This window comes from Kitasatospora sp. NPDC001664 (genome assembly GCF_053596675.1).
Map to the genome: position 1 here is coordinate 275,849 of NZ_JBSFGS010000001.1, position 230,686 is coordinate 506,534.

At 73.7% G+C, this 230,686-nt stretch carries 186 protein-coding genes, 1 tRNA gene and 1 riboswitch (2 of these 188 cut by a window edge); of the genes, 107 read left to right on the forward strand and 80 right to left on the reverse strand.

Annotated features, from left to right (window positions below):
* On the forward strand, positions 1-817 hold the 3' portion of the coding sequence (locus tag ACWCYY_RS01360) for a DUF389 domain-containing protein (protein WP_345280148.1). It extends 119 nt beyond the left edge of the window; only the last 817 of its 936 coding nucleotides appear in the window; its start codon lies beyond the left edge, outside the window; it ends in the stop codon at positions 815-817.
* A 19-nt stretch (positions 818-836) separates the two neighbouring features.
* Here the strand turns inward: ACWCYY_RS01360 and ACWCYY_RS01365 are convergent, their stop codons facing one another.
* From ACWCYY_RS01365 to ACWCYY_RS01375, 3 genes are all read right to left on the reverse strand, one after another.
* Positions 837-2,015 carry an MBL fold metallo-hydrolase gene (locus ACWCYY_RS01365; RefSeq protein ID WP_345280303.1) on the reverse strand — a complete coding sequence of 393 codons (1,179 nt, stop codon included), beginning with the start codon at positions 2,013-2,015 and terminating at the stop codon, positions 837-839.
* Between the two features lie 189 nt (positions 2,016-2,204).
* Positions 2,205-2,660 (reverse strand): MaoC family dehydratase, encoded by a 456-nt coding sequence (locus tag ACWCYY_RS01370; protein WP_345280146.1) that lies wholly within the window; start codon positions 2,658-2,660, stop codon positions 2,205-2,207.
* A gap of 234 nt (positions 2,661-2,894) precedes the next feature.
* Positions 2,895-3,329, reverse strand: coding sequence for a pyridoxamine 5'-phosphate oxidase family protein (locus ACWCYY_RS01375; RefSeq protein WP_449794733.1), 435 nt, complete (start codon positions 3,327-3,329; stop codon positions 2,895-2,897).
* Between the two features lie 180 nt (positions 3,330-3,509).
* Here ACWCYY_RS01375 and ACWCYY_RS01380 point away from each other — a divergent pair, with 180 nt between their 5' ends.
* The 14 genes from ACWCYY_RS01380 to ACWCYY_RS01445 all read left to right on the forward strand — a co-directional run bounded on the left by ACWCYY_RS01380 (position 3,510) and on the right by ACWCYY_RS01445 (position 17,737).
* The gene (locus ACWCYY_RS01380) at positions 3,510-4,352 is read left to right on the forward strand and encodes a hypothetical protein (RefSeq protein ID WP_449794734.1); all 843 of its coding nucleotides are present in this window, start codon (positions 3,510-3,512) and stop codon (positions 4,350-4,352) included.
* A gap of 133 nt (positions 4,353-4,485) precedes the next feature.
* Complete coding sequence (locus ACWCYY_RS01385; RefSeq protein WP_449794735.1) at positions 4,486-5,091, forward strand: hypothetical protein; 606 nt, start codon at positions 4,486-4,488, stop codon at positions 5,089-5,091.
* Positions 5,085-6,038, forward strand: coding sequence for a hypothetical protein (locus ACWCYY_RS01390; RefSeq protein WP_449794736.1), 954 nt, complete (start codon positions 5,085-5,087; stop codon positions 6,036-6,038). The genes ACWCYY_RS01385 and ACWCYY_RS01390 overlap by 7 nt, the downstream gene beginning before the upstream one ends.
* A gap of 74 nt (positions 6,039-6,112) precedes the next feature.
* On the forward strand, positions 6,113-6,850 hold the full coding sequence (locus ACWCYY_RS01395; protein ID WP_345280136.1) for an SAF domain-containing protein: 738 nt from the start codon (positions 6,113-6,115) through the stop codon (positions 6,848-6,850).
* A 73-nt stretch (positions 6,851-6,923) separates the two neighbouring features.
* Entirely contained in the window at positions 6,924-8,159 is a 1,236-nt protein-coding gene (locus ACWCYY_RS01400; protein ID WP_345280134.1) for a hypothetical protein, read from the forward strand.
* Positions 8,149-9,717, forward strand: a complete 1,569-nt coding sequence (locus tag ACWCYY_RS01405; RefSeq protein WP_345280133.1) for a CpaF family protein — start codon at positions 8,149-8,151, stop codon at positions 9,715-9,717. The genes ACWCYY_RS01400 and ACWCYY_RS01405 overlap by 11 nt, the downstream gene beginning before the upstream one ends.
* On the forward strand, positions 9,717-10,688 hold the full coding sequence (locus tag ACWCYY_RS01410; protein ID WP_449794737.1) for a type II secretion system F family protein: 972 nt from the start codon (positions 9,717-9,719) through the stop codon (positions 10,686-10,688). The genes ACWCYY_RS01405 and ACWCYY_RS01410 overlap by 1 nt, the downstream gene beginning before the upstream one ends.
* Entirely contained in the window at positions 10,685-11,566 is an 882-nt protein-coding gene (locus ACWCYY_RS01415) for a type II secretion system F family protein (protein ID WP_449794738.1), read from the forward strand. Before ACWCYY_RS01410 ends, ACWCYY_RS01415 begins: the two co-directional genes overlap by 4 nt.
* A 30-nt stretch (positions 11,567-11,596) precedes the next feature.
* Positions 11,597-11,851, forward strand: a complete 255-nt coding sequence (locus ACWCYY_RS01420) for a hypothetical protein (RefSeq protein ID WP_345280128.1) — start codon at positions 11,597-11,599, stop codon at positions 11,849-11,851.
* Positions 11,848-12,270 carry a TadE family protein gene (locus ACWCYY_RS01425; RefSeq protein WP_345280126.1) on the forward strand — a complete coding sequence of 141 codons (423 nt, stop codon included), beginning with the start codon at positions 11,848-11,850 and terminating at the stop codon, positions 12,268-12,270. Before ACWCYY_RS01420 ends, ACWCYY_RS01425 begins: the two co-directional genes overlap by 4 nt.
* On the forward strand, positions 12,267-12,740 hold the full coding sequence (locus ACWCYY_RS01430; protein ID WP_345280124.1) for a TadE/TadG family type IV pilus assembly protein: 474 nt from the start codon (positions 12,267-12,269) through the stop codon (positions 12,738-12,740). Before ACWCYY_RS01425 ends, ACWCYY_RS01430 begins: the two co-directional genes overlap by 4 nt.
* Positions 12,741-12,753: 13 nt before the next feature.
* On the forward strand, positions 12,754-13,200 hold the full coding sequence (locus ACWCYY_RS01435) for a hypothetical protein (RefSeq protein ID WP_449794739.1): 447 nt from the start codon (positions 12,754-12,756) through the stop codon (positions 13,198-13,200).
* 232 nt (positions 13,201-13,432) lie between these two features.
* Complete coding sequence (locus ACWCYY_RS01440; RefSeq protein WP_449794740.1) at positions 13,433-17,311, forward strand: LysM peptidoglycan-binding domain-containing protein; 3,879 nt, start codon at positions 13,433-13,435, stop codon at positions 17,309-17,311.
* Between the two features lie 225 nt (positions 17,312-17,536).
* A complete protein-coding gene (locus ACWCYY_RS01445) occupies positions 17,537-17,737 on the forward strand; it encodes a hypothetical protein (RefSeq protein ID WP_449794741.1) in 201 nt (66 codons plus the stop codon).
* Positions 17,738-17,744: 7 nt separating this feature from the next.
* Here the strand turns inward: ACWCYY_RS01445 and ACWCYY_RS01450 are convergent, their stop codons facing one another.
* Positions 17,745-18,194 (reverse strand): MarR family transcriptional regulator, encoded by a 450-nt coding sequence (locus tag ACWCYY_RS01450; protein ID WP_449794742.1) that lies wholly within the window; start codon positions 18,192-18,194, stop codon positions 17,745-17,747.
* Positions 18,191-18,679 carry a MarR family winged helix-turn-helix transcriptional regulator gene (locus tag ACWCYY_RS01455; RefSeq protein ID WP_345283468.1) on the reverse strand — a complete coding sequence of 163 codons (489 nt, stop codon included), beginning with the start codon at positions 18,677-18,679 and terminating at the stop codon, positions 18,191-18,193. The genes ACWCYY_RS01450 and ACWCYY_RS01455 overlap by 4 nt, the downstream gene beginning before the upstream one ends.
* A gap of 100 nt (positions 18,680-18,779) precedes the next feature.
* Here ACWCYY_RS01455 and ACWCYY_RS01460 point away from each other — a divergent pair, with 100 nt between their 5' ends.
* The 5 genes from ACWCYY_RS01460 (at position 18,780) to ACWCYY_RS01480 (ending at position 22,458) form a co-directional block, all read left to right on the forward strand.
* On the forward strand, positions 18,780-19,304 hold the full coding sequence (locus tag ACWCYY_RS01460; protein ID WP_345283466.1) for a GNAT family N-acetyltransferase: 525 nt from the start codon (positions 18,780-18,782) through the stop codon (positions 19,302-19,304).
* Entirely contained in the window at positions 19,304-20,095 is a 792-nt protein-coding gene (locus tag ACWCYY_RS01465; protein ID WP_449794743.1) for an MBL fold metallo-hydrolase, read from the forward strand. Before ACWCYY_RS01460 ends, ACWCYY_RS01465 begins: the two co-directional genes overlap by 1 nt.
* On the forward strand, positions 20,092-20,385 hold the full coding sequence (locus tag ACWCYY_RS01470) for a hypothetical protein (protein WP_345283464.1): 294 nt from the start codon (positions 20,092-20,094) through the stop codon (positions 20,383-20,385). The genes ACWCYY_RS01465 and ACWCYY_RS01470 overlap by 4 nt, the downstream gene beginning before the upstream one ends.
* Positions 20,382-20,651 carry a hypothetical protein gene (locus ACWCYY_RS01475; RefSeq protein ID WP_449794744.1) on the forward strand — a complete coding sequence of 90 codons (270 nt, stop codon included), beginning with the start codon at positions 20,382-20,384 and terminating at the stop codon, positions 20,649-20,651. The genes ACWCYY_RS01470 and ACWCYY_RS01475 overlap by 4 nt, the downstream gene beginning before the upstream one ends.
* A gap of 178 nt (positions 20,652-20,829) precedes the next feature.
* Positions 20,830-22,458 (forward strand): hypothetical protein, encoded by a 1,629-nt coding sequence (locus ACWCYY_RS01480; RefSeq protein ID WP_449794745.1) that lies wholly within the window; start codon positions 20,830-20,832, stop codon positions 22,456-22,458.
* A gap of 7 nt (positions 22,459-22,465) precedes the next feature.
* Here the strand turns inward: ACWCYY_RS01480 and ACWCYY_RS01485 are convergent, their stop codons facing one another.
* The 4 genes from ACWCYY_RS01485 to ACWCYY_RS01500 form a co-directional block, all read right to left on the reverse strand.
* Complete coding sequence (locus ACWCYY_RS01485) at positions 22,466-23,107, reverse strand: dihydrofolate reductase family protein (RefSeq protein ID WP_449794746.1); 642 nt, start codon at positions 23,105-23,107, stop codon at positions 22,466-22,468.
* Positions 23,108-23,348: 241 nt separating this feature from the next.
* Positions 23,349-24,107, reverse strand: a complete 759-nt coding sequence (gene fabG / locus ACWCYY_RS01490) for a 3-oxoacyl-ACP reductase FabG (RefSeq protein ID WP_345283461.1) — start codon at positions 24,105-24,107, stop codon at positions 23,349-23,351.
* Between the two features lie 16 nt (positions 24,108-24,123).
* A complete protein-coding gene (locus ACWCYY_RS01495) occupies positions 24,124-25,311 on the reverse strand; it encodes an acetyl-CoA C-acyltransferase (protein ID WP_345283460.1) in 1,188 nt (395 codons plus the stop codon).
* 36 nt (positions 25,312-25,347) lie between these two features.
* Positions 25,348-26,496, reverse strand: coding sequence for an acyl-CoA dehydrogenase family protein (locus ACWCYY_RS01500; protein WP_449794747.1), 1,149 nt, complete (start codon positions 26,494-26,496; stop codon positions 25,348-25,350).
* A gap of 152 nt (positions 26,497-26,648) precedes the next feature.
* Here ACWCYY_RS01500 and ACWCYY_RS01505 point away from each other — a divergent pair, with 152 nt between their 5' ends.
* Complete coding sequence (locus tag ACWCYY_RS01505) at positions 26,649-27,302, forward strand: TetR/AcrR family transcriptional regulator (RefSeq protein ID WP_345283457.1); 654 nt, start codon at positions 26,649-26,651, stop codon at positions 27,300-27,302.
* A gap of 1 nt (position 27,303) precedes the next feature.
* Here ACWCYY_RS01505 and ACWCYY_RS01510 read toward each other — a convergent pair whose 3' ends face one another.
* From ACWCYY_RS01510 to egtA, 7 genes are all read right to left on the reverse strand, one after another.
* Complete coding sequence (locus ACWCYY_RS01510) at positions 27,304-28,458, reverse strand: aminoglycoside phosphotransferase family protein (RefSeq protein WP_449794748.1); 1,155 nt, start codon at positions 28,456-28,458, stop codon at positions 27,304-27,306.
* A gap of 79 nt (positions 28,459-28,537) precedes the next feature.
* On the reverse strand, positions 28,538-29,605 hold the full coding sequence (locus ACWCYY_RS01515) for an RNA ligase (ATP) (RefSeq protein ID WP_449794749.1): 1,068 nt from the start codon (positions 29,603-29,605) through the stop codon (positions 28,538-28,540).
* Between the two features lie 70 nt (positions 29,606-29,675).
* A complete protein-coding gene (locus ACWCYY_RS01520) occupies positions 29,676-30,812 on the reverse strand; it encodes a nitric oxide synthase oxygenase (protein ID WP_449794842.1) in 1,137 nt (378 codons plus the stop codon).
* Between the two features lie 203 nt (positions 30,813-31,015).
* The gene (gene egtD / locus ACWCYY_RS01525; RefSeq protein ID WP_345283501.1) at positions 31,016-31,990 is read right to left on the reverse strand and encodes an L-histidine N(alpha)-methyltransferase; all 975 of its coding nucleotides are present in this window, start codon (positions 31,988-31,990) and stop codon (positions 31,016-31,018) included.
* A 56-nt stretch (positions 31,991-32,046) separates the two neighbouring features.
* A complete protein-coding gene (egtC, locus tag ACWCYY_RS01530) occupies positions 32,047-32,793 on the reverse strand; it encodes an ergothioneine biosynthesis protein EgtC (RefSeq protein WP_449794750.1) in 747 nt (248 codons plus the stop codon).
* A complete protein-coding gene (gene egtB / locus ACWCYY_RS01535) occupies positions 32,793-34,142 on the reverse strand; it encodes an ergothioneine biosynthesis protein EgtB (RefSeq protein ID WP_449794751.1) in 1,350 nt (449 codons plus the stop codon). Before egtB ends, egtC begins: the two co-directional genes overlap by 1 nt.
* A complete protein-coding gene (egtA, locus tag ACWCYY_RS01540; protein ID WP_449794752.1) occupies positions 34,136-35,500 on the reverse strand; it encodes an ergothioneine biosynthesis glutamate--cysteine ligase EgtA in 1,365 nt (454 codons plus the stop codon). Before egtA ends, egtB begins: the two co-directional genes overlap by 7 nt.
* Before the next feature lie 303 nt (positions 35,501-35,803).
* On the opposite strand from egtA, the gene ACWCYY_RS01545 reads away from it, so the two are divergent.
* Positions 35,804-36,427, forward strand: a complete 624-nt coding sequence (locus tag ACWCYY_RS01545; RefSeq protein ID WP_380150502.1) for a DinB family protein — start codon at positions 35,804-35,806, stop codon at positions 36,425-36,427.
* A 121-nt stretch (positions 36,428-36,548) separates the two neighbouring features.
* Positions 36,549-37,121 carry an antibiotic biosynthesis monooxygenase gene (locus ACWCYY_RS01550; protein ID WP_380150501.1) on the forward strand — a complete coding sequence of 191 codons (573 nt, stop codon included), beginning with the start codon at positions 36,549-36,551 and terminating at the stop codon, positions 37,119-37,121.
* 71 nt (positions 37,122-37,192) lie between these two features.
* Here ACWCYY_RS01550 and ACWCYY_RS01555 read toward each other — a convergent pair whose 3' ends face one another.
* Positions 37,193-37,549 carry a hypothetical protein gene (locus ACWCYY_RS01555; RefSeq protein ID WP_380150500.1) on the reverse strand — a complete coding sequence of 119 codons (357 nt, stop codon included), beginning with the start codon at positions 37,547-37,549 and terminating at the stop codon, positions 37,193-37,195.
* A gap of 10 nt (positions 37,550-37,559) precedes the next feature.
* Positions 37,560-46,496, reverse strand: coding sequence for a polymorphic toxin-type HINT domain-containing protein (locus tag ACWCYY_RS01560; RefSeq protein ID WP_449794753.1), 8,937 nt, complete (start codon positions 46,494-46,496; stop codon positions 37,560-37,562).
* Between the two features lie 435 nt (positions 46,497-46,931).
* On the opposite strand from ACWCYY_RS01560, the gene ACWCYY_RS01565 reads away from it, so the two are divergent.
* The gene (locus tag ACWCYY_RS01565) at positions 46,932-47,411 is read left to right on the forward strand and encodes a hypothetical protein (RefSeq protein WP_449794754.1); all 480 of its coding nucleotides are present in this window, start codon (positions 46,932-46,934) and stop codon (positions 47,409-47,411) included.
* Positions 47,412-47,653: 242 nt separating this feature from the next.
* On the forward strand, positions 47,654-49,627 hold the full coding sequence (locus ACWCYY_RS01570) for a glycoside hydrolase family 6 protein (RefSeq protein ID WP_449794755.1): 1,974 nt from the start codon (positions 47,654-47,656) through the stop codon (positions 49,625-49,627).
* A 29-nt stretch (positions 49,628-49,656) separates the two neighbouring features.
* Here ACWCYY_RS01570 and ACWCYY_RS01575 read toward each other — a convergent pair whose 3' ends face one another.
* Positions 49,657-51,477 (reverse strand): glycoside hydrolase family 15 protein, encoded by a 1,821-nt coding sequence (locus ACWCYY_RS01575; protein WP_449794756.1) that lies wholly within the window; start codon positions 51,475-51,477, stop codon positions 49,657-49,659.
* A gap of 171 nt (positions 51,478-51,648) precedes the next feature.
* Here ACWCYY_RS01575 and ACWCYY_RS01580 point away from each other — a divergent pair, with 171 nt between their 5' ends.
* The 7 genes from ACWCYY_RS01580 (at position 51,649) to ACWCYY_RS01610 (ending at position 60,342) form a co-directional block, all read left to right on the forward strand.
* Positions 51,649-52,455 carry an SAM-dependent methyltransferase gene (locus ACWCYY_RS01580; protein ID WP_449794757.1) on the forward strand — a complete coding sequence of 269 codons (807 nt, stop codon included), beginning with the start codon at positions 51,649-51,651 and terminating at the stop codon, positions 52,453-52,455.
* On the forward strand, positions 52,452-54,590 hold the full coding sequence (locus tag ACWCYY_RS01585) for a putative bifunctional diguanylate cyclase/phosphodiesterase (RefSeq protein ID WP_345281305.1): 2,139 nt from the start codon (positions 52,452-52,454) through the stop codon (positions 54,588-54,590). The genes ACWCYY_RS01580 and ACWCYY_RS01585 overlap by 4 nt, the downstream gene beginning before the upstream one ends.
* Positions 54,591-54,889: 299 nt before the next feature.
* Entirely contained in the window at positions 54,890-55,720 is an 831-nt protein-coding gene (locus tag ACWCYY_RS01590; protein WP_345281303.1) for a glycosyltransferase family 2 protein, read from the forward strand.
* Positions 55,717-57,117: a glycosyltransferase family 2 protein gene (locus tag ACWCYY_RS01595; protein ID WP_449794758.1), complete on the forward strand. Its 1,401-nt coding sequence runs from the start codon at positions 55,717-55,719 to the stop codon at positions 57,115-57,117. The genes ACWCYY_RS01590 and ACWCYY_RS01595 overlap by 4 nt, the downstream gene beginning before the upstream one ends.
* A gap of 5 nt (positions 57,118-57,122) precedes the next feature.
* Positions 57,123-58,481 carry a lipopolysaccharide biosynthesis protein gene (locus ACWCYY_RS01600; protein WP_449794759.1) on the forward strand — a complete coding sequence of 453 codons (1,359 nt, stop codon included), beginning with the start codon at positions 57,123-57,125 and terminating at the stop codon, positions 58,479-58,481.
* A gap of 5 nt (positions 58,482-58,486) precedes the next feature.
* Entirely contained in the window at positions 58,487-59,533 is a 1,047-nt protein-coding gene (locus tag ACWCYY_RS01605; RefSeq protein WP_345281297.1) for a glycosyltransferase, read from the forward strand.
* A complete protein-coding gene (locus ACWCYY_RS01610; protein ID WP_345281296.1) occupies positions 59,530-60,342 on the forward strand; it encodes a polysaccharide deacetylase family protein in 813 nt (270 codons plus the stop codon). Before ACWCYY_RS01605 ends, ACWCYY_RS01610 begins: the two co-directional genes overlap by 4 nt.
* Positions 60,343-60,386: 44 nt before the next feature.
* On the opposite strand, the gene ACWCYY_RS01615 is transcribed toward ACWCYY_RS01610, so the two are convergent.
* Entirely contained in the window at positions 60,387-61,562 is a 1,176-nt protein-coding gene (locus tag ACWCYY_RS01615) for a glycoside hydrolase family 16 protein (protein ID WP_449794760.1), read from the reverse strand.
* A 31-nt stretch (positions 61,563-61,593) separates the two neighbouring features.
* Complete coding sequence (locus ACWCYY_RS01620; protein ID WP_449794761.1) at positions 61,594-63,336, reverse strand: glycosyltransferase; 1,743 nt, start codon at positions 63,334-63,336, stop codon at positions 61,594-61,596.
* Positions 63,337-63,499: 163 nt separating this feature from the next.
* Here ACWCYY_RS01620 and ACWCYY_RS01625 point away from each other — a divergent pair, with 163 nt between their 5' ends.
* On the forward strand, positions 63,500-64,702 hold the full coding sequence (locus tag ACWCYY_RS01625; protein WP_345281292.1) for a carboxylate--amine ligase: 1,203 nt from the start codon (positions 63,500-63,502) through the stop codon (positions 64,700-64,702).
* Positions 64,703-64,824: 122 nt separating this feature from the next.
* On the forward strand, positions 64,825-67,017 hold the full coding sequence (locus ACWCYY_RS01630; protein ID WP_345281291.1) for a transglycosylase domain-containing protein: 2,193 nt from the start codon (positions 64,825-64,827) through the stop codon (positions 67,015-67,017).
* Positions 67,018-67,024: 7 nt separating this feature from the next.
* On the opposite strand, the gene ACWCYY_RS01635 is transcribed toward ACWCYY_RS01630, so the two are convergent.
* Positions 67,025-67,654, reverse strand: a complete 630-nt coding sequence (locus tag ACWCYY_RS01635; protein ID WP_345281289.1) for a GTP cyclohydrolase II — start codon at positions 67,652-67,654, stop codon at positions 67,025-67,027.
* A 186-nt stretch (positions 67,655-67,840) separates the two neighbouring features.
* Here ACWCYY_RS01635 and ACWCYY_RS01640 point away from each other — a divergent pair, with 186 nt between their 5' ends.
* The gene (locus ACWCYY_RS01640) at positions 67,841-68,752 is read left to right on the forward strand and encodes an NADP-dependent oxidoreductase (RefSeq protein ID WP_449794762.1); all 912 of its coding nucleotides are present in this window, start codon (positions 67,841-67,843) and stop codon (positions 68,750-68,752) included.
* Positions 68,753-68,761: 9 nt separating this feature from the next.
* Positions 68,762-69,529: a VOC family protein gene (locus ACWCYY_RS01645; RefSeq protein WP_449794763.1), complete on the forward strand. Its 768-nt coding sequence runs from the start codon at positions 68,762-68,764 to the stop codon at positions 69,527-69,529.
* 36 nt (positions 69,530-69,565) lie between these two features.
* Here the strand turns inward: ACWCYY_RS01645 and lnt are convergent, their stop codons facing one another.
* Complete coding sequence (gene lnt, locus ACWCYY_RS01650) at positions 69,566-71,170, reverse strand: apolipoprotein N-acyltransferase (protein ID WP_449794764.1); 1,605 nt, start codon at positions 71,168-71,170, stop codon at positions 69,566-69,568.
* Between the two features lie 231 nt (positions 71,171-71,401).
* Between lnt and ACWCYY_RS01655 the strand changes: the two genes are divergently transcribed.
* Positions 71,402-72,736: a glycoside hydrolase family 18 protein gene (locus tag ACWCYY_RS01655; RefSeq protein WP_449794765.1), complete on the forward strand. Its 1,335-nt coding sequence runs from the start codon at positions 71,402-71,404 to the stop codon at positions 72,734-72,736.
* A 67-nt stretch (positions 72,737-72,803) separates the two neighbouring features.
* Here the strand turns inward: ACWCYY_RS01655 and cobN are convergent, their stop codons facing one another.
* Positions 72,804-76,412: a cobaltochelatase subunit CobN gene (gene cobN / locus ACWCYY_RS01660; RefSeq protein WP_449794766.1), complete on the reverse strand. Its 3,609-nt coding sequence runs from the start codon at positions 76,410-76,412 to the stop codon at positions 72,804-72,806.
* 145 nt (positions 76,413-76,557) lie between these two features.
* Positions 76,558-76,628, reverse strand: a riboswitch (cobalamin riboswitch).
* A gap of 240 nt (positions 76,629-76,868) precedes the next feature.
* On the opposite strand from cobN, the gene ACWCYY_RS01665 reads away from it, so the two are divergent.
* The 3 genes from ACWCYY_RS01665 to ACWCYY_RS01675 are packed head-to-tail and all read left to right on the forward strand — an operon-like array spanning position 76,869 to position 80,289.
* Complete coding sequence (locus ACWCYY_RS01665; protein ID WP_449794843.1) at positions 76,869-78,161, forward strand: cobalamin biosynthesis protein CobG; 1,293 nt, start codon at positions 76,869-76,871, stop codon at positions 78,159-78,161.
* Positions 78,158-78,784: a precorrin-8X methylmutase gene (locus ACWCYY_RS01670; RefSeq protein WP_345281280.1), complete on the forward strand. Its 627-nt coding sequence runs from the start codon at positions 78,158-78,160 to the stop codon at positions 78,782-78,784. The genes ACWCYY_RS01665 and ACWCYY_RS01670 overlap by 4 nt, the downstream gene beginning before the upstream one ends.
* Positions 78,781-80,289: a precorrin-2 C(20)-methyltransferase gene (locus ACWCYY_RS01675; RefSeq protein WP_380150496.1), complete on the forward strand. Its 1,509-nt coding sequence runs from the start codon at positions 78,781-78,783 to the stop codon at positions 80,287-80,289. The genes ACWCYY_RS01670 and ACWCYY_RS01675 overlap by 4 nt, the downstream gene beginning before the upstream one ends.
* A 36-nt stretch (positions 80,290-80,325) precedes the next feature.
* On the opposite strand, the gene ACWCYY_RS01680 is transcribed toward ACWCYY_RS01675, so the two are convergent.
* On the reverse strand, positions 80,326-80,877 hold the full coding sequence (locus ACWCYY_RS01680; RefSeq protein WP_449794767.1) for a hypothetical protein: 552 nt from the start codon (positions 80,875-80,877) through the stop codon (positions 80,326-80,328).
* An 81-nt stretch (positions 80,878-80,958) separates the two neighbouring features.
* Between ACWCYY_RS01680 and ACWCYY_RS01685 the strand changes: the two genes are divergently transcribed.
* The gene (locus tag ACWCYY_RS01685; protein ID WP_380150495.1) at positions 80,959-81,843 is read left to right on the forward strand and encodes a S41 family peptidase; all 885 of its coding nucleotides are present in this window, start codon (positions 80,959-80,961) and stop codon (positions 81,841-81,843) included.
* An 81-nt stretch (positions 81,844-81,924) separates the two neighbouring features.
* Here ACWCYY_RS01685 and ACWCYY_RS01690 read toward each other — a convergent pair whose 3' ends face one another.
* Positions 81,925-82,296, reverse strand: a complete 372-nt coding sequence (locus tag ACWCYY_RS01690) for a TipAS antibiotic-recognition domain-containing protein (protein ID WP_380150494.1) — start codon at positions 82,294-82,296, stop codon at positions 81,925-81,927.
* 165 nt (positions 82,297-82,461) lie between these two features.
* Positions 82,462-82,848, reverse strand: a complete 387-nt coding sequence (locus ACWCYY_RS01695; protein ID WP_449794768.1) for a VOC family protein — start codon at positions 82,846-82,848, stop codon at positions 82,462-82,464.
* Between the two features lie 56 nt (positions 82,849-82,904).
* Here ACWCYY_RS01695 and ACWCYY_RS01700 point away from each other — a divergent pair, with 56 nt between their 5' ends.
* Positions 82,905-83,537 (forward strand): AAA family ATPase, encoded by a 633-nt coding sequence (locus ACWCYY_RS01700; protein WP_449794769.1) that lies wholly within the window; start codon positions 82,905-82,907, stop codon positions 83,535-83,537.
* A 2-nt stretch (positions 83,538-83,539) separates the two neighbouring features.
* Here the strand turns inward: ACWCYY_RS01700 and ACWCYY_RS01705 are convergent, their stop codons facing one another.
* From ACWCYY_RS01705 to ACWCYY_RS01715, 3 genes are read right to left on the reverse strand one after another with little or no spacing between them, the layout of a single operon-like run.
* A complete protein-coding gene (locus tag ACWCYY_RS01705) occupies positions 83,540-84,097 on the reverse strand; it encodes a barstar family protein (protein ID WP_449794770.1) in 558 nt (185 codons plus the stop codon).
* 44 nt (positions 84,098-84,141) lie between these two features.
* Complete coding sequence (locus ACWCYY_RS01710; RefSeq protein WP_449794771.1) at positions 84,142-84,330, reverse strand: hypothetical protein; 189 nt, start codon at positions 84,328-84,330, stop codon at positions 84,142-84,144.
* Complete coding sequence (locus ACWCYY_RS01715) at positions 84,327-85,061, reverse strand: cobalt-precorrin-6A reductase (RefSeq protein ID WP_449794772.1); 735 nt, start codon at positions 85,059-85,061, stop codon at positions 84,327-84,329. Before ACWCYY_RS01715 ends, ACWCYY_RS01710 begins: the two co-directional genes overlap by 4 nt.
* 21 nt (positions 85,062-85,082) lie before the next feature.
* On the opposite strand from ACWCYY_RS01715, the gene ACWCYY_RS01720 reads away from it, so the two are divergent.
* Positions 85,083-86,213 (forward strand): cobalt-precorrin-5B (C(1))-methyltransferase, encoded by a 1,131-nt coding sequence (locus ACWCYY_RS01720; protein WP_449794773.1) that lies wholly within the window; start codon positions 85,083-85,085, stop codon positions 86,211-86,213.
* A gap of 7 nt (positions 86,214-86,220) precedes the next feature.
* Here the strand turns inward: ACWCYY_RS01720 and ACWCYY_RS01725 are convergent, their stop codons facing one another.
* Genes ACWCYY_RS01725 through cbiE form a run of 3 tightly spaced genes read right to left on the reverse strand, consistent with a single transcriptional unit; the run spans position 86,221 to position 89,412 of the window.
* Positions 86,221-87,390: a hypothetical protein gene (locus tag ACWCYY_RS01725; RefSeq protein ID WP_449794774.1), complete on the reverse strand. Its 1,170-nt coding sequence runs from the start codon at positions 87,388-87,390 to the stop codon at positions 86,221-86,223.
* 22 nt (positions 87,391-87,412) lie between these two features.
* Positions 87,413-88,168, reverse strand: a complete 756-nt coding sequence (cobM, locus tag ACWCYY_RS01730) for a precorrin-4 C(11)-methyltransferase (protein ID WP_449794775.1) — start codon at positions 88,166-88,168, stop codon at positions 87,413-87,415.
* Positions 88,165-89,412, reverse strand: coding sequence for a precorrin-6y C5,15-methyltransferase (decarboxylating) subunit CbiE (gene cbiE, locus ACWCYY_RS01735; protein ID WP_449794776.1), 1,248 nt, complete (start codon positions 89,410-89,412; stop codon positions 88,165-88,167). Before cbiE ends, cobM begins: the two co-directional genes overlap by 4 nt.
* Before the next feature lie 478 nt (positions 89,413-89,890).
* Between cbiE and ACWCYY_RS01740 the strand changes: the two genes are divergently transcribed.
* Positions 89,891-91,951, forward strand: coding sequence for a glycosyl hydrolase family 18 protein (locus ACWCYY_RS01740; protein WP_345281259.1), 2,061 nt, complete (start codon positions 89,891-89,893; stop codon positions 91,949-91,951).
* A 64-nt stretch (positions 91,952-92,015) separates the two neighbouring features.
* On the opposite strand, the gene ACWCYY_RS01745 is transcribed toward ACWCYY_RS01740, so the two are convergent.
* From ACWCYY_RS01745 to ACWCYY_RS01835, 19 genes are all read right to left on the reverse strand, one after another.
* Entirely contained in the window at positions 92,016-92,582 is a 567-nt protein-coding gene (locus ACWCYY_RS01745; protein ID WP_449794777.1) for a hypothetical protein, read from the reverse strand.
* A 68-nt stretch (positions 92,583-92,650) separates the two neighbouring features.
* A complete protein-coding gene (locus ACWCYY_RS01750) occupies positions 92,651-92,920 on the reverse strand; it encodes a metal-sensitive transcriptional regulator (protein ID WP_345281257.1) in 270 nt (89 codons plus the stop codon).
* A gap of 118 nt (positions 92,921-93,038) precedes the next feature.
* Positions 93,039-93,803, reverse strand: a complete 765-nt coding sequence (locus tag ACWCYY_RS01755) for a bestrophin-like domain (RefSeq protein WP_345281256.1) — start codon at positions 93,801-93,803, stop codon at positions 93,039-93,041.
* A 75-nt stretch (positions 93,804-93,878) separates the two neighbouring features.
* On the reverse strand, positions 93,879-94,589 hold the full coding sequence (locus ACWCYY_RS01760) for a hypothetical protein (RefSeq protein WP_449794778.1): 711 nt from the start codon (positions 94,587-94,589) through the stop codon (positions 93,879-93,881).
* A gap of 167 nt (positions 94,590-94,756) precedes the next feature.
* On the reverse strand, positions 94,757-97,009 hold the full coding sequence (locus tag ACWCYY_RS01765; RefSeq protein ID WP_449794779.1) for a terpene synthase family protein: 2,253 nt from the start codon (positions 97,007-97,009) through the stop codon (positions 94,757-94,759).
* Between the two features lie 79 nt (positions 97,010-97,088).
* Positions 97,089-98,507, reverse strand: a complete 1,419-nt coding sequence (locus ACWCYY_RS01770) for a family 2B encapsulin nanocompartment shell protein (protein ID WP_345281250.1) — start codon at positions 98,505-98,507, stop codon at positions 97,089-97,091.
* A gap of 315 nt (positions 98,508-98,822) precedes the next feature.
* Positions 98,823-99,884, reverse strand: a complete 1,062-nt coding sequence (locus ACWCYY_RS01775; RefSeq protein WP_449794780.1) for a branched-chain amino acid aminotransferase — start codon at positions 99,882-99,884, stop codon at positions 98,823-98,825.
* A 31-nt stretch (positions 99,885-99,915) separates the two neighbouring features.
* Positions 99,916-100,314: a nuclear transport factor 2 family protein gene (locus ACWCYY_RS01780; protein WP_345281246.1), complete on the reverse strand. Its 399-nt coding sequence runs from the start codon at positions 100,312-100,314 to the stop codon at positions 99,916-99,918.
* A complete protein-coding gene (locus ACWCYY_RS01785; RefSeq protein WP_449794781.1) occupies positions 100,311-110,435 on the reverse strand; it encodes an amino acid adenylation domain-containing protein in 10,125 nt (3,374 codons plus the stop codon). Before ACWCYY_RS01785 ends, ACWCYY_RS01780 begins: the two co-directional genes overlap by 4 nt.
* The gene (locus tag ACWCYY_RS01790) at positions 110,432-119,917 is read right to left on the reverse strand and encodes an amino acid adenylation domain-containing protein (RefSeq protein ID WP_449794782.1); all 9,486 of its coding nucleotides are present in this window, start codon (positions 119,915-119,917) and stop codon (positions 110,432-110,434) included. Before ACWCYY_RS01790 ends, ACWCYY_RS01785 begins: the two co-directional genes overlap by 4 nt.
* 58 nt (positions 119,918-119,975) lie before the next feature.
* Complete coding sequence (locus ACWCYY_RS01795; protein ID WP_345288695.1) at positions 119,976-120,182, reverse strand: MbtH family protein; 207 nt, start codon at positions 120,180-120,182, stop codon at positions 119,976-119,978.
* Positions 120,183-120,281: 99 nt separating this feature from the next.
* Positions 120,282-121,718 carry an amidase family protein gene (locus ACWCYY_RS01800; RefSeq protein WP_449794783.1) on the reverse strand — a complete coding sequence of 479 codons (1,437 nt, stop codon included), beginning with the start codon at positions 121,716-121,718 and terminating at the stop codon, positions 120,282-120,284.
* A complete protein-coding gene (locus tag ACWCYY_RS01805; RefSeq protein ID WP_449794784.1) occupies positions 121,711-122,994 on the reverse strand; it encodes an MFS transporter in 1,284 nt (427 codons plus the stop codon). The genes ACWCYY_RS01800 and ACWCYY_RS01805 overlap by 8 nt, the downstream gene beginning before the upstream one ends.
* Positions 122,987-124,291: a glutamate synthase-related protein gene (locus ACWCYY_RS01810; RefSeq protein WP_449794785.1), complete on the reverse strand. Its 1,305-nt coding sequence runs from the start codon at positions 124,289-124,291 to the stop codon at positions 122,987-122,989. Before ACWCYY_RS01810 ends, ACWCYY_RS01805 begins: the two co-directional genes overlap by 8 nt.
* Positions 124,288-125,307 carry an asparagine synthetase A gene (locus ACWCYY_RS01815; protein WP_449794786.1) on the reverse strand — a complete coding sequence of 340 codons (1,020 nt, stop codon included), beginning with the start codon at positions 125,305-125,307 and terminating at the stop codon, positions 124,288-124,290. Before ACWCYY_RS01815 ends, ACWCYY_RS01810 begins: the two co-directional genes overlap by 4 nt.
* The gene (locus ACWCYY_RS01820; RefSeq protein WP_449794844.1) at positions 125,304-126,539 is read right to left on the reverse strand and encodes a methylaspartate mutase; all 1,236 of its coding nucleotides are present in this window, start codon (positions 126,537-126,539) and stop codon (positions 125,304-125,306) included. Before ACWCYY_RS01820 ends, ACWCYY_RS01815 begins: the two co-directional genes overlap by 4 nt.
* A gap of 107 nt (positions 126,540-126,646) precedes the next feature.
* Positions 126,647-127,147, reverse strand: coding sequence for a cobalamin B12-binding domain-containing protein (locus tag ACWCYY_RS01825; protein WP_449794787.1), 501 nt, complete (start codon positions 127,145-127,147; stop codon positions 126,647-126,649).
* Positions 127,148-127,481: 334 nt separating this feature from the next.
* On the reverse strand, positions 127,482-128,663 hold the full coding sequence (locus ACWCYY_RS01830) for an AAA family ATPase (RefSeq protein WP_449794788.1): 1,182 nt from the start codon (positions 128,661-128,663) through the stop codon (positions 127,482-127,484).
* A 192-nt stretch (positions 128,664-128,855) separates the two neighbouring features.
* Positions 128,856-129,041 carry a hypothetical protein gene (locus ACWCYY_RS01835; protein ID WP_449794789.1) on the reverse strand — a complete coding sequence of 62 codons (186 nt, stop codon included), beginning with the start codon at positions 129,039-129,041 and terminating at the stop codon, positions 128,856-128,858.
* A 315-nt stretch (positions 129,042-129,356) separates the two neighbouring features.
* Between ACWCYY_RS01835 and ACWCYY_RS01840 the strand changes: the two genes are divergently transcribed.
* Complete coding sequence (locus tag ACWCYY_RS01840; RefSeq protein ID WP_449794790.1) at positions 129,357-130,361, forward strand: response regulator transcription factor; 1,005 nt, start codon at positions 129,357-129,359, stop codon at positions 130,359-130,361.
* 56 nt (positions 130,362-130,417) lie between these two features.
* Here the strand turns inward: ACWCYY_RS01840 and ACWCYY_RS01845 are convergent, their stop codons facing one another.
* Entirely contained in the window at positions 130,418-132,745 is a 2,328-nt protein-coding gene (locus tag ACWCYY_RS01845) for a collagenase (protein ID WP_449794791.1), read from the reverse strand.
* An 85-nt stretch (positions 132,746-132,830) separates the two neighbouring features.
* Complete coding sequence (locus tag ACWCYY_RS01850; RefSeq protein ID WP_449794792.1) at positions 132,831-134,177, reverse strand: helix-turn-helix domain-containing protein; 1,347 nt, start codon at positions 134,175-134,177, stop codon at positions 132,831-132,833.
* Positions 134,178-134,316: 139 nt separating this feature from the next.
* On the opposite strand from ACWCYY_RS01850, the gene ACWCYY_RS01855 reads away from it, so the two are divergent.
* Positions 134,317-135,609, forward strand: coding sequence for a M64 family metallopeptidase (locus ACWCYY_RS01855; RefSeq protein WP_449794793.1), 1,293 nt, complete (start codon positions 134,317-134,319; stop codon positions 135,607-135,609).
* A gap of 157 nt (positions 135,610-135,766) precedes the next feature.
* The gene (locus ACWCYY_RS01860) at positions 135,767-136,678 is read left to right on the forward strand and encodes a DMT family transporter (RefSeq protein WP_449794794.1); all 912 of its coding nucleotides are present in this window, start codon (positions 135,767-135,769) and stop codon (positions 136,676-136,678) included.
* On the opposite strand, the gene ACWCYY_RS01865 is transcribed toward ACWCYY_RS01860, so the two are convergent.
* Positions 136,666-138,078 carry an STM4012 family radical SAM protein gene (locus tag ACWCYY_RS01865; RefSeq protein WP_449794795.1) on the reverse strand — a complete coding sequence of 471 codons (1,413 nt, stop codon included), beginning with the start codon at positions 138,076-138,078 and terminating at the stop codon, positions 136,666-136,668. The genes ACWCYY_RS01860 and ACWCYY_RS01865 overlap by 13 nt on opposite strands.
* A 135-nt stretch (positions 138,079-138,213) precedes the next feature.
* Between ACWCYY_RS01865 and ACWCYY_RS01870 the strand changes: the two genes are divergently transcribed.
* Positions 138,214-139,308, forward strand: coding sequence for a DUF1152 domain-containing protein (locus ACWCYY_RS01870; RefSeq protein ID WP_345288680.1), 1,095 nt, complete (start codon positions 138,214-138,216; stop codon positions 139,306-139,308).
* A gap of 139 nt (positions 139,309-139,447) precedes the next feature.
* Here ACWCYY_RS01870 and ACWCYY_RS01875 read toward each other — a convergent pair whose 3' ends face one another.
* On the reverse strand, positions 139,448-140,242 hold the full coding sequence (locus ACWCYY_RS01875) for a LysR family substrate-binding domain-containing protein (protein ID WP_345288679.1): 795 nt from the start codon (positions 140,240-140,242) through the stop codon (positions 139,448-139,450).
* 83 nt (positions 140,243-140,325) lie between these two features.
* On the opposite strand from ACWCYY_RS01875, the gene ACWCYY_RS01880 reads away from it, so the two are divergent.
* Both ACWCYY_RS01880 and ACWCYY_RS01885 read left to right on the forward strand, forming a co-directional pair.
* Positions 140,326-140,721, forward strand: coding sequence for a DUF5997 family protein (locus ACWCYY_RS01880; RefSeq protein WP_345288678.1), 396 nt, complete (start codon positions 140,326-140,328; stop codon positions 140,719-140,721).
* 95 nt (positions 140,722-140,816) lie between these two features.
* Positions 140,817-141,161, forward strand: coding sequence for a VOC family protein (locus tag ACWCYY_RS01885; protein WP_345288677.1), 345 nt, complete (start codon positions 140,817-140,819; stop codon positions 141,159-141,161).
* A gap of 5 nt (positions 141,162-141,166) precedes the next feature.
* On the opposite strand, the gene ACWCYY_RS01890 is transcribed toward ACWCYY_RS01885, so the two are convergent.
* The 6 genes from ACWCYY_RS01890 to ACWCYY_RS01915 are packed head-to-tail and all read right to left on the reverse strand — an operon-like array spanning position 141,167 to position 148,439.
* Positions 141,167-142,006 (reverse strand): PaaX family transcriptional regulator, encoded by an 840-nt coding sequence (locus tag ACWCYY_RS01890; RefSeq protein WP_345288675.1) that lies wholly within the window; start codon positions 142,004-142,006, stop codon positions 141,167-141,169.
* Between the two features lie 27 nt (positions 142,007-142,033).
* Positions 142,034-144,430 (reverse strand): bifunctional salicylyl-CoA 5-hydroxylase/oxidoreductase, encoded by a 2,397-nt coding sequence (locus tag ACWCYY_RS01895; RefSeq protein WP_449794796.1) that lies wholly within the window; start codon positions 144,428-144,430, stop codon positions 142,034-142,036.
* Positions 144,427-146,076, reverse strand: a complete 1,650-nt coding sequence (locus tag ACWCYY_RS01900; RefSeq protein WP_449794797.1) for an AMP-binding protein — start codon at positions 146,074-146,076, stop codon at positions 144,427-144,429. The genes ACWCYY_RS01895 and ACWCYY_RS01900 overlap by 4 nt, the downstream gene beginning before the upstream one ends.
* Positions 146,073-147,071: an acyl-CoA thioesterase gene (locus ACWCYY_RS01905; protein ID WP_449794798.1), complete on the reverse strand. Its 999-nt coding sequence runs from the start codon at positions 147,069-147,071 to the stop codon at positions 146,073-146,075. The genes ACWCYY_RS01900 and ACWCYY_RS01905 overlap by 4 nt, the downstream gene beginning before the upstream one ends.
* Positions 147,071-147,556, reverse strand: a complete 486-nt coding sequence (locus tag ACWCYY_RS01910; protein WP_345288671.1) for a cupin domain-containing protein — start codon at positions 147,554-147,556, stop codon at positions 147,071-147,073. Before ACWCYY_RS01910 ends, ACWCYY_RS01905 begins: the two co-directional genes overlap by 1 nt.
* A gap of 49 nt (positions 147,557-147,605) precedes the next feature.
* Positions 147,606-148,439 carry a fumarylacetoacetate hydrolase family protein gene (locus ACWCYY_RS01915; protein WP_345288669.1) on the reverse strand — a complete coding sequence of 278 codons (834 nt, stop codon included), beginning with the start codon at positions 148,437-148,439 and terminating at the stop codon, positions 147,606-147,608.
* A gap of 123 nt (positions 148,440-148,562) precedes the next feature.
* On the opposite strand from ACWCYY_RS01915, the gene ACWCYY_RS01920 reads away from it, so the two are divergent.
* Entirely contained in the window at positions 148,563-148,997 is a 435-nt protein-coding gene (locus ACWCYY_RS01920; protein ID WP_449794799.1) for a RidA family protein, read from the forward strand.
* Positions 148,998-149,045: 48 nt separating this feature from the next.
* Positions 149,046-150,674, forward strand: a complete 1,629-nt coding sequence (locus ACWCYY_RS01925) for an amidohydrolase (RefSeq protein WP_449794800.1) — start codon at positions 149,046-149,048, stop codon at positions 150,672-150,674.
* Between the two features lie 10 nt (positions 150,675-150,684).
* Here ACWCYY_RS01925 and ACWCYY_RS01930 read toward each other — a convergent pair whose 3' ends face one another.
* Both ACWCYY_RS01930 and ACWCYY_RS01935 read right to left on the reverse strand, forming a co-directional pair.
* Positions 150,685-150,906 carry a hypothetical protein gene (locus ACWCYY_RS01930; protein WP_380150376.1) on the reverse strand — a complete coding sequence of 74 codons (222 nt, stop codon included), beginning with the start codon at positions 150,904-150,906 and terminating at the stop codon, positions 150,685-150,687.
* Between the two features lie 110 nt (positions 150,907-151,016).
* Positions 151,017-151,104 (reverse strand) — tRNA-Leu (locus ACWCYY_RS01935).
* Positions 151,105-151,310: 206 nt separating this feature from the next.
* Between ACWCYY_RS01935 and ACWCYY_RS01940 the strand changes: the two genes are divergently transcribed.
* From ACWCYY_RS01940 to ACWCYY_RS01950, 3 genes are all read left to right on the forward strand, one after another.
* A complete protein-coding gene (locus tag ACWCYY_RS01940) occupies positions 151,311-152,636 on the forward strand; it encodes a M20/M25/M40 family metallo-hydrolase (RefSeq protein WP_380150375.1) in 1,326 nt (441 codons plus the stop codon).
* Between the two features lie 256 nt (positions 152,637-152,892).
* Positions 152,893-153,135 carry a chaplin gene (locus tag ACWCYY_RS01945; RefSeq protein ID WP_380150374.1) on the forward strand — a complete coding sequence of 81 codons (243 nt, stop codon included), beginning with the start codon at positions 152,893-152,895 and terminating at the stop codon, positions 153,133-153,135.
* Between the two features lie 224 nt (positions 153,136-153,359).
* Positions 153,360-154,211: a chaplin family protein gene (locus ACWCYY_RS01950; protein ID WP_380150373.1), complete on the forward strand. Its 852-nt coding sequence runs from the start codon at positions 153,360-153,362 to the stop codon at positions 154,209-154,211.
* Between the two features lie 106 nt (positions 154,212-154,317).
* On the opposite strand, the gene ACWCYY_RS01955 is transcribed toward ACWCYY_RS01950, so the two are convergent.
* Complete coding sequence (locus ACWCYY_RS01955; protein WP_380150372.1) at positions 154,318-154,527, reverse strand: DUF5703 family protein; 210 nt, start codon at positions 154,525-154,527, stop codon at positions 154,318-154,320.
* Between the two features lie 391 nt (positions 154,528-154,918).
* Between ACWCYY_RS01955 and ACWCYY_RS01960 the strand changes: the two genes are divergently transcribed.
* Positions 154,919-155,539: a hypothetical protein gene (locus ACWCYY_RS01960; protein ID WP_380150371.1), complete on the forward strand. Its 621-nt coding sequence runs from the start codon at positions 154,919-154,921 to the stop codon at positions 155,537-155,539.
* Positions 155,540-155,696: 157 nt separating this feature from the next.
* Here ACWCYY_RS01960 and ACWCYY_RS01965 read toward each other — a convergent pair whose 3' ends face one another.
* Positions 155,697-157,964 (reverse strand): helix-hairpin-helix domain-containing protein, encoded by a 2,268-nt coding sequence (locus ACWCYY_RS01965; protein WP_449794801.1) that lies wholly within the window; start codon positions 157,962-157,964, stop codon positions 155,697-155,699.
* A 10-nt stretch (positions 157,965-157,974) separates the two neighbouring features.
* A complete protein-coding gene (locus tag ACWCYY_RS01970) occupies positions 157,975-158,955 on the reverse strand; it encodes an aldo/keto reductase (protein ID WP_345289822.1) in 981 nt (326 codons plus the stop codon).
* Positions 158,956-159,289: 334 nt separating this feature from the next.
* On the opposite strand from ACWCYY_RS01970, the gene ACWCYY_RS01975 reads away from it, so the two are divergent.
* Positions 159,290-160,336: an LLM class F420-dependent oxidoreductase gene (locus ACWCYY_RS01975; protein ID WP_449794802.1), complete on the forward strand. Its 1,047-nt coding sequence runs from the start codon at positions 159,290-159,292 to the stop codon at positions 160,334-160,336.
* Positions 160,337-160,433: 97 nt separating this feature from the next.
* Here ACWCYY_RS01975 and ACWCYY_RS01980 read toward each other — a convergent pair whose 3' ends face one another.
* Positions 160,434-161,414, reverse strand: coding sequence for a magnesium and cobalt transport protein CorA (locus tag ACWCYY_RS01980; protein ID WP_345289807.1), 981 nt, complete (start codon positions 161,412-161,414; stop codon positions 160,434-160,436).
* A 91-nt stretch (positions 161,415-161,505) separates the two neighbouring features.
* Between ACWCYY_RS01980 and ACWCYY_RS01985 the strand changes: the two genes are divergently transcribed.
* The 4 genes from ACWCYY_RS01985 to mshC all read left to right on the forward strand — a co-directional run bounded on the left by ACWCYY_RS01985 (position 161,506) and on the right by mshC (position 165,511).
* On the forward strand, positions 161,506-162,216 hold the full coding sequence (locus ACWCYY_RS01985) for a histidine phosphatase family protein (protein ID WP_449794803.1): 711 nt from the start codon (positions 161,506-161,508) through the stop codon (positions 162,214-162,216).
* A gap of 269 nt (positions 162,217-162,485) precedes the next feature.
* The gene (locus tag ACWCYY_RS01990; RefSeq protein ID WP_345289804.1) at positions 162,486-163,064 is read left to right on the forward strand and encodes a DUF3090 family protein; all 579 of its coding nucleotides are present in this window, start codon (positions 162,486-162,488) and stop codon (positions 163,062-163,064) included.
* Positions 163,065-163,243: 179 nt separating this feature from the next.
* Positions 163,244-164,041 carry an SCO1664 family protein gene (locus ACWCYY_RS01995; RefSeq protein WP_449794845.1) on the forward strand — a complete coding sequence of 266 codons (798 nt, stop codon included), beginning with the start codon at positions 163,244-163,246 and terminating at the stop codon, positions 164,039-164,041.
* A gap of 240 nt (positions 164,042-164,281) precedes the next feature.
* Positions 164,282-165,511 carry a cysteine--1-D-myo-inosityl 2-amino-2-deoxy-alpha-D-glucopyranoside ligase gene (gene mshC, locus ACWCYY_RS02000; protein ID WP_345289803.1) on the forward strand — a complete coding sequence of 410 codons (1,230 nt, stop codon included), beginning with the start codon at positions 164,282-164,284 and terminating at the stop codon, positions 165,509-165,511.
* Between the two features lie 189 nt (positions 165,512-165,700).
* Here mshC and ACWCYY_RS02005 read toward each other — a convergent pair whose 3' ends face one another.
* Complete coding sequence (locus ACWCYY_RS02005) at positions 165,701-166,615, reverse strand: PAC2 family protein (RefSeq protein WP_345289802.1); 915 nt, start codon at positions 166,613-166,615, stop codon at positions 165,701-165,703.
* Positions 166,616-166,792: 177 nt separating this feature from the next.
* On the opposite strand from ACWCYY_RS02005, the gene ACWCYY_RS02010 reads away from it, so the two are divergent.
* The 3 genes from ACWCYY_RS02010 (at position 166,793) to ACWCYY_RS02020 (ending at position 168,476) form a co-directional block, all read left to right on the forward strand.
* On the forward strand, positions 166,793-167,155 hold the full coding sequence (locus tag ACWCYY_RS02010) for a DUF1304 domain-containing protein (protein WP_345289801.1): 363 nt from the start codon (positions 166,793-166,795) through the stop codon (positions 167,153-167,155).
* Positions 167,156-167,307: 152 nt separating this feature from the next.
* Positions 167,308-167,943: a TetR/AcrR family transcriptional regulator gene (locus ACWCYY_RS02015; RefSeq protein WP_449794804.1), complete on the forward strand. Its 636-nt coding sequence runs from the start codon at positions 167,308-167,310 to the stop codon at positions 167,941-167,943.
* Between the two features lie 152 nt (positions 167,944-168,095).
* Entirely contained in the window at positions 168,096-168,476 is a 381-nt protein-coding gene (locus ACWCYY_RS02020) for a hypothetical protein (protein WP_345289798.1), read from the forward strand.
* A gap of 27 nt (positions 168,477-168,503) precedes the next feature.
* Here the strand turns inward: ACWCYY_RS02020 and ACWCYY_RS02025 are convergent, their stop codons facing one another.
* The 3 genes from ACWCYY_RS02025 to ACWCYY_RS02035 form a co-directional block, all read right to left on the reverse strand.
* Positions 168,504-170,072 carry a serine/threonine-protein kinase gene (locus ACWCYY_RS02025; RefSeq protein WP_449794805.1) on the reverse strand — a complete coding sequence of 523 codons (1,569 nt, stop codon included), beginning with the start codon at positions 170,070-170,072 and terminating at the stop codon, positions 168,504-168,506.
* 15 nt (positions 170,073-170,087) lie between these two features.
* The gene (locus tag ACWCYY_RS02030; RefSeq protein ID WP_449794806.1) at positions 170,088-170,879 is read right to left on the reverse strand and encodes a serine/threonine protein kinase; all 792 of its coding nucleotides are present in this window, start codon (positions 170,877-170,879) and stop codon (positions 170,088-170,090) included.
* Positions 170,880-171,035: 156 nt separating this feature from the next.
* Entirely contained in the window at positions 171,036-172,082 is a 1,047-nt protein-coding gene (locus ACWCYY_RS02035; RefSeq protein WP_449794807.1) for a hypothetical protein, read from the reverse strand.
* 141 nt (positions 172,083-172,223) lie between these two features.
* Here ACWCYY_RS02035 and metH point away from each other — a divergent pair, with 141 nt between their 5' ends.
* From metH to ACWCYY_RS02050, 3 genes are all read left to right on the forward strand, one after another.
* Positions 172,224-175,748, forward strand: a complete 3,525-nt coding sequence (gene metH, locus ACWCYY_RS02040; protein ID WP_345289794.1) for a methionine synthase — start codon at positions 172,224-172,226, stop codon at positions 175,746-175,748.
* A 226-nt stretch (positions 175,749-175,974) separates the two neighbouring features.
* Positions 175,975-176,679: an HAD family hydrolase gene (locus ACWCYY_RS02045; RefSeq protein WP_449794808.1), complete on the forward strand. Its 705-nt coding sequence runs from the start codon at positions 175,975-175,977 to the stop codon at positions 176,677-176,679.
* Between the two features lie 318 nt (positions 176,680-176,997).
* Entirely contained in the window at positions 176,998-178,599 is a 1,602-nt protein-coding gene (locus tag ACWCYY_RS02050) for an ABC transporter substrate-binding protein (protein WP_345289792.1), read from the forward strand.
* A gap of 94 nt (positions 178,600-178,693) precedes the next feature.
* On the opposite strand, the gene ACWCYY_RS02055 is transcribed toward ACWCYY_RS02050, so the two are convergent.
* Together ACWCYY_RS02055 and ACWCYY_RS02060 are read right to left on the reverse strand one after the other, a co-directional pair.
* A complete protein-coding gene (locus ACWCYY_RS02055; protein ID WP_345289791.1) occupies positions 178,694-179,365 on the reverse strand; it encodes a response regulator transcription factor in 672 nt (223 codons plus the stop codon).
* Positions 179,362-180,363, reverse strand: a complete 1,002-nt coding sequence (locus ACWCYY_RS02060) for a RecB family exonuclease (RefSeq protein ID WP_345289790.1) — start codon at positions 180,361-180,363, stop codon at positions 179,362-179,364. Before ACWCYY_RS02060 ends, ACWCYY_RS02055 begins: the two co-directional genes overlap by 4 nt.
* A gap of 325 nt (positions 180,364-180,688) precedes the next feature.
* Here ACWCYY_RS02060 and ACWCYY_RS02065 point away from each other — a divergent pair, with 325 nt between their 5' ends.
* The 3 genes from ACWCYY_RS02065 (at position 180,689) to ACWCYY_RS02075 (ending at position 183,738) form a co-directional block, all read left to right on the forward strand.
* Entirely contained in the window at positions 180,689-181,849 is a 1,161-nt protein-coding gene (locus ACWCYY_RS02065; protein WP_449794809.1) for a site-2 protease family protein, read from the forward strand.
* Between the two features lie 124 nt (positions 181,850-181,973).
* Positions 181,974-182,915: a tRNA (adenine-N1)-methyltransferase gene (locus tag ACWCYY_RS02070; RefSeq protein ID WP_345289788.1), complete on the forward strand. Its 942-nt coding sequence runs from the start codon at positions 181,974-181,976 to the stop codon at positions 182,913-182,915.
* A gap of 280 nt (positions 182,916-183,195) precedes the next feature.
* Positions 183,196-183,738 (forward strand): hypothetical protein, encoded by a 543-nt coding sequence (locus ACWCYY_RS02075; protein ID WP_449794810.1) that lies wholly within the window; start codon positions 183,196-183,198, stop codon positions 183,736-183,738.
* A gap of 39 nt (positions 183,739-183,777) precedes the next feature.
* On the opposite strand, the gene ACWCYY_RS02080 is transcribed toward ACWCYY_RS02075, so the two are convergent.
* The gene (locus ACWCYY_RS02080; protein ID WP_396295436.1) at positions 183,778-184,065 is read right to left on the reverse strand and encodes a ferredoxin; all 288 of its coding nucleotides are present in this window, start codon (positions 184,063-184,065) and stop codon (positions 183,778-183,780) included.
* 244 nt (positions 184,066-184,309) lie between these two features.
* Between ACWCYY_RS02080 and arc the strand changes: the two genes are divergently transcribed.
* The 26 genes from arc (at position 184,310) to ACWCYY_RS02210 (ending at position 211,754) form a co-directional block, all read left to right on the forward strand.
* Entirely contained in the window at positions 184,310-186,079 is a 1,770-nt protein-coding gene (gene arc / locus ACWCYY_RS02085) for a proteasome ATPase (protein WP_345289784.1), read from the forward strand.
* A 99-nt stretch (positions 186,080-186,178) separates the two neighbouring features.
* Entirely contained in the window at positions 186,179-187,690 is a 1,512-nt protein-coding gene (gene dop, locus ACWCYY_RS02090; RefSeq protein WP_345289783.1) for a depupylase/deamidase Dop, read from the forward strand.
* Between the two features lie 136 nt (positions 187,691-187,826).
* Complete coding sequence (locus tag ACWCYY_RS02095; RefSeq protein WP_345289782.1) at positions 187,827-188,045, forward strand: ubiquitin-like protein Pup; 219 nt, start codon at positions 187,827-187,829, stop codon at positions 188,043-188,045.
* 190 nt (positions 188,046-188,235) lie between these two features.
* Positions 188,236-189,078 carry a proteasome subunit beta gene (prcB, locus tag ACWCYY_RS02100; RefSeq protein ID WP_345289780.1) on the forward strand — a complete coding sequence of 281 codons (843 nt, stop codon included), beginning with the start codon at positions 188,236-188,238 and terminating at the stop codon, positions 189,076-189,078.
* Between the two features lie 36 nt (positions 189,079-189,114).
* The gene (gene prcA, locus ACWCYY_RS02105) at positions 189,115-189,852 is read left to right on the forward strand and encodes a proteasome subunit alpha (RefSeq protein ID WP_345289779.1); all 738 of its coding nucleotides are present in this window, start codon (positions 189,115-189,117) and stop codon (positions 189,850-189,852) included.
* Positions 189,853-189,961: 109 nt separating this feature from the next.
* A complete protein-coding gene (pafA, locus tag ACWCYY_RS02110; RefSeq protein WP_345289778.1) occupies positions 189,962-191,323 on the forward strand; it encodes a Pup--protein ligase in 1,362 nt (453 codons plus the stop codon).
* A 97-nt stretch (positions 191,324-191,420) separates the two neighbouring features.
* Positions 191,421-192,407 (forward strand): FKBP-type peptidyl-prolyl cis-trans isomerase, encoded by a 987-nt coding sequence (locus ACWCYY_RS02115; protein ID WP_449794811.1) that lies wholly within the window; start codon positions 191,421-191,423, stop codon positions 192,405-192,407.
* Positions 192,408-192,538: 131 nt separating this feature from the next.
* Positions 192,539-193,810 carry an FKBP-type peptidyl-prolyl cis-trans isomerase gene (locus tag ACWCYY_RS02120; RefSeq protein ID WP_345289775.1) on the forward strand — a complete coding sequence of 424 codons (1,272 nt, stop codon included), beginning with the start codon at positions 192,539-192,541 and terminating at the stop codon, positions 193,808-193,810.
* Between the two features lie 50 nt (positions 193,811-193,860).
* Positions 193,861-194,232 carry an FKBP-type peptidyl-prolyl cis-trans isomerase gene (locus ACWCYY_RS02125; RefSeq protein WP_345289774.1) on the forward strand — a complete coding sequence of 124 codons (372 nt, stop codon included), beginning with the start codon at positions 193,861-193,863 and terminating at the stop codon, positions 194,230-194,232.
* A gap of 150 nt (positions 194,233-194,382) precedes the next feature.
* Positions 194,383-195,357: a helix-turn-helix transcriptional regulator gene (locus ACWCYY_RS02130; protein WP_345289772.1), complete on the forward strand. Its 975-nt coding sequence runs from the start codon at positions 194,383-194,385 to the stop codon at positions 195,355-195,357.
* A gap of 26 nt (positions 195,358-195,383) precedes the next feature.
* Positions 195,384-196,301, forward strand: coding sequence for a helix-turn-helix transcriptional regulator (locus ACWCYY_RS02135; protein WP_345289826.1), 918 nt, complete (start codon positions 195,384-195,386; stop codon positions 196,299-196,301).
* Positions 196,302-196,305: 4 nt separating this feature from the next.
* Complete coding sequence (locus ACWCYY_RS02140) at positions 196,306-196,536, forward strand: hypothetical protein (RefSeq protein WP_345289771.1); 231 nt, start codon at positions 196,306-196,308, stop codon at positions 196,534-196,536.
* A gap of 23 nt (positions 196,537-196,559) precedes the next feature.
* Entirely contained in the window at positions 196,560-196,721 is a 162-nt protein-coding gene (locus tag ACWCYY_RS02145) for a hypothetical protein (RefSeq protein WP_345289769.1), read from the forward strand.
* A 115-nt stretch (positions 196,722-196,836) separates the two neighbouring features.
* A complete protein-coding gene (gene tatA / locus ACWCYY_RS02150) occupies positions 196,837-197,106 on the forward strand; it encodes a Sec-independent protein translocase subunit TatA (protein WP_345289768.1) in 270 nt (89 codons plus the stop codon).
* Positions 197,103-198,047, forward strand: a complete 945-nt coding sequence (tatC, locus tag ACWCYY_RS02155) for a twin-arginine translocase subunit TatC (protein WP_449794812.1) — start codon at positions 197,103-197,105, stop codon at positions 198,045-198,047. Before tatA ends, tatC begins: the two co-directional genes overlap by 4 nt.
* A gap of 128 nt (positions 198,048-198,175) precedes the next feature.
* Positions 198,176-199,333: an NAD(P)/FAD-dependent oxidoreductase gene (locus tag ACWCYY_RS02160; RefSeq protein WP_449794813.1), complete on the forward strand. Its 1,158-nt coding sequence runs from the start codon at positions 198,176-198,178 to the stop codon at positions 199,331-199,333.
* Entirely contained in the window at positions 199,330-199,647 is a 318-nt protein-coding gene (locus ACWCYY_RS02165) for a (2Fe-2S)-binding protein (RefSeq protein WP_345289764.1), read from the forward strand. The genes ACWCYY_RS02160 and ACWCYY_RS02165 overlap by 4 nt, the downstream gene beginning before the upstream one ends.
* Positions 199,628-201,025, forward strand: a complete 1,398-nt coding sequence (locus tag ACWCYY_RS02170; RefSeq protein ID WP_345289763.1) for an FAD/NAD(P)-dependent oxidoreductase — start codon at positions 199,628-199,630, stop codon at positions 201,023-201,025. Before ACWCYY_RS02165 ends, ACWCYY_RS02170 begins: the two co-directional genes overlap by 20 nt.
* A gap of 180 nt (positions 201,026-201,205) precedes the next feature.
* Positions 201,206-202,069 (forward strand): dihydrodipicolinate synthase family protein, encoded by an 864-nt coding sequence (locus tag ACWCYY_RS02175; RefSeq protein WP_345289825.1) that lies wholly within the window; start codon positions 201,206-201,208, stop codon positions 202,067-202,069.
* 77 nt (positions 202,070-202,146) lie between these two features.
* Positions 202,147-203,148 carry a proline racemase family protein gene (locus tag ACWCYY_RS02180; protein ID WP_449794814.1) on the forward strand — a complete coding sequence of 334 codons (1,002 nt, stop codon included), beginning with the start codon at positions 202,147-202,149 and terminating at the stop codon, positions 203,146-203,148.
* Positions 203,149-203,253: 105 nt separating this feature from the next.
* Positions 203,254-204,624, forward strand: coding sequence for an aldehyde dehydrogenase family protein (locus tag ACWCYY_RS02185; RefSeq protein WP_449794815.1), 1,371 nt, complete (start codon positions 203,254-203,256; stop codon positions 204,622-204,624).
* Positions 204,621-205,646 (forward strand): proline racemase family protein, encoded by a 1,026-nt coding sequence (locus tag ACWCYY_RS02190; RefSeq protein WP_345289759.1) that lies wholly within the window; start codon positions 204,621-204,623, stop codon positions 205,644-205,646. Before ACWCYY_RS02185 ends, ACWCYY_RS02190 begins: the two co-directional genes overlap by 4 nt.
* Positions 205,646-206,551, forward strand: a complete 906-nt coding sequence (locus ACWCYY_RS02195; RefSeq protein WP_449794816.1) for an ornithine cyclodeaminase family protein — start codon at positions 205,646-205,648, stop codon at positions 206,549-206,551. The genes ACWCYY_RS02190 and ACWCYY_RS02195 overlap by 1 nt, the downstream gene beginning before the upstream one ends.
* A gap of 75 nt (positions 206,552-206,626) precedes the next feature.
* Positions 206,627-207,334 (forward strand): GntR family transcriptional regulator, encoded by a 708-nt coding sequence (locus ACWCYY_RS02200; protein ID WP_345289756.1) that lies wholly within the window; start codon positions 206,627-206,629, stop codon positions 207,332-207,334.
* Positions 207,335-207,441: 107 nt separating this feature from the next.
* Positions 207,442-208,026, forward strand: a complete 585-nt coding sequence (locus ACWCYY_RS02205) for a Uma2 family endonuclease (RefSeq protein WP_345289755.1) — start codon at positions 207,442-207,444, stop codon at positions 208,024-208,026.
* A 71-nt stretch (positions 208,027-208,097) separates the two neighbouring features.
* Positions 208,098-211,754, forward strand: a complete 3,657-nt coding sequence (locus tag ACWCYY_RS02210) for an NACHT domain-containing protein (protein WP_449794817.1) — start codon at positions 208,098-208,100, stop codon at positions 211,752-211,754.
* Here the strand turns inward: ACWCYY_RS02210 and ACWCYY_RS02215 are convergent.
* Complete coding sequence (locus tag ACWCYY_RS02215) at positions 211,740-212,645, reverse strand: LysR family transcriptional regulator (RefSeq protein WP_449794818.1); 906 nt, start codon at positions 212,643-212,645, stop codon at positions 211,740-211,742. The genes ACWCYY_RS02210 and ACWCYY_RS02215 overlap by 15 nt on opposite strands.
* Before the next feature lie 65 nt (positions 212,646-212,710).
* On the opposite strand from ACWCYY_RS02215, the gene ACWCYY_RS02220 reads away from it, so the two are divergent.
* A complete protein-coding gene (locus ACWCYY_RS02220; protein WP_449794819.1) occupies positions 212,711-213,517 on the forward strand; it encodes an NAD(P)-dependent oxidoreductase in 807 nt (268 codons plus the stop codon).
* A 77-nt stretch (positions 213,518-213,594) separates the two neighbouring features.
* Here the strand turns inward: ACWCYY_RS02220 and ACWCYY_RS02225 are convergent, their stop codons facing one another.
* Both ACWCYY_RS02225 and ACWCYY_RS02230 read right to left on the reverse strand, forming a co-directional pair.
* Positions 213,595-214,290 (reverse strand): ABC transporter ATP-binding protein, encoded by a 696-nt coding sequence (locus ACWCYY_RS02225; protein WP_345279565.1) that lies wholly within the window; start codon positions 214,288-214,290, stop codon positions 213,595-213,597.
* Positions 214,287-215,360: an ABC transporter permease gene (locus tag ACWCYY_RS02230; RefSeq protein ID WP_449794820.1), complete on the reverse strand. Its 1,074-nt coding sequence runs from the start codon at positions 215,358-215,360 to the stop codon at positions 214,287-214,289. Before ACWCYY_RS02230 ends, ACWCYY_RS02225 begins: the two co-directional genes overlap by 4 nt.
* Before the next feature lie 182 nt (positions 215,361-215,542).
* On the opposite strand from ACWCYY_RS02230, the gene ACWCYY_RS02235 reads away from it, so the two are divergent.
* From ACWCYY_RS02235 to ACWCYY_RS02245, 3 genes are all read left to right on the forward strand, one after another.
* Positions 215,543-216,751, forward strand: a complete 1,209-nt coding sequence (locus ACWCYY_RS02235) for a sensor histidine kinase (protein ID WP_345279561.1) — start codon at positions 215,543-215,545, stop codon at positions 216,749-216,751.
* Positions 216,748-217,377: a response regulator transcription factor gene (locus tag ACWCYY_RS02240; RefSeq protein ID WP_345279559.1), complete on the forward strand. Its 630-nt coding sequence runs from the start codon at positions 216,748-216,750 to the stop codon at positions 217,375-217,377. Before ACWCYY_RS02235 ends, ACWCYY_RS02240 begins: the two co-directional genes overlap by 4 nt.
* Positions 217,378-217,514: 137 nt before the next feature.
* The gene (locus tag ACWCYY_RS02245) at positions 217,515-218,525 is read left to right on the forward strand and encodes an NAD(P)H-dependent flavin oxidoreductase (RefSeq protein ID WP_449794821.1); all 1,011 of its coding nucleotides are present in this window, start codon (positions 217,515-217,517) and stop codon (positions 218,523-218,525) included.
* Positions 218,526-218,532: 7 nt separating this feature from the next.
* Here ACWCYY_RS02245 and ACWCYY_RS02250 read toward each other — a convergent pair whose 3' ends face one another.
* Together ACWCYY_RS02250 and ACWCYY_RS02255 are read right to left on the reverse strand one after the other, a co-directional pair.
* Positions 218,533-218,904, reverse strand: coding sequence for a MerR family transcriptional regulator (locus ACWCYY_RS02250; protein WP_345279554.1), 372 nt, complete (start codon positions 218,902-218,904; stop codon positions 218,533-218,535).
* Between the two features lie 22 nt (positions 218,905-218,926).
* Positions 218,927-220,360 (reverse strand): aminopeptidase P family protein, encoded by a 1,434-nt coding sequence (locus tag ACWCYY_RS02255; protein ID WP_449794822.1) that lies wholly within the window; start codon positions 220,358-220,360, stop codon positions 218,927-218,929.
* A gap of 278 nt (positions 220,361-220,638) precedes the next feature.
* On the opposite strand from ACWCYY_RS02255, the gene ACWCYY_RS02260 reads away from it, so the two are divergent.
* From ACWCYY_RS02260 to ACWCYY_RS02290, 7 genes are all read left to right on the forward strand, one after another.
* On the forward strand, positions 220,639-222,372 hold the full coding sequence (locus tag ACWCYY_RS02260; protein WP_345279551.1) for an ABC transporter substrate-binding protein: 1,734 nt from the start codon (positions 220,639-220,641) through the stop codon (positions 222,370-222,372).
* Positions 222,373-222,385: 13 nt separating this feature from the next.
* Positions 222,386-223,393 (forward strand): ABC transporter permease, encoded by a 1,008-nt coding sequence (locus ACWCYY_RS02265; RefSeq protein ID WP_449794823.1) that lies wholly within the window; start codon positions 222,386-222,388, stop codon positions 223,391-223,393.
* Positions 223,390-224,379: an ABC transporter permease gene (locus tag ACWCYY_RS02270; protein ID WP_345279547.1), complete on the forward strand. Its 990-nt coding sequence runs from the start codon at positions 223,390-223,392 to the stop codon at positions 224,377-224,379. Before ACWCYY_RS02265 ends, ACWCYY_RS02270 begins: the two co-directional genes overlap by 4 nt.
* Positions 224,376-225,371: an ABC transporter ATP-binding protein gene (locus ACWCYY_RS02275; RefSeq protein WP_345279545.1), complete on the forward strand. Its 996-nt coding sequence runs from the start codon at positions 224,376-224,378 to the stop codon at positions 225,369-225,371. Before ACWCYY_RS02270 ends, ACWCYY_RS02275 begins: the two co-directional genes overlap by 4 nt.
* Positions 225,368-226,381 carry an ABC transporter ATP-binding protein gene (locus tag ACWCYY_RS02280; protein WP_345279543.1) on the forward strand — a complete coding sequence of 338 codons (1,014 nt, stop codon included), beginning with the start codon at positions 225,368-225,370 and terminating at the stop codon, positions 226,379-226,381. The genes ACWCYY_RS02275 and ACWCYY_RS02280 overlap by 4 nt, the downstream gene beginning before the upstream one ends.
* Positions 226,382-226,629: 248 nt before the next feature.
* On the forward strand, positions 226,630-229,011 hold the full coding sequence (locus ACWCYY_RS02285; RefSeq protein WP_449794824.1) for a collagenase: 2,382 nt from the start codon (positions 226,630-226,632) through the stop codon (positions 229,009-229,011).
* 142 nt (positions 229,012-229,153) lie between these two features.
* Positions 229,154-230,686, forward strand: the 5' portion of a protein-coding gene (locus ACWCYY_RS02290) for a glycoside hydrolase family 36 protein (protein WP_449794825.1). Its footprint extends 264 nt past the window's final position; only the first 1,533 of its 1,797 coding nucleotides appear in the window; the start codon lies at positions 229,154-229,156; its stop codon lies beyond the right edge, outside the window.

A 230,686-nucleotide genomic window follows, 5' to 3' on the forward strand; every position in this document is an offset into this window, starting at 1 on the left:
CGGGGACGTGGTGCTCTGCGACGTCGCGCGGGAGGCGGCCGACGAGGTGCTGGCCGGGCTGCGGGAGCTGGGGCTGGCCGAGCGCGGGGCGATCGACGTGTCGCCGCTGGAGCTCACCATCTCCAAGTCCGCTGAACGGGCCGAGGAGCTGGCCCCGGGCGACGGTGCGGACGCGCTGGTCTGGGAGGCGGTCTCCGAGATCACCCACGAGGAGTCCACGCTGAGCGTGGTCTACCTCGCCTTCATGGCCCTGGCCACCATGCTGGCCGCCTGCGGTGCGGTGCTGGACAGCGCGATCCTGGTGGTCGGCGCGATGGCGGTCGGCCCGGACTTCGGCCCGCTGGCCGGGCTCTGCGTGGCCCTGGTGCGGCGGCGGGCCAGGGAGGCGGGCCGTTCGCTGGCCGCCCTGCTGGTGGGTTTCGCGGTGGCCATGGTGCTCACCGCCGGGTTCTCCTGGGTGATGGACCAGCTGGGGCTGTTCAGTCAGGCCGCCTTCGACGCGGAGCGGCCGAACACCTCCTTCATCTGGAAGCCGGACGCGATGTCCTTCGTGGTCGCGCTGCTGGCCGGCGCGGCCGGGGTGCTCTCGTTGACCTCGGCCAAGGCGGGGATGCTGGTCGGCGTGGCGATCTCGGTCACCACCGTCCCCGCCGCGGCCAACGCGGCGGTGGCCTTCGGCTACCGGGACTACGCGCAGGCGGCGGGGTCCGGGGTCCAGCTGCTGCTCAACCTGCTGGGCATCGTGCTCGCCGGGGTGCTCACCCTGCTGGCGCAGCACTGGGCCTGGCGGATCATCAGGGCCCGGGCGGCGGCCTGAGCCACCACGGCCGCTGCCCTCAGACCGTGACCCCGTCGTCCTCCGCCCGGCGGGCGGGCCGGGCCGGTGCGGGCTGCAGCCCTTGCGGGACGAACAGTTCGGCGCCGCGCGGCATGGCCGCCACCGCGCGCCACCAGAGCCGGACCGGCGGTGGTTCGGCGGGCTCGAAGGGCTTGCCGGGGCGCGGCACCACCAGGCGGGCGCCCAGCGCCTGGGCGGCGCTGACGGTCCGTTCGGCCGGCTCCTCCCAGGGGTGCGGGGCCAGGTTGAAGGTGCACCAGTGGATCGGCAGCAGCAGCTCGCCGCCCAGGTCCAGGTGGGCCCGCACCCCCTCCTCGGGGGTCATGTGCACCTCGGGCCACAGGTCGCTGTAGGCGCCGATCTGCACCATCGTCAGGTCGAACGGCCCCAGCCGGCCGCCGATCTCGGCGAAGCCGGGGAAGTACCCGGTGTCCCCGCTGTGGAACACCCGGTGCTCCGGCCCCGCCACCACCCAGGAGGCCCACAGCACCAGCGGGTTGTTCCGCGGCCCGCGGTTGCAGTAGTGGCGGGCCGGCGTGGCCGTCAGGGTCAGCCCCGCCACCTCGGCCGACTCCCACCAGTCCAGCTCGGCGATCCGGGACGCCGGGACGCCCCAGTGCTCCAGGTGCGCGCCGATCCCCAGCGGCACCGCGAAGGTGGTCCCGGTGGCGTCCAGCGCCCGGACGGTCGCCAGGTCGAGGTGGTCGTAGTGGTCGTGCGAGATCACCACCACGTCCACCGGCCCGAGTTCGGCCAGCGGGATCGGCATCGGGTGCAGCCGCTTGGGCCCGGTCCAGCCGAACGGCGAGCAGCGCTCGCTCCACACCGGGTCGAACAGCACCCGGCGGCCGTCGATCTCCACCAGCACGGTGGCGTGGCCCAGCCAGGTGGCGCGGAGCCCGGAGCCGGGCGGCTCGGCCAGCTCGATCGGGAGCAGCCGGTGCAGCGGCACCGCCGCGGCCGGTGCCCGGCGGTGCCGGCTGGCCGCGAACTGACCCCGGTTCAGCTCCAGCCGGTTGCGGGTCCTGGCCAGCCGGCTGGTGGGCACCGGATTGCGGAAGGCGCCGCCCCGGAAGTTGGGGGAGTTCCTGATCCGGGCCAGCCGGGCGCCGGTGGGCTCGGCCCCGAAGGGCTCGGTGCGGATCCGGCGCCAGGCGTCACCGGGCAGTTCCAGCAGCGGCGCGGTGCCGGTGCCGAGCGCGGCGGTGAGGGCGGCGACCCGGGACGTCCAGGCGACGGGGCTGGGCACGGCACCTCCATAAGCGGTTCTGTCCGTCTTGTCGGACATTACCGGCCGGGCCCCGCACCCACCCGGCGAGACGGAGCCGTACGCACCGTTCGGCGTAAGCGGTGGCCTGACGGTGGGTCAGGCGGCGTAGAAGCGGGTGATCGTCTCGGCCACGCAGTGCGGCTTCGGGCTGCCCTCGCTGGTGATCGTGTACCGCACCAGGGCCTGCACCCCGCCCGGCACCTCGGTCGCGGAGAGCAGCTCGGCGGTGGCCCGGACGGCGGTGCCGACCGGCACCGGGGCGGGGAAGCGGACCTTCTCCGAGCCGTAGTTGAGCGCCATCCTGATGCCCTCGACGGCGTAGCACTCCTTCGCCAGCACCGGGATCAGCGACAGCGTCAGGTACCCGTGCGCGATGGTCCCCCCGAAGGGGCTCTCCTTCGCCCGCAGCGGGTCCACGTGGATCCACTGGTGATCCCCCGTCGCCTCCGCGAACAGGTCGACCCGGCCCTGGTCGATGGTGTGCCACTCGCTGGTGCCCAGCTCGGTGCCGACCGCTGCGGTCAACTCGGCGAGGGAGGCGTACGTCGTCACGGCTGCTCCTGACGGAAAGGGGGACGGAACACCGGCAGAGTATGCCTACCCACGGGTCACTTGTCAGCGGTGGATCGCGAGGGACGAAGGTGGTGATGCCAGGGGCGCGAGGAACTGCGCGAGTACGGAAGGCGGCCCAGTGCTAGATCGGGGCAGTCGAGCCAGTTGCACGCGCTGCCGTTCCCCAGCGCGCAGTTCCTCGCGCCCCTACGGGGCGCAGCCCCGTGCGCCGGCTCAGCCCCGTTGGAGCGCCTGCCCCGCAGGGAGGACGCGGCGTCCGCTGACCAGCTCCGGGGCGATCCGGACGAACATCGGCTGCTGGCCGCTGCTCACCCAGGGCATCGGCCCGGTCCGCAGCAGCTGCCGGACGGCGGCCTCGTCGCGGACGACCTCCGCGCGGCCGTGCACCAGGACGGACCAGCCGGTCCGGGTGGAGGGGTCCAGGTGGTCGGCCTGGAAGGCGGCGACAGTGCCGTCGAGGGCGCGGCTGACGGTGGTGCCGGCCCGCAGGCCGAGGACCAGGGTGCCGTCGGGGGCCACCTCGAAGGCGACCGGGAGGACCGCGGGGAGGGCGTGCTCGGTGTACACCACGCGCCCGATGGGCACGGTGCCGAGCAGGCGCAGGCACTCGGCCTCGCCCAGGGTCTCCACTCGCTCGTCTCGGTCCATGTACCCGATGGTGCCGCTTCGGACGGCCCGTCAGTAGGGCCCATGGTCCCGCGATGGTCCCTGACCTGCGTGGACCCGCGTCATTCCGGTCGAAACGGCACGCGCGACGAGGGCGGCCGGATAGCTTGTGCGGCGGGGCCGGCGCACGGCGGCGGTGGTGGTGGGCAGGGAGGGATGCCGGTGAGCGGCGGGATCGAGTTGGTGGTGATCGGCGCGGACGGCGGGCCGGAGCGGGCCCACGCCGGGTCCGCGCGGGCGGCCGACGGGGCCCGGCGGCTGGCGGCGGAGCTGCCCGGACGGTGCTTCGACGCGGGGGCCCGGGGGAGCCGGGTGACCCTGGTGGCGCCGGAGGCGGACGCGAACGCGATGCTGACGGCGCTGCGGGCGGCGGCCCAGCGTCCGGCCCGGTGGCTGGTGGTCGCGCTGCTGGGTCAGCTGGTGGCGGACCCGCGCGGGCGGCGGCTGGCACTGGTGACGGGCGGGTCGACGCCGGACAACGCCTACCGGCGGGGGCTGGCCTGGGACTGGGTGGTGAGCACCATGGTGCACGGGGACCAGGAGGAGACCCTGCTGCTGGTGGACGCCGTGGCCGACAAGGACGCCTGGGGGGCGCTCGAACGGGGTGAGGAGGGGGCGGGCGAACTGTTCTCGCACTCCCGGGTGCCGCTGTGGGGACGGGTGGCGCGCTACCAGCCGCCCCGGCGGGGACGGGACACCGTACTTCCGGGCGGGGAGGGCTCGTTCACCTGGGCGCTGGACCGGGTGCTGGAGCACGGCCTGCCCGGGGCGCCCGCGGCGGTGGCTCCGGCGGACCTCCAGCCGGCCGTGGAAGCCCAGCTGGCCTGGGCGGAGAGTGCCTACGGGGCGGCCGGGGCGCGGCTGTTGGCGCCGGGGGAGCAGGGGAGGCTGCTGCTCCGCAACCGGGCCGCCGTCCGGGGCGCATTGGCCGGATTGTCGCTTTCGGAGGAACTGTTGGCGGTTCTGTGGCGGGAAAGTGCCCCAATGGATCCGCCTTCCGCGTAAGGTCAGGACGCCCGAGGTGTTGCCGGGCAGGGGCGGGTTGGCGAAGAATCAATCCCCCGAAGCAGCACCAGGGGTGGCGGATTTCTTCTGCGGCGGCGGTCCCTCGCGGGGCGGGCCGCGACGAGGTGGGGCGATGCGGCAGCACGGAATTGTGGTGCGCCCAGGGAGGGTTGGGGCCGGCGGGGCACTCCTGCTGCTCCTCACCGCCTGTGGCCAGAGCGGGTCCGCCGACCGGCTCTCCGACGTCTCCGCCGCCCCAACTGCTCCTGCTGTCACGGCAACCGCCACCGTGGGGGCCTCCGCCAAGCCGATGACCGGTCTCGAAGGGGCCAACGCCACCGTGGTGTTGGCGGCCTACCGGACGTGGTGGGACACCAGGACGGCTGCTTTCGGACAACCGGAGGCGGACGTTCTGCCGCTGAGGCTCTCCTCGAGCGGACAGGCGCTCAGCGACACGATGGTCACCCTCACCGAGCTCTCCGAGGCGAAGAAGGTGATGGTCGGGGCGCCGCGCAACGCGCCGCTGGTGACGGCGGTGGACCTGGAGGCCAAGCCCCCGACCGCCACCGTCGAGGACTGCATCGACGTCACGGACTGGCACCAGGCCGACGCGAGGACCAGGGCGACGGCGGAACCGAAGAACCGCCTCACCCGCTACACCGCGAAGGTCACCCTGCGCAAGACCGAATCCCGTTGGCAGATCGTCGAATTCATCCGCGAGGTGGGCCGAACATGCTGAACGGCGTCCGACGGAACGCTCTCCGAGCCCTGCTGGTGACCGGCCTGGTCACCGCCCTGTCCAGCCCGGCGGTCGCCGACGAGCCGGGCGGCACGGTCGACCCCTGCGAGGTGCGCGACATCTGCATCGTCGTCACCGAGCCCGGTGGCGGCGGCAGTACGACCCCCGGCCCCGGCACCCCGGGCGGCGGCGGCAGCGACAACGGCGTCCCGCTCTGCACCTGGAACGGCGTCGACCGGCCCTGCTGGGACCCGAAGCTGGGCTGGTTCAGCAAGGACAACGGCTGCTACTACCAGCCCGCCAACCCGCAGCCCCCGGTCACCGCGGCGGTCTGGGGCGGCAGGACCCCGGCCGACGGCGCCATCTACGACGTGGTCTGCCGCGACAAGGACGGCAACCTCTCGGTCTGGCCGCAGCAGTTCTTCCCGCAGCCGCCGATCCCGATGCCGGTCTACGACAACCCGGCCGACCTCGCGTCGAAGGCCGTCGCCAAGCTCCGGCTGCTCCCGCCGGACATGCGCACCGCGCCGGCCGGCAAGGCCGCGGTCGGGGTGCCGGTCTGGCTCTGGTACGAGCGGAGCGAACGCAGCTCCGGCCCGGTCAGCGCGGAGGCCAAGGGGAACGTGCTGACCGTGACCGCCCACGCGGAGCTGGACCACGTCGAGTGGACCACCGGCCTCGGCGAGCAGCCGGTCAGCTGCAAGGGCCCCGGCACCCCGTACACGGCCGGCTCGGGCGCGGTCACCTCACCGGACTGCCAGTACGTCTACGGCAACAGCTCGGCCGGGCAGCCCGACGGCAAGTACTACGTCGCGGCCACCGCGGTCTGGAAGATCACGGCCATCCGCGAGGACACCAAGCAGCGGGTCAGGCCGGACTTCCTCTTCCGGGTGCCCGCCCTCGCCCCGACGCCGGTCGACGTGGCCGAGGTCCAGCTGCTCAACTGACGCGGCCTCACCTCGCCCCGCGCACCGGTCCCCAGGACCGTCCCCCGACCCCCCGTACGAAAGGCCGAAGCCCGGTGGAGCAACGAACCTTCCCCACGCCGAGCCCCGGCATCACCGTCCCCGCCGCCGAGGCGGCCCGGGTGGCTCCGCACGCGCCGCCGCGCACCCTGCGGGCCAGACGGCGGCGCCCGGCGGTGATCGCCATGGCGGTGGCCATGGTGGCGGCCGGCGGTCTCGGCGGGGCGGTGCTCTACAACTCCACCGGGCAGCGGATCGCGGTGCTCGCGCTGGCCCGGGACGTGCCCGCCGGACAGGCCATCGCCCCCGAGGACCTGGTCGTGGCACGGATCGCCTCCGACCCCGCGCTCAAGCCGCTGGACGCCGCCGACCGCTCCCGCACCATCGGGCTGCGGGCCTCCCGCGACCTCAGGCGCGGCGGGCTGCTGCTCAGGGCCGACGTCACCGGCGAGTCCCTGGTCGAGCCCGGCCAGACGGTGGTCGGCGTGGCGGTCAAGCGCACCCAGCTGCCGAGCACCCGGCTCAACCCCGGCAACCGGATCGTGGTGGTCTCCACCCCGGACAACGGCCCGAACGGGACCGTCCGCACCCCCGAGACCATCCCGGTCAAGGTGGTCGCGGTCGGCAAGGTGGACTCCGACGGCAGCCAGGTGGTCGACGTGGCGCTGCCGCTCGCCGACGGTCCCAAGCTGGCCGCCTGGGTGGCCGGCGGGCGTCTGCAGATCATCCTGGCCCCGCGCGACGGAGCGGCCCCGGCCGCCCCGACGCCCTCCCCGAGCGGGAGCGCGGGCTGATGGGCCGTCACCTCGGGACGGCCGCCACGGCCCGCCCCGCCCGTGCACCCGGGGTCGGCCGGGGGGTGGTCCCGTGGCGGTGATCGCGCTCGTCGGCGGTCCGGGCGCCCCCGGAGCCACCACCTCGGCGCTGGCCCTGCTGCTCTCCTGGCCGCTGCACCCGGGCCGCCGGGTGCTGCTGGTGGAGTGCGACCCGGACGGCGGCGCGGTGCTGGCCGGCGCGCTGGAGGGCCGGGTCGAGGCGGTCTACGGGCTGCGCAACCTGGCCGTCGCGGACCGCCGCGGCCTGCTCGCCCAGGCCCTCTGGGAGCAGCTGGTGGACATCTCGCCGGACGGCACCGGGGAGCGCCTGCTGCTGCCCGGCCTGACCGACCCGGCCCAGGCCCCCGGCCTGGCGTACACCTGGGAGCCGCTGGTGGAGGCGCTGCACGCGCTCGAACCCCAGGGCTACGACGTGCTGTTGGACCTCGGCCGGTCCGGCGCGTACGGGCCGGGCGCGGTGCTGGCCCGGCGGGCCGACGCGGTGGTGGTGACGGTGCGCAGCACGCTGCGCGGCCTGAGCTCGGCCCGGCCCCGGCTGGCCGCGCTGCGCGAGGACCTGACCCAGTCGGGCAGCGGCCCGGACGCGCTGGGCGTGCTGGTGGTGGCCGAGGGCCCGTACCCGGCCGCGGAGATCGCCCGCGAGTTCGGCGTGCCGGTGCTCGGGGTGCTCCCGCACGCGCCGCGCACCGCCCGGCTGCTCTCGGACGGCGGCGACACCGGGGATCGCCGGTTCGTCCGCTCCGAGCTGATGCGCACCGCCCGTTCGGCGGCCGACCAGATCCAACTGCTCGTCAGGCGCCGTCGGCAGCGCCTGGCCCCGGCCGCCGTACCCGGGGCTGTCGAACCGCAGCACCCGGGGCCGGCGCTGCCGTCCCCCGACCAGGAGTCGCACCCCTTGGCCTACCAGCAGCCCGGCGTCCCGCAGCCCGGCGTCCAGCCGCCTCCGTCGCAGGCCCAGCAGCCGTACCCTCAGCACGCCTACTCCCAGCAGGCCCACTTCCAGCAGCCCCAGCAGCAGGGCTACACGCTCGGCCCGCACGCCCCCCGGCAGCAGCCTCCGCAGGCCGCCTACCGCCAGGCCGCGTTCGCCGAGCCGGGCCGCCCGCCGGCCCACCCCACGTCGGTGTCACCGGGCGCTCCGGCGGACGGCCGGCCCGGCCCGGTGGTGCCCGCGCCGCCGGTGCCGCAGCCCGCCGCCCCGGAGCCGTTCCGGGCTCCGGCCGAGGCCGACCCGCCGACCTACGGGCAGGTGCTCCGTGCGCGGTAGCCCCCTCCACGACCCGCTGCAGAAGCCCTCGGCCGACCCGGCCGGGCTGCCCTGGACCACCGCCCAGCCGGTGATACCGCATGCGGCGCCGGTCGGTCAGTTCACCTCCGGGCCGGTCAGCTCCGCCGCCGCGCAGGCCGCTCCGGTGCCCGCCATCGAGCCCGTCGGGGTCCGCCCGGCGGTCGACCAGCAGGTCGCCCGGGAGCTCAAGCGCCAGGTCGCGGCCGAGCTGCACGAGCAGCTGGCCCGGCTGAGCGACCTGTCCGGGGTGGAGGCCGACCGGGCCACCCGGCGCCAGCGCGGCCGCGCGCTGATCGACGAGGTGGTGGCCCGCTGGTCCGACGCCTACGCCCAGACCCACGGCATCCCGCCGACCAGGGAGCAGGACCGGGCGCTGGCCGAGGCCGTCTACGACCTGCTGTTCAGGGCCGGGCGGCTCCAGCCCTACCTGGACGACCCGGAGATCGAGAACATCCTCATCAACGGCTGCGACGACGTGTGGATCTCCAAGGTCCACCAACCGCTGCGCCAGGTACCGCCGGTGGCGGACAGCGACGCCGAGCTGATCGAGCTGCTCCAGGACCTGGCCCGCCAGCACGGCGGCGGCGAGCGCAGCCTGTCCACCGCCAGCCCGATGCTGGCGCTGCGGCTGGAGGGCGGCATGCGCCTGCAGGCGATGACCGAGGTGACGCCCCGTCCGTACGTGGCGATCCGCCGCCACCGGGTGGCCTCGGCGACCCTCGCGGACCTGGTCCAACTGGGCACGGTGGACCACACCCTGGCCGCCTTCCTGGCCTCGGCGATCCGGGCCCGGAAGAACGTGATGATCACCGGCACCCAGGGCGTCGGCAAGACCAGCCTGCTGCGCGCGATGGCGGCCGAGATCCCGCCGGACGAGCGGGTCGGCACCCTGGAGTCGGAGTTCGAGCTCTGGCTGCACACCCTCGGCCACCTGCGCCAGGTGGTGCCGATGGAGGCCCGGGAGGGCAACGGCGAGCGGGTGGACGGCAAGGTGGCCGGCGAGCTGACGATCGGTGAGCTGATCCCGGCCGCGCTGCGGATGACGCTGTCGCGGATCATCGTCGGCGAGGTCCGCTCCGGCGAGGTGGTGCCGATGCTGCGGGTGATGACCAACGGCGAGGGCGGCTCGATGTGCACCCTGCACGCCCGTGGCCCGCAGATGGTGGTGGACCGGATCGCCGAGCTCTGCCTGGAGTACGGCGCCCACATGACCGACACCCTGGCCTACCGGCTGACCGCCAACGCGGTCGACCTGATCGTGCACGTGTCGATGGTGGACGAGACCGCGCTCGGCGGCCGCCGGCACCGCTTCGTCTCGCACGTGATGGAGGTGACCGGGATCGGCGAGAGCGGCCGTCCGGCGCTGAACACCGTCTTCGGCCCGCGCCCCGACCTGGGCGAGCCCCGGGCCGTGCCGCACACCCCGCCGAACTGCCTGGACGACCTGCGCCGGGCCGGCTTCGACGCGGGCCTGCTGTCGTCGGCGTACGGCAGTTGGGGCGCCCCGCTCAACCTGCGGATCGGGGGCGGTCGCTGATGCTGCTCTTCGTGCTCTGCGGACTGCTGGTGGTCGGCGGCCTGGTGCTGCTGGTGGTGGGGCTGCGCGGCGTCGACCGGTCGGAGCAGGACGCGGCCCGGCCCCTCGCGAGCCGTCTCTCCAACCGGACCAGGCGTCAACTCCCGTTCCAGGTGCTGGCGTTCGCCGTCGGCACGGTGCTGGTGCTGCTCTCCGGCCGTCCGCCGGTGGTGCTGGTGCTGGTCGCCCTGGTGGCCTTCGGTCTGCCCTGGCTGTACGGCGCCACCAAGGCCGACATGCACCGGATCGAGAAGCTGGAGGCGCTGGCCGAGTGGACCCAGCGGCTGGGCGACGTGCTGCTGCTCGGCGTCGGCCTGAACCAGGCCATCGTGACCAGCCGCCGGACCGCTCCGCCCGCCCTGGAGGCCGAGATCGCCGAGCTCAGCGCCCGCCTGCAGTCCCGCTGGCGGCCGGAGGAGGCGCTGCGGGCCTTCGGCGACCGGATCGCCGACGCGACCGCCGACAAGGTGCTGGCCGCCCTGGTGCTGCGCGCCGGGGACAGCGGCCCGGGCCTGGCCCGCACCCTCGGCGACCTGGCCGGGTCGGTCCGCGAGGAGGTCCGCCAGCGGCGAGCCATCGAGGCGGGCCGGGCCACGCACCGCACCACCATCCGCTGGCTGCTGGTGATCATCCTCGGGGTGCTGGTGGTCGGTGTGCTGAACGACCGTTACGTCCAGCCGTACGGCACTTTCCTGGGGCAGATGGTGTTGCTGGTGGTGCTGGTGCTGTTCGTCCTGGTGATCGCCTGGATGAAGAAGCTGGCCACCCAGCCGCAGCTGCCCCGGCTGCTGGAGCCCGACCGGCGGAGCAGGACCGGCGCGGTCCGGCTGCCCGCCCCGGACGGGCCGGACGTCTCGCCGGCCGGGACGCAGCCGACCACCGGCGCGCCCGTGCCCGCCGTCCCCTCGCTGTTCCGGAAGGAGGCCCCGTGATCTCCCTCTGGTCCGTCCTGGCCGGTGCCGCGGTGCTCGGTGGCATCGCCCTGATCGCCTCCGAACTCAGGCCCGCACCACCGGACTTGGCGCAGGCCCTGGACCGGCTGCACCGGGTTCCGACGGATACCCAGGAGCTCGGGGGCCGGGCCGCCTGGGCCGACCGGATCGGCGCCCGCTCGATCCATCTGGCCGGTGCGCGCATCCCGCACCAGCAGCTCGCGCTGATCGGCCGCACCCCGGCCCGCTTCATGGCGCACAAGCTGCTCTTCGGCCTGATCGGACTGATGACCCCCGCCTACCTGGTGCTGTTCACCACCCTGATGGACGTCCAGCTGCCGCTGCTGGTTCCCGTGCTGGTGGGCCCGGGGCTGGCCCTGCTGGGCTGGCTGGTGCCGGACGCCATCGTCAAGGGCGAGGCCAAGGAGGCCCGTACCGAGTACCTCAACGGGATCGCCGCCTACCTCGAACTGGTCGCCCTGGAGCGGGCCGCCGACCTCGGCCCGGCCGAGGCGCTGCGGCGGGCCGCCGTGGTCGGCCGATCGACCGTGCTGCGCCGGATCAGGGACGCCCTGGACCGCGCCACCACCGACCGGCTCCCACCCTGGGAGGGCCTCGACGCCCTCGCCACCGAACTCGGTCTGACGCCCCTTCAGGACGTCGCCGACATCATGCGGCTGTCCGGCACCGACGGGGCGGCCGTGTACGACACCCTCCGGGCCCGGGCGAAGAGCCTGCGCGACGAACTGCTCGCGGAGGACCTGGCCCGGGCCAACACCGACAGCGAGCGGATGGTGGCGCCGGGAGCGGCGCTCACCCTGCTCATGACGGTGCTGATCGCGTTTCCCGCGCTGTACCAGATGCTCAACTTCATCTAGCCGCCAACCGTAGACCCTGGAGAGCAGATCATGGCCGTACTGCGCTCGTTCCTCACCGCACTCTTCCTTCCCGTGCAACTCCTCATGTTCGCCTTCCACTACCGGATGGGCCGCCTCCGGGCGGCCCGGGCCACGGGCGATCGCGGCGCCATCAGCATCGAGCTGGCGCTCGCCGTGGTCGTGCTGGTCGCCATCGCCGGCGCCATCGTGGTGGCGGTGCGCAGCCTGGGCAGCACCGTGAAGGGGCACATCCCGACCGACGCGAACGTCACCCCCATTCCGTGATCCGCCGTTCGCCGTCCGCCCGGACCGGAGCCCGTCGGGGCGACCGGGGCGCGCTGAGCATCGAGCTCGCCCTGGTCTTCCCGATCGCGCTGTTCCTGGTCTTCCTCGTGGTGCAGGCCGCCCTCTACTGGTACGCGGGCCAGGCCGCGCTCACGGCTGCCCGCGAGGGCGCCGAGGCCGGCCGGGCCCAGGGCGCCGCCTCCGATTCGGGCGCCCGGCGGGCCGGGGACTTCCTGACCCGGGTCGGTGATCTCGCCGAGCGGGTCGACGTGAAGACCGACACCAGTGACGCGACCACCTACCGGATCTCCGTCACGGTCCGGCCGCTGGCCGTGGTGCCGGGGTTCGACCGGCTGCTGATCACCCGTCGGATCAGCGCTCCCCGGGAGAAGTTCGTCCCGCAGGGCGGGCGGCCGTGAGGCGCCCGCCCGCCCTGCGCGGGCCGCTCGTGCTCCGCCGGCGCCGCCCCGGCGCGGACCGCGGCAGCTTCGCGATCGAACTGGCGATCCTCGCCCCCGCGTTGGTCTTCTTCGTGCTGATCGCCGTCGCGGCCGGGCGTATTCAGACCACCGGCGGGGTAGTGGACGCAGCAGCCCGTTCCGGCGCCCGCGCGGCCTCCCTGGCGCGCAGCCCGGAGGGGGCGGAGCAGGCCGCACACGACGCGGTGGCCGCGGCGCTGGCGGGGCAGGGGGTGCTGTGCGAGGGCGCGGAACGCTCCGCGGTCGCGTACGGCACGCTGCCCACGCCGGAGGGTCCGCTCACCACCGTGACGGTGCAGGTCAGCTGCACGGTCCGGCTGGCGGACCTGCTGGCGGGGCTGCCCGCCGGCTCCAAGAAGATGACCGGCACCTTCACCTCGGTGCTGGACCGCTACCGGGCAACCGGCTGAGAGGGGAGGGGATTTGAGTCCGAATCGGTTCCGTCGACGGGCGGACGAAGGCTCGATCGCCCTCTTCGTGGCGATCTGCGTGGCCGGCCTGGTGATCATGGTCGGTATCGTGTTGGAGGGCGGTGGCCGGCTGCGGGCGATCGAGAACGCCGACGCGCGCGCCCAGGAGGCCGCCCGGGCGGCGGGCCAACAGCTGGACCAGGCCGCCCTGTTGAGCGGCCGCGGCTACGTGCTGAAGAAGGACCTGGACGAGGCCCGCAGCGTGGCCACCGCCTATCTGGAGCCGTACGGGCTGAAGCCCGCGGACATCACCTTCCGGGGGGACCGGACCGTGGTGGTGGAGATCCGGACCACGTACCGGACCACCCTGCTCGGCGCGATGCGGGTGGAGGAGTTGGACGTGCGCGGCGTCGGTTCGGCCGGGCTGGTGCACGGAGTCAGGCAAGCGGAGAACCCGTGAGGGGCGGGGCTCCGGTCCGGGCTGACGCCCGGTCAGGCGGGCGCCGCGGCGGCAGGGCCGCAGCGGCGCGGGGTGTGAGGGAAGCGGGGACGGGCTGATGGCGGCGCGAGGGACCAAGGGACAGGACCGGCGGGCCGGGACGGGCTCGCGGGTCGAGCCGGGCCCGGGCGTGCCGGCCGCACGGCGGCCGGTGCCGTTGCGGCCGCGGCGACGGCGCAGGACCGTCGGCTCGGTGTTCACCGCGCTCGGCGCCCTGGTGCTGCTGGCCGTGCTGCTGGCCGGGGTGCCGATGCTGCTCGGCTACGGCACCCTCGCGGTGGCCGCGATGGGCGGTCAGAGCACCTCCGGCCTGACCGACCTGCTGACCAGCCCCGACGACGGCCGGATCTTCCTCTGGGTCCTGGTCGCGATCGGCTGGATCGGCTGGCTCTGCTTCGCGCTCTCGGTGCTGCTGGAGATCCCGGCCCAACTGCGCGGCCGGGTGGCCCGCCGTCTCCCCGCCTTCGGCTGGAGCCAGCGGCTGGCCGCCGGCCTGGTCGGCTCGGTGATCGCCCTGCTGCCGGTGGCCGGCTCCGCCTTCGCGGCCGTCCCGGAGCTCGGGCCCGCCGCGGCCCCCGCCCAGGTCACCGCCTCCGCCCAGTACGCCGCGCTGCCCGCCGCCCCGGCGGCCCCGGCGCTCACCCCCGCCGCCGACCAGCACCCCACCTACACGGTGCGCGACACCAGCCCGGCGGACAGCCTCTGGTCGATCGCCGAGAGCCAGCTCGGCTCCGGCGAACGCTGGACCGAGATCGCCAAGCTGAACGACGGTCAGGTGATGGACGAGGACGGACGGCGCTTCGACGCCGACCGGGCCATCCACCCCGGCTGGAAGCTCAAGCTGCCCTCCGACGCCAAGCCGCAGGCCCAGGCCCCGGCGGCCCAGGCCCCCGCTTCTCAGGATCCCGCCGCCCAGAACCGGACCGCGCAGACCCCGGCGGCCCTGACCACCGGCCACGCCACGGTCACCGTCAAGGCCGGGGACAGCCTCTCGGCCATCGCCGAGCGGGAGTTGGGCGACGCCGAGGGCTGGCCCCGGCTCTTCGAGGCCAACAAGGGCGTCACCGCTCCCGACGGCACCCGGCTGACCGATCCGGACGTGGTGGTGCCGGGCATGGTGCTCGCCCTCCCCGGTGCCCCGGCGGCCCCCGCCCCCGCGCCCGCCCCCGCCCCCGAGACGGCCCCGGCGCCGGAGGCCCCGCCCGCCGCGCAGACCCCCGCGCCGCAGGCCCCCGCCACCCAGGCGCCGGCCACGCCCGCCCCGACGGTCCCGGCCTCCCCGGGCGCGCCCGTCCAGGGCCCGACCGCGCCCGCCCAGCACCCGGCCGCCCAGCACCCGGCGGGCGCCGAGGCCACCGCGCCCAGCGACGACTACACGGTGGCGCTGGCCGCCTCCGCCGTCGGCGTGGTGCTGGCCGCCGTCCTGGTCGGCACGGTGGCCCGCCGCCGCGGCGACCAGCAGCGCAGCCGCCGCCCCCGGCACCGGATCGCCCTGCCCGCCCCGGCCGCGCTCGCCTTCGAGTCCGAGCTGAAGGTCCGTCAGGACGACGAGGGCCTGGCCCTGCTGGACCGTGCCCTGCGCACCATGGGACGCAACACCGTGCGCGGCGGCAAGCGCCTGCCCGCGCTGGTCGCGGCCCGGGTCACCTCCGGCCGCACCGTCGAGCTCCACCTGGCCGCCCCGGCCGCGCCGATCGCCCCGTTCCGGGCCGCGCACGCGCCGAACGTCTGGTGGTGCCCGGAGGACTCCCACGAACTGCTCTCCGTCTCCCAGGCCCGCAAGCACGCCGCCCCGTACCCGGCCCTGGTCACCCTCGGCACCGGGCCGGACGGCGCGGTGGTACTGGCCGACCTGGAGACCGTCCGGCTGATGCACCTCTCCGGCCACCCGGACGACGCCCGCGACGTGCTGCGCACCCTGGCCGTCGAGCTGGCTCACAGCCCGCTCGCCGACCGGGTCAACCTCCACCTGGTCGGCCTGGCCGAGGACCTCCCGCTGACCGGCGCCGCCGCCGAGCGGGTGCACCGCCACGACAGCCTGGAGACCGCGCTCGCCGCCCTCGGACCGCGCACCGCCCGGGCCCGCGCCACCCTGGTCGCCGCCGAGGTGAGCAGCCCCCGCGACGCCCGCAGCCGCGGCCAGGAGGACGAGTCCTGGGTGCCCGAGATCGTGCTCTCGGCCCAGCCGCCGAGCGGCAACCTGCCCGCCGAGCTGGGCCGGCTGCTCGACGGCACCCCGCGCACCTGCCTGGCCGTCGTCACCCGCGCGCCCGAGCGCGGCACCGGCCCGGTCGCCCGCTGGACCCTGCCCAGCACCGGCCTGGCCACCATCCCCGGCCTGCACCTGACCGTGGAGCTCCAGCGGCTGGCCCCCGAGCAGTACGGCCACGTCGGCGACCTGCTCCGCAGCGCCGCCGACACCAGCCAACTCCCGGCCCCCGACTGGACCTTCGACGGCGAGGAGCTGGAGCCGGCCGAACTCCCGGTGCCGGTGCTGGCCGCCGTGGGCGGGCCGGCCGCCGAGCAGACCTTCCTCGGCTCCAACCCCTTCGACTCCCCGGCCCCGCCCTCCCCGCTGCTGGACGGCCCCGCCTTCGCGGCCATGGCCTCCGCGCCCTCCACCGGCGGGCCCGGGGAGGGCGCCGGCCCGGACCTGATCGCCCGTCTGATCGGCACCGGCAGCAGCCCGTTCGCGGGCACCAGCCCGGCGGCCACGCCGCGGCACTCCCTCAACGGGGCGGGCCTGACGCTGCGCAAGAACGGCACCTCGGCGGCGGGTTCGCCGGTGGCGGTTCCCTCGTCGCTCCCGTCGCTCCCCGCCCTTCCGGTGGCCCCGGTCACCGCGGTGCCCGCCGCTCCCACCCCCGAGCTCCCGGCCGCCGGCCGGTTCGCGGCCCCCGAGCCGCCCGCCGCCGTCGACCCGCTCACCGACCCTCTCCCCGCCGTGCTGCCCGCTGCGGGCCCGTTCGCGGTCGCCACGCCTCCCGCCGTCGAACTCCCTTCCGCCACAGCCCCGTTCGGCGAGGCCGAGGCGCGGGCCGAGACCGAGCCGCTGCCCCGGGTGACCGACCAGCCCCTGACCGGCGAGTACCCCCTGGCCGCGCCCGTCCCGCCGGTGCCGCCCGTCCCGCCCGTCCCGCCCGTGCCGGCCTACGAGCCGCCGCCGACCCATGAGGCCGCCCCGCCGGTGGCCGAGCACGCCCCGGCCCGGCCCACTCCGCCCCCGGCCTCCTACGTGCCCCCGGCCGGGTCCGCGCGCAGCGACAGCGACGACCTGCTGGCCATCCTGCGCTCACCCGAGGCGCACAGCGTCCGGACCGCGCCCCGGATCCGCCTGCTCGGTCCGCCGGACCTGCTCGGCGCGAACGGCCCGGTGAACCCCGAGGGCCGCCCCCGGTTGACCGAGCTGGCCGCCCTGCTGGCGCTGCGCCCGGGCGCGGACCTCTCCGCCCTGGACCACGCGCTGCACCCGGGCGCGGCCCACCTGGACCCGCACCCGACCACCGAGCAGTCCACCCCGCTCCCCGCCCGACTGGCCGAACTCGCCTCCTGGCTGGGCGAGTCGGCGGAGGGCCGGGCCTTCCTGCCGCTGGAGACCGGGGACGGCGTCGCCCTCGCCCCGACCGTCAGCTGCGACTGGGACGAGTTCCGCAGCCTCTACCGGCGCGGCATGCGCAGCACCAGCTCCACCGCCGACGCCGCCCTGGCCCACGCCCTCGCCCTGGTCCGGGGCGCCCCGTTCGCGGAGGCCCCGGGCAACAGCTACGGCTGGGCCGAGCCCGAGCGCCAGGACATGCTGGCCGCGATCGTGGACACCGCCCACGAACTCGCCGCCCGCCGCCTCCAGTACGGCGACCACCGCACCGCCGAGGCCGCCATCTTCCGCGGCCTGGCCGTCGCCCCGGAGGTCGAACTCCTGCACCGCGACCTCTTCTACGCCTACGCCTCGGCCGGCGCCCGCGACCAGCTGGTCCGCGCGGTCAACCGCCTGGACGCCCTCAGCCGCCGCACCGGCCGCGACCTCGACCCCGACACCGTGGCCCTGCTCCGCGACCTGCTCTCCGCCGCCTGACGCACCGTCCGCCCGGCACCGCCCCCCGCCCGGGGGCGGTGCCGAGTCGGTTCCGGCCGGTGCGCTCCGGAAAACCGTTCCCTGCGGGCAGCCGCGGCGCGGCATCATGGGGCCATGGACACGCATGCGAGCGAGTGGGTACTCATGCCCGTCGAACCGCCGGTCACCGGCGCCAAGGTGGGGCACTGGATCACGCATTGACTGCGTGACCGCGGCATCGACTGGATGCCCTTCGACGAGAAGGACATCCGGATCGACCTGATGTGCGGCCGCAACCCGGACGGGCGGTGGTTCTGCCACACGTCCTTCACCATCCGCGCCGACGCCCTGCGCCGCCTCGGCCTCCACCCCGACCAGCCCACCTCCGCCGCCGCCGACCCCCCACCCCCCAAGTGGTGGGGCCCCTGGGATTCCTGGGGGCGCTGATGCTCCGTCAGTCCGCCTGCCGGGCCAGCTCGGCGTTCGCCCGGGCGGCGACCAGGGTGAGCACCCGGCCGGCCGCCGCGAGGTCTTCGGCCGGGATGTCGCCCCAGATCCGGGCGGAGTACGCGGCGCCCTCGGCGGCGGCGGTGTCGTAGAGCGTGCGCCCGGCGGGGGTGAGGTGGAGCAGGTCCTCGTCCGCCGGGTCCGGCGCGAGCAGTCCGGCGGTGGCCAACTCGTCGATCACGGAAGCGACTTCGGACGGGGTGGCCTTCAGCGAGCCGGTCACCTCGGCGGTGAGGTGCTCCCGGGTGACGCTGCCGCCGGCCACCACGGCCACCCGTAGGGTGACGTTCTGCTGGAAGGTGGTGCCGTGCCGTTCCAGCACGCCCTCCAGGACGGCGCGGGCGGCGTAGTGCGCGAGGGCGAGCGTGCGGGGGTCGGCGGCGGGGGTCTCGGTCATGACTGCTCCTTCTCGGCGTGCTCGGTCTGCGGTTCGAGGGGGACGTCCAGCAGCAGGGCCAGCTCGCGGGTGAACTCCCGGGCGCGCGGGCCGCTCCGGCCCCCGAGTGGCTCCAGCAGCTGCTCCAGCAGCTCCTGGACCACGGTGATCGCCCGCCCGGTCACCTCCCGGCCCTGGTCGGTGAGGGTCAGCCGGAAGGCCCGGGGGTCGGCCGGATCCCTGGTCCGGCCCAGCAGCCCGGCGCCCTCCAGGGCGCGGGCCAGCTTGGAGACGTAGAGCGCCTCCATCCCGGTGTGGTCGGCGAGTTGACGCTGGTTCGGCTGCCGGCCCTCCCGGTCCATCCCGTACAGGGAGGCCATCACCGAGTACTGGGCGTGCGTCAGCCCCAGCGGCGCGACCGCCCGGTCCACGGCCGTGCGCCACTTCATCGACAGGCGCCAGACCAGGAATCCGGCGGTGGCCTTCTCGTGCGCTGCTGAACTCATGACGGATACCGTACATGGCTACTATGTCCATGGCTACTGTTTCGCCGGGGAGGGCTAATCCGTTTGCCCCCGGCTCCGCCGGGGCGGTAGAACGCCGAGCATGTTGCGTGGAGAGCGGATCGGCCTGCGGGCCCGGATCGAGTCCGACGTGCCGGTGCTGCACGAAGAGCTGTACAACGACGTGATCACCCGGTCGAAGGCGGACACCCGGCCGTGGCAGCCGACTCCGGTGGCCAACTCGGTGTTCTCGGTGGGGGAGTCCTCGGACGGTCACGCGCCCTTCACCGTGGTCGAGCTGGCGAGCGGTGAGGTGCTCGGCGAGGCCATCGTCTGGGGGATCGACCCGCACAACCGGCTCGCCCACCTCGGCCTCGCCGTGCTGCCCGCCCACCGGGGCAAGGGCTACGGCGCCGAGGCGGTCGGGGTGATGTGCCACTACGGCTTCCGGATCCGGGGCTTCCAGCGGCTCCAGGTGGAGACGCTGGCCGACAACCACGGGATGATCGCCGCCGCCGAGCGCAACGGCTTCGTCCGCGAGGGCCTGCTGCGCCGCAACGCCTGGGTGGACGGCGGCTTCCACGACGAGCTGGTCCTCGGCCTGCTCGCCGACGAGTGGCGCCCCTGATGCCGCACCCGGCGGTGGTCCGCGCCGGGGTCGAGGTCGTCCCGCTCTGCGACGCGGTCGGCCCGATGGGCCATCAGATCGCCCGCCCGCTGGACGAACTCTTCGGCGGCCCCGACCACCCGGTCTGGCGGCGGGCGGACCGCGCCGAGCCCTGGACCCTGCACTTCCACAGCTACCTGCTGCGCACCCCCGGCGGCCGCACCGTCCTGGTCGACACCGGCCTGGGCGGCGAGGACTCCCCGGCCGCGAGCTGGGCACCCGTCCCCGGGCGGCTGACCGCCGAACTCGCCGCCGCCGGCACCCGGCCCGAGGAGGTGGACACGGTGGTCCTCACCCACCTGCACAGCGACCACGCCAGCGGCAGCCTGGCCGCCGACGGCGCCACCCCGGCCTTCCCGAACGCGCGCTACCTGGTCCAGCGGCGGGAGTTGGACTGGCTGCGCGCCACCGGCTCCCCGATGCTGGCCGCCGTGGTCGACCCGCTGCTCGCGGCCGGCTGCCTGGACGCCGCCGACGGCGGCCTGCGGCTGACCCCCGAGCTGACCGTGCTGCCCACCCCGGGGCACACCCCCGGCCACCAGAGCCTCGCGGTGGGGGAGCGGCAGCTGGTGGTCGCCGGCGATGTGGTGCTCCACCCCGTCCAGCTCGCCGACCCCACCGCCGGCTACCTCTACGACGAGGACCAGCCCGCCGCCACCGCCACCCGTACCCGCCTGCTGGCCGAACTGGCCGCCGCCGAGGGCCTGTTGGCCACCGCCCACTTCGCCGACCCGTTCAGCGGGGTCCGATGAGCCGGGAGGTGTACGAGCTCTGGCACCTGCGCCACCTCGCGGTGGAGGCCGACGGCACGGTGATCCACCGCGACCCGGACGGATGGATCCACCAGGACGAGGACGAGTGGCGGCTGCTCGGCATCTACTCCTCCGAGGCGGCCGCCGAGGCGCGGATCGCGCAGGCCAGGCTGCTGCCCGGCTTCCGGGACGAGCCGGACTGCTTCGAGGTGATCCCCGCCGACGTCGACCACGACACCTGGACCGACGGGTACTTCACCTACCACCACCGCCCCGGGGAGGACACGTGACGGACGCCCCCACGCTCTACCTGCTGGTGCACCGGCACCACTTCGTCCCGCCGGAGCACGAACCCTTCGAGGACGGCGAGCCGCTGTTCTGGTCCGACTCCGAGGAGGACCACAAGACCCTCGGCCTCTACAGCACCCGGGAGGCGGCCGAGCGGCGGATCGAGCGGGCCCGCCCGCTGCCCGGATTCCGGGACAGCCCCGACGGGTTCGAGATCCACCCGTACGTCCTGGACGAGCACCGCTGGACCGGTGGCCACCGAGCCTGACGGAGCGCTGACCCACCGTCAGGGGCGCTCGGCGCGTCCGGGCCGGTCGAGCGCCCGTTCGGCCGGGGAGTCCCTCCTGGCTGAGCCGGGCGCGGGCACCGTAAGGTGGCGAGGACGTGGTGGCGGGCACCACGGCGTTGCGTCGCGCGCGGGCGGCGGTTGGGGGCGGTGACCTGCGGTGGCGGACCTGACGGCGGGCGGGCTTTGGCCGGGCGGAGCGGCTGCGCAGGCCGAGGGCTTCTCGACCGGCTGGACCGGCACCATGCCGGCCGTGAAGGCCACGGGGCCCGGCCCTGCCGGTACGTCCGGGCACTCCGGCCCCGGTGGGCCCGCGGTCGCGACGGCCCCCAAGCCGGTGGTGCAGACGGTCGGTGACGGCGCCCGCGGCCGCATCCTGGTGATCGAGGGCGGCTACGGCACCGCCGGCCGTCGCTCCTGGGGCCGCGGCGCGGGCTCCCAGACCCAGGTGCTCTCCACCATGCTGGCCGCCGTCGCCCCGCAGACCCTGCTCGCCGCCGAATCCGTGGACGCCATCCACCTCCCCGGCGCCACCGACCCGCAGAGCGTGCTGGCCCACCTGCGCGCCGCCGCCCTGCACCCCGGCCCGCTCCTCATCCACCTCGGCGGCCACCTGGTCACCGACCGCCGGGGCGAGCACCTCTACCTGACGCTCCGTGACTCCAAGCCCGCCACCGTCCGCCAGGACGGCCTGCCCTGGCAGGCCCTGGCCGCCGAGCTCCAGCACCGGGGCGACCTGCCCACCCTGGTGATCGCCGACCTCAGCGCCGACCAGGCCGCCTGGCCGCTGGTGCAGAGCGCCATCTCCCCGCTGGCCGACGGCATCCCGCTGTGGGCCGTGGTCAGCCCGGACCCGGAGCAGATCGGCACCTTCTCCCGGGCCCTGATCGAGGTGCTGCACCGCGGCCGCCCCGGTGGCCCGGCCCTGCTGCCGCCCGAGCACCTGCGCGAGCAGGTCCACTCGGTGGTCCGGCACGACTCGATCATCCTGCACTCGCACCCCACCGAGCGGCCCTTCTTCCGCAACACCTCGCGCCAGATCGGCGAGGCCGTCCCCACCTTCCAGGACCTGCCGCGCCCGGCGGCGGTCCTCCCCAAGCCGCCCACCCGCGGCCCGAAGGCCCGGCCGGCCGCCGCGCCGCGGGTGCTGCTCGCCAAGGAACTCACCGGCGAGGGCGTCTCCCTCCTCAAGCCGGGCGTCCCGCCGACCCCGCGCCGGGTCGGACCGCCGGTCTCGCTGCGCAAGGGCGGCCCGCTGACGGACCCCCAGGCCGGGGTCGCCCCGGCCGCCGACCGCCCCGTGGTCTCGCTCCACAAGCCCGCCGCCCCCGCTACCCCCGTACCCGCCTCCGCCCCCACCGCGGACTACCGGGAGGCGATCGGCCGAATCGTCCGGAGCGCCGAGGCGGGCGAGCACGAGACCGCCGCCGAGCTGGCCCTCGACCTGGAGCGCACCACCCTCGCCCTGCACGGCCCGAACGCCCCCGAGAGCCTCCAGCTCCGCCAGGTCCGGGCCCACATCGCCCGTCTGGCCGGCCGCCCCGCCGAGGCCGCCGAGCTCTACCGCGAGGTCGCCGTGGTCCTGCTGCGCGAGCGCGGCCCCGAGGACCCCGAGACCCAGCAGATCGCCACCAACGCCGAGGCCTGCTGGCGTGCCGTCACCGACCGCGCCGAGGCGATCCGGATGGCCCCCGAGATCATCGAGCTCCGCGCCCACCTCCCGGGCCCCGAGGGCCGCAAGCTCCGAGCCGCCGAACGCTACCTGAAGCAGCTCGCGGCCGCGGGCTGACCCCGGCTCAGCCGGACAGCCCGCGGTCCGGGGCGCTCATGTCACCGGTCCGCGGGACGCCCTCGGCCAGGCCGTAACGGAGCAGCACCGTGCCCTGCGGGCCGGTGGCCGGGGGTTCGAGAAGGGTGAGGTTGCTCGGGACGGTGCCGTCGCCGAAGACCTTCTTGCCGACGCCGAGGACGATCGGGTGCACCCAGAGGTCGAGCCGGTCGAACAGCCTCTCCCGCAGCAGACTCTGGACGAGGTCCAGGCTCCCGACCACCTTGATGTGCTCGTGCCGCTCCCGCACCTCCCGCACGGCGGCGGCCAGGTCCGGGCCGAGCTGCACGGAGCCGGCCCAGGGCAGGTCCGGCGTGCCGCGGGAGGCGACGTACTTCGGGACGCGGTTGAAGAGGGCGGCGATCGCGTCGTCCTGGCCGCCGCTCTCCTGGTGCGGCCAGTAGGCGGCGAAGATGTCGTACGTCCGCCGTCCGAGCAGCAGCGCGTCGGTGTCCCGGTACGCGGCCATGATCTGAGCCCCGGTCACCTCGTCCAGCAGCGGCGCCTGCCACCCGCCGAACGGGAACCCGACCGGATCCTCCTCCGGCCCGCCGGGCGCCTGCCCGACCAGGTCGAGCGTCGCGAACATCTCGATCTCAATGAGGCCCATGGCCTCACGATAGGCCTGCGGCCGGCCGGGGGCCGGGAGGCTACTCCGGGGCGCCAGGATGTCGGTGGCCAACCCGGTGCGCGAGGACTTAGGTGGTCAACCCGGGGGCGCGAGGAACTGCGCGGGTCGGGAGGCGGCCCACCTGCAACTGAACCGCCGTCAGCCAGTTGCCGGTGCTGCCGTTCCCCCGCGCGCAGTTCCTCGCGCCCCTGGGGCCTTCGGCCCCGAGGCGCTGCGCCGACTACCGGGCGCCGCCGTTGACGTAGAGGGTCTGGCCGCTGACGTACGCGGCGTCCTCGCTGGCCAGGAAGGCGACCACCGAGGCGACCTCCTCCGGGAGGCCGACCCGCCGCAGGGGGGTGCGCTCGGCGGCCAGGGCCTGGTGCTCCTCGGCGGTGGCGCCGACGCGTTCGGCGGTGGCGGCGGTCATGGAGGTGGCGATGTAGCCGGGGGCGACGGCGTTGACGTTGACGTTGAAGGGGCCGAGCTCGATGGCCAGGGTGGCGGTGAGGCCCTGGATGCCGGCCTTGGCGGCGGCGTAGTTGGCCTGGCCGCGGTTGCCGAGGGCGGAGCGCGAGCTCAGTGAGACGATCTTGCCGTACTTCTGCCTGCACATGTAGGCCTGCGCCACGTGGCTGCAGTTGTAGGCGCTGGTCAGGTTGACGGTGAGGACGGCGTCCCAGTCGCTCTTCGGCATCTTGAAGAAGAGGTTGTCCCGGGTGATCCCGGCGTTGTTGACCAGGATGTGGAGGGCCCCCAACTCCTCGACCACGGTGGCGAAGACGCGCTCCACCGCGTCGTAGTCGGCCACGTCGCAGCCGTAGGCGCGGGCGGTGCCCCCCTTGGCGGTGATGGCGTCCACGGTGCCCTGGGCCCGCTCGGCGGTGAGGTCGAGGACGGCGACGGTCGCGCCCTCCTCGGCCAGCCGGAGGGCGGTGGCGGCGCCGATGCCCTGGGCCGCACCGGTGACGACGGCGATCTTCCCTGCGAAACGACTCATGATCCCTGACTCTCCCTCAGACCTTCTCGACCAGAACGGCACTGCCCTGCCCGACCCCGACGCACATGGTGGCCAGCCCTCGCCGGCCGCCGGTGCGCCGCATCCGGTGCAGCAGCGTGGTGAGGATGCGCGCGCCCGAGCTGCCGAGCGGGTGGCCGAGCGCGATGGCCCCGCCGGTCGGGTTGACCAGCTCCGGGTCGATGCCCAGCTCCCGGACGCTGGCGAGCGCCTGTGCGGCGAACGCCTCGTTGAACTCGGCCTCCTGGAGGTCCTCCAGCCGCCAGCCGGTGCGGGCCAGTACCTTGCGGGTGGCGGGGACGGGGCCGATGCCCATCACGTCGGGGTGGACCCCGGCGGAGGCGCCGGCCACGTAGCGGCCGAGCGGCTCCAGGCCGAGGTCGTTCAGGGCCTCCTCGCTGACCAGGATCAGACCGGAGGCGCCGTCGTTCATCGGCGAGGCGTTGCCCGCGGTGACGGTGCCGCCGGCCCGGAAGACGGGCTTGAGGGCGGCGAGGCGCTCCAGGGTGGTGTCCTCGCGGATCGACTCGTCCTGGCTGACCGTCACGCCGTCGGCGCGCAGCACCGGCAGCAGTTCGGCGTCGAAGAGGCCGTCCTTGCGGGCGGCGGCGGCCCGCTGGTGGCTGCGCAGGGCGAAGGCGTCCTGGTCCTCGCGGGTGACGCCGAACCGGCTCGCCACCTCCTCGGCGGTCTCGCCCATGCTCAGCACGCCGTGCAGCTCGCGCATCCGGGGGTTGGTGAGCCGCCAGCCGAGCCGGGTGTCGAAGGTCTCCATCCTGTGCGGGAGGGCCTCGTCGGGGCGGGGCAGCACGAAGGGGGCGCGGCTCATCGACTCGCAGCCGCCGGCCAGCACCACCTCGGCCTCGCCGGAGCCGATGGCCCGGGCGGCGGAGGTGACGGCCTCCATGCCGGAGGCGCAGAGCCGGTTGACGGTGGCGCCCGGGACGGTGTCGGGCAGGCCGGCCAGCAGGACGGCCATCCGGGCGTTGTTGCGGTTGTCCTCGCCGGCCTGGTTGGCGGCGCCCCAGTAGACGTCGTCGATCCGGGCGGGGTCCAACTGCGGTACCTCGTCGAGCAGTCCGCGCAGCACCAGGGCCGAGAGGTCGTCCGGCCGGACGGTGGAGAGCGCGCCGCGCAGCCGCCCGATCGGGGTGCGGCGGGCGGCGGCGAAGTAGACGGGACGCACGGTGGGGCTCCTCAACTACTCAGGGGGCAGGGGATTTCAGAAGGCGTTGACCCCGGTGAGGGCGCGCCCGATGAGCAACTTCTGGATCTGGCTGGTGCCCTCGTAGAGGGTCATCACCCGGGCGTCGCGCAGGTACTTGCCGACCGGGTACTCGTCGATGAAGCCGTAGCCGCCGAACACCTGGAGGGCGTTGTTGGCGGCCTTGACGGCGGCTTCACTGGCGAAGAGCTTGGCGGTGGAGGACTCGGTGGCGAACGGCAGACCCCGGTCGATCAGGTCGGCCACCCGCCAGGTGAGCAGCCGGGCCGCCTCCAGTTCCACCGAGATGTCGGCCAGCATCTCCTGCACCAACTGGTAGGAGGCGATGGGCTTTCCGAACTGCTCGCGCTCGGTGGCGTAGCGGACGGCGGCGTCCAGGCAGGCCCGGGCGATCCCGACGCAGCCGGCCGCCACCGACATCCGGCCCTTGGCCAGGGCGGCCATCGCGACGGTGAAGCCCTTGCCCTCGGGGCCGAGCCGGGCCGAGTCCGGTACCCGGACGGCGTCGAAGGTCAGCTCGGCGGTGGCCTGGCCGCGCAGGCCCAATTTGCCGTGGATCTCCCGGCGTTCGAAGCCCGGGGTGTCGGTGGGCACCAGGAAGGCGGTGATGCCCCGGTGGCCGGCCTCGCCGGTGCGGGCGAAGACCAGGGCGACGTCGGCCCAGGTCCCGTTGGTGATGAAGGTCTTGGCCCCGCTGATCAGCCAGTGGTCGCCGTCCCGGACCGCCTTGGTGCTCAGGTTGGCGGCGTCGGACCCGGTGCCGGGCTCGGTGAGGGCGAAGCAGGCCAGCGCCTCGCCGGAGCAGAGCCGGGGCAGCCAGTGGCGCTTCTGCTCCTCGGTGCCGAAGCCGCTGACCGACTTGGCGACCAGGCCGAGCGAGACCGAGACGATCCCGCGCACCGAGGAGTCGCCCCGGCCGAGCTCCTCCAGCACCAGGCAGTACGCCAGGTGGTCTCCGCCGCTGCCGCCGTACTCCTCGGGGATGGTCAGGCCGAGGAATCCGACCTTGCCCAGCTTGCCGATGACCGCCCGGTCGACCGACTCGGCGCGGTCCCAGTCGGCGGCGTGCGGGACGATCTCGCGGTCGGTGAACTCGGCGGCGAGCTCGCGGACGGCGGCCTGCTCCTCGGAGAGCTCCAGGTTCATGGCGGTCCTCGGCGTCGGTCGGCTACGGGAGGTCGGGGCGGTGGTCAAAACTAGCGGTGCAAGTTTTAATCGACTGTAGCCCGGCCCCGCAAGGGTGGGAAGACCCCGCCTGGAAGACTGGAGCCACCGCCACCCGACCGGAGGAAGCAGCCATGGCCCGCCCGCGCACCCCCCTGCTCAGCCGCGAGCGGATCGTCGCGGCCGCGCTCGCCCTGGTCGACGCCGAGGGGCTGTCCGCGCTCTCCACCCGGCGGCTGGCCACCGAGCTCTCGGTCAGCGGCCCGTCGCTCTACAACCACTTCGCCACCAAGGACGAACTGCTGGACGCGGTGGTGGACGGCGTGATGGGCGAAGTCGACCTGTCGATGTTCCGGCCGTCCGGCGACGGCGGCCCCGCCGACTGGCGCACGGCGCTGCGCGACTGGGCCCGCTCCTACCGGGCGGCACTGGCCGCCCACCCCAACGTGGTGCCGGTGCTGGCCCAGGGCCCCGGACGGCGGCCGAACGCGCTGCGGCTGGCCGACGCCGTCTTCGGCTGCCTGGTCGAGGCCGGGTGGCCGCGCGGTCAGGCCACCCGGATCGGCGCGCTGATGCGGTACTTCATCACCGGCTCGGCGCTCGGCTCCTTCGCGGGCGGCTTCCCCGAGGACGCCGCCCTCTACGGCGAGGAGTACCCCCACCTCGGCGAGGCGCACAAGCTGGCCGAGCACCGCCGCCGGATCGACGAGGGCGCCTTCGAGACCGGCCTGGAGGCCCTCCTGGACGGCCTGGAGCTGCGCTACGCCCGTACCGTGCGGGGGAGTTGAGTCAGCGGGCCAGCGCCGCGCGGACCTCGGACTCCGGGTCGCCGGCGTGGTAGACCCGCTCGGTGGCCTCGATGCCGTCCAGGAACTCCTGGTAGCGGACGGCGTAGCCGAGGTGGACCAACGGTTCGGCCAGCTCCAGGGCGCGGGCCGGGTCGGAGCCCGGGGCGTGGGTGGTCCAGGCCTCGGTCCAGAGGCGGCGGACGGTCTTCCAGCGCTCCTCGGAGAGGAAGTCGCGCGGGCGCAGCCCGTCCACGGCAGGGTGGCCGAGGTAGCTGTCGGAGAAGTCGATGAGGGTGGTGCGCTCTCCGTCGAACCGCCAGTTGCCCGGGTGGAAATCACCGTGCACCAGCGTCTCGGGCAGCCCGCAGGCGGACAACTCGTCGACAATGGAGGGGAGTTCGGACAGCAGCTGCTCGGCGGCGGCGCGCTCCTCGGGCGTCAGGCCGGTGAGCCGGGGCAGTAGCGCGGCGAAGGCGGCCACCAGGGCGCGCGGGGTGCGGTCCGGCAGATCGTCGACCTTGCCGGCGAGGGCGGCCTGGGCCGCGACCAGCCGGGGCACCGCCGCCAGCATGCCGTCCTCCGGCAGGCCCCAGCAGTCCACCCCGGGGGCGTCCGCGAGCAGCAGCCGCCCCGGCTCGGCGGCCAGCACCACGGGCACCGACTCCGGTGTCACCGAGGCGAGGTGACGGATCACCAGGGCCTCGTCCACCGCGAACGGGGGAGTGGTCTTCAGCCAGGCCGAGCCCTCGCCGACCGGCAGCCGGTACAGCCCGGAGAGGTTCCAGCTCTTCACCTGGAGGGCCGGCCCGCTCGCCCCGGCCCGCTCGGCCGCCCAGGCCAGCGCGGCCCGCAGCCCGTCCGGGGTGGCCCAGAGGGCGCGCAGCGGATCGTCGCCGACCTCCAGCGCGGTCGGCTCCAGCCCGGCCGTCGGCCGCGCCAGCGCCTCGACGTGGTAGGCGACGTCACCCCCGACCCCGCCGGTGCCGCCGTGCGCGAGCAGGCGCAGCACCAGCACCGGCACGCCGAGCAGCCGCTCGGCGGCCTCGGCCACCTCGCCGGTCTGCTGCCAGCGGGGGTGCGTCACCGGGAACGGCCCCGCCTGCCCGAGGACCTCGCCCTGGTACGTCACCAACACCGTCACGCTGCGCTCTGTCACGCGCGGCAGTCTGACGAGTAATGATCATCGGAGCAAGTGCTTTTCGGGCGGGCGGGGCCGTTCGCGGACGCGGCGCCGGTCACTCGTACTCGGTGCCGCCCTTGCGGGTGAGGTAGGCGCCGCTGACCACCTTGGCGACGGCCCGCCCGCCGGTCACCGGGCTGTAGCGCTCGACCACCGGCCGGATCACCACGCCCTCGCGGATGTGCAGCGCACGGCCGGAGACGGTCTCCCGGCCATCCGCCAGCTCCAGCACCGTCCCGGTGTCGAACGGGCCGCGCCACAGCTCGGGCACCAACGGCAGCTCCTTCTCCAGGAGTTCGGCCGGGTCCAGCCAGCGCAGCTGACCGTCGATCACCGCGGAGACGGCGAAGACCGCGTACCCGGGCAGCTCGGTGCGGCCGGACTCGCCGTACCCGAGGTCCTGCACGCCGGTGCCGAACACCTCGCCGAAGACGCCGACCCGGGAGGCCCCGAGCCGCTCGGCCAGCCGGGCGGCCACCTCCGGCACGCCGTGCGCCCTGACGGTGCGCCAGTAGAGGTTGGCCCCGTCCTCCTTGAGGGCCAGCCCCTGGGCGCCGATGCCCTTGGAGGAGACCTGGACGGCGCCGGAGTCGGCGTGCAGGGTGAGCAGGCAGCAGGTGCCGTGCAGCTTCTCGGTGACCACCACCGGCTCACCCGGCTCGAAGAGGTCGGGGAAGCGCTTGAGGTTCTCGATGTCCACCCAGGGCAGCAGCTCCGGCGCGGACTCCACCTCGCCGCTCATGCCGACCGGGATCGGCGGCACCCACTTGGTGATGCCCAGGAGCTCGGACAGGTCCGCCCCCTCCGCCTCGGCCCGCACCAGCTCGTCCTCGGAGACCGCGGCCGGGCGGCAGACGATGCCCTGGGAGAGCTCGCCGCGCAGCCGTACCGCCTTGACCCGGTCGTGGTTGCCCCCGGCCAGGCGCCCGGTCAGGCCGAGCTCCTCGATCAGGGCGGCGGGGAGCACGGCCTGCTCGGGGATGTAGACGGCCAGGTCGCCGGTCCGGTACGCGCCCTTGGCGACGACGGCGCGGTAGAGGCCGACCTGGGCCAGCTCCAGCGCGTCGGCGTTCGGATGGGTCAGGACGGTCAGCCGCTCGACCGTCACGCGCAATGTCGACATGTCGGTACCTCCCCCGTTGATGTGGACTGCGCCCACTCTGACCCGGGCCGGACGCCGAGCGCGACGGGTTTTATGACGGGGCGTCGGGAACGCGGGGCAGGAAGGCCGGCCGCAGGTCCGGGTCCACCGGGTCGTAGTAGCGGTGGTACACCGGGGTCAGCCCGCCGGAGACCGGGGGGACGATCCAGCTCCAGTCCGCCGGGGTCGGACGGCCCAGCCGCTCCTCCTGGGCGATGTGCCGGAGGAAGCGCTCCGACTCGGTGTGGTGGTCGGCGATGGTGACGCCCGCCTCCTGGAAGGAGTGCAGCACCGCGACGTTCAGCTCGACCAGCGCGCGGTCCCGCCAGAGCGTCCGCTCGGAGGAGGTGTCCAGGCCCAGACGCCGTGCCACCTCGGGGAGTTGGTGGTAGCGGTCGGCGTCGGCCAGGTTGCGGGCGCCGATCTCGGTGCCCATGTACCAGCCGTTGAACGGGGCCGCCGGGTAGCGGATGCCGCCGATCTCCAGCGTCATGTCGCTGATCGCGGGGACGGCGTACCAGCGCAGGCCCAGCTCGGCGAACCAGGCGTGCTCGGGGTGGCTGAGCTCCACCTCCAGCACCGCGTCCTCGGGCACCTCGTACCAGTGCGGCTCCTCCTCCGGGCGCCGGCGGACCATCAGCGGCAGCACCTCGAACCGCTCCTCGCCGCCCTTCCAGCCCGACTCCCGGGCCAGCGCGGTCAGTTCGGCCCCGGCCGGGTCGCCGACCAGGGCGCCCTCCGGGGTGGTGTGGCCGGCGTAGCGGACCAGCTGCTGGTTGACGATCCGCGGCCCGGGGCGGCCCGGCCGGTCCGGGGCGAAGACGGTGATCACCGGACGGATCCGCCCGCCGTTGGTGGCCGCCCGCAGGTGGTCGAAGCACTCGGCGGCCAGCTCGTCGGGGGAGTCGACCCCCCGCCGGTCGCGGACCACCAGGCTGCGCCAGTAGAGCCGCCCGATGCAGCGGGCCGCGTTGCGCCAGGCCAGCCGGGCCCCGAAGGCCAGCTCCTCGGCCGTGTGCTCGTAGGTGCCGGTCCGCTCGATCTCGGCGAGCACCTGACGGACCCTCGGCGCCGGGTCGCCGCCGCCGGGCCGCTCCCGGTGGAACTGCCGGACGAAGTCCACCGCCTGCCCGGCGAGCGGATCCGTCGCCGGGGCCTCGGCGGCCGGTGGCGGCGGAGCGGACCCCACCGCCACCGCACCGGAGTACGGACAGCCCGGAGCCGTCGCGACGACGGCGGACCTGCGGGTACGAAGCCGACTGAAGATCAAGGACACCTACCTCCCACGGCCATGGAAGCCCAGGTGCCGGACCGGCCGGACGGAGTGCGGCAATCCCGCCCGGCTGGTGTGATGACCCGCTAAAGTGCGCGCGCGGAGCCGGTCGTGACCGCTCAGTCCCGCGGGAAGGAGAGCGAGAGCCCGAACCGGCCGGCCTCGTCGGTCCACCACTGAGAGAGCTCCAGGCCGGCCGCCGCCAGCTCGGCCTCGATGCCCTCGCGGCGGAACTTCGCCGACACCTCGGTGCGCAGCTCCTCGCCGCGCTCGAACCGCACCGCCAGCCCGAGCCCGCCGATCGTCACGGTCTGCGCGATCCGCGAGCGCAGCCGCATCTCGATCCACTCCTCGCGCTCGTCCCAGAGCGCCACGTGCTCGAACAGGGTCGGGTCGAAGTCGGCGTCCAGCTCCCGGTTGACCACCTGCAGCACGTTCTTGTTGAAGGCCGCCGTCACCCCGGCCGCGTCGTCGTAGGCGCGGACCAGCACCTCGCGGTCCTTCACCAGGTCGGTGCCGAGCAGCAGCGCGTCGCCCGGCGCCATCGCCTCCCGGAGCCGCTTCAGGAAGACCGCCCGCTCGGCCGGCAGGAAGTTGCCCAGCGTGCCACCGAGGAAGACCACCAGCCGGGGGCCGCCGCCGGGCGGCAGGCCGAGCTGCTCGGTGAAGTCGGAGACCACCGCGTGGGTGGTGAGCTCCGGGTAGTCCACGGTCAGCGACTCGGCCGCCGCGGTGAGCGCGCTCTCGCTGACGTCCACCGGCACGTAGGTGCGCAGGGTGCCGAGCTCGCGCAGCGCGTCCAGCAGCAGGCGGGTCTTCTCCGAGGCGCCCGAGCCGAGTTCGACGAGGGTGCGGGCGCCCGTGGCGAGCGCGATCTCGGCGGAGCGGTCGGTCAGGATCTCCCGCTCGGCCCGGGTCGGGTAGTACTCGGGCAGCCGGGTGATGTCCTCGAACAGCTCGCTGCCGCGCGCGTCGTAGAACCACTTCGGCGGCAGCGTCTTCGGACTGGCCGTCAGACCGTGGCGCACGTCGTGGCGTAGCGCGTGGCTGAAGTGGTCGGCGGCGAGCAGGCGGGTCAGCTGGTGGGTCCTCACGGCTGTACTCCTTCGTGCAGCGGGTCGTACATCAGGCAAGTCGGTTCGCGGTTGCATCAGTTGGTGCGGTCGAGGGGGAGGACGGTGACGCCCTCGGCGGTGGCCAGCAGCAGGGAGCGGTCCGGCACCCGCCGCCACCCCGGAGCGTCGTCGCCGGGCTCGGAGGCGATCAGCACCGAACCGGGCCCCGAGCGGTGGTGCAGGTCGTCGCCCCAGGCGGTGGCGGCGAGCGAACTGCCGTCGGTGAGCAGCAGGTTGAGCCGGGCGTCGGTGTGCTTGGCCACCTCGCGGACGGTGTCCGCGAGCGCCTCGCCCAGCTCGGCGCCGGCCCGTAGCCGGTTCAGCACCATGGCCCAGACCAGGGCCGAGTCGGTGCGCGCGGTGAGCGAGAGCAGCTCGGCCGGGGGCAGCTGCGCGGCCAGCCCGCCGAGCTGCTCCGGCCAGCCGGGCAGCACCCCGTTGTGGGCGAACAGCCAGGGCCCGGCGGCGAACGGCGCCGCCGCCTGCTCCCCGGCCGCGCAGCCGTGGGTGGCCGAGCGGACGGCGGCGAGCACCGCTCCGGACCGGACCACCCGGGCCAGGTCGGCGAAGCCCTCGTCGGCCCAGACCGGCCCGGCCCGCCGGTAGCGGGCCGGCACCGGGTCGCCCTCGGCGTACCAGCCGATGCCGAAGCCGTCCACGTTCATCGTCCCGTGCTGCTGCAGCCGGGGCGCCCAGGACTGGCGGTAGAGCCCGGACGGCGGGTCCACCACCAGCTCCCGCAGCGCCACCGGCGGCCCCAGGTAGGCAAGTTGGCGGCACATCAGCCCTGCTCCGCGTCCCGGGCGGTGCGGAAGCCGGAGAAGATCTGCCGCCGGATCGGGTAGTCCCAGTTCCGGAAGGTGCCCCGGCTGGCCACCGGCGCGGCCGCGAAGCAGCCGCCGCGCAGCACCTTGTGCTCCGGGCCGAAGAAGACCTCCGAGTACTCCTCGTACGGCCAGGCCCGGAAGCCCGGGTACGGCCGGAAGTCGCTGGCGGTCCACTCCCACACGTCGCCCATCAACTGCCGGACCCCGTAAGGGGACTGGCCGGCCGGGTAGCTGCCGGCCGGGGCGGGCCGCAGGTGGCGCTGGCCCAGGTTGGCCAGCTCGGCGGTCGGCTCCTGGTCGCCCCAGGGGTAGCGGCGGGAGCGCCCGGTGACCGGGTCGAAACGGGCCGCCTTCTCCCACTCGGCCTCGGTCGGCAGCCGCCGTCCGGCCCAGCGCGCGTAGGCGTCCGCCTCGTACCAACTGACGTGCAGGACCGGCTCGTCGGCCGGCACCGGCTCGGTGGCGCCGAAGCGGCGGCGCAGCCACTCGCCACCCTCGCGGCGCCAGAACAGCGGGGCGGTCAGCCCGGCCTGCTGCCGGTGCGCCCAGCCCGCCTCGGTCCACCAGCGCGGGTCGTCGTAGCCGCCGTCGGCGATGAAGCGCTGGTAGGCGCCGTTGGTCACCGGGGTGGTGTCCAGCCGGTACGCGGCCAACTCGACCCGGTGGGCCGGGCGTTCGTTGTCCAGCGCCCAGGGCTCGGTGTCGGTGCCCATGGTGAACGGACCGGCCGGGATCAGGACCTCGGCCGGCAGCGGGCCGGTCCGGGTGTCCGGCGGCTCGGGGGCGGTGAGCGCGACCGGGCCCCGGCGGAGCTGATGGGTGATCAGCATGGTCTCGTCGTGCTGCTGCTCGTGCTGGACGATCATGCCGAAGGCGAAGCCGTCCCGCAGCAGCGGCGAGGGCCCGTCCAGCGGGGTGGCGGCCAGCAGGTCGAGCGCCCGGCCACGGACTTCGTGGGCGTAGGCGCGGGCCTCGGCGGGCGGCAGCAGCGGCAGCTTGGGGCGCTCGGCGCGCGGGTGCTCGAAGGCGTCGTAGAGCGGGTCGATCTCGGGGTGCATCGGGTCCCGGCCGCCGACGTTGCGCAGCAGCCAGAGCTCCTCCTGGTTGCCGATGTGCGCCAGGTCCCAGACCAGCGGCGACATCAGCGGGGAGTGCTGGGCCGTCAGGTCGTGGTCCCCCAGAGCGGTCAGCCCGGCGGTGCGCTCGCGGGCGGCGAGCAGCTCGGTGGCGATCCGCTCCCGCAGCGCCTCGGCGCCGGTCTCGCGGGTCTGCTCCAGGGACTGGTCCAGGGCTTCGTTCAGCATGCTGCTGCCTCCAGGGCGAGCGGGAGCGCGCCGGAGCGCACGGCGTCGAGTTGGTCGTCGGCGGGGCACCGGCCGCGGGCGGGGTAGCGCTCGGCGAAGTCGGACAGCGCGGTGCGCAGCCGGGCCGCCGGGGCGCCGCGCCGGGCCAGTGCCTGGTCGGCCAGCGCGAAGCAGGCCAGTGCGGCCCGGCGCAGCTGCGGATCGGCCACGGCCAACGTGGCCGCGCGGTGCCAGAGTTCGGTGCGCGGGGGGTGCCGGTCGCGGTAGGACGGGGTGGCCAGCGGCTCCAGCGCCCCGAGGCAGGCGTCGGAGGCGGCCGGGTCGTCCAGCAGGGCGGAGACCAGGGCGAGCGGTGCCTGCCAGCCCTCGCCGGGCTGGGCGTCGATCATCCGCAGCTCCAGGTGGCCGCGCGGGCGGACCGGCGGGAAGAGCGTGGTGCGGTGGTACTCCAAGTCGGCCAGGGTGGGCGGGCGTTCGCCCTCGCCGCGGAGCCAGCCGCGGAAGGTGAGGCCGGGCGGGGCGGTCCACGGCAGGCCGTCCGGGCGGCGCACGCAGAGCACCTCGGCGTCCAGCACGTACTCGGCCCAGCGCTCGCGCGGGTCGCCGTCCAGGGCGGGGGCCAGGGTGCGGGTCGGGTCCATCCGGGACCAGACCAGCTGACGGGTCGACCGGTGGCCGGTCGGGCGGCCGTCCAGCAGCGGGGAGTTGGCGAAGGCGGCGACCAGGACGGGGCCCAGCAGGTGGAGCAGCCGCCAGCGGCTGCCGTGGGAGAGGGGTCCGTCCTCGGTGCCGGCGTCCACGCAGACCTGGGCGGAGGCGGTGCCGGTCATCATCACCCGGCCCCAGGGGTTGGCCCGCTCGAAGTGGCACTCCATGGCCAGGTAGCGGGGGTGGTCCAGCCCCATCCGGCGCTCGCGCTCCAGCGGATCGGTGCCGCTGCCGGTCAGCCGCAGTCGGTGGGCGGCGAGGGTGGTGCGGAGGGCGGCCTGGTCGGCCAGCAGGAGGTCGGCGCAGCCCTCGGGGGTGGCGGCGGGCGGGGAGCTGAGCTCGACCTGCCCGCCCGGCTCACGGGTGAGGACGCTGCCGGAGGGGAGCTGCGGACCGTCCGGCCCCTGGTGGACCGGCAGGGCGCCCAGCGCCTCCGCGAGTCTGGAGGGGGCCACCGGTGCGGCGGGGGCGAGGGTGTCGTGGACGAACCACTCGGCCTCCACCCCGACCAGTCCGGGAGGGCCGATCTTGAAACATATGCCGCTCAGATGGCTCAGCGCGGCGGACTCGCTGAGCGGCTCCGGGTTTTCGACGGCCTGCCGGTCGGGCGCCGACTGGACGGCGGTCAGGCCGGGGCGAAGCGGGGTCACCGGGATCACGTCTCCTTGGGTCGTGCCGCACCGGGTGGGTGCCCGGGCGGGCTCCGGCCGGTCCGGCCGGGCCACGGGCGGCGGGCCGACGGCGCGGCGCCCACGCCGCCCGGGCGTGGAGCTCCTGCCCAGTCTGCTACGGAACTCCTGTTCGCGCCGTGGATTCGACCCGCTGTTCCGCTCATCGTCACTTCCACCTGGGCACTTCCGGCCGGAACGGAACGAACGCGCCACCACCCGCCCGGATCAGGCCAGCAGGAAAACCAGGAGCCCGGGAGCCGCACCGTCGGCAGACTGGCCCGCATGAGCGAAACGGAAGCCTCGAAGACCACCAAGGCCGACCTCCACCTCTATCTCCAGGACGCCCGCGAGGCCCTGCTCTGGAAGGTCGACGGCCTCTCCGAGTACGACCTGCGCCGCCCGGTCACCCGCACCGGCACCAACCTGCTCGGCCTGGTCAAGCACGTCTGCGCGGCCGAGGCCGCCTACTTCGGCGAGACCTTCGGCCGCCCCGTCGAGGCCCCCGGCCTCTGGGTCGCCGACGCGGCCGAGCCCAACGCCGACCTCTGGGCCCGGGCCGACGAGAGCCGCGTCGAGATCCTGGACGCGTACGCCGCGGTCCGGGCGCACGCCGACGGGACGATCCGGCTGCTCGGCCTGGAGGCCGTCGGCCGGGTGCCCTGGGGCCGGCGGAGCGAGCTGACGCTGCGCCGGGCCCTGGTGCACATGACGGCCGAGCTGCACCGGCACGTCGGCCAGGCCGACATCATCCGCGAGCTGATCGACGGCTCGGTGGGCCTGCGGCCGGACGGGGACGTGATGGCCCCCGGCGACGAGGACTGGTGGCGGGCCCACCACGACCGGGTCGAGGCGGCGGCCCGCGAGGCCGCCCACCGGGCGGGGGAGCGGAATCCGGCCACGACCTGACGGATCCTCGACGGACGGGCCGCGGCGGAGGTACCGGGCGTCCATGCTGGGAAGATTCGCGGCCGACCCGACGGCCGGAACGGGAACCAGGCGGCCGGACGGCCGGGGGAGGACCGGAGCAGTGAGCACCACGGCGCAGCAGGAGAACTCCGACCGGATCACGCTGTACATCACCGAGCAGGTCGACCCCGGGCACGAGGAGGACTTCAAGGTCTGGGCCCGCGGCATCCTGAAGGCGGCCGGCACCCACCCGGGCAGCATCGGCACCGGCCTGCTGCCGCCCACCGAGCAGGACGGGCCCTGGCGGCTGCTGCTGCACTTCCGGGACGCCGCCGCCTTCCGCAGCTGGCAGGAGTCCCCGATCCGGGTCGCGCTGCTGGCCAAGGGCCGCGAGGACGGCTACCACCGGATGGTCGGCCGGCAGGAGCTGCGCGGGGTGGACGGCTGGTTCGCCGCCACCGCGGCCCCCGCCCCGGCCGGCCCCAAGCCGGGCCGCTGGAAGATGTGGATCGTCTCCACCCTGGCCATCGCCCCGATCACCTCGGTGGTCAACCTCTTCCTCGTCCCCCACCTCACCGCCCTGCCGGTCCTGCTGCGCACCGTGCTGCTGGCCCCGGTGATCTGCTACCTGATGGTCTACGTGGCCATCCCGCTGGTCACCAAGGCCCTGCGCCGCTGGATCTTCCCGGCCTGACGGGGCCCGCGGACGACGGTGGCCCCGCCGGAAGATCCGGCGGGGCCACCGCTTGACTCACCCTCCCGGGGCTACTCCTGAGGGGCGATCAGCAGTTCGCCGACCCGCTGGCCGGCCGCCTCCCGCACCGAGAAGCCCGCCTGCTCCAGGACGGCCGTGATCGCGGCGTGCATGGCGGCCTGAGCGGTCGTCATCGCCTTGACCTCCGGGTCCGCCAGCAGCTCGGCGTGGGGCACCGACAGGAAGTGCGTCTGCACGCTCGGGTGCACCCGCCACTTCAGGTAGGCGGACGGCGGCAGCTGCTCCCCGTCCGCGACCTCCAGCTGGACGCCGGAGCTCAGCTCGGGGTTCCAGGTGGAGGCGATCGGGAGCCCGGCGCGGACCAGGGCCACCTTCACCTTCTCCACGAAGACGTCGTGTTGGAACACTGCACCCTTCCTAGAAGCCCATGGCCTTGAGCAGCATGCGCTTGAGCTCGTCGTTCGACTGTTGGTTGATCAGCTTGCCCAGCTCGGTGGCGGGGTCGCTCCAGGGTACTGACCAGGTCACCTTGACGTCGTCGGCGATGTGCTCGCCGAGGTTCCCCGCGCAGCGGGGGCACGGCTGGCGCTCGGAGTAGATCTCGGTGATCTTCTCACCGGGCTTCAGCTGATTGATGATCATGTCCTCGGAGTGCAGGTCGTCTCCGTGGCTGATCCCGTACACGGGCTCGGCCCGGCCCTCGACCCGGGCCACCGCGACGTTGCGCAGCTCCAGCCCGATGTACTTCGTCCGGTGCTTGAACGCCAGGGTGGAGAGGTCACCACCGTTGATGGCGACCTTGAACCCGATCGGGCAGATGGTGTTGTGGACCAGCACCCCCACCGTGCCCGCGAGCACGAAGTAGGTGTGGGCCACGTCCACGGTGAGGTCGTAGGTGACCATCGCCGAGACGTAGTTGCGCACCGCCCGGACGGTGACCCGCTCCTGGCCGTCCGTCTGCAGCTGGTCCCCGACGGCCAGTCGGGAGGCGTTGACGAACGCCTGCCGGCTCTGGTCGTAGTACGGGTGGTTCTGGGTGCTGGTGATCCGCCGGTCCCCACCCGGGGTGCTGACCGTCAGCTCGGTGAACTCGGTGTCGGTGGTGGTGACGAAGGTGTCCGTGACCGTGTTGGCCTGGACCCCACCACCCCCGACCGCGCTGTCGACCCGGTCTCCGACCCGGATCGTCTCGATCGGACGCACGCTGCCGTCGGCCATCCGGACACCGGTGCCGGCCGGGAAGCTGTGCGTGGGGTTGCACGGGATCAGACCCGAGGGGAACTTCCGCAGCCAGGCGGCCACCGCCGCCGTCTTCAGACGGGTCGCCATGAAGGCGCTCATCTTGGCTTCGCGGGCCAGCTGGGTCAGCACGTTCAGACCGGCCTCGACGCCGACCATGTCGCCGATCACCACGGCCGCGTGCACGGCGTAGGCCCCGCGGGCGACCAGCTTGACCGCGGTGGGCAGCACCAGGCTGGCGGCCGCCCAGTAGCAGTCCGAGTTGTGGAACGAGAGGTTCTTCGCGCAGCCGACGAAGTCGCTCACCAGGCTGTAGGCCAGCGCCTTGGTGAACGCCCAGTCCATCGCCACCATGTCGACGTCGAAGACGTACGGGCCCTCGTACGCCACCGGGTAGGAGTCGATGAACTCCTTCTCGTACTTGCCGGTCGCGATGCAGGCGGCCGCCGACCCGTCCGGGATGTCACAGGTGACCAGGAAGGCCATCGCCTTGCCGGTCAGCTTCACCTGGGCGGGCAGCTTGCAGTACAGCGGGTTGTGCGGGTTGAACTTGCACTGGTCGGTGGCGTAGCCGGTACCGGCCACGTCGACCGTCTCGATGACCACGCCCGGCGGGAGCTCCGGGTCGACGCCGGTGCCCGTCCCCGAGTTGGCCGGCGGGTTGCGGTCCAGCTCCGCCGCGGCCTCGGCGATGTCCTGCGCCTGCTCGGCGTCGGCCTTCGCGTTGGCCGCCGACTCCTTGGCGTTCGCGGCCGAGGTCTCGGCCTCGTCGGCGAAGTAGTCCGCGTTGTTGGCCGACACCTTGGCCCGGTCGGCCGCGTCGCGGGCCGTGCTCGCGTCGAGCTCGCTCGCGTCCGCCGAGGCACGGGCGGCCGCGGCCTCCTGGTTCGCCTGGCGGGCCGACTCGTCCGCCTTCCAGGAGTCCGACTGGGCCTGGGCGTTGAGGTCGTCCAGCCGCTGGGAGACGGCCTGGACCTCCTTGGAGTCGGCCGCCGCCTGGTTGGCCGACTTGAGCGCCGCGGCGGCCGCCTTGGAGGCCTTGGCCGCAGACTTGGCCGCGTCCGCCGCCGCCTGGGCCGCCAACTTGGCGTCCCCGGCCGCGCGGTCGGCCGCGTCCTGCGCCGCCTTCGCGTACGCCTCGGCCTCGGCCGCGCGCAGCTCGGCGACCGCGACGGACTGCTCCGCCAGGGTCTTCGCGGTGTCCGCGACCACGACCGACAGACCGGCGGTGGCGTTGGTCGCCGCGAACGCGATGCCCAGCTGGATCGCCTGGTCCGCCGGGGCGTTGACCGCCGCCGCCGTGTCCCGGGCGATCTCCGCCTGTTGCGAGGCGGCGTGCGCCTGGCCGGAGGCGGTGGCGCTGTCCGAGGCGGCCGCGTCGGCCTCCTTCTTCGCGCCCTGGGCGGCCGACTTGGCGTCGGCCGCGTGCTGCGCGGAGGACTTTGCCAGCGCGGTGGCCGCGTCGGAGTTCTCCTTCGCGATGCCGGCCTGCTGGATCGCTTCGGCGGCCAGGTAGTGGCCCTGCGCGGAGTTGGCCTGGGTCTTGGCCGCCGCCGAACGGGCGGTCTTGGCCGCCGCGTCCGACTTGGCGGCCGCCGCCGTGCTGACGGTCGCCGCGGCGCGGGCGTTGACCGCCGCGTCCTCGGCGGCGTCGGCGTCCTCATCGGCCTTGATCGCCGCATCGGTGGCCGCGTTGGCCGCCCGGCGGGCGTCCTTGGCGGCCGTCTCGGCGCCGGCCGCGGCATCGGTGCCGAGCTTCGCCGCGTAGTCGGCGTCGGCGGCAGCGGCCTTCGCCCGGGCGGAGTCCGCCTCCTTGCGTGCGGTCGCGGCGCGGTTCTTGGCCGCGGCCGCGTCGGTCTCGGCCTGCTTGGCCTTGGCCTCGAAGCCGGCCGCCGTGTCGGCGTCGCCCTTGGCCCGGGACTCCTCGGCCGCCGCCGCCTCGGCCTGACGCTGCGCGTCCGCCGTGGCGGTCGCGGCCTTGGCCCGCTCCGCGTCCGCCGTCTGCCGGGCGGCGGCGGCGTTCTGCCGCTCCCGCTCGGCGGTGGCCGCCGCGTCCTTGGCCTTGGCGGCCTCGGCCTTGGAACTGGCCTCCAGCGGGACGATCCTGGCCTTGTCCTGCGCCACGATCGCCGCCGCGTCGGCCGCGGCGCGCGCCTTGCCCTCGGCGGCGACCGCGTCGGCCTCCGCCTTCTGGGCGCTGTCCTGCGCGGTCTCGCGCAGGAAGGCGGCCCGGGCGGCGTGCGCCTGGGCACTGGCGTTGGCCAGCAGGGCGGCGCTGTCGTTCAGCGTCGCGTTGGTCGCCGCCACCGCGGTCTTCAGCGCCAGCGCGGTGGCCTTGGAGGCCGCCGCGGCGGACTTGGTGACCTGCGCCGACTGCTTGGCGTACGACAGGCCGCGGTCGATCGGCGTGCCGTTCGCGGTGGCGATCTGCTGTGCCGCCGCCGAGGCCGAACTCGCGGTCGTGTCAGCGGACTTGGCGTCGACCGCGTTCTGGTCGGCGGTGGCCGAGAGGCCGTCCACCCGCTGCTTCAGCTTCGCCAGGTCCGCGTCCACCGAGATCGGCTTGCCGTCGGAGGAGAAGTTGTCGCCGTTGAACCACTCGGGCCAGTGCTTGATCGTGGTGTTCCACGTGCTGTGCGGGTCGGCCTGAGCCTCCATCAGGTTCTTGGCGACCCACGCGTTCCCGAGCGCGTCGTGCATCGCCACCGCGCTGGACTGCAGCGCGGTCAGCGCCTTGATCTCCGCGGTCGCGATCGTGGTGCGCTGCTGGGACTGGGCGGCGTACTCGGCCTCCCACTCCGCCGAGGCGGTCTCCTCGACCTCCACCAGCACCACGTACGGGTCCTGGGGGTTGCTCGGGTCACCGCTGGACCAGCGGGTCTTCAGGCTCTCCACCTCGCGCCGGAACTCCGGCGTGCCCTTGACCGGGGAGACGGTGGGGAAGCCCTTGTACTCGATGAAGCGCCGGACGTCGTCCGCCGACCCCTGCATCTGCGGGGAGTACAGCATCAGACCCCACAGGCCGTACGGGTCGCCGCCCTCGGCCTGCTTCTGCCGGATGATCTCGCCGACCCGGGCCTTCGCCTCGGGCGTGGCCTGTGGGACGTTGACCGGCCAGCCCCAGCTGAGGCCGCCGCCGATCCGGGAGTAGACCTGGCCCGGGCCGAGCGCCTTGGTCACCGCGGTGTCGTACTCGGGCTCGCTGTCGGCGAAGTCCGAGGTGAAGTACTTCCAGACGGTGTCCTCGCGCTCGTCCTGACGGGTGTTCATCCCGTTCATCAGGTCGCTCGCCGAGTCCACGTCCTTCTGCCAGGCGTTCCAGACGTCCTGGTCGAAGAAGAGCTCCGGTTGCGCCGAACCCGGCCCGGCGAGCCGCGAGGCCGCCAGCGTCTTGGAGGCGACGCCGCCGACCTGGAACAGGTAGGCCAGGTTGGCGCGGCCGATCCGGACCCTGGCCTGGGTGTCCATCACCTTCTGCCGGGCGTCCAGGTCGTGCCGCTGCTTCGCGGCCTCCTGGGCGGCCTTGATCTGCGCGGCCAGCGCCGCCTCGTCCCGGCGCAGCTGCTCCTCGGCGGCCTTGGCGGCCTCCTCGGCCTTGGCCGCGTCGGCCTTCGCGGTACCGGCCGACCTCTCCGCCTCATCGGCGGCCTGCTTGGCCTTGTCGGCCGAGGTGCGGGCGTTCTTCGCGGTGGCGTCCGCGTCCTTGGCGGCCTGCGCCGCCACGGCCGCGTCCTTCTCCGCCGTACTGGCGGCCGCGTCGGCCGCCTGCGAGTCGGTCAGCGCGTCCTGGGCCGACTTCGCCGCCGCCTGGGCCTGCGCCCGGGCCGCGGCGTCGAGCTCGGCGGTCTTGGCCGCCGCCGCCTTGGCCGCCGCGGAGTCGGTGGCCGCGGTGGCCGCCGACTTCTGCGCCGCGTCGGCGTACTTCGCTGCCTTGGCGGCGGAGTCCGCCGCCCTGGCAGCCGCCTCGGCCGCCAACTTGCTGTCCCCGGTGGCCCGCTCGGCAGCGGCCTTGGCGTCGGCGGCCAGCTTCGCGGAGTACGCGGCGTTGGCGTCCGAGACGGCGGTCTGCTGCTGGGCCAGGGTCTTGGCGCCCTGCGAGGCGAGCACCGCGAGCCCGGCCGAGGAGTCGGTCGTGGCGAACGGGGTGCCCAGCTCGATGGCGGTGTTGGCCGGCGCGGTCACGGTGGCCGCGGCGGCCCGGGCCAGCGCGGCGGCCTGGCCGGCCGCGTACGCCTGACCGGCCGCGTCTCCGGCCGCCGTGACGGCCGAGTCCACGTCCTTCGTCGCGGCCACCGCCGCGGTGTTGGCCTTGAGGGACTCCTGCGCGGCCTGCTCGGACGTGCTGGCGGCCTCGGTGGCCTTCTTGGCGGCGGCCTCCGCGTTGTCGATCGCATAGGCCGCGGCGGCCTCGGCGGTCATCGCGGTGGAGTACGCCAGCAGGGCGTTGGCCTGGGCGTCGGCCGCCCAGGTGGTGGCCCGGGCCGCTGCTGCGGCGGCCGTGGTGGCCGCCTCGCGGGCGGCGGTGGAGGCCGAAGTGGTGTCCGTGGCCTTGGCGTTGGCCTGGTCGGCCTCGGCTCCGGCCTGCTGCGCGGCGTTGGCGGCGGCTTGGGCGGCGGCCTTGGCCTCGGCGGCCGAGGAGGTGCCCTCGGCGGCGACCGCGGCGGCGGCCAGCGCCTGCGCGTTGGCGGCGGCCACGTCCTTGCGGCGCTGCGCGTCGGCGGCGGCGCGGCGGGCGACGGCGGCCTGGGCCTCCGCCTCCTTGGCCGCCTGGGCCCGCTTCACCGAGTCGGCGTTGGAGCCGTGCGCCTGCTTGCGCTTGTCGTCGGCGGCCTTGAACCTGTCGAGCGTGTCGTTGAGCGCGGTCCTGGCGTTGCCGCGCTGCTTCTCCGCCTCGGCCTTGGCCTTGGCGGCGTTCTGACGCTCCGTCTCCGCGTTGGCGGCGGCGGTCTTGGCCCGCTCCAGCGCGGAGGTGGCGTCGGCCTGGGCCTGCTGGGCCTGGGCCTTGGCGGTGGCCACGTTCGCCGCCGCGGCGGCGGCCGCGTCGGCCTTGGCCTTGGCGGTGTCGGCCAGGGCGGCGGCACGGGCGGCGCTGTCCTCGGCCGACTGGCGCTGGAACTGCGCACGGGCGGCCGCGGCCTGGGCCTGGGCGTTGGCGAGCAGGGTGGCGCTGGTGGCGGCGGTCCCGTTCACGGCCTGGACGGCGACGTCCAGCGCGTTGGCGGTGGCCAGTGCGGCGGCCGCGGAGGCCTTGGTGACCTGCGCGGACTGGATGGCGTAGGCCATCCCGCGACCGCGCGGCAGCCCGTTGTCGTCGGCGATCCTGTCACCGGCGGCCAGCGCGGCCGGGATCTTGTCGGCGGCCAGCTTGGCGTCGTTGGCGGCCTTGCGGGCCACGGCGGCCTGCACGGCGACCAGCGTCTTGATGGTGGCGAGGTCGGCGGTGGCCTGGGCGTCCGTGCGCGGCGGCGCGTTCGCCAGCCGCTTGGTCGGGTTGGCCTGCCACTTGAGGACCTCGCCGGCCGACCAGCCGTAGCCGAGCGCCTGGTGCATCGCCTCGGAGCCGGTCTGAAGGGCCGTCAGGGCGTCGACCTCGGCCTTGAGCACGTCCGAGCGCGGCTGGACCTGTCCGGCCAGCTCGGCCTTCCACTCGGCCCAGGCGACCTCCTCGACCTCGACCAGGACCTTCTTCCAGTCCACCGGGTTGGAGATGTCACCCGAGGCCCAGCGGGCCTTCAGCGCCTCGACCTCGATCCGGAACTCGGGCGTGCCCTTGACCGGCCCGGCCATCGGCATGCCGTGGTACTGGATGAACCGGCGGACGTCGTCGGCCGATCCCTCCTTGGCGTTGGCACCGAGCATGGTGAAGATGCCGAAGGTGTCCTGGCCGCCGTTCTCGGCGATCAGCTCCTGGACGATCTGGTCCACCTTGGCCAGCGCGGCCTGGTCGGTGGACTTGGCCGGGGCGGGCAGGTACTGCAGCGCGAGCGCGTTGCGCGCGTTGACGCCGCTGGAGGACATGAAGTTGGTGACGTCGGTGTCGTACTGCGGCAGCTTCGTCCCCGAGGCGGTCGCGTACGGGGAGACGAACTGTTCCAGGCCCAGGTCGCGCGAGCCGCGGGCGTCGTCGTCGGCCTTGGCCCGGGCCTCGTCCTGGGTGCCGGCGCCGACCGAGCGGTTGGCGGTGAACTGGTTGACGTGCAGGTCACCGTTGGGAAGCGCCGCCACCTGGATGCTGGTGGTGTTCCGGTCGATCATGCCGTACGAGGCAGCGTCGTTGGTCCACTTGCCGTCGGCCGCCCGGACGCTGTCCATGGCGGCGCCGTCGGCGTCCAGGGCGACCAGGTGCACCCGGTTGTCAGCACCGCCGGCGGCGGCGATCTGCCGGGACGGGTCCGTCCGCACCACCGCCGGGGCGCTCCAACTCCCGTTGGTGCCGCGGGTGGTGGCCCAGACCTTGTTGTCGTCGGAGAGCACACCGACGGTCAGTTCGCCGTTCGGCGTGGCCGCCGCCGCGACGCCCTTGGCGTGCGGGGTGGCCACCGGAGCGGAGGTCCAGCCGCCGGTGGTGGCGCGGACCAGGTCCTGCACCGTGCCGTCGGCCCGGAGCACGGCCACGTGGACCTCGCCGTTGGCGGCGGCGGTGGCGGCCACCGCGCGGGTCTGCCCGCTGCCGTCGGCCACCGTCGCGGCGGACCAACTGCCGTTCGCCCCGCGGACGAAGGCGCGGACGACGTTGTCCGTGCCGAGCGTCACCAGGTGCAGGTCGCCGTTGGGGGTGGTGGCGGCGGTGACGGCCTTCGCCTGCTTGGAGCCGTCGGCCACCGTGGCGGCCGTGACGAGCGTGCTCCACCAGGTGCTGTCGGCGCGGTGGGTGCGCAGCCAGACCTGGCCGTCGGTGCCCAGGGTGAGCACGTGGAGGTCGTTGTTGGCAGCGCCGGTGACGGCCACGTCGGCGATCCGGCCGAGCGTGCCGTCGACCATGACCGGGGCCGACCAGGTGCCGTTGGCGGCCCGGCCGGTGTGCCAGGCCAGGCCGTCGGTGCCGGTGACGTCCAGCTGGAGCTCACCGGTGGCCAGCGCGCCCAGCGAGAGCGAGCTCGCCTTCGGGGCGGTGAGCGCGGTCTTGGTCCAGGTGCCGGCGGCCTGCAGGGCGAAGTCGTTGACGGTGCCGGTGGTGGTGACCACCGCCAGGTGCGGCAGCGCGTTCGGCACGGCGGTGGCGGCGATCGCGGCCGCGGTGCCGGTGGCGTCCACGGTGGTGACGGCGGCCCAGGTGCCGTCCGCCTTCCGGACCTTCTCGCGCACCTTCTTGTCGGTGCCGAGCAGGCCGAGCCGGACCTCGCCGTTGGCGGTGGCCACGGCCGAGACGGCGGCGGTCGTGGTCGCGCCGTCGGCGGCGGTCACGCCGCTCCAGGCGCCGCCGGCCTTGCGGACGTTGGTCCACACCTTGCCGTCGGTGGTGAGCAGTTCGAGGTGCAGGTCGTTGTTGGGCAGACCGGCCGTGGCCAGGCCCTTGACCTTGCCGGGCAGCGAGTCGAACCGCACGGTGCGGTCGGTGCCCTGGTAGCCCATGTACCAGCCCGGGTACTCCCCGGGGCTGTAGACGTGGTCGCGCACGGTGCCGTCCGAGGACAGGACGGTGAAGTGCAGCTCGCCGTTGGGCAGCGCGGCCTGGCTGAACGCCGTGTTCCGCGGGTCGTCGCTGACCAGGATCGGGGTCAGCCAGTCGCCGTTGGCGGTGCGGACCTTGTCGTACAGCTTGCCGTCCGTGGTCAGCACGCCGACGTGCAGCTGCCCGTAGGCCATCGCCGACTGGCCGGTCTGCTTGACCGGTCCGATGCCCTCGCCGAGGGTGCGGCCGCTGGAGCGCTCGCCCTTGGAGTTGGCGACGTTGTCGGAGGTGACCGAGCCGTAGTAGAGCGACCAGCCCGGCCAGGGGCCGAGGTCCTGGGCGGCCAGCATGGTGCCGGCGCCGGACTTCATCGCCGGGCCGCCCGCGTGCATGGCGCGGGCCAGGATGGCGCGGGCCCGGCGGTCGTCCGCCGCCGCGTCCATCACCTTGATCCGGGCGTCCAGATCAGCCTCGGACCCGGGTGGTGGGGCCTCCGTCCTCACCCCCCTCGGCACGGCCGCAGAGGCCGTCCCCACCGCTGTCGAGACCAGTGTGGATGCCATCGCGAGCACGACCGCCGTGGCGACCGTACGCGAAGCACCCCGTATTCCATTCGCGCGTTGCGAGAACACAGTCCGCCTTCCGCGTGCTCCGCCCAGAAGGAGGTGGGCCCACGAAGGAACGGCACCGGAGCGACCGTCAGAAAGGGTCGTCGGAGCGTCTGTTGGCGTCCTTCCCCCGGACGGAGACACCGATGTTGAATCTTGGAGCGAGCGGCAAGCTACCCGATGGTGTTACTCGCCAGCAACAAGCCTTTTCGCCTGCTCAGGCGATTGATGTCCATCGGACACCGGGTCCCCGAAATCTGTTGACACTCTGTCAACGGTGTGGTCGACTGCACCGGATCACGGCAGGACGCACGGGGGAGCAGCACCCAGATGAACACTCGGACTTCGCACCGCGGCCTGGCCGCATTGGCACTCGCCGCCGCGGTGGTGCTCGGCGCCGGCGCGTGCTCCTCGGGCGGTTCCGGGAGCGCTGGCAATGCGGCCGCTCCGTCCAAGGCGGTCAATTCGGGTGCGACCGGCCAGGGTTCGGCCGCGCAGAACGGCGTGGGTGGCGCCGGGCCGTGCCGGGACACCATGAAGCACATCACCGAGGCGGGCCAGAAGCTCACGGCCGACATGGCGGACAAGGCCAAGGCGACCGCCGACCTGGAGGTCATCGCCAAGCAGTTCGGCGAGGACGCCGAGAAGATCAAGCACCCCGAGGGCAAGGCCGCCGCCAAGCAGCTCGCCGAGGTCTACGGCAAGCTCGCGCAGAACGCCAGGACCAACCAGGGGCCGGACATGGCCACCTTGCCCGGGGTGGTGCAGGGCGCCGTCTCCGCCCTCGGCCAGTGCGCCGCCGCCGAGTAGCCGGCGCGGGCTGACGGCCCGTCAGGGCCCGGGAGGACCCGGGCCCTTGTTCTTGCGTCAGACCGGGAGCGCTCCCACCAACTCCGGTCGTAGTCCTTGACGCGTCCGGAACTCCGTGGGTTGATATGCCGTGAACCCGGCAGCCTCACGGCAAGGTGGTTCAGTACATCGTGGGAGCGCTCCCACTTTTCTCGCAGCACGCTGCTCGCACCCGGATCTCCCCCACCCGAAAGGATCCGCACGTGTCAGGACAGCTCCTCCGCCGACTGCGGACGGCCACCGTGGCCGTCACGCTCGGCGCGGCCTCCCTGCTCCCGGTCGCCGGCGCCGCGACCACGGCGCACGCCGCCGCCAAGGTCGACAACCCGTACGTCGGTGCCGGGGTCTACGTGAACCCCGAGTGGTCCGCCAAGGCCGCCGCCGAGCCGGGCGGCTCCGCCGTCGCCAACCAGCCCACCTCGGTCTGGCTGGACCGGATCGCCGCGATCAACGGCGCCAACGGCACGATGGGCCTGCGCGCCCACCTCAACGAGGCGGTCCGCCAGGCCGCCGGGAAGCCGTACGTGTTCCAGGTGGTGATCTACAACCTGCCCGGCCGCGACTGCGCCGCACTGGCCTCCAACGGTGAGCTCGGCCCGACCGAGATCGGCCGGTACGAGACCGCCTACATCGACCCGATCGCCGCGATCCTGGCCGACCCGGCCTACGCCAACCTGCGGATCGTCACCACCATCGAGATCGACTCCCTGCCGAACCTCATCACCAACGCCGGCGGCACCCCCACCGCCACCCCCGCCTGCGACGTGATGAAGGCCAACGGCAACTACGTGACGGGCGTGGGCTACGCGCTCAACAAGCTCGGCGCGATCCCGAACGTCTACAACTACATCGACGCGGGCCACCACGGCTGGCTGGGCTGGGACTCCAACTTCGGCCCCAGCGTCAACCTGCTGTACCAGGCCGCCAACGCCTCCGGCTCCACCCCGGCCAAGGTGCACGGCTTCGTGGTCAACACCGCCAACTACTCGGCGCTGAAGGAGCCGTACTTCACCATCGACGACACCGTGAACGGCCAGTCGATCCGCGGCACCTCCAAGTGGGTCGACTGGAACCGCTACGTGGACGAGCTCTCCTACGCCAAGGCCTTCCGGCAGAAGGCGGTCGAGGCCGGCTTCGACGCGGGCGTCGGCATGCTGATCGACACCTCCCGCAACGGCTGGGGCGGCCCGGGCCGCCCGACCGGCCCCGGCCCGAAGACCACCGGTGACGCCTACGTGGACGGCGGCCGGATCGACCGCCGCCTGCAGGCCGGCAACTGGTGCAACCAGTCCGGTGCGGGCCTCGGCGAGCGGCCGACCGCGGCTCCCGACGCGGGCATCGACGCCTACGTCTGGGTCAAGCCGCCGGGCGAGTCGGACGGCGCCTCCAAGGCGATCCCGAACGACGAGGGCAAGGGCTTCGACCGGATGTGCGACCCGACGTACACCGGCAACCCGCGGAACAACAACAACATGTCCGGCGCGCTGCCGGACGCGCCGCTGGCCGGGGCCTGGTTCTCCGCCCAGTTCCGCCAGCTGCTGGCCAACGCCTACCCGCCGGTCGGCGGCACCACCCCCGGTGACACCACCGCCCCGACCGTGCCCACGGGCCTGACCGCCACCGCCACCAGCAGCAGCGTCACCCTCGGCTGGACCGCCTCCACTGACGACGTCGGGGTGACGGGCTACCAGGTCTTCCGCGGCGGCGTGCAGGTGGGCACCTCCACCTCCACCTCCTACACCGACAGCGGGCTGAGCGCCTCCACCGCCTACGCCTACACCGTCAAGGCGCGGGACGCGGCGGGCAACGTCTCGGCGGCCTCCGCCGCACTGACCGTCACCACCCAGGCGGGCGGCGGCGGTGGCGGCAACGCCGGGTGCACCGCCACCTACAAGGTGAGCAGCGACTGGGGCGCCGGCTTCAACGCCGACGTGACCGTCACCAACACCGGCACCGCGCCCACCAAGAGCTGGAAGGTCAGCTGGACCTGGCCGGGCAACCAGCAGGTCACCAACCTCTGGAACGGCACGGTGACCCAGAGCGGCAGCTCCGTCTCGGTGGTCAACGCCGGGTACAACGGCACCGTCGCGGCGGGCGGCTCCACCGGCTTCGGCTTCGGTGCGAGCTACTCGGGCGCCAACGCGGCCCCGACGCTGAGCTGCACCGCGACCAGCTGACGGCCGGCTGACGGCCGGTCGATCCGGCGTCACCGTACGGCGGCCGGCCCCACGGCGGTGGGGTCGGCCGCCTCGTCGCCGTCCAGCGCGAAGGCGGTGTTGACCAGCCCGACGTGGGTGAACGCCTGTGGGGCATTGCCGAGTTGGTGCCCCGTCCGGGGGTCGTACTCCTCGGCCAGCAGGCCGAGGTCGTTGGTCAGCGCGAGCACCCGCTCGAACAGCTCGCGGGCCTGCTCGCGGCGCCCGGTGGCGGTCAGCGCGTCGGCCAGCCAGAACGAGCAGGCCAGGAAGGCGCCCTCCGGCCCCGCCAGCCCGTCGGAGCCGGGCAGTCCGTCCGGACCGGTGCGGTAGCGGCGGACGAAGCCGCCGTGGTCCAGGCCGGAGCGCACCGCGTCCACCGTCCGCACCACTCTCGGGTCCTCGGCCGGCAGGAAGCCGTACTTGGCGAGGAGCAGCGTGGCGGCGTCCAACTCCCGTTCCCCGTACGCCTGGACGAAGACGCCGCGGTGGTGGTCATAGCCGTACTCGCAGACCTCGCCGTGCACCGCGTCGCGCAGTGCCCGCCAGCGCTCCAGCGGGGCGGGCAGGCCGGTGGCCTCGGCGAGCCGGACGGCGCGGTCGGCGGCCACCCAGACCATCATCTTGGAGTGGACGAACTGCCGCTTTCCGCCCCGGACTTCCCACAGGCCCTCGTCCGGCTCGCGCCAGTGCAGCTCCAGGAAGGCCATCAGCGAGCGGAGCAGCCCCCAGACCTGGCGCTCCATCGGCACACCGGCCTGCCAGGAGAGCTCCAGGGTGTCCAGCACCTCGCCGTAGACGTCGAGTTGGAGCTGGTGGACGGCCGCGTTGCCGAACCGCACCGGGGTCGACCCCTGGTAGCCGGGCAGCCAGTCGGCCAGCGTCTCCGGCAGGGTCCGCTCGCCGGCCACCCCGTACACCGCCTGGAGGTCGCCCGGGTCGCCCGCGATGGCCCGCAGCAGCCACTTGCGCCAGGCCGCCGCCTCCTCCCGGAAGCCCCCGCGCAGCAGGGCGGCCAGGGTCAGGCTGGAGTCGCGCAGCCAGCAGAAGCGGTAGTCCCAGTTCCGCTCGCCGCCCGGGTGCTCGGGCAGCGAGGCGGTCGGCGCCGCCACGATCCCGCCGGTCGGGTCGTAGGTGAGCGCCTTGAGGGTGATCAGCGAGCGCAGCACCTGGTCCCGGTAGGGCCCCTGGTAGCGGCAGCCGGCCGCCCAGTCCTGCCAGCGCCGCACGGTGGAGGCGAGCAGCCCGGCCGGGTCGGTGCGGGGCGTGGTGGTGTGGTGCGAGGGCTGCCAGGTGAGCACGAACGGCACCTGTTCGCCGGCCCGGACGGTGAAGTCCGAGACGGTGGCCCCGTCCTCGCCCCAGGTGTGCACCCCCGGCGGGACCCGCAGCCAGGCCGCGTCCGGGCCGGCCACCGCGATCCGGTGGTGGTCGGTGCGGCGCACCCAGGGCTCGATCCGGCCGTGGTTGAACCGCAGCCGCAGCGCCCCGCGCATCCGGACGGCGCCGCTCAGGCCCTCCACCAGCCGCACCAGCCGCGGCAGCCGGTCGCGCTGGGGCATGAAGTCGGTGATCCGCACGGTGCCGGTGGGCGTGCGCCAGAGCGACTCCAGCACCAGGGTCTCCGGCAGGTAGCGGCGCTCCGTGCACGGCCCGCCGCCCTCGGGGGCCAGCCGCCAGGAGCCGTGCCGGTCGCTGCCGAGCAGGCCGGCGAAGCAGCTGGGGGAGTCGAAGCGGGGCAGGCAGAGCCAGTCGACCGAACCGTCCCGGCCCACCAGGGCGGCGGTCTGGAGGTCTCCGAGGAGCGCGTAGTCCTCGATCCGTCCGGCCATGAGGCTTCCATTCTGGGACGGATCGCCGGGACCGACCAGGCAGGGGAGGGGAGACGGTTCGTCACACTGTTCACTTCCGTCTCTGCTGCTTCGCTGGTGACAGGCGGCGGAGCGATGATAGGAAGATCCTCGTGTTGTCCCGTCAGAATCAGAACCGGTAGGGGTGCGGTCATGCAGCAAGCGAACTGGGTGCCCGCCGGAACGGACCTCGACAAGCCGAACGCGGCCCGGATGTACGACTACTACCTGGGTGGCTCGCACAACTTCGAGGTCGACCGGATGATGGCCCGCAAGGCCATGGAGCTCTGGCCGGAGCTGCCGGAGATCATGCGCGCCAACCGCGCCTTCCTGCGCCGCGCCGTCCAGTTCCTCGCCGAGAGCGGCGTCACCCGCTTCCTGGACATCGGCTCCGGCATCCCCACCTTCGGTGCGGTGCACGAGGTGGCCCAGGCGATCCGCCCCGACAGCCGGGTGGTCTACGTGGACCACGACCCGATCGCGGTCGCGCACAGCCGCCTGCTCCTCAAGGACGACCCGCAGAGCCTGGTGGTCGAGGCCGACCTGCGCGATCCGGCGGACGTCCTGGCCCGCCCCGAGGTGAAGGACCTGCTGGCGGACGGCGAGCCGGTCGCCCTGCTGCTGGTCTCGGTGCTGCACTTCATCACCGACGACGACGACCCGTACGCGCTGCTGCGGCAGCTGCGCGACGCGCTGCCCTCCGGCAGCGCCCTGGTCATGTGCCACGCCTCGCTGGAGGGCCGCCCGGACCAGGCCGAGGCCCACCAGGACCTCTACAAGCGGACCCCGACCCCGATCACGATGCGCAACTACGCGGCGGTCGAGGCCTTCTTCGAGGGCTTCGAGCTGCTGGAGCCGGGCCTGGTCTACATGCCCCAGTGGCGCCCGGAGGACCCGGAGTCGGTCGGCCCGAACCCGGAGCGGATGACCGGTCTGGTGGGCGTCGGGCTGAAGCCGTGACCGCAGGCCCGGGCGAGACCGAGGGGCTGGCGCAGGCCGAGCGGGAGGTCCGCTTCCACCACGAGTGGGAGCGGCTGCTCTCCAGCGGCCACGGCGCGGCCGTGCACCCGGGCATCCTGCGCCGACTGGTCTCCCGGACGGCCGCGCTGCTGCACCGGGCGCAGTCCGAGGAGCCGTTCCGCCCGGAGCTGGCCGCCCAGGCCGGGGCCCAGCTGGTGGACGCGCACTTCACCGACCCGGTGGTGCTCGCCCGGGCGGTGGAGCTGCTCCAGCGCACGCCGGACCGGGACGGCCGCGGCCCCGAGCTCTGCGGCTCCTTCGCGGCCGGCTGGGCGCGCGCCCTGCGCGAGCGGACCCTGCGGGAGCAGGAGGCGATCCGGCTGGCGGCGGACACCGCCAAGCTGGAGGTGGAGAAGGCGCTGCGGGAGTCGGAGAACAAGTTCCGCGCGCTCTTCGAGTCGGCCGCGATCGGCATCGGCATCGGCGACACCGACGGCAACATCATCTCGGTGAACAAGGCGCTCGGGGAGATCTTCGGCACCGGCCCGATCGACATGACGGGCCGTCGGGTGGACGAGCTGGTGCACCCGGAGGACACCCCCGGCGTCTGGGAGGCGTACGAGGACCTGATCTCCGGGCGCACCGAGTACTTCCAGTTCGACAAGCCGTACTACCGGCAGGACGGCGAGGTGGTCTGGACCCACCTGACCGTCTCGCTGATCCGGGACGACGAGGGCGTGCCGCTGTACCAGGTGGCGATGCTGGAGGACATCACCGACCGGTACCGCCTCCAGGAGCGGCTGCGCCACCAGGCCACCCACGACCCGCTGACCGGCCTGCCCAACCGGGTGGCCTTCTTCGAGCGGCTGGAGAAGCTCTTCGAGGAGCCGGAGCCCGGCGCCCGCTTCGGCCTCTGCTACGTGGACCTGGACGGCTTCAAGGTGGTCAACGACAGCCTCGGGCACGACACCGGTGACCAGCTGCTGGCCGCCGTCGCCCAGCGGCTGGAGACCGCGCTGACCCCGCTCGGCCACCTGGTGGCCCGCCTCGGCGGCGACGAGTTCGTGGTGCTGCTGGAGAACTGCCGGGGCGAGCAGGAGGCGGTGGCCGCCGCCAAGACGGTACTGGCCGCACTCGCCAGACCGGTGCAGGTGGGCGACCACTCGCTGGCCGTCGGCGCCAGCGTCGGCGTGCTGGAGCGCCGGGTGGCCACCACCACCCCGGGCGCGGCGGTGCGCGCGGCGGACCTGACGCTCTACCGCGCCAAGGAAGCCGGGCGCGGGCGCTGGACGCTCTTCGACCCCAAGGAGAACGCCCGGGCGGTCAGCCGCTACGCGGTGTCCGTCCGGATGCCGGCCGCGCTGGACCGGGGCGAGTTCTACATCGACTACCAGCCGCTCTGCTCCCTGGACGACGGCAGGCTGGTCGCGGTCGAGGCGCTGGTGCGCTGGAGACATCCGCAGCTCGGGGTGCTCGGCCCGGACGAGTTCATCGGGGTGGCCGAGGAGACCGGCCTGATCATGCCGCTCGGCCGCTGGGTGCTGGAGCAGGCGTGTCGTCAGGCCACCGAGTGGGTACGGGAGTTCGGCGAGGCGGCCCCGCAGCTGAACGTCAACCTGGCGGTCCGTCAGGCCCGCAGCGCCGGGCTGGTCACCGACGTGGACCGGATCCTGCGCAAGACCGGGCTGCCGCCCGGCAAGCTCCAGCTGGAGATCACCGAGTCCACCGTGGTCGGCCCGGAGGACGAGACCCTGAAGGCCCTGCACGGGGTGCGTGACCTGGGCGTCTCGCTGGCGGTGGACGACTTCGGCACCGGCTGGTCGAACCTCGCCTACCTGCGGGACCTGCCGGTCTCCTGCCTGAAGATCGCCGGCTCCTTCGTCGGCGACATGCACGACCCGGCCAAGGACACCCACACCGGCTGGCGGATCGTCAGCGGCCTGGTCTCGCTGGCCCACACCCTGGGGCTGACCGTCACGGCGGAGGGCGTGGAGACCGACAAGGACGCCGCGCGGCTGCGCGAGATGGGCTGCGACTGGGCCCAGGGCTGGTTCTTCGGCCGCCCGGCCCGCCCGGAGGACATCGCCCGGCGGCTGGCCGAGCAGACCGCGGCCGAGCGGACCGAACTCCCTTAGGTCAATTCGGACATAAGGGTTGACATCGTCCGTCGGGCGGGCGGACGATGAGGCCCTGGCACCAGTTCATTCGCCAGTTGCCCGACCCAGGCGGCTCCTGCCGCCGGAGACCGGTCGGCGCGGATCCCGAAGGGTTCTCGGGGAGTCCTCACCACAACCCCCGCGCCGTTCTGAACCGCTCTCCCCCTTCAACCGGGGCCATCCCGCGCCCGAGGCGCGGTGCACTCCGCCCCGTCGACAGAGGGCCACGCCCGTGGGAGTACCGGCGTGCCCGCTGCCTCCCGAGAGGCTGTCCAACGATGAGCACCACGCTGCCTCCCAACGTCCTCCCGTACCCGGACCGCGAGATCCGACCGCTGCGCCGCTCCACCGACCGGCCGCCGGCCGAGCGGCCCCGGCGCCGGGTGGAGGACGGGACACGGACCCGACACTCCGTCAGCCTGGTCATCCCCGCGCAGAACGAGGCCCGCAACATCCCCTGGGTGTTCGAACAGATCCCGTGCTGCGTCGACGAGGTGATCCTGGTCGACGGCTCCTCCGACGACGCCACCCTGGCCGTCGCCGAACACGCCCTCCCCACCGTCCGTTCCCTCCAGCAGAGCGCCCCCGGCAAGGGGAACGCGCTGCGCACCGGATTCGCCGCCGCCACCGGCGAGTACGTGGTGATGATGGACGCGGACGGGTCCATGTGGCCCGGCGAGATCCCGCACTACCTGCACTTCCTGGACCACGGCTACGACTTCGTGAAGGGCTCGCGCTGCATCGGCGGCGGCGGCTCCCTCGACCTGACCCGGATCCGCACGCTCGGCAACCTCGCGCTGCTGAGCGTGGTGAACCGGCTCTACCGGGCCAGGCTGACCGACCTCTGCTACGGCTTCTGCGCCTTCCGCCGCAGCTTCCTGGACCAACTCGACCTGCGCTCGGCCGGTTTCGAGATCGAGGCGGAGATGGTCGCGCACGCGCTCCGCTCCGGCCTGCGGATCGCCGAGGTACCGAGCCTGGAACTCCCCCGACGCAGCGGACGCTCGCACCTGCACGCCGTCTCCGACGGCCGCCGGGTGCTGCGCACCCTGATCGCCGAACGACCTGGCGGCCGGGGTGCGGCCGCCCCCGTGCCGAGGGAGCGATGATGAACGGCAACGACCAGCGGACCGCAGCGGCCTGCCCCTGCCCCGCCGCCCGTGACACGCTCGACACCCCCGTCCACGTGGTCGAACTGGACCTGGCCGAACCCGGTGAGCTGCGCTCGCCCGGCGGCACCGGGCCGGCCGCTCCCGACGGCCGCGTGCTGGCGTTGGTGCGGCTGCACGGACACCCGCTCGGCCTGGTCGAGGCCACCGGTGCCGACCCCGCCGACCCCGGCGGCACGTACCGGTCGCTGGTCGCTGCCGCTCACCGCGAACTCGGCCCCGTCCCCGACCAACCACCCACGAAGAATGACCGGTTGACCTCCGCGACGTCCGGCGGGCCCTCAAGTCGGGTCGGCGGCCCCCGGACGCCCGCGGGCCATCCGCCGCGCGTCAGCGTGGTGATCGCCACCCATGACAGACCGGAGCCGCTCCGCCAGTGCCTTGACTCCCTACTGCGGATCGACAGCCCGCGGTACGAGGTGCTGGTGGTCGACAACGCCCCGGCAGGGGACGACGCCCACGCGCTGATCCGCGAGCGGTACGCCGGCCGGGTCCGCTACCTGCGAGAGCCGGTGGCGGGCCTGGCCCGGGCGCACAACCTCGGACTGGCCGCCGCCAGGGGCGAGTTGGTCGCCTTCACCGACGACGACACCCTGGTGGACCGGAACTGGCTGGCCGCCCTGACGGCCGCCTTCGACGACGACGCCAGGACCGGCTGCGTCACCGGCCTGATCCTGCCCGCCGAACTGGCCACCCCGGCCCAGCTCGCCCTGCACCGCCAGGGCGGCTACGACAAGGGCTTCGCCGGACGCCGGCACGCCCTCGACCTGCCGAGCGCCGACCCGCTCTTCCCGTTCACCGCCGGCCGGTTCGGATCCGGGGCCAACATGGCCTTCCGGACCGGACTGCTCCGCGCCCTCGGCGGCTTCGACCCCGCCACCGGGGCCGGCACCCCCGCGCACGGCGGCGACGACCTGCTGGCCTTCTTCCGGATCGTCAACTCCGGTCTGGTGCTGGACTACCGGCCCGACGCCATCATCTGGCACCGCCACCGCCGCACCGACGAGGCGCTGCCCGCCCAGCTCTACGGCTACGGCGCCGGCCTCGGCGCCTACCTGGCCGCCGCCGTCAGCGCCGACCCCCGGCTGCTGCCCGCCCTGGTGCGCCGCCTTCCCGGCGGGCTGCGCCAGGCCCTCGGCCAGGCCAGGAACCGCACCACCGTGCAGGGGGAGCACTCGACCCGGCTCACCCTGCTCGAGCTCTCCGGCATGCTGTACGGCCCGCTCGGCTACCTGCGCTCCCAGCACCAGGCCGAGCGGCGCCGGATCGCCGACGAGCGGATCGCGCGCGGCCCGGAGCCGGCCGGCGCCCGAGTGCCGAGCCTGCGGGCGGGGTGAGCCCGATGGCCGTCACCACCGCGGGCACCACGGCCGGGCGAACCACGACCGCGGGGTGCGGCTGCCCGCTCCCGCTGCCCTGCCAGTGCTCCTACCCGGCCCTGCTCCGGGCCCGGCTGCGGGCCGCCCTGGCCACCGAGCCCCTGCTGCGCAACGGCCACGTCCTGACGGCGAGCTCCCTGCTCACCGCCGGGCTCGGCGGCCTGTTCTGGCTGCTCGCCTCCGCCTGGTACGGCCCGGCGGCGGTGGGCCGCGGCTACGCCGCGCTGGCCGCCGCCGCGCTGCTCTCCGGCATCGGCCAGTTCAACCTCGGCGACGTGCTGATGCGCTTCGTCCCCACCGCGGGGCGGCACACCCGCCGGCTGCTGCTGCGCTGCTACGCCGTCAGCTCGGCCGCCACCGTGCTGGCGGCCGGCGCCTTCCTGCTGCTCGTCCCCGTGCTGGCCCCCGAACTCGGCTTCCTGCGCGCCCCGTTGACCGCGGCGGCCTTCCTCGCGGCCGCCGCCGGGTACACCCTCTTCGTGCTCCAGGACGGCGCGCTCACCGGCCTGCGCCGCCCCGGCTGGGTGCTCGGCGAGAACGCGCTGTTCGCCGTCGCCAAGACCGCGCTGCTCGGCGCCTGCGTCCTGCTGCTGCCCGGCTCCGGCATCCTGCCGGCCTGGAGCGTGGCCCTGCTGATCTCCCTGCTGGTCACCAACGCCTACCTGTTCCGCCGCGCCGTCCCGGCCCACGCCCGGGCGGGCCGGGAAGCCGACCCGCCCGTCGGGCTGGTCCGCTACGCGGCCGCCGACTACCTCGGCGCCCTGCTGCGCACCGCCTCGTACAGCGTGCTGCCGCTGCTGGTGCTCGGACGGCTCGGGGCCGAGCAGAACGCGTACTTCTCCCTCGCCTGGGTGATCGCGTACACCCTCCAGCTGGCCGCGCTCAACATGGGCAGCTCGCTGATCGTCGAGGCCGCGCACGCCCCGGAGCAGCTGGCCGCCCAGGCCCGCCGGGTGCTGCGGCACTCCGCGCTGCTGATCGGCGCCGGCGCGGTGGTGCTGGCGGTGGCCGCCCCGTGGATGCTCTCGCTGTTCGGCCCCGGCTACGCCGAGCACGGCACCACCGCGCTGCGGCTGCTCGCCCTGGCCGCCCTGCCGAACCTGGTGCTCGGCCTGGCCGTGGACGTCTGCCGGGCTCGCCGGGCGATGCGCCCGGTGGTCGCCCTGCAGGCCGCCCTGCTGGGGCTGGTGCTGCTGCTCGCCCTCCTGCTGATCCCCCCGCTCGGCATCACCGGCGTCGGCCTGGCCTGGCTGATCGCCGAGAGCGCCCTGGCGCTCCCCCTGTTGGCCACCCTGGGCCGCTGGCTCCCGAAGGGACGGTGACGGCGATGACCGCCCACCCGCTCACCGAACCGGTCCTGACGGGCCGTCCGCCCACCCTCACGGTGGTCATCTGCTCCTACACCATGGCCCGCTGGCCCGATCTGGTGGCCGCGGTCCGCTCGGTGCAGCGCCAGCACCACCCCGCCGAGGAGCTGCTGCTGGTGGTCGACCACTGCCCCGAGCTGGCCGTACGGGCCGCCGGAGTGCTGGCCGGGGTGCGGGTGGTGCCCAACCACGAGCGCCCCGGCCTGTCCGGCGCGCGCAACACCGGCACCGCGCTGGCCCACGGCGAGGTGGTCGCCTTCCTGGACGACGACGCCACCGCCGACCCGGACTGGACCGAGCGGTTGCTGGCCGGCTACCGGGACGAGCGGGTGCTCGGCGTCGGCGGCCTGGTCCGCCCGCACTGGGAGAGCGGACGCCCCTCCTGGTTCCCGCCCGAGTTCGACTGGGTGGTCGGCTGCTCCTACCTCGGCATGCCCGAACAGGGCGGCTGCGTACGGAACTTCATCGGCGCCAACATGTCCTTCCGGCGGGCCGAGCTGCTCGCCGCGGGCGGCTTCCGCCCCGACCTCGGCCGGGTCGGCAGCCGCCCGCTGGGCTGTGAGGAGACCGAGCTCTGCATCCGGCTGACGGCCCGTCACCCCGGCGCCGTGCTGCGCTACGAGCCCACCGCCGGGGTCAGCCACCGCGTGCCCGAGGGCCGCACCAACTGGAGCTACTTCCGGGCGCGTTGCTTCGCCGAGGGCCTCTCCAAGGCCGCCGTCGCCCGGCACACCGGACGCCGCCCGGCGCTGGCCAGCGAGCGCCGCTACCTGTACGCGGCCGTGCCGCGCGGGATGGCCCGGGCGCTGAGCCGGGAGGGCGGCGGCCCGCGCGAGCTGGCCGCGCTCGCCCTCGGGGTGGCCGTCACGGTGACCGGCTACACCACCGGCCGGCTGCGCCAGGCGCTCCCGTCGGCGGTGCCCCCGCCGTCCGCCGCCCCGCCCGCGGCCCCGGCCGGAAGAGGGGGAGGGGCGGGCGGGCCGGGCGGGCCGGGAGGTGCGCCATGACCGTCGTACCGGTGTACCTGTGGCACTCGGTCTCCGAGGACCCGCCCTCCTGGATCGCCCCGTGGACCGTCACCCCGCGCGCCTTCGCCGAACAGCTGGACCGGATCGCCGACAGCGGACGCACCGTCGTCCCGCTGCACCGGCTGGTCTCCGCGCTGCGCGGCGGTCCGGCGCTGCCGGAGAACTGCGCGGTGCTCACCTTCGACGACGGCTTCGCCGACTTCTACTGGACGGCGGTCCAGCAGCTCACCGACCGCGGCCTGCCCGCCACCCTGTTCGTCACCACGGGAGCCGTCCACCCGCCCGGCGGCCCGGCCTCCGGCAGCCTGCTGCCGCCGGCCCGGATGCTGAACTGGCGTCAGGTGGTCACCCTGGACGCCTGCGGGGTGGAGATCGGTGCGCACACCCGGACCCACCCGCAGCTGGACACCCTGCCGGGCCGCTGGCTGCCGGGCGAGATCGTCGGCTGCCGCCGGGAGCTGGAGGACGTGCTCGGCCACCAGGTGCTCTCCTTCGCCTACCCGCACGGCTACTCCAGCCCGTCGGTGCGGCGCCAGGTGGCCCTGGCCGGGTTCACCTCGGCCTGCGCGGTGGGCAACGCCTTCAGCTCCGGCAACGACGACCCGCTGCGGATCGCCCGGCTGATGGTGCGCGCCGACACCACGCCGGAGCACTTCCGGCGCTGGTCGGACGGCGAGGGAGCCCCCGTCGCGCCCTTCCCGGAGCACCTGCGCACCAAGGGCTGGCGGTACTACCGGCGGCTGCGGGCCGCGGTGGGCCGCCCGGTCGGCGGGCCGCCGGACCTGTGAGCCGCTGGATCCGCGAGCCGCCGGGCCATCGGGCCGGCGGCCGCTCAGTGCTGCCAGACCCGGACCCAGTCGACCTGCATCCGGGCGGTGTCCACGCCGTCCGGCGGGGCCGAGGGGTAGCCGACCGCCAGGTCGAGCAGCAGTTCCATCGGCTGGTCCGGGATCCGCTCGGGCCTGGTCTCGCGGTGCCGGGCGACCCCGTCCACGTACCAGGTGAGCGAGTCCTTCTCCCAGGCGAGGGCGAAGACGTGGTACCCGGCGGGGAAGTCGGCCGGTCCGAAGGAGGCCGAGTCGTGCAGGTCCTGGCCGCCCGGGCCGGGCCAGTGCACGGTGAACTGGGCCCGGTCGGTGGAGCCGATGAACTCGACCACGTCCAGCTCGGGCGGGGTGGTGCGGGTGGCCGCCGGCATCAGCCAGAAGGCGGGGAACATCCCGCCCTCGGGCGGGATCCGGACCGCCGCCGCGAAGTAGCCGCGGGTGAAGACCTGCCGGGGCGGCGCGTCCCAGGAGTCCCGGCCGGTGGTGACCATGCCGGAGGTCCACGGGTAGACGTGCCCGTCGGCGCCGGTGGTGGGGCGGCGCTGCGCCGTCAGGGTCAGCGCGCCGCCGCCGACGGTGGCCTGGGAGGGCAGGTACCACTCCAACTCCCCGTTGGCCTTGTTGGTGCAGCCCCCGTCGTTCCAGTCGTAGCAGGTGGCCCAGCGCCGGGTGTCGAGCGCGGTGCCGTCGAACTCGTCCTGGAGCACCAGCCGCCAGTCGCCCGCCGGAGCGGGGGCCGAGGCCGCGGCGGAGGCGGTGCTCTCGGAGATCCGGGCACCGGGGGTGTTCCACACCTCGTGGCCGGTGCCCCCGCCGCCGCAGGCGCTGACCAGCAGGAGCAGCCCGGCCAAACCCACCCGGCCGAACGGGGGACGCGCCAGCACCGCCGCAGTGGTCAGCAGGGCCAGCACCAGCACCGCCCGCGCCGGGGTGAACCAGCCGCCCAGGTAGAGCGCCACCGCGACCAGGGTCTCCACCGCGAGCCCGAGGGCCCCGGCCAGCACCACCGACCGGGTCCGCCCGCCCCGCCCGGGTGCCAGCCGGGCCAGCGCGGTGCCCGGACCGGCCAGCAGGAACAGCAGGGTGACGGGCAGTCGGACGGCCTGCGGCAGGGCGAGGGCGGCCAGCGCGGCCCAGCCCGCCAGGACGGGCAGCAGGGGAACGGCGAAGCGACGGAACACCTCTGACACCTCCTCGGACGGCCCGCCCCGGTCAGCCCGGATCGGGGACGTAGCGGTAGACCGCCGCGTCGTCGTTGCGGTCCACCACGGCGAAGCGCGGCGCCTCGTCCACCGCGGTGCCCAGCCGGGCCACCGTGTCGGCGGGCAGCACGCCGGTCAGGTAGCACTCGGCGGCCTGGCCCCGGTTGAGCACCAGGTAGAAGGGCGTGCCCGGCGGGGCGAAGGCGGTGGCCCGGGCCAGCGCGGCCAGCGGGTCGGTGGCCAGCTGGCGGCGGACGTCCTCGCTCTCCTGGTTCAGCTGGACCCGGGGGTGGACGTCGTAGTGGGAGGCCACCCCCGGAACGTTCCCGGTGACCGAGACGATCACCGCGCCGGGTGGTGCCACCTCGATCATCCTGGCCACCGCGGAGACCTCGCCGGGGGTGAAGTAGTTCATGTTCTCCTTGCTGTAGTAGCCGAAGAACAGGCCGCCGAGCAGGGTCAGCACCACCGCCACGGCCGCCGTCGCCCGCACCCCGGAGCGGGCCGTCGGGCGGAGCAGGGCGGTGACCAGGAAGGCACAGGCGGGCAGCGCGAAGAGGTAGACCCGGAAGATCATCTCGCCGCCGTAGCTGTTGGCCAGCAGCAGCGGCAGCGGGGCCGCCGCCATCAGCGGCAGGGCGGAGCGGCGCACCCAGGGCCGGCGCCAGACGGCCAGCACGGCCAGCAGGATGACGGCGGCGGAGAGCCCGCGGTCCACCCAGGCCACCACCACCTGGCCCGGCGCGGCGGCACCCAGCCCGGCCAGCCCGGAGACCACGTTGGAGTCCGGCGAGGTCAGCCCGTCCAGGAACTCCGGCAGGTTCCTGGCCAGGAAGGGCCGGGCGGCCGTGGTGTCCCAGAGCACGGTGAGCAGCACCGCCCCGGCCAGCGCGGGCAGCACCGCCCGCCGGTTGCGCCGCGGCAGCGCGAGGGCGGTCAGCACGCATATCAGCATCAGCGGGGTGAGCTGGTGCGAGACCACCACGGCGGCCTCCAGCAGCAGCACCGCCAGCAGCGGGAGCAGCCGGGGCGGGCCGGCCCGCTCCGGTGAGCCGGAGGCGTGCGCGCCTCCGCCCGGGGCGGCGCCCGGGAGTTGACGGGCCACCAGGGCCAGCACCGTCACGAAGAGCAGGAAGGCGAAGGCCTGCGGGGCGAAGTAGTCCTGGCCGACCCAGGCGCAGCAGTAGTAGACCCAGAGCGCGCCCCAGACCAGGCCCCGGTCGGTGGAGAAGGAGCGGTAGAGCAGCAGCAGCGGGCCGAGCAGCAGCGCGTTCACCACCGGCGGGGCCCAGGCCGCGTAGCCGAGGGCCGACTCCAGGCCGGTGACGCGCAGGTAGAGGGCGTTCAGCAGGAAGAAGCCGGGCCACTGGTTGTAGATGTCGAAGCCCCCGGCGTGCGGCACCTGGCCGTCGCTGCGCAGCATCGCGTCCAGCACGGCGATGTGCTTCCAGGCCCAGGAGTAGCGCAGCGTCGGGTAGAGCAGTGCCGGGGTCGCGTGGATCATCGCGACCAGTCCGAGCAGGTACCCCGTCAGCCACCGGACGGGGACGGCGCGGTCGCGCAGCGCCAGCCAGAAGCCGGCCGTCAGCAGCACCACCGCCACCCAGTACCCGGCGGGCAGCACCTGGAGCAGCCCCAGGTCGTCCATCCCGGCCAGGTCCACGGTGCGCAGCGAGAGCAGCCAGACCAGCAGCGCCAGCGGCAGCAGCAGGTACGGCGGACGCACCCACCGGTGGAGCGCCTCGGTCGTCATCCGGTGCCCTCCAGACTCCGGTGCCCTCCGGACGGCGGCTCGGGCACCCTTCAGACCAATGTGCACCGGCGCGGCGGGCCCAGCACCCCCGGGGGCGGGGCCGGGCGGGCCGGGCGAGAATGCGGACCGGGAGGTCACGCCGCCGAGGAAGGGCTGGAGCCGGATGTCCCCGATCGAGCCGGACCGCGGCACGCCCGCCCTGTTGGTGAAGGTCGGCCGCTACCCGCAGCACCACGGCGGCCTGGGCGTGGTGCGCACGCTGGGCCGCCTGGGCGTCCCGGTGCACGCGGTGGTGGAGGACCGCTGGACGCCGGTGGCCCGCTCCCGCTACCTGGGCCGGGCGTTCGTCCGGCCGACCGACGGGACGGAGGCCGCGGAGCGGCTGCTGGCCCTGCTGGCGGAGCTCGGCGCGGCGATCGGCCGGCCGGTGGTGCCGGTGGCCACCGACGACGAGGCGGCGGTGCTGCTGGCCGAGCACGCCGAGGCGCTCTCCCGCTGGTACCTGCTGCCCGCGGTGCCGCCCGGGCTGCCGAGGCGGCTGGCGGACAAGGGCGGCCTGGCCGGGCTCTGCGCCCGGCACGGGGTGGACACCCCGCGGGCGTGGGCGCCGGGCAGCTACCGGGAGCTGCTGGAGGTGGGGCGCGGGCACGGGTACCCGCTGGTGCTGAAGAACCTGGCGGCCTTCACCCGGCTGCGCGCGCCGGTGGTGGGGCACACCACAGTGGTGCACGGGGAGGAGGAGCTGCGGGCGCTGCTGCCGGACCGTCAGGAGCCGTCCGTGCTGGTGCAGGAGTACCTGCCGCCGGAGCACTGCGAGGACTGGATCACCCATCTGTACTGCGGCCCGGAGGGCACCGAGCCGCTGGTGTTCACCGGCCGCAAGCTGCGCTCCTGGCCGCCGGGGGCGGGGGTGACCACCCGGGCCCGCTCGCTGCCGGAGCCCCGGCTGGCCGCGCTGGCGGCGGATTTCTGCCGCCGGATCGGCTACCGGGGGGTGGCGGACCTCGACTGGCGGCTGGACCGGCGGGACGGCCGCTACCGGCTGGTGGACTTCAACCCGCGCGCCGGCGCGCAGTTCCGCCTGTTCGAGACCACCGCCGGGGTGGACGTGGTGCGGGCGCTGCACCTCGGCCTGACCGGGCGTCAACTGCCGCCGGGGGAGCAGCTGGTGCGCTCCTTCGGGGTGGGCCAGCTGGACCTGCCCTCGGCGCTGGCCGCCGCCCGGCGGGAGCGCCGGGTGCCGGCCGACCTGCTGCCCCGGCGCTCGACGGAGCGCGGGTGGCTCGCGGCCGACGACCCGCTGCCGGCGCTGGTCGAGGCGGTCCGCTTCTGCGGTACGGCGGCCGCCCGGCTCCGCCGGATATGACCGTTATCTCTGACCTGTGTTGGTCAGATCGCACTCGAACTGCCCCGGGCTGTCGCAGAGTTGTGACAGAAGAGAGCGAAATCCTTCCCCTGGTGCGGGGTTTGTGGACGTAGTGTTCGAACATGGCACCGAAGCGCCCCATATCCAACGGCCTGAAGTTCATAGGTTTCTCCACCCTGGCCGGCGTGCTGCTGGCCGGGATGGCCCTGCCCGCGGCCGGCGCCCTCGGCCTGACCGCCAAGAGCGGGGCCGAGAGCTTCGAGGAGGTGCCGGACGACCTGAAGACCCCGCCGCTCTCCCAGGCCAGCCACATCTACGACGCGCAGGGCGGCCTGATCGCGACCGTCTACGGGCGCTTCCGCACGGTGCTGACGGCGGAGGACATGGGCACCTTCATCCGGCAGGCGCAGGTGGACATCGAGGACGCGCGGTTCTACGAGCACGGCGCGGTCGACCTCAAGGGCGTGCTCCGGGCGGCCAGCAAGAACGCCGAGAGCGGCTCCGCCGTGCAGGGCGCCTCCACGCTGACCCAGCAGTACGTGAAGAACGTCCACGTGGAGCAGGCCGGGGACGACCGCGAGGCGGTGCTGGCGGCGCAGCGCAAGACCCTGGGCCGCAAGATCCAGGAGCTCAAGTACGCCATCAAGCTGGAGGAGGAGCTGACCAAGGACCAGATCCTCACCAACTACCTGAACATCACGTACTACGGGAACCAGGCCTACGGCATCGAGGCCGCCGCCCAGCGCTACTTCTCCAAGCACGCCAAGGAGTTGACCGTCCCGGAGGCGGCGCTGCTGGCCGGGCTGGTGCAGAACCCCAGCCAGTACGACCCCAGGCTCCACCCGCAGGCCGCCCAGAAGCGCCGCGACGTGGTCATCGACAAGATGCTGGAGCGCGGCCACCTGACGGCGGCCCAGGCCGCCGAGGCCAAGGCCGCCCAGGTCGGCCTGCGCTACCAGGCGCCGCGCAACGGCTGCATCACCGCCCAGGCCGGCATGGGCTTCTTCTGCGACTACGTCCGCCAGGTGGTCCAGCAGGACCCGGTGTTCGGCGCCAACGCGGCCGACCGCAAGCGCCTGTGGGACCTCGGCGGGCTGGACATCCGCACCACCCTGGACCCGAAGAAGCAGGCCGCCGCGCAGAAGGCGGTGACCACCAAGGTCCGGGTCAGCGACCCGGTCTCGGCGGCGGCCACCATGATGGAGCCCGGCACCGGCAGGATCCTGGCGATGGCGCAGACCCGTCCGTACGGCCTGGACAAGGCCAAGAACGAGACCGTGGTCAACCTCAACGTGGACGCCGCGATGGGCGGGGGCAACGGCTTCCAGCCCGGTTCCACCTTCAAGCCGATCGTGGCCGCGGCCGCCCTGGAGTCCGGGCTCCGGGCCACCCAGGCCTTCCCCTCGCCGGCCAGGATGGACTGGCCGACCATGACCACCTGCGCGGGCACCTGGAAGAACCAGTCGAAGGGGAAGAAGGAGGGATCCGTCCCGAACGACGACCCGTCGGAGGTCGGCCCCTACGAGCTGAAGCAGGCGATGGCGATGTCCATCAACACCTACTTCGTGCAGATGGAGCAGGAGATCGGCCTCTGCGCCGTCAAGCAGATGGCCAACAAGCTCGGCATCAAGGGCCGGGCCAGCGGTGCCCAGTTGGACGAGGTCCCGGCCATGGGCCTGGGCACCCAGGAGGTGGCGCCGATGACCATGGCCAACGTCTACGCGACCTTCGCCGCCCGGGGCACCTACTGCGCGCCGGTGGCCATCGAGAAGATCACCAATGCCGAGGGCAAGGCCGTCCCGGTGCCGGAGCGCCGCTGCTCGCGGGTGATGTCCGAGGAGACCGCCGACGTCCTCAACACCGTGCTGCTCGGGGTCACCGAGAAGGGCACCGGCCGCCAGCTCGGCCTGGAGGACGACCGCCAGATCGCGGGCAAGACCGGTACCACCGACCAGAAGAAGTCCGCCTGGTTCACCGGCTACACCGCCGACCTGGCCACCTCCGTCTGGCTGGGCGGCCCGACCGGCGGCGTCCCGATGCGCAACATCAGGATCGGTGGCGTCCTCTTCGACGAGGTCTACGGCGCCACCGGCCCGGGGCCGATCTGGAAGATGGCGATGGACCTGGCGGTCGAGGGCACCCGGGAGCGGGAGTTCGAGACCGTGCACATCCCGGACCCGGTCCGCCAGCCCGGCCCGAGCGCCTCGCCGAGCACCTCCGGCAGCGCCTCGCCCGGTGCCCCGGCGACCCCCGGCTCCCCCGCCCAGCCGGGCACCCGCCCCGGGGCCCCCTCGAACGGGGCGCCCCGGCGCTGACCCGGCGTCAGCCGGCCAGTTCGGCGAGGGGGATGGCGTGGTTGGTGTGCTCGACCTTGGCGCGCAGGTAGCGGAGGTTGGCCGGGGAGACGTGGACGCCGGTGGGGACGTGCTCGGTGACCTCGATGCCGTGGGCGGTCAGCTGGGCCGCCTTGTCGGGGTTGTTGCTCAGCAGGCGGATCCGGGGCGTGCCGAGGGCGGTGAGCATCTGGGCGGCGGCGGCGTAGTCGCGGCCGTCCTCGGGGAGGCCGAGCGCGGCGTTGGCGGCGTAGGTGTCGAGGCCCTGGTCCTGGAGGGCGTAGGCGTCGAGCTTGTTGTACAGGCCGATGCCGCGCCCCTCCTGGCGGAGGTACAGCAGGTAGCCGCCGTCGGTGGCGATCCGCTCGACCGCCTCGCGCAGCTGCGGGCCGCAGTCGCAGCGGTCCGAGCCGAAGACGTCGCCGGTGAGGCACTCGGAGTGCAGCCGCACCAGCGGGGCGTCGCCGGACGGCTCGCCCAGGCGCAGGGCCAGGTGCTCGGCGCCGTCGGCCAGGCCGTGGAAGGTGGTGACCTCGGCCTGGACCCGGTAGCCGTCCGGGAAGGTGAGCGGGATCCGGACGGTGGTGCGGACGGTCGCCTGGTCGAGCTGCTCGGGCATGCCCGTCCTCCTCGTGCTCTGGTGGGTGTGCTGTGCGTGCTGTCCCGGCCGACCGTACACCTGTAGTTCCAATTTGAACAACCTCCTGGGTCACTCCGGCACCGTTCGGCCCAGCAGCCTCCGGCGTGCCCGGGTCGGGGCCCGCAAGCTGGTGGGGTCGGACGAGCCACAGGTGGAGGAAGCGCGATGTCGAAGGCGTTCGGATTCGAGGCGTACGGCGGGCCGGAGAACCAGCGGTTCCTGGACCGGCGCATTCCGGTGCCGGGGCCGGGCCAACTGCTGATCGCGGTGCGGGCGGCCGGGGTCAACCCGGCCGACTGGAAGGTCCGGGAGGGCCTGTTCGGGCGGACCAAGCCGGTGCCCCGAGTGCTCGGTTCGGAGGCGGCCGGGGTGCTGCGGGTGCTGGGCGAGGGCGTCTCGGGCTTCCTGGTCGGCGACCCGGTCTTCGGCATCGCGCCCGACGGCGCCTTCGCCGACCACGTGCTGCTGGACGCCGGCGAGGCCGCCAAGGTGCCGGACGACGTCACCTTCACCCAGGCCGCCACCCTCTCGGTGGCCGCCGCCACCGCCCTTGACGCGGTGGACCAGCTGGGCCTGACGCCCGGTCAGACCCTGCTGGTGCTCGGCGTGTCCGGCGGGGTCGGCAGCGCCGCCGCCCAGATCGCCCGCAGCCGGGGGATCACCGTCATCGGCACCGCGAGCGACCAGTCCCGGGAGTACGTGGCGAGCCTGGGCGCCACCCAGGTCCGGTACGGCGATGGGGTGGCCGAGCGGATCGGGGCGGTGGCGCCGGACGGTGTGGACGGGGTGCTCGACCTGGTCGGCGGCCAGGACGCGATGGCCGCCTCCGGCACGCTGCGCAAGGGTGGGCGGCTGGTCTCCACCGCCGATCCGGCCACCGCCGCCGGGCTGGGCGGGGAGTACGTGAAGCGCCGTCGCACCGGGGAGGTGCTGGCCTCGGTGGCCGCGCTGGTGGCCGGCGGCGCGCTGGACCCGCACATCTCGGAGACCTTCGCGCTGGACCGGGCGGCCGAGGCGATGCTGGCGGTGGAGTCCGGCCACGCGCGGGGCAAGTGCGTCATCGAGATCAGGGCCTGAGGGGGCGTCATGGTGCGGATCACCGAGACCCGGCCCGGTACGCCCTGCTGGTTCGAGCACGGCAGCGCCGACCCGGCGGCGGCGCAGCGGTACTACGGCGAGCTGTTCGGCTGGCGGGGCGAGACCGACCCCCGGCCGGAGGCCATGTGCTACACCGTCATGTACCAGGGGGAGGCCCCGGTGGCGGCGGTCGCCCCGCTGGTGGCCGACGGGCAGCCGACGGCCTGGTCGGTCTCGATCGCGGCCGAGGACGTGGACGCGGCGGCCGAGGCGGCGCGGGCCGGGGGCGGGCAGGTGTTGGCCGGGCCGATGGAGGCGCTGGACCTGGGCCGGTTCGCCGTGGTGGCCGACCCGGCCGGGGCGGTGTTCGGGCTCTGGCACGGCCGGGCCTTCCCGGGGGTGGCGCTGTTCGCCGAGCCGGGCGCACCGGGGTGGATCGAGCTGGCGACCCGGGACGTGGCCGGGGCGGTCGGCTTCTACTCCGGCCTGTTCGGGTGGAGCGTCAACCCCGGGGAGCAGTACACCCAGTGGGGGCTGGACGGGACCGACTTCGGCGGGGTGCTGGACATGGGGGAGCAGTTCCCGGCCGACCTGCCACCGTACTGGATGCCGTACTTCGCGGCGGCGGACGTCGACCTGGCCGCGGAGCGGGCCCTCGGGCTCGGGGGAGACGCGGTGCTCCCGCCGACCGACGTCCCGGACGGACCGCGGCTCGCGGTCCTGAAGGACCCGCTCGGCGCGGTCTTCGGGCTGTACCAGCCGGAGGCCAACCCGTGAGGGTTTAGGGGCGCGGGGAACTGCGCGAGGCGGAAGTCAGCGACCCGTCTGCCGGGTACGGAGACTCAGGTGCAGGTGGCTGTCCGTACCCGGCACACGGTCCGCGTCTCCCGCTTCGCGCAGTTCCTCGCGCCCCTGGTCGCCGATGGCTGACCGTCGCCGGAAGGCCAGGGCAGCGGACAGCAGGGTGATCAGGGCCGCCGTGTACGGGACCCAGTCGCCGAGGCGGACGTACCAGGTGGTGGCGGTGGGGGCGGCGAGGGGGAGACGGACCGTCAGGGAGCCGGTGGAGCCGGTGCCGAGGAGGGCGAGGCGTCGGCCCTGGCGGTCGTAGGCGACCGACTCGCCGGTGAGGGCGGCCTGGACCACCGGCCGGCCGGTCTCGGCGGCGCGCAGGGCGCCGAGCGAGGCGTGCTGCTGCGGGGCCCAGGAGTCCTGGAAGGTCGAGGTGGCGGACTGGAAGACGAGCATCCGGGCGCCGTCGGCGGCGGCTTCCCGGGACATGTCGGGGAAGGCCGACTCGAAGCAGATCAGTGCACCGAAGGGGAGCGGGCGGCCCTGCCGGTCGGTGGTGTGCAGAAGGTGGAAGGAGGAGCCGGGCGCGCGGTTCTCGCCCGCCGCCCGGCTGACGCCGGTGAGCCAGCCGAACAGCGGCCGCAGCGGGATGTACTCGCCGAACGGCACCAGCCGGATCTTCCGGTAGCGCTCGGCGACTCCGTCCGGGGTGACCAGCACGGCGTCCTTGGAGATCAGGCCGTCGCCCTTGCGGGCGTCCTCGCCCGCCAGCACCGGGGCGCCGACCAGGGCGGAGAGCCGGGCCACCTCCCGGCGGGCCACCTCGTCCCGGTCCAGGTCAGAGTTGGTGCTGCTCTCGCCCCAGACCACCAGGTCGGGCGCCCGGCCCGCGAGTTCGGCGGTGATCCGCCCGCTCGCGGCGAAGCGGGCGGCCGAGTCGGCCACCTCGCCGGGCTGGACCAGGGCGACGGTGGCGGTGTCGCCCGGCGTCGGTGCGGGCAGGGCGGCGAACAGCAGCGGGCCGGCCAGCAGGGTGCCGGTGACGGCGAGGGCGGCGAGCACCCGGACCCGGAGGCGGCGGCCGGTGAGCAGGATCAGCACGCCGACGTTGGCGGCCGCGACGGCGGCGCTCACCAGCCAGGCGCCGCCGACGGAGGCGAGGCCGAGCACGGCGGGGTGCTTCCACTGGCTGGCGCCGAGCAGGGCCCAGGGGCCGCCGAGCGCGTGCCAGGAGCGGACGAACTCGGTGCAGACCCAGACCGAGGGGACCACCACCAGCGCGAGCAGCGTCCGACGCACCGTCAGCGGGGGTGACAGCAGCCGCCACACCGCGTACCCGACCGCGCCGGGGAGGACGCCGAACACCACCGCGAGCGCGAGCAGGCCGGGCCCGATCGAGGGCACCAGCCAGTACATCGACACCAGGATGAACCCGGCACCGAACCACCAGCCCCGGACCACGGCCTCCCGCCCGCTGCCGGCCCGCCGCATCACCTCCAGCCCCGGCACCAGCGCCACCCAGGCGAGCCACGAGAGACCGGGCGCGGGGAACGCCAGCACGGGCAGCCCCCCGAGGACGAGCGCGGCGTACCGAGCGGGTTGGCACAGGGAGGCGGGCAGGTGCATGGTCCCAAGCTAGCCCCGTCGGCGGCGTGGGGCTCGCAGGAGCGGGGGCCGGGTCGGTACTCCGTGGCCTGACGGGGCGTCAGGTCCGGTGTGCGGAAGGGGGATGGCCCGAACTGTCAAGCGGACGACGGGAGGGTTTTGCAGAGTGGACGGTCGGTTGACGCTACTGGTTCAGACCAATACCTTCCCAGCAGCAAAGCTCCATCCAGTCCGCACAACAGGAACGAGCCCATGCGTCACGGATCCATCTCCCGGCTGACCGTCGCCACCGCCGCGGCCCTCGGCCTGCTCGTCTCGATCGCTCCCGCCGTCTCCGCGCACGACGGCCACGACGGCCACGGCGCCCCCGCCTACAAGCGGATCGGCTACTTCACCCAGTGGGGCATCTACGGCCGCAACTACCAGGTCAAGGACCTGCAGACCAGCGGCACCGCGGCCAAGCTGACCCACATCAACTACGCGTTCGGTGCCATCGGCAAGGACGGCAAGTGCCTGGTCGGCAACGTGCCCGGTGCCGACCCGTGGGCCGACTACGGGCGACCGGTGGACGCGGCCACCTCGGTCGACGGGGTGGCGGACACCGCCGAGCAGAAGCTGGCGGGCAACTTCAACCAGCTGCGCGAGCTGAAGGCGAAGAACCCGGGCCTCAAGGTGCAGATCTCGCTCGGTGGTTGGAGCGGATCGGCGCACTTCTCGGACGCCGTGCTGACCGACGCCGGCCGCAAGGCGCTGGTGGCCTCCTGCATCGACACCTACATCAAGGGGAACCTGCCGGTGGACGGCGCCCGCGGTGGCGCGGGCGCGGCGGCCGGGGTCTTCGACGGCGTGGACCTGGACTGGGAGTGGCCCGGCTCGGAGGGCAACGAGGGCAACGGCATCCGCCCCGAGGACAAGCAGAACTTCACCAAGCTGGTCCACGAGTTCCGGGTCCAGCTGGACGCCTACGCCCGCACCCAGCCGGGCCGCAAGCACTACGACCTGAGCGCGTACGTGCCGACCAACCCGGCGAAGATCGACGCGGGCTTCGAGGTCAAGAAGATCATCAAGGACTTCGACTTCGTCAACCTGCAGGGCTACGACTTCCACGTCTCCGGCGAGAAGACCACCGCCCAGCAGTCCGCGCTCTACGCCAAGCGCGGTGACTTCAGCGTCGACCAGACCGTCAACGCCTGGCTGGACCGCGGCGCCCCGGCGAACAAGCTGGTGGTCGGCATGCCGTTCTACGGCCAGGGCTGGACGGGCGTGACCGGCGGCGGCGACGGCCTCGGCCAGCCGGCCACCGGCCCGGCCCCGGCCACCTGGGTGGCGGGCACCGAGGACTACAAGGCGCTCAAGAAGCTGGCCGACTCCGGCACGTACAAGATCTACCGCAGCCGGGACAAGGGCAGCGCTTGGCTGTTCGACGGCTCCACCCTGTGGACCTACGACGACCCGACGGTGCTGCGCACCAAGGCCGCGTACATCCGCCACGAGGGCCTGGCCGGCGCGATGATCTGGGCGCTGGACGGGGACACCCCGAACGGTGAGCTGATCTCCGCCATCGACCAGGGCCTGAAGCGTCGCTGACGCTCCGCCAGGACGGCACGGGGGGACCGGCGGCCACCGGTCCCCCCGTGCGCTGTCCGCGTTCCGACTAGCTGTCGGACTCCAGGTCGCCCTCGGTCTCCAGGAACGCCGTCTTCAGCTCCTCGATCAGCGCCGGGTCCGGCTCCGCCCACAGGCCGCGGTCGGCCGCCTCCAGCAGCCGCTCGCTGATCCCGTGCAGCGCCCAGGGGTTGGCCCCGGCCAGGAACTCCCGGTTGGTCGGGTCGAGCACGTACTCCTGGGTGAGCTTCTCGTACATCCAGTCGGCGACCACGTTGGTGGTGGCGTCGTAGCCGAACAGGTAGTCCACGGTGGCGGCCATCTCGAAGGCGCCCTTGTAGCCGTGGCGGCGCATCGCCTCCATCCAGCGCGGGTTGACCACCCGGGCGCGGAAGACCCGGGCCGCCTCCTCGGTCAGGGTGCGGGTGCGGACCGTCTCCGGGCGGGTCGAGTCGCCGATGTAGGCGGTCGGGGCCTTGCCGGTCAGGGCGCGCACGGTGGCCACCATGCCGCCGTGGTACTGGAAGTAGTCGTCCGAGTCCGCGATGTCGTGCTCGCGGGTGTCGGTGTTCTTGGCCGCGACGGTGATCCGCTTGTAGGCGGTCTCCATCTCCTCCCGGGCCGGGCGGCCGTTCAGCTCGCGGCCGTAGGCGTAGCCGCCCCAGACGGTGTAGACCTCGGCGAGGTCGGCGTCGGTGCGCCAGTCCCGGCTGTCGATCAGCTGGAGCAGGCCCGCGCCGTAGGTGCCGGGGCGGGAGCCGAAGATCCGGGTGGTGGCCCTGCGCTCGTCGCCGTGCTCGGCCAGGTCCGCCTGGACGTGGGCGCGGACGAAGTTGTCCTGGGGAGTCTCCTCCTGACGGGCCGCCAGCCGGACCGCGTCGTCCAGCAGCGCGACCACGTGCGGGAAGGCGTCCCGGAAGAAGCCGGAGATCCGCAGCGTGACGTCGATCCGCGGGCGGCCCAGCTCCTCCAGGGAGATCGGCTCCAGACCGGTGACCCGGCGGGAGGCGTCGTCCCAGACCGGGCGCACGCCCAGCAGGGCGAAGGCCTCGGCGATGTCGTCGCCGGCCGTGCGCATCGCGCTGGTGCCCCAGAGCGAAAGGCCGACCGAGGGCGGGAACTGCCCGTCGTTGTCCGCCTGGTAGCGGTCCACCAGGGACTGCGCCAGCGCCTGCCCGGTCTCCCAGGCCAGCTTGGACGGGACGGCCTTCGGGTCCACCGAGTAGAAGTTGCGGCCGGTCGGCAGCACGTTCACCAGACCGCGCAGCGGCGAGCCCGAGGGCCCGGCCGGGACGAAGCCGCCGCCCAGCGCGTGCAGCACCGCGTCCAGCTCGTCGGTGGTGGCGGACAGCCGCGGGACCACCTCGCGGGCGGCGAAGTCGAGCACCTCGCGGACCGCGTCCGGGTGCCCGGCGGCCACCTTCTCCACGGCGGACGGCGCCCAGTCCTCGGCCTCCATCGCCTCGACCAGGGCACGGGCCTGTGCCTCGGCCGCGTCGGTGGCGCCCAGGGTCAGCGCCGCCTCGTCCAGGCCGAGCGCCTCGCGCAGGCCGGGCAGCGCGCTGACGCCGCCCCAGATCTGCCGGGCCCGCAGGATCGCCAGCACGATGTTGACCCGGTCCTCGCCGGCCGGGGCCTGGCCGAGCACGTGCAGGCCGTCCCGGATCTGGGCGTCCTTGATCTCGCAGAGCCAGCCGTCGACGTGCAGCAGGAAGTCGTCGAAGCCGTCGTCCTCGGGGCGCTCCTCCAGGCCGAGGTCGTGGTCCAGCTTGGCGGCCTGGATCAGGGTCCAGATCTGGGCCCGGATGGCCGGGAGCTTGGCCGGGTCCATCGCGGCGATGTTGGAGTGCTCGTCGAGCAGCTGCTCCAGGCGCGCGATGTCGCCGTAGGAGTCGGCCCGGGCCATCGGCGGCACCAGGTGGTCGACCAGGGTGGCGTGGGCACGGCGCTTGGCCTGGGTGCCCTCGCCCGGGTCGTTGACCAGGAAGGGGTAGACCAGCGGCAGGTTGCCGAGCACCGCGTCCGGCCCGCACTCGGCGGACAGCGCGGCGGTCTTGCCGGGCAGCCACTCCAGGTTGCCGTGCTTGCCGAGGTGGACCACGGCGTGGGCGCCGAAGCCGCCGTCGGCCTGCGCGGCCTCGATCCAGCGGTAGGCGGCCAGGTAGTGGTGGCTCGGCGGCAGGTCCGGGTCGTGGTAGATCGCGACCGGGTTCTCGCCGAAGCCGCGCGGCGGCTGGATCAGGACGAGCAGGTTGCCGGAGCGCAGCGCGGCCAGCACGATGTCGCCGTCCGGGTTCTGCGCGTGGTCCACGTAGAGGTTGCCGGGGGCCGGGCCCCAGTGCTCCTCGACCTGCTCGCGCAGGCCCTGCGGCAGATCGGCGTACCAGCGGCGGTAGTCGGCGGCCGGGATGCGGACCGGGTTGCGGGCGAGCTGGTCCTCCGTCAGCCAGTCCTGGTCGTAGCCGCCGGCCGCGATCAGCGCGTGGATCAGCTCGTCGCCCTCGTGCCCGTCGCCGGTGAGGTCCAGGCCGGGGACGTCGGTGCCGATGTCCATGCCCTCGGCGCGCAGCCGCGCCATCAGCCGCATCGCGGAGGCGGGGGTGTCCAGGCCGACGGCGTTGCCGACCCGGGCGTGCTTGGTCGGGTACGCGGAGAGCACCAGGGCCAACCGCCGCTCGGCGGCCGGGACGTGACGCAGCCTCGCGTGGGCGACCGCGATGCCCGCCACCCGGGCGGCCCGCTCGGCGTCGGCCGCGTAGACGGTCAGGCCGTCCGCGTCCAGCTCCTTGAAGGAGAACGGCACGGTGATCAGCCGGCCGTCGAACTCCGGCACGGCGATCTGGGTCGCGGTGTCCAGCGGAGAGAGGCCGTCGTCGCTGGCCTCCCACTGCTCGCGGGACCAGGTCAGGCAGAGCGCCTGCAGGATCGGGCGGTCCAGCGCGGCCAGCGCGCCGGCGTCCCAGGCCTCCTCGTCGCCGCCGGCCTGGGCGTCGGCCGGGCGGGTGCCGCCGGCCGCCAGCACGGTGGTGACCAGCGCGTCGGCCTGCCCCAGCTCGGCCAACAGCTCAGGCTCGGCCCCGCGCAGGGTGGCGCAGTAGACCGCCCTGGCGCGGGCGCCCTTGGCCTCGATCGCCTGGCAGAGGGTCTCCACGAAGGCGGTGTTCCCGCTCATGTGGTGGGCGCGGTAGTAGAGCACCGTCACCAGCGGGCCGTCGTTCTCGGCCGCCTGACGCTCCAACGGACCCCAGGCCGGGGCGGAGGCGGGCGCCGCGAAGCCGTGGCCGGTGAGCAGCACGGTGTCGGAGAGGAACGCGCCGAGCTCGGCCAGGTTGGCCGGGCCGCCGTGCGCCAGGTAGGCGTGCGCCTCGGCGGCCAGGCCGGCCGGGACGGTGGAGAGCTCCATCAGCTGGGCGTCCGGGGCCTGTTCGCCCGTCAGCACCACCACCGGGCGCGGCCCGGCGAGCAGCGCGTCCAGACCCTCCTGCCAGGCCCGGCGTCCGCCGAGCAGCCGGACCACCACCAGGTCGGTGCCCTCCAGCAGCGCGGGCAGGTCGTCCACCCCGAGCCGGGCCGGGTTCCCCAGCCGGTACGGGACCGGACCGTTCGAGGCGCGGGCGCTCAACAGGTCGGTGTCGGAGGTGGAGAGGAGCAGGATCATACGGAGGCCCTCCCGGCCGTGGCTTCACGCCGGGACGGCGGCGGGCACGAGGAGACGACGGCGCGACGGAGCGCTGGCGAACGGCGCACGGGCACGGCGGAGCCTTCCTCGGGGTCCGCGCCCCGGGCTGGTGTGAGGACGGCAGGAGTTCCTGGCTCCCACGGACTGGCCGTGGTCACAGTGGCGGGACCGCACCGGATTCGCACCGGTTTCCTCCCCATAGCGCCGTCGCTGGCGTTGGCTGGGCTGTGCGCCCACCCGGGGAGCATCGTACGGGGTGCGTCCGGGTTGCGGACCAGGGTCCCGAAGGTCTGTCAGGTGATCACGGTCGCGACGGGGCACGGATCGCGGGGCGGACGGAGGGCCGGGCCGCCGTGGAGGGAGGCCGGGCCGCGGTGGACGGAGGGTCGCGCGGACGTGACGCAGCGGACAGGAGCAAACCGGCGGAACGTGGGTATGCTCGCGGCCATGCCACCCACGCCACCTGTCGCCGAGCCACGCCCCGGTGCGTCCGGCCGCGACCGGGACGGTGCCTCCGCCGGCGGGCGGGACGGCGCCGCCGGGCCCGGCCGCGACCGGGGCGACGCCTGCCCCGGGGCACTGCGACTGCACCGGGCCGACGACGGCGCGCTGGCCCGGGTCCGCCTCCCCGGCGGGCTGCTGACGGCCGCTCAGGCCCTGGCGCTGGCCGACGCCGCCGAGCAACTCGGCGACGGGCGGCTGGAACTGACCTCGCGCGGCAACGTCCAGCTGCGCGGCCTGGCCGAGGACGCCGGGGCCGAGCTGGGAGCCCGGCTGCGGGCCGCCGGTCTGCTGCCCTCGGAGACCCACGAGCGGGTCCGCAACGTCATCGCCTCGCCGCTCTCCGGCCTGGACGGGCTCGGCCACGCCGACGTCCGGGCCTGGGCACGGGAGTTGGACGTCCTGCTCTGCGCCAGCCCGCTCGCCGCCGGACTGGCCGGCCTGTTCCTCTTCGTCCTGGACGACGGCCGCGGCGACGTGGCCGCCCTGGACTCCGATGTGACCTTGATCGCAACGCCCGGCGGCGGAGCGCTGCTGCGCCTCGGCCGGGCCGCCACCGCCCGCCGGATCGCCCCCGGGTCGGTACCGGCCGCCGCGCTGGCCGCCGCCGAGGAGTTCCTGACGGCGGTGCGGGCGGCCGGGGTGAAGGCCTGGTTCGTCCGGGAGGCCGCGGAGCTGCTCGACCCCGGCGCCGAGCCGCTGCCCGCCTTCGCGGGCGGGGCGCCGGAGTCGGGGCCCTTCGACGGCGGGCTGGTGGCCGGGACCGGGTTCGGCACCGTGAGCGCCGCGCAGTGGCGGACGCTGGCGGAGGCCGCGGCGGCTTCGGCCGGGGAGCTGCGGATCACCCCGTGGCGCAGCGTCGTCCTCCCCGGAGCCACGGCGGTGGGCGAACTGGCCGCCGCCGGGCTGCGCCTGACGCCCGGTTCGCCCTGGGAGCTGGCCACCGCCTGCACCGGCGCGCCCGGCTGCGCCAAGTCACTCGCGGACGTGCGGGCGGACGCCGCCCGGGCACTGGGGACGGCCGGGGTGCCCGGGCTGCCGGTGCACTGGTCCGGCTGCGAGCGGCGCTGCGGCCACCCCGCCGGGGAGTGGGTGGACGTGCTGGCCACCGGCCCGGGCGCGTACCGGGTGACGGCCCGTCGGACGTCCGGACCCACAACGACCATGCAGGACCTGACCACGGAACAGATGGCCCAGGCGGTAGCCGAAGCCCGGAGGACGAAGTGATCCAGTACGAGAAGGACGGCGCGGCCATCTACCGCGAGTCCTTTGCCACCATCCGGGCCGAGGCCGAGCTGGCCCACCTGCCGGCCGACGTGGCCCAGGTCGCGGTGCGGATGATCCACGCCTGCGGCATGACCGACCTGGTGAAGGACCTGCTCTGGTCGCCGAAGGCGGTCGCCGACGCGCGCGCCGCGCTGAACGCCGGGGCGCCGATCCTGTGCGACGTCTCCATGGTCGCCAGCGGCGTCACCCGCAAGCGGCTGCCCGCCGACAACCAGGTGATCTGCACCCTCGCCGACCCCTCGGTGCCCGGCCTCGCCAAGGAGCTCGGCAACACCCGCAGCGCCGCCGCGATGGAGCTCTGGCTGCCGCACCTGGAGGGCGCGGTGGTGGCCGTCGGCAACGCGCCGACCTCGCTGTTCCGCCTGCTGGAGATGGTCGAGGCGGGCGCCCCCCGCCCGGCCGCCGTGATCGGCGTGCCGGTCGGCTTCATCGGCGCGGCCGAGTCCAAGGAGGCGCTGGCCGCGAACGATCTGGGCCTGGAGTACCTGGTGGTCCGGGGCCGTCGGGGCGGCAGCGCGATCGCCGCCGCCGCGATCAACGCGATTGCGAGCACCGAAGAGTGACCGAGTCTCGGATCGGCAAGCTGTACGGCGTCGGGCTCGGCCCGGGCGACCCGGAGCTGGTGACCGTCAAGACCGCCCGGCTGATCGGCGAGGCGGACGTGGTCGCGTACCACAGCGCCCGGCACGGCCGGTCGATAGCGCGCTCGATCGCCGCCCCGTACTTCAAGGACGGCGTGGTCGAGGAGAAGCTGGTCTACCCGATCACGGTGGAGACCACCGACCACCCCGGCGGCTACCGGGGCGCGCTGGACGACTTCTACGAGGAGGCCGCGGGCAGGCTGGCCGCCCACCTCGACGCCGGCCTCACCGTGGTGGTGCTGGCCGAGGGTGACCCGTTCTTCTACGGCTCCTACCAGCACATGCACAAGCGCCTGGCCCACCGCTACCCGACCGAGGTGGTGCCCGGCGTCACCTCGGTGAGCGCCGCCGCCGCCCGGCTCGGCAAGCCGCTGTGCGAGGCCGAGGAGACCCTCACCATCATCCCCGGCACCCTGCCGGAGGAGGAGCTGACGGCCCGTCTGTCCGGCGCCGACTCGGCCGTGGTGATGAAGCTCGGCCGCACCTTCCCGGCCGTCCGCTCGGCCTTCGAGCGCTCCGGGCGGCTGGCGGAGGCCTCGTACGTCGAGCGGGCCACCATGGCGGGGGAGCGGACCGGTGCGCTGGCCGACATCGACCCGGAGTCGGTGCCGTACTTCGCGGTGGCCGTCCTGCCCAGCCGGCTGGGCGGCGGATCGCCCGCGCCCGTGTACGAGGGCCCCGGCGAGGTGGTCGTGGTCGGCACCGGCCCGGCCGGGCCGCTCTGGCTGACCCCCGAGGTGCGCGGCCAACTCGCCTCCGCCACCGACCTGGTGGGCTACACCACCTACCTGGACCGGGTGCCGGTACGGGCCGGGCAGGTGCGGCACGGCTCGGACAACAAGGTGGAGTCCGAGCGGGCCGAGTTCGCCCTCGACCTGGCCCTGCGCGGGCGGAAGGTCGTGGTGGTCTCCTCCGGCGACCCCGGCGTCTTCGCGATGGCCACCGCCGTGCTGGAGGTCGCCTGCGAGGAGCGGTACGCCGACGTCCCGGTGCGGATCTGCCCCGGCATGACGGCCGCCCACGCCGCCGCCTCCCGGGCCGGCGCCCCGCTCGGCCACGACTACGCGGTGGTCTCGCTCTCCGACCGGCTCAAGCCCTGGTCGGTGGTGGCCTCGCGGCTGAAGGCCGCGGCCTCCGCCGACCTGGTGCTGGCGCTGTACAACCCCGGCTCCAAGTCCCGTACCACGCAGGTCGGTTCGGCGAAGGAACTGCTGCTGGAGGTGCGGGCCGCCGACACCCCCGTGGTGATGGCCCGGGACGTCGGCGGGCCGACCGAGCGGGTACGGACGGTCCGGCTCGGCGAGCTCGACCCGGCCGAGGTCGACATGCGGACCATCCTGCTGATCGGCTCCTCGCAGACCCAGGCCGTCAGTCGTGGGGACGGTGCCGAGGTGGTCTGGACGCCGCGGCGGTACCCGGAGGCGTGACGGCCGGGGCCGGCCGGCCTCCTGGCGGACGATCCGTCAGGGGGCCGGCACGGCGATGGTGCGGGTGCCCTTGCCGGTGGTGACCGCCAGGTGACCGCGGTCGGCCCAGGCCGCGGACACGAAGGCGCCGTCCCGGCCCGACTCCGGCACGTCCGCGACCCGCCAGTGGCGCTCGGACCAGCCGCTACCGGTGTGCAGGACGAGCTCCCAGGACTGGGACTCGGCCTCCGATCCCGGGTTCCCGACGTGGGTCACCACCAGGACGTGCCCCGGGACGCCCGGCCTCGGCTGACGGCCGGTCACCTGCCGTTGCGGCAACGCGCCCTGGAGTGCCAGTGCGCCGGCGGCGTACAGCAGCGCGCAGGCGGCCAGCAGGCCGGCCACCGTCCGGCCGCCGCGGCCGCGGGCGGCCACCGCCACCACCAGGAAGGCCAACCCGGCCCCGCCCACGATCAGCGGGCGGAACAGCGCCACCGCGACCATCGTGCGCCCGCCCGAGCGGTCTTCGTACACGCCCCAGGCGTACGCGGCCAGCGCCAGCAGGCCCACCAGCACGAACAGGGCCGGCCAGCGTCGTCGTTCCGTCATGTGTGCCCCCTCCGGCGGGGATCGTAGCGTGCGGAAATAACGAGTCGTCACCGCCGTCGAAGATCCGTACGATGCGCGCTCATGACCTCCCACCACGAGATTCTCGACGCCGCGCTGGACAAGATCACCGCCGGCTACGTCTTCCCCGACCTCACCGGCCCGATCGCCGAGGCGCTGCGGGGGAAGCTCGCCGACGGCGCCTACGAGGGCCTGTCCGAGCCGGACTTCTGCGCCGCCGTGACGGCCGACCTCCAGGCCGTCTGCCCCGACAAGCACCTGCGGCTGCTCTGGAACGAGGAGGCCACTCCGGTCGAGGAGGAGGACTCCCCGGAGGAGGAGAAGGCCCGCTGGCTCGCCCACTACCGGGAGGGCAACTTCGGCATCGCCAAGGTCGAGCGGCTGGAGGGCAACGTCGGCTACCTCGACCTGCGCTTCATCCCGGACGCCGACGCGGGCGAGGCGGCGATCGGCGCCGCCATGCAACTCGTGGCCCACACCGAGAAGTTGGTGATCGACCTGCGCCAGTGCCGGGGCGGCTCGCCGAACGGCGTGGCCCTGTGGTGCAGCCACTTCTTCGGCGACGACGAGGTCCACCTCAACGACATCTACGAGCGCGCCACCGACTCCACCCGCCAGTACTGGACCTACCCGAACACCCCCGGCCCCCGCTACCTCGACCGCCCGGTCACCGTCCTCACCGCCGCCTTCACCTTCTCCGGCGGCGAGGAGCTCGCCTACAACCTCCAGGCCCTGAAGCGCGCCACCCTCGTCGGCGAGACCACCCGCGGCGGCGCCCACCCCACCGACCGCATCGCCCTCACCCCGCACATCGCGGTCACCGTCCCGGCCGCCCGCTCCATCAACCCGGTCACCGGCACCAACTGGGAGGGCGTCGGCGTCAAGCCCGACGTCGAGGCCAAGGCCGAGGACGCCCTCGACGCGGCCCTCGCGGTGCTCGCCGGCTAGGGTCCTCCCGCCGGAACGGCGGGTGTGCCGGGACCGGAGTCCGGGCACGCCCGCCGAGCTGTCACGGCCCGCGCCGGACGGCTACGCCGGAGCCTCGGCGAACACCCTGATCGCGGCACCCATGAACTCCACCATCCGCGGGTGGTAGGAGTCGTGGAACGCCTTCATGGCCCCGTCCTCGGCGTAGAAGAGCGACATGCCGACGTACGCCTCCCTGGACGGGGTGTAGAACCGGCTGACGATGTCGAAGTGCCTGCGGACGAGCTCCTGAACCCGCGGGTCCCCGGGCAGGGCGCCGCCGTCGAGGACGGCCGTGATCTCCCGGTACAGGACGTCCCAGTCCTGGTGGACCCGCTCCCTGTCCACATGTGCCCAGTTGTCGGTTCCGGCGAGGCTCTCCGCCTGCTCCCGGGCCAACGACCGGCGGCACTCGTCCTCATAGCTGTCTGCCACGCATGGTTCCCATCGTTCGTCACCTCTCCGGTCGGTCCCGGGAGGCGGCCGGCCGTCGATGATCAACTGCCGGTCCAGGCCGAACGGTTGCACACCACCACCGGGGCGGCAATCCATTTCCCGCTCCCTCCGCGACCGGCCCCCGGCCGACCGGCCCCCGGCGGGCTAGCCGCTGTGTGCGGCGGCGCGGTCGGACTCGCTGCGCAGGACGCAGAACTCGTTGCCCTCCGGGTCGTGCAGCACCGCCCAGCCCGAGCCGTCGGGGTTGCGGCGGTCGGCGGCCATGGTGGCGCCGAGGGCGAGGAGGCGTTCGACCTCGGGGTCGCGGGAGTCGGTGGGGCGCAGGCAGAGGTGGACGCGGTTCTTGACGGTCTTGGGCTCGGGGACGGTGTTGAAGTAGAGGACCGGGCCGCCGTCCAGGACCACCTGGGTCTCGTGGTCGCCGGGGCGGCAGTCCGGGTCGACCGGACAGCCCGTCACCTCGCTCCAGAACCGCGCCAGTTCGTAGGCGTCCTCACAGTCGATCGCGACGTTCTGCACCACTGAGACCATGGGTGCGAGTCTTGCGGATCTTGGTCGGGGACGCCAGCCGGACGTACGCTCCGGGGATGCTCCTGTGGATCAACGGCCCCTTCGGCGGCGGCAAGACCCAGACCGCGTACGAGCTCCGGCGGCGGTTGGCGGGCAGTGTGGTGTGCGACCCCGAGCACGTGGGGTTCGGGCTGCACCGGATGCTGCCGCCCGCGCTGCGCGGGGACTTCCAGGACCTGCCCGCCTGGCGGCAGGGGGTCTTCGAGGTGCTGGACCGGGCGCTCGGGGAGCAGAGCGGGGTGGTGATCGTGCCGATGACGGTGGTGGAGCCCGCGTACTTCGCCGAGACCGTTGGGCGGCTGCGCGAACGCGGCCACGACGTACGGCACTTCGCGCTGCTCGCGGAGCGGGGGACGGTGCTGCGACGGCTGCGGGAGCGGGGGTTCGGGCACGCGGTGCGGCTGGTCGGGGGGAAGGACGCACCGCTGCGGCGGGAGAGCTTCGCGGTGTCCAAGCTGGACCTGTGCCTGGAGCGGTTGCGGGGCGAGGAGTTCGGCGAGCACCTGTGGACCGACCGGCTGACGGTGCCCCAGGTCGCCGACCGGATCGCCGCCTCGGCCGGGCTGACCCTCGCCCCGAACACCGAGAGCCCCCTGCGGGGCCGGCTGCGCCGCGCCTGGACGGGCCTGCGGCACATCCGCTTCGACTGAGCTCAGCCCGAGCCGGGCCAGTCCGGGCCGGTCAGGGCGGCGGTGAGGCGGCCGCCCGCCAGGTGGACGGTCACGTCCGGGTCGGTGGTCACCCGGGTGGCGAAGTCCTCGGCGGGGAGGTGGTCGAGGAGGAACACGAAGTGCAGGGGGAAGGCCGGCATGTCGTCCGGGAAGCCGTCGGAGTCCAGGCGGAGGTTGGCCCGCCAGGCCGCCTGGCAGAGCACCGAGACGAACAGGCCGAGGTGCTCCGACGTCAGTAGGTGATCGGCCCGGTCGACCAGCACCGCGACCGCCCGGTTGCCGTGCCAGGGCCCGTGCAGGTCGTGCAGGCAGTCCACCAGGGCCGCCCAGTTGTGGCCGAAGTACCCGGGGAAGGGCAGCTCCCGCGCGAACGCCCGGAACAGCGAGGCCGGCTCCAGCAGCTCCCGCCCGTCCAGCCGGAAGGCGAAGCCCCCCGCCGCCTCCAGCGCGGCCAGCCCCGCCGCCACCCAGGGATCCCGACGGGACGTCAGCACGACCCACGGTGAGCGGGTCTCGACCAGGGTGGGGGCGTCAACCATGGAGCTCATCCTCGCAGCCCGGACCGTGTTCCGTACCCGATCGGTCAGGCGGCGGCGAAGGCTGCCCGAGCCTGTTCGACAGTGGCGATGAGTTCTTCCAGGGGGCACTCCTGGCGGCCCATCACGATCGGCCTGAAGTCCTTGATCCGCCGTGCGGAGGAGAGGTACGCCAACGGGCGGACCGAGTAGCCGTCCACGGCGCTCCAGCCTGCTTCCAGGGGCGGCGTGCTCACAGGCCGGCCAGCCAGGTGAGGGCTGACGGGACGTCGGGGGCGGTGGGGAGGCCGGCCGGGGGGGCGGGGCGGCGGACGATCACGACGGGGAGGGAGAGTTCGCGGGCGGCGGCGAGTTTGGGGGCGGTGGCGGCGCCGCCGCTGTCCTTGGTGACCAGAACGTCGATGCGGTGGTCGCGGAGGATGCGGAGTTCGCCGTCGAGGGTGAAGGGGCCGCGGTCGAGGAGGACCTCGGTGGAGGCGGGGAGCGGGGGCTCGGGGGCGTCCACGGAGCGGGCCAGGAAGTGCAGGGGGGAGCCGGCGAAGGCGGCCAGGCCCTGGCGGCCGGTGGTGAGGAAGACCCGTCGGCCGAGCGAGGGGAGCAGGGCGGCGGCCTCGGCGAGGGAGCCGACCGGGTGCCAGTGGTCGCCGGGGACGGGGACCCAGCCGGGGCGGCGGAGGGCGAGCAGGGGAGTATGGACCTCGGCGGCCGCCTCGGCCGCGTTCCGGCTGATGGCCCCGGCGAAGGGATGGGTGGCGTCGATGACCGCGTCCACGTGTTCCGCCCGGAGCCAGGCGGCGAGCCCGGCGGGGCCGCCGAAGCCGCCGATCCGCACCTCTCCGGCGGGCAGCCGGGGCTGCGCGACCCGCCCGGCCAGGGAACTGGTCACGCGCAGGTCGGGCCGGGTGGCGGCGAGAGCGGCGGCCAGTTCGCGGGCCTCGGTGGTGCCGCCGAGGATCAAGATGTGCAACAGGACTCCAGGGGAACGTACGTGACTGGTGAGCGTAGTGGGAACGCCGAGGCCAAGGGCGGCCGGGAGGCGCAGCTGAAGAGCAGCGGGCTGCGGCACGGCTGGACCACCGGTGCCTGCGCCACGGCCGCCACCACCGCCGCGTACACCGCGCTGCTCACCGGTGAGTTCCCCGACCCGGTGACCATCACGCTGCCCAAGGGCCAGCGGCCCGCCTTCGCGCTGGCGGCGGAGCTGCTGACGCCGGGTCAGCGCGCGATGGCGGGGGTGGTGAAGGACGCGGGCGACGACCCGGACGTCACGCACGGCGCGCTGATCCGTTCCACGGTGCGGCACGGGGCACCCGGCAGCGGGGTGGTGTTCGAGGCCGGGCCCGGGGTCGGGACGGTCACCAAGGCCGGGCTGCCGATCCCGCCCGGGGAGCCGGCCATCAATCCGGTGCCGCGTCAGCTGATGCGCGATCACGTGGCGGAGGTGGCGGGCCGGTTCGGGGGCAGCGGGGACGTGGTGGTGCGGATCTCCGTCGACCACGGCGAGGAGATCGCCCGCTCCACCTGGAACCCTCGGCTCGGGATCCTCGGCGGGCTCTCCATCCTGGGGACGACGGGGATCGTGGTCCCGTACTCCTGCTCGGCCTGGATCGACTCCATCCGGCGCGGCGTGGACGTCGCCCGGGCGGCCGGCCGCACCCACGTGGCCGGGTGCACCGGCTCCACCTCCGAGAAGGTGGCGGTGGCGGTGCACGGCCTGCCCGAGGACGCCCTGCTCGACATGGGCGACTTCGCCGGGGCCGTCCTCAAGTACCTCAAGCGCCACCCCGTCCCCCGCCTCACCATCGCCGGCGGTTTCGCCAAGCTCTCCAAGCTCGCGGCCGGCCACCTCGACCTCCACTCCGGCCGCTCCCAGGTCGACAAGTCCTTCCTCGCCGACCTCGCCCGCCAGGGCGGCGCCGACCCGGCCCTGGTCACGGCCGTCGCCGAGGCCAACACCGGCCTCGAAGCCGTGCAGCTGTGCACCGCCGCCGGCGTCCCCCTCGGCGACCTGGTCGCCGCCCGCGCCCGCCGCACCGCCCTCGACGTCCTGGCCGGAGCCCCCATCGAGGTCGACGTCATCTGCATCGACCGCGCGGGCACCATCGTCGGCACGGCCTGAGGAGGCGTCAGGCCCCGGGCCGCCCGTGCTCTTCGGTCCACCGGCGGAGGTGCTCCAGCCGGGGGTTCCACCCGCCGTCCGCCTCGGAGTACGGGCCGAGGCGGCGGTACGCCTCGAAGGCCCGGTCGTCCTGGCGCATGGCGAGGCCGTAGCCGGCGCTCTCCCGGAGCTCGCGCTCGTCCTCGTCCAGCAGGGTCCAGAGGAGGTCGTTGATCTCCGGCCGGGGGTCCTCGGAGTGGGCGAGGGTCCAGGCGGCGGAGAGCCGGACCCGGAGGACCTGGTCGTGAAGCAGGGTCAGCAGGGGGGCCCAGTACTCCGGTGCGTGCTCCGGCCGGAGCCGGTACGCGGCGGCGTTGCGGACCCTCCAGTCGACGTCTCCGGCCAGGGTGAGCATTGCGGAAACCTCGGCAGGGGAGTCGGCATCGAGCAGGTCGGGCACCTGGCAGCGGACCCGCGCGTCCGGGTGCCCGGCGTACCGGAGGCCGATCGCTCCGAGCTCCTCGTGGGTCATGAGGCCGCAGACGAACAGGACGTCGGAGAGCACGCGGGGGTCGGCCTCCTCGCGCGCCCAGGCCACCAGCATCGCCGGGTCGTCCACGTCGTCGGCGACCGCCCGGTAGCCGAGCACCACCGCGAGGACCCGCCGCCGGGCGGGATCGGGGTCGGGGCGCAGCGCCAGCAGGTCCGCCCCGGTCTCCGGGTCCTGACGGCGGCTCAGCACGCCGCAGACGTTGACCAGGTCAGGGTGGTCGTCGCCCGGCTGCCGGACCGCGCGGGTGAGCAGTTCCTCGAACGGCGTGCGGACGTCGAACTCCTGCTCCAACCACGTCAGCACGGCCCCGTGCCCGGCCCGGACGGTCCGCCCGTCGAGCACGAGCTGCTGCACCTGCGAGCCCTGCTCGTCCTCGACCCAGGTGAACGCGCCGAGCGTGGCCACGTCCCGCGAGTACCAGCTCCGGGCCACGGCCAGCAGGTGCTCGCGCTGCTCCGGCGACAAGCGGTCGCGGGTCGCGCCGTCGAGCAGGGCGGACACCAGCAGCAGGGACCCCGATTCCACGGCGAGCCGTAGCGGGGTGACCCCGTCGGGGCCCGGAGTGAGCGGGTCGGCGCCCGCGTTCAGGGCGGCCTCGACGGCCGGGGCGTCGAAGGTGGTGATCGCGCTGGTCAGGTCGGGCAAGCGGAGTCCTTCGGAAGGGGCGTCAGTCGCAGGTGTGGGTGCGGTCGCGGTCGCTGGAGTAGAGGTGGCTGTCGCGGAACTGTTCGGCGCCGAGGGTGCGGCCGACCAGGATGACGGCGGTGCGGAGGAGGCCGGCCTCCTTGGTCTGGGTGGCGATGGTGGAGAGGGTGCCGCGCAGGACGAGCTCGTCGGGGCGGCTGGCCATGGCGACCACGGCGGCGGGGCAGTCGGGGCCGTAGTGGGGGAGGAGCTCCTCGACCACGGAGTCGACGTAGCGGGTGGCGAGGTGGAGGACGAGCAGGGCGCCGCTGCGGCCGAGGGTGGCGAGGTCCTCGCCCTCGGGCATGGGGGTGGCCTGGCGGGCGACCCGGGTGAGGATGACGGTCTGGCCGACCGTCGGGACGGTGAGCTCGCGCTTGAGGGCGGCGGCCGCGGCGGCGAAGGCGGGGACGCCGGGGACCACCTCGTACGGGACGCCGGCCGCGTCCAGGCGCCGCATCTGCTCGGCGACGGCGGAGAAGACGGAGGGGTCGCCGGAGTGCAGGCGGGCCACGTCCTGGCCGGCCTCGTGGGCGCGGACCAGTTCGGCGACGATCTGGTCGAGGTCGAGGTCGGCGGTGTCGACCAGGCGGGCGTCCGCAGGGCACTCGGCGAGGAGTTCGCGCGGGACCAGGCTGCCGGCGTAGAGGCAGACCGGGCTGGCGGCGAGCAGGCGCTGGCCGCGCAGGGTGATCAGGTCGGCGGCGCCGGGGCCCGCTCCGATGAAGTAGACGGTCATGCGGGGGCGTCCTCTCGGGAGACGGGCTTGACGACGGACCACTGGGTGACGGGCATGGCCTGGCGCCAGCCGGTGAAGCCGCCGACCGGGACGGCGTGGGCGACGGCGAGCTTGAGCAGTTCGCCGCCGTGGCGGCGGTACCACTCGGTGAGCAGGGCCTCGGATTCGAGGGTGACGGTGTTGGCGACCAGGCGGCCGCCGGGGGCCAGGGCGGCCCAGCAGGCGTCGAGCAGGCCGGGCGCGGTGAGGCCGCCGCCGATGAAGACCGCGTCCGGGGTGGGGAGTCCGGCCAGCGCGTCCGGGGCGGGGCCGGTGACCACCCTCAGGCGCGGGACGCCGAGGGCGGCCGCGTTGCGGGTGATCCGGCCGGAGCGGACCGGGTCGCGCTCGATGGTGACGGCCCGGCAGTCGCGGTGGGCGCGCAGCCATTCGACGGCGATCGAGCCGGAGCCGCCGCCGACGTCCCAGAGCAGCTCGCCGGGTGCCGGGGCGAGGGTGGCCAGGGTGACGGCCCGGACGTGACGCTTGGTCAGCTGGCCGTCGGTCTCGAAGGAGTCGTCGGGCAGGCCGGGGGTGAGGGTGGTGCGGGGGCCGTCGGGGGCGCAGTCGACGGCGATCACGTTGAGCGGGTCACCCGCCGGGTGCGGCCAGGCGGCGGCGGTGCCGTCGAGGTGGTGCTCGGCCGGGCCGCCGAGCTGCTCCAGGACGCGCAGGCGGCTGGCGCCGAAGCCGCGTTCGGTGAGCAGGGCGGCGACGGCGGCCGGGGTGGCGGCGTCGGCGCTGAGGACGAGGACCCGGCGGCCGGGGTGGAGGGCGAGGGTGAGCGAGTCGAGGGGGCGTCCGACCAGGCTGACCACCTCGGTGGACTCCAGCGGCCAGCCCAGGCGGGCGCAGGCGAGGGAGAGCGAGGAGGGGTGGGGGTGCACGGCGAGCCGCTCGGGGCCGGCCAGTTCGGCCAGGGTGCGGCCGATGCCGTAGTACATCGGGTCGCCGCTGGCCAGGACGGCCAGGCTTCCGGGGGCGTGCTCGGCCAGCAGGGCCGGGACGGCGGAGCGCAGCGGGGAGGGCCAGGCGATCCGGGCGGCGGTCACCGAGGCGGGGAGGAGGGCGAGTTGGCGCGGGCCGCCGAGCACGGTGCGGGCCTCGGTGAGGGCCGTGCGGGCGGCGGTGGTGAGGCCGTCCCAGCCGTCGGCACCGATCCCGACGACGGAGATCGGCGGCCCGGGGAGCGGGGCGGTGCTCAAGAGGTACTCCTCGGGGCTTCGGAGGCGGACGCGCCGAGGCGCGTCACGATCGGCCCGGGCACCCGGCAGCCTACCCGGGGCGTCGGGCGGGACGGCGGGGCGGTCGTCGCCAGGGCGCATGGCACCCGGCGCGGTCGCAGGTGTCGTGACCGGCCCCGTCGCGGAGCCACCCTCGGGGAGAGGCGGTGGGGCGGTGAGGTGAGGGGCCGGGGGAGAGTGCCGAGGTCGCGTGCCAAGGGTCGGTAAAGGATTGCCTGACGGGCCATCAGCGCCCTTGACGGGCCACTGGTCTAGTCCAACTATGGGCGATGTCCATCCGACCGGGACGCACTGTGGGGGTGTCAGATCCGGGCGGCGGGCGCGCACTGCCCTGCCCTTTTCCCCCGGACGCCCCCACACCCGCGTACGGCGACCGTGCCTCCCTGCACCGCCGTCCCGCCTCCCTTTCCGATGACCACACGTCTGCTGGAGAACCCCCATGCGCCCAGGTAGACCACTCCGTGCCCTGGTGGCCGCCTTCGCCACGCTGGCCGCCTCGGCCGGCCTGATGACGGCCGGCACCACCACCGCCCAGGCGGCCGCCACCCCACTGCCGGCCCGCGTCTTCGCCCCGTACTTCGAGGCCTGGACCGGGCAGAGCCCGGCCACCCTGGCCGCGCAGTCCGGCGCCAAGCACCTCACCATGGCGTTCCTGCAGACCGCCACCAAGGGGTCCTGCACGCCGCTGTGGAACGGCGACACCTCGATGCCGGTCTCGCAGTCCGTCTTCGGGGCCGACATCGCCACCATCCGCGCCAACGGCGGCGACGTGATCCCGTCCTTCGGCGGTTACACGGCCGACAACACCGGCACCGAACTGGCCGACAGCTGCACCGACGTCAACCAGATCGCGGCCGCCTTCGAGTCGGTGATCACCACCTACGACGTCAGCCGGATCGACCTCGACATCGAGGACAACTCGCTGACCAACACGGCCGGCATCGACCGCCGCAACAAGGCGATCAAGCTGGTCCAGGACTGGGCCGCCGCCAACGGCCGCTCCATCCAGTTCTCCTACACCCTGCCGACCACCACCAGCGGTCTGGCGGCCAGCGGCCTCAAGGTGCTGCGCAACGCGATCACCAACAACGCGCGGATCGACGTCGTCAACCAGATGACCTTCGACTACTACGACAACGCCGCGCACGACATGGCCGCGGACACCAAGACCGCCACCACCGGCCTCTACAACCAGCTGGCCTCGCTCTACCCGTCGAAGACCCCGGCCCAGCTCTGGGCGTCGATCGGCATCATCGAGATGCTCGGCATCGACGACTTCGGCCCGGCCGAGACCTTCACCGTGGCCAACGCCACCGAGGTCTACAACTGGGCGCTCTCCAAGGGCGTCAACACGCTCTCCTTCTGGGCGCTGCAGCGCGACAACGGCGGCTGCCCCGGCACGGCGGGCTCGGACAGCTGCTCCGGCATCCAGCAGGGCACCTGGGACTTCACCCGGATCTTCGCGCCCTACACCAGCGGCGGTACCACCCCGGCCAACGACTTCTCGGTGACCGCCTCGCCGGCCGCCGGTTCGGTGCAGGCCGGCTCGTCCACCACGGCGAGCATCGCCACCGCCGTCACCTCCGGCTCGGCGCAGAGCGTCGCGCTGACCGTGGCCGGTGCCCCGGCCGGCGTCACCGCGAGCGTCAGCCCGTCCTCGGTCACGGCCGGCGGCAGCGCCACGCTCTCGGTCTCCACCACGGCGGCCACCGCCCCGGGCACCTACCCGCTCACGGTCACCGGCACCGGCGCCTCCGGCACCCACAGCGCCACCTACACCCTGACGGTGACGGGCGGTCAGCCCGGCAACGACTTCTCGCTCGCGGTCAGCCCGGCGGCGGGCTCGGTGCAGGCGGGCTCGTCCACCACGGCCGCGCTCTCCACCGCCGTGACCTCCGGCTCGGCGCAGAGCCTGGCGCTGACGGTCACCGGCGCTCCGGCCGGGGTGACCGCCACCGTCAACCCCGGTACGGTGACCGCCGGTTCGGGCGCGACGCTGTCGATCGCCACCACCGCCGCGACCGTGCCGGGCAGCTACCCGCTGACCGTCAAGGCCACCGGCGCCTCCGGCAGCCACACCGCCACCTACACCCTGACGGTCACCGGCACCGCCCCGACCGGTCTGGTCAACGGCGGCCTGGAGACCGGCAGCCTGGCCCCGTGGAGCTGCCAGCCCGGCGGCGCGGTGGTCTCCACCCCGGCCCACAGCGGCTCGTACGCGCTGCAGGCCGCGGCCACCGGCTCGCAGAACGGCCAGTGCTCGCAGACCGTCACCCTGGCTCCCAACACCAAGTACACGCTGACCGGTTGGGTCCAGGGCAACTACTCCTACATCGGCGTCAGCGGCGGTGCCACCGCCTCCACCTGGACCCCGGGCTCGTCCTCCTGGACCAAGCTCTCCGTCCCCTTCACCACCGGCGCCAACGGCACCGTCACCGTTTACCTGCACGGCTGGTACGGCCAGGGCAGCGTCTACGGCGACGACTTCTCGATCGCCTGATCCACGGCACGGTCCCACGGGCCCGGTCCTCGGCAGCCAGCCGGGGCCGGGCCCTCCGTGTGCCTCAGGGCTTCTGAGTGGTGGGCACGAAGGGCGGCGGGTCCGAGGGGAGCAGGTGGTCCGTCGGGAAGGTCTGGGCCGGGCCCAGGGGCTGGCAACCGTTCCAGGTGGGGTACTGCCACGGCGGGCAGCTCGCGGGCCGGGTGCCGGCCACGGAGGGAGGCGGCAGCGGGGCCGGGGTGTGGGGCGGATGGGACTTCGAACCGCCGCCCGGGGTGGGAGCCGTGGTGCGCTTCGTCGTCGCGGACGGCGTGGCCGGGTGCGGGGTGGTGGTCGCCGGTGCCGGTGACGGGGCCTCGGCCTGGGGGGTGGGGGCGGCCGTCGGGCTCGGCGGGGGCTCGGCGGGGGGCGTCTCCGCCGGGGGCGGGGTGGCCGGGGCCGAGGGCGGGGCGGACGGAGCGCCGGCGGGGGCCGGTTCGGCGGCCGGCCCGGTGCCGTCCGGCCCGGAGAGCAGGAGGGCGGTGGTCAGCCCGATCAGGGCCGCCCCGGCCGCGGCGCCGAGCGCGAGCCGTCCGCGCCGGGCGCCCTCCGCCGTCGCCGGTGCCGCCGGTGCCCCGGTGTCCTCGTGCACGTGCTCCCCGCCCTCTGCCGGCCCCGCTGTTCGAATCGGCGGATGCTAGCAGGGGCGGGTGCCGGCGGTCAGGCGAGGGTGAGGAAGAGCTTCTCGAGCTCGGCCTCGGTCAGGGGCTGGGAGCCGTCCTCGGACTCGCCGTTGAGGCACTGGCGCATGCCGCTGGCCACGATCTTGAACCCGGCCCGGTCCAGGGCGCGGGAGACGGCGGCGAGCTGGGTGACCACGTCCTTGCAGTCGCGGCCGGCCTCGATCATCGCGATGACGCCGGAGAGCTGGCCCTGGGCGCGGCGCAGCCGGTTCAGCACGGCCGCCTGGGCCTCTTCTTCCACCTTCACCGGGCTCCTCCTCCGTGCGGCGGCGTGGACCGCCCAGGATACCCCAGCGGGTATGGCGGGAAGGCGGACGCCCGCCCACCCGGACGGGGGTGGACGGGCGCCGCGGCGACGGAGCGACTCAGTCGCCGATCCCCGGGAAGAGGTCGAGGAAGGGCTGCGCGGTGACGGACAGGCCCCGGCCGAAGGGGTTGTCGAAGTCCCAGATCAGGAAGAGCAGGAAGGCGATCAGCGCGCTGAACGCGGCCGCCAGGAACAACTCCCGCCCGGAGCGCCGGATCTGGAGGGTGAAGAGCAGGCCGACGGTGACCACGGCGCCCGCCACCAGGCCGAACCAGACCACGCCCGGCATGGTCGGCCCGGCGTTCTGGCCACGGGAGTTGCGCGCCTCGTCGGCGGCGGCGATCCGGTCCACCATCGGCTGGTAGTTCTGGTTCTCGATCTCGGTCTGCGGGGCGCGTTCGGTGACGGTGCGGCGCAGCTGGGCCAGCTTCTCGGTGCCCTCGGGGGAGAGGCTCTCGTGCTTCTCCATGTAGGACCACTCGGTGTCCACGATGAACGAGACGTAGCCGTTCACCTCGGCGCGCACCTTGTCGCGGTCGGCGGCCGGCAGCACCTCGGCCCGGGCGCTGACCTCGTGCAGCGCCTGGGCCTCGCGCAGCGCGTCGGCCTGGGCGGAGCCGCGGGCCTCCCAGACGCCCGCGATGGCCAGGCCGAGCACGATCGCGTAGACCACGCCGATCATCATCGTCATGTACTCGATGACGTCCGGCGTCTCGGACGGGTCGTCGTCCTCGCCGACCCGGCGTTGTCGCAGGACCACGACGGCCAGCACCACGGCGCAGACCGCGGCCATGGCGATGACGAGGGCCACCCACTCGGACATGAGGGAACTCCACTTCGGTGACCGGGACGGCTGTCCCGGTTGGGGACGGTCAGGGGGCTGTGGGGTGACGCTGGGTCAGCGGCGGCCTCGGCCGCCGCCACTGCCGCCGCGCGGGCGCAGGGCGCCGGCCGCCAGGACGGCCGGGACGGTGACCAGCAGCACCGTCCGGGTGGTCGGCATGCTGTTCCGCTCGGGCGGCTTGGCCGCCGCCACGGGCGCCGGCTTCCAGAACGACACCGTGGGCCGGGGGGCCGGTGGCGGTGCGGGCGGCGGCGGGGTGGTGGCCGGGGGCGGTGGCGGCGGGGGGACGACCGGCGGGGGCACGACCGCGCGGGACGGGGTCGGCTTCGGCGTCGGCTTGGGAGGCGGGGGCGGTGGAGGGGTGGGCTTCGGTGGCGGTGGCGGTGGCGGCGGAGGTGTGGGGGTCGGCGTCGGGGTGGGGGTCGGTTTGGGGGTCGGGGTCGGGGTCGGAGTGGGCTTCGGGGTGGGGCTGGGGCTCGGCTTGGGGGTGGGCTTGGGGCACGGGTGGTGGTGATGGTGGTCGTGGCCCTTGCCGTTGCCGGTGCCGAACTCGTACTCGAAGCCGACCTCCACCCCGACCGGGGCGAGGCCGACCCCGACCCAGTGGCACCAGCCGAGGTGCAGTCCGTTGTCGTGGGGGTCCCCGCCGCGGGAGGCGCCCGGGGCGGCCCCCGCCAGGGTGAAGCAGAGCGCGGTCGCGCCCAGCACGGTGGCGGCCCGTCGGAGCAGCCGGCTGCGGGGTGCCGTAGGGGAAGAGTCGCTCACGTGGAAGATCACCGAGCGACCTGGCGGACAGGTTCTCCGGTTGGCCACTGAATACCTCGAAAGGGCTAACGTATGGTCAGAATGTCCGACCACGAACCGATGGCGGCAACGCCGCGGAGGGGCCCGGACGGCGACGGCCGTCCGGACCCCTCCGCGGGCGAGGGGGTTCAGCTCCTGCGCAGCAGCTCCACCACCCGGGCCGCCGAGGTGCCCAGTCCGGTCGGGGCGCCGAACGGGGGCGGGGGAGGGGTGGGGAGGGGTTCGGGCGCCGGCGCCGGCGCGAAGTGCCGCAGCAGCGAGGGCTCGTCGTAGCGGTGGCACTCCCGGTGCCAGAGCAGGATGCCGTACATCCAGTGCCGGAGCTCCTGGACGTAGCCGTCCAGCGCCGCCCTGGTCTCCTGGGGGAGAGCCAACTGCTCGTACAGCTGCGGGAGTTCGACGGTGCTCAGGTGCTCGAACTGGCGCATCCGCTCGGTGTTCAGGTCGTGCACGACGGCGATCGCCTGCTCCGGGTCGCAGTCCAGGAAGTTCCGCACCACCACCACGGCGTTGTGCAGCTCACCCTCGAACTGGACCTCCTTCTGGTACGAGAACAGGTCGTTGACCAGCGTCGCGTAGTCGAAGGCCGCCGCCTCCAGCTCGGTCAGCGGCGAGGCCGCGAACACCTCGGCGGGGACGTCCTCGGTGCGGCCGAGCCGCAGCAGGCCGCGGGTCAGGTCGGAGCCGAAGGTGAGGCGGCGCATCTCGAGGTAGTCCACCGGATCCGGTACGTGGTTCTGGATCTGGTTGGTCAGCTCCCAGAGCCAGCTCTCCAGCATCCGGACCACGCCGGTGCGGAAGGAGCGGCGCTGTTCGGGGGCCATCGGCGCGGCGGTGCGGTGCCAGAGGTCCGCCAGGGCGACCTCCGCCGGGTGCGGGCCGGGCGTCGCGGCCCCGCCCTCCACCGGCATCGCCGCCAGCAGCCGCTCGTGCATCAGCCGGGCCCCGGCCAGGTCGTGGGTCCGGCCGTAGACCAGCGGGTAGTAGTCGTCCACCCAGGTGCCCCAGGTCAGCCAGGCGCTGGTGAGGTCCAGCTCCTCGGCGGTGGCCCTCGGCTGCATGCCGGCCGAGCAGAGCGGGAAGTCGAAGTCGCGCAGGTCGGCCTCGGTCCACAGTCCGCTGCCGGGCACTCCGGGCACGGCGTCGAGCAGGCCCGTCCGGTGCGCCCAGGCGACGGTGGCCTCCCGGGAGTGCTGGAGGTGCGGGTTGAGCCCGTTGCCGAACGGCATCCGGAACTCCGGGAGTTGGACCGCGCCGACCTGCTCGAAGGGGGTGTAGGAGAAGGACCGCAGCCGGGCCGGCATGGTCCGGGCCACCGAGGCGAAGAGCCGGGCGGCCGAGGTCCCGATCCCGGCCGGGCCGCCGAGCGGGCCCTCGCCCAGGTCCGCCTCGGCGTTCATGTAGCGGCTGGAGCGCATGTGCCACTCGTGGCCGCCGGACTGCCAGTCCTGGAGGCCCTTGACGTAGGCGAAGACGTCGGCGGCGGCCCGCGCGTCCATCCCGCGGTCGGCCAGCAGGGCCGGGACCTCGGTCAGCGCGGTGTGCTCGAACTGCTGGAGCCGGGAGGTCAGCAGGTCGTTCAGCCGCTCGGCCGCCTCCTGGGTGGAGCAGCCCAGGAAGGTCTCCAACACCAGGACGCCGTTGGAGAGTTCGCCTTCCTCCTCGACCTCGCGCTGGTACGAGAAGAGGTCGTTGCGCAGGTGCACCGCATCCGAGAAGGCGTCCCGGAGCACCTCCATCGGCCTGGTGGCGGCGATCTCCGCGGGGACCTCGGCGCCGGCCGCGTGCTCGACCAGCCCGGCCGACCAGGGGGCGCCGCCGACCTTGCGGCGCATCGCGATGTACTCGACCGGGTTGGAGACCCGGCCCTTCTCGATGTTGGACAGCTCCCACATGGACTCGTTCAGCAGCGCCTCGGTGGCGGTGGCGAAGCGTCTCCGCCAACCGGCCGACATGGCCGGGACGGAGCGGGCCCAGAGGTCGGCCAGCCCGGCCTCCACCGCGTTGGTCGGCTCGGGGTACCCCCGGGAGTCGTCCAGCGGCATGAAGGCGGCCAGCCGGTCGAGGTAGGCCTTGCCACCGGCCAGGTCGCGGGTGCGCTTGAAGATGTCGAGGAAGTGGTCGTCGAAGAAGAAGACCCAGACGTACCAGTCGGTGATCAGCCCCAACTCGGCCGCGTCGCAGTCGGGGTGGGTGTACGCGCAGAGCAGCGCGTAGTCGTGCCGGTCGAAGTCGTCCTCGTCCCAGATCCCGGAGCCCTCGATCATCGCCATCTCGCGGGCCCAGGCCTTGGAGTGCGTCCGGGCGCTCTCCAGGTGCGGGTTGAGCCTGGCCGGGTACGGCATGTAGAAGTCCGGCAGTCGGAAGGGTTGCGCCGCCATCGGTGCCAAGCCTTTCGGGGGATACGGTGCTGGGCGGGCCGGAGGATTCCGGCCCGCCCAGCACCCCGCTCACTGAGGGTCAGTCACGGCCGTTCGAGATCTGGACGTTCTCCAGGACGCCGAGGGCGTCCGGCACCAGGACGGCGGCGGAGTAGTAGGCGGTCACCAGGTAGTTGATGATCGCCTTCTCGTCGATGCCCATGAAGCGGACCGACAGGCTCGGCTGGTACTCGTCCGGGATGCCGGTCTGGTGCAGGCCGATGACGCCCTGCTCGGCCTCGCCGACGCGCAGCGCGATGATCGAGCTGGTGCGCTCCTTGGTGACCGGGATCTTGTTGACCGGCAGGATCGGGACGCCGCGCCAGGCCGGCACCTTGGAGCCGTGCAGGTCGACGTGGTCCGGGTACAGGCCGCGGGAGTTGAACTCGCGGCCGATCGCGGCGATGGTCCGCGGGTGGGCCAGCAGGAAGTGGGTGTCGCGGCGCATCGAGAGCAGCTCGTCCAGGTCGTCCGGGGTCGGGGCGCCGGTCTGGGCCTGGATGCGCTGCTTGAAGTCGGCGTTGTGGAGCAGGCCGAACTCCGGGTTGTTGACGAGCTCGTGCTCCTGACGCTCCTTCAGCGCCTCGATGGTCAGGCGGAGCTGCTGCTCGGTCTGGTTCATCGGCTGGTTGTAGAGGTCGGCGACCCGGGTGTGCACCCGCAGCACGGTCTGGGCGACGCTCAGCTCGTACTCGCGCGGCTTGAGGTCGTAGTCCACGTAGGTGCCGGGGAGCTCGACCTCGCCCCAGTGGCCGGCCGAGAGGGCGATCTCGGCCTCGCCGAGCTCGTTCTGCCGCTGCTGCGGGAGGGTGAGGAACTCGGCCAGGTGGGCCTGGAGTCCGGGGGACTGGTCGAGCACCGCCTGGAAGTCGGAGCGGCTCAGGGTGAGCAGCGTGCCGTTGGTGGCGGCGGTGACGGTGTAGTCCCACAGGGCGTCGGACTCGGTCAGTGCCTGCTCGCCGAAGCGGGAGCCGTCGGCCAGCACGCCGAGCTGGGTGGGCGCGTCGTAGGCGTCCAGGCCGGCCCGGTTCACCTTGCCGTGCGCCAGCAGGTGCAGCTGGTCGATCGGCTCGCCGAGCTCGGCCAGCACCTCGCCGGCCCGGAACTCGCGCTGCACGCAGCGGTCGGCCAGCGCGGTCAGCACGTCGTTGTCCTCGAAGCCGCGCAGCAGGGCGAGCTCGCCGAGCTCGCCGGGGATCACCCGCACCTCGGAGCCGGTCTTCACGAAGTCGATGCGGCCGTCGCCGACGGTGTACGTCAGACGGCGGTTGACGCGGAACGCGCCGCCCGAGGTCTGGACCCAGGGGAGCACCTTGAGCAGCCAGCGGGAGGTGATCTCCTGCATCTGCGGGGCGGACTTGGTCGTGGTGGCGAGGTTGCGAGCGGCGGCGGTACCGAGACTGAGCTGCTTCTCCGGTGCCTGGGAGTTCGTGTTCTCCAGGCCTGCGTCCACGGACATCTGCCGGGTCTCCTTCATAGTGGCTCGGCGAGCGCCCTGCCAGCACTGACAGGTCGTCAAAATATGTGAATAACACCGGGCTTGGAGCCGACGGCCGATCCTCCGGCCTGCCCCCTCCCCGACCTCTGACGACCCTAGATCCACATCGCCCCGCCGGATCGGAGAGTGTCCCTCCACTCCCCCGAACGAGTGAATCAGCGGGCGGGCCCGATCATGGATGGGTCCGATCTGCTCAAGGCCGTACCCGAACGGAAGCCGCCCGCCCCCGTGGACACGGGGGCGGGCGGCGGGCCGGGACGAGGTGGGACGGGGCGGTCAGGAGCCGATGTGGAGCCAGCCGTCCGGGTCGGCGGCGAGGCCGTGGTGGAGGTCGGTGAGGGCGGTGCGCAGGGCGCGGGTGACGGGGCCGGCGGTGCCGTCGCCGACGGTCCAGTCCCCGTCCCGGTCGCGGACCAGGCCGACCGGGGTGACCACGGCGGCGGTGCCGCAGGCGAAGACCTCGGTGACGGTGCCCTCGGCGCACTCGCGGCGCCACTGCTCCAGCGAGATCCGCTCCTCGCCGGTGCGGTAGCCGAGCCGCTCGGCCAGCGCCAGCAGGGAGTTGCGGGTGACGCCGGGGAGCAGGGTGCCGGTCAGCTGCGGGGTGATCACCTGGGCGTCGGCACCGCTGCCGCGGACCAGGAACATGTTCATCCCGCCCATCTCCTCGATGTACGTGCGCTCCAGCGCGTCCAGCCAGACCACCTGCTGGCAGCCGAGCGCCTCGGCCTCGCGCTGGGCCACGAAGGACGGCGCGTAGTTCCCGGCGATCTTCACGTTGCCGGTGCCGCCCGGGAAGGCCCGGACGTAGTCGTGGCTGACGTGCACCGAGACGGTCGAGGTGTTGTCGCCGAAGAAGCCGCCGGCCACGAAGGCCATCAGCAGGAAGCGGTAGGTGCGGGACGGGCGGAGCATCAGCGAGGTGTCCGTGCCGAAGATCATCGGGCGGATGTAGATGCTGTGCGCCGGGTCGTCGGAGAGCTGGCCCTGGTCGGCCTCGATCAGCCGGTCGATGACGGAGACGAAGGTCTCCACCGGGAGCTCGGGGATCGCGAGCCGGGCGCAGGAGCGCTGGAAGCGGAGCGCGTGGTCGCGGGAGCGCCAGGTGCCGACGGTGCCGTCGGCCCGGCGGTGCGCCTTGAGGCCCTCGAACGCGACCTGGCCGTAGTGCAGGCCGATCATCGCGGGGTGGATCGAGAGGTTCTCCAGCGGGCCGAGCACCGGCTCGGACCAGCCGTCCAGCTCGTTCCAGTCCATCGAGATCATGTGCGCGGTGAAGGACTCGCCGTGGCCCGGGTTGGTGATGACCTGGGCGGCGGGCTCGATGGTGGTGGTCATGGTGGTCTCCTCAGCGGTGGGGTCGGGCCGGTCAGACGAGCGGGGCGAAGAAGTAGGTGTCACGGGTGGCGAAGAGGCCGTCGGGGCGGACGGTGAAGGAGTCGGCGAAGCGCAGGTCCACCGGGGCGCCGGAGTGCAGCACGCCGTGGAACTCGCCGAACACGCCGACCGTCGCGCCGTCCGCGAGCACCGTGGTCAGGGTGTGGTTGCCGGAGGCGATGGTGCGGTCGCGGCCGTAGAAGCCGAGCAGGCCCTCGGGGCCGGTCATCAGGCCGTAGCCGGGGCGCCGGTACTCGGCGTCGGGGGCGAACAGCGCGGCCAGGCCGGGGGCGTCGCCGGTGTCGACCAGGTGGTAGAAGCGGCGGACCACGGAGACGGCGAAGTCGGCGTCGACGGTGGTGAGTTCGAGGTCGGGGGAGGTGGTCATCATTCCTCGTTCCGGAGCAGGGCGGCGGTCAGGGTGGGCCGGATCGCGGCGAGCGGCTCCGGACGGGTCATCAGGGCGTGGGCGGTGTCGACCGCGTGGACGGTGAGCCGGCCGCCGACGTGCGGCAGCCAGAGCGACGGGTCGGCCGAGTCGGCGGTGCGACCCTCGGCGGCCAGGTAGAACAGCACGTCCCCGTCGAAGCGGCCGGGCCGGTGGCCGGACAGCAGGTTGAGGTTGGCGGCGAAGACCCGGGGCAGGGCGGTGGTCAGCTCGCGGTCCAGTCCGGCCAGCGGGCCGTCGGGGTGCCGGACGGCGGCCCGGTACTCCTCCGGCGTCGGGCGGCCGTTCCGGTACCCGTCCAAGGGGTAGCCGAGGGTGCCGAGCAGGGCGGCCAGCGTGGTGCCGTCCTCGGGAGACCACTCGCGCAGCTGGTCCGGGATCGGCGGGTAGCCGTCCAGCATCGCCAGCAGCGCCACCTCCTCGCCGGCGGAGCGCAGCTGACAGGCCATCTCGTGGGCGACGGCCCCGCCGTAGGACCAGCCGAGCAGCTGGTAGGGGCCCTCGGGCTGGACCCGGCGCAGCTGCTCCAGGTAGTCCTTGGCCATCTCCTCGATCGAGGCCGGTGCGCCCGAGGGTTCGGCGAAGGCCCGGGACTGCAGGCCGTACACCGGCTGCTCGGGGTCGAGGGTGCGGAGCAGGCCGGAGAACACCCAGCTGATCCCGGCGGCCGGGTGGACGCAGAACAGCGGGGTCCGGGAGCCGCGCGGCCGCAGCGGCAGCAGGACGGCCAGCGAGTCCGACTCGGCGCCGGAGTCCAGGAGTTCGGCCAGCTCGGCCACGGTCGGCGCCTCGAAGAGCGAGCGCAGGCCGAGCCGGACGCCGAGCGCGGTGCGGATCCGGCTGACCAGGCGGGTGGCCAGCAGGGAGTGGCCGCCGAGGGCGAAGAAGTCGTCGTCGACGGTGAGGTCGGGCTGGGCCAGGGCCTCGGCGAAGAGCGTGAGCAGCAGCTCCTCACGGGGGGTACGGGGGGCGCGTCCTTCGGCGCGCTCGGGGAGGTCGGGGGCGGGCAGGGCGCGGCGGTCGAGCTTGCCGTTGGGGGTGAGCGGGAGGGCGTCGAGGCGGACGAAGGCACTGGGCACCATGTACTCGGGCAGCTGCCCGGCCGCGTGGCGGCGCAGCTCGGCCTCCTCCAGCGGGCCGGTGGTGGTGAGGTAGGCGACCAGCCGTCCGTCGCGGACGTCCAGGGCGGCCTGGACGACCGCCGGGTGGCGGGTCAACTGGGCCTCGATCTCGCCGAGTTCGATCCGCAGGCCGCGGATCTTGACCTGCTGGTCGGCGCGGCCGGCGAAGGCCAGCTGTCCGTCGGGGCGGCGGCGGACCAGGTCGCCGGTGCGGTACATCCGGCCGCCGGGCGGGCCGTACGGGTCGGCGGGGAAGCGTTCGGCGGTGAGGCCGGGGCGGTTGAGGTAGCCGCGGGTGATGCCGGCTCCGGCGAGGTAGAGCTCGCCGGTGGCGCCGACGGGGACGGGCCGCAGGTGGGCGTCGAGGACGTAGGTGCGGGTGTTGTCGACGGCGGTGCCGATCGGGGGCAGCGCGCCGGGGGAGGGCTCGGGGCCGAGGTCGGCGGCGGTGGCCGCCACGGTGAACTCGGTCGGGCCGTACATGTTGACCATGCGGAACGGCACGCCGGGGGCGGGCCAGCGGCGCAGGGTGTCGCCGCCGAGGTAGAGCAGGCGCAGGGCGCCGGGGCGGGCGGTCAGGTCGTCGAGGGAGGCCTCCAGTCGGGGGGTGGGCATGAAGCAGGCGGTGATCCCGGCCTCGGCCACCCAGCGGGTGAGCGCCTCGGCGTCCTCCAGCAGGGTCGGGTCGGGGAGGCAGGCGGTGCCGCCGGCGGTGAGCACCGGCCAGAGCTCCATCACCGAGGCGTCGAAGCCGGGGGTGGCGATCTGGCTGGCCCGGTCGGTGGCGGCCACGCCGTAGGCGCGGCGCATCCAGGCGCACAGGTCGCTCAGCCCGGCGTGCTCGACCACCACGCCCTTGGGGCGTCCGGTGGAGCCGGAGGTGTAGATCACGTACGCGGCGTCCTGCGGGCCGACGGTCACCCCCGGGTCGGTGGCCGGGGAGCCGGACTGCTCACCGTGGAGCACGAGTTCGGCCCCCGGGAGGCGTCCGGCCAGGGCGGGTTCGGTGACCACCAGGCGCAGCCCGGCGTCCTCGGCCAGGAAGGCGAGGCGGTCGGCGGGGTAGGAGGCGTCCAGTGGGACGTAGGCCGCGCCGGCCTTGAGCACGGCCAGCAGGGTGACCACCAGCTCCGGGCCGCGTCCCAGGCAGACCCCGACCAGGTCGCCCCGGCGGACCCCGCGGGCGATCAGTCGGTGCGCCAACTCGTTGGCAGAGGCGTCGAGTTGCCGGTAGCTGAGCAGGCCGTCCGGGTGGTCCAGGGCGAGCGCGTCCGGGCTGCGCCTGGCGTGCTCGGCGATCAGCTCGTGCACGGGTACGGTGGCCGGGCCGGTGGTGACGCCGGGGGCCAGGGCGGCGGCCTGCTCCTCCTCGGTGAGCAGGGGCAGCGCGCCGATCGGCCGGTCCGGGTCGGCGAGCGCCGCGTCCAGCAGGCGGAGCAGCTGGGCCAGCAGGCGCTCCACCGAGGAGTGGTCCAACAGGTCGGTGGCGTAGTCGGCGGTCAGCCGCAGCCCGTCCTCGGTCTCGGCCACCGCCAGGGTGAGGTCGAACTTGGCGGAGCCGGTGCCGATCGCCACCGGGGTGGTGGTCAGGCCCGGGTAGGAGGCGGCGTGCCCGGCGCCGGGCGGCTGGGTGAGCAGCATGATCTGGAACAGCGGGTGCCGGGAGAGCGAGCGGGCCGGGTTGGCCTCCTCCACCAGGCGCTCGAAGGGGACGTCCTGGTTGGCGTAGGCGGCCAGCGCCGTCTCCCGGGCCCGGTGCAGCAGTTGACGGAAGCTCGGGTCGCCGGAGGCGTCGGTGCGCAGCACCAGGGTGTTGACGAAGAAGCCGACCAGGTCGTCCAGCGCCTCGTCGGTGCGCCCGGCGGTGGCGGTGCCGATCGGGACGTCGGCGCCCACCCCGAGCCGGGCCAGCAGCGCTGCCAGGGCGGCCTGCACCACCATGTAGGGGGTGGCGTGCTGGGCGCGGGCGAAGCCGAGCAGCCTCGCCTGGAGCTCCGGGCTGCCGGTGGCGGTGGCGGCCGCGCCCCGGAAGGTCGGCCGGGCCGGTCGCGGTCGGTCCAGCGGGACGGTGACCTCGTCCGGCAGGCCGGTCAGGGTCTCGCGCCAGTGGGCGAGTTGGGCGGAGAGCAGGCTCTGCGGGTCCTGGTCGGAGCCGAGGAGTGCCTGCTGCCAGAGGGTGTAGTCGGCGTACTGGACGGGCAGCGGTTCCCGGGCGGGGGCCGGGCCGCCGGTCCGGGCGGCGTAGCCGGTGGCCAGGTCGCGCAGCAGCGGGCCGAGCGACCAGCCGTCGGTCGCGATGTGGTGGGTGACCAGCAGCAGCACGTGCTCGGCCGGACCGGTCCGGAACAGCACTGCGCGCAGCGGGAGTTCGGCCGTGAGGTCGAAGACGTGGCCGCAGGAGGCGGCCAGCGCGGCGTCGAGCTCCTCCTCGGTGAGCTCGGTCTCGGTCCACTCGGGGGCGGTGCCGGCGGGCAGCACCCGCTGGAGCGGTCCGTCCGCGCCCTCCAGGTAGGTGGTGCGCAGGATCTCGTGACGGTCGGTCAGGTCGGTGAGGGCGCGGCGCAGCGCCGTGGTGTCCAGCTCCCCGCTCAGGCGCAGGGCGTACGGGAGGTTGTAGGCCGCGCTCGGCCCCTGCACCTGCTCGTGGAACCAGAGCCGGGCCTGGGCGGGGGAGAGCGGGGCGGTGGCCCCGCGCTCGGCGGGCGTCAGCGCGGGGCGGAGCTCGCCGTCGGTGCCGAGGCGGCCGACCAGTTCGGCCACGGTGGGGGCCTCGAAGACGGCCCGGACGGTGAGTTCGGCGCCGAGTGCGGTGCGGACCCGGCTGATCAGGCGGGTGACCAGCAGGGAGTGGCCGCCGAGGTCGAAGAAGGAGTCGTCGATGGAGACCCCGTCCGCACCGAGCAGCTCCGCGTAGACCTCGCAGAGCAGCCGCTCGGTGGTGGTCCGGGGCGCGCGCCCCTCGCCGCGCTCGGGGAGTTCGGGGGCGGGCAGGGCGCGGCGGTCGAGCTTGCCGTTGGGGGTGAGCGGGAGGGCGTCGAGCTGCACGAAGGCGGCCGGCACCATGTAGGCGGGGAGCCACTCGGCGGCGTAGGCGGCCAATTCGCCCGCCTCCAGCGGGCGGTGGCCGGTCAGGTAGGCGACCAGGCGCCTGTCGCCGGGCCGGTCCTCACGGACCAGCAGGGCGGTCTGCGCCACGTCGGGGTGCCTGGTCAGCAGGGCCTCGATCTCGCCGAGTTCGATCCGCAGGCCGCGGATCTTGACCTGCTGGTCGGCCCGGCCGAGGAAGGCCAGCTGCCCGTCCGGCCGCCACCGCACCAAGTCGCCGGTGCGGTACATGCGTTCGCCCGCCGGGCCGTACGGGCAGGCCGGGAAGCGTTCGGCGGTGAGGCCGGGGCGGCCCAGGTAGCCGCGGGTGATGCCGGCTCCGGCGAGGTAGAGCTCGCCGGTGGCGCCGACCGGGACGGGGCGCAGGTACGCGTCCAGCACGTAGGCCCGGTTGTTGGCGGCCGGGCGGCCGATCGGGGGAAGGGCGCCGGGGGAGGGCTCGGGGCCGAGGTCGGCCGAGGTGGTGGTGACGGAGAACTCGGTGGGGCCGTACTGGTTGGACATCCGGAACGGGACGCCCGGCTCGGGCCAACGGCGCAGGGTGTCGCCGCCCAGGTAGATCAGCCGCAGGGCGCCGGGGCGGGCGGTCAGGTCGTCGAGGGCGGCCTCCATCCGGGGCGTGGGCATGTAGCAGGCGGTGATGCCGGCTTCGGCCACCCAGCGGGTGAGGGCCTCGGCGTCGTCCAGGAGTCGCGGGGTGGGCAGGCAGGCGGTGCCGCCGGCCACCAGGATCGACCAGAGCTCCATCACCGAGGAGTCGAAGCCGGGGGTGGCGATCTGGCTGGCCCGGTCGGCGCTGGTGAGTCCGTACTCGTGGACCATCCACTCGGTGAGGTTGGTCAGCCCGGCGTGCTCGCAGACCACGCCCTTGGGGCGTCCGGTGGAGCCGGAGGTGTAGATCACGTAGGCGGCGTCGCGCGGGTGCACGGTCACGCCCGGGTCGGTGGTGGGGGAGCCCGACTGCTCGCCGTGGAGCAGGAGTTCGGGCCCTGAGAGGCGCCCGGCCAGGGCGGGTTCGGTGACCACCAGGCGGAGCCCGGCGTCCTCGGCGATGTAGGCGAGGCGGTCGGCGGGGTAGGAGGCGTCGAGCGGGACGTAGGCCGCGCCGGCCTTCAGCACGGCCAGCAGGGTGACCACCTGCTCGGTGCCGCGACCCAGGCAGACCCCGACCAGGTCGCCCCGGCGCACTCCCCGGGCGATCAGGTGGTGGGCCAACTCATTCGCGGAGGTGTCGAGTTCGCGGTAGGAGAGGATGCGGTCGCCGCACTCCAGGGCCGGTGCGTCCGGCGTCAGCCGGGCGTGCTCGGCGATCACCTCGGGCACCCGGCGGTCGGTGCGGAAGCGCACGGCGGTGTCGTTCCAGCCGTGCAGCACGGTCCGGAGCTCCTCCTCGCCGAGCAGGTCGAGCCGGCCGACCGGCACCTCCGGGGCGTCGAGGGCGGCCTCCAGCAGGCGCAGGAAGCGTTCCAGCAGGCGCTCCACCGTCCCGGCGTCCAGCAGTTCGGTGGCGTAGTCGGCGTTGAGCCGCAGCCCCTCCGGGGTCTCGGTGACGGCCAGGGTGAGGTCGAACTTGACGGTGCTGGTGCCGACCGGGACCGGACGGGCCGTCAGGTCGGCGAAGCCCTCTCCGCCGCCGGTGGCGGAGACCGGGGGCTGGGCGAGCAGCATGACCTGGAACAGCGGGTGGCGGGCCAGGCTGCGGGCCGGGTTGAGCTCCTCCACCAGGCGCTCGAAGGGCACGTCCTGGTGGGCGAAGGCGGCCAGGTCGGTCTCCCGGACCCGGTCCACCAGCTCGGCGAAGCCCGGCTCGCCGGAGACGTCGGTGCGCAGCACCAGGGTGTTGACGAAGAAGCCGATCAGGTCGTCCAGCGCGTCGTCGGTGCGCCCGGCGGTGGCGGTGCCGATCGGGACGTCGGTGCCGGCGCCGAGCCGGGAGAGCAGCGCGGCCAGCACGGCCTGCGCGGCCATGTAGAGGGTGACGTGCCGCTCCCGGGTGAAGGCGAGCAGCCGGGCCTGGAGCTCGGGGGTGCTGGTCAGGCTGACCGCCGCGCCCTGCTGGGTGGGCGCCGCCGGGCGGGGCCGGTCCAGCGGCAGGGTGACCTCGTCCGGCAGGCCGGCCAGGGTCTCGCGCCAGTGGGCGAGTTGACGGCTGAGCAGGCTCTCCGGGTCCTCGTCGGCGCCCAGCAGCGCCTGCTGCCAGCGGGTGTAGTCGGTGTACTGCACCGGCAGCGGCTTCCAACCGGGTGCCGCGCCGTCCCGGCGGGCCCGGTAGGCCGTGGCCAGGTCCCGGCTGAACGGGCCGAGCGACCAGCCGTCGGTGGCGATGTGGTGCAGCACCAGCAGCAGCACGTGCTCCTGCTCGCCGAGCCGGTAGAGGTACGGCCGCAGCGGAAGGTCGGCGGCCAGGTCGAACGGCAGGTCGCCGGCCCGGGCGAGTTCGGCCCGCAGGCCGTCCTGGTCGAGCTCCGCGAAGGTCCAGACGGGGCGGGCGAGTTCGGCCTCCCGGACGACCTGCCGCGGCTCGCCGCCGACCTCCTGGTACCCGGTGCGGAGCACCTCGTGCCGGGCGATCACGTCGTCCAGGGCCTGCTCCAGCGCGGCCCGGTCCAGCTCCCCGGCCAGCCGGATCGCGTACGGGAAGTTGTACGCGGTGCTTGCGGTGCCCTGGGCCTGCTGGTGGAACCAGAGCCGGGCCTGGGCGGGGGAGAGCGGGGCGCTCGGGCCCTGGTCGGCGGAGCGGCGCAGGACGGGGCGGGAGGTGTCGGTGGTGGAGAGGTGGTGGACCAGCTCGGCCACGGTCGGGGCCTCGAACACCGCCTTGACGGTGAGTTCGGCACCGAGCGCGGTGCGGACCCGGCTGATCAGGCGGGTGACCAGCAGGGAGTGGCCGCCGAGGTCGAAGAAGGAGTCGTCGATGGTGACGGCCTCCTCGCCGAGCAGCTCGGCGTAGATGCCGCAGAGCAGCTCCTCGCGGGCGTTGCGCGGCGCCCGTCCGCCCTCCCGGCCCGGCAGTTCGACGGCGGGCAGGGCGCGCCGGTCCAGCTTGCCGTTGGGGGTGAGCGGCAGGGCGTCCAGCTGCACGAAGGCGGCGGGCACCATGTAGTCCGGGAGCCACTCGGCGGCGTGCCGGCGCAGCTCGGCCGGGTCCAGCGCCTCGGTGGCGGTCAGGTAGGCGACCAGCCGGTCGTGCTGGACGTCCAGCACGCTCTGGGTGACGGCCGGGTACTTCGTCAGCAGGGCTTCGATCTCGCCGAGTTCGATCCGCAGGCCGCGGATCTTGACCTGCTGGTCGGCGCGGCCGGCGAAGGCCAGCTGTCCGTCGGGGCGGCGGCGGACCAGGTCGCCGGTGCGGTACATCCGGCCGCCCTCGTCGCCGTGCGGGTCCGCGACGAAGCGTTCGGCGGTGAGGCCGGGGCGGTTGAGGTAGCCGCGGGTGATGCCGGCTCCGGCGAGGTAGAGCTCGCCGGTGGCGCCGACCGGGACGGGCCGCAGATGCGCGTCCAGGACGTAGGTGCGGGTGTTGTCGACGGCGGTGCCGATCGGGGGCAGCGCGCCGGGGGAGGGCTCCGGGCCCAGCTCGGCGGCGGTGGCCGCCACCGTGTACTCGGTGGGCCCGTACTGGTTGGACATCCGGAACGGCACGCCGGGGGCGGGCCAGCGGCGCAGGGTGTCGCCGCCGAGGTAGAGCAGGCGCAGCGCGCCCGGCTCGGCCGTCAGGTCGTCGAGGGAGGCCTCCAGCCGGGGGGTGGGCATGAAACAGACGGTGATCCGCTGCTCGGCGATCCAGCCGGTCAGTGCCTCGGCGTCCTCCAGCAGCTTCTCGTCCGGCAGGCAGGCGGTGCCGCCGGCCACCAGCACGGGCCAGAGCTCGATCACCGAGGAGTCGAAGCCGGGCGTGGAGACCTGGCTGGCCCGGTCGGAGGGGGAGTGGCCGAACTCGCGCAGCATCCAGGCGCACAGGTCGCTCAGCCCGGCGTGCTCGACCACCACGCCCTTGGGGCGGCCGGTGGAGCCGGAGGTGTAGATCACGTACGCGGCCTCGCGCGGATGGACCGTCACCCCCGGGTCGGTGCTGGGGGCTCCGGACTGCTCGCCGTAGAGCACCGGCACGGCCGCGCTCTCCGGGAGGCGCTCCAGCAGCCCGGGTGAGGTGACCACCAGCGGCAGGGCGGCGTCCTCGGCGATCCAGGCCAGCCGCTCGGCCGGGTAGGAGGCGTCCAGGGTGACGTAGGCGGCACCGGTCTTGAGGATCGCCAGCAGGGTGACGATCCGTTCGACGGAGCGCTCCAGGCAGATCCCGACCAGCCGGCCGGGCGCCGCGCCCAGCGGGATCAGGTGGTGGGCCAACTGGTTGGCCCGGGCGTCGAGTTCGGCGTAGCTCAGGCGGGCCTCGCCCGCCTCGACCGCGACCGCCAGCGGGGCGGTGCGGGCCCGCTCGGCGATCAGCTCGTGCACCGGCACGGTGGCCGGGGCGGTGACCAGGGCCGGGGCCAGGGCGGCCCGCTCCTCCTCCTCGGTGAGCAGCGGCAGCCGGCTGACCGGCAGCGCCGGGTCGGCCAGCCCGGCGTCCAGCAGGCGCAGCAGCTGGGCCAGCAGCCGGCGGACGGTGGTGGCGTCCAGCACCTCGGTGGCGAAGTCGGCGTTCAGCTTCAGCCCCTGGGCGGACTCGCCCACGGCCAGCGTGAGGTCGAACTTCACCGCGTCGGTGCCGACCGGCAGCGCGGCCGTCTCCAGCCCGCCGAACTCCGGCCCGCCGCCGGCCCCTTCGCCGGCCTGCTGGGCCAGCAGCATCAGCTGGAACAGCGGATGACGGGAGAGCGAGCGGGCCGGGTTGAGCTCCTCCACCAGGCGCTCGAAGGGCACGTCCTGGTGGGCGAAGGCGGTCAGGTCCGCCTCCTTGACCCGGTCCACCAGCTCGGCGAAGCCCGGGTCCCCGGAGGCGTCGGTGCGCAGCACCAGGGTGTTGACGAAGAAGCCGACCAGCTCGTCCAGGGCCTCGTCGCCGCGCCCGGCGGTGGCGGTGCCGATCGGGACGTCCGTCCCGGCGCCGAGCCGGGTCATCAGGGTGACCAGGGCGGCCTGCACCACCATGAAGACGGTGGCGCCGCGCTCCCGGGCGAAGGCGGTCAGCCGGGCGTGCAGCTCCGGGGAGCCGACGGCGGAGACCGCGGTGCCCTTGTGGGCCGGGACGGCCGGGCGGGGCCGGTCCAGCGGGAGCGCCACCTCGTCCGGCAGGCCGGCCAGGGTCTCGCGCCAGTGGGCGAGTTGGGCCGAGATCAGGCTCTCGGGGTCGTCCTCCTCGCCGAGCAGCTCCTGCTGCCAGAGCGTGTAGTCGGCGTACTGGACCGGCAGCGGCTCCCAGGCCGGGGCCGCCCCGCCCCGCCGGGCGGTGTAGGCGGCGGCCAGGTCGCGGACCAGCGGGCCGAGCGACCAGCCGTCGGTGGCGATGTGGTGCATCACCAGCAGCAGCACGTGCTCCCGCTCGGCGAGCCGGTAGAGGAAGGGGCGGATCGGCAGGTCGGCGGTGAGGTCGAAGGAGAGGTTGCAGGCCCGGTCCAGTTCGGCGGCCAGCTCATGCTCGGTGGTGGTGCCCTCCGTCCAGACCGGGCGGGCGAGTTCGGCGTCCAGCACCCGCTGGTACGGGCGACCGTCCTGCTCGCCGTAGGTGGTGCGCAGCGCCTCGTGCCGGGTGAGCACGTCGGCCAGGGCCAGCTGCAGCGCCTCGGTGTCCAACTCGCCGCGCAGGCGCAGCGCGTGGGGCAGGTTGTAGGCGGAGCTGGTGCCGGTGATCTGCTCGTAGAACCAGAGTCTGGCCTGGGCGTAGGAGAGCGGGATCACGAGGTGACCTCCTTGGACCGGGCCCGCAGGGCCGGACGGGCGCGGACGGCGGTGGTCAGGCGGCCGGTGAGGTCGGCCACCGTCGGCGCCTCGAAGACGGCCTTGATGGTGAGTTCGGCGCCGAGCACCGAGCGGACCCGGCTGATCAGGCGGGTGACCAGCAGGGAGTGGCCGCCGAGCTCGAAGAAGTTGTCGTCGATGCCGACCGTCTCCAGGCAGAGGATCTCGGCGAACAGGCCGCAGAGCTTCTCCTCCTTCTCGTCCCGCGGGCCCCGGCCGGCCGGACGCTGCGTCAGGTCGGGGGCCGGGAGGGCGCGCCGGTCGAGCTTGCCGGTGGGCGTCATCGGCAGCGCGTCCAGCTGGACGAAGGCGGAGGGCACCATGTACTCCGGCAGCCGCTCCGCCACGTGGGCCCGCAGGGCGGCGGTGTCCACCGGGCGGTCGGCGGTCAGGTAGGCCACCAGGCGCCTGTCGCCCGGGCGGTCCTCCCGGACCACCACCGCCGTCTGGCCGATCTCGCCGTAGGAGGCGACGGCGGCGCGCACCTCGCCGGGCTCGACCCGGAAGCCGCGGATCTTGACCTGGTCGTCGGCCCGGCCGAGGAACTCCAGCGAGCCGTCCGGGAGCCAGCGGACCAGGTCGCCGGTGCGGTACATCCGGCTGCCGGGAGGGCCGTAGGGGTTGGCGACGAAGCGTTCGGCGGTCAGGCCGGGCTGGCCGGTGTAGCCGTTCGCCAGGCCGAGGCCGGCCATGTGCAGCTCGCCGACCACACCGGGGGCGACCAGGTCGAGGTGCCGGTCCAGCACCCAGAGCTGCTTGCCGTTGAGCGCGCGGCCGACCGGGATCGAGGGGCGCCCGGCGTCCGCCGGGGTGATGTGGTGGGCGACGGTGAAGATCATCGACTCGGCGGGCGAGTAGCCGTTCACCAGCCGGATCTGCGGGAAGTCCTCGACAAGGCGCATCACGTGCGGGATGGAGGCGGCCTCGCCGCCGGTCATCACCTGGCGCAGCTTCGCGAAGGTGGCCGGGTACTCGTCCAGCAGGAAGTTCAGCAGGCTGGCCGAGACGTGCAGGGTGGTCACCGCGTGCTCGGCGGCCAGCGCGGCGATCACCGTGGGCTCCGGGCGCTGGCCCGGCTGGAGCACGCAGGTGCCGCCGGAGAGCAGCGGGGAGAACAGCTCCAGGGCGAAGGCGTCCCAGGAGACCGGCGAGCACTGGAGCCAGACCTGATCGGGGCTCAGCTCCGCGAAGTCCTGGCCGAGCAGGGTGCCGACGATCGCCCGGTGCGGGGAGACCACGCCCTTGGGCGTGCCGGTGGAGCCCGAGGTGAACATCACGCAGGCGGCGTCCAGCGGGCCGGCCAGCTCGGGCGGGGCGGTCGCGGGGTGCCCGGCGGCGCCCTCCACCAGAAGCTGCGGGGCGTCGATCCGGCCCGCGTGGGCTGTGTCGGTCACCACCCAATCGGCCGTCCTGGCCAGGGCGTTGAGCCGCTCGACCGGGAACTCCGGGTCCAGCACGGTGTAGGTGCCGCCGGCCTTGAGGACGGCCAGCACCGCCACCACCAGCTCGGGGGTGCGCTCCAGGTGCAGGCCGGCGACCTCGCCGCGCTTCAGGCCGCCGGCGATCAGGTGGTGGGCGAGGCGGTTGGAGCGCTCCTCCAACTCCCGGTAGCTGACGGTGGTTCCGCCGAAGACCAGGGCGGTGGCCTCCGGGCGGGCGGCGGCCTGCCCGGCGAAGACGCCGTGCACGGTGCGCTCCGGGTCCACCGTGGACGGCTGCCCGCTGAGCTCCTCGGTCAGCAGCAGGCGCTCCGCCGGGGAGAGCACGTCCACCCGGCCGACCGGCAGCTCCGGCGCGGCCAGCGCGCCCTCCAGCAGGCGGACCAGGCGGGCCGCCAACTCCTCGACGGTGGCGCGGTCGTAGAGGTCGGAGGCGTAGTCGATGTTGATCTTCAGCCCGGCCGGGGCACCGGCCTCGCGGCGCTCGGTGACGGCCACGGTGAGGTCGAACTTCACCGTGTCCACCCCGGCCGGGACGATCGAGGCCTCCAGGCCCGGGATGCTCAGCTCGGCCGAGCTGTTGTTCTGCACCACCAGCATGATCTGGAAGAGCGGGTGCCGGGAGAGGGTGCGGACGGGGTTGAGCTCCTCCACCAGGCGCTCGAAGGGGACGTCCTGGTGGGCGTAGGCGTCCAGGTCCGACTCCCGGACCCGCTCGACCAGCTGACGGAAGCTCGGGTCGCCGGAGAGGTCGGTGCGCAGCAGCAGGGTGTTGACGAAGAAGCCGACCAGGTCGTCCGCCGCCTCGTCCACCCGGCCGGCCACCGGGGTGCCGAGCGGGATGTCGGTGCCGCCGCCGAGTCGGGAGAGCAGCGCGGCCAGCCCGGCCTGGAGCACCATGAAGAGGGTGGCCTGGTGCTCCCGGGCGAAGCTCAGCAGCCGCCCGTGCAGCTCGGCGTCGGTGCTCACCCAGACCGCGTCGCCCAGGTTGCTCGGGGTGGCCGGGCGGGGCCGGTCGGTCGGGACGTTCAGCTCCTCCGGCAGCTCGGCCAGCGCGCCGCGCCAGTAGGCGAGTTGACGGGAGACCAGGCTGGAGGGGTCGTCGTCCGCGCCGAGCAGCGCCTGCTGCCAGAGGGTGTAGTCGGCGTACTGCACCGGCAGCGGGGCCCAGTCGGGGGCCTCGCCCGCGGTGGAGCGGGCCGCGTAGGCGGCGCCCAGGTCGCGGATCAGCGGGCCCATCGACCAGCCGTCGCTGGCGATGTGGTGCATCACCAGCAGCAGCACGTGCTCCTGCGGGCCGAGGTCGAACAGGTGCACCCGCAGCGGCACCTGGGTGGCCAGGTCGAAGCCGCGGTTGGCGGCCCGGGCGACCGCCCCGGCCAGCCCCTGCTCCGTCACCGGTGCCTCGTCCCAGGGGATCTCGGCCTGGTCGGGGGCCAGCACCCGCTGGTACGGGCGGCCGGCGAACTCCTCGAAGACGGTGCGCAGCACCTCGTGCCGGGCCACCACGTCGTCCACCGCGGCGCGCAGCGCGCGGGTGTCCAGGGCGCCGCGCAGCCGGACCGTCACCGGCACGTTGTAGGCCGAGCCCTGCTCCTCCAACTGGCCGAGGAACCACAGTCGTTGCTGGGCGAAGGAGAGCGGCAGGCGCTCCGGCCGGGCCACCGCGCGCAGCGCCGGGCGGGCGTGCTGGGCGCGGTCCACCCGCTTGCCGAGCCGGGCCACGGTGGGGGCCTGGAAGAGGTCGCGGATGCCGATCTCCACGCCGAGCACCGAGCGCAGCCGGCTGACCAGGCGGGTGACCAGCAGCGAGTGGCCGCCGAGGTCGAAGAAGTCGTCGTCGATGCCGACCGACTCCAGGCCGAGGATCTCCGCGAACAGGCCGCAGAGCAGCTCCTCCTGGGCGTTGCGCGGCTCGCGGCCCAGCTCGCCGCGGTTGTGGTCCGGGGCGGGCAGGGCCCGGCGGTCCAGCTTGCCGGTCGGGGTGATCGGCAGGGCCTCCAGGAAGACCACGGCCGAGGGCACCATGTACTCGGGCAGCAGCGCGGCCACGTGGGTGCGCAGCGCGGCGGCGTCCACCGCGGCGGCGTCGGGCGAGCCGTCGGTCACCACGTAGGCCACCAGGCGCTTGTCGCCCGGGCGGTCCTCGCGGACCACCACGGCGGCCTGGCCGACCCCGGGGAAGGCGGCCAGGGTGGCCCGGACCTCGCCGGGTTCGACCCGGAAGCCGCGGATCTTGACCTGGTCGTCGGCGCGGCCGAGGAACTCCAGCACGCCGTCGCCGCGCCAGCGCACCAGGTCGCCGGTGCGGTACATCCGGGCCCCCGGCTCGCCGAACGGGCAGGCCACGAAGCGCTCGGCGGTCAGCCCGGCCTGGCCGGCGTAGCCGTGGGCCAGGCCGACGCCGGACATGTAGAGCTCGCCGGTGACGCCGGGGGCGACCAGGCCGAGGCCGTCGTCCAGCACGTAGAGCCGCTTGTTGCCGAGCGGGCGGCCGACCGGGATGGAGGGGCGGGAGCCGTCGGCGGCGGTGATCTCGTGCGAGACGGTGAAGATCATCGACTCGGCGGGGGAGTAGCCGTTCACCAGCTTGATCTGCGGGAAGCCGTGCACCAGCTTCATCACGTGCGGGATGGAGGCGGCCTCGCCGCCGGTCATCACCTGCTGGAGGTGGGTGAAGGTGGCCGGGTACTCGTCCAGCAGGAAGTTCAGCAGGCTGGCCGAGACGTGCAGGGTGGTGACCCGGTGGCGCGTCACCAGCTCGGCGATGACGGCGGGTTCGGGCCGCTGGCCGGGCTGGAGGACGCAGGTGCCGCCGGAGAGCAGCGGGCCGAACAGCTCCAGCGCGAAGGCGTCCCAGGAGACCGGGGCGCACTGCAGCCAGACCTGGGCCCGGTCGAAGTCCACGAAGCCCTGGCCGACCAGGGTGCCGACGATCGCCCGGTGCGGGGAGACCACGCCCTTGGGCACGCCGGTGGAGCCGGAGGTGAACATCACGCAGGCCGCGTCGCCCGGGCCGGCCGGGACGCCGGGCGCGGTGGCCGGGTGGCGGGCGATCGACCCGGCGTCCCGGTCGAGGTGGAGCTCCCGCGGGCCGTCGGTCAGCCTGCCCCCCAGCTCCGAGACGGTGAGCAGCAGGGCGGCCTCGGTGTGGCCAAGCACGGCGGCGATCCGGTCGGCCGGGAAGTCCGGGTCGAGCATGGTGTAGGTGCCGCCGGCCTTGAGCACCGCCAGCACGGCGGTGACCAGCTCGGTGGAGCGCTCCAGGTAGACGCCGACCACGTCGCCCCGGCGCAGGCCGCTCGCCACCAGGTGACGGGCCAGCCGGTTCGCCCGCTCGTCCAACTCCCGGTAGCCGACGGTCTCCTCGCCGAAGACCAGCGCGGTGTCCAGCGGCCGGCGGGCGGCCTGCTGCTCGAACAGCTGGTGCACGCAGGCCTCGGCCGGGTACTCGGTGGTGGTGTCGTTCCAGTCCACCAGCAGGGCGCGGCGCTCCTCGCCGGAGAGGATCTCCAGCCGGCCCACCGGCACGTCGGGCTCGGAGAGCTGACCCTCCAGCAGCCGGACCAGGCGGTCCAGGATGACCTCGACCGAGGCCCGGTCGAACAGGTCGGTGGCGTACTCGGCCATCGCCCGGATCCCGGCCGGCTCGCGGTCCGTGCCGAAGGTCTCGGTGAAGCCCAGGGTGAGGTCGAACTTGGCGGTGTCGGTGGTCACGGGCGCCATCTCGGCGTCCAGGCCGGGCAGCCGGAGCTTGGCCTCGGCGTTGTTCTGCACCACCAGCATCACCTGGAACAGCGGGTGCCGGGAGAGGGTGCGGACGGGGTTGAGCTCCTCCACCAGGCGCTCGAAGGGGACGTCCTGGTGGGCGTAGGCGTCGAGGTCGGTCTCCTTGACCCGGGCCACCAGCTGACGGAAGGTCGGGTCCCCGGAGAGGTCGGTGCGCAGCACCAGGGTGTTGACGAAGAACCCGACCAGGTCCTCCAGCGCGTCGTCGGTGCGCCCGGCGGTGGGCGTGCCCAGCGGGATGTCGGTGCCGGCGCCCAGCCTGGTCAGCAGCCCGGCCAGGGCGGCCTGCATCACCATGAAGAGGGTGGCGTTGTTCTCCCGGGCGAAGGCCAGCAGGCGGCGGTGCAGGTCCTGGTCCAGGTGCGCGGTGGTCACCTGGCCCTGGTTGGAGGGCAGCGCCGGGCGCGAGCGGTCGGCCGGCAGTGCGATCTCCTCCGGCAGGTCGGCCAGCGCCTCGCGCCAGTAGGCGAGTTGCTGGGAGAGCAGGCTCTCCGGGTCGTCGGCCGAGCCGAGCAGGTCCTGCTGCCAGAGGGTGTAGTCCACGTACTGCACCGGCAGCGGCTCCCACTGCGGGGCGGCGCCGTCGCAGCGGGCGGCGTAGGCGGTGGCCAGGTCGCGCATCACCGGGCCGAGCGACCAGCCGTCGCTGGCGATGTGGTGCATCACCAGCAGCAGCACGTGCTCCTCGGGGCCGACCGCGAAGATGTGCGCCCGGATGGGGAGTTCGACCATCAGGTCGAAGGCGTGCCGGGAGGCGAAGTCCAGCTCCAGCGGCAGCTCCTCGGCGTCGGTGTCCAGCACCGTCACCATCGGCCGGGCCACGCCCGGGGCGACCACCCGCTGGTAGGGCTCGCCGTCCACCTCCAGGAAGACGGTGCGCAGCGCCTCGTGCCGGCCGACCACGTCGGAGACGGCGGTGTGCAGGGCGTCCACGTCCAGCACGCCGCGCAGCCGGATGGTGTGCGCCACGTTGTACGTGCTGTTCGGCCCCTCCAGCTTGTTGAGGAACCAGAGGCGGCGCTGCGCGTACGACAGCGGGATCTCCTCGGGACGCTCTTCCATGACGTAGGACCCCTTCCGCGCCCCTCGGGCGCCACGGATTCGCTCGGCGAGGCGCAGCACGGTGGGCGCCTCGAACAGGTCTCGGACGGTCAGCTCGACGCCTGCGGCGGAGCGGATGCGGGCGATCAGCTTGGCGGCCAGCAGGGAGTGGCCGCCCAGTTCGAAGAAGTCGTCGTCGATCCCGGCCCGGTCCTGGCCGAGCAGCTCGGCGTAGAGGTCGCAGAGCACGGCCTCCTGCCGGGTGCGCGGCGGGCGGGACTCCTGACGGGGCGTGAGGTCGGGGACGGGCAGGGCGCGGCGGTCGAGCTTGCCGGTGGGGGTGAGCGGCAGCGCGTCCAGCCGGACGAAGGCGGCGGGCACCAGGTGCTCGGGCAGCAGCCTGGCCACGTGGGCGCGCAGCTCGGTGGTGTCCACCGGCCGGTCGGCCGTCAGGTAGGCCACCAGGCGCTTCTGGCCGGGCCGGTCCTCGCGGACGGTGACGGCCGTCTGGACGACGCCCGGGAAGCCGGCCAGCGCGGCCCGGACCTCGCCGGGCTCGACCCGGAAGCCGCGGATCTTGACCTGGTCGTCGGCCCGGCCGAGGAACTCCAGGGCGCCGTCGGGCAGCCAGCGGACCAGGTCGCCGGTGCGGTACATCCGCTCGCCGGGCGCGCAGTGGGGGTTGGCGACGAAGCGTTCGGCGGTCAGGCCGGGCTGGCCGGTGTAGCCGTGGGCCAGGCCGAGGCCGGACATGTAGAGCTCGCCGGGCGTGCCGGGGGGCAGCAGCGCCAGGTGGTCGTCCAGGACCCAGAGCTGCTTGCCGTTGAGCGCGCGGCCGACCGGGATCGAGGGGCGCCCGGCGTCCGCCGCGGTGATGTGGTGGGCGACGGTGAAGATCATCGACTCGGCGGGGGAGTAGCCGTTGACCAGGGTCAGCCCGGGGTGGTCCCGGACCAGTCGCATCACGTGCGGGACGGAGGCGGCCTCGCCGCCGGTCATCACCTGGCGGAGGTGGGTGAAGGTGTCCGGGTACTCGTCCAGCAGGAAGTTCAGCAGGCTCGCGGAGGCGTGCAGGGTGGTGACCCGGTGGCGGGCCACCAGCTCGGAGATCAGGGCGGGTTCGGGCCGCTGGCCGGGCTGGAGGACGCAGGTGCCGCCGGAGAGCAGCGGGCCGAACAGCTCCAGGGCGAAGGCGTCCCAGGAGACGGGGGAGCACTGGAGCCAGGTCTGCGCGGGGTCGAGGGAGGCGAAGTCCTGGCCGAGCAGGGTGCCGACGACCGCCCGGTGCGGGGAGAGCACGCCCTTGGGGGCGCCGGTGGAGCCGGAGGTGAACATCAGGCAGGCGGCGTCCAGGGGGCGGGCCAGCTCGGGCAGGGCGGTGGCGGGGTGCTCCGTGGCGGGGTGCTCCGGGGTGCCCTCGACCAGCAGCTGCGGGGCGTCGATCCGGTCGGCCAGCGCGGCCCGGGTGAGGATCCGGTCGGTGCTCGCGGCCAGGGTGTTGAGCCGCTCCACCGGGAACTCCGGGTCCAGCACGGTGTAGGCGGCGCCGGCCTTCAGCACGGCCAGGACGGCGGTCACCAGCTCGGGGGAGCGCTCCAGGTGGATGCCCAGGACCTCGCCGGGCCGCACACCGCTCGCCCGCAGGTGGTGCGCCAGGCGGTTGGAGAGCTCGTCCAACTCCCGGTAGCTGACGGTGTGTTCGCCGAAGACCAGGGCGGTGGCGGTGGGGCGGGCGGCGGCCTGTTCGGCGAAGACTCCGTGCACGGTGTGCTCGGGGTCGACGGTGGACGGGCCGCCGCTCCACCGCCCGGCGAGAATGCCGCGCTCCTCGGCGGAGAGCAGGTCCAGCTGCCCGACCGGGAGTTCGGGGCCGGTCAGGGCGGCCTCGACCAACCGCAGCAGCCGCTCGCCGAAGGTCTCGACGGTGGCGCGGTCCAGCAGGTCGGTGGCGTACTTGAGCAGCACGCCGATGCCCTCGGCGTCCTCGGCCAGCTCCACGATCAGGTCGAACTTGGCCACGTCCAGGTCGATGACCTCGGCCTCGGCGGCCAGGCCGGCGAAGTCGGGCCGGGCGTCCGGGCTGTTCTGCAGCACCAGCATGACCTGGAAGAGCGGGTGGCGGGCGAGCGAGCGGGCCGGGTTGAGCTCCTCCACCAGGCGCTCGAAGGGCAGGTCCTGGTGGGCGTAGGCGTCCAGGTCGGCGTCCCGGACCCGGGCGACCAGCTCGCGGAAGCCGGGGTCGCGGGAGAGGTCGGTGCGCAGCACCAGGGTGTTGACGAAGAACCCGACCAGGTCCTCCAGCGCACTGTCGGTCCGGCCGGCCACCGGGGTGCCCAGCGGGACGTCGGTGGCACCGGTGAGCCGGGAGAGCAGGGCGGCCAGGGCGGCCTGCACCACCATGAACAGGGTGGCGTCGTTGCTCCGGGCGAACTCCTGGATCCGGTCGCGCAGCTGTCCGTCGATCCGGGTGGTCAGCACCTGGCCGTGGAAGGACGGGGAGGCCGGGCGGGGCCGGTCGGCCGGGAGGGTCAGCTCCTCCGGGAGGTCGGCCAGGGCCCGCCGCCAGTGGGCCAGTTGGGTGGCCAGCAGGCTCTCCGGGTCCTCGGCCCCGCCCAGCAGCTCCTGCTGCCAGAGGGTGTAGTCGGTGTACTGCACCGGCAGTGGCTCCCACTGCGGGGCGGCGCCCTCGCAGCGGGCCCGGTAGGCGGTGGCCAGGTCCCGCAGCAGCGGGGCCAGCGACCAGCCGTCGGCGGCGATGTGGTGCAGGGTCAGCAGGAGGGTGTGCCGCTCGCGGCCCTGCTCGGCGGGTGCCTCGAACAGGTCGGCGCGGAGCGGGAGCTCGGTGGCGAGGTCGAAGCCGTGCGCGGCGGCGGCGCGGACGGCCCCGACCAGCTCGCCCTCGGCGGGGCGGGAGACGGACCAGGGGATCTCGGGCCGCTCCAGCACCTGCTGGTACGGGATGCCGTCCCGCTCGGTGAAGACCGTGCGCAGGGCCTCGTGCCGCTCGGCCAGGTCGGTGACCGCGGCCCGCAGGGCCGCCCGGTCGAGCGGGCCGGTGAGGCGGACGGTCAGGGGGACGTTGTAGGTGGGGCTGGGGCCCTCGACCTGGTTGAGGAACCAGAGGCGGGCCTGTGCGAAGGACAGCGGAGTCATCGGGCCTCCCGGTGCCAGGGCATTCGACCTCTCGTGGGCCCGCCCCAATGGATGGTGGTCAGGAGGCCTGGGCGACCAGGCTGGCGGGGCGCAGATCGGTCCAGTGCTCCTCGATGTAGCCGAGGGCCTCGGCCCGGGTGGCCCCGGACTTGACGGTCTCCCAGCCGGCCGGGACCTCGATGGCGGCGGGCCAGAGCGAGTGCTGGTTCTCGTGGTTCACCAGCACCAGGAAGGTGCCGTCCTCGTTCTCGAAGGGGTTGCTCATCGGGTCCTCCTGGGGAGTCGTTGTGGGGCTTACGCTATGAGCTCCGTGCTTCCCAACTGGGCAGTCATGCACGGCAGTTGAGCGGCAGTTGAGCGGCAGTTAGGGCAGCAGTGCGGGGGTGCGGCGGACCGCGCAGGCCTCGGCCACCCGCAGCGCGACCGGCAGCAGCCGGGCCAGCGTGGGCGGGCCGAAGACCGAGACGCCGAGCGGGAGTTCGCGGAACTGCCCGACCGGCAGCGAGACGTTCGGGTACCCGGCCAGCGCGGCCGGGGTGGAGCTGCCGGGGGTGCCCGGGTCGCCGAGCTCGTAGTCCAGCACCGGGGCCGGCTCGTTGGTGGGTGCCAGCAGCGCCTGGACGCCGTAGCGGCGCATGGTGCGGTCCAGCAGCCTGCGCGCCGCGTCCCGGGAACGCTGCCGGGCGGGCACGGCCCGTTCCCGCTCGCCGGGCCCGATCAGCTGGGCCTGCTCGAAGAGGTCCTGGCCGAAGAGCGAGAGCTCGACCGGATCGCTCCGGTTGCCCTCGATCAGCTCGGCCAGCGTGCGCGGGCCGCCGGGCCGCCCGGCCAGGTACTGCTCCAGCGCCGGGCGGAACTCGGCGTACATCGCCAACAGCCCGTCCTCGACGGTCTGCTGGTCCAGCGCCAGCTCCACCGGCACCACCGCGATCCCGGCGGAGCGCAGCGCCTGGGTGGCCGAGTCCAGCACGGCGTCCACCACCCCCGGCATCCGCGGCACCCGCCAGACGCCGACCCGGAGCATCCCCGGATCGGGCTCGGGGGCGGTCTGCCCGCCGAGCACCGACAGGGCCAGCGCGGCGTCGGAGAGCCGGGAGGCCAGCACGCCGACGCTGTCCAGTTCGGGAGTGATCGGCACCACCCCGTCCAGCGGCAGCAGACCGGTCTCCGGCTTCACCCCGACCACCCCGCACAGCCCCGCCGGGCCGACGATCGAGCCGTCGGTCTCGGTGCCCAGCGCCAGCGGGGCCATCCCGGTGGCCACCGCCACCGCCGAGCCGGCCGAGGAGCCGCCCGGGCTGCGGTCCAGCCGGTACGGGTTGCGGGTCTGCCCGCCGACCCCGGACCAGCCCTCGGTGGCCTGCGTGGAGCGGAAGTTGGACCACTCGGAGAGGTTGGTCTTGCCGAGCACCACCGCCCCCGCCGCGCGCAGCCCGGCCACCACCCGGGCGTCCCGGGCCGGCGGGTGGCCGGCCAGCAGGCGCGAGCCCGCCGAGCCGGCCAGACCGGCGGTGTCGATGTTGTCCTTCACCAGCACCGGGATGCCGTCCAGCGGCCCGCGTTCGGCTCCGGCCGCGTACCGGCGGTCGGCCCGGGCGGCCTGCTCCAGCGCCGACTCGTCCACCGCCAGCACCGCGTTCACCAGCGGGTCCACCAGCTCGATCCGCTCCAGGCAGCGCCGGGTGAGCGAGACGCTGGTCAGCCGCCCGTCGCGCAACTGGGCCTGCAGCTCCGGGAGTCCGGGGAAGCCGGCGGCTCCGTGGTCCAGGCCGGCCGGGCCCAGGTGCGAGGTGTCAGTCAAGGCGCACCCCGCGCAGTCCGGGGGAGGCCAGGGTGACCAGCGCGGCGGCCACCGCGAAGACCGCGAAGACGCCCATCGCGGCGGTGAAGCCCAGCAGGCTCACCATCGCGCCGACCGCCAGGTTGGCCAGCGGGGCGGCGGCGAAGATGACCAGCGAGAGCACCGACATCACCCGGCCGCGCATCGGCGCCTCGGTCCAGCGCTGCAGCATCGAGACCAGCACCAGGCCGGACTGGCCGGTCACCATGCCGAGCACCGCGTAGCAGGCCATCGCCAGCGGCAGCGAGTCGGTGAAGGCGATCGCGGTCAGCGCCAGCGCCGCCGCCCAGACGGTGGAGACCAGCACCCGGCCGCCGTGCTTCCCGGGCGGCCAGGCCATGGTGACCAGCGAACTGGCCACCGCGCCCACGGTGTAGGCGGTGAGCAGCAGACCGGCGCCGGTGGCCCCGGTGCCCAGCCGCTCGGAGAGCAGCACCAGGCCGAGGTTGACCGGCGGGGCGCAGGCCAGCTCGGTCAGGCCGATCACCAGCAGCACCAGCATGATCCGGCGCTGGCCGCCGACGTAGCGCAGCCCGTCCATCAGCATCTGCTTGAACGGCGGCTTGGGCGGGGCGGGTTCGGTGCTCGGCTGCGGATGTGGCTGTGGCTGCGCCGGGGCCCGGGTGTACTTCACCCGGCCGGAGGCGAAGGCGGAGAGCAGGAAGCTGGCCGCGTTGGCCAGCGCCACCAGCGGGACGCCGCCGGCCGCCACCAGCCAGGCGCCGACCGGGCCGCCGGCGGCCTGCCCGCCCCGGATGCCGAAGACGAACAGCGCGTTGCCCCGGACCAGGTCCTTGTCCTCCAGGATCAGCGGCTTGACCGCACCGGAGGCCGGGATGAAGAAGGCGCTGATCAGCGCGAGCAGCAGGGCCGCGCCGAGCAGGACCGGCACCGAGGGGCTGCTCACCGCGATCAGGCCGGCCGCGGCCAGCATCACCGCGCCGCGCAGCAGGTCGGTGACCACCATCACCCGGCGCGGGCCGCTGCGGTCGGCGATCACGCCGCCGCCGAGCAGGCCGATCAGCCGGGGCAGGCTGGCCGCGGTGAGCACCGCGCCGGCCGTGGCCGGGCTGAAGTCCCGCACCAGGGTCCAGGTGAGCGCCACGTACCAGGCGGAGTCGCCGAGTTGGGACAGGCTCATGGCCCCGGTGAAGGAGAGGTAGTTCAGGCCGAGCGGGCCGTGGCGGCGCGAGGGCGCGGCGGTCTCCTCCTCGGTCCTGGGGAGCGTGTCAGCCATGGTGCAGCACCTCCGGAACGCGCAGGACAGGGGACGGCGAGGGCAGGCCGGCGGGCTGCGGCCAGACGTCCTCGGGGGAGAGGGCGGAGGGCGTGTACTTGCCCACCGCGCTGATCAGCAGCCGCAGTTCGAGCGCCAGGGCCTCCACCAGCCTGGTCAGGCCGGCCTCCGGGTCCTCGTCGGTGGCCACCAGGGCGGCCCGGCCGAGCCCGGCGGCGGTGGCGCCGAGCGCCAGGCTCTTCACCACCCGGCTGCCCTCCCACATCCGGCCGGAGACCAGCAGGCAGTCCGGCCGGGCGCCGATCCGGGCCAGGCACTCGCCGAGCGGCAGCCCGGAGTGCGCGATCGAGGCCACCGGAGCCCAGCCGGTGCCGCCCTCGGCACCGTCCACGGTCACCGAGTCGGCGCCGGCGGCCCAGGCGGTGGCGGCGGCGTGCGCCACGTCCCGGCCGGGGTGGAGCTTCACCCAGACCCTCGCCCGGGGGTAGTTGTTGCGCATCAGCCGGATCTGCTGACGGAGGATCTCCTCGGTGAAGGTGCCCGGGCTGCTGCACCGCAGCACCCGGTCGGCCTCCGGGCCGAAGACCTCGTCCAGGGCGAACTGCTCGTCCACCGCGGCGGCCGCCGCCCGGTCCAGCACCGTCATCCCGCCCAGGCCCGGCTTGGCGCCCTGACCCACCTTCAGCTCGAAGGCCAGCCGGCCGCTCTCCAGCAGCGGCTGGGTGCTCGGGTCGCTGTAGACCAGGTTCCACACCTCCGCGTCGGCGTCCTCGGTGGACTGCTGGACCGCCACCCCGCCCAGCCCGTACGGGAGTTCCTCCAGGTAGGCGGCGATCCGGGCCAGCGCGGTGCGCCTGGTCTGCTCCCCGGTGCGGCCGTAGCCGCTCATCGGCACGATGTTCTCGCCGATCACCATCGGGATGCCGAGGCGCCCGGCCTGCCGGCTCGCGGCCAGCACCTGGTCGGTGCCGGCCGCCTTGGTGGAGCCGAAGGCGGAGAGGTAGAGCGGGAGGGCGGAGCGCAGGCCGCCGATCACGGTGGCGAGCTCCACGTCGGTGTGCAGCGGCTCCCGGCCGAGCTCGATCAGCTTCTCCAGCCGCTGCGGCATGAAGACCGGCGGGGTGATCCGCAGCTGCTCCAACGGGTCGGTGGAGACGCTCTGTTCGGCTCCGAAGAGGGTGTGGCCGTAGTGCGCCTCGCCGGGGAAGGCGGCGGCCGCGCCGAGCCGGGCCCGCTCGCGGATCGCCTGCTCCGGCAGGCCCCGGGTGTGCAGACCGGGGGTCTGCGGGCCGGTCACGGGGACACCACCCCGGGCAGCTTCGGGAAGGCGTTGGCCTGCCAGGCGGAGTCCAGGCCGGTCACGTAGCGGGTGAAGCGCTCCACCCCGATGCCGAAGCCGGCCGAGGCGGGGATGCCCTCGCGGACCAGCTGGAGGTACCAGCCGTACTTGGCCGGGTTCTCCCCGGTCTCCCGCATCCGGGTGACGATCCTGGCGTAGTCGAACTCCCGCTCGCTGCCGCTGCACAGCTCGCCGTAGCCCTCCGGGGCCAGCAGGTCGAAGTTGCGCAGCACGCCCGCGGTCTCGGCGCTCTCCCGGTCGTAGAAGCCGCGCGAGCCCTTGGGGTAGTCGGTGACGAAGAAGGGCTTCTCGGCGCGTTCGGAGATCAGCGCCTCGCCGGTCCAGTCGATCTCGGCGTCCGGGCTCTGCGGGTGACCGCCCTCGCGCAGCTCCGCGACCGCCTCGGCGTGCGTCATCCGGCCGAAGGCCTCGCCGAGCAGCCCGGCGAAGGCGCCCACGTCCCGGCCCAGCTCCTCGAACTCGCCCGGGAGCCGGGTGACGGCGCGGGAGACCATGTGCCGCACCAGGCCCTCGACCACGGCGGTGATCTCGTCCCGGGAGGCGCCGGCCATCTCCACGTCGATCTGGTGGAACTCGGCCAGGTGGCGGTTGGTGTTGCAGGTCTCCAGCGGCTCCAGGCGGACGTTGGGCGCGATGCAGAAGATCTTCGGGAAGGCCAGCAGCGAGGCCTGCTTGTAGAGGATGGCACTGGTCATCAGCTTGTACTGGTGGCCGTAGTAGTCCACGTCCACCTGCTTGGCGCCGCGCGCGCCCGGGTCGGTGACCGGGCCGATCACCGGCGGCAGCATCTCGTGGAAGCCGAGGCCGGTGAGGTACTCGCGGGCACCCGCCAGCAGCTCCTGCTGGATCCGCAGCACGGTGCGGGTGGTGGCCGAGGTCAGGTGGGCGCGCGGGTCGGCCGGGGGCAGCAGCTGCTCCCAGGTGCGCGCGGTGGGCTCGACGGTGCTGGTCATCGGACGGACTCCTTGGTCTGGGAGGGGAGTTGACGGGTGGTGGCGAGATCGAGGGCGAGCCGGTCGAAGCGCTGCTGGACGTAGGAGAGGGAGCTGATCAGCCCCGAGGAGGTCATCCGGGCGGTGGAGCGGGTGCTGCCGCGCACCGGCATCGCGCCGGTGTCGGACCAGTGCAGCCGTCCGGCCGAGTCCAGGTAGCTGCGGGAGCGCCCGGCGTTGTCCGGGTGCAGGCAGTACGGGACGTCCAGCACCCCGCGGGCGAAGGCCCGGGTCAGCGCGCGGCCGAGGTCGGGGTCGAGGTCGAGCACGGCGTGCACCAGGTCGAGCGCCTCGGCGTGGATGCCGGTGTCGCCCACCTCGGGCGGCGTCCCCGCGCTCTCGGAGGCGCGGGCGGCGGCCTCCAGCGCCAGGACGTTCTCCTCGACGGTGGGGATCCGGTGCGCCTCGGCGGTGGTCTTGACGATCAGCCGGGCGGCGCCGGTGTGCACCGCGAGCCGGGCGGCCTCCTCCAGCAGCAGGGTCGCGCCGCCGGGGGTGCGCGGGTAGACGCCCATGTAGGCGTAGACCACCAGGTGCCAGTCGGTGTCCCCGAGCAGCTCGGCGGCGATCCGGCCGAGCGCGGTGACGGCCTCCAGGTCCTGCCCGGGGTGGGTCTGCTGGGCGTAGCTGAGCGAGACGGAGCGCAGGCCGTGGGCGCGGAAGAACAGCGCCTCCAGCACGCTGATCGCCACCAGCAGGCTCGGCGGGGCGAGTTGGCCCATCATGCAGCCGCCGAAGGTCTCCAGGTGCGGCTCCAGCCCCTGGTCGCGCAGCCGGGCCAGCACGGCCACGCTCGCCTCCCAGTTGGCCACCGACCGCTCGACCGGGGTCCGGCTGTAGGGCAGGCAGTAGGAGATCGGGCCGCCCTCACTGGCCGTCAGACCGGCCGCCACCGCCGCCTCGAAGATCTCCTGCGGGGCGGCCGAACCGTGCCGGACCTGCACCGGGAAGGAGGGGCCGGCGATGCCCTCGGTGACGCCGAGGGTGGTCGCGGTGGAGTAGGCGACGATCGGGTAGCCGTTCAGCGGCACGCCCTCGGCCAGTGCCCGGCGGGCGGCCCGGTGGTCGCCGACCCGGGTGTAGCTGTCCAGGGTGAGGGTGCCGACGGTGGTGGCGTCGGCCTGACGGGTCGCCAGCAGTCCGGCCCGCATCCGGGCCGGGTCGCTCATGCCCATCCGGGGCTGCACCACCAGGCGGCCGGAGTTGCGGGCGGCGCGGACGTAGCCGCCGAAGGAGCCGGCCGGCGGTGCAGCGGTTCCGGGGGCCGGGGCGGTGCCGTCGGGGCGTCGTGCGGGGGCGCTCACCGGGCACCGGCCAGCGGGACGGCGACGGCGCGCCTGGCGGGGATGGCCCGCACGTAGTCGTGGAAGCGGGCGATCCCGGTGCCGTCCTGGAACACCGCGTCGAACCCGGCCTCGGTCAACTCGGCCACCTGGCCGTCCTGTTCGGCTCCGGCGATGCCGAGCTTGCCGCCGATCACCACCCGGGTGGCGCGCAGCTCGGGTCGGGCCCGGAGCTGCCGGATCACCCGGCGGCCGTCGTTCAGGCCGTGCCCGTTGACGGTGGAGACCACCACCAGGTCGGGGCGGCGGGCCAGGCACTCGTCGATCAGCAGCTGGTCCGGCACGCAGGCACCGAGGTTGGTGACCCGGTGGCCCGACTCCTCCAGCAGGAGCTGGAGGTAGATGAGGTTCCAGGTGTGGGCGTCGGAGGCCACGCTGGTGACCAGCACGTCCAGGCCGGTGCGGTCGGCCCGGGCGGTGCGGGGGCGCGGCTGGGCAGGGCGGTGCTTCAACTCCATGGTCGTCTCACAGGGTGGTCGAGGGCACGCCGGACCACGGGGGTCGGTACGGCGGAGGGGCCCGGTGGGCTGCGGCGCTGCGGTGATCGGCGCCGACAGCCGAACGCTAGGCGGCGGCGCGGCGCTCGCCCGGCAGTTCGCACCGGCAGGCGGGCGGCGGTTCGGTGGCGCGCGCGGGTAGGTAGGTGGTCACCCCGGGGGCGCGAGGAACTGCGCGAGGCGGAAGAAGCGGAGCCGATCGTCGGGTGCGGGGAATGAGCTGCAACTGGGAGTCCGTACCCGGCAGTCGGGTCGTCGTCTCCCGCTTCGCGCAGTTCCTCGCGCCCCTGGCGGTTCACCCCGTGGCGGCGAGGACTCGCAGGGGGCGTGCGGCCGGGGCCGGGGTGGTCGCCTCGAGGAGGGCGTGGCGGACCAGGTAGGGGACGGTGAAGCGTTCGCCGGAGTCCAGGTCATCGGCGGTGGCGCCGGGCGTGGCCCGCACCAGCCCGCGCACCAGCAGGGCGTGCACGGCGGTGGCCAGTTCGGCGGCCGGGGTGCGGGTCCGCGCGAGCAGCTGCTCGAAGGAGCGCCCGGGGCCTCGGCCGGGACCGGCCAGGTGGCGGAGCAACTCGCGTTCGGCATAGGCCAGTTCGCCGATGCTCTGGTGCAGCGCGGCGCGCAGCACCGGCCCGGCGGCGGGGGAGTCGGCGGGCTCCAGCGGGCTCTGCCTGGCCCAGAGCAGCAGGCGGCGCGGCGGCTGGATCAGGCACCACTCGGCGGCGTGCTCGATGGCGGCCGGCAGCCCGTCGAGGCGGCGGCAGAGCTCGGCCACGGTGGCGGCCTCCGCCGGATCCAGCCGGTGGCCGGGGCGGACGTGCTGGAGTCGGGCGAGGAAGAGCCGGACGGCGTCCTGGCGCAGCAGGTCGGCCGGGTCGGCGCCGGGTGCGGGGCGCGGGGCGGGCAGCGGGGCCAGCGGCAGCACCCGTTCGCCGGGCAGCCGCAGCGGTGCCGCGGCGGTGGTCAGGACGCGCAACCCCGGGTGGCGGGCGAGGAGTTCGGCGATCGGCGGACCGTCCTGGAGGCAGTCGACCAGCAGGAGGGCGTCCGGGGCGGCGAGGGCGCCGTTCACGGTCCAGCCGCTGCGGTGCAGGCGGTCCGCGGCGGCGCCGGCCAGCCGGGTCTTGCCCACCCCGGGCAGGCCGGTGACGGTGACCAGCCGGCGTCCGCCCTCGCGGAGCAGGCCGAGCAGGGCGGCGAGTTCGGCCTCGCGGCCGATCAGCGCGGGGTCGGGCGGGGCCTCGCGGCCCTCGGTGTTCTCGGTGGCGGCCCGCTCGAACGCGGCACGTCTGGCGCCCTCCAGGCGGAGGGTGGCGACCAGCAGCCGGACGGTCTCCCGGCGGGGCCGGTGCACCCGGCCGGACTCGAGATCGCGGACGGCGCGGACGCTGAGCGCGGAGAGGTCGGCCAGTTCCTGCTGGGTGAGTCCGGCGTGCCGGCGGAATTCCCTGAGGAGGCCGGAGAATCGGACAGAATTCAACGCTTCGTCCACGGTCTGATTTCCCCACGTCTCTCTGTCCGTATTGGATGTCTGTCGCGTTCCGGCGGCATATCCGGACTTCTTGTCATGTCCGCGCTTCGCCGATTCGGGCCGGTCGCCCGCTCGCGCCCGGGTGCTCCGTCGCCGTGCGGCCGGGGTGGCCGTCCGCGGGGTGCGGGCCCGGGGATGCGGTCAGCCCCAGCCCAGGTCAGAACCGGTGGACGGGCTCGGGGAGGGGACCACGGTCACGTTGGTGGTCTGCGAGCCGGTGTCGGCGACGGTGTCGGCGGAGGCCGGGGAGGCGGCGAGGGTGGCGAGGAGGGCCGTGGCGGTGGCGGCGAAGAATACAGCAGCGGTGGTGAAGAGCTTGCGGTCCATGGTGGTTTCCCCTCGACTTCCCGATGTTCGCCGGGTGTTTCCCGGCAACGACGAGTCTGCCGGGGCCCCGAAGGCCGGGTAAGGGCCCTCCAGGGGCCGTGAGTACGCCATGACGCAGATACGAGGGGGTCATACCGGACAAGCCCGGACATGACGGACCGTCATGTGGTTGCTCCGTGAAGGAACTGCGGCCGGATCAGGTGCCCTTGTCGTCCATTCGGCGATAACATGACATACGACTCCCCTTCGTATGTACATTCGACCATGGCGGGATGTGTGGCCGTGCGCTCCGTCGGACCTGGCACAACCTTTGTGATGGCAGAACTGGGCCCGGAAGAGCTGGAGTTGTTCCAGTACGTGGCCGAGCGGCAGCAGGTGGACGGAGACGAGTTACGTCAGGATCCGGACCGCGCCCGGACGGTGGACCGGCTGCTGGAGCTCCGACTCCTCAAGCGCTCGGCGACCCGGCCCGGGATGCTGCTGGCCGGCCTGCCGGAGGCCGCCGCCGCCGAGCTGCTGGCCCCGGCGGAGCGGGAGATCGAGCAGCGCAGACGGGAGATCGAGACCACTCGGCAGCGCCTCGCCGCCTTCCAATTCGCCTACGAGCAGGCCAAGTTCACCTCAGGGTCGGTCGGCGGCGGGGTCCAGCGGCTGACCGACCTGGACGAGGTCCGGGCCGTCATCACCGAGCTGGCGGACGGGGCCGCCGAGGAGATCCTGACCTCGCAGCCGGGCGGCGCCCGCAAGGACGACGTGCTCAAGGAGTCGCTGGCCCGCACCGAGCGGGTGCTCGCCCGCGGCGTGCGGATGCGCACGCTCTACCAGCACACCGCCCAGTTCTCCACGGTGACGGTGGAGTACGTGGATCACGTCTCCCGCCTCGGCGCCGAGATCCGCACCCTGGGCGACGGCTTCATGCGGATGCTGGCCTTCGACCAGACCGCCGCCGTGATCGCCATGCGCGACAGCGACGCCGGCTGCATGCTGCTGCGTGACCCGAGCCTGGTCGACTTCGCCATCGGTGCCTTCGAGCGGGCCTGGACCTCGGCCACCCCGTTCCCCGAGAACTACAGCCAGGAGCGGGTGCTGGCCATCTCCGAGGACATGAAGCTCTCCATCGTCCGGCTGCTGGTGCAGGGGCTGGAGGACCGGGCGATCGCCCGCCGGATGGGCATGTCGCTGCGCACCTGCCAGCGCCACGTGTCCGACATCATGGACAAGCTCGGCGCCCGCAGCCGGCTCCACGCGGGTTTCCTGATCCACGAGTTGGGCCTCGACCTCGGCCCGGGCGGGCCGTCCGGCGAGCGTACGGAGATCTGAACGACGGTGCCCCGCAGGCCGAACCGGCCTGCGGGGCACCGTCGTTCAGGGGGTGCTCAGTACCGCGTGGTGACGCTGACGCCGTCGAAGCCCTGCTGGGCGTAGAGGCTGAAGAACACCCAGCCGGAGGGCGGGTCGCTGATGGTGAGCGTCTCGCCGTTGCCGGTGTTCACGGACTTGGCCAGGTAGGACGAGGTGGTCGCCCAGCTGGAGCCGTTGTAGTAGAGGTCGCCGTTGCCGGTGCCGCCGCTGCTGGTGACGGTGAGCTGCCGCACGCCGGCCGGCAGGTAGACGAACATGTAGCTGTAGTTGCCGGTGGTGGCCGCGACGCCGTCCCGGCGGCAGTCCTTGTCGTACTGCCGGGTGTCGGCCTGGGTGCAGAGCGGGGCCGGGGGCTGCTGGAGGCTGCCGCACTGGCCGGCGCCGCAGGCGGTCAGCCAGGCGGCGAAGTCGGCGTCGTAGCGGGTGCCGATGGTCGAGGTCAGCAGGGTGCGGGCACCCGCCCAGTCGCCGGCCCGGTACTTGGCCAGCAGCGTGGCCATGTCCTGCGGGTGCGACTGGAGCATGTAACGGACCGCCAGGTAGCCCCAGTTGTAGACCCGGGTGGAGTCGGCGTTGTCGTAGGTGGTGTCGAAGAGGGTGCTCAGCTTGTAGGTGCCCTTGGCCGCCTGCGCGATGGCGTCGTCGTAGCGGACGTTCCGGTAGGTGTAGGAGACGTACTCGGCGACGCCCTCGACCCACCAGACGGTCGGGGTGGACATCCCGGCCTCGAAGTCGCCGGCCATGTCGAAGCGGCCGTCCAGGTAGTGGGTGTACTCGTGGTTCAGGTTCCAGATCTGGAAGGCCGGGCGCTCCCAGGTGGCCTCGTGGGCGATGAAGCGGGCCTGGTTGCCGGCCTTGGACGGGTCGCCCTCCAGGTACATCCCGCCGTTGTCGACCTCGATGTCGTAGATCGACCAGGCGTAGAGGCTGTAGTCGTAGTAGGAGTCGAAGACCACCACCTCGAGGCGCTGGTTCTGGTCGCCCGCGACCGGGCCGCCGTCCTTCACCAGGGAGTGGAAGAAGGCGTCCTGGTTGGCCAGGCTGGTGCAGGTGCCGGCCAGTTCGGCGGCGCTCATGTCCTGGGCGCGGATGCGCAGCGTGGGGCCGCAGGTGTGGTCCACGGTGAGCACCAGCGGGATCAGCCGGGTGGGCAGGTCGCAGATGCCGTAGAGGGCGCAGTTGCCCTTGTCCTTGTTCTCCGCGAACCAGGCCAGGTTCATGGTCAGCGGGCCGGTGGCGCCGACCAGCGGGTAGCGGGCGATCAGGTCCTTGACCAGCGGGCGGGCCTGGGGCCGCAGTTCGGGGAAGGAGACCAGCGAGCCGAGCTGGATGCCGATCGAGGTGGCCAGGTCGCCGCCGGTCAGGCCGGCCGCGTTGCGGGTGACCAGGTCGGCCATCGCGGTGGCGAAGGACGGGTCGGCCTGCAGGGCCGCGATGAACTCGGGCAGCTCGGTGCCGCGCTCGATGACGGTGCGGGTGTTGTCCACCGCGCTCCACATGGCGCCGCCGGTGGACGGGTTGAAGCCGTTGAGCAGCCACTTGACCACGCCGGTGTAGCGGGCGTTCTCCTGGGCGCTGTCGATCAGGGTGACGGCCTCGGCCAGGGTCTCGCCGTTGGCCTGGCTGACGTCCTTGGAGCGCGGGGCGCCGAAGAAGGCGTCCAGGGCGCCGCGGGTGGCGCCCTTCAGCGGGGTGCCGTAGGTGCCGACCTCGTTCGGGAAGCGCCACTGCACGTAGTAGCCGACCCGCAGGAAGAGCACCAGCTGGCCGATGGCGGAGCTGTTGGTGCCGTCGTAGGTGGCCGAGGCGGTGCGCAGCGCGTCGGCGACGGTGGCCATCTGGGCCTCGCGGAAGACCTTGGCGGCGCCGGCGGCGTCCAGGCTGAAGAGCGAGTTCATGCAGGCCACGTCGACCGACCTGACCTGCTGGACCAGGGCGGCGCCGGTCCTGGCGAAGTCGGCGGGGGTGCAGCTCGCGGCGGCGAGCGCGCTCGGCGCGGAGCGCAGCGCCTTGCCCTGCTTCTGCTCGTGGGGGGTGCCGGCCCTGGGGGAGTCCTGAGCGTCCGTCAGGGTCTCGCCCGGGACGGGCCGGTGGTCGTCCGGCACCTGGGGGGACTTGGGCAGCGGGAAGCTGCGGGGGGCCGGGTGGCCCTGGGGCTGCGGGGCGGGGGTGGCGGCGCGGCTCTGCGGGGCGAACAGGCCCAGGGTGAGCAGGAACGCGAACGCCAGGGTGAGCAGACGGCCCAGCTGGGCCGTCGGTATCCGGGAGGGTCGCACGGTGGGGGCCTCCGGGCCGAGTAGTGGCCGTGCGGTGGGGGGCGCGGCCGACTCAATGTGTGACATGTAAAATGGCACACCTCGGACCGGGTACGGAAGGCCCGTCAGATCTCGGATGGGTATCGGAGGGGAAGGTTCCGGAAGGGTCGGCTCAGGGGATCGGCGGCCGGGTCGGGCCGGGGCCCAGCGTGGTGGTGCCGGGTGCGGCACGGTGGCCGAGGCCGGTGCGGTAGACGTCCAGTGCCTGTTCGGTGCGGCCGCTGCGCCGCAGCAGGTCGCCGAGCAGACGGCAGAGGTCCGCCAAGTCACCCGCCGCGCCGGTCCGTTCGAGCAGGGACAGCGCGTTGACGTAGTGCTCCTCGGCGGTCTCGGTCTCGCCCGCCTCCTCCGCCACCAGGCCGAGCAGCCGGTGCGCCCCGGCCGCGTGCACCGCGCCGCGCCCCGGGCCCAGCCGGTCCAGCAGGGCGTGCAGCAGCTCGGCCGCCTCCCGCCTCCGCCCCCGGCGGCGCAGGACGTCGGCCAGCTCCACGTCCACCTGCTCGGTGAACAGCTCCGCCCCGTGCGCGGCCAGCATCGACCGGGCCGTGCGCAACTCGGCTTCGGCCCGGTCGAGTTCACCGTCCTGTGCCAGCACGTAGCCGCGCATCCAGTGGCACTTGGCCAGGTCGGTGCCGAGCCGGAGGTGCCGGTAGAGCTCCTGCGCCCTGGCCAGTGAGGCGTCCGCCTCGGCGGCCCGGCCCTCGGCGATCAGCGTCCGGGCCACGCTGCGGTGCAGCCCCGCCACCAGGGCCGGGTCGGTGGCGGCGGGGGCCAGCGCGAGGGCCAGTTCGGCGGCCTGGGCGGCCCGGGCGTGCGCGCCCATGTCCATGTACGGGCCGATCACGGCGGAGTAGAGCAGCAGCAGCGCGTCCGGGTCCGGCAGCCCGGCCGCGTTCAGCCGGTCGATCGCGCTCTCCAGCAGGTAGCAGGCGTAGCGGAGTTCGCCCGCCAGCAGGTGGGCCACCGCCCGGCCCCGGACGGCGGCCGCCCGGCGCGGCGGCGGTTCGTCGGCCAACAGCTTCTCGGCCGTCTCGAACTGCTCCCGGGCCAGCTCCAGCTCCCCGCTCTCCAGCGCGCACTCGCCGAGCCCCAGGCGGGCGTCCGGGAGCAGCTCGGCCAGGCCGTGCCGCTCGGCCCGCTCCAGCACGGCGGCGAACCGGGCGGCGGCCGCGGCCCGGTCACCGGTGGCCAGTGCGGCCTGCGCCTCGGTGAGGTCCAGCCGCAGCTCGGTGGCCAGGTGGGCGGGCCGGCCGGTGGCCAGCTCGTCCTGGGTCACCCCGAGCCGCTCGGCCAGGTAGTGCAGCGCGGCCTCGGAGGGCCGGACCCGGCCGGCCTCCAGGGTGGAGACGTAGGCGGCGGTGTAGCCCTCGCCGGCGAGTGCGCGCTGGGTCAGGCCCCGTTCGCGGCGCAGCTGTTGGAGACGCTGCCCGATCGCCGTCGGTTCGTCCTGGTCCGTCACGTCCGTCTCCCCTCCGGTGCTGGGCCGCCCGGTCCTGCCCGTCTCACCGCCCCATTGTCGGGGGCGGGACGGGTGCCCTACATTAACTCACCGCTTAAGTGTGATTAACCCTCAACTTACTCCCATCGGAGGTCCGTTCGTGCCCTCGTCCAGGATCGTCCCGTCCGCGCTGGCCACCGCCCTGCTGGCCGGCCTCGCCCTCGCCTCGCCCGCCACGGCGGCCCCGGCGCCGGCCCCGACCGCCCGCCACCAGGTGGAGACCTTCGCCGAGGACGGCACCATAGGCCGCGCCGAGGTCCCCGTCACCAACGCCAAGGCCGCCCCGCAGCGCCTCGCCGCCCCCGTCCAGGGCGACGGCGACGTCTCGGCCGTCGTCCACAACGGCTCCACCGCCGCCAAGCTCGACGTGGTGGTGATCGGCGACGGCTACACCGCCGCCGAGCAGGCCAAGTTCCACAGCGACGCGGCCACCAAGTGGCAGGAGATCACCGCGGTCGAGCCCTACGCGAGCTACCGGTCGCTCTTCAACGTCTGGGCGGTGGACGCCGTCTCGCCCGAGTCCGGCGTCACCGGCGACCCGGACCGCGCCACCACCCGCAGGACCGCCCTCGGCTCCTACTTCTGGTGCGGCGACGTCGAGCGGCTGCTGTGCGTCGACACCGACGCGGTCGAGCGCTACGCGGCCAAGGCCCCCGCCGCCGACCTGGTCATCGTGGTCGCCAACAGCGCCAAGTACGGCGGCGCCGGCTACAACGACGTCTCCTCGGAGCTCGGCTACTCCGGTATCGCCACCGTGGCCGGCGGCAACGCCAAGTCCGGCCAGGTGGCCGTGCACGAGACCGGGCACTCGCTCGGCAAGCTCGCCGACGAGTACTGGTACGACGGCCAGGGCGGCTACACCGGCAAGGAGCCGGCCGAGAGCAACCTCAGCAAGCAGACCCTCGCCCAGATGAAGCGCACCAAGACCAAGTGGTACCGCTGGCTCGGCCAGACCTCGCCCGACGGCGGCACCGTCGGCGCCTACCAGGGCGGCGGGTACTACCCCACGGGCCTGTACCGGCCCACCGACAACTCGATCATGCGATCGCTCGGCCGCGAGTTCAACCTCCCGGGCCGGGAGGCGATGATCGCCGGCTTCCACCGCTACGCCACCACCCTGGCCAGCGACACCCCCACCGCCGCTCCGCTGGGCGCCTCGGCCGTGGTCACCGTCGAACTCCCCACCCCCGGAACGCGGTTGCGCTGGTACCTGGACGGGCGCGAGCTCGTCGGGCTGCGCGACCGCACCACCGTCCGCACCGCCGACCTGCACCTCGGCAAGGGGCAGACCCGCGAGCTCACCGCCCGCGCCACCGACCCCACCCCGGCGGTGCTCGACCCCGACCTCAAGCTCCTGCTCACCGACACCCTCACCTGGCAGGTCACCCGCTGACCTCCGCCGCCCGGCCCGGTGCCGCGCGGCGCTCCCCGCCGCGCGGCACCGGCCGACGCCTGGTGCGAACGTACGGGCACCGTGCTCCCGGCACTCCGCGATCTGGTCAACTCGCCCCATTCCGGCGGGTGCTGACGTCTCGTTAGCGTCCGTCCCCATGACCACCATCGAAGAGGCGCGGACGGCGCGGCGGGCGGGCGGGGTGCCCCAGGTCCTGGGGGCCGCCGTGCTCTGGGGGACGGTCGGCCCGGCCCAGGTGCTGGCCGGCTCCGCCGCCGCCCCGGCCGCGATCGGCGCCGCGCGGATGCTGCTCGGCGGCCTGGTGCTGGCCCTGTGCACCGTCCGCCCGAAGGCCCTGCGCACGCTCGCCCTCCCGGGTGTGCGCCGCTGGCTGCTGCTCAGCGTCCTGGTGACCGCCGCCTTCCAGCTCTGCTTCCTGGAAGCCGTCGACCGCACCGGCGCCGCCCTCGCCACCGCCGCCGCCTTCGGCACCACCCCGGTGGCGGCCGGCCTCTGCGCCCGCGCGCTCCGGGCCGAGCGGCTCACCCCGGCCTGGTGGCGCGGCACCGCCCTCGCCGTGGCGGGCATCGCCCTGCTGCTCGTCCCGGGCGGCGGGCCCCGGGCCGACCTCGCCGGCATCCTGCTCGCGGTGGCGGCCGGTGCGAGCTTCGCCGTCTACATCGCGGCCACCGGCCCGCTGACCCGGCACGGCGGGGACCCGTCCGCCGCCGCGCCGGTCAGCGTGCTCGGTGCGGGCCTGCTGGTGCTCCCCGCCCTGCTGGCCGCCCCCGAGGGGTTGGCCACCCCCCGCACCGCGGCCCTGATCGCCTGGCTCGCGCTCGGCACCACCGCCCTCGGCTACCTGCTCTTCACCCGGGGCGTCGGCCGGGTCGGCGCCGCCACCACCGCGACGCTCAGCCTGGCCGAACCGCTGGTCGCCGCCCTGCTCGGCCTGCTGCTCGGCGAACGCCCCGGCCCCTCCGCCGCCCTCGGGCTGGCCCTGCTGCTCGGCGGCCTGGCGCTGGTCGCGCTGCCGGGCCGCGGCGGCGGAGGCCCTCAACGGTCCTGATAGCCCGCCATGGTCGCCCGCACCCGGTCCGAGAAGAACAGCGGCCCGACCGCGTCCGCGTGCGCCATCCCCTCGGAGGTGAGGCGCAGCACCGCACCGTCCACCAGCCACGCCCACCCCCGCTCGGCCAGCAGCGCGAACTCCGCCGCGAAGTCCGCCTCCGGCTCGGTGCCGAACAGCTCCCGGTAGCCGCCGACCGACAGGCCCTCCACGTCCAGCAGGCGTTGGAGCACGTGCATCCGGCGCCGCTCCCCGCCGTCCATCCGGTACGCCCACTGCGCCCGGCGGAACTCCTCGGTGGGCGTGGCGATGTACTCGTCGATGATCCGCCGCACCTCCGGCACGGCCACCGCGTAGTCCGTGGTGTAGTGCAGGTCGGTGGTGAACGACCGTGCGCCGACGCCCAGTCCGACCATCCCGGCCTGCTGGTTGTACTCGGCGATGCCGGCCTCGCCGGCCCCCTCCACCGCCGCCGCGCCGATCCGCTGGAAGACCCGCATCGAGGTCTGCCGGTACCCGGCCGCCAGCAGGTGGTCCCGGCCGAAGCGGTAGAGCCGCAGCCGCTGCTCGTCCCAGCGCCGCCCGTCCCGGTCGTGCCGGGCCATCAGGCCGGTCAACGGCCGCACGTACAGCGGGTAGAGGTAGACCTCCTCCGGCTCCCAGGCCAGCGCCGCGTCCAGCGAGACCCGGAAGGACTCCTCGGTCTGCCCGTCGATCCCGTAGATCAGGTCGATGTTGAGGATCGGGAAGGCCGCCTCCTTCAACCGGCCCAGCGCCTCCTCCACCTCGGCCCGCTTCTGCGGCCGCACCGCCGCCCGCGCCTCCTCGTCCAGGAAGCTCTGCACCCCGATGCTCAGCCTGGTCGCGCCGCGCTCCCGCAGCACCGCCAGCCGGTCCGGCGTCGCGGTGGCCGGGGAGGTCTCCACCGACCACGGCACTGCGCGCAGGTCGGCGCCCATCACGTCCTCGCAGACGTCCGCCAGCCGGCTGAGCTCACCCGCCGTCAGGTACGTCGGCGTCCCGCCGCCGAACGCCGCCAGCGCGAACCGCACCGGCTCGCCCTTGGCCTCCAGCGCCTCCCTGGTCACCCGGGCCTGCCGCTCCAGGGTGGAGAGGAAGGCACCGGTCACCTCCTCCGGCGCCCCGGTGCGGGTGAAGAGGTTGCAGAAGCCGCAGCGCATCTCGCAGAACGGCACGTGCACGTAGAGCGAGAGCGCGTCCAGCCGCTCCTTCGCCCACAGCTCGCTGAGCAGCGGCCGCTCCTCCAGCAGCCGGTAGGACTTCTGGTGCGGGTAGGCGTAGACGTACTGCTGGTACGGCGAATCGGCGGCGGGCTCCGGCCCCGGGTCCGGCTCCGATCCGAGCGCGACGAGCGGCAGGGGGATGGTGGTATCCGTCATGCCGGTAACGGTATTGACGGTCCGTCAGATCTGATCATCGGGCGATCCTTCAGAATCCGCCCGCTCCGGGTGCGCCCTCCTCGGTGCTTTCACAACCTTGTCGGCCGCCGCCGCGCCGGGATAACCCTCGTACCCATGACCCGACTCCTGATCGCCGCCGGCGGTGGCGGCGACGCCATCGCCACCGCCCTGGTGCACGCCGCCCTGCACGGCCCCGACGCCCCGGCCCTGGTCCTCACCTACGCCTGGGAGCGTCTGGTGGTCGACCCGCTCCCCGGCCCGCGCCGGGCCGCCGACTTCACCGGCCTGGCCACCGGCGGCGGCGCCCTGCGGCTGGTCACCCCCGCCACCGCGCCGCGCCCGCCCGCCGGATCGCTGCTGCCCCGCCTGGCCGCCGAACTCCGTCCCGAACTCGGCCTGTTGGACCCGTACGAGGGCGCCGTCGGCCTGGCCCGCCAGCTCCGCGACGCCGCCGCGCACTGCGGGGCCGACCGGATCGACCTGGTCGACGTCGGCGGGGACGTGGTCGCCGACGGCACCGAACCCACCCTGCGCAGCCCCCTCGGCGACGCCCTCGCCCTCGCCGCCTGCGCCCGCAGCGGCCTGCCGACCACCGTCCACGTGGCCGGCCCCGGCCTCGACAACGAGGTGCCGCTCCCCGACCTGCTGCCCCGCCTCGGCCCGCCCGCGCTGCGGCTGACGGCCGTTCACACCAGCGCCGTCGACCGGGTCTTCGACTGGCACCCCTCCGAGGCCGGCGCCCTGCTGGTCGCCGCCGCCCGCGGCGTGCGCGGCGTCTGCGGCACCCGGGACGCACCGCAGCCGCTCACCCTCACCGCCGCGAGCGCCGACGTCCACCGGCTCACCCTGGGCCGGGCCCTGGAGCTCAACCCGCTGGCCCGCGCGCTGGACGGCTGCACCACGCTGGCCGAGGCCGAGGAGGCGAGCACCGAGGTCTGCGGCTTCTCCGAGGTCGCCCGCGAACGCGCCCGCGCCGCCCGCGGCGAGGGCGCGGTGCCGCCCGCCCTCCCCTTCGACCCGGCCGCCTTCGCCACCTGGGAGGACGGCACCGCCGCCCTCGGCGTGGAGTACGTCACCACCCGCCGGATCACCGAGGAGCTCGACCTCACCCCGGCCGCCACCCGCCACCTGCGCGCCTGGCTGTCCACCGCCCGCCCCGACCGCTCGGCCCCACCGCTGTGGCGGCTGCGCCCGCGGCGGTCCCGCTGAGGGGGCGGTGGCGAGGAGACGCCGCTCCAGGGGTCGGGTGCGGGCGCGGGTCGTCGGAGGAGGGTGTCCCTGCCCCGTCGCGGCGGCAACTGCTCGGCCGCCCGGCTGCTCGGCCGGGCGGCCGGGCGGCCGCGGGGCGTCAGGAGCGGCGCTTGGGCTTGGCCCGCTTGGCCGGTGCGGCCTTCTTGGCGCCGGCCCGGCCGGGCTGGCCGCCCTTGCCGCCCTTGGCGGTGGGCTTGCCGCCCTGCTGCGGCCTGGCCCCGCCCGGCTTCTTCTTCGGCTGCTGCTTGGCCTGCTGCTGCTCCTTGGACTGCGCCGCCATGCCGCGCGAGCTGTTCACCGTCCGGCCCCGGACGATGCCGATGAACTCCTCCACCAGATCGGTGGTGTGCTCCTCGGGCCAGGCCAGCGCGATCTGCGACTGCGGGGCCTCCGGCACCGGACGGAACGTCAGGTCCTTGCGGTGGTGCAGCCGCGCCAGCGACTGCGGCACCAGCAGCACGCCGATCCCGGCCGCCACCAGCTCGATCGCGTCCGCGGTGGTGGCCGGGCGCTCGAAGGCCGGGCGGCCCGGCAGCTCCTGCCAGCCGAGGGTGTCGTCCAGCGGGTGCAGCACGATCTCTTCGGTCAGCTCGCCGAGCTCCACCTCGTCGAGCGCCGTCAGCATGTGGTCCTTGGGGACCACCACCACGGTGGTCTCGGTGTAGAGCGGGATCGCACTCAGCACCGAGCGGTCCACCGGCTGGCGCACCAGCCCGGCGTCCGCGAGCCCGTCCCGCAGGGTCGCCGACCCCTCCGGCGCGTCCACCTGCACCAGCGTCAGCGGCACCAGCGGGAGCCGCTCGGCCCAGACCCGCACCCACTTGGTCGGGATCACGCCCGGAACGTACGCGAGCCGGAAGGAAGGGGAGGGAACCACCTGCGAGTCAGTCACCCCGCCAGGCTACCGACCCCCGCGCCCGTCACCGACCACCGCCGTGACCGGGGCGTGTGCCCGATTCCCTTACCCTTGTCCCCATGACATCGCTCAATTCCTCCCAGCAGATGAAGCCGGCCACCGCGGCCAAGAAGCTCGGTGTGTACCTTCCGGCCACCCCTGCCGAGTTCCAGGAGGGCGTCGTCACCCGCGACGAGCTGAACGCGCTCCAGACCAACCCGCCGGCCTGGCTCACCGAGCTGCGCCAGAACGGCCCGCACCCGCGCCCCGTGGTCGCCGCCAAGCTCACCGTCTCGATCGCCGGCCTCGCCCGGGGCGGCGTCACGGACGCCCTCACCACCGAGCAGATCGAGGCCATCAAGGCCGAGAACCCGCTCTGGCTCCAGCACGAGCGCGCCTCCCTGGTCGACGTCCGCAAGGAGACCAAGCGCATCAAGGAGAAGAACGAGCAGAAGGCCGCCGACAAGAAGGCCTGACGCCCTGACGCTCCACCAGCAGTACACCGGCCCGGGACACTTCGGCGTCCCGGGCCGCTCCGCGTCCCGCACTCCGCGCGCCCTAGGCTCCTGCCATGGACGCACACCTCAGCCAGGTCGTGGTGGACTGCCGCGACCCGCGCGGCCTCTCCCGCTTCTGGGCCGCCCTGTTCGGCACCGCCCCCGTGGACCGTGCCCGGGGCTGGTCGCACGTCGACCTCCCCGCCGGCGGGCGGCTGGCCTTCCAGCCCGTCCCCGAGCCGCGGACCGCCAAGAACCGGCTGCACCTCGACATCGCCGTCGGCGACCTCTCCGCCGCGGTCGAGCTGGCCGTCTCCCTGGGGGCCGCCACCACCGGCGAGACCGTCACCGACGACCAGGGGTCCTTCCGCACGATGGCCGACCCCGAGGGCAACGAGTTCTGCTTCGTCACCTCCTGATCCGGCTACCCGTTCCAGTGCCGGGCGGCGTGGGCGAGGGCCGGGCCGTCCAGCTCCGCGACCAGCCGTTCGAAGAGGCGGACGGCGGCGGGGCCGCTCCAGTCCTCGGTCAGCACCTCGGGCGGCAGGCCGGGGTCGCGGAACGGCAGCTTCCGCCAGTGGTCGACCACCGCGAGGTAGGTGGTGAAGGCCTGCTCCCCGTCGGCGGCGGAGCCGGTCGGCAGGCCGCCGTACTCCTCGATGAAGTCGCGGTAGCGCCGGTCGATCCCGGCGAGGTCCCAGCCGCCGGCGACCATGGCGGAGAGCTGCTGGCCGCCCACCTGGTCGCCGACGAAGACGGCGCACTGCGCGGTGAGGTCCAGCTCGGCGATGGCGCGCCGGGCGGCGGGGAGCATCCGGGCCGGCGCGATCCACACCGCCGCGCCGATGTTGCCGAAGCCGAGCGAGGCCAGGTGCGCGGTCAGCTTGTGGCGCACCGCGCGCGCGGACTCCGGCACCGAGAAGTTGACGAGGCACCAGCCGTCACCCAGGTCGGCGGGCTGCCGCGCGTGCCAGATCACCTCGTCACCGGCGGCGAGCGCCTCCAGCGCGAGGGGGGTCAGCGCGTAGCCGCGCAGGCCGGAGCGGGCTTCGGACTCCAGCCAGCCGCGCTTCTTGAGCCGGAAGACCGCCGTCCGGACGCCGGAGGCGTCGAGGCCCGCCTGGGTGAGGAGCTCCACGGTGCCCGCGATCGGCATCCAGTCGCCCAGCGGACGGACCACCGCGCCGAGGAAGCTCACGAGCAGGGTCCGGGAACGGCGGGCGGCCGCCGGGGGCGGGGGCGGGGCGCTCTTCGTCTCGCTCATCCGGTTCAGTATCACCGACGGCGCCGTTCATGATTTCATCGGCCCGCTCCGGCCCGCCCCGGCCCCGGTCCCGGGCGTCCACCGCTGGTGCACCCGGTCCACGGACCCCTCGCGCAGCAGCTCCAGCCGTGGCGGGATCCGGTCGGTCCGCGAGGTCGGCGGCCTGCGGCGGCCCGCGTCCCACTGGACCGGCCAGTCGGCGCCTTCGCCCCGGTACTCCTGCTCGGCCGCGGCCTGCAAGGTCCACTGCGGGTTGTAGAGGTGGGTGCGGCCCAGCGCGCACAGGTCCGCCCGGCCGGCCAGCAGGATGGAGTTGACGTCGTCGTAGGAGGAGATGGCCCCGACCGCGATCACCTTGACGCCGGCCGGCCCGGCCACCTCGTGGCGGATCCTGTCGGCGAACGGGGTCTGGTACGAGCGGCCGTAGGCGGGCCGCTCGTCCGCGGTGACCTGCCCGGAGGAGACGTCGATCGCGGCGGCGCCGTGCTCGATGAAGGCGCGGGCGATCTCCACGGCGTCGTCCCCGGTGTTCCCGTCCGGGACCCAGTCGGTCGCCGAGATGCGCACGGTCACCGGGACCTCTGGCGGTGCGGACCGGCGCACGGCGTCGAAGACCTCCAGCGGGAACCGCAGCCGGTTCGCCAGCGGGCCGCCGTACTCGTCGGTGCGCCGGTTGGCCACGGGGGAGAGGAAGGACGAGAGCAGGTAGCCGTGGGCGGCGTGCACCTCGATCAGGTCGAAGCCGGCCTCCACCCCGCGCCGGGCGGCCGCGGCGAAGTCGGCGACCACCTTGTCCAGGTCCGCGCGAGTGGCCTCCCGGGGGAGGTGGCAACCGGGGCCGTAGGGCAGGGCGGACGGGCCGATCACCTCCCAGTTGCCCTCGTCGAGCGGCTGGTCGATGCCCTCCCACATCAGCCTGGTCGAGCCCTTGCGGCCGGAGTGGCCGAGCTGCAGGCCGATCCGGCCGGTGGTCCGCTCGTGGACGAAGCCCGTGACGCGGCGCCAGGCGTCGCGCTGCTCCCCGTTCCACAGGCCCGGGCAGCCCGGGGTGATCCGGCCCTCGGGCGAGACGCAGACCATCTCGCTCATCACCAGCCCCGCCCCGCCGAGCGCCTTGGAGCCCAGGTGCACCAGGTGGAAGTCCCCGGGGACCCCGTCCACCGAGGAGTACATGTCCATCGGGGAGAGCACCACGCGGTTCTTCAAGCGGAGCTGACCGATCGTCACCGGCTGGAACATCGCCGGCGCGGCCCCGTCCGCCCGCTCGTGGCGGGCGAACTCGCTCTCCATCAGGGCGGCGAACCCGGCGTCCCGCTCCCTGAGGTTCTCGAAGGTGATCCGCCGGGACCGGGTCAGCAGGTTGAACGCGAACTGGGCCGGGGCCTGGTCCGCGTACATCCCGATGTTCTCGAACCACTCCAGCGAGGCCTGCGCGGCCCGCTGGGTCGACTCGACCACCGGCTTGCGCTCGGCCTGGTACGCCGTCAGGGCCTGCTCCACCGTCGGCTGTTCGTGCAGGCAGGCGGCCAGGGCGAGGGCGTCCTCCATGGCGAGCTTGGTGCCCGAGCCGATCGAGAAGTGCGCGGTGTGGGCGGCGTCGCCGAGCAGCACCACGTTGCCGTCGTACCAGCGCTCGTTGCGGACCGTGGTGAAGTTCAGCCACCGCGAGTTGTTGGTCAGGATCCGGCGGCCCCCCAGTTCTTCGGCGAACAGCTCGCGGATCCGCTCGACCGCGTACTCGTCCGAGGCCCCCGGCGGGAGCTCCCGCTCCTCGGTCCGGTCGAGGCCGGCCCGGCGCCAGACCTCCTCGTGCATCTCGACGATGACGGTGGAGCCGGCCTCGGAGTACGGGTAGCCGTGGATCTGCACGGTGCCCCACTCCGTCTGCTTGACGAAGAACTGGAACGCCTCGAAGACCAGGTCGGTGCCGAGCCAGATGTACTTGTTGCGCCGCCGGTCCAGCTCCGGCCGGAAGACGTCGGCGTACTTGGTGCGGATCGCGGAGTTCACCCCGTCGGCGGCGACCACCAGGTCGTACGAGGCCCGCAGCCCGTCCACGTCGGGCACCGGGGTGCGGTAGTGGACGGCGACGCCGAGCTCGGCCGCCCGCCGCTGCAGGATCCCGAGCAGGTCCCGGCGGCTCATCGCGGCGAAGCCCTGGCCGCCGACGGTGAACCGGTGGCCGTCGAACTCGATGTCCACGTCGGTCCAGCGGGCGAACCGGTCCTCCATCGCGGCGTGCACGACCTCGTCGGCGTTGTCGATGCCGCTCAGGGTCTCGTCCGAGAAGACCACGCCGAACCCGAAGGTGTCGTCCGGCGCGTTGCGCTCCCAGACGGTGATCTCGTGCGCCGGGTCCAGCCGCTTCATCAGGGAGGCGAAGTACAGGCCCCCCGGGCCGCCGCCGGCGATGGCGATCCTCATGACCGGTCCTCCGCTGCCTGCCCGCGCACGATCCGGCGGAGCTTGAAGTGCTGGAGCTTGCCGCTGGCGTTGCGCGGCAGCGCGTCGACGAAGCGCACGTCGCGCGGGTACTTGTAGGGGGCGATCAGCCCCTTGACGTGGTCCTGGATCTCGCGGGCCTTCGCCGCGTCGCCGACCACCCCGTCCCGGAGGACCACGAACGCGCAGACCACCGAGCCCCGGGCGGCGTCCGGTGCGGCGACCACCGCCGTCTCGGTCACGTCCGGGTGGGTGACGACGGCGGCCTCGACCTCGGGGCCGGCGATGTTGTAGCCGGAGGAGACGATCATGTCGTCGCTGCGCGCCTGGTACCAGAAGTAGCCGTCCTCGTCGCGGACGAAGGTGTCGCCGGTGACGTTCCACCCGTTCACCACGTAGTCGGCCTGCCGCTCGTCGTCGAGGTAGCGGCAGCCCACCGGGCCGATCACGCCCAGGCGCCCCGGCACCCCGGGGGCGGCCTCCGCGCCGTCCGGGCCCAGCACGGTCGCTCGGTACCCGGCGACCGGCCGGCCGGTCGCCCCCGGGCGGATGTCCGCGCCCTCGGCCGAGATGAAGATGTGCAGCAGCTCGGTGGCGCCGATCCCGTCGATCACCTCCAGACCGAGCTCCTCGCGCAGCCGCTCCCACAGCGCCAGCGGGATGTGCTCGCCCGCGCTGACCGCCCGCCGCAGGCCCGAGAGCCGCTGCACCGCACCGGACTTGACGATCTGTTGGTAAGCGGTCGGCGCGGTGGCCAGCACCGTCACACGGTGCTCAGCGACCAGCCCGGCGAGCTGCACCGGGGTGGTGGTCTCGGTGAGGAAGGCGCAGGCGCCGGCCCGGAGCGTGAAGACCACCAGCATGCCCAGGCCGAAGGTGAAGGCGAACGGCGCGGTGCAGGCGACCAGGTCGTCCGGGCGCAGCCGCAGCGTGTGCCTGCCGAAGGTGTTGTCGATCGACAGAACGTCCCGGTGGAAGTGCACGGTGATCTTCGGGACACCGGTGGTGCCCGAGGTCGGCCCGAACAGCGCCACGTCCGCCGCCGCAGTGTCCACCGCGGCGAACCGCCCCGGCTTCCGCCCGGCCCGGGCACTCAGGTCCCCGTCCGCGCCGCCGCCGTGGGCCACCACCGTCAGCTCCGGCGCCCCGGTCTCCCGGAGGGCGAGCACCTCGTCGAGGAAGCGGTGGTCGACCAGCGCCACCACCGGCCGGGTCTTGGCCACGATCGGCGCCAGCTCGCCGGCCCGCAGGGCGGCCATCGTGGAGACGGCGATGCCGCCCGCCTTCAGCACGCCCAGCCAGGCGGCGACCGCCCAGGGGTTGTTGGGGGAGCGCAGCAGCACCCGGTTCCCCGGCACCAGGCCGAGGTCCTCGGTGAGCACCTGGGCGATCTGGTCGGACCGCAGCCGGAGCTCGCCGTACGTCCAGACCTCGCCGTCCGGGGTGCGCAGCGCGGGCCGGTCCGCGCCGTGCTCCGCCGTCGGACGGTCGATCAACTCGACGGCGGCGTTGAGGCGTTCGGGGTACTGGAGCAGTTCGGTGGTGAACTCCAGGACCGGCCAGCGGTCGGCCGGGGGGAGGTGGTCGCGGGCGAAGGTGTCCCGGTGGGCCGAGGCCGGATCGGTCATGGCCGACCCGTCCCCTCGGCTCTGCCGGTCCCGTCCGTGTCGGCCGCCCCGGCCGCCCCGGTCGTCGCGGTCGCCTCGGACGTCGCGGTCGGCCTCGGTGCGCGGATCATCCCCTCCTGGAGCACGGTGGCCAGGTGGGTGCCGTCCGGGGCGAAGAAGCGGCCCGAGCCGAGCCCGCGCCCGGCCCCGGCCGCCTCGGCCTGCTGCGCGTAGAGCAGCCAGCCGTCCGCCGCTCCCGGCGGCAGGGCGCGGTGGAACCACATCGCGTGGTCGAGGCTGGCGGTGACCAGCCCCTCCTGCGCCCAGTGCAGGCCCAGCACCCGGAGCACCGGCTCCAGGATCGTGTAGTCGCAGACGTAGGCGATCGCCGCCGCGTCCCGCTGGGCGTCGGTCAGCCCCTCGACCGGCCGCAGCGCGTCGAACGGCCTGACCCAGACGGCCTGGTGGGGCACCCGCGCGCCCTCCACGCCCAGGTAGACCGGGCCCGGGACGTGCCGCATGTCGAAGCTGCGCCCGGTGGACCAGTACTCCTTGGAGGCGGCCGTCATCGTCCCGCCGCTGCGGTCCGCGAGGTGCTCGGCGGAGCTGGGCAGCTCGTGCGGGCCGGGCAGGTCCGGGAGTTCGGCGTGGTGGCTCGCACCGGGCTCGCCGGCGGCGAAGTTGGCCAGGCAGACGTAGAGCGGCTTGCCGTTCTGGTAGCCGCGCACCTGCCGGGTCGCGTAGCCGCGGCCGTCGCGCAGCCGCTCCACCTCGTAGCGCACCTCCTTGCCGATCTCGGCGGGGCGCATGAAGTAGGAGTGCACCGAGTGCAGCGCCTTGCCGTCCTCGACGGACCGCATGGCGGCCGCGGCGGCCTGGGCGACCAGGTCGCCGCCGTAGGCCTTGGGCCACGGGCAGGGCTGGGTGACGGCGGTGAACGCGAGGTCGAAGTGCTCGGGCTCCGCCGGGGTCAGGGTGACGGCGGCGGTGAAGGTCTCCGAGGTGGTGTCGGTCATCAGGGCCGCTCCAGCCAGTCGCGCAGGTCCGCGTCGGGGACCTCGGGGAGGTTGACCACGATGTTCTCCGGGGTGCGGGTGGTCATCCAGGTCAGCGGGTTGTCGCGGTCGAGGTTGCACTCGACGTGGGGCATGAACGGCGGGACGAAGACCCAGTCGCCCTCGGCCAGGTCGACGTAGTCCTCGAACTTCCGCCCGAAGTAGATCCGGCCCCGGCCCAGCAGCACGTAGCCGCCGGTCTCGGCCTCGCCGTGGTGGTGCGGCACCGAGCGGTAGCCGGGATCGTTGCTGACCTTGCCGAACCAGAGCCTGGTGGCCGGGGTGTGCTGGATGCTGATGCCCGAGATCCGGGTGGCACCGGCGGACTGGCCGGTGTCCCCGGGCTCGGTGCCGGCCCGGGTCACCACCGGGACCACCAGGCCGCTCTCCGTGGCGTACATCGAGTTGTCGCCCTCGAGGACGTAGTCCCCGGGTGTGGGGTCCATCGAAGCTCCTTGCTCCTGGGTCTCAGGGGTCTCGGGACGTGACGGAGGATCAGTCGGTGAAGCGCACGGTGTTGCGCAGCGTGCCGATGCCGGGGACCTCGGTCTCCAGCACGTCGCCGTCGGCGAGGAAGCGGCGCGGTTCGCGGGCCGCCCCGATGCCGCCCGGCGTGCCGGTCAGCACCAGGTCACCGGGGCGCAGCACGGTGAAGGCGGAGATGTACGCGAGCAGGTCGGCCGGGTCGAAGACCAGCGTCCGGGTGGAGTCGCGCTGGACCTGCTCGCCGTTGACCCGGCAGATCACCTCCACGCCCGCCGCCGGGTCGAGCTCGTCGGGCGTCACCACCACCGGGCCCACGGGGGTGGAGGCGTCCCAGGCCTTGCCCTGGAACCACTGCAGCGTCCGGTACTGCCAGTCGCGCACCGAGACGTCGTTCGCCACGGTGTAGCCGGCGATCCCGGCCAGCGCCGCGGCCCGGTCGGCCCGGCGCAGGGTCGCGCCCACCACCACGGCGAGCTCCGCCTCCCAGTCGACCTCCAGGCCCTTCGGCAGCACCAGCTCGTCCGCCGGGCCGGTGAGGGTGTCGGCGTGCTTGGCGAACAGCGTGGGGTGGGACGGGAGTTCGCGCCCGGTCTCCCGGATGTGGTCGGCGTAGTTGAGGCCGCAGCAGATCACCTTCCGGGGCGCGGGGAGCGGCAGCACCGGGACGGCGCCGTCGATCACCGCCCCTGCCCGCAGCGCCCCTGCCCGCAGCGCACCGGCCCGGTCCGGCCCGCCCGCCGCGAGGAACGCCGACAGGTCGGTGGCGGGCAGCGCCCGCCAGGCGCCGCCGTCGAGCACCGCGGCGCTGGTGCCTGCCGGGTGGGCCACTGTCGCGAGGTGCATGAGCCGTGCTCCTCCTTCGTACCGCCGAGCGATCCGGTATTTCATTATTTCTGCGACCGTCACGAGACTGTCAATAGATGCTACGGTGACGGCGCCCAAGTTCCCGTCACGCAGGAGCTCGCCATGGCAATCGATCTGACGCCCCGTCCGGTGAACCCCCCGTCCCTGCCCGAGCCCAGCGGCTACTCGCACGGGACGCTCAGCGGCAACACGCTCCACCTGGGCGGCCAGACCGCCCTCGACCGGGACATGAAGATCGTCCCGGGCGGCATCGTCGAACAGTTCCGGCAGGCCTTCGGCAACGTCCTGGCCACCCTGGCCGCGGCGGGCGGCATCCCGCAGGACCTGGTGAGCGTGACCCTCTACCTCACCGACATCCCCGACTACCAGGCGCACGGCCGGGAGATCGGCGCGGTCTGGCGCGAACTGGCCGGGCCGGTCTACCCCGCGATGGCCGGCATCGGCACCACGGCGCTGTGGCAGCCGGAGGCCCTGATCGAGATCCTCGGCGTCGCGGTCATCCCGGACGAGCGCCTGATCCGCCCCGCCGCCTCCTGAGACGGCTCCGGCCTGACGCACCATCGGATCGAGTCGTGGGAGGCAGCCGTGCCGTCATCCGCCCCGCCGTTCGTGGACCTGCTGCTCCGCGCGGGCCGCGTCCACACCCTCGTGCCCGGGCAGCAGCCGCAGCGGGCGCTCGCCGTGCGCGGCGACCGGGTGTTCGCGGTGGCCGCGACCCCGGACGGGCTCGACCACCTGGCCGGCCCGGACACCACGGTGCTCGACCTGCCCGGCTCCACCGTCCTCCCGGCCTTCGACGACACCCACACCCACCTGATCGCCGCCGCCGACAGCGCCCGCGACGTGGCGGTGGACGGCGCCCGCTCCGTCCCGGAGTTCCTCGACCTGATCCGCGCACGGGCCGGGCGGACGCCGCCGGGCGAGTGGATCCGCACCGCCGGGCACTGGCAGGAGCTCAACCTCGCCGAGCGCCGCTTCCCGACCGCCGCCGAGCTCGACCGGGCGACCGACCGGCACCCGGTGCTCGTCCTGCGCGGAGTCCACAACCAGGTGCTCAACGGCGAGGCGCTGCGCCGGTGCGGCATCGACGCCGCCACCCCCGATCCGGTGGGCGGCGCCATCGCGCGCGACGCGGCCGGCCGGCCCACCGGCCACCTGCGCGGCGGCATGGCGCTGATCCGGCCGCACCTCCCGGTGCCCGAGCCGGCGGCCAAGCTCGACGGCCTGCGCCTGGCCACCCACGCCTACGCCGCCACCGGCATCGGCACCGTCCGCGACACCAACTCCACCCCGGCCGACCTGGCCGCGCTCCGGCAGCTCCGTGACCTCGGCCAACTCGGCTGCCGGGTACGGGTGCTGCTCGGCACCCTCGGCTTCACCTCGGTGCGGCAGGTGGAAGAGCTGCTCGACGGCATGGAGGAGTGGCGGTACGCCGCCGACCCCTGGCTGCGGGTGTGGGGCGTGAAGTTCTGGATGGACGGCGGGATCGAGGCCGCCGCACTGGACGCCCCGTACTGTCCGGCGCACTGCCCGACCCCCGGGTACACCGGCCAGCTGGCCTGGGACCAGCGGGAGCTGGAGTCGGCCGTGGAGCAGGTGGTGCGCCGCGGCTGGCGGGTCGGCATCCACGCCTACGGCGACCGCGGTGTCCGAACGCTGCTCGACCTCTACGAGCGGGTGCAGCGCCGCCTGCCGGGGCTCCCGTACGGTGCGCTGGTGATGGAGCACGGCGGGCTGGCGGACCGTCAACAGCGGGAGCGCGCCGTGCGGTTGGGCATCCCGGTGACCATCCAGCAGCCGCTGCTGCACGACGTCGCCGCCATCCAGTCCGAGTACTGGGGCAAGGAACGGGTGGCCGCCCTCTTCCCCGCCCGCGGCTGGCTGGACGCGGGCGCCGACGTCTCGGCCGGATCGGACTACCCCGTCGGCTCCTACGGCGCGGCCCACTCCCTGCACGGCCTGACCACCCGGACGACGGTGGACGGGGTGCTCGGCCCCGAGCAGGCCGTCACCCGCACCGAGGCCATCGCCCTGCACACCTCCGCCGCGGCCCGCCTCACCGGCGAGACCCACCTGCGCGGCCGCCTCACCCCCGGCCGCCTCGCCGACCTCACCGCCTGGCCCGCCGACCTCACGGTCGGCTCCGGGGCCGGACTCCTCCCCGCCCACACCCTGCTGGGCGGCCGCCTCGTGCACGGGAGCGCCGAGTCCTAGGAGACAGCCCCTAGCCGGCCTGGTACGTGCCCGTCTCCCGGTCGCGGTGGATCGAACCCGCCTTGCGCAGCTGCTCCAAGTCCCGCCGCACGGTGCGCGGGTCGGGCTCGACCACGTAGCTCGACCGTGCGCGCACCCAGTCCCAGGAGCCGCCGTCCGCCCGCATCGCCCGGAGCAGCTGTTCGCGCCGCTCCAGGGCCGAGGTGGGCGCGGCGGGAGTGTTCTCGTTCATGGGGCTCATTCTCACCCGGGGCCGCCGCACCACCCAATCCCGCCCGGTCCCGCCCCCGTGCCGAGGCTCGGCGGAAACGCAGAAGGCCCCACGTGATGTGGGGCCTTCGCTGGTGTCCGAGGGGGGACTTGAACCCCCACGCCCGATAAAGGGCACTAGCACCTCAAGCTAGCGCGTCTGCCATTCCGCCACCCGGACTAGGTGTCTGTCTTTGCGGGCTGTTCCCCGCGGCGACATGTGTAACTGTAGCAAAGATCAGCTTCAGGACCCAAAACCGTGCCTGACGGGGCTCGCGGGGCTTCGATCCGGGGGAATGCTCTTGGGGCGGAGCGGTGCCTGGGGGAGGATGGCCGGATGGTGCGGCGTGCCGGCCGGCCGGGTGGGCGAGACGACGAGGAGAGACCGTGAGCGAGGCGCGGACGGGGTCGAAGGTGACCGGGGAGTCGGAGGTCGCGGACATCTGCCGGGACCTGATCCGGATCGACACCAGCAACTACGGGGACGGGTCGGGGCCGGGGGAGCGCAAGGCGGCGGAGTACGTCGCGGAGCAGCTCGCCGAGTTCGGCCTGGAGCCGAAGATCTACGAGTCGGCCAAGGGCCGGGCGTCCACCGTGGTGCGGATCGAGGGCGAGGACCCGTCCCGCCCCGGGCTGCTGATCCACGGTCACACCGACGTGGTGCCGGCCAACGCGGCCGACTGGACCCACCACCCCTTCTCCGGGGAGATCGCGGACGGCTGCGTCTGGGGCCGCGGCGCGGTGGACATGAAGGACATGGACGCGATGACCCTGGCGGTCGTCCGCGACCGGCTGCGGACCGGGCGCAAGCCCCCGCGCGACATCGTGCTGGCCTTCCTGGCGGACGAGGAGGCGGGCGGCACCTACGGCGCGCGGTTCCTGGTGGACAAGCACCCGGAGCTGTTCGAGGGCGTGACCGAGGGGATCGGCGAGGTCGGCGGCTTCTCCTTCACCGTCAACGACCAGGTGCGGCTGTACCTGGTGGAGACGGCGGAGAAGGGCATGCACTGGATGCGGCTCACCGTCGAGGGCCGGGCCGGGCACGGCTCGATGGAGAACGACGACAACGCGATCACCGAGCTGTGCGAGGCGGTGGCCCGGCTGGGCCGGCACAAGTTCCCGCTGCGGATCACCAAGACCGTCCGGGCCTTCCTGGACGAGCTCTCCGACGCGCTGGGCGTGAAGCTCGACCCGGAGAACATGGACGAGACGCTCCGGGTGCTCGGCGGCATCGCCAAGATGATCGGCACCACGCTGCGCAACACCGCCCAGCCGACCATGCTGAACGCCGGCTACAAGGTGAACGTCATCCCCGGCCAGGCCACCGCGCACGTGGACGGCCGCTTCCTGCCCGGCTACGAGGAGGAGTTCCTGGCCGAGCTGGACAGCGTGCTCGGCCCCCGGGTGAAGCGCGAGAGCCTGCACTACGACAAGGCGCTGGAGACCAGCTTCGACGGCGCCCTGGTCGAGGCGATGCAGACCGCGCTGCAGGCCGAGGACCCGATCGCCCGGGCGGTGCCGTACTGCCTCTCCGGCGGGACGGACGCCAAGTCCTTCCAGGACCTGGGGATCCGCTGCTTCGGCTTCGCGCCGCTCCAGCTGCCGCCGGACATGGACTTCGCGGGGATGTTCCACGGCGTGGACGAGCGGGTGCCGGTGGACGGCCTGAAGTTCGGCGTCCGGGTGCTGGACCGCTTCATCGACGCCTGCTGAGCGTCCGGCACCTCTGAGGGCCCGCCTCCGGATCACTCCGGAGGCGGGCCCTCCGTTTGTCGGAGGGGATGACGATGTCCGGGGGTGAAGAAAGGATTCTTCGAGGAGTCAACTGGGCGTCCTTCTGTGCGAGTTGTCACCGCTGCGGGTGAATGCATGATCCCTCCCGTACCCCGTTCGGCCCATGCGCCGTTCACCCATTTGCAGGCCGGGAGACGGACTGCGGAGTACAGGAATCGACCAGGAGGAAAGACCCATGAAGGTCAAGAAGATCGTCGCCGTTGCCGCCGCCACCGGTGGTCTGGTGCTCGCCGGTGCGGGTGCCGCCGTCGCTCACGGCGGCGCGGCCGCGAACGGTTTCGCGACCAACTCCCCGGGTGTGCTGTCGGGCAACAGCGTCCAGGTTCCGGTGCACGTGCCGGTCAACCTGTGCGGCAACACCGTCAGCGTCATCGGCGTGCTGAACCCGGCGTTCGGCAACAACTGCGCCAACTTCTGATCGGATCCCGGCCGCCAGGCCGGGCACCCGGTTGAGAAGGGGTTGACCCCGGACGGGCCCTCCGCGACTTCGTGGGGGGCCCGTCCGCGTGTGCGAGGGCCGCTCACTCGATGGGGTGAAGAGGTCCGTTCGGGTCAACCGCGGGACCGCCGGGCTCGTTGTTCGGTGTACCGGCGAAGACCGCATCGGGAATTCCGACAATCACACACCACTCAGGGGAGTACATGCGTCAGGTCGCTAAGAAGGGCATCTTCACGGTGGTCGCCACGGGCAGCGTGCTGGCCTCGGCCTCCGGTTACGCCTACGCCGGCGCGGATGCCCAGGGAGTCACCACCAACTCGCCCGGCGTCGGCTCCGGGAACAGCCTCCAGGCGCCCGTGGACATCCCCGTCAACGCCTGCGGGAACACCGTGAGCGTGGTGGGCCTGCTCAACCCGGCGATGGGCAACGACTGCGCCAACGCCTCCGGCGGCTCCCGGCACGGCGGCGGCCCGCACCACGACGGCCCGTCCACCAAGAGCGGCGGCGCGCAGGCCGGGAGCACCACCGCCAACTCGCCCGGCGTCGCCTCGGGGAACAGCATCCACGCCCCCGTCTCCATCCCCGTGAACGCCTGCGGCAACTCGGTGGACGTGGTCGGGATCGCCAACCCCGCCTTCGGCAACGACTGCGCCAACGTCGCCACCCCGCCCGCCCCGCCGCACCACGTCCCGGACGAGGACTGCGACGAGCACGGCACCCACAACCCGCCGCCGCCCGCCTCCAGCCAGCCCCCCGGCACCGTCCCGCCGAGCAGCAGCACCGGCGGCCACGGCAACGGCCGCGGCGGTCTCCCCGGTGGCGAGCTCCCCGGCACCGTGGTGACCGGTCAGCCCGTCTCCTTCACCGAGACCCCGCCGCCGGCCCCGGCCCCGGCCGCCGCCCGCACCGCCTCCCCGGCCGCGGTGGCGGCCCCGGCCCGGGCCCAGCTGGCGCAGACCGGTTCGGACGGCCTGCAGCTGATCACCGCCACCGGGGCGGCCCTGCTGCTCGGCGGCGGCGTGCTCTACCGCCGCTCGCGGGCGGGCGCGCGCTGACGCGTCCCGGCGGAACGCCGGAGGGGCGTGGCACACCCGGTGCCACGCCCCTCCGGCGTTCGTTCGCAGGGCCCCGGGCGACGGCCCGGGTGGTCTCAGCCGACGGTCACCAGCTGCGGACCTGACGGATGATCCGTCGGCGCAGCAGCACGGTGCGGCTGCCGTCGGGGAAGAGCTTCAGCCTGTCCAGCTCCCAGTGCCCGTACTCGGCGTGCTCGGTCAGCAGCTGCCGGGCCGCGTTGCGGGTGGTGCCGCGGGGCATGCGCAGCGACTGGTACTCGTACTCGGGCTGCCGGACCAGCTTGGGTGGGGTCAAGACTCTCCTCCTGCGGGACGACGCATGCAGGCAAGGGTACGACCTGCCTGTGACGGCCTGGGCCGGGCGGCGCCCCGGCCCCGCCCGATCCGTCAGGTGAGCCTCGGTGCTCCGGGGCTGACAGTCAATCAGTTTTCGTACCGAGGAAGGGATACCCACCCCGGCCGGGGCCGATGCGCGGCGCGGCGGGAGGGTGGGCGGTCGGCTCGGCGGTCGCTCCGGCGGTCGGTGCGGCGGTCGGCTCGGCGGTCGGTGCGGCAGTCGTTCTGCCGGTCGGGGCGGGGTACAGAACCGTCCGGACCGGACATCCGGGCGGAAGTTGCGGTGAATTCCCGGAAGTAGACGACAACCCCTGTGCGTGTCGAGGCTCCGGGGAGATAGCGTCAGCACCATGTCTGATGCCGCGCAGCTCACCATCGCCGAGGTACGGGCCGCCGCCGAGGCGGTCAAGTCCGCCATCGACCGCCACCTGGCGGCGGTCACCGGCCACTCCGAAGCGGGTGATCCCGGTGTGGTCGCCGCTTACGAGGAGCTCGCCGCGGCGGCCATCGCCTACGACCAGATCCTTTACGAGGCCTACGACGAGGTCACCCCGTTCGAAGTGCCGGGCGACGAGGGCAGCGGTGGCTACACCGGTCCGGACCAGCCCGAGGCGATCAGCGTGCTGATCCGACGGGACTACCTGATCACCGACGCCAAGCGGCTGCGGGCCCAGGCCGAGCGGGTGGACAGCTCGCTGGTGCCCGGCGGCGGCCAGGACGGCAGCGGCGTGAACGCGGCCATCGGCGTGCTGTTCGGCGAGTACGAACCGGACGAGATCGCGGCCCGCTGCGAGGAGTTCGGCCTGGAGGAGGGGGACTCCACCCTCTGGGTGGCGGCTGCCGAGCCCTCCGACCCGGGCGAGTGGCTCCCGGAGCCGTTCGACGGTGCCGACCCGCAGCTGCTGATCTGCCGGTTCGACGTCAGCGAGGTCTACGACGACGACCTGGACGGATTGGACGAGGAGGAGTAGCCGGCGGCGGGGTGTGCGGCTCCGCACGGCTCCGTACGGCGTGGAGGGGCGGGCCCGGTGGGCCCGCCCCTCCGTCGTGTCCCGTAGCTCGTGGCTCGCGCCTCCGTGCTGTCGCTCGACGACTCTGCGCCGTCGCTCGTGGCGCGGCTCAGTGCGCTCAGTACGCCTGCTCGGCCTGCTCCGCCAGGATCGACCGCAGGCGGGTGGTGCGCGGACGGGCCGGGCGCTCGGCGACGGCCTGGGCCAGCGCGGGGCCGGCCGCGTGCACCACGGAGAGGTGGCGCTCGGCGCGGCCGAAGACGGTGTAGGCCCACTGCCTGGTCAGCCCGGCCGCGGCGTCCTCCGGGAGCACGGCGACCACGCCGGGCCAGCGACGGCCGACCGCCTGATGCCCCGTCAGGGCCCAGCCGTGGCGCAGCTCGGAGACCTTCGCGGGCGGCAGGGTGAGCCGGGTGCCGCCGGCCAGCTCCAGGTGCAGCCCGGCGGCGTCGCCGTCCAGCACGCGGCCGAGCCGGGCCACGCCCGGGGCGGGGGAGTGCACCACCCGGTCGCCCGGGTCGAAGCCGCCGAACCGGCCGGGGCCGGGGTTGAGCCGGGCCTTGGCCGCCGCGTTCAGCGCCCGGGTGCCGGCCGCGCCGCCGTGACCGGGCGTCAGCAGCACCACCTGCTCGGCCGGGATGCCGAGGGCGCGCGGGATGGAGTCGGTGAGCAGCTGCACCGCGCGGTGCACCGCCTCGCCGCCGTCCTTGGCGGTGAGGATCACCACCTCCTTCTCCGGTGCGTCGACGGGCTGGAGCTCGCCGATGCCGATGGAGGAGACCAGCTCGCCGATCGGGCCGAAGTCCGGTGTCCGGGAGGCGACCGCCGGGCAGGTCTTGGCGGCCAGCAGGTCGGCGAAGAACCGGCCGGGGCCGGCCGACCAGAGCTGCCCCGGGTCCCCGCTGAGCACCAGCCGGGTGGAGTCGGCCAGCGCCTCCAGCAGGGTGGCGGCCAGCTCGACGTCGACCAGCGGGGCGTCCAGCACGATCAGCAGGTCCAGGGCGAGCGAACCGTCCGAGGCCCGGGCCGGGCCCTCGGCACCGGCCAGCAGCTCGCCGAGCACGGCGACCTCGGCGGCCCCGCTCCGCGCCCGCAGGGCGTCCCGGCCCTCGGCCGTCCACGTCGCGGCCCAGGCCCGGAGGCCCAGCCCGAGGGCGGCGGTGAGCAGCGCGGCGGGCTCCGCGCGGGCGGCCTCGCCGCCGGTGTGCAGCACCACGGGGTGCTCGGCGACGGCACGGATCAGGGCGGTGGCGGAGGAGGACGGCGCGGCGACGGCGGCCGCCTCCCAGGCGGCAGGGCCGGGCTGCACGGGAGCCGACGGGGCGTCAGCGGGCTCGGCCACCGCGGCTCCGGCGTCCGGTGCGACCCCGGTGTTCGCCGCGTCGTCGGTGCCGCTGTCGGTGGTGCGGTCGATTCCGTCGGTCGAGTCGGTCGCGTCGGTTGCGTCCTCGGAGGTGGAGGGCGCGTCGTCCTCCGAGCCGTCGTCGGCCGCCGCCGCGTCCGGGGCGGGCTCGGTGGCCCGGGCCGCCTCGTACTCCTCGTCGGTGCCGGGCACGAAGGTGGACATCACCCGTACGAGACCGTCCGCGAGGCTCTCCTCGGCGAGGGCCAGCCGCTCCAGTGCGAGCAGCGTCCGCATCGGGGGCTCGTCGTCCTCGTCGCCGGACGGGCGGTGGCCGGGCAGCTCCTCCTGAAAGGCCATCACCCGGCCGTCCACCACGACCTCCTGGAGCGCGGCGGCCGCGTCCGGCAGGCCGAGCCGCTCCAGCCCCGAGGCCACCTCGCCGATCTCCGCCGCCGAGTCGCCGCGCAGCGCGGCCTGCTCCAGCAGCCAGGGCACCAGTGCCTGGGCACGGCGCGGGTCGCCGGGCCCGGCCGCCGGGCCGAGCAGGCCCCGGGCGAAGCCGTCCGCCTGGTCGGGCCGGACACCGGGGAGGGCGAGCACCGCCCACGGGTCCTCCCGCAGCAGGCCGGCCGCGCCCTCGCCGAGCGCCGCCACGGCGGCCGGGGCGAAGTCGGCCGGGGCGCCCCCGGCCGTCAGCACCTCGGCGGCCTCCCGCAGCGCCTGCTCGCGCTGCCCGTCCACCGCGCCGGGGGCCGGGGCGGTGGCCCCGCCCGGCGCGGAGGAGGCGGTGGCGGGGCCGGAGCCGCCGCCGACCGTGCCGCCGACCGTACGGATCGCCTCGGCCAGCGCGGCCACGGTGGCCGCCGTCGCCGGCCCGGCCGCTGTCGTACCGTCAGCTCCCGCGGCACCCGCAGCTCCCGGCTCGGACGCCCGCTCGGGCTCCCGCTCGGACGCTCCTCGGGGTGCCTGCTCGGGTGCCTGCCCACGTCCCTGGTCCGGAGCGCCCTCGGCCACGTTCTCCGCTTCCTCCACGTCGCCCACCACTTCGCTCCTACAGCTCCGTCCAGCCCTGGTCCGGGTAGCGGTGCACCGGGGCCGAGACGTCGTCCAGCGCACCGCGGATCTCACCCGGTAGCGTAAGCGCCTCCACCGACAGGGCCGCCGCCAGCTGTCCGGCGGTCCGGGCGCCGACCAGCGCGCTCGCCACGCCGGGCCGGTCCCGGGCCCAGGCGAGGGCCACCGCGAGCGGGCTGCTGGCCAGACCGTCGGCGGCGGTGGCGAGGGCGTCCACGATCCGGCGCGACCGCTCGCCGAGGTACGGCTGCACGAAGCCCGACAGGTGGGGCGAGGCCCCGCGCGACTCGGGCGGCACGCCGTGCCGGTACTTCCCGGTGAGCACGCCGCGACCGAGCGGGGAGGAGGCGATCACCCCGAGCCCCGCGTCCAGGGCGGCGGGCAGCACCTCGCGCTCGATGCCGCGCTGGAGCAGCGAGTACTCCATCTGGGTGGAGGCCAGCGGGACCCGGCCGGGGTGGGCGCGCTGCCAGGTGGCGGCCTTGGCCAGCTGCCAGCCGCTGTGGTTGGAGAGCCCGACGTAGCGCGCCCGGCCGGAGGAGACGGCCAGGTCGAGGGCGTGCAGGGTCTCCTCGGTGGGGGTGCCGGGGTCGAAGGCGTGCACCTGCCACAGGTCCACGTAGTCGGTGCCCAGGCGGCGCAGCGAGGCGTCGAGGGCGGACAGCAGGCCGCCGCGGGAGGTGTCGAAGCGCCGGTCGGAGTCGGGGGTGCTGCCGGCCTTGGTGGCGATCACCAGGTCCGAGCGCGGGACCAGACCGTCCGTCAGCCGGGAGATCAGGTACTCGGCGCCGCCGTCGGCGTACACGTCGGCGGTGTCGACGAGGGTGCCGCCGGCGTCGACGAAGGTCTTGAGCTGCTCGGCGGCCTCGTGCTCGTCGGTGTCCCGGCCCCAGGTCATGGTGCCCAGGCCGAGCCGGGAGACCCGCAGGCCGGTCCGGCCGAGGTGACGCTGTTCCATCGGGCAGACCCTCCGTCGGCTGACCCGCGCCCGGGTGACGTCGGCGGCGACATCGGCGCAGGTGGGGGAAGGTGCCTCCCCCGTCGGCCGAGCGTAGCGGCCCTGGCCCGGGCCGCCGCGCCGACGTGCCGGGAGCGCGACACGCGTGTGTTCCCGGGCGACACGCGCGGACCTGTCGGGCGACACGCGCGGACCCGAAGGGCGACACGTGCGGGTACCTACCGGTGGGTAGCTTGACCGGCTACGCTCCGTCCAGCGGCTCGCCGTCGGGCGGCCGGGCCACCACGCACCCCCGTACCCCGTACCCCCTGACACCCCTCCGGAGGGCCATCCCATGCGACTCGGCATCAATCTCGGCTACTGGGGCCTCGGCATGGACGCCGACAACATCGCCGTCGCCCAGGAGGCCGACCGGCTCGGCTACTCGGTCTGCTGGGCGGCCGAGGCGTACGGGTCGGACGCCGCCACCGTGCTCTCCTACGTGGCCGCCAAGACCGAGCGGATCGACGTCGGCTCCGCCATCTTCCAGATCCCGGCCCGGACCCCCGCGATGACCGCCATGACCGCGGCCACCCTGGACACCCTGTCGGGCGGCCGCTTCCGGCTCGGTCTCGGCGTCTCCGGCCCGCAGGTCTCCGAGGGCTGGTACGGCGTCAAGTTCGACAAGCCGCTGGCCCGCACCCGCGAGTACGTGGAGATCATCCGCAAGGCGATGTCCCGCGAGCGGCTCAGCCACGAGGGCGCCCACTGGACCCTGCCGCTGCCCGGCGGCCCGGGCAAGCCGCTCAAGCTGACGGTGCATCCGGTCCGCGAGCACATCCCGCTCTACATCGCCGCGATCGGCCCGAAGAACCTGGAGCAGACCGGCGAGATCGCCGACGGCTGGCTCGGCATCTTCTTCGCCCCCGAGCACGCCGCACTCTCCCTCGACCCGCTCAAGGCCGGCCGGGCCAAGGCCGGGCAGACCCTGGAGGGCTTCGACCTCTGCCCGACCGTCGCCATCTCGGTCGGCGAGGACGTCAAGGCCGCCGCCGACGTGCAGCGCCCCTACACCGCCCTCTACGTCGGCGGCATGGGCTCCAAGGAGAAGAACTTCTACAACCAGCTGGCCCGGCGGATGGGCTACGAGCAGGCCGCCGACGAGATCCAGGAGAAGTACCTGGCCAAGGACTACGCGGGTGCGGCCGCCGCCGTCCCGCACGACCTGATCGACTCCACCGCGCTGCTCGGCACCACCGAGCGGATCGCCGACCGGATGCAGGCCTACGCCGACGCGGGCGTCACCACCCTCACCCTCGCCCCGGCCGGCTTCACCCTGGAGGAGCGGATCACCGCCCTGCGCACCGGCGTCGAGGCCCTGGAGCGCGCCGGACTCGCCTGACCCGGCCCGGGGTCCCGCACCGAGTCCGCCGAGTCCGCCGAGTCCGCCGAGCCCGGTGGCTCCGGCGGGCTCGGCGGATCAGGTGGCTCCGGCGCTGCTACAGCCAGCCGCTGCGCTTGAAGACCCGGTGCAGGACCAGACAGATCGTCACCATCACCCCGACCGCCGCCGGGTAGCCCCAGGGCTGGCGCAGCTCGGGCATGTCCTCGAAGTTCATCCCGTACACGCCCGCGATCATCGTCGGCACGGCGGCCAGCGCCGCCCAGGCCGAGATCTTCCGCATGTCGTTGTTCTGCTGCACGCTGACCTGCGCGAGGTTGGCGTTCAGGATGTCGGAGAGCAACCGGTCGAGCGCGTCCACCTGCTCGTTGACCCGGGTCAGGTGGTCGGCCACGTCGCGGAAGTACGGCCGCAGCTTGGCGGGGACGGACTCCACGGTGCCCGAGGCCAGGCGCAGCAGCGGTTCCTGGAGCGGGACGGTGGCCTTCCGCACCCCGGTCACCTGCCGTTTGAAGGCGTAGATCCGCTCGGCCAGCCCGCGGACCGGGCGGCCGGGCGCGAACACCTCGGCCTCCAGGTCGTCCAGGTCGCCCTGGAGCGCGGTGGTGATCTCCAGGTACTGGTCCACCACCATGTCGGCGACGGCGTAGAGCACGGCGGCCGGGCCCTGTGCGAGCAGCTCGGGCTCCTTCTCCAGCGTGGAGCGCAGGCCGGCGAGCGGGCTGTCCGTGCCGTGCCGGACCGTCATCACGTAGCAGTCGCCGAGGAAGAGCATCACCTCGCCGGTGGAGACGGTGTGCCCGTCCGGGTGGTAGCCGAGGGTCTTGAGCACCATGAAGGCCGAGCCGGGGAACCGCTCCAGCTTGGGGCGCTGATGGGCCGTCACGGCGTCCTCGACGGCGAGCGGGTGGAGGCCGAACTCCTCGCTGACCAGGTCCAGCTCGCCGGTCGTGGGCTCCACCAGGCCGAGCCAGACGAAAGCGTCTCCGGCCTTCCGGGCGGCCGCCAGGGCGTCCGAGAGGTCCTCGGGGCCCGGGGTGCGACGGCCTGCGCGGTATATGGCGCTGTCGACGATCATGCGGTCCATTCTGGTGCCTGCCGCCCCGTTGCGGCCCGAGGAGTGCACCATACCGAGCCTGTGGGCCGCCGGAAGGCCGTACGCTGACGCCATGCCGACCCTGTTGCTCGTCCGCCACGGCCGTTCCACCGCCAACACGGCGGGGGTGCTCGCCGGTTGGACGCCCGACGTGCACCTCGACGAGACCGGCCGGGCCCAGGCCGCCGGGCTGGCCGCGCGGCTGGACGGGATCCCCTTGGTCAAGGCCGTCTCCAGCCCGTTGGAGCGCTGCGCCGAGACCCTCGCCCCGCTGCTCGGGGGCCGCCCCGAGCTCGGCCCGGCCGCCGTGGACGAGCGACTCGGCGAGTGCCACTACGGGGACTGGACCGGGCGGCCGCTGGCCGAGCTGGCCAAGGAGCCGCTCTGGCGCACCGTCCAGGACCACGCGGCGGCGGCGGTGTTCCCCGGCGGCGAGTCGCTGCGGGAGCTGAGCCACCGGACGGTGGACGCCGTGCGGGAGTGGAACGAGAAGATCGAGGCCGAGCACGGGCCGGACGCGGTCTGGGTCGCCTGCTCGCACGGCGACGTGATCAAGGCGGTGGTGGCGGACGCGCTCGGCCTGCACCTGGACCACTTCCAGCGGATCTCGGTCGAACCGTGCTCGGTCACCGCGATCCGCTACACCCCGCAGCGGCCGTTCGTGCTGCGGGTCGGGGACACCGGGAGTCTGGCCTCGCTCGCGCCGCGACCCCCGGCCGAGGGCGGAGGCGGTGGCGGCGGCAACGGGGACGCCGTGGTCGGCGGGGACACCGGAGTCCGCTAGGCGTCGTGACGGCCGGGGCGGGAACGGTGCGGCGCGAAGGGCGCGGCGGGAGGCGCGTGGCGGGTGACGGCGGCGGTGGCCCGTCGACGTGACGGCGCACGCCCCTCCATCTGACGCAGCGGCACCCGGCCTGCCCCAACTGGGCTGCGCAGGCCGTAGGGTGGCCGGTGAGACCACGATCCACAGCGCGACACCCGCCACGTCCCAGATGGCCAGTCCCAGATCGCCACGGCGCCACGGCGCCAGATTCCAGAACCCGGAGCGAGCACGTGCCCCGTCAGGTCCACTTCTATGACCAGCCCGAGAGGTTCGTCGCGGGCACCGTCGGCCAGCCCGGGGCCCGGGCCTTCTTCCTCCAGGCCAGCGCGCGGGGTCGGATCACCTCCGTACTGCTGGAGAAGGCCCAGGTGGCCGCGCTCGCGGAACGGGTCGAGCAGGTGCTCGACGAGGCCCTGAGGCGCAGCGGGGGCGACGCGGACATCCCGCAGTCCGCACCGGCCGAGCTGATCGACACGGCGCCGCTCGACCTCCCGCTGGAGCAGGAGTTCCGGGTCGGCACCATGGCGCTGGCCTGGGACAGCGTCGAGGAGTGCCTGGTGGTCGAGGCCCAGGCGGTGGTCGAGACCGAGGAGGACGCCGCCGAGGCGGAGGCCGAGTACTACGACGACGAGGACGACGAGAACGGCCCCGACATGCTCCGGGTCCGGCTCAGCGGTGCGATGGCCCGCGTCTTCGCCAAGCGCGCACTCGACCTGGTCGCGGCCGGCCGCAAGCCCTGCCCGTTCTGCAACCTGCCGCTCGACCCCGAGGGCCACCTCTGCCCCCGGGCGAACGGGTACCGGCGCTGACCGTGGAGCGCACGGGCGGGGCGGGACCGCAGGCGGATCGGACGGCGACGGAGCCGGAGTCGGCGTCGGTCGCGGCTGCCGAGTCGATGGCGGAGTCGGCTGCGGCGGAGGGCCGGGCCGAGGGGCAGATCGAGGAGCAGATCGAGGTACCGGTGGCGGACCCGGCCGTCAGCGCCGCGCTGGCCGCCGACCCGGAGGCCGCACTGGAACTGCTCCGCTCGGGCGAACTGGAGGTGCACGGCCGGGTCACCAGCGCCTCCAACGCCGTGCTCTACTGCACCGTCACCCTGGACGGCCTGACCGTGCCCTGCGCCTACAAGCCGGTCGCGGGGGAGCGGCCGCTGTGGGACTTCCCCGACGGCACGCTGGCCGGGCGGGAAGAGGCCTCCTTCCTGGTCTCGGCCGCCACCGGGTGGGGCCTGGTGCCGCCCACGGTGATGCGGGACGGCCAGGCCGGGCCCGGCACGGTGCAGCTCTGGATCGAACCGGACGACGAGGCCGAGGAACTGATCGACCTTCAGGACCCGGCCGGCCCCGAACCCGGCTGGCTCCCGATCGTCCGCGCGGACGTGGGCGGCGGGCGGACGGCCTTGCTGGTGCACCGCGACGACGAGCGGCTGCGCCGTCTGGCGGTACTCGACGCGGTGCTGAACAACTCCGACCGGAAGGGCGGCCACTGGATCACCGCTCCGGACGGCCGGCTGTACGGCATCGACCACGGCGTGACCTTCGCGGAACCGGCCAAGCTGCGCACCCTGCTCTGGGGCTGGGCCGGCGAGCCGCTGCCGGACGAGGCGTCAGAGGTGCTCGGCCAGTTGGCCGGTGCCCTGGACGGCGCACTCGGAGAGAGCCTTCGCCCGCTGATCACGCCCGTCGAACTGGACGCGACCCGGGCCCGGGTCGCCGCGCTGGTGCGTGGCGGACGTCACCCGGAGCCGTCGCCCGACTGGCCGTCCATCCCCTGGCCGCCGGTCTGAGACCGGGGCGAGTCCGGGGTGCACCCGGCGCGCGTGGTTGGTGTGTTCAGCGCGCGTCCGGTGCGCGCCCGGTGCGTATGCGGCGCGTGTGAGGCCTGCGCTCGGGTCGGCCCGGGGCGCCGGCACGGGGAATGGTACGAGGCTCCCAGGTGGGCGCGGGGCGAACCGGTAGCGAACGCAATCCGGCCGATCTCGCGTACTGGTTAGCCTTTCAAATGATCGCGAGGTTAGAGTCGAGCCATGCATTCCTGGCCCGCCTCCGAGGTTCCCGCCCTGCCTGGTCAGGGGCTTCCCCTCCACATCCACGACACCGCCACGAACAGTGTCCGGGAGGTGGTCCCGCAGGGGCCGACCGCCCGGCTGTACGTCTGCGGCATCACCCCCTACGACGCCACCCACCTCGGCCACGCCGCCACCTACAACACCTTCGACCTGGTGCAGCGGGTCTGGAAGGACGCCGGCCACGACGTCCTGTACGTCCAGAACGTCACCGACGTGGACGACCCGCTGCTGGAGCGGGCGGTGGCGACCGGTCAGGACTGGACGGTGCTGGCCGAGCGTGAGACCGCCCTGTTCCGTGAGGACATGACGGCGCTGCGGATGCTCCCCCCGGCCCACTACATCGGCGCCGTCGAGTCGATCCCGTGGATCGTCCCGCTGGTGAAGAAGCTGCTCGCCTCTGGTGCGGCCTACGAGCTGGACGGCGACATCTACTTCTCGGTCGAGTCCGACCCGCACTTCGGCGAGGTCTCCGGCCTCGATCGGGAGGAGATGGTCCCGGTCTTCGCCGAGCGCGGCGGTGACCCGGAGCGCCCGGGCAAGAAGCACCCGCTGGACGCCCTGCTCTGGCTCTCGGCCCGCCCGAACGAGCCCGCCTGGGACACCGAGCTCGGCCACGGCCGGCCCGGTTGGCACATCGAGTGCGTGGCCATCGCGCTGCAGTACCTGGACATGGGCTTCGACATCCAGGGTGGCGGCAGCGACCTCTCCTTCCCGCACCACGAGATGGGCGCCTCCCACGCCCAGGTCGCCAGCGGTGCGCACCCCTACGCCCGGGCGTACGTGCACGCCGGGATGGTCGGGCTCGACGGGCACAAGATGTCCAAGTCGCGCGGGAACCTGGTCTTCGTCTCGGCCCTGCGCCGGGAGGGTGTCGACCCGGCAGCGATCCGGCTCGCGCTGCTGGCCCACCACTACCGCAGCGACTGGGAGTGGACCCAGGACGACCTGGACCAGGCGCAGGAGCGGCTCGCCCGCTGGCGTGCCGCGGTCTCCCGGCCTGACGGCCCGTCGGCCGAGGAACTGCTGGCCGAGGTCCGTGCCGCACTCGCCGACGACCTGAACGCTCCGGCGGCACTGGCCGCCGTGGACCGCTGGGCCGACCGGCAGGCCGAGACCGGTGGTACCGACATCGGCGCCCCGGGCCTGGTCTCCCGGACGGTGGACGCCCTGCTGGGCGTGGCGCTCTAGGGATCGGACGGGACAGGGTCCGCACCGCTTCGAGATTCTCGTCGTGGTGCGGACCCTGTCGTTTCGTCAGATGCTCGTCCCGTCAACGCCCGTGCTCGGCGTCGGCGCTCCTACGGGCGTCGGTGCTCCTGCGGTCGCTGTCGGTCGCTGGGCGTCGGCCGGTTGACGACGGCCGGTCGACGACGGCCGTCACTGGTCCTCGTCCTGCGGGTTCTTCGGCTCGGTGGCGTGGCCGGAGACGGGCTTCTCGCCGGTCGGGCCGAGGTTGTCCCGACGCCTGAGGTACCGCTCGAACTCGCGGGCGATGGCGTCTCCCGACGCCTCCGGCAGTTCGGCGGTGTCCTGAGCCTCCTCCAGCTGCTGGACGTACTCCGCCACCTCGCTGTCCTCCGCAGCCAGCTGGTCCACTCCGAGCTGCCAGGCGCGGGAGTCCTCGGTCAGCTCGCCCGGCGGGATCCGCAGGTCGAGCAGGTCCTCCAGCTTGTTGATGAGGGCCAGGGTGGCCTTCGGGTTCGGCGGCTGAGCCACGTAGTGCGGCACTGCTGCCCAGAGCGTCACGGCCGGGACACCGGCGTGGGCGCAGGCCTCCTGGAGCACGCCGACGATGCCGGTCGGCCCCTCGTAGCGGCTCTCCTCCAGGTCGAGCGAGCGGGCCAGCGCGGCGTCCGAGGTGACCCCGCTCACCGGGACCGGCCGGCTGTGCGGGGCGTCGCCCAGCAGGGCGCCCAGGATCACCACCAGCTCGACGCCCAACTCATGGGCGAAGCCGAGCAGTTCGTTGCAGTACGAGCGCCAGCGCATGCTGGGCTCGATGCCGCGGACCAGCACGAGGTCGCGCGGGCGCGGCTCCGTCACCCGGACCACCGAGAGCCGGGTGGTCGGCCAGGTGATCCGACGCACCCCGCCGTCCAGCCAGATGGTCGGTCGGTTGACCTGGAAGTCGTAGTAGTCCTCGGCGTCCAGTGCCGCGAAGACCTTGCCGCCCCAGGTCGAGTCGAGGTGCCCTACGGCGGCGGAGGCCGCGTCACCTGCGTCGTTCCAGCCTTCGAAGGCGCAGACCATCACCGGGTCGATCAACTCGGGAACATCTTCCAGCTCGATCACCCAGCGTCTCCCTCCGGACGTTCCATGGTCCCTACCTGCCCAGCCTACGAGCTTTGAAGCGTGGGCCAGGAGCGGTCGAGCCTATCCCGGGGAACCCTTGGCGACCCAGTCGGTTTTGGACACTCATGGACAGCTGTCTATAATTGCTGGACAGTCGTCCATGAAAGGGAGCCTGACGTGAACCTCCTCGCGAACGTCCTGGTCGGTCTGGTGGCCGCGTTGCACATGTGGATCCTGGTGCTGGAGATGTTCCTCTGGGAGCGGGCGCCGGGCCGCGGGCTCTCGGGCTTCGACGCCGCGATGGCCAAGGCCACTGCGCCGCTGGCGGCCAATCAGGGGTTGTACAACGGCTTCCTCGCCGCCGGTCTGGTCTGGGGTCTGGTGGCGGCGGACCCGACCGGCTTCCGGGTCCAGGTCTTCTTCCTCAGCTGCGTGGTCGTGGCCGGTCTGTACGGTGCCGCCACCGCCAACCGCCGCATCCTGGTCGCCCAGGCGCTGCCCGGCGCGCTCGCCCTCACTGCGGTGCTGGTCGCGGGATGACCGACCCTCGTCCGCGGTCCGGTGCCCAGCCCGGCCGTCAGCCCGCTCGGCAAGCCGGTCATCAGGCCGGCTCTCGGCCCGATGCCCAGCCCGGGGCGCGGTCCGGCCCTCGCCCGGATCCGCATGCGGAGGGCCGGACCGCGACCGGCGCTGTGGTCGGCCCGGGCGTCGGACCCAGTGGTCGTCCCGACCCCAGGGCCGAGCGGACCAGGGCAAAGCTCCGGGCCGCCCTGCTCGCCGAGTGCGCCGAGCGTCCGCTGGAGGAGCTGGGGGTGGCGGCCCTCGCCCGGCGGGCCGGGGTCGGGCGGGCCACCTTCTACGTGCACTACCCCGACCTGCAGTCGCTGGCGGTGGACTCCTGCGCCGACGTCGTCCGGGACGGCGTGGAAGCGCTGCACGCCTGGCGCGGCGTGCCCGACCCGGCCTCGCCCCCGCCGCCCCTGGCGGACTTCCTGGCCGTGCTGGCCGGGCACGGCCCGCTCTACCGCACCCTGCTCACCCCCGGCGGCGGAGGCCCGCTCGGTGAGCTGATGCACCGTGAGCTGCGTGCCTACAGCCGCCGGGAGCGCGAGCTGGCGGGCGCCCCGCACGCCGCCCTGGTCGCCACCGCCGTCGCGGCGACCTTCACCGGACTGCTCGCCGACTGGGTGCACGGCGAGCTCCCGGGCACCCCCGCCCAACTGGCCGCCCACTGCTGGCGTCTGCTGATCGCGCTCCATCGCACCCCCCTCGATCCGGCCGATCCGTCTGACCCGGCCGATCCGGCCGATCCGGCCGATCCGGTCTGAAGGGCGGAGGACCCTTCTGACGATCCATCATGGGCCTGCTCGTCGCGTCTGTGACCCTGACGAATGTCAGGTACCGGTGGATTCGTCCCGGTGATTCTCTGATCTCGGCGCGGGAGACCCCGAGCCGAGAGAGCAGAGCAAGGAGAATCCTCATGTTCGGTGCACTCGGAGTACGCAGGCTGGTCATGGCCGGCGCGGCGCTGGCGCTGGGCGCCGCCACCCTCGGGGCGACGACCGTCAGCGCCGAGGCCGCCAGCGGCTGCTACGGCATCGGCGGCGGCAAGTACAACTGCAACGTCTGGAAGACCGCCCCGACGTACTGGGAGAACAACGTCCGCGCCGGCACCCTGAACGCCGGGACGAACTACTTCTACTGCCAGGCCGTCGGCACCCGGATGTCGGACGGGCCGTACTACAACAAGTGGTACGCCAAGACCGACGACGACAGCGGCAACAAGGGCGTCTGGGTCAACGTCATCTACCTCTCCGGCGGCGGCAACGACGAGCCCGTCCCGGGCCTGCCCTACTGCTGACGGCTCAGCCGACGGGCTGACGGCACGTCAACCCCCGTACTGCGCGAGGTAGCGCAGGACGAGGTCGACGTGGGGGCGCACCCGTTCAGGGACGCCCCCGGTGTCGGCCACGGTCTTGTCGCTGGTGCGGTAGCCCGCGGTGACCAGGGCGGGCAGGTCACCGCGGACTCCGCGCCGCTTCAACTGCTGGTCCAGCCAGCACACGTAGTTGCCCATCGTGATGATCGCGTCCGGAGCCGACATGTAGTCCTTCCGGCCGTCACCGTCACCGTCCTGGGCCCAGGCGTTGAAGACCGACGGGGTCCACATCGCGATCCCGTACTCCTCGGTCCGAGGGCGTGAAGCCTGCGCGTCGAAGCCGCTCTCCGCCTTGAGTATGGCGGCGATGAGCGCGGGTGTGATCTCGGGCTCCGGGCAGCGCCGGGCTGCCCGGTCGATGGGCTCGCGCAGGGCGGCGGGCACGTCGGCATCGGAGGGGAGGGCGCCGGCCCTGGCGGACGGGTCGGAAGGGGCGGACGCGGCGGAGGCAGCGGTTCCGCCGGGGGAGGGCCGCGCCGCCGGGTCCGAAACCGCACCGGCGGCCGGAGGTGGGGGAGCGGGGCCGGCGGCCCGGTCCGGCAGACCGGCCCAGTGGACAGCCGGCACGGCCGCGATCAGCGCTGCGGCCAGGGGCAGACCGATCCGACGCCACCGTCGGGGAGGAGGGGGAGAACGCAGCAGTCTCAGCCGTGTCACCAGGCGAGCGGCGGTAGGGCGGAGCGCCTGATCGACGGTCAGACAGTCGGCGATCAGTGCCTGCCAGCCGTCGGGCAGCCGCTCGTCGAGCCGCAGTGGTGCACTGCCCCGGGCGTAGGCCTGGGCGGTCAGGGCCCTGGCCCGTGCGGTCGCGCCGAGGAAGGGGTGCAGCCCGCCCGTGAGCACCTGATGCGCCAGGACGCCGAAGGCCCAGACGTCCGCACTGGGCCGGAGCTGGACGCCGCGTGGTCCGGATCGCTGGGACCACCACTCCGGGGGCACGTGGTCCAGAGAGCCCAGCGGCGGGGCGTAGGCGTGGGTCCCCTCCAGCTCGGTGGTCAGGCCGAAGTCGGCGAGCTTGATGTCGCCGGTGGGCATCAGCAGCACGTTCCCCGGCTTCAGGTCGCCGTGCACCCATCCCCGGCCGTGCATGTGGGCCAGCCCGGCGGCGAGCTCGCCGAGCATCTTCCCGACGCCCGGGAGGGAGCGTCCGGGCACGGCCTCCTGGAGGAGCTGCTGGAGGCTCAGCTCGGCCCGCTCCATCACCAGGGCGACGGCGCCGTCCAGCGCGGGGCAGGTCGGGTCACGCACGGTGGTGACGGCCAGGGTGCGGATCAGATGGGGGTGGTCGGCCCGTCGGCTGAAGCGGACCTCGCGCCGGGTGAGTTCCGCCATCGTCCGCCGCTGACCCGGGGTCAGCCGCCCGGGTGGGAGGAGCTTCACCGCAACGGGCATGCCGTCCGCCTCACAGGTGCCGGCGTACACCCGGCCCCAGGCCCCGGTACCGATCAGGGGCCCGATCCGGCAGCCGGCCACCAGATAGCCCGTCGGTACCTCGAGTTGGCCGGGTTCGGTCGGCATCGGCACTCCGCCCGCTCAGCCGAGCCGGAGGGCCGGTGCGGCGGGAGAGCCGGCCCGAGGCCGGGCCACCGGTGGGTTGAGCAGCACGAGGTGCTCCTCGCGGACCAGATCGAAGCGGAGCGCGAGCGAGACCAGCTCCTCCCGCTTGCGGCCGGTCCGCCCGCCGTCCTCGCAGTCGCGCAGCCGCAGCTTGGTCTCCGCCAGGTAGTCGATGTGGTAGTTGACGGCGGACCGGGTCAGCCCGCGTCCGGCCGGGAGGACGCGGAGCCGGGCCAGCACGTCGCCCACCCCCGGCACGGCGGCGGCCGAGGGGTCCCGCAGGCGCGGTTCACAGAGGGCCAGCAGTACCAGGAAGTACTTCGCCGTCGGGTCCAGGGCGAAGGGGCTGACGGTGTGCTCGCCGCCTTGGTGGTCAGGTGGCCCGTCCAGGTAGGCGTGCTGCGGGGCGAAGACCTTGAACTCGGTGGAGCCGCCGATGGAGGGCAGCACCACCCGGGCGAACTCGAACGGCACGGGTGCCCCGAGCCGCCCCGGGGCGACCTTCAGGTGCTCGCCGGCGCCCTCCATGTTCTCCACCACGTAGGTCGCCGTGGGGCTGAAGTTGGAGAGCCGCCAGTAGTCCTCCGCCGCGATGATCTCCCCGGCCCGCCGGGAGACCCCCTGGTCGGACAGCTCGATCACGACCGGGCAGTCGGGCGCACCACGACCGAAGTCCGCCTGTTCGCCCGGCCCCATCCGGAGCAGCGGGGGCCGCTCCGAGGGCGCCGCCCCCGGGCGGCCGGGCAGTTGGACGATCACCGTGTCCATCGGGACTCCTCCCCGGGCCGACGGTCGTGCGCGAATCATGCTAGACGCTCCGCTGTTACGCGGTCACCATCCGTTCGGGTGGGTCTGGTTGACCCGATGTCAGCACACCGGCCCCGCCCGCCGTCCGCCGCCCCGGTCCTGGCTGGCCCTCGGCCCTCAGCACCACCCCGACCGGTAGGCCGCCCAGTGCTCCGGCGTGGCGGTGAAGTCCACGTACAGCGCCAGCCCGAAGGCCTGCCGTCCCGGTGCTTCCCGGCCCAGTGCCAAGCGGGCGCCCCGCACGGCGGCCGCCACCGTCTCCGCCGAGCCCCGGTGGCCGAAGGTGTCGTCCCAGTAGGCGGGCAGCCCCATCAGCAGGTCGACCTGAGGGGGCGTCACCTCCAGTGCGAGCTCGGTCTGCTGCGCCACGTAGCCGCCGTACAGCGACTCCGTCGGCATCGCGGTGTCGTAGGACATCACCGCGATCTGGTCCACCCGCCCGGCGACGTCCGCGAAGTACGCCTGGGACCACCACTTGCCGTGGTCGAAGGCGGCCGTGCTCAGCCGGTGCAGCCCGGGCAGCGGGTCGATCTGCGGGGAGGCCACCGAGAGGGGCACGCCCCGGGCGGAGGTCAGCGCCCGGGTCCGGTCCAGCAGGTCCAGGAAGCCGGCCGAGTCGGAGCGCACCGGCTCCAGGTCGTAGTGCACCCCGTCGAAGCCGAGGTCCAGCACCTGCCCGGCCGCCCCGGCGATCCGGCCGCGCACCGTCGGATCGTCCAGATCGAGCCCCTCCTTCTCCGGCCGCACGACATCGCCCAGCCAGGACTGGACGCGCAGCCGGGGTAGCAAGCGGTGCATCTCGTCGACGAACTGACGCGCCCTCGGATACCGCTCGGCCGGGAGCGAGCCGTCGTGCTCCAGCGGCCCGGTGTGCACGTACAGGTCGCGCACTCCTGTCCCGGCGAGCAGCCGCGTCAACTCGGTGACGTCGGCTTCCCCCTTGCGCCCGTCCACCCAGGCGTGCCCGAGCCAGACCGCGTCCCGTCCCCTGGTCAGGGCCTGCGCCGAGGGCTCGCCGGTGTACTCCATCCGCAGCGCGGCGGCCGCCGTCGCGAGCGGAAGCAGCGTCAGGACCGAGCCCAGCAGCAGTGCCAGCAGGGCGCAGTACGCGGCCCTCCGCCACCGCGTCGAACCTGACCACGTCCGCCGGAATTTCTTGATCATCCGTCCTCCTCGTGGAAGGCGGACGCTCAGGATGCGGAACGGGTTCCCGACCTTGGCCGTGGTCCGGCTACCCTGACCGCGTGCCTCCCGTACACGGACGGGTCGCATAGCCGACAGCCGTCGCACCCAGGGAGTAGCCCCATGGCCACCGCCGTCCCCTTTTCCGCCCCGCAGGACCGCGCGAAGGAGCAGGACCGCGCGAACGAACTGCGCGAAGCCCTCGCCACCCGCGTGGTGGTGGCCGACGGTGCGATGGGCACCATGCTCCAGGCCCAGGAGCCGAGCCTCGAGGACTTCCAGCAGCTCGAGGGCTGCAACGAGATCCTCAACGTGACCCGCCCCGACATCGTGCGCTCGGTCCACGACGCCTACTTCGAGGTCGGTGTCGACTGCGTCGAGACCAACACCTTCGGCACCAACTACTCGGCGCTGGGCGAGTACGAGATCTCCGACCGGATCTTCGAGCTCTCCGAGGCCGGTGCCCGGATCGCCCGCGAGGCGGCGGACGACTTCACCGCCCGGGACGGCCGCACCCGTTGGGTGCTCGGCTCGATCGGCCCCGGCACCAAGCTGCCGACCCTGGGCCACGCCCCGTACGAGACGCTCCGGGACGGCTTCCAGCAGAACGCGGCGGGCCTGATCGCCGGCGGCGCCGACGCGCTGCTGGTGGAGACCAGCCAGGACCTGCTGCAGACCAAGGCGGCCATCCTCGGCTGCAAGGCCGCGCTGGCCGAGGCCGGCCTCGACCTGCCGATCCTGGCCCAGGTCACCGTCGAGACCACCGGCACCATGCTGCTGGGCTCCGAGATCGGCGCCGCGCTCACCGCGCTGGAGCCGCTCGGCATCGACTACATCGGGATGAACTGCGCCACCGGCCCGGCCGAGATGAGCGAGCACCTGCGCTACCTGGCGAAGAACGCCAGGGTCGGCCTCTCCTGCATGCCGAACGCGGGGCTCCCGGTGCTCGGCAAGGACGGCGCCCACTACCCGCTGAGCCCGGTCGAGCTGGCCGACGCGCACGACACCTTCACCACCGAGTACGGCCTCTCGCTGGTCGGCGGCTGCTGCGGCACCACCCCCGAGCACCTGCGCGCCGTGGTGGAGCGGGTCCAGGGCCGCCCGGTGGTGGCCCGCGACCCGCAGCCCGAGCCCTCCGCCTCCTCGCTCTACCAGCCGGTGCCGTTCCGTCAGGACATCTCCTACCTGGCGATCGGCGAGCGCACCAACGCCAACGGGTCCAAGAAGTTCCGCGACGCGATGCTCGCCCAGGACTGGCAGGCCTGCGTCGAGATCGCCCGCGAGCAGATCCGGGACGGCTCGCACATGCTCGACCTCTGCGTCGACTACGTCGGCCGGGACGGCGTGGCCGACATGAAGGAGATCGCCGGCCGCCTGGCCACCGCCTCCACCCTGCCGATCGTCCTGGACTCCACCGAGCCGCAGGTGCTGCGGGCCGGCTTGGAGGCGCTCGGCGGCCGCGCGGTGCTCAACTCGGTGAACTACGAGGACGGCGACGGCCCGGAGACCCGGTTCGGCCGGATTGCCTCGCTGGCCCGGGAGCACGGGGCCGGCCTGATCGCGCTGACCATCGACGAGGAGGGCCAGGCCCGCACCGCCGAGACCAAGGTGGCCATCGCCGAGCGCCTGATCACCCAGCTCACCACCGAGTACGGCATCGACGAGGGCTCGATCCTGGTCGACTGCCTGGCCTTCACCCTGGGCACCGGCCAGGAGGAGTCCCGCCGCGACGGCATCGAGACCATCGAGGCGATCCGCGAGCTGAAGCGCCGTCACCCGGCTGTCCAGACCACCCTCGGCCTCTCCAACATCTCCTTCGGCCTCAGCCCGGCCGCCCGCCAGGTGGTCAACTCGGTCTTCCTCAACGAGTGCGTCGAGGCGGGCCTCGACTCGGCGATCGTGCATGCCTCCAAGATCCTGCCGATGGCCCGGATCCCCGAGGACCGGCGCGAGGTCGCGCTCGACCTGGTCTACGACCGCCGGGCCGAGGGCTACGACCCGCTGCAGAAGCTGCTGGAGCTCTTCGAGGGCGTCAGCGCCGCCTCCAACGCGGCCTCCAAGGCCGAGGAGCTGGCCGCCCTCCCGCTGGACGAGCGCCTCCAGCGCCGGATCATCGACGGTGAGCGCAAGGGCCTGGAGGCCGACCTGGACGAGGCCCTGACGGAGCGTCCGGCCCTCGACATCGTCAACACCACCCTGCTCGCGGGCATGAAGGTGGTCGGCGAGCTGTTCGGCTCCGGCCAGATGCAGCTGCCCTTCGTGCTCCAGTCCGCCGAGGTGATGAAGACCGCGGTGGCCTACCTGGAGCCGCACATGGAGAAGTCCGACGACGAGGGCAAGGGCACCATCGTGCTCGCCACCGTCAAGGGCGACGTCCACGACATCGGCAAGAACCTGGTCGACATCATCCTGTCCAACAACGGCTACACCGTGGTCAACCTGGGCATCAAGCAGCCCGTCTCGGCGATCCTGGACGCCGCCCAGGAGCACCGCGCCGACGTGATCGGGATGTCCGGCCTGCTGGTGAAGTCCACCGTCATCATGAAGGAGAACCTGGAGGAGCTGAACCAGCGTCAGCTGGCCGCCCAGTTCCCGGTGATCCTCGGCGGTGCCGCGCTCACCCGCGCCTACGTCGAGCAGGACCTGCACGAGATCTACGAGGGCGAGGTCCGCTACGCCCGGGACGCCTTCGAGGGCCTGCGCCTGATGGACGCGCTGATCGCGGTCAAGCGCGGCGTCCCCGGTGCCGCGCTGCCGGAGCTGCGCCAGCGCCGGCACGCCCGGGTCGAGGTCCAGGAGCCGGAGGAGGTGAACCTCGGTCAGATCCGCTCGGACGTGGCGGTGGACAACCGCATCCCCGCCCCGCCGTTCTGGGGCGACCGGATCGTCAAGGGCGTCCCGTTCGCGGACTACTCCTCCTGGCTGGACGAGGACGCGCTCTTCAAGGGTCAGTGGGGCCTCAAGGCCGCCCGGGCCGGCGAGGGCCCGTCCTACGAGGAGCTGGTGGAGACCGAGGGCCGCCCCCGCCTGCGGATGTGGCTGGACCGGCTGCAGACCGAGGGCTGGCTGGAGGCCGCCGTGGTCTACGGCTACTTCCCGGCCGCCTCCAAGGGCGACGACCTGCTGGTCTACAACGCGGACGGCACCGAGCGCACCCGCTTCACCTTCCCGCGTCAGCGCCGCGGTCGCCGCCTCTGCCTGGCCGACTTCTTCCGCCCGGAGGAGAGCGGCGAGAAGGACGTGCTCGGCCTCCAGGTGGTCACCATGGGGAACCGGATCTCCGAGGCGGCCAACGAGCTCTTCGCCGCCAACGCCTACCGGGACTACCTGGAGCTGCACGGCCTCTCGGTCCAACTGGCCGAGGCCCTGGCCGAGTTCTGGCACGCTCGGGTCCGCTTCGAGCTGGGCTTCGGCGACGAGGACCCGCAGGACGTCAAGGACATGTTCCAGCTCAAGTACCGCGGCGCGCGGTTCTCGCTCGGCTACGGGGCCTGCCCCGAGCTGGAGGACCGGGCCAAGATCGCCGACCTGCTGAAGCCGGAGCGGATCGGGGTCGTGCTCTCCGAGGAGTTCCAGCTCCACCCGGAGCAGTCGACGGACGCGATCGTGATCCACCACCCCGAGGCGAAGTACTTCAACGCGCGCTAGCTGTATTGACCCGCGGGGAACGTCTGGAGGGGCAGCGCGCGCCGGCCGTGTCGACCCGCGGGGAACGGCGAGCGCTTCAACGGGAGGTAACGAGGTAGCCGCGTTCCGTTCGTGTCGTTCCGGCGCACGGGGCGTATCCTGGATCACCCTGAACGGGCCGGTCCGCTCACCGCGGACCGGCCTGCGTCATCTCCGGGGACGCCCGCCGACGGGAAGGACGCCCACCATGACCACGATCTCCACCGCCACCCAGCTGCCGGGCCGGGGCGACGGGCTCGACCCGCAGGCCGTCCTTTTGGACATGGACGGCACCCTGGTCGACACCGAGCACTTCTGGTGGCAGGCGGAGGCCACGCTCTTCGCCGAGCTCGGCCACGAGCTGAACGAGGCGGACCGCGAGCACGTGGTCGGAGGTCCGATGAGCCGCGTCCTCGACTACCTGATCTCGACCACCGGGGTGACGCTGTCCCCGGCCGAGCTCACGGTACTGGTCAACCAGCGCTTCGTGGACCTGCTGGCCGGCGGCGTCCCGCTGATGCCGGGGGCCGAGCGGCTGCTCAACACCCTGGCCGCGCACGGCATCCCGGCCGCCCTGGTCTCCGCCTCGCACCGGCACGTGATCGACATCGTGCTGGAGAGCCTGGGCCGCCACCACTTCGCCTTCACGCTGGCCGGCGACGAGGTGGCCCGCACCAAGCCCCACCCCGACCCGTACCTGGCCGCAGCGGCCCGTCTGGGTGCGGACCCGGCCCGCTGCGTGGTGGTGGAGGACGCCCCGACCGGGGTCCGCTCCGCCGAGGCGGCCGGCTGCCCGGTGATCGCGGTGCCCTCGGTGGCGCCGATCGAGCCGGCCCCGGGCCGGACGGTGATCGGTTCGCTGGAGCAGCTCGACCTCGATCTGCTGCGCTCGGTGGTGGCCGCCCGGGTGTGACCTCGGGCGTGAGCTCGGTGTGGGCCCTGGCATGAGCCGGGCGTAAGGGGCATGGCGACCGATGTGACTTTGCCCACCCTCGGCGATGGCGAGGTCCCGCCAGTGCGGGACGAATCGGGCATTGTCTGACAAGACGTCAAGGTTTCGGCTCGGACGGGCCGTTTGGTGATCACTGCCGGTGATATTCGTACAAGTTCGATGTGGCACGCTTCATCGGGTTCAGTGACCCACGCCCGACCGCCGTGCGCCCTCACCCGGGCGGCGGCATTCGGCAGCCACCGGCTCACCGTCGGTCCGTCCGAGAAGGAACGTTCCCGCATGACTTCTGCCAACCGTCTGGCCGTACTGGCGTGTGCCACCCTGGTCGTCACTTCGGCCGCGGGCTGCGCCTCGGCCAAGAAGGTGGTCTCCGGCGGCGGCGACGACAAGGGCGCCATCACGATGGGGACGACCAACGTCACCAAGGTGCTCGACCCGGCCGGTGCCTACGACAACGGGGCCTGGCTGGTGCTCAACAACACCTTCCAGTCGCTGCTGAAGTTCCCGGCGGGCGCCTCCGTCCCGCAGCCCGACGCGGCGCAGTCCTGCGGCTTCGTCGGCAGCGGTGCCACCACCTACAAGTGCACCCTGCAGAGCGGTCTGAAGTTCTCCAACGGGCACCCGCTGACCGCCCAGGACGTGGTCTTCTCCGTCGAGCGGATGAAGAAGATCGCGGACGAGAACGGCCCGTCCAGCCTGCTCGCCACCGTCGAGAAGGTGACCGCCAAGGGCGACCTCGAGGTGGAGTTCCAGCTGAACACCCCGGACGCGGTGCTCCCGGCCAAGCTGGCCACGGCGGCCGGTTCGATCGTCGACCACCAGGTCTTCCCGGCCGACAAGCTGCTCCCCAACGACAAGCTGGTCGGTTCCGGTCCCTACAAGATCGACTCGATCGAGACCGGTGAGGGCGGCGGCCCGGCGAAGGTCACGCTGACCGCCAACGGCGACTACCGGGGCGAGGCCAAGCTCCAGAACAACAAGTTCGTCGTCCGCTACGTCGCCGAGGCCGAGCAGCTGAAGAGCGCCCTGGACTCCGGCGAGATCGACCTGGCCGACAACAGCCTCGACCCGGCCACCTCCGCCAAGCTGAAGGACGAGCAGCTGACCGGCGCGGGCAAGCTCAAGGTGGCCGAGGGCGACAGCGGCGAGACCCGCTTCATGGCCTTCAACACCAAGGACGCCGTCACCGGCAACGTGGCCGTCCGTCAGGCCGTCGCCCAGCTGCTGGACCGCAAGGTGCTGGCCCGCGACGTGTACGCGCGCACCGTTCAGCCGCTCTACTCGGTGGTCCCGGCCGGCATCACCGGCCACAACACCGCCTTCTTCGAGCGCTACGGCGAGCCGGACGTGAACAAGGCCAAGAAGCTGCTCGCCAACGCCAAGGTGCAGACCCCGGTGAAGTTCACCCTCACCTGGTCCCGCTCCCGCGCGGGCGACGCCGAGGCCAAGGAGATCAAGAAGCAGCTGGACGCCAGCGGCCTGTTCCAGGTGAACGTCCAGCAGGAGGCGGACTGGACGGCCTTCCAGAAGGGCTGGACGGACGGCACCTACCAGGCCTACACCGTCGGCTGGACCCCGGACTACGCGGACGCCGACAACTTCGTCGGCCCGCTGCTGGTCGACGGCGGCTCCTTCCACACCGGGTGGGACGACCCGAAGATCAGCCAGAAGCTGCTGCCGGAGAGCATCAAGCAGACCGACCGCAGCGCCGGCGGCGCCTACGGCCAGGTCCAGAACCTGGTGGCCGAGTCCGTCCCGATGCTCCCGATCTTCCAGAACAAGGCCTTCTACGCCTCGCGGACCGACATCACCGGGGTGGACAGCACGGTGGACACCACCGGCGTGTTCCGCTTCTGGGAGATCGGCCGCACCAAGAAGTGACGCCGTGGAGGTGACGGTCCGTCACCCCTGACACGACGAAGCCCGCCCGCTCCCGACAAGGAGCGGGCGGGCTTCGTCGTACCGCGAGAGCCGCCTACTGGGCGCCCGGCCGGACCAGGCCGCTCTCGTAGGCGTAGACCGCGGCCTGCACCCGGTCCCGGAGTTGGAGCTTGGTCAGCACGTGGCCGACGTGGGTCTTCACGGTGGTCTCGCTGACGTACAGCTCGCCGGCGATCTCCGCGTTGGAGAGGCCGCGGGCGACGAGCTTGAGCACCTCCAGCTCACGCTCCGTCAGGGCGGTGAGCGCCTGCGGCGGGGCCTCGTCGCCGGACGGCAGCCGGGTGGCGTACATGTCCAGCAGCCGCCGGGTGATCGAGGGCGCCAGCATGGCCGCGCCGTCGGCCACCACCCGGATCGCCTGCACCAGTTCCTCGGCCGGCACGTCCTTGAGCAGGAAGCCGCTGGCCCCCGCCCGGAGCGCCTCGACCACGTACTCGTCCAGGTCGAAGGTGGTCAGCACCAGCACCTTGGCCGGACCGTCCCGGCCGGGGCCGGCGATCCGGCGGGTGGCCTCGACCCCGTCCATCCGGGGCATCCGGATGTCCATCAGCACCACGTCCGGCTGGAGCGCGCGCACCTGGTCGAGCGCCTGCTGCCCGTCCCCGGCCTCGCCCACCACCACCAGGTCGGACTCGGCCTCCAGGATCATCCGGAAACCGGTTCGCAGCAGCGGCTGGTCGTCGACCAGCAGCACTCGGATCGTCACTCGGACTCCTTGCTCGTCTCTTCGCTCGTCCGCCCCGCGGTCGGAGGCAGCTCCGGCCCGGGGCCCTCGTCGGTCCGCCCCGCGGTCGGAAGCACGTCCGCCGCGGGGGTCTCGTCCTCGTTCGGCCGCCGCTGGAGCGGCAGCGGGTAGGGCGGGGGAGTGCCGCCGAACTCCGGGCAGCTGGCCTTGTGGTCGCACCAGTCGCAGAGCCGGTTCCGGGTGGCCGGGAAGTCCCCCGTGGCCACCGCCCGGTTGATGGTCTCCCAGAGCGCGGTGAGCTTGCGCTCCACCGCCAGCAGGTCGCCCTCGTCGGGGTCGTAGGTGACCACGTCGCCCCCGCCGCCCAGGTAGACCAGCTGGAGGCGCTTGGGCAGGACGCCCTTCCACCGCCAGACCACCAGGGCGTAGAACTTCATCTGGAACATCGCCTTGCCCTCGAAGTCCCGCGAGGGCGCGCGGCCGGTCTTGTAGTCCACCAGCCGGACCTCGCCGGTCGGGGCCACGTCCACCCGGTCGATGTAGCCGCGCAGCAGCAGGCCGGAGCCCAGCACCGTCTCCACGTAGAGCTCGCGCTCCACCGGGTGCAGCCGGGTCGGGTCCTCCAGCCGGAACCAACGGTCGATCAGCTTCTCGGCGTCGCCCAGCCAGCGGGTCAGCGCCGCGCCGTCCGGGTCGTCCGGGAACAGCCCGGCCAGCTCCGGCCGCTCGCCGAGCAGCCGCTCCCACTGCGGCCGGAGCAGACCGAGGGCCCGCTCCGGGGTCCGGTCGGCCGCCGGGCTGTCGAACAGCCGCTCCAGCACCGCGTGCACCACCGTGCCCCGGGTGGCCGCCGAGCTGGGCGGTTCCGGGAGCTTGTCGATCACCCGCAGCCGGTAGAGCAGCGGGCAGGTCATGAAGTCCCCGGCCCGGGAGGGCGAGAGCCCGGTCGGCGCCAGGGCCGGCCGGGGTACGGCGGTCGCTGCGGGCGCCTCGGCGGGGCGGTCGGTCTCGTGCTGCATACCCATGACCCTATTGCCCCCGGCTGCCATCCCGCCGTCACCCCACTGTCACGGCCGCTCCCGGACGTCCCGACCCGTCGGGGCCCATCCACCGGGCGACGGTACGGACACGGGTCGGCAACGACGGGGGCACTCCGTGCGTTGACCGGGTACAGGACCGGCACGGCGCGCCACGGCGCAGCGCAACACAACGCAGCACGGCACCGCACAGCACGGCACGGCGCCGCACGGGCCGGACGGCCGGAACCGGCCGGAGATCACGTAGCGTGGCGCGATGGGGCCCGGACGGCGGGCATCGCAGGACGACGAGGACGAAGGGACCGCGGTGAGCGAGAGCAGGGGTCAGCAGGAGCGGCCGAGCGGCATCCTGATGGGCCGTCCGTTCGGCGTGCCGGTCTACGTCACCCCCTCCTGGTTCGTGATCGCCGGACTGATCACCTGGATCTTCGGCGGCCAGCTGACCGAGGTGCTCCCGGAGCTGGGCGGGACCCGCTACCTGGTCTCCTTCTCCTTCGCGGTGGCCTTCTACGCCTCCGTCCTGGTGCACGAGCTGGCGCACACCGTGGTCGCGCTGCGGCAGAAGCTCAACCCGCGCCGGATCCAGCTCCAGTTCTTCGGAGGGGTCTCGGAGATCGAGAAGGAGGCCCCCACCCCGGCCCGGGAGTTCTGGCTGGCCTTCGTCGGCCCGCTGCTCTCGCTGGTCCTCGGCGGCCTGTTCTACCTGGCCTTCCTGGCGGTGCGCCCGGCCAGCGTGCCCGGCGTGCTGCTGGCCGGACTGTTCGTCAGCAACCTGGTGGTGGCCGCCTTCAACCTGCTGCCCGGACTGCCGCTGGACGGCGGCCGCATCCTGCGGGCGCTGGTCTGGGGCCTGACGGGCCGTCCGATGACCGGCACGGTGGCCGCCGTGTGGGCCGGCCGGGTGCTGGCCCTGGTGGTGCTGATCGGGCTGCCGGTGCTGGCCGGGGCCCGCGGCGGCGTCGAGCGTTCGACCACCGACAGCCTGATCGACAGCGTGCTGGCCGCGATCCTCGCGGTGATCATCTGGAACGGCGCCGGCGGCGCCCTGCGCAACGCCCGCCTCAAGCAGGCCCTGCCCGGCCTGCGGCCCGTCGGGCTGGCCCGCCGGGCGGTGCAGGTCACCGCCGACACCCCGCTCGGCGAGGCCATCCGGCGGGCCCGGGAGGCCGAGGCCGGGGCGATGGTGGTGGTGGACGGCCGGGGCGAGCCGACCGGCCTGGTCAAGGAGGCGGCGGTGAACGCCGTCCCGGAGCACCGCCGCCCGTGGGTCCAGGTCGGCGCGCTGGCCCGCGACCTCGAACCGGGCCTGCGGCTGGGCACCGACCTGTCGGGGGAGGAGCTGCTGGCCGCGCTGCGGAGCACCCCCGCCACCGAGTACCTGGTGGTCCGCCCGGACGGCGCCGTCTACGGGGTGCTCACCCTGACCGACCTGGAGCGCTACCTCAGCACCGCGATGAACCGTCGCTGAGCCGTCGCCGATCCACTGCCGAGCCGTCGCTGAACCGCCGCTGATCCACTGCCGAGCCGCTGCCGAGCCGCCCCCGCAGGCCCGCTGGTCGGAGGCGCTCCCCGGGTCCCTTAGGATTGCCGTCATGTCCGAACCGACCGGTGCCACCCGCCGACGCGGGCCCTTCCAGGTCGGGGACCAGGTCCAGCTGACCGACCCCAAGGGCCGCCACTACACGTTCACGCTCCAGGCCGGGAACCAGTTCCACACCCACAAGGGTGCGTTCCCCCACGACGAGCTGATCGGCGCCCCCGAGGGCACTGTCGTGCGCACCACGGGGAACGTCCCGTACCTCGCGCTGCGCCCCCTGCTCCCCGACTACGTCCTCTCCATGCCCCGCGGCGCCGCCGTGATCTACCCCAAGGACGCGGGGCAGATCCTGGCCATGGCCGACATCTTCGCGGGCGCCCGCGTGGTCGAGGCGGGCGTCGGCTCCGGCGCGCTCTCCACGTACCTGCTGCGCGCCGTCGGCGACACCGGCATGCTCGCCTCGTACGAGCGCCGCCAGGACTTCGCCGACATCGCGCAGAGCAACGTCGAGCGCTACTTCGGCGGATCGCACCCGGCCTGGAAGCTGACGGTGGGTGACCTCCAGGACAACCTGGTGGAGACCGACGTCGACCGCGTCATCCTCGACATGCTCGCCCCGTGGGAGTGCCTGGACGTCGCGTCCAAGGCGCTCGTCCCCGGCGGTCTGATCTGCTGCTACGTGGCCACCACCACGCAGATGTCGAAGACCGTCGAGGCGCTCCGGGAGCACGGCACCTTCACCGAGCCGCAGGCCTGGGAGACCATGGTCCGCACCTGGCACCTGGAGGGCCTCGCGGTCCGCCCGGACCACCGGATGATCGGCCACACCGGCTTCCTGCTCACCGCCCGCCGCCTGGCCGACGGGGTCGAGCCGCCGCTGCGCCGTCGCCGCCCCGCCAAGGGCGCGTACGGCGAGGACTACGACAACGGCACTCCGGAGCCGAGCCTCGCCGAGCGCGCGGCCGCCCGTGCCGCCGCGAAGGCCGAGACCGAGTAACCGCCGACCGAACGACCGGAGGGCGTACCCCGCATTCGGGGTACGCCCTCCGTCGGTTCCGGGGACGGGGAGTGCCGGGTCCTGACACCCGCCCGGGCGTGGGATGATGCTGCCTCACATGCCACCCCGCCCTGGAGGGGACTGCCTGGTGGAACGCGCGGCCGAGACGGTGCAGATGACGACGGTTCAGACGGATCCGAGCGGAACGGGCCCGAGCGGAACGGATCCGAGCGGGACGGGCCCCGCGCCGGGAGCCGGCCGGAGCCGGATACGCCACTGGGTGCTGGTCGCGGCGGCCACCGCCGCCCTGGTCGCCGCAGGCCTGGCCGCGGCCCCGGCCGGCGGCGTGGTGCGGCCCGCCGCACGCCCCGGCGCGGCACCGACCGCCGCCAAGGCCCCGGCCGCGCTGCCGAAGGAGGCCGCGCCGGACCCGGCCAAGGCGGTCCTGCCACTCGACTGCGGCCCGTTCCCGGTGAAGGTCTCGCTCAGCTTCGCGGCCCTGCTGGACGGCCGCCCCAGCACCGTCCTGGCCGCCCACTGCGACGCCGGCAACGGCACCCCGCCGGACGGGGTCTACCTGCTGACCAACGGTCAGGACGGCCGCCCGCAGGTCGCCGCGACCCTCCTGGAGGAATCGGCGGGCCGCACCGTCACCGAGCTCAAGCTGCGCAGCGACGGCACCCTGACCGCCCGCGCCAAGGGCTACTCCAGCGACGAGGTGCCGCGCTACGCGCCGGACCTGCTGGTCTCGCTCTCCTGGCGGCAGAAGGCCGGCGGCGGCTGGCTCCGCACCGAGAACTCGGAACCCGCCGCCACCGCCTGAGCCGACGTCAGGCCACCACCCGGGCCGACGTCTCCGACGTCAGTCCGCGTCCGGCCCGTACACCTCGACCCGGTCGCTCACCCGGCGCACGTGGATGCAGTCGCCGGGGCACTCCTTTGCCGAGTCCACGACGTCCTGAAGCAGCGTCAGCGGCACGGGCGCGGTCTCGCCCGGCTGCTGGCGCAGCTCGTCGTCGTCGCCCTTCACGTAGGCCAGGCCGTCGATGTCCAACTCGAAGACCTCCGGGGCGTACTGGACGCAGATGCCGTCCCCGGTGCAGAGATCCTGATCGATCCAGACTTCCAGTGCTTCCTGGGTCTCCGACATGTCCCCTACCGCTCCTTCTGGCGAACTCCACGTACCGCGCCGGACACCGCCCGGTCACGATCGGACACCGAGCCTACCCGTCGGCCGCATTAGCGGGCCGACGGTGGGTATCCACTCAGCACGGGGGGCAGCATCCGAGCGCGAAGATCGGACACGCCCGGCCTTCTTTCTGATCTACGGGTTTACCCGGCAGGAATGAAGGTAGGTTTGGGTCGTCCAGCTCCCCCAGGAGGAGGTGAGGACCGTGGCATCCCACGATGACGACTACAACCGCAGCGCCGGCCGGCCCGCACGGGGTTCCGACGACCCGGCGGCTCAGGTCTCGTACCTCGAGCAGGAGATCGCCGTCCTGCGCCGCAAGCTCGCCGACTCACCGCGCAATTCGAGGATCCTCGAAGACCGCATCGTCGAGCTCCAGAGCAACCTGGCCGGTGTGACCGCCCAGAACGAACGGCTCGTCTCCACGCTCCGGGAGGCCCGCGACCAGATCGTGGCCCTCAAGGAGGAGGTCGACCGGCTGGCCCAGCCGCCCGCCGGGTTCGGCACCTTCCTCAGCCGGAACGAGGACGGCACGGCCGACATCTTCACCGGCGGCCGCAAGCTGCGGGTGAACGTCAGCCCCAGCGTCGACCTCGACGAGCTCCGCCGCGGCCAGGAGGTGATGCTCAACGAGGCGCTGAACGTCGTGGACGCGCTCGCCTTCGAGAGCATCGGCGACATCGTCACCCTCAAGGAGGTGCTGGAGGACGGCGAGCGAGCGCTGGTCACCGGGCACACCGACGAGGAGCGGGTGGTCCGGCTCGCCGAGCCGCTGCGCGAGCTGACGCTGCGTCCGGGCGACGCGCTCCTGCTGGAGCCGCGTTCCGGCTACGTGTACGAGGTGGTCCCGAAGGCCGAGGTCGAGGAGCTGGTCCTCGAGGAGGTCCCGGACATCGACTACCGCCAGATCGGCGGTCTGGGCAACCAGATCGAGCAGATCCGGGACGCGGTCGAGCTGCCGTACCTGCACGCGGACCTGTTCAAGGAGTACGAGCTCCGGCCGCCGAAGGGCGTCCTGCTCTACGGCCCGCCCGGCTGCGGCAAGACGCTGATCGCCAAGGCGGTGGCCAACTCGCTGGCCAAGAAGGTCGCCGAGGTGACCGGCCGGCCGCAGGGCAAGAGCTACTTCCTGAACATCAAGGGCCCCGAGCTGCTCAACAAGTACGTCGGCGAGACCGAGCGGCAGATCCGCCTGGTCTTCCAGCGGGCCCGGGAGAAGGCCAGCGAGGGCACGCCCGTCATCGTCTTCTTCGACGAGATGGAGTCCCTCTTCCGCACCCGTGGGTCGGGCGTCAGCTCGGACGTGGAGAACACCATCGTCCCGCAGCTGCTCGCCGAGATCGACGGCGTGGAGGGCCTGGAGAACGTCATCGTGATCGGCGCCTCGAACCGCGAGGACATGATCGACCCGGCGATCCTGCGGCCCGGCCGCCTGGACGTCAAGATCAAGATCGAGCGCCCGGACGCCGAGGCCGCGAAGGACATCTTCTCCAAGTACCTCAAGGACTCGCTGCCGTTCCACCCGGACGACCTCAAGGAGCACGAGGGCTCCGTCGAGGCGACCGTCGGCGGCATGATCCAGGCCGTGGTCGAGCGGATGTACACCGAGACCGAGGAGAACCGCTTCCTGGAGGTCACCTACGCCAACGGTGACAAGGAGGTCCTGTACTTCAAGGACTTCAACTCCGGCGCGATGATCCAGAACATCGTCGACCGGGCGAAGAAGATGGCCATCAAGGCCTTCCTCGACACCGGCCAGCACGGCCTGCGGGTGGCGCACCTGCTCGCCGCCTGCGTGGACGAGTTCAAGGAGAACGAGGACCTGCCCAACACCACCAACCCGGACGACTGGGCCCGGATCTCCGGCAAGAAGGGCGAGCGCATCGTCTTCATCCGGACCCTGGTCACCGGCAAGCAGGGTGCCGAGTCCGGCCGCTCCATCGACACCGTGGCCAACACGGGTCAGTACCTGTAAGACGCCCGTCCCACCGTCCGGCTGCGGGCCCCTCACCCGGGGTCCGCAGCCGGACGGCGCGTCTTGGGACACCACCGGAACCCGGGCAAGGAGGGCCGCATGACCGTACGGCGCGTGATGGGGATCGAGACCGAGTACGGCATCTCGGTGCCGGGCCACCCGAACGCCAACGCGATGCTCACCTCGTCCCAGATCGTCAACGCCTACGCGGCCGCGATGCACCGGGCGCGACGGGCCCGCTGGGACTTCGAGGAGGAGAACCCGCTGCGCGACGCGCGCGGCTTCGACCTCGCGCGTGACGTGGCGGACGCCAGTCAGCTGACCGACGAGGACATCGGCCTGGCCAACGTCATCCTCACCAACGGCGCCCGGTTCTACGTGGACCACGCGCACCCCGAGTACAGCTCCCCGGAGATCACCAACCCGCGCGACGCGGTGCTCTGGGACAAGGCCGGCGAGCGGATCATGGCCGAGGCCGCGGCCCGCGCCCTGGAGCTGCCGAACGGCCAGCGGATCAACCTCTACAAGAACAACACGGACAACAAGGGCGCCTCCTACGGCACCCACGAGAACTACCTGATGCAGCGGTCGACGCCGTTCGCCGACATCGTCCGCCACCTCACCCCCTTCTTCGTCTCCCGGCAGGTGGTCACCGGCGCCGGCCGGGTGGGCCTGGGCCAGGAGGGCGGCGCTGACGGCTTCCAGATCAGCCAGCGGGCGGACTACTTCGAGGTCGAGGTCGGCCTGGAGACCACCCTCAAGCGCCCGATCATCAACACCCGGGACGAGCCGCACGCGGACGCCGAGAAGTACCGCCGGCTGCACGTGATCATCGGCGACGCCAACCTCTCGGAGATCTCTACCTACCTCAAGCTGGGCACCACCGCGCTGGTCCTGACGATGATCGAGGACGGCTTCATCACCGCCGACCTGGCCGTCGACCAGCCGGTCCGGACCCTGCACCGGGTCTCCCACGACCCGACCCTGCAGTACCTCGTCCAGCTGCGCAGCGGACGGAAGCTGACGGCCGTCCAGCTCCAGATGGAGTACTTCGAGCTGGCCCGCAAGTACGTCGAGGACCGCTACGGCCAGGACGCCGACGAGCAGACCGTGGACGTGCTGCTGCGCTGGGAGGACGTGCTCAACCGGCTGGAGAACGACCCCATGAGCCTGTCCAAGCAGCTGGACTGGGTCGCCAAGAAGGAGATCCTGGAGGGCTACCGCCAGCGCGACGGCCTGGACTGGGACAACCCCCGGCTGCACCTGGTCGACCTCCAGTACAGCGACGTGCGGCCCGACAAGGGCCTCTACAACCGCCTGGTGGCCCGCGGCCGGTTCGACCGGCTGCTGACCGAGGAGCAGGTCACCCGGGCGGTCTCCAAGCCCCCGGAGGACACCCGGGCGTACTTCCGCGGCCGCTGTCTGGAGCAGTACGCCGACCACGTGGCGGCCGCCTCCTGGGACTCCGTCATCTTCGACCTGCCGGGGCGGGACTCGCTCCAGCGGGTGCCGACCCTGGAGCCGCTGCGCGGCACCCGCAGCCACGTGAAGGACCTGCTGGACCGCTGCCGGACGGCGGAGGACCTGCTCCGGGTGCTGTCCGGCGGGTAACGTCTCGATCACCAGGGGTGAAATTTCCCCGAAAAGGGAATCATCCTGACGAGGCACGGACGTTGTACGGAAACCGGAAGCGGATGTCGTGGCCGGTGGATAGTGTCTGACCAACCGAGCGAGCGGGGTGAGGGAAATGGCCAGCAAGGACACCGACGGCGGTCAGCAGCGGGCGAGCCGTTCCTCCGAGGAGGTCGAGGAGCAGGCGGTCGACGCGCAGGCGTCCGACGACCTCAAGGAGCGCCAGGAGAAGCTCAGCGACGACGTCGACGCGGTGCTCGACGAAATCGACGACGTCCTCGAGTCGAACGCGGAGGACTTCGTCCGTCAGTTCGTGCAGAAGGGCGGCCAGTAGCCGTCCTCCGTCAACTCAGCCGCGCGCGGCAATCCCGTGGGAATTCCCCCGGGGTTGCCGCGCGCGGACTATCGGACGGCCGTTTCGACGCCCAGGGAGAACCGGCCGCCGCCGAGGTGGTTGAGGGGCGAAGAAGAACGGGTAGTGTCCGGTTCACACAGCGCCAGTTGATCTACCTGGAAGGAATCGAGTGGAAGCCAACACTGGTGGCACCGGGCGTCTACCGGCTGCCTTCCTGACCCCGGGTTCGTCGTCGTTCATCGACTTCCTCGGCCAGCACTCGCCGGAGCTGCTGCCCGGCCGCCGCACCCTGCCGGAGGGCCTCACCATCGAGGCGCCGCACGGCACCACCATCGTCTCGGCGGTCTTCGACGGCGGCGTGGTGCTCGCCGGCGACCGCCGCGCCACCATGGGGAACGTGATCGCCCAGCGGGACATCGAGAAGGTGTTCCCGGCCGACGAGTACAGCGCGGTGGGCATCGCGGGCACCGCAGGCCTGGCGGTCGAGATGGTCCGGCTGTTCCAGCTGGAGCTGGAGCACTACGAGAAGATCGAGGGCACCGTGCTCTCCCTGGAGGGCAAGGCCAACCGGCTCACCACGATGATCCGGGGCAACCTCGGGATGGCCATGCAGGGCCTGGCCGTGGTCCCGATGTTCGCCGGCTACGACCTCAACCTCGGCCGCGGCCGGATCTTCACCTACGACGTCACCGGCGGCCGCTCCGAGGAGCGGGGCTTCGCGGCCACCGGCTCCGGCTCGGTCTTCGCCCGGGGCTCGATGAAGAAGCTCTACCGCGAGGACCTGACCGCCGAGCAGGCCTCCACCCTGGTGGTCCAGGCGCTCTACGACGCGGCCGACGACGACTCCGCCACCGGCGGTCCGGACCTGGCCCGCAAGATCTTCCCGATCGTCTCGCTGATCACCGAGGACGGCTTCCGCCGCCTCTCCGAGGCCGAGGTCTCCGGGATCGCGCACTCCATCACCGACCAGCGCCTCGAGCACCCCAACGGCCCGCAGGCCCCGCTCCTCTAAGTCCGCCACGAACCTCCCAGGAAGGGGACGGCCAAGGTGTCCACACCGTTCTACGTCTCGCCCCAGCAGGCCATGGCGGACCGCGCCGAGTACGCCCGCAAGGGCATCGCCCGCGGCCGCAGCGTGGTCGTGCTGACCTACGCCGAGGGCATCGTCTTCGTCGCGGAGAACACCTCGCGGGCGCTGCACAAGGTCTCCGAGATCTACGACCAGATCGCCTTCGCCGCGGTCGGCCGCTACAACGAGTTCGAGAACCTGCGGATCGGCGGCGTGCGCTACGCCGACCTGCGCGGCTACTCCTACGACCGGGCCGACGTGACCGCCCGCGGGCTGGCCAACGTCTACGCCCAGACCCTGGGCACCATCTTCTCCTCGGTCGGCGAGAAGCCGTACGAGGTGGAGCTGATCGTGGCCGAGGTCGGCCGCACCCCCGAGGACGACCAGATCTACCGGCTCACCCCCGACGGCTCGGTGGTGGACGAGAAGAACGCCGTGGTGGTCGGCGGGAACGCGGACTCGATCGGCAACTACCTCGGCCAGAAGCACCAGCCCGGGCTCAGCCTGGCCGGTGCGCTCAAGCTGGCCGTCGACGGCCTGGCCCGGGACCCGAACGGCGGCACGCCGCGGGCCCTGACGCCGGATCAGCTGGAGGTCGCGGTCCTGGACCGCACCCGCTTCCAGAAGCGGAAGTTCAAGCGGGTGCTGGGCGGGCAGCTGAGCCGCCTGCTGGCGGGCGACGAGTCGGCCGCCGCCGAGGAGAGCACCGAGGAGTAGGGAGCGGCGGGAGCCCCCGGGCGGGGGCTCCCGCTCCACCGAGGCGATTTGACGGACCGTCGGCCGCCCCGGGGTTTCGGAAGGCCCTCGAACAGAGAAGAGATGCCTCATGGACCGTCGAATCTTCGGGATCGAGAACGAGTACGGCGTCACCTGCACCTTCCGGGGGCAGCGCCGCCTGTCGCCGGACGAGGTGGCCCGGTACCTCTTCCGCCGCGTTGTCTCCTGGGGCCGCAGCAGCAACGTCTTCCTGCGCAACGGCGCCCGCCTCTACCTGGACGTGGGCTCCCACCCCGAGTACGCCACCCCCGAGTGCGACGACGTCACCGAGCTGGTGACGCACGACAAGGCCGGCGAGCGGATCCTCGAGGGCCTGCTGGTGGACGCCGAGCGGCGCCTGCACGAGGAGGGCATCGCCGGGGACGTCTACCTCTTCAAGAACAACACCGACTCGGCCGGGAACTCCTACGGCTGCCACGAGAACTACCTGGTGGCCCGGCACGGCGAGTTCTCCCGGCTGGCCGACGTGCTGATCCCCTTCCTGGTCACCCGGCAGCTGATCTGCGGCGCGGGCAAGGTGCTGCAGACCCCGCGCGGCGCGGTCTACTGCGTCAGCCAGCGGGCCGAGCACATCTGGGAGGGCGTCAGCTCCGCCACCACCCGCTCGCGCCCGATCATCAACACCCGGGACGAGCCGCACGCGGACGCCGAGCGGTACCGCCGGCTGCACGTGATCGTCGGCGACTCCAACATGTCCGAGACCACCACCCTGCTCAAGGTGGGCTCCACCGACCTGGTGCTGCGCCTGATCGAGGCCGGTGTGGTGATGCGCGACCTGACGCTGGAGAACCCGATCCGGGCCATCCGCGAGGTCAGCCACGACCTCACCGGGACCCACCAGGTCCGGCTCGCCAACGGCCGGGAGGCCAGCGCGCTGGACATCCAGGAGGAGTACTACACCAAGGCGCTGGAGTTCGCCGACCGCAAGGGCATCAACACCGGCACCATCGCCAAGGTGCTGGAGCTCTGGGGCCGCACCCTGGAGGCCGTCCGCAGCGGGAACTTCGACAGCGTCTCCACCGAGATCGACTGGATCATGAAGCACCAGCTGATCGAGCGGTACCGGGCCAAGCACAACATGGGGATGTCCAACCCCCGGGTGGCCCAGATCGACCTGGCGTACCACGACATCCACCGCCGCCGCGGCCTGTTCTACCTGCTCCAGAACAAGGGCCAGGCCGAGCGGATCACCACCGACCTGAAGACCTTCGAGGCCAAGTCGGTGCCCCCGCAGACCACCCGGGCCCGGCTGCGCGGCGACTTCATCCGCAAGGCGCAGGAGCAGCGCCGCGACTTCACCGTCGACTGGGTGCACCTGAAGCTGAACGACCAGGCGCAGCGCACCGTGCTCTGCAAGGACCCGTTCCGCTCGGTGGACGAGCGGGTGGAGAAGCTGATCGCGGGGATGTAGGCGGGTGCCGAGCGGGGTGCCTGCGGAGCGGCGGGCGGATCGGGCAATACGCTGCGGGCAGGCACCGCTCCGTACTTGACCGACAGTTAGGAACACCGTGCGCCGCACCGCCGGTCCGCTCGCCGTCCTGCCGCTCCTCCTGATCGCCGCCTGCGGCAGTGACGGCACGCCGTCCCAGGGGGCCACCGGCACCGCCTCGGCCTCCGCCACGGCGGTGCCGAGCCCGGTGGCCTCGGCCTCCCCGATGCCCACGGTCTCCGGGAGCTTCGGCAGCAAGGCGACCGTCACGCTGCCCGCCGGCCAGCCCAGCGGCCAGTTCGTGGTGAACACGGTGATCGAAGGGGAGGGCGCCACGGTCGCCAAGAACGACTGGGTGACCGTCAACTACACGGCCAAGGACTGGACCACCGGCAAGGACCTGACCAGCTCCTACGACTCCGGTCAGAAGCCGCAGCTCTACCAGGCGGGCAGCGGGCAGCTGGTGCCCGCCTTCGACCAGACCGTGCTGGGCAAGAAGGTCGGCACCCGGCTGCTGGTGGTGGCCCCGCCGGCGGCCGGCTTCGGCTCCACCGGCAGCGCCAACCTGGGCATCGGCGGCGGCGACACGGTGGTCTTCGTCCTGGACGTGGTGGAGGACCTGCCGCAGGACTCGACCATCGGCGGCACCATGACCCAGCCGCCCGCCGACCTGCCGCAGGTGAAGGACAACGGCAAGGCCGCCCCGACCATCACCATCCCGCCGGGGCCGCCGGCCCCGCCGACCGAGCTGAAGACCTCGGTGCTGGTGAAGGGCGACGGCAAGCCGGTGCAGTCCGGCCAGACCCTGGTGGTGCAGTACACCGGGGTGCTCTGGGCCAACGGCCAGCAGTTCGACTCCTCCTGGAGCCACGGCGGGGCGCAGGCGCTCCAGGTCGGCACCGGCAGCCTGATCAAGGGCTGGGACCAGGGCCTGGTCGGCCAGACGGTGGGCAGCCGGGTCGAGCTGGTGGTGCCGCCCGCGCTCGGCTACGGGGACAAGGCGCAGTCCTCGGTCCCGGCGAACTCCACCCTGGTCTTCGTGATCGACATCCTCGAAGCGGTCTGAAACCCCTGACACCGAATCGAAGCTCGCGGCTCTTACCGCGCCCTCATGTCCACCTGACATACTGTCGCGCACTGTGGCAGGTGTCCGTCAGGACCCGGTGAGGGCGCGGCCCGCGAGATGGATGGGGAGTCATGACTGAGAAGAGCGTCGGGGACCCGACGGCTGCACGGCCCGGCGGGCCGCTGCCGGGTGACGGCGAGTCGATCGTCGTCCCCCCGGCCATCCTGAAGCAGCAGGCCGGCTGGGGCGGCGACGAGGCCCGCCCGGCCGCCGGGGAGAAGAGGGACGAGGAGCCCCAGGTCTTCGCCTCCACGGTACGCCGCAAGGACATGGACGAGTCGGGCTACGACGAGAACCCCGGCTCGGCCGGCAAGCTCGGCGTCATCCTGGGCACCGTGCTCGCGGTGCTGCTGGTCGGCAGCGGGATCACCCTCTACATGGTGAACAAGCCGGACTCGGGCAAGAAGGCCGCCGCCGACTCGGCGCCGTCCGCCCCGGCCCAGCCGACCCCGACCCAGGCCCCGGTGCCGCCGATCAAGAACGACGCCAAGGTGCTGCCGGTCGTCACCGGCGACTTCGGCACCAAGGCCGCCATCGAGCTCCCCAAGGACGCTCCCGACGGCAGCTTCGTGGTCAAGACGCTGACCGAGGGCACCGGCCCCGAGGTCAAGAAGAGCGACTGGGTGACGGTCGACTTCACCAGCAAGGACTGGGCCACCGGCAAGGACCTGGCCAACTCCTTCGACAACAAGAAGCCGCAGCTCTTCCAGGCCGGCGCGGGCAAGCTGATCCCCGCCCTGGACGACGCGGTGACCGGCCACAAGGCCGGCAGCCGCCTGCTGGTGGTGGCCCCGCCGGCCGCCGCCTTCGGCGACCAGGGCAACACCCAGATGGGCGTCGGCCCGAAGGACAACCTGGTCTTCGTGATCGACATCAAGCAGGGCACCTCGCCGGACGCGGTGCTCAGCGGCGAGATGGCCGCCCCGGCCGAGGGCATGCCCAAGGTCAAGGACAACGGCAAGAAGCCGGCCACCATCACCCCCGTCCCGGGCGTGGCCGCGCCGACCGAACTGAAGACCTCGGTGCTGATCGAGGGCAAGGGCCGCAAGATCGAGTCGGGTGAGAAGGTCGTCGTCCAGTACACCGGCGTGACCTACGCCGACGGCAAGCAGTTCGACTCCTCGCTCGACCGCGGCCAGGCCTTCGGCTTCGTCACCGGTGGCGGCGGCGTCATCGAGGGCTGGGACAAGGCCGTCACCGGCCAGACCATCGGCAGCCGGATCGAGGTCGTGATCCCGCCGGCCATGGGCTACGGCGACAAGGCCTCGGAGAAGATCCCGGCCAACTCCACGCTGGTGTTCGTGATCGACATCCTGGACGCGGGTGTCGGCGGCGCCGACTAGTCGTCGCGTAACGTATCCCTGTTACATCACCGAACGAGAAGAGCTGTGCTGTGAGCCTTACCAAGCCGGAGATCGACTTCCCGATCGGCGACGCGCCGGCCGACCTGGTCATCGAGGACATCGTCGAGGGCACCGGCGCCGAGGCCAAGGCCGGCGCGATGGTCGAGGTCCACTACGTGGGCGTCACCTTCGAGACCGGCGAGGAGTTCGACGCCTCCTGGAACCGCGGCCAGACCTTCCGCTTCCCGCTGGGCGGCGGCCGGGTCATCAAGGGCTGGGACGAGGGCGTCCAGGGCATGAAGGTCGGCGGCCGGCGCAAGCTGACCATCCCGGCCCACAAGGCGTACGGGAACCAGTCCCCGAGCCCGCTCATCCCGGCCGGTTCGACCCTGATCTTCGTGGTCGACCTGCTCGGCGTCTGACGGTCCGTCCGACACCGCGTCACCCCGAGGCCCCACCCCGCAGCGAGCGGGGTGGGGCCTCGGCTTTCCCCCCGGGCGCCCCACCCGGTACGGTCAGCGACAGCTGACGAACCACCAGCACGAAGCACCCCGTTACCGGAAAGGTCCGCGATGGCGATCGCCAAGGCAGAGCGGCTGATGAACCTCGCCCTGTGCCTGATGAACACCAGACGTCCGCTCTCCAAGAAGGAGCTCCGGGAGTCCGTCGAGGCGTACCGGGAGGCCTGGCAGTCCGGCAGCGAAGAGGCCTTCAACCGGATGTTCGAGCGGGACAAGGACGACCTGCGCGAGCTCGGCCTGATCATCGACGTGGACGAGAACGGCCTCGACGGCGAGATGGGCTACCTGGCCCGCAAGGACCGCAACCGGCTGCCCGAGATCGCCCTGGACGCGGAGGAGGCGGCCGCGCTCACGCTGGCCGCCCGGGTCTGGCAGCAGGCCAAGATGTCCGGCGCGGCCAGCGGTGCGCTGCAGAAGCTGCGCGCCGCCGGCGTGCCGTTCACCGAGGAGCGCGAGCACTCCGCGCTGGAGCCGCGGATCCCGGCCCGGGAGGCGGCCTTCGAGCCGCTGCTCACCGCGGCCCGGGACCGACGGCCCGTCACCTTCGAGTACCGCAAGGCCGGTGCGGCCGCCGTCGAGCTGCGCTCGGTGGAGCCCTGGGCGCTGGAGTGCTGGCGCGGCCACTGGTACCTGGCCGGCTGGGACCGGGACCGCGAGGCGGCCCGGGTGTTCCGGCTGAGCCGGATCACCGGCAAGGTGAAGTCCCGGGCCGGCCGGTTCGCCGGCACCGTGCCCGAGCACGTGGACGTGCGCGCGGTGGTGGCCCGGTTCGGCGGCGAGGGCGCGACCGCCTCGGCCACCGTCCGGCTGCGGCAGGGCAAGGGCTTCCCGCTGCGCACCAAGGCGCTGGAGGTCCGCGAGGGCGCCGACGGCTGGGACGAGCTGGAGATCCCGTACGGCCCGGGGCTCGGGGCCGAGGTGGCCGAGTTCGGCCCCGACCTGGTGGTGCTGGCGCCCGAGGAGCTGCGGGCGGACGTCGTCGACCGGCTGCGAGCGGTGGCCGGTCTCCTTGAGGGGCAGAGTTGAGCAACGCGATCGACCAGACCCGGCGGATGCTGTCGCTGGTCACCTACCTGCGCGAGCGGCCGGGCGCCGAGGTGGCCGAGGTGGCCCGGGCGTTCGGCATCACCGAGCGCGAGCTGATCAACGACCTGAACGTGCTGCCGATGTGCGGCACCAGCTTCCGCGGCGGCGACCTGCTCGACATCGACACCGACGGCGAGCGCATCTGGTGGCACAACGTCGACGACGTGGCCCAGCCGCTGCGCCTCGCCGCCGACGAGGCCACCGCGCTCCTGGTGGCCGCCCGCGCGGTGGCCGGCCTGCCCGGCCTGCGCGAGCGGGACCGGCAGGCGCTGACCCGCGCCGTCGCCAAGATCGAGGACGCGGCCGGCGAGAGCGCCGAGTCCTCGGCCCGGGTCGGCGTGACCTTCGAGGCCGAGGGCCAGGTCTTCGCCGACATCGACCGCGCGCTGAGCGAGGGCCGGCTGATCTGGCTGCGCTACTGGTCGCACGGGCGCGGTGGCATGACGGAGCGTCTGGTCGACCCGATCCGGCTGGTCACCGAGGGGCACACCTACCTCGAGGGCTGGTGCCGCACCTCGGAGGACCGCCGGGTGTTCCGGCTGGACCGGGTGGCCGAGATCAAGGTGCTGGACGAGCCGGCCGACCCGCCGCGGCTGGAGCCGCGCGACCTGTCGGCCGGGCTGGTCACCCCCGCCGCCTCCGACCCGGAGGTGGTGGTCGAGGTCGGCCCCGGCGGCCGCTGGGTGGCCGAGTACTACACCCACGACTCGGCCGAGGAGCTGCCCGACGGCGGTCTGCGGATCACCCTGCGCAGCGCGGACCCGGCGGGCCTGCGCCCGCTGGCCCTGCGGCTGGGCCGGGAGGGCCGGATCGTCTCCCCGCCGGAGCTCGCCGAGTCGGCGCGGGCCGCCGCGCTCGAGGCGCTCCAGGGCTACGAGGGCTGAGCCGGTGACCGCGGAGGGCACCAGATTCAAGGTCTACTGCTCTCACTGCCGGGAGAAGGTGGAGCTGCCGGCCGAGGCCTTCCGGCTGGCGCTGGGCGCCACCCGGGAGCGCACCTTCTACAGCTTCGGCTGCCCGGCGTGCGGCCAGACGGTCCGCAAGAGCGCGGGGGAGTCCATCGTCGAGGCGCTGACCAGGGCCGGGGTCAGCACCATGCGCCTGCTGCCGGTCGACTGAGAACCACCTAGCAAGGAGATGCAGTGCCCTGGACCGTCGTCGCCGCCGTCCTGCTGTCCACCGCCGGACTGCTGGTGCTGGGGGTGCTGGCCGGACGGCTCTGGCTGGACGTCAGGGCGCTGGCCCGGGAGGTCGGCACGGCCTCCCGGGCGGTGACCGAGGCGGCCGAGCGCCTGACGGGGTGACAGCGGGTCGTTCTCCGAGGCCAGGTAGCATCCGGTCGTTGTCGCAGCTTCACCCGCAGGGGCTACCATCGCCGGGAGCGGGGGAGTGCTGCCCCTGGGAGAAAGGTGGTCGCACATGCGGATCGGCACGATCCTCATCATCGTCGTCCTCGCCCTACTGCTGTTCGGCGCGAAGCGGCTGCCCGACCTCGCCCGGTCGCTCGGCAAGTCGGCGCGGATCCTGAAGGCCGAGGGCAAGGCGCTCAAGGAGGAGGGCAAGTCCCTCAAGGACCGGACGGTGGCCGCCGCCAAGGAGGGCGCCGCCGAGCCGATCGATCCGGTGGAGCCGGCCCGCGTCGTCAAGTCCGCCCCGGGTGACCCGGCCCGAGTCGAGGACCGAGCTTGAGCAAGAGCGAGAAGGCCGTCAAGCCGGCCAAGGACCCCGAGGGCCGGATGGCCCTGGCGGAGCACCTGCGGGAGCTGCGCAACCGGCTGGTGAAGTCGATCCTGGCGATCCTGCTCTTCACGATCGTGATCGCGATCTTCTACCGCCCGGTGATCGACTTCCTGATCGCCCCGCTGCCCGCCTGCGGTCCTGACAACAAGCCGCCGCCGGGCGAGAACAAGTGCGCCCTGGTGGCGAACATCGGCCTGATGACCGCCTTCACCGTGGTGCTGAAGGTCGCGCTGACCGGTGGCGTGGTCGCGGCGACCCCGGTCTGGCTCTTCCAGCTCTGGCGCTTCGTCGCGCCCGGTCTGCACAAGAGCGAGCGCCGCTACACGGTGGCCTTCATGGGCTTCGGCATCCCGCTCTTCCTGACCGGCGCCGCCTTCGCCTACCTCATCATGCCGATGACGGCGGCGATGCTGATCCACTTCGCCGGCACCGACGTCACCTCGATCCTCACCGTCGAGGACTACCTCGACGTGGTGACCAGGATGGTGCTGGTCTTCGGTCTGGGCTTCGAGTTCCCGCTGTTGCTGGTGATGCTGAACTTCGTCGGCGTCCTCACCGGCAAGCGGCTGCTCGGCTGGTGGCGCGGCATGGTGATGGCCATCACGGTCTTCGCCGCCTTCGCGACCCCCTCGGCCGACCCGGTGAGCATGATCCTGCTGGCCCTGCCGATCATCGCGCTGTACTTCGTCGCGGTCGGCGTGGCGCTGATGAACGACAGGCGCAAGCTGCGCAACAACCCGGACGCGGGCCTGGACGACGAGGAGGCCTCGCGCCTGGACCTCTCGGTCGAGGACGTCGCCGGAGCCGAGGCGATCGGCGCCTCCTCCGCACCGGAGCTGCCGTCCGCCGTCCCGGCCGCCCGTCGGGAGCAGCTGGACGACATCACCTGACACTGTCGCGGCTGACCCGTCGTCAGTTCGCCCGAACGGCCCCGGCCTGCTGGTTCTTCCAGTGGACCGGGGCCGTTCGTCATGTCCACGGCCTTGGCAGAGCAGAAGCCATGTGACATATTACTGCCGTGTCCACGAGATCCCCCCACGATGTCCTGGTGGTCGGCGCCGGTGTGGTCGGCGCCGCCTGCGCCTACTACGCGGCCCGAGCCGGCCTGAGCGTCACCGTCGTCGACCGAGGCCCGGTCGCCGGCGGCACCACCGGTGCCGGCGAGGGGAACCTCCTGGTCTCCGACAAGGAGCCCGGCCCCGAGCTCGACCTCGCCCTGTACTCCACCGGCCTGTGGCGCACCCTGGCCGCGGAGCTGGGGGAGGCGGTCGAGTACGAGCCCAAGGGCGGCCTGGTGGTCGCCTCCACCGAGGCCGGGATGACCGCGCTGCGCGGCTTCGCCGCCGAGCAGACCAAGGTCGGGGTGGAGTCCTCCGAGATCTCCGGTGACCGGCTCGCCGAACTGGAACCGCACCTGGCCGCCGGGCTGGGCGGCGGCTTCCTCTACCCGCAGGACGCCCAGGTCCAGCCCGCGCTGGCCGCCGCTCACCTGCTGCGGGCCTCCGGGGCGCGCCTGCGGCTCGGCGAGACGGTCACCGGCATCCGCACCGCGCCCTCCGGCGAGGTGCTCGGGGTGACGACCGGTCAGGGCCGGATCGACGCCCCGGTGGTGATCAACGCGGCCGGGACCTGGGGCGGCGAGCTGGCCGCGATGGCCGGCGTCGAGCTCCCGGTGCTGCCCCGGCGCGGCTTCGTGCTGGTCACCGAGCCGCTGCCGAGGATCGTGCGGCACAAGGTCTACGCCGCCGACTACGTGGCCGACGTGGCCAGCGGCTCGGCGGCGCTGCAGACCTCCGCCGTGGTCGAGGGCACCCCGGCCGGGCCGGTGCTGATCGGTGCCAGCCGGGAGCGGGTCGGCTTCGACCGCACCCTCTCGGTCGAGGTGCTCCGGCGCCTGGCGGCCAACGCGGCCCGGCTCTTCCCGGTGCTGCGCACCGTCCAGGTGCAGCGCGCCTACCGGGGCTTCCGCCCGTACCTGCCGGACCACCTGCCGGCCATCGGGGCCGACCCGCGGGTGCCCGGGCTCTACCACGCCTGCGGCCACGAGGGCGCGGGCATCGGCCTGGCCCCCGCCACCGGCGAGCTGATCGCCCGTCAGCTCACCGGCGAGGCCCCCGGGCTCGACCTCACCCCGTTCCGAGCCGACCGCTTCCCGCACCCTGGAGGAGCCGCGTGAGCGCCCGCACCCCCGCCGAGCTGGTCGGCGCCCGGCCCCAGCCGGGGCACACCATCGACTTCGACGGCCGCCCGATCCCGGTGCTGCCCGGCCAGACCATCGCGGCCGCGCTCTGGGCCAACGGCATCCTGGCCTGGCGCACCACCCGGGTGAACGGGCGCCCGCGCGGCGCGTTCTGCGGCATCGGCGCCTGCTACGACTGCCTGGCCACCGTGGACGGCGCGCCCAACCAGCGCACCTGTCTGATCCCCGCCGAGCCCGGCACCACCGTCACCACCCAGGAGGGCCACGGCCGTGCCGACCTCGCCGTCTGACCCCCGGGGCCTCCAGGACCCGTACGACCTCGCGGTGATCGGGGCCGGCCCGGCCGGGCTGGCGGCCGCCGTCACCGCCGCCTCCTCCGGCCTGCGCTGCGTCCTGCTGGACGCCGGCCCGCGCCCGGGCGGCCAGTACTACCGCCACCCCGCGCCGGAGCTGGGCGCGGCCCGCCCGGAGAAGCTGCACCACGGCTGGCCCGCCTTCGCCAAGCTGCGCGACCGGCTGGCCGCGAGCACCGTCACCCACCTGACGGAGCACCAGGTCTGGACGGCCGAGCAGGGCACCGGCGGGCGGCCCTGGCGGCTGCACGCGCTGCACGGCGGCGAGGCGGTGACGGTCGAGGCGGCCGCGGTGCTGCTGGCCACCGGCGCCTACGAGCGCCAACTGCCCTTCCCCGGCTGGACGCTGCCCGGCGTGGTGACGGCCGGCGGCGCGCAGGCCATGCTCAAGGCCGGCCTGGTGCTGCCGGGCCGGCGGATCGTGGTGGCGGGCAGCGGCCCGCTGCTGCTGGCCGCCGCCTCCTCGCTGGTCTCCGCCGGGGCCACCGTGCCCGCGGTGGTGGAGGCCTCGAACTACCTCGGCTACGCCCGCGGCCTGACCACGCTGGCCGCCAACCCGGCCAAGCTGGTCGAGGGCGCCGAGCACGGCACCAGGCTGCTGCGCGGCAGGGTCCGGCTGCGCCGCTCCAGCGCCGTCGTCGAGGCGCACGGCACCGACCGGGTGACCGCCGTGACGGTGGCGAGGCTGGACGCCGAGTGGCGGCCGGTGCCCGGCACCGAGCGGCGGATCGAGTGCGACGCGCTGGCCGTCGGGCACGGCCTGCTGCCGCAGATCGAGCTGGCCACCGAGTTGGGCGCCGAGACCTTCACCACCGCGGACGACACCGTGGCGCTCAAGGTCGACGACGAGCTGCGCACCTCGCTGCCGGGCCTGTGGGCGGCGGGGGAGACCTGCGGCGTCGGCGGCGCCGACCTGGCGATCGCGGAGGGCGCACTGGCCGCCCGGGTGATCGCCGGGGCGCCGGTGCCGGCCTCGCTGCGCGCCCGCCGGGAGCGCCGCCGGGCCTTCGCCGGCCTGATGGCCGCCGCGCACCGGCCCGGCCCGGGCTGGACGGAGTGGCTGCGCGAGGACACCGACGTCTGCCGCTGCGAGGAGGTCCCGGCCGGGGCGATCCGCACCGCGGTGGAGGAGCTCGGCGCGGCCGACCCGCGGACGGTCAAGCTGCTCACCCGGGCCGGGATGGGGTGGTGCCAGGGCCGGATGTGCGGCCCGGCGGTGGCCTGCCTCTCCGGTGCCGGCGGGCTGAAGCCCGACTCCCGCCCGCTCGCCTGCCCCGTCCCGCTGGCCCAGCTCGCCGACGGCGAACCGAGCTGAACGGCCCCGCGCGCGGCGCACTCGTCCGTGGAGTGCGCCGGCCCGCGCCCCTGACATCCCCTCAGGTGGTCCACACCCTTGTGGTCCTCCGCCCGCTCTAATAAAATGTCACACCTCACCACTCAAGGAGACCCCCAAGTGTCCGCAACGCACGAGCCCACCCGTCCCTGGCGCGGCATCATGGTCGCCACCACGCTCCCGCTGCGTGACGACCTGTCCGTCGACTACGACGCCTACGGCGAGCACGTCCAGTGGCTGATCGCCAACGGCTGCGACGGCGTGGTCCCCAACGGCTCGCTCGGCGAGTACCAGGTCCTCACCGCCGAGGAGCGGGCCCGCGTGGTCACCACCGCCGTCGAGGCGGCCGGTGACGGCTCCCGCGTCATGCCGGGCGTCGCCGCCTACGGCTCCGCCGAGTCCCGCCGCTGGGCCGAGCAGGCCGCCGAGGCCGGCGCCGGCTCCGTCCTGCTGCTGCCGCCGAACGCCTACCGCGCCGACGCCGCGGCGGTCCGCGCGCACTACGCCGAGGTGGCCAAGGCCGGCCTGCCGATCGTGGCCTACAACAACCCGATCGACACCAAGGTGGACCTGGTCCCCTCGCTGCTCGCCGACATCCACAAGGACGGCAACATCGTCGCCGTCAAGGAGTTCAGCGGCGACGTCCGCCGGGCGTACGAGATCGCCGAGCTCGCCCCGGGCCTGGACCTGCTGATCGGCGCCGACGACGTGCTGCTGGAGCTGGCCGTGGCCGGCGCCGTCGGCTGGATCGCCGGCTACCCGAACGCCCTGCCGGAGGCCAGCGCCAAGCTGTTCCACGCCGCCGTCTCGGGTGACCTGGAGACCGCCGTCCCGCTGTACCGCTCGCTGCACTCGCTGCTGCGCTGGGACTCCAAGACCGAGTTCGTCCAGGCCATCAAGCTCTCCATGGACATCGCCGGCCGCCCGGGCGGTCCGGTCCGTCCGCCGCGCTTCCCGCTCTCCCCGGAGATCGAGGCGGCCGTCCGCGCCGCCACCGAGCAGGCCATCGCGGCCGGCCTGGTCTGACACAGCGTCAAGCCCGAGAAGTGACCAGAGGCCGGCTGCGGCGGCAGCCGGCCCTCTCTCCCCGAGGAGATCCCCCCATGCGCAGCCGTCACGTGTTCCACGCCGTGGACTCCCACACCGAGGGCATGCCGACCCGGGTCATCACCGGCGGCTTCGGCACCATCCCCGGGGCCACCATGGCCGAGCGCCGGGTGCACTTCCAGCAGAACCTGGACGACTTCCGCACCCTGCTGATGTACGAGCCCCGCGGCCACGCGGCGATGAGCGGCGCGATCCTCCAGCCGCCCACCCGGCCGGACGCCGACTTCGGCGTGCTCTACATCGAGGTCTCCGGCCTGCTGCCGATGTGCGGGCACGGCACCATCGGCGTGGCCACCGTGCTGGTCGAGACCGGCATGGTCCCGGTGGTCGAGCCGGTCACCACCGTCCGCCTGGACACCCCGGCCGGTCTGGTGATCGCCGACGTGCACGTCCAGGACGGCGCGGCCAAGGCCGTGACCATCCGCAACGTGCCCTCCTACTCCGTCGCCCTGGACCAGAAGATCGAGGTCCCCGGCTACGGCACCGTCACCTACGACCTGGCCTACGGCGGCAACTTCTACGCGATCCTGCCGCTGGCCGAGTTCGGCATCCCCTTCGAGCGCGAGCGCAAGCAGGAGATCCTGGACGCCGGCCTGGCCATGATGGACGCCATCAACGCGGCCGACCGCCCGGTGCACCCGGAGGACCCGTCCATCCACAGCTGCCACCACGTGCAGCTGCTGGCGCCCGGCTCCACCGCCGAGCACTCGCAGCACGCGATGGCCATCCACCCGGGCTGGTTCGACCGCTCGCCCTGCGGGACCGGCACCTCGGCCCGGATGGCCCAGCTGCACGCCCGCGGCGAGCTCCCGCTGGAGCAGGACTTCCGCAACGACTCCTTCATCGGCACCACCTTCACCGGCCGTCTGGTGGAGGAGACCACGGTGGCCGGACGGCCGGCCGTGGTCCCGACCGTCACCGGCCGGGCCTGGGTCACCGGCACCGCGCAGTACTTCCTCGACCCGAGCGACCCGTTCCCCGCGGGCTTCCTGCTCTGACCGCGCCGGGGCGGTCGCGCTGCCCGTCCGCAGCCGCCGCCCCCACCCCCTCTGACCGACCGTCAGGCCGCCCGACCCGTTCGCCCGCCGTCCGAAAGGCACCCCGTGATCACCTCGTACAACCCCGCAGACCCGTCCGACCTGGTGGTCGAGGTCGAGAGCCCCGGCGCGGCCGGGGTGGCTGCGGCCATCGAGCGGGCCCGGGCCGCCCAGTCCGGCTGGCGGGCGCTCGGCGCGGCGGGCCGCTCGGCCGCCCTCACCCAGGCCGCCGCCGCGATCGAGGCGCACGCCGACGAGCTGACCGAGCTGATCGTCCGTGAGGTCGGCAAGCCCGCCGTCGAGGCGCGCGGCGAGGTCGGCCGCACGGTGGCGATCTGGCGCTACTACGCCCAGGCCCCGTTCGCCCCGGCCGGCGAGGTGCACGAGCCCGCCGCCGGCGAGGGCCTGCTGCTCACCCGCCGCCGCCCGTACGGCGTGGCCGGTCTGGTCACCCCCTGGAACTTCCCGCTCGCCATCCCGACCTGGAAGGCCGCCCCGGCGCTCGCGGTCGGCAACGCGGTGGTGCTCAAGCCCGCCCCCGAGGCCACCGCCTGCGCGCTGCGCCTGGCCGAGCTGGCGGGCCTGCCGGAGGGCGTGCTGACCGTCGTCCCCGGCGGGGCCGAGGAGGGCGCCGCCCTGGTGGCCGGCGCCGACGTGATCTCCTTCACCGGCTCCACCGGCGTCGGCCGGGCCGTGGTCGCCGCCGCCACCGAGCGCGGCGTCCCGGTGCAGGCCGAGATGGGCGGCCTGAACGCCGCCATCGTGCTGCCCGACGCCGACATCGCCCAGGCCGCCGCCCACCTGGCCGCCGCCATCGCCGGCTACGCGGGCCAGAAGTGCACCGCCACCAGCCGGGTGATCGCGGTCGGCGACGCCTACGAGCCGCTGGCCGAGGCGCTGGCCAAGGCGCTGACCGCGATCGCCGCGCCCGGTGCCCTCACCGAGGTCTGCGGCCCGGTCATCAACGAGCCCGCGCTGGAGCGCCTCACCACCGCCGTCGACTCCGCGGTCGGCGCCGGTGCCGTCGCGCTGGCCGGTGGCCACCGGATCGACCGGGACGGCTGGTTCATCGAGCCCACCCTGCTGGAGCAGGTCCCGGCCGGACACCCGCTGCGCACCGAGGAGTTCTTCGGCCCGGTCGCCGTGCTGCTGCCCGCCGCCGACCTGGACGAGGCGATCGCGGTGGCCAACGACACCGCCCAGAGCCTCTCCACCTCGGTGCACAGCCGGGACCTGGACACCGCGCTGGCCGCCGCCGACCGGCTGGACGCCGGCATGGTCCGGGTCAACGCCCCCTCCAGCGGCGTGGACTTCCACCTCCCGTTCAGCGGCGCCAAGGGCGCCGGCTACGGCGCGCGCGAGCAGGGCCAGGCCGTGCTCGACTTCTTCACCGCCCAGCGCACCGTCACCCTGCTCCCCGCCGGGAGCCCGCGATGAGCCCGCGCGTGGAGACGGTCGACTACCACACCGCCGGCGAGCCCTTCCGGATCGTCACGGCCGGCCTGCCGCCGATCCCGGGCGACTCGGTCGCCGAGCGCCGGGCCATCGCGCTCGGCGCCGGCGGCACCGCCACCAACCCCCGGCCGAGCGCCCTGGACACCGTCCGGCAGCTGCTCACCCGGGAGCCGCGCGGCCACGCCGGGATGTACGGCGGCTTCGTGGTGCCGGCCGACGACAGCGAGGCCCACTTCGGCGTGCTGTTCTGGCACAAGGACGGCTACTCCACCGCCTGCGGCCACGGCACCATCGCGCTCGGCGCCTGGGCCGTCGACTCCGGCCTGGTGGACGCCCCCGCCGACGGCGACGCCCGGGTGCGGATCGACGTCCCGTCCGGCCGGGTGACCGCCACCGTGCACCGCTCCGGCGGCGCCACCACCGGCATCACCTTCCGCAACGTGCCCACCGCCGTCTCCGCCCGGGGCGTCAAGGTGGAGACCTCGCGCGGCCCGGTCTCCGTCGACCTCGCGCACTCCGGAGCCTGCTACGCCTCGGTCCGGGCCACCGACCTCGGCCTGACGGTCACCACCGACCGGCTGCCCGAACTCACCGCCGTCGGCCGGGAGATCCGGGCCGCCCTGGCGGACCACCCGGCCACCCGGCACGCCTCGGACCCGCTGCTCTCCGGCGTCTACGGCGTGATCCTGCACGAGGACCTGCCCGCGATCGCGTCGGGCCCCAACCAGCGCAACGTCACCGTCTTCGCCGACGGCCAGATCGACCGCTCCCCGTGCGGCTCCGGCACCTCCGCCCGGCTCGCCCTGCTGGCCGCCGAGGGCCGTCTGACCCCCGGTCAGGAGCTGCGGCACGAGTCGATCATCGGTACCGTCTTCACCGGACGGCTGGCCGGCGAGCACCCCGACGGGGTGATCACCGAGGTCGCCGGTACCGCCCACCGCACCGGCGAGCACCGCTTCCTGCTCGACCCGGCCGACACCCTCGGGACGGGGTTCCTGCTCTGATGACCGCTCAGCTCCCGTTCGTCCCCCTCACCCTGGGCCCCGCCGAGGCGGTCGACGCCCTCGCGGCCGTCCTGCTCGACGGCCTCGACGTCGAGGACGCCCCGGCCCGCAGCAACATCCCCGTCCCGGCGGGCGAGCTGCTGCTGATGCCGGCCGCCTCGGCGCGGTACACCGGCGTCAAGATCGCGGGGGTGGTCCCGGGCAACGCCGCCCGGGGCCTGCCCCGGATCACCGGCAGCTACCTGCTGCTGGACGGCCCGACCCTCCAGCCGCTCGCCCTGCTGGACGGCGTCGCGCTCACCTCGCTGCGCACCCCCGCCGTCACCGCCCTGGCGCTGCGTCAGCTGGCCGAGCCGGACGCCTCCCACCTGGTGCTCTTCGGCACCGGCCCGCAGGCCTTCGCCCACCTGGACGCGCTGCTGGCGATCCGCCCGCTGACCAGGGTGACGGTGGTCGGGCGCTCGCCCGAGCCGGCCGCCGCGCTGGTCGCGTACGCCGCCTCGCTCGGGCTGTCGGCCGCCCTCGGCACCCCTGACGCGGTGTCGGAGGCCGATCTGGTGGTCTGCTGCACCACGGCGCGCGAGCCGCTCTTCGACGGCGCGAGCGTCCCCGACCACGCCGCGGTGGCGGCGGTCGGCTCGCACGAGCCGGCGGCCCGGGAGGTCGACTCGGTGCTGGTGGAGCGCTCCGCGCTGTACGTGGAGTCGCGGGCGGTGGCATTGCGGGAGGCCGGGGACCTGCTGATCCCTTCTGTGCCCGGGGACCGCCTTGCTAACCTGTCAGAACTGGTGAACGGCAAGGCAGTTGTCCCGACGGACCGGCCGCGCTTCTTCAAGAGCGTGGGCATGGCCTGGGAGGACCTGGCGGTCGCCTCCGCACAATTCGCTGCTGCCGGACAGAAGTAATTCACAAATCAACGTATTCAACGTAACGTGACATTGTACAATGGTGTCCTGCTCAGCCCCCACCGGAGGAACACCATGGCGGACCTCAAGCCCCGCGCCCTCATCTCCGTCCAGGAGCGCCTGCGCGACCAGGTCGCCCACGCCCTGCGCGCTGCCCTGATCTCCGGCGAACTCCGCCCGGGCGTCGTCTACTCGGCCCCCGCGCTCGCCGCCGACTTCGGCGTCTCCGCCACCCCCGTCCGGGAGGCGATGCTCGACCTGGCCCGCGAGGGCCTGGTCGAGGCGGTCCGGAACAAGGGTTTCCGGGTCACCGAGCTGACGGAGCGCGACCTCGACGACTACACCGAGATCCGCGCCCTGATCGAGGTCCCCACCGTCGGCCGGGTCACTCGCACCGCCACCCGCGAGCAGCTGGAGGCCCTGCGCCCCGAGGCCGAGGCCATCGTGGTCGCCGCCCGCAAGCACGACCTCATCGGCTACCTCGAGGCGGACCGCCAGTTCCACCTCTCCGTCCTCGGCCTGGCCGGCAACGCCCGCCTGGTCGAGGTCGTCGGCGACCTCCGCAAGCGCTCCCGCCTCTACGGCCTCACCCGCCTCGACCAGCGCGGCGAGCTCGTCTCCTCGGCCGAGGAGCACCTGACCCTCCTCGACCTGATGATCTCCGGCGACGCCCCGGCCGCCGAGCGCTGCATGGTCGAGCACCTCGGCCACGTCCGCTCCCTCTGGGCCGCGGACGAGGAGACCATCGACGAGCGCCCGGCCCTCCGCCTCGGCGCCCGCTGAGGTCGCAGGTCCTCACTCGTTCCGGTGGCCGGCGGCAGTAACGCTTGCCGCCGGAGCGGCTGGCCTACGATGGTGTTCTCGACACCGGCCAGCCGGGAGGAACGCCCATGTCCGCAGTAGCAGCTGAGCAGCCGCATCCGACGCTGCTCGAAGCCGCCGACATGATCTCCGACCAACTGGTCGGCCACCGAGTCGAGATCATCGGGGGCCAGATCACCGTGACACCACCCGCTGACGGTCCGCACGGCGAGGTGCTCACCGACCTCGTCTTCGCGCTCGCGCCACTCCACGGCGAGGAGTGCCGGCTCATCCAGGCCATGGGCATCTGGCTGCCCGCAGGTCCGTCGGACTACGCGATTCCCGACCTGTCCGTGGTGGACGCCGACTATCGCGACCACGAGGTCGCCCACAAGTGCTATGACCCTGCCGTCTTCCGGATGGTCGTCGAGGTCACCTCGAGCAACCTGGGTGACGACCTCAAGAAGAAGCCCGCCGCCTACGCCGGTGCGGGTGTTCCCGTCTACGTGATCGTCGACCGGACGAACGAGAAGGTCCTGGTGCTCACCGACCCAGCCGATGGCGAGTACCGGGTCCATGCGGTCCGCCATCGAGGCCAGTCCTTCACTCTTCCCGAGTCGGTCGGTGCACCGGTGACGCTCTCCGTGGATGCGATGCTCGGGCCGGTTCAGTAGTCCGTCCTCCTCCATCGCCCTTACCCCGGTAGCGTCTTGGGCGCAGTCGGCGGTCGGGCGGAGGAGCAGGGATGGAGCGGCGTCGGTTCTGGTGGTGGGGGCGGCGGCCGGGCTCGGAGGTGCGGGTCGACGTCGGCGGTGCCGGCGCGGTCGGGGTGGGCCGGGACGTGGTCCACGGTGCGATCGGCGAGAACGCGACGGTGGTGCACAACGAGATCACGGTGCACGTCGGACCGCCGGGCGCGGATGCCGCGCCGACGGACCGTGAGGTGGAGCAGGCGCTCGCCGGGTACCTGGCCCGGGTGAGGGAGAGCCAGCGGCGGCTGAACCTGGACGTGCTCGGGCCGGGGGACGCGGCCGGAGAGCTGCCGCAGATCGAGCTGCGCCAGGTGTTCGTCCCTCAGCTGACCCGACCGTTCGAGACCCGGCTCCCGGATGACCTGCGCCGACTCCTCACCGAGGCTGGTGAGTTGGTGGACGGTCCGCTACCGCCCGGCCTCGACTCCACGGCGGCCCAGCAGTTGTCCGACACGCAGCGGTCGGTCCTGCCCAGGCCGGTGCTGGAAGTGCTGGCGGAAGGTGCGGTGTCCCGGCTGGTGGTGCTCGGTGACCCGGGGGCGGGCAAGTCGACACTGGCCAAGTACCTCGCCCTGGCACTGGCCGGCGCGCTCGACCGACTCCCGGACGAGCTGGCCCCGCTTGAGGGCTGCGTTCCGCTGATCGTGGAGCTGCGGCAGTACGCGCAGGAGCGCTGGCGCGAGCGGAGTTTCGAGGACTTCCTGGATCACGTGCACGAGCAGGGCCGGATGGAGCTGCCGCGCCCGGTGCTCGAACACATCCTGGCGCGGGGCCGGGTGGTGATGGTCTTCGACGGCCTGGACGAGGTCTTCGACCCGGAGGTCCGCGCCGAGACGGCCCGGCGGATCGCCGCCTTCGCCATCAGCCGGCCAGGTGTCCGCATTGTCGTCACCTCGCGTGAGTACGGCTACCGTTCGCACGAGTTCAGCTCGGCGGGCTTCACGCAGGTGATGCTGCAGAACCTCGAACGGCGTCAGGTCACCGAGTTCGTCGGCCTCTGGTACACGGCGGCGCACCCCGGTGAGCCCGGGCAGGCCCGTAGGCTCGCCCAGCGGCTGCTGGACTCGGTCAGGGAGGTTCGGGCCGTCGGTGAACTGGCCGCCAATCCGCTCCTGTTGACGATCCTGGCCTCGATCGGTCTGGGCCGGACCATCCCCCGGGAGCGGCGGAAGGTGTACGAGCACGCGATCGAGGTGCTGATCGGTCGCTGGGACCGGGACGCGAAGTTCCTCAACGCGCCGGGGCCGGCGGATGCCGAGGCGGCCCGGGCCGTGGAGTGGCTGACGACAAGTCGGCGCCTGCGGCTCCTGGAGCGCATTGCCCGGCGGATGCAGGACAGCGCTGACCGGCCGTCGGGCACCTACATCCGTCATGACGAACTGATCGAGATCGTGGCCGACTACCTCACCGGTCACCACATCGACCGGACCGCGGCCGACATCGCGGCCCACCACCTGGTGGACCAGCTGCGCACCCGGAACTTCCTCCTGGCCCACTTCGGCGGTGGCGTCTACGGTTTCGTTCACCGCACCTTCCTGGAGTACCTGACGGCCAACGACATCCTGTACCGGCGCAACGAGGAGGAGTGGAGCAGGGAGGAACTGCTCGATCACCTCGGCCGGCACACGGCCGATCCGGCGTGGCACGAGGTCATCCTGCTCACGGTCGGTGGCCTGCGGCAGCGCGACGCGGCCGCCTTCATCCACTACCTCCTGCAGCGGTTGAAGGGACGGGAAGTCAGGGAGGCGGGCCTGCAACTCGCGCTCCGTGCCCTGGCCGAGCGCGATGACTTCGAGACTGCGCCGGCTCCAGGTTCGCCGAGCCGGCACCTCTCGCTCACGGTCCAGGGCAACGCGGTCATCGACGCGCTGGTCCTGGCGGCCTTTCAACGCGAGTTCCGGACGACCGGTGAGACGGACGTCGCCCTCCGGTCGGTCAGCCGCTACTGGGGCGGGCGGGCACGGTACCTGAGGTGGTATCACGCCGTGGCCTGCGACACCGACCGTGACGGGAGCGACATGGCGGGCATCGCCAGCCTGCTCGCGCGGGACCTGGACGAACTCCGCTTCCAGACGAGCGTTCCGTGGGACTCTGCGCTCCGGGAGGCAGCCATCGGGCGGTTGGGTGACCAATGGCCGGACAGCGAAGACGTGTTCACCGATTTCCTTGCCGACGCCACCGACCGGACCCGTCCCGCCGGCACGCGGGAGGGTGCCCTCGCTGCTCTCGCGCGTGACTGGGCTGACCGGGATGAGGTGTTCGCCGTGATGCGCGAGGCCGCGATCGACTCCGAGCCCGGCGTCCACCGGACCGCGCTCTACTACCTTGCCTACCGGTGGAGGGCCCGCCCCGAGGCGTTCGACACCGTGATGGCAGCGGCGACCGACGAACGCAGTCCCGGCCGCCTGCTGGCGATCGGCGTACTGGCACTGGGCTGGACCCAGCACGAGGGCGTGTTCTCGGCGGTGATGAGGGCCGCAGAGGAGATGGATCCCGAGGTCCGTGGAGCCGCTGTCCTGGCTCTCGGGGCGGACTACCGCGACCGGGCGGCAGCGCGCGAAGTGCTCTGCGCCGCAGTCGTGGATGCGGACTTCTCGGTCCGGCGGCGGTCCATGGCAGTGTTCGACCGGGAATGGCCCGATCCTGCGGAGGCGTTCGGCGCTGTCCTGGCCGGTCTGCGGGACGAGCACGAGGCGGTCCGACTCGCGGCTCTCCACACCGTGGCCCTGCACTGGCCGGACAAGGAGGCCTCGCTCGGGGCTGTGCTCGATGCCATGGCGGATGAGGACCGGGAGGTGAGCAGGTCGGCCCTGCACCTGCTCGGCACCGGCTGGCCGTCCAGCGCGGAGGCCTTCGAGGCGGTGCGAGCCGTGGCAGCTGACGGGAGCTCCGAGGACCAGGGCGGGGCCCTCGCGGTACTGGCCCGCAGGTGGACGGACCGTCAGGAGTCCTTCGAGACCGTTCTCGCCGCTGCGACCGCAACAGGGGCTCAGGGACGGGAGACAGCGGTCGCGATCCTGGCCCAGTACTGGCGGGACCGGGAGGAGGTCCTCGCCGTGGCCCTGGCGGCGGCGGACGCCGCGGAGCCTTCGGTGCGGGTGGAGGGCCTGGTCGTCCTTGCGAACAGGTGGCCGGAGGAGACGTCGGTACTCCCTCTGCTGCTGGCCGCCACCACGGACCCTCACCACGAGGTCCGGGCCATCGCCCTCCAGCTGCTGGCGGTGTACTGGCCGGAGATCAGCGAGGTGGCGACCCTCGTGATGAACGCGGTCGCCGACGGGCATCCCGAGGTTCGTGGAGTGGCGATCTCCCTGCTCGGCGTGTGGCGGGCGGACGACTCCGCTCTGCGCACCGTCGCGGCCGCTGGGGTGGTGGACGAAAGCCCCAGGGTGCGCGAGGCCGCCCTCCAGGTCCTGGCGGCCGTTGAACCGGGGCAGTACCACGGCTTGATCCTGGATCATGCCCGAACCGATCCGGAAGCCGCCGTCCGCATTCTGGCGCTGAGGCTGGTGGCGAGCATCCTGCCGCAGGAACCCGGGACCATGGAACTCCTCACCGAACTGGTCGAGGACGCCGACGTCGCGGTGGCGGCCGCAGTACGGGAGGCGCTGCCGTTGCTGGACCTGCCACGGCAGTCACTGCTGCCCTGACGCCCCGTCGGCCGCCGCCCGGAGGTGCGGCAGGAAGGCGGTGACGGCAGGGGGCAGGGCGTGGCCGCGGCGGGTGGCGGTGTGGACGTGGCGGGTGGGGGTGTCGTCGGGGTGGAGGGGGACGAGGGCGAGGTCGGGGCGGGTGGCGGGGGCCGAGAGGGACGGGACGAGGGTGACGCCGAGGCCGGCGGCCACCAGGCCCAGTTTGGCGGTCCATTCGGCGACGGCGTACTCGATGCGGGGGTGGAAGCCCTGGCGGAGGCAGGCGGCGAGGAGGGTGGAGCCGGGGTCGCGGGAGGCGGCGATCCAGGGGGCTTCGGCGAGGTCGGTGAGGTGGAGGGAGGGGCGGGAGGCCAGGGGGTGGTCGCGGGGGAGGGCGACCAGGAGGGTGTCGGTGGTGAGGGGGGTGAGGTCGAAGAGGTCGGTGTCGTAGGGGTGGCCGGGGTAGGCGGTGACCACGGCGAGGTCGAGGAGGCCCTCGCGGAGTTGGTCGAGGAGGGTGGCGGAGAGGCCTTCGGTGACCGCGATGGAGAGGGAGGGGTGGGCGGCGCGGAAGCGGGCCAGGGCGGTGGGGACCAGGACGGCGTTGGCGCTGTCGAAGGAGCCGATGCGCAGGCGGCCGCCGGTGAGGGAGCTGAGGGCGGTGAGTTCGCGGGCGGCGGTGTCGAGGCGGTCGAGGACGGCTTCGGCGTGCGGGAGCAGGGTGCGGCCGTGTTCGGTGAGGCGGACGCCGCGCGGGAGGCGGTCGAACAGAGGGGCGCCGAACTCCGCCTCCAGGGTGGAGATCTGACGGGAGATCGCGGACTGGGTGTAGCCGAGGCGTTCGCCGGCGGCGGTGAAGGAGCCCAGGCGGGCGGCGGTGCGGAAGACTTCGAGCCAGGCCATGTCCATCGCGCATGGATAGCATGCGGGACATTCGTTTGTCGCCTGGGTTCGGGCTGCCTACGGTGAGGGGCATGGAGACGATCGCATTCCTCGGGCTGGGCCGGATGGGCCTGCCGATGGCCAAGCGCCTCACGGCAGTTGGGTTCGACGTGCGGGTGTGGAACCGCACGCCCGGCAAGGGGGCCGGGCTGGAGGAGGCCGGCGGCGCGGCGGAGGCGGTGCGCGGGGCCGGGGTGGTGGTGACGATGCTGGCCGACGGGGCTTCGCTGCGGGAGGTGGCGGGGCGGATCGTCGGGGAGCTGGCGCCGGGGACGCTCTGGGTGGAGATGTCCTCGGTGGGGCCGGTGGCGGTGGCGGAGCTGCGTGCCGAACTCCCGCATGGGGTGGGCCTGGTGGACGCCCCGGTGCTCGGCAGCGTGGGCCCGGCCGCGAGCGGCGGGCTGACCGTGCTGGCCGGTGGCCGGGCGGAGGACGTGGCGCGGGCCCGGCCGGTGCTGGCGGCGCTGGGCACGGTGGTGGACTGCGGCGGGCCGGGCACGGGTGCGGCGCTCAAGGTGGTGGTGATCAGCGCGATCGTCGGGGGAGTCGCGCTGGTCGGTGAGGCCTTGGCGGTGGCCGACGGCTACGGCCTGCCGGCGGAGTTGACGGCGGAGGTGCTGGGGGCGGGTCCGCTGGCGGGGCTGCTGGCGCGGGCCACCAGCACGGAGGCGGACTTCCCGGTCCGGCTGGCCGCCAAGGACGTCGCCCTGGCGGCCGGCACCGGCCCGGTGCTCGCGGCGGTGGCGGAGGGCCTCAACTCCCGCCCTGGGCTGGCGGAGCAGGACCTGGCCCGGTACGTGGACGCGCTCCGCGCCGAGGCGGCCGCCCCGGCGCGGTAGCACCGAGGCGCCGGAACCGACGCGGCGCCCGTTCCGGGCCGAACGGGGGTTGGCCCGGAACGGGGGCGCGCGATGCGTCAGCGCAGCCGGCCGTCGTGCATCTCCAGGACCCGGTCGACCCGGCCCAGCAGGTCGCGGTCGTGGGTGACCATGACCGTGGCGGTGCGGTGCTCGCGGGTGATCTCGGCAAGCAGCTCGACGATCTGGGCGCCGCGTTCGTGGTCCAGGGCCGAGGTGGGTTCGTCCACCAGCAGGACGGACGGGGAGCCGAAGAGCGCGCGGGCGATGTTGACCCGCTGGCGTTCGCCGCCGGAGAGCTGGTGCGGGCGGCGGCGCTGCTTGGCCGGGTCCAGGCCGACCGAGGCGAGCAGGGCCTCGGCCCGGGCCCGGGCGGCCCGGACGGACCCGCCGCGGACGGACTCCAGCACCAGCAGCTGCTCGACGGCGGTGAGCGAGGCCAGCAGGTTGGACTGCTGGAAGACGATGCCCAGGCGCTCCCGGCGCAGCGCGGCCCGGTCCTTCTCGCCGAGCGCGCCGACCTCCTGACCGTCTATCAGCACCCGCCCGGAGTCCGGCCGCAGCAGGGTGGCGGCCACCGCCAGCAGCGAGGACTTGCCGGAGCCGGACGGCCCGGCGACGGCGGTGAACTCGCCGGGGGCGACCGCCAGCGAGACGGCGTCCAGGGCGGTGAGCCGGGCCTCGCCGTCGGGGTAGGTGAGGGTGACGTCCTCCAGCGCGAGGCCGGTACGGACAGCGGTGGTGGTGGCGGTCATCGGTTGGCTCCCAGCGCGGCCAGCGGGTCGACGGAGGTGATGCGGCGGACGGCGAGCACGGCCCCGAGCAGGCCGAGCAGCACCATCGCGGTGACGGGCACGAAGACGCTCAGGAAGCTGACGTCGAAGGGCACGGCCGAGGCAGCGAACAGCCCGCCGACCCCGCCGAGCAGCCCGCCCAGCAACGCCCCGCCGAGCAGCACGGCGGCCGCCTGCGCGAGCGCGTCCCGCACCAGGTAGGCGCTGCTCGCGCCGACCGCCTTGAGCACCGCGATGTCGGGCTTGCGCTGCACCGTCCAGACCGTGAAGAAGGCCCCGACCACCAGCGCGCTGACCGCGAACAGGAAGCCCTGGATCATCTGGAGCGACCCCTGCTCGGCCGAGTAGCCGTTGATTCCCGCCAACGCGTCGGACAGCGCGACGGTCTCGGTGCCCTGGGCCGCGTCCAGCGTCGCGAGGTCGGTGCCGCCAGCCACGTCCAGGGCCAGCGCGGTGGGCTGGGTCTGGCTGCTGACCCGCTCCCAGGTCGCCACGGTGGTCCACACGGTGGGGGCGTGCCCGTACGAGCGGGGCGCGGTGATGCCGGAGACGGTGAGCTGGACGGGGCCCAGCTTCACCTGCTGACCGACCGTCAGGTGGTACTCCTCGGCCGCGTCCGAGCCGACCGCGACCTGCCCGTCCGCGGGCTGGGCGCCGGACTCCAACGGCGGCAGCAGCGCGCCCGGCGCCCCGAACACGCTCACCGAGGCGGCGGCCGCGCTGCCCGTCAGCCTGGTCATCGAGATGCCCAGCGGCTGCGCCGACTTCACGCCCGGGGCGGCGGCCAGTGCGGCGGCCTGCTCGGGGGAGACGGTGGAGTTGCTGAACGAGACGGTGGGCGCGGCCCCGGCGGGGGCGCCGAAGACGATGCGGTCGGCCGGGAGCTCGGCGACGGTGGAGGAGGCGGCGGAGGCGAGCCCGCCGGTGAGGCCGTAGAGGAAGACGACCAGTGTGGTTATCAAGGTGACCACCGCGCACATCAGGGCGAAGCGCCCTCTGGCGAAACGGATGTCCCGTAGTGCGACGAACACGGTGACCCTCTCGGGGAAGAACGGAGTGGTTCAGACTCCTCCACCCTGTCGGCGCGCGGGCTCCGTTCCATCAGGGAGAGGAAGGGGAGTCCACTCCTGCGGGGGATGCACCCCGGAATCCATCGAACGGTTGATGCCGTGGCGGCCTGAGCCGCCACCGCCACCCCGTACCCTCGGAAGGCGTGACCGCCACCGAACCCCACCCCGGAGCGACCCCCGCGCTGCGGCTGATGAACTTCGCCCTGCACGGGCTGTTCGCCGCCCTGCTCGTGGTGCTGCTCGCGCGCGGCCTGGCGGTCGGCAACCTCGGTCCCGGCGCGGTGATCACCGCGATGGTGCTGGCCGCCGTCTACCTGAGCGGCGGGGCGGTGGAGGCCATCCGTACGGACAGGCGCTGGGCCTGGGTCTGGTTCGGCGCGGTGCTGCTGCTCTGGATCGGGCTGACACTCCAGCACCCCGAGTTCTGCTACCTGGCCTTTCCGCTCTACTTCGTCTGCCTCCACCTGATGCCGGTCCGCTGGGCCGTGCTCTCGGTGGCCGGGCTGACCGCCGTGGTGGTCGCCGCCCAGGCCGGGACGGACGGTGGCCTGACCACGCCCAAGGTGCTCGGCCCGGTGGCCGGCGCCGTGGTCGCCCTGCTCACCGCCTACGGCTACGCCGCGCTCTACCGGGAGAGCCGGGAGAAGCAGCGCCTCATCGACGACCTGGTGCGCACCCGGGGCGAGCTTGCCGCCACCCAGCGGGAGGCCGGCCGGCTGGCGGAGCGTCAGCGGCTGGCCCGGGAGATCCACGACACCCTGGCGCAGGGCCTGTCCAGCATCGTGCTGCTGGCGCGGTCGGCGGAGTCCGCACTGCCGGACGGGGCCGCGACGGCCCGGGAGCGGATCGCCGAGGTCGGGGCCACCGCCTCGGCGAACCTGGCGGAGGCGCGCAGGTTCGTGCAGGCACTGACGCCGCCGGCCCTGGACGACGCCACCCTCTGCGAGGCGCTGCGCCGGCTGACGGCCGGTCAGGGCGCGGCGTTCCACCTTGACGGCGAGCCGTACCCGCTGCCGGTGGAGGCGGAGGTGGCGTTGCTGCGGCTCACCCAGGAGGCGCTGGCCAACGCCGTCCGGCACGCGCGGGCCAGGGCGGTCGCGGTGACCCTGACGTACCTGGACGACGAGGTGACGCTGGACGTGTTCGACGACGGGGTGGGCTTCGACCCGCAGGCCCTCCCGGAAGCGGGGCGGGCCCGGTTCGGGCTGCACGGGATGAGGGAGCGGATCGCGGCGCTGGGCGGCAGCCTGACGGTCGAGTCCGCACCGGGGGAGGGCACGGTGGTCGCGGTGTCGCTGCCGCTGCGGGCGATCGAGACGGCGGAGAGCGTGATGATGCGGGAGGCGTCGTGATCCGGGTGGTGCTGGTGGACGATCACCCGGTGGTGCGGCGCGGGCTGCGGGCCATGGTGGACGAGCTGCCGGAGCTGGAGGCGGTCGGCGAGGCGGCCGACGGGGCCGAGGCGCTGCGGGTGCTGGAGGGGCTGGCGGAGCGGCCGGACGTGGTGCTGATGGACCTTCAGATGGGGTCGGGCATGCACGGGGTCGAGGCGACCCGGCGGATCACCGCGCTGCCGGACCCGCCGGCGGTGCTGATCCTCACCACGTACAGCACGGACGCGGACATCCTGTCGGCGGTCGAGGCGGGAGCGACGGGCTACCTGCTGAAGGACGCCCCGCCGGAGGAGCTGGTGGCGGCGGTGAAGGCCGCCTCCCGCGGGGAGACGGTGCTGGCGCCGCCGGTCGCGGCGCGGCTGCTGGGGCGGGTGCGGGCGGGGCGGCCGACGCTGTCCCCGCGCGAGGCGGAGATCCTGCAGCTGCTGGCGGAGGGGCTGGCCAACCGGCAGATCGCCAAGCGGCTGTTCATCAGTGAGGCGACGGTGAAGACGCACCTGGTGCACATCTACGACAAGCTCGGCGTCGACAGCCGCACGGCGGCCATCGCCTCCGGCCTGGCCAGCGGGCTGATCAGGCCGTAATTGGCTACCCCGGGGGCGCGGGGAACTGCGCGAGTTCGGAAGGCGGACCAGTGTGAGGTCGGGGCAGGCGAGCCAGTTGCACGTGCTGCCGTTCCCCTGCGCGCAGTTCCTCGCGCCCCCGGGATAACGTGGTTGCCATGGTTGTTCCGTCGATCGTTGCCGCTCCGATGGCAGGGGGCGGGTCCACCCCGGAGTTGGTGGCCGCCGTGAACGACGGTGGCGGGCTGGGGTTCCTGGCGGCCGGGTACAAGAGCACCACGGCCCTGGCCGAACAGATCGCCGCGACCAGGAAGCTGACGGGCCGTCCGTTCGGGGTGAACCTGTTCGTGCCGGACGTGCCCTCCGACCCGGCGGCGGTGGCCGCGTACCGGGAGGTGCTGCGGGCGGAGGCCGAGCGGTACGGGGTGGTGCTGCCGGAGGAGCTCGGGCCGGACCGGGACGGGTGGGAGGAGAAGACCGCGCTGCTGCTGGCGGATCCGGTGGCGGTGGTCTCGTACACCTTCGGGCTGCCGAGCGCCGCCGAAGCCGCGGCGTTCCGGGCGGCGGGCACGTACCAGGTGGCCACCGTCACCACCCTCGACGAGGCGCTCGCCGCGGCCGCGCGGGGGATGGACGCGCTCTGCGTGCAGGGCCCGGAGGCCGGCGGCCACCGCGGCACCCACCGGGCGGACGCGGTGCCGGGCACCACTCCGCTGCCCGCGCTGCTCCGCGAGATCGGAACAGCGGGCCTGCCGATGATCGCGGCGGGCGGCCTGGCCGACGGCCCGTCACTCGTCGCCGTCCGCGAGGCCGGAGCAGTGGCCGCGCAGATCGGCACCGCCTACCTGCGCACCGACGAGTCCGGGGCGAACGAGCCCTACAAGAAGGCCCTCGCCGGGCACCCCGGCCCGACCACCGTGACGCGGGCCTTCACCGGCCGCCCGGCCCGCGGCCTGCGCAACGCCTTCATCGACCGCTACGGCCCGCTCGCCCCGACCGGCTACCCGGAGGTGCACCACCTGACGGCTCCGCTGCGGGCCGCCGCGACCGCCCGGGGCGACCTGGAGGCGATGCACCTGTGGGCCGGCACCGCCCACCACCTGGCCCGCACCGGCCCGGCCGAGGCGCTCACCCGCGAGCTCACGGCCGCCTTCGAGCAGACGGCCTGACGGGGCCTCAGAGGACCTCGCGGTAGTAGGCGATCTTGTCGCGGATGGCCTGGCGCTGCCGCTGGAGTTCCCGGATCTGGGCCTCGACCTGTTCGTCGTGGGCCTCCAGGACCGCCAGCCGCGCGGCGACCGTGGAGTCCCCGGCCCGGACCAGCTCCGCGTAGTCGCGCATGTCGGCGATGGGCATCCCGGTGTCCCGCAGGCAGCGCAGCACGCCCAGCCAGGCCAGGTCGTGGGCGGTGAAGCGGCGGTGTCCGCTGGCCGAGCGGCGCACCTCACCGAGCAGGCCGATCTTCTCGTAGTACCGCAGGGTGTCAAGACTGAACCCCGACTCGGCGACTGCCTGAGCCGGGGTCAGTTCAACGTCGGTGTCCGTCATGGATCCATGATGGCAAGGAGGTTCAGCCCAGCAGGGTGCCCATCCACTCCTCGATACCGGCCACCGAGCGCGGGAGCGCGCCGGACATCAGACGGGCGCCGTCGGCGGTGATGACGAGGTCGTCCTCGATCCGGACGCCGATGCCGCGCAGCTCGGCCGGCAGGGTCTCGTCGTCGGGCTGGAGGTAGAGGCCGGGCTCGACGGTGAGGACCTGGCCCTCCTCCAGCTTGCCGTCGAGGTAGGTCTCGGCGCGGGCCTTGGCGCAGTCGTGGACGTCCAGGCCGAGCATGTGGCCGCTGGAGCAGAGGGTGTAGCGGCGGAACAGGCCGCTGTCCTCCCGCATGGCCTCGTCCGCGCTGATCTTCAGCACGCCCCAGTCGGCCAGGCCCTCGGCGATCACCCGCATGCCGGCCCGGTGGAAGTCGCGGAAGCTGGCGCCGGGCTTGAGGGTGGCGATTCCGGCGTCCTGGGCGGCGAGCACCAGCTCGTAGACCTGGCGCTGGACGGGGGAGAAGGTGCCGCTGAGCGGGAGGGTGCGGGTGATGTCGGCGGTGTAGAGGGAGTCGGTCTCCACGCCGGCGTCGAGCAGCAGCAGCTTGGAGGGGTCGAGGGCGCCGTCGTTGCGGATCCAGTGCAGCACGCAGGCGTGGGCGCCGGAGGCGACGATGGTGTCGTAGCCGGTGCCGTTGCCCTCGGCGCGGGCGCGGAGGTTGAAGGTGCCCTCCAGCCAGCGCTCGCCGCGGCCGTGCTTCAGCGCGAGCGGCAGGGCGCGGACGACGTCCTCGAAGCCGGTGGTGGTGAGGTCGACGGAGAGCTGGAGCTGCTCCACCTCCCAGCTGTCCTTGACCAGCCGGAGCTCGGAGAGCGTCGAGGCGAGCTGCGCGTCGGAGGGCAGCACCGCGTCCAGCAGCGGGTCGACGCCGCCGAGCAGGCGGGTGGGGGCCTGAGGACCCTTCAGCAGGTCCTCCAGCTCGTCCAGGTGGGCGGTGCGGATGCTGGTGAGCTGGGCGGCCTCGTCCAGGTCGGGGCGGCGGCCGACCCAGAACTCGCCGTAGCGGCGGTCGCGGTAGAACTCGGAGCCGTAGGGGCTGCCGCCGCCGCGGGGGGAGCGCGGGCGCAGGTAGAGGACCGGCTCGCCGCTCGGCTCGACCACCAGGACGTGGCCGACCTGCTCCTCGCCGGTGAGGCCGGTGAGCCAGGCGTAGGCGCTGTGCGGGCGGAAGCGGTAGTCGCAGTCGTTGCTGCGGACCTTCAACTGGCCGGCGGGGACGACCAGCCGCTCCCCGGGGAAGGCGGCGGCCAGCCTGGCCCGGCGGGCGGGCATGAACGCGTAGCCGTTCACCCGGTCGGTGGCGGGCAGCGGGGTGGCGGCCCAGCCGGTGCCCATGAAGGCGTCCAGCGCGGGGGAGACGGGCAGGTCGTGGCTGCCGGTGTTGAGGGGGCGGGGGTCGGACACGGCTGCGGCTCCTTCGCCGGACTGGACGGTGGTGGTGCTGTTACGCACGTACGGGTCTGACGTGCAGTGTTTCCTTGCGCGTGGCGGGAGTTGAGGGGCTGGAGGGACACAGGTCGGTAACGGCCCGCTCCATCTCTTGCCAGTGCAATTTCACATTACTATGTTACGGGTCACACCTTGGAGCGGCTAGACCCCGGCGGGCAGCACTCCTGGTGGCCCCGGATCAGCCCCGGGGCGGACCAAGGCCGCAACTGCGGCCTTCCACTGCGGAGTTGCACATGACCAGGCGCATCCACGCCGCGCTCGCGACCGCGATCACGGCAGCACTCACCCTCGGCCTCGGGGCCTGTTCGAGCACCGGCTCGTCCTCCGACGACACGGACAAGCCGGTCGTCACGGCCGGTGACGGCATCATCGGCGGCACCCCCGTCAAGGGCGGCACCCTGAACCTGCTGTCGAACACCGACTTCGACCAGCTGGACCCGACCCGCAACTGGACCATGCCGGTGATGGACTTCGGCGTGCGCGTCCTCTACCGGACCCTCACCACCTTCAAGGCGGCGCCCGGCGCCGAGGGTCTGAAGATCGAGCCGGACCTGGCCACCGACCTCGGCCAGTCCAGCGACGGCGGCAAGACCTGGACCTTCAAGCTGAAGGACGGCCTCAAGTACGAGGACGGCACCCCGATCGTCGCCGACGACATCAAGTACAACGTCGAGCGCTCCTACTCGCCGGAGCTCCCCGGCGGCCCGGACTACGCCCGGGTCTACCTGAACGCCCCCGAGGACTACAAGGGCCCGCTCACCGGCCAGCGCCTCGGCAAGGAGTCCATCGAGGTCCCGGACGAGAAGACCATCGTCTTCCACCTCAAGCGCCCGGTGGCCGAGTTCGGCTACACCGTGACACTGCCGACCTTCGCCCCGGTGCCGAAGGCCAAGGAGGCGGGCGCCAACTACAGCAACCACCCGGTCTCCTCCGGTCCGTACAAGATCGAGAGCTACGACCGCGGCAAGCGCATGGTGCTGGTCCGCAACACCTTCTGGGACGAGAAGACCGACACCGTCCGCAAGGCGTACCCGGACAAGATCGTGGTCGACCAGACCCTCAAGGGCACCGGTGTGGCCGAGCGCCTGATCGCCGACCAGGGCGAGGACAAGAACTCGCTCTCCTACGTCGACCTGGTCGCGTCGAAGATCAGCGAGGTGCTCACCAACCCGGAGCTGAAGGCCCGTCTGATCTCCGAGAACGCGGGCTGCACCACCTCGCTGCAGATGGACAACAGCAAGGCCCCGTTCAACGACCCCAAGGTCCGCCTCGCGATGCAGTACGCGGTGGACAAGGAGTCGTTCCAGGCGGCCCAGGGCGGTCCGGCCTTCGTCGACATCGCCACCACCTACCTGCCGCCGGTGCTCACCGACGGCAAGTCGGTCGACCACTTCAAGATCAAGCCGGGCGGCGACGTCGACAAGGCCAAGGCCCTGCTGGCCGAGGCGGGCCAGGCGGCCGGCTTCAAGACCGAGCTCACCACCTCCACCGGTGGCAAGCAGCAGGCCGAGGCCGTCCAGGCGGCGCTGAAGAAGGTCAACGTCGACGTCACCATCAACGTGGTGGACCCGACCGCCGTCAACTCGATCGTCGGTGACAAGACCAAGCAGACCGGTCTGTCGATCAGCGGCTGGTGCCCCGACTACCCGTCGGCCGCCACCTTCCTGCCGATGATCTACGACGGCAAGATCATCAAGGACAAGGGCAACTTCGGCAACGTCACCCGCTTCAACGACCCGGCCACCAACGCCGAGCTGGACCGGATCGCGGGCCTGAGCGACAAGGCCGAGGCCGACAAGGCGTGGCTCGCCCTGGACTCCTCGATCATGGACAAGTCGCCCGCCGTGCCGCTGGCCTGGGCCAAGAAGCCGCTGCTGGTCGGCTCCAACATCGCCGGCGCCTTCGCCCACCCCGTGTGGGCCGGCCAGGTCGACTACGCCGTCATCGGCCTGAAGTCCGTCAAGTAACCCGGGAGTCCGCATGACCGCCCCGCTCTCTCCGTCCCGGGCCGGTGCCGACGGCACCGACGGGACCGGGGGAGCGGGGGCGGCGGCCAGTCCCGCTGCCCCCGCCTCCACCACCGCTCAACCCCCCGCCTCCCCATGGCGGTTGGCCTGGCAGCGGCTGCGCCGCCAGAAGGCCGCGCTGACCGGCTTCGGCATCATCGCCTTCTTCGTCCTGGTCGCCCTGCTCGCCCCGCTGATCACCATGATCAGCGGCCACGGCCCGGCCGACACCGACAAGAAGGCCATCAACTCCTACCTCGGCGGCCTGCCCAAGGGCAGCTTCGGCGGGATGAGCCCCGACCACTGGCTGGGCGTCGAGCCCGGCCTCGGCCGGGACATCTTCGCCCGCCTGCTCTACGGTGCCCAGATCAGCCTGCTGGTGGCCTTCGCCTCGGCGGCCCTGATCACCGTGATCGGGGTGACCCTCGGCATCCTGGCCGGCTACTTCGGCGGCCGGGTGGACACCGTGATCAGCCGGTTCATGGACGTCATGATGTCCTTCCCCACCCTGATCTTCATGATCGCGCTGCTCTCGGTCGCCCGGGACGTCAACCGGGTGCTGCTGCTGATCATCGTGATGGGCGTCTTCAGCTGGCCCTACATCGCCCGCGTCATCCGGGCCCAGACGCTCTCGCTCAAGCACCGCGAGTACGTCGAGGCGGCCAGGGCCAGCGGCACCTCCTCGGGCCGGATCCTGCTCACCGAGATCCTCCCCAACCTCTCCGGCACCGTCATCGTCTACGTCACGCTGGCCATCCCCGGCCTGATCGGCACCGAGGCGGCCCTCACCTTCCTCGGCGTCGGCGTCCGGCCGCCGACCCCCTCGTGGGGCCAGATGATCGCGGACTCGGTGCAGTACTACAAGGTCGACCCGATGTTCTTCGTCCTGCCGAGCCTCTGCCTCTTCCTGGTGGTCCTCGGCTTCACCCTGATCGGTGACGCGCTCCGCGACGCCCTCGACCCGAAGGGCGGCAAGGCGTGATCTGGTTCCTGATCCGCCGTCTGGTCGGCATCGCCGCCACGCTGTTGGTGATCTGCGCGCTGACCTTCGCGGTGTTCTACCTCTTCCCGGCCGATCCGGCCGCCCAGTTCTGCGGCAAGGACTGCTCCACCGAGCGGATCGAGATGGTCCGTCAGCAGCTCGGCCTGAACGACCCGTTGATCGTCCAGTTCGGCCGCTACCTGGTCGGCATCTTCGCCGGCCAGACCCTGGGCAGCGGGCCGTACGCGGTCCAGTGCGACTTCCCCTGCTTCGGCTACTCCTTCCAGAGCGCCCAGCCGGTCTGGGACCTGATGATGGACCGCTTCCCGGTCAGCGCCTCGCTGGCGCTGGGCGCGGCGGTCTGCTGGCTGGCCCTGGGCATCTCGGCCGGCGTGGTCTCCGCCCTCAAGCGGAACACCTGGATCGACCGCACCGTGATGGTGGCCACCATCGGCATCGCCGCGCTGCCGGTCTACTTCACCGCGATGATCCTGCTCTACGTGGTGGTCTCGGTGCTCGGCCTGATGCCGCTGCCCCGGTACATCGCCTTCGGCGAGGACCCGGTCGGCTGGCTGCGCAACCTGATCCTGCCGTGGATCACGCTGGCGCTGCTCTCGGCCGCCCTCTACGCCCGGATGACCCGCAACTCGGTCATCGAGACGATGGAGGAGCCCTTCGTGCGCACCGCCCGGGCCAAGGGCCTGCGGGAGCGCCGGGTGGTCGGGCGGCACGGGCTGCGGCCCGCGCTCACCCCGGTGGCCACCATGCTCGGCCTGGACCTCGGCGGCCTGCTGGCCGGGGCCCTGATCACCGAGCAGCTGTTCAGCCTCCCGGGCGTCGGCAAGCTCTTCGCCGACTCGCTCAACAAGGCGGACCAGCCGGTCATCATGGGCGTCACCCTGCTGGCCTCGTTCTTCATCGTGACCTCCAACCTGGTGGTCGACCTGATGTACGCCTGGATCGACCCGAGGGCGAGGCTCTCATGACCGCACTGCTCGAAGTCACCAACCTCGAAGTCGAGTTCAACACCGCCGAGGGCGTCGTCAAGGCGATCAAGGGCGTCGACTTCACCGTCGAACGGGGGAGGACCCTCGGGATCGTCGGTGAGTCCGGCTCCGGCAAGTCCGTCACCTCGCTGGCCGTGATGGGCCTGCACCGGGGTGCCAAGGTCACCGGCTCGGTGAAGTTCGACGGCACCGAGCTGATCGGCGCCCCCGACGAGACCGTGCGCAAGCTGCGCGGCCGCCGGATGGCGATGGTCTTCCAGGACGCGCTCACCTCGCTGCACCCGTACTTCACCATCGGCGACCAGATCTCCGAGGCGTACCGGGAGCACTTCGGCGGCAGCAAGAAGGCCGCCTGGGCCCGGGCCGTCGAGGTGCTCGGCGACGTGGGCATCCCGGAGCCGGCCCGCCGGGCGGGGGAGCACCCGCACCAGTTCTCCGGCGGCATGCGCCAGCGCGCGATGATCGCGCTCGCGCTCTCCTGCGAGCCGGACCTGATCATCGCCGACGAGCCCACCACCGCACTGGACGTCACCGTGCAGGCCCAGGTGCTGGAGCTGCTGATGAAGCTCCAGCAGGAGCGCGGGCTCGGGGTCATGATGATCACCCACGACCTCGGCGTGATCGCCCGGGTCGCCGACGAGGTCCTGGTGATGTACGGCGGCGCCGCAGCCGAACAGGCCCCGGCCGACACGCTGTTCACCACCCCGCGGCACCCGTACACCCGGGGGCTGCTGGACTCGCTGCCGCGGCTGGACGCCCCGGAGGGGGAGGCCCTGCGCTCCATCCCGGGCTCCCCGCCCTCGCTGCTCAACCCGCCGCCCGGCTGCGCCTTCCAACCGCGCTGCCAGGTCTACGCGGCGGAGCCCAGCGAGCTCTGCACCGCCGGCCGCCCGCCACTGCGCCTGGTCGCCCCGGAGCACCGCAACGCCTGCGTCCGTGACGCGGCCGACCTCGACGGGGTGACGGCATGACCACCACCGAAGTGACCACCGAGGCCGCCCGGGCCACCGGGACCATCCTGACGGCCGAGAACCTGGGCATGACCTTCCCCGGCCCGCGCTCCGGCCTGCGCCGCAGCGCCGGGATCAAGGCGGTGGACGGCGTCAGCTTCGACGTCCGGGCCGGCGAGACCCTGGGCCTGGTCGGCGAGTCCGGCTGTGGCAAGTCCACCACCGGGCGGATGCTGGTCCGGCTGCTGGACCCGACGGCCGGTCAGGTCTCGTTCCAGGGCAAGGACATCACCCGCACCGGGCAGCGCGAGCTGCGCCCGCTGCGCAGCAAGCTGCAGATGATCTTCCAGGACCCGTTCGCCTCGCTGAACCCGCGGCAGACCGTCCAGCAGATCATCTCGGCCCCGCTGCGCGCCCAGGGCCTGGCCACCGCGGCGATCCGCAGCGAGGTCCGTGACCTGGTCGACCTGGTCGGGCTGGCCCCCGAGCACCTGGAGCGCTACCCGCACCAGTTCTCCGGCGGCCAGGCCCAACGCATCGGCATCGCCCGGGCGTTGGCGACCCGCCCGGAGCTGGTGGTGGCGGACGAGCCGGTCTCCGCGCTGGACGTCTCGATCCAGGCGCAGATCGTCGGGCTGATGGAGCGGCTCCAGCGGGAGCTGGGCGTGGCCTACGTGTTCATCGCGCACGACCTGGCGGTGGTCAAGCACATCAGCCACCGGGTCGCGGTGATGTACCTCGGGCGGATCGTCGAGATCGGCGACAAGCAGGACGTCTACGACAACCCGGCCCACCCGTACACCAAGGCGCTGCTCTCCGCGGTGCCGCTGCCCGACCCGGCTGCCGAGCGGCGCCGGGAGCGGATCGTGCTGCTGGGCGACCCGCCCAGCCCGGCCAACCCGCCGAGCGGCTGCACCTTCCACCCGCGCTGCCCCAAGGCGCAGGAGATCTGCCGCACCGAGCGGCCGCTGCTCCAGATCACCGCCACCGGCGGCGGCCGGCAGGCCGCCTGCCACTTCCCCGAGGCCTGACCCCGCGTCAGCACCTCCGCTCCGGGGCCCGACGGCGCGTCGGGAGCCCCGGCCCCCGGCCCCGGCCGCCGTCCTCCTCCCCATGGGACGGCGGCCCGGGCCGGGCACCATCCGCACCACCCGCACCACCTGCTCCACCCACGACCTCCCCGGTCCTCCGGGCGGCCTGGCCGACGGCCCCACCCGATCCGGCCCGCACCCACGTCCGAGCGGACACCGCCCCACCTCCACCCCCCACTGGAGCCCCCGTGCGAACCTCCCCTCGAACGGCGCGCAGAGCGCTGCTCGCGGCCGCCCTGGCCGCGACCCTCACCCTTCCGGCCGTGCAGACGGTGCAGGCGGCCACCCAGGCCGCCCAGGCGACCCAGCCCGCCCCCGCCGCCGCCCCGGCCACCTTCCGGGCCGAGACCCCACTCCCCACCGGCTACGACGAACTCGCCCACCAGGGCGACGCGGTGGCCCGTACCGGCGCCTCCGCGCCCGCTCCCGGCGGCGGTTCGCTGGGCGGCACGCCCTTCCCGGGCGCGATGCCCCAGCGGGTCGGCGCCCCCGCCCCGACCGCCGCCGAACTGGCCGCCCCCACGGCCGTGGTGCGGACCGCGGCCGGGGTGCCCTGCACCCTGGACGGCCTGACCGGCCTCGGCCCCGCCCAGCTGGCCGACTTCCTCACCGACCCCGCGGTCAAGGGCGACGACTGCCTCAAGTCCCTGCTCTGGACCTGGGACGCGCGCTTCGCCGTCACCATGGACGGCGCCCACGTCCGGGCGGTGGCCGACCGGATCGTCCAGCAGGTGCCCAGCGAGGACGGCAGCGGCCGGGCCCACCTGTACGAGCTGTTCTACTTCCTGCACGCGGCCGCGTACCACGACTTCACCCAGGCCGGGATCGACATCACCGAGACCGCCACGGCCGCCGCCGTCCGGCGCGCGGTGGACGCCTGGGCCGCCGCCCCGCTGGCCTTCGCCGACACCGACCAGGCCGGGCTGACCACCCGGGAGATGACCATCGCGGCCGGCTCCACCGGCCAGCGGCAGTACCAACTCGCCCTGGCGAAGCGGGTGCTGGCCAAGTTCGGCCCCGGCACCCGGGTCGCCGACAGCTGGGCCTGGGGCACCGCGGGCCTGGCCGCGCTGAACCTCAACTACCTGGGCGTCAACAACCGGGACGCCGCCTTCCTCGTGCAGGTCACCGCCGACGCCTCCTACCGGAGCGCGTTCCGCGGCTTCGCCGGGTACGGCCACCTCAAGGGCACCCAGAACGAGTGGCTGGCCCGGGACGCGATGGCCGAGTACGGCCGCTTCGGCGAGCTCCCCGAGCTGAAGGCCGGGGTGGTCGGCGAGCTCGGGTGGCTGCTCTCCACCACCGCCCGGGTCTTCGGCGAGCTCTCCGGCCCCTGGGTGAAGGTGGTCGGCTGGGCCAACGCCTTCGGCGTCTGCCAGCAGTACGACGTCTGCGCGGCCAAGTACGACGCCCAGGTGTTCCCCTACACCTACAGCTACGACAACGGCGCCATCCAGGTCCGCACCTCGCTGGACCGGGCCACCGTCGACCGGATGTACTACGCGAGCAAGCAGGTCAAGACCCAGTTCCTGCGGGTGCTCGGCACCGACGCCCCGCTCGACGGCGACCCGAACGCCACCCTCAACATCCGGCTCTACCCGACCCGTTCGGCCTACGAGCTCTACCACCCGCTGCTCACCGGCATGGGCACCGCCAACGGCGGCATCTACATCGAGCGCGGCGCCACCTTCTACACCTACCAGCGCACCACCGCCGAGTCGTACCTGACGCTGGAGGAGCTCTTCCGGCACGAGTACGTCCACTACCTGAACGGCCGCTGGGCCACCCCCGGCTACTTCGGCGACGCCCGCTGGTACGCCGGCGACCGGCTCACCGCGATGGACGAGGGCACCGCCGAGTTCTTCGACGGCTCCACCCGGGACGGCGGGGTGAAGGTCCGTCAGGCGCTGGTCGCCGCCCTGGCCCGGGACGAGGCGGCCGGCATCCCCCGGCTGAGCGTCGCGGAGCTGCTGCACGCCCGGTACGACGACGCCCCGGCCTTCCACTTCTACAACTACGCCGGGACCTTCTTCGAGTACCTCTGGGCCGAGCGCCCCGCCGAGCTGCGCGCCATGTACGCGCTGATGCGGGCCGACGACCCGGCGGGCTTCGACGCCTGGCGCGACCGGATGGGCGCCGACCAGGCGCTCCAGGCGGGCTACGACGCCTTCCTGACGGCGCAGAGCGCCCGGGTCCAGGACCTGTACGTGCCCAGCACCTCGTTCACCGCCAACGGCTACCTGCGCTACGCCTACGCCTCCGAGGTGCAGGCCGCGATCGCCTCGGCCACCGCCAACACGCCCACCTGCAAGGACAACGGCGACTGGGCCAACAAGCCGATGCGCTTCGTCTGCGAGGGCCGGATCACCGCCAACCTGGCGAACGCGGCCGATCCGGACCAGCTCTTCAAGGACATGTCCTCGACCGTGGACTACTTCATCCTCACCCGGACCAAGGGCGTCGCCAACAACCTGGACGACATGAACTGCTGGTTCGGCCCGGTCGAGGTCTGGCCGGGCGGCAAAGCCGGCACCTCCAGCTACACCTGCGAGGGACCCCTGCGCAGGTGACCAGACCCCCGGTCGGACGTGGCGGGGAACCGTGACGGCGGGCCACGTCCGACCGGGTCCAACCCATCAACTCCCGCGCGGGGCGGCCGTCCTACCGCTTCTGCGGCCGCACCGCGCGGGTCCCACGAAAGGCACGACTGACGTGACTCAGGCACCCCAGCCGCTCAGCTGGGACGGCAGCGCCCACCCCTCCGGCCGGACCGAGACCGTGGCGGAGGTCGACCTCGGCCTGCCCGGGGTCCGGGCCAGAGCCGTGGCCGTCGGCGCCGCCCACCTGGCGGTCCGGGTCGTCCCGCAGGCCGAGCCCGGCGTGGTGGTCGTCGAGGCCGCGCCCGAACTCCCCACCGACGAGCAGCCGGTGCGCACCCGGATCGAGTGGCGGCTGCCCTGCACCGGCGCCACCGGCTACTGGACCCCGCTGAGCGGCACCCGCTGGCTGCCCCCGTCCTGGGCGCTGCCCCGGACCGCCTCGCTGCCCAAGGGCGCCCCGGTCGGCAGCCTGGTCGGCACCGCCGACGCCGCGCTGTGCACCTTCGCGGCCGGTGAGACGGTGCTGCCGGTCTCGATCGGCGAGGGCGCGGTCGAGGAGACCGGGGACTTCAGCTTCTGGGTCGAGCACGAGGGCCCGCTGCGCCTGCGCCTGGACCTGAGCGGCCGTCACTTCGCCGACACCGTCCGGGACTGCGCCGCCTGGTGGGCCGAGTCGCTGCCCGCCTCCACCGTGCCGGACGCCGCCTTCGACCCGGTCTTCTGCACCTGGTACGCGCTGCACCTGACCATCACCGCCCCCGAGGTGGAGCGCCTGGCCGCGCTGGCCGCCCCGCTCGGGTTCGGCGCGCTGATCGTGGACGACGGCTGGCAGACCGACGAGGTGGGCCGCTCCTACGCCACCACCGGCGACTGGCAGCCCGCCCCGGCCGGCTTCCCGGACTTCGCCGACCACGTCGACCGTATCCGCAAGCTGGGGCTCAACTACCTGCTCTGGCACGCGCTCCCGTTCCTCGGCGACCGCAGCGCCGCCCAGGCCGAGCTGGCCCCGCACACCCTGGCCCACCTGCCGATGCTGGAGACCTCGGTGCTCGACCCGCGCAGCCCGCTGGTCCGGGCCCACCAGGTCGAGCGCCTCGCCGCGGCGGTGGAGCGGCACGGGGTGGACGGCCTGAAGATCGACTTCATCGACACCTTCCTGCGGGAGGCCACCACCGCCTCGCCCGACCCGGACTGCACCGAGGTCGCCGAGGGCGTCCGCCGCCTGCTGGAGGAGCTCGACACCCGGCTGCGGGCCACCCGGCCCGAGGTGCTGATCGAGCACCGCCAGCAGTACATGGGCCCCGGTCTGTGGCCGTTCGCCACCATGGTCCGGGCCACCGACTGCCCGCACAACGCCACCGAGAACCGGGTCCGCTGCGCCGACCTGCGGCTCACCGCGGGCCCGCTGGCCGTGCACGCCGACCCGCTCACCTGGCACCCGGGGGAGGAGCCGGCGCAGATCGCGGTCTTCCTGATCTCGGTGCTGTTCGCCACCGCCCAGGTCTCGGTGGACCTGTCCGCGCAGAGCCCGGAGCAGCTGGCCGCCGTGCGGTTCTGGCTCTCCGTCATGCGCGAGCACCGCGATCTGCTGCAGCGCGCCGAGTTCCGCCCGCACCGCCCCGAGCTGGCCTACCCGCTGATCGAG

Bases quoted from the DNA above. Each gene is read 5' to 3' on its own strand.
- ACWCYY_RS01885 (WP_345288677.1), top strand. From the start codon at position 140,817: ATGGACGCACACCTCAGCCAGGTCGTGGTGGACTGCCGCGACCCGCGC.
- ACWCYY_RS02245 (WP_449794821.1), top strand. From the start codon at position 217,515: ATGGTTGTTCCGTCGATCGTTGCCGCTCCGATGGCAGGGGGCGGGTCC.
- lnt (WP_449794764.1), bottom strand. From the start codon at position 71,170: ATGCACCTGCCCGCCTCCCTGTGCCAACCCGCTCGGTACGCCGCGCTC.
- ACWCYY_RS02215 (WP_449794818.1), bottom strand. From the start codon at position 212,645: ATGGACATGGCCTGGCTCGAAGTCTTCCGCACCGCCGCCCGCCTGGGC.
- pafA (WP_345289778.1), top strand. From the start codon at position 189,962: ATGGACCGTCGAATCTTCGGGATCGAGAACGAGTACGGCGTCACCTGC.
- ACWCYY_RS01630 (WP_345281291.1), top strand. From the start codon at position 64,825: ATGGCACCGAAGCGCCCCATATCCAACGGCCTGAAGTTCATAGGTTTC.
- ACWCYY_RS01865 (WP_449794795.1), bottom strand. From the start codon at position 138,078: ATGACGGATACCACCATCCCCCTGCCGCTCGTCGCGCTCGGATCGGAG.
- ACWCYY_RS02200 (WP_345289756.1), top strand. From the start codon at position 206,627: ATGGCGGACCTCAAGCCCCGCGCCCTCATCTCCGTCCAGGAGCGCCTG.
- ACWCYY_RS01515 (WP_449794749.1), bottom strand. From the start codon at position 29,605: ATGTCGACATTGCGCGTGACGGTCGAGCGGCTGACCGTCCTGACCCAT.
- ACWCYY_RS01805 (WP_449794784.1), bottom strand. From the start codon at position 122,994: ATGGCTGACACGCTCCCCAGGACCGAGGAGGAGACCGCCGCGCCCTCG.
- ACWCYY_RS01665 (WP_449794843.1), top strand. From the start codon at position 76,869: ATGCTCGCGGCCATGCCACCCACGCCACCTGTCGCCGAGCCACGCCCC.
- ACWCYY_RS01860 (WP_449794794.1), top strand. From the start codon at position 135,767: ATGACCACCATCGAAGAGGCGCGGACGGCGCGGCGGGCGGGCGGGGTG.
- ACWCYY_RS01945 (WP_380150374.1), top strand. From the start codon at position 152,893: ATGAAGGTCAAGAAGATCGTCGCCGTTGCCGCCGCCACCGGTGGTCTG.
- ACWCYY_RS02095 (WP_345289782.1), top strand. From the start codon at position 187,827: ATGGCCAGCAAGGACACCGACGGCGGTCAGCAGCGGGCGAGCCGTTCC.
- ACWCYY_RS01470 (WP_345283464.1), top strand. From the start codon at position 20,092: ATGAGCCGGGAGGTGTACGAGCTCTGGCACCTGCGCCACCTCGCGGTG.
- ACWCYY_RS01610 (WP_345281296.1), top strand. From the start codon at position 59,530: ATGACCGTCGTACCGGTGTACCTGTGGCACTCGGTCTCCGAGGACCCG.
- ACWCYY_RS02120 (WP_345289775.1), top strand. From the start codon at position 192,539: ATGACTGAGAAGAGCGTCGGGGACCCGACGGCTGCACGGCCCGGCGGG.
- tatA (WP_345289768.1), top strand. From the start codon at position 196,837: ATGCGGATCGGCACGATCCTCATCATCGTCGTCCTCGCCCTACTGCTG.
- ACWCYY_RS01840 (WP_449794790.1), top strand. From the start codon at position 129,357: ATGGCAGAACTGGGCCCGGAAGAGCTGGAGTTGTTCCAGTACGTGGCC.
- ACWCYY_RS01985 (WP_449794803.1), top strand. From the start codon at position 161,506: ATGCCGACCCTGTTGCTCGTCCGCCACGGCCGTTCCACCGCCAACACG.
- ACWCYY_RS01905 (WP_449794798.1), bottom strand. From the start codon at position 147,071: ATGACCGACACCACCTCGGAGACCTTCACCGCCGCCGTCACCCTGACC.
- ACWCYY_RS01640 (WP_449794762.1), top strand. From the start codon at position 67,841: ATGTCGAAGGCGTTCGGATTCGAGGCGTACGGCGGGCCGGAGAACCAG.
- ACWCYY_RS01655 (WP_449794765.1), top strand. From the start codon at position 71,402: ATGCGTCACGGATCCATCTCCCGGCTGACCGTCGCCACCGCCGCGGCC.
- ACWCYY_RS01445 (WP_449794741.1), top strand. From the start codon at position 17,537: ATGCCCTTCGACGAGAAGGACATCCGGATCGACCTGATGTGCGGCCGC.
- ACWCYY_RS02035 (WP_449794807.1), bottom strand. From the start codon at position 172,082: ATGATCAAGAAATTCCGGCGGACGTGGTCAGGTTCGACGCGGTGGCGG.
- ACWCYY_RS01635 (WP_345281289.1), bottom strand. From the start codon at position 67,654: ATGCCCGAGCAGCTCGACCAGGCGACCGTCCGCACCACCGTCCGGATC.
- ACWCYY_RS02060 (WP_345289790.1), bottom strand. From the start codon at position 180,363: ATGCAGCACGAGACCGACCGCCCCGCCGAGGCGCCCGCAGCGACCGCC.
- ACWCYY_RS01920 (WP_449794799.1), top strand. From the start codon at position 148,563: ATGGCAATCGATCTGACGCCCCGTCCGGTGAACCCCCCGTCCCTGCCC.
- ACWCYY_RS01460 (WP_345283466.1), top strand. From the start codon at position 18,780: ATGTTGCGTGGAGAGCGGATCGGCCTGCGGGCCCGGATCGAGTCCGAC.
- metH (WP_345289794.1), top strand. From the start codon at position 172,224: ATGGCCACCGCCGTCCCCTTTTCCGCCCCGCAGGACCGCGCGAAGGAG.
- ACWCYY_RS02210 (WP_449794817.1), top strand. From the start codon at position 208,098: ATGGAGCGGCGTCGGTTCTGGTGGTGGGGGCGGCGGCCGGGCTCGGAG.
- dop (WP_345289783.1), top strand. From the start codon at position 186,179: ATGACCGTACGGCGCGTGATGGGGATCGAGACCGAGTACGGCATCTCG.
- ACWCYY_RS01790 (WP_449794782.1), bottom strand. From the start codon at position 119,917: ATGACTCCGCTGTCCTTCGCACAGGCCCGCCTCTGGTTCCTCAACCAG.
- ACWCYY_RS01620 (WP_449794761.1), bottom strand. From the start codon at position 63,336: ATGACGACCGAGGCGCTCCACCGGTGGGTGCGTCCGCCGTACCTGCTG.
- ACWCYY_RS01765 (WP_449794779.1), bottom strand. From the start codon at position 97,009: ATGGCGGCGCAACCCTTCCGACTGCCGGACTTCTACATGCCGTACCCG.
- ACWCYY_RS01835 (WP_449794789.1), bottom strand. From the start codon at position 129,041: ATGGACCGCAAGCTCTTCACCACCGCTGCTGTATTCTTCGCCGCCACC.
- ACWCYY_RS01870 (WP_345288680.1), top strand. From the start codon at position 138,214: ATGACCCGACTCCTGATCGCCGCCGGCGGTGGCGGCGACGCCATCGCC.
- ACWCYY_RS02135 (WP_345289826.1), top strand. From the start codon at position 195,384: ATGCTGTCGCTGGTCACCTACCTGCGCGAGCGGCCGGGCGCCGAGGTG.
- ACWCYY_RS02020 (WP_345289798.1), top strand. From the start codon at position 168,096: ATGTTCGGTGCACTCGGAGTACGCAGGCTGGTCATGGCCGGCGCGGCG.
- ACWCYY_RS01775 (WP_449794780.1), bottom strand. From the start codon at position 99,884: ATGACCACCACCATCGAGCCCGCCGCCCAGGTCATCACCAACCCGGGC.
- ACWCYY_RS01825 (WP_449794787.1), bottom strand. From the start codon at position 127,147: ATGGAGTTGAAGCACCGCCCTGCCCAGCCGCGCCCCCGCACCGCCCGG.
- ACWCYY_RS02260 (WP_345279551.1), top strand. From the start codon at position 220,639: ATGACCAGGCGCATCCACGCCGCGCTCGCGACCGCGATCACGGCAGCA.
- egtC (WP_449794750.1), bottom strand. From the start codon at position 32,793: ATGTGCCGCCAACTTGCCTACCTGGGGCCGCCGGTGGCGCTGCGGGAG.
- ACWCYY_RS01375 (WP_449794733.1), bottom strand. From the start codon at position 3,329: ATGGACCGAGACGAGCGAGTGGAGACCCTGGGCGAGGCCGAGTGCCTG.
- ACWCYY_RS02050 (WP_345289792.1), top strand. From the start codon at position 176,998: ATGACTTCTGCCAACCGTCTGGCCGTACTGGCGTGTGCCACCCTGGTC.
- ACWCYY_RS02180 (WP_449794814.1), top strand. From the start codon at position 202,147: ATGCGCAGCCGTCACGTGTTCCACGCCGTGGACTCCCACACCGAGGGC.
- ACWCYY_RS02265 (WP_449794823.1), top strand. From the start codon at position 222,386: ATGACCGCCCCGCTCTCTCCGTCCCGGGCCGGTGCCGACGGCACCGAC.
- ACWCYY_RS02080 (WP_396295436.1), bottom strand. From the start codon at position 184,065: ATGTCGGAGACCCAGGAAGCACTGGAAGTCTGGATCGATCAGGATCTC.
- ACWCYY_RS01465 (WP_449794743.1), top strand. From the start codon at position 19,304: ATGCCGCACCCGGCGGTGGTCCGCGCCGGGGTCGAGGTCGTCCCGCTC.
- ACWCYY_RS01390 (WP_449794736.1), top strand. From the start codon at position 5,085: ATGCTGAACGGCGTCCGACGGAACGCTCTCCGAGCCCTGCTGGTGACC.
- ACWCYY_RS01970 (WP_345289822.1), bottom strand. From the start codon at position 158,955: ATGGAACAGCGTCACCTCGGCCGGACCGGCCTGCGGGTCTCCCGGCTC.
- ACWCYY_RS02195 (WP_449794816.1), top strand. From the start codon at position 205,646: ATGACCGCTCAGCTCCCGTTCGTCCCCCTCACCCTGGGCCCCGCCGAG.
- ACWCYY_RS01565 (WP_449794754.1), top strand. From the start codon at position 46,932: ATGAACACTCGGACTTCGCACCGCGGCCTGGCCGCATTGGCACTCGCC.
- ACWCYY_RS01485 (WP_449794746.1), bottom strand. From the start codon at position 23,107: ATGGGCCTCATTGAGATCGAGATGTTCGCGACGCTCGACCTGGTCGGG.
- ACWCYY_RS02220 (WP_449794819.1), top strand. From the start codon at position 212,711: ATGGAGACGATCGCATTCCTCGGGCTGGGCCGGATGGGCCTGCCGATG.
- ACWCYY_RS02070 (WP_345289788.1), top strand. From the start codon at position 181,974: ATGTCCGAACCGACCGGTGCCACCCGCCGACGCGGGCCCTTCCAGGTC.
- ACWCYY_RS02250 (WP_345279554.1), bottom strand. From the start codon at position 218,904: ATGACGGACACCGACGTTGAACTGACCCCGGCTCAGGCAGTCGCCGAG.
- ACWCYY_RS02280 (WP_345279543.1), top strand. From the start codon at position 225,368: ATGACCACCACCGAAGTGACCACCGAGGCCGCCCGGGCCACCGGGACC.
- ACWCYY_RS01900 (WP_449794797.1), bottom strand. From the start codon at position 146,076: ATGACCGATCCGGCCTCGGCCCACCGGGACACCTTCGCCCGCGACCAC.
- ACWCYY_RS01895 (WP_449794796.1), bottom strand. From the start codon at position 144,430: ATGAGGATCGCCATCGCCGGCGGCGGCCCGGGGGGCCTGTACTTCGCC.
- cobM (WP_449794775.1), bottom strand. From the start codon at position 88,168: ATGACCGTCTACTTCATCGGAGCGGGCCCCGGCGCCGCCGACCTGATC.
- ACWCYY_RS01505 (WP_345283457.1), top strand. From the start codon at position 26,649: ATGGCCCGCCCGCGCACCCCCCTGCTCAGCCGCGAGCGGATCGTCGCG.
- ACWCYY_RS02205 (WP_345289755.1), top strand. From the start codon at position 207,442: ATGTCCGCAGTAGCAGCTGAGCAGCCGCATCCGACGCTGCTCGAAGCC.
- ACWCYY_RS02025 (WP_449794805.1), bottom strand. From the start codon at position 170,072: ATGCCGACCGAACCCGGCCAACTCGAGGTACCGACGGGCTATCTGGTG.
- ACWCYY_RS01545 (WP_380150502.1), top strand. From the start codon at position 35,804: ATGAGCGAAACGGAAGCCTCGAAGACCACCAAGGCCGACCTCCACCTC.
- ACWCYY_RS01590 (WP_345281303.1), top strand. From the start codon at position 54,890: ATGAGCACCACGCTGCCTCCCAACGTCCTCCCGTACCCGGACCGCGAG.
- ACWCYY_RS01625 (WP_345281292.1), top strand. From the start codon at position 63,500: ATGTCCCCGATCGAGCCGGACCGCGGCACGCCCGCCCTGTTGGTGAAG.
- ACWCYY_RS01880 (WP_345288678.1), top strand. From the start codon at position 140,326: ATGACATCGCTCAATTCCTCCCAGCAGATGAAGCCGGCCACCGCGGCC.
- ACWCYY_RS01595 (WP_449794758.1), top strand. From the start codon at position 55,717: ATGATGAACGGCAACGACCAGCGGACCGCAGCGGCCTGCCCCTGCCCC.
- ACWCYY_RS01845 (WP_449794791.1), bottom strand. From the start codon at position 132,745: ATGTCACACATTGAGTCGGCCGCGCCCCCCACCGCACGGCCACTACTC.
- ACWCYY_RS01700 (WP_449794769.1), top strand. From the start codon at position 82,905: ATGCTCCTGTGGATCAACGGCCCCTTCGGCGGCGGCAAGACCCAGACC.
- mshC (WP_345289803.1), top strand. From the start codon at position 164,282: ATGCATTCCTGGCCCGCCTCCGAGGTTCCCGCCCTGCCTGGTCAGGGG.
- ACWCYY_RS02045 (WP_449794808.1), top strand. From the start codon at position 175,975: ATGACCACGATCTCCACCGCCACCCAGCTGCCGGGCCGGGGCGACGGG.
- ACWCYY_RS01975 (WP_449794802.1), top strand. From the start codon at position 159,290: ATGCGACTCGGCATCAATCTCGGCTACTGGGGCCTCGGCATGGACGCC.
- ACWCYY_RS01695 (WP_449794768.1), bottom strand. From the start codon at position 82,848: ATGGTCTCAGTGGTGCAGAACGTCGCGATCGACTGTGAGGACGCCTAC.
- ACWCYY_RS01795 (WP_345288695.1), bottom strand. From the start codon at position 120,182: ATGAGCAACCCCTTCGAGAACGAGGACGGCACCTTCCTGGTGCTGGTG.
- ACWCYY_RS01770 (WP_345281250.1), bottom strand. From the start codon at position 98,507: ATGTCCGTGGACGCAGGCCTGGAGAACACGAACTCCCAGGCACCGGAG.
- ACWCYY_RS01780 (WP_345281246.1), bottom strand. From the start codon at position 100,314: ATGATGACCACCTCCCCCGACCTCGAACTCACCACCGTCGACGCCGAC.
- egtB (WP_449794751.1), bottom strand. From the start codon at position 34,142: ATGCTGAACGAAGCCCTGGACCAGTCCCTGGAGCAGACCCGCGAGACC.
- ACWCYY_RS01680 (WP_449794767.1), bottom strand. From the start codon at position 80,877: ATGACGGAACGACGACGCTGGCCGGCCCTGTTCGTGCTGGTGGGCCTG.
- ACWCYY_RS01755 (WP_345281256.1), bottom strand. From the start codon at position 93,803: ATGTCCGAGTGGGTGGCCCTCGTCATCGCCATGGCCGCGGTCTGCGCC.
- ACWCYY_RS01580 (WP_449794757.1), top strand. From the start codon at position 51,649: ATGCAGCAAGCGAACTGGGTGCCCGCCGGAACGGACCTCGACAAGCCG.
- ACWCYY_RS02175 (WP_345289825.1), top strand. From the start codon at position 201,206: ATGGTCGCCACCACGCTCCCGCTGCGTGACGACCTGTCCGTCGACTAC.
- ACWCYY_RS01575 (WP_449794756.1), bottom strand. From the start codon at position 51,477: ATGGCCGGACGGATCGAGGACTACGCGCTCCTCGGAGACCTCCAGACC.
- ACWCYY_RS01740 (WP_345281259.1), top strand. From the start codon at position 89,891: ATGCGCCCAGGTAGACCACTCCGTGCCCTGGTGGCCGCCTTCGCCACG.
- cobN (WP_449794766.1), bottom strand. From the start codon at position 76,412: ATGATCCTGCTCCTCTCCACCTCCGACACCGACCTGTTGAGCGCCCGC.
- ACWCYY_RS02225 (WP_345279565.1), bottom strand. From the start codon at position 214,290: ATGACCGCCACCACCACCGCTGTCCGTACCGGCCTCGCGCTGGAGGAC.
- fabG (WP_345283461.1), bottom strand. From the start codon at position 24,107: ATGAGTCGTTTCGCAGGGAAGATCGCCGTCGTCACCGGTGCGGCCCAG.
- ACWCYY_RS02190 (WP_345289759.1), top strand. From the start codon at position 204,621: ATGAGCCCGCGCGTGGAGACGGTCGACTACCACACCGCCGGCGAGCCC.
- ACWCYY_RS01950 (WP_380150373.1), top strand. From the start codon at position 153,360: ATGCGTCAGGTCGCTAAGAAGGGCATCTTCACGGTGGTCGCCACGGGC.
- ACWCYY_RS01410 (WP_449794737.1), top strand. From the start codon at position 9,717: ATGCTGCTCTTCGTGCTCTGCGGACTGCTGGTGGTCGGCGGCCTGGTG.
- ACWCYY_RS01455 (WP_345283468.1), bottom strand. From the start codon at position 18,679: ATGAGTTCAGCAGCGCACGAGAAGGCCACCGCCGGATTCCTGGTCTGG.
- ACWCYY_RS01930 (WP_380150376.1), bottom strand. From the start codon at position 150,906: ATGAACGAGAACACTCCCGCCGCGCCCACCTCGGCCCTGGAGCGGCGC.
- ACWCYY_RS01450 (WP_449794742.1), bottom strand. From the start codon at position 18,194: ATGACCGAGACCCCCGCCGCCGACCCCCGCACGCTCGCCCTCGCGCAC.
- ACWCYY_RS01500 (WP_449794747.1), bottom strand. From the start codon at position 26,496: ATGAACCTGGAGCTCTCCGAGGAGCAGGCCGCCGTCCGCGAGCTCGCC.
- ACWCYY_RS01645 (WP_449794763.1), top strand. From the start codon at position 68,762: ATGGTGCGGATCACCGAGACCCGGCCCGGTACGCCCTGCTGGTTCGAG.
- ACWCYY_RS01605 (WP_345281297.1), top strand. From the start codon at position 58,487: ATGACCGCCCACCCGCTCACCGAACCGGTCCTGACGGGCCGTCCGCCC.
- ACWCYY_RS01385 (WP_449794735.1), top strand. From the start codon at position 4,486: ATGCGGCAGCACGGAATTGTGGTGCGCCCAGGGAGGGTTGGGGCCGGC.
- ACWCYY_RS01915 (WP_345288669.1), bottom strand. From the start codon at position 148,439: ATGCACCTCGCGACAGTGGCCCACCCGGCAGGCACCAGCGCCGCGGTG.
- ACWCYY_RS01960 (WP_380150371.1), top strand. From the start codon at position 154,919: ATGTCTGATGCCGCGCAGCTCACCATCGCCGAGGTACGGGCCGCCGCC.
- ACWCYY_RS01600 (WP_449794759.1), top strand. From the start codon at position 57,123: ATGGCCGTCACCACCGCGGGCACCACGGCCGGGCGAACCACGACCGCG.
- ACWCYY_RS01420 (WP_345280128.1), top strand. From the start codon at position 11,597: ATGGCCGTACTGCGCTCGTTCCTCACCGCACTCTTCCTTCCCGTGCAA.
- ACWCYY_RS01980 (WP_345289807.1), bottom strand. From the start codon at position 161,414: ATGATCGTCGACAGCGCCATATACCGCGCAGGCCGTCGCACCCCGGGC.
- ACWCYY_RS01910 (WP_345288671.1), bottom strand. From the start codon at position 147,556: ATGGACCCCACACCCGGGGACTACGTCCTCGAGGGCGACAACTCGATG.
- ACWCYY_RS01685 (WP_380150495.1), top strand. From the start codon at position 80,959: ATGACCTCCCACCACGAGATTCTCGACGCCGCGCTGGACAAGATCACC.
- ACWCYY_RS01890 (WP_345288675.1), bottom strand. From the start codon at position 142,006: ATGAGCGAGACGAAGAGCGCCCCGCCCCCGCCCCCGGCGGCCGCCCGC.
- ACWCYY_RS02275 (WP_345279545.1), top strand. From the start codon at position 224,376: ATGACCGCACTGCTCGAAGTCACCAACCTCGAAGTCGAGTTCAACACC.
- ACWCYY_RS02130 (WP_345289772.1), top strand. From the start codon at position 194,383: ATGGCGATCGCCAAGGCAGAGCGGCTGATGAACCTCGCCCTGTGCCTG.
- ACWCYY_RS02030 (WP_449794806.1), bottom strand. From the start codon at position 170,879: ATGGACACGGTGATCGTCCAACTGCCCGGCCGCCCGGGGGCGGCGCCC.
- ACWCYY_RS01705 (WP_449794770.1), bottom strand. From the start codon at position 84,097: ATGGTTGACGCCCCCACCCTGGTCGAGACCCGCTCACCGTGGGTCGTG.
- ACWCYY_RS01815 (WP_449794786.1), bottom strand. From the start codon at position 125,307: ATGACCAGCACCGTCGAGCCCACCGCGCGCACCTGGGAGCAGCTGCTG.